The organism is Sphingobacterium humi (genome assembly GCF_009768885.1).
Lineage (GTDB): Bacteria > Bacteroidota > Bacteroidia > Sphingobacteriales > Sphingobacteriaceae > Sphingobacterium > Sphingobacterium humi.
In genome coordinates this window covers 1-173874 of the sequence record NZ_WSQA01000011.1, presented here as the reverse complement: position 1 = coordinate 173874, position 173874 = coordinate 1, and the positions used below count along the sequence as shown (strand labels likewise).

At 41.5% G+C, this 173874-nt stretch carries 149 protein-coding genes, 3 tRNA genes and 1 pseudogene; 88 read left to right on the top strand and 65 right to left on the bottom strand.

All coding sequences use genetic code 11. The features are described 5' to 3' along the window. A partial coding sequence (locus tag GQF63_RS14610; RefSeq protein ID WP_246163551.1) for a transposase occupies positions 1-218 on the top strand: 218 nt, incomplete at its 5' end. A 453-nt stretch (positions 219-671) separates the two neighbouring features. Here GQF63_RS14610 and GQF63_RS14605 read toward each other — a convergent pair. Beyond that, positions 672-1799 carry a clostripain-related cysteine peptidase gene (locus GQF63_RS14605; RefSeq protein WP_160369978.1) on the bottom strand — a complete coding sequence of 376 codons (1128 nt, stop codon included), beginning with the start codon at positions 1797-1799 and terminating at the stop codon, positions 672-674. Between the two features lie 220 nt (positions 1800-2019). Next, positions 2020-4854, bottom strand: a complete 2835-nt coding sequence (locus GQF63_RS14600) for a hypothetical protein (protein ID WP_160369977.1) — start codon at positions 4852-4854, stop codon at positions 2020-2022. A gap of 554 nt (positions 4855-5408) precedes the next feature. Between GQF63_RS14600 and GQF63_RS14595 the strand changes: the two genes are divergently transcribed. From GQF63_RS14595 to GQF63_RS19880, 10 genes are all read left to right on the top strand, one after another. Beyond that, complete coding sequence (locus GQF63_RS14595; protein ID WP_160369976.1) at positions 5409-6023, top strand: S24 family peptidase; 615 nt, start codon at positions 5409-5411, stop codon at positions 6021-6023. A 627-nt stretch (positions 6024-6650) separates the two neighbouring features. Further along, positions 6651-9875, top strand: a complete 3225-nt coding sequence (locus GQF63_RS14590) for a SusC/RagA family TonB-linked outer membrane protein (RefSeq protein WP_212592595.1) — start codon at positions 6651-6653, stop codon at positions 9873-9875. 16 nt (positions 9876-9891) lie between these two features. Further along, complete coding sequence (locus GQF63_RS14585) at positions 9892-11775, top strand: RagB/SusD family nutrient uptake outer membrane protein (protein WP_160369975.1); 1884 nt, start codon at positions 9892-9894, stop codon at positions 11773-11775. An 11-nt stretch (positions 11776-11786) separates the two neighbouring features. Continuing rightward, positions 11787-12977 carry a DUF5000 domain-containing lipoprotein gene (locus GQF63_RS14580; protein ID WP_160369974.1) on the top strand — a complete coding sequence of 397 codons (1191 nt, stop codon included), beginning with the start codon at positions 11787-11789 and terminating at the stop codon, positions 12975-12977. Between the two features lie 30 nt (positions 12978-13007). Beyond that, positions 13008-13706 carry a DUF4998 domain-containing protein gene (locus GQF63_RS14575; protein ID WP_160369973.1) on the top strand — a complete coding sequence of 233 codons (699 nt, stop codon included), beginning with the start codon at positions 13008-13010 and terminating at the stop codon, positions 13704-13706. 46 nt (positions 13707-13752) lie between these two features. Then, positions 13753-16464 carry a hypothetical protein gene (locus tag GQF63_RS14570; protein ID WP_160369972.1) on the top strand — a complete coding sequence of 904 codons (2712 nt, stop codon included), beginning with the start codon at positions 13753-13755 and terminating at the stop codon, positions 16462-16464. Positions 16465-16627: 163 nt separating this feature from the next. Beyond that, the gene (locus tag GQF63_RS14565; RefSeq protein WP_160369971.1) at positions 16628-18895 is read left to right on the top strand and encodes a DUF6259 domain-containing protein; all 2268 of its coding nucleotides are present in this window, start codon (positions 16628-16630) and stop codon (positions 18893-18895) included. A 925-nt stretch (positions 18896-19820) separates the two neighbouring features. After that, positions 19821-20783 carry a helix-turn-helix domain-containing protein gene (locus tag GQF63_RS19680; protein ID WP_212592594.1) on the top strand — a complete coding sequence of 321 codons (963 nt, stop codon included), beginning with the start codon at positions 19821-19823 and terminating at the stop codon, positions 20781-20783. 1765 nt (positions 20784-22548) lie between these two features. Continuing rightward, positions 22549-22749 (top strand): hypothetical protein, encoded by a 201-nt coding sequence (locus GQF63_RS14555; protein WP_160369970.1) that lies wholly within the window; start codon positions 22549-22551, stop codon positions 22747-22749. An 830-nt stretch (positions 22750-23579) separates the two neighbouring features. Then, on the top strand, positions 23580-23702 hold the full coding sequence (locus GQF63_RS19880) for a hypothetical protein (protein ID WP_281346843.1): 123 nt from the start codon (positions 23580-23582) through the stop codon (positions 23700-23702). A gap of 88 nt (positions 23703-23790) precedes the next feature. On the opposite strand, the gene GQF63_RS14545 is transcribed toward GQF63_RS19880, so the two are convergent. After that, positions 23791-24270, bottom strand: coding sequence for an Lrp/AsnC family transcriptional regulator (locus GQF63_RS14545; protein ID WP_160369969.1), 480 nt, complete (start codon positions 24268-24270; stop codon positions 23791-23793). A gap of 52 nt (positions 24271-24322) precedes the next feature. Between GQF63_RS14545 and GQF63_RS14540 the strand changes: the two genes are divergently transcribed. Continuing rightward, positions 24323-25267, top strand: a complete 945-nt coding sequence (locus GQF63_RS14540) for a DMT family transporter (RefSeq protein WP_212592593.1) — start codon at positions 24323-24325, stop codon at positions 25265-25267. 115 nt (positions 25268-25382) lie between these two features. Then, positions 25383-26288: pseudogene (locus GQF63_RS14535) on the top strand (RteC domain-containing protein). Positions 26289-27016: 728 nt separating this feature from the next. Here the strand turns inward: GQF63_RS14535 and GQF63_RS14530 are convergent. From GQF63_RS14530 to GQF63_RS14495, 8 genes are all read right to left on the bottom strand, one after another. Continuing rightward, positions 27017-27089, bottom strand: a tRNA-Lys gene (locus GQF63_RS14530). A 99-nt stretch (positions 27090-27188) separates the two neighbouring features. Next, a complete protein-coding gene (locus GQF63_RS14525; protein ID WP_160369968.1) occupies positions 27189-27389 on the bottom strand; it encodes a DUF4177 domain-containing protein in 201 nt (66 codons plus the stop codon). A 44-nt stretch (positions 27390-27433) separates the two neighbouring features. Continuing rightward, positions 27434-28036, bottom strand: coding sequence for a hypothetical protein (locus tag GQF63_RS14520; protein WP_160369967.1), 603 nt, complete (start codon positions 28034-28036; stop codon positions 27434-27436). Positions 28037-28590: 554 nt separating this feature from the next. Next, positions 28591-29409, bottom strand: coding sequence for an endonuclease/exonuclease/phosphatase family protein (locus GQF63_RS14515; protein ID WP_160369966.1), 819 nt, complete (start codon positions 29407-29409; stop codon positions 28591-28593). A 15-nt stretch (positions 29410-29424) separates the two neighbouring features. After that, a complete protein-coding gene (locus GQF63_RS14510) occupies positions 29425-31200 on the bottom strand; it encodes a RagB/SusD family nutrient uptake outer membrane protein (RefSeq protein ID WP_160369965.1) in 1776 nt (591 codons plus the stop codon). 34 nt (positions 31201-31234) lie between these two features. Continuing rightward, positions 31235-34723: a SusC/RagA family TonB-linked outer membrane protein gene (locus tag GQF63_RS14505; RefSeq protein ID WP_160369964.1), complete on the bottom strand. Its 3489-nt coding sequence runs from the start codon at positions 34721-34723 to the stop codon at positions 31235-31237. A gap of 155 nt (positions 34724-34878) precedes the next feature. Then, on the bottom strand, positions 34879-36069 hold the full coding sequence (locus GQF63_RS14500; protein ID WP_160369963.1) for a FecR family protein: 1191 nt from the start codon (positions 36067-36069) through the stop codon (positions 34879-34881). Positions 36070-36135: 66 nt separating this feature from the next. Beyond that, positions 36136-36729, bottom strand: coding sequence for an RNA polymerase sigma factor (locus GQF63_RS14495; RefSeq protein WP_160369962.1), 594 nt, complete (start codon positions 36727-36729; stop codon positions 36136-36138). A 323-nt stretch (positions 36730-37052) separates the two neighbouring features. On the opposite strand from GQF63_RS14495, the gene GQF63_RS14490 reads away from it, so the two are divergent. From GQF63_RS14490 to GQF63_RS14480, 3 genes are all read left to right on the top strand, one after another. Next, positions 37053-37856: a DUF72 domain-containing protein gene (locus tag GQF63_RS14490; protein WP_246163550.1), complete on the top strand. Its 804-nt coding sequence runs from the start codon at positions 37053-37055 to the stop codon at positions 37854-37856. A 93-nt stretch (positions 37857-37949) separates the two neighbouring features. Next, positions 37950-39074, top strand: a complete 1125-nt coding sequence (locus tag GQF63_RS14485; protein ID WP_160369960.1) for an acyltransferase family protein — start codon at positions 37950-37952, stop codon at positions 39072-39074. 50 nt (positions 39075-39124) lie between these two features. Then, entirely contained in the window at positions 39125-40066 is a 942-nt protein-coding gene (locus tag GQF63_RS14480; protein WP_160369959.1) for a glycoside hydrolase family 43 protein, read from the top strand. A gap of 2 nt (positions 40067-40068) precedes the next feature. On the opposite strand, the gene GQF63_RS14475 is transcribed toward GQF63_RS14480, so the two are convergent. Then, entirely contained in the window at positions 40069-41247 is a 1179-nt protein-coding gene (locus tag GQF63_RS14475) for an MFS transporter (protein ID WP_160369958.1), read from the bottom strand. A 259-nt stretch (positions 41248-41506) separates the two neighbouring features. Here GQF63_RS14475 and GQF63_RS14470 point away from each other — a divergent pair, with 259 nt between their 5' ends. Continuing rightward, the gene (locus tag GQF63_RS14470) at positions 41507-44662 is read left to right on the top strand and encodes a S41 family peptidase (RefSeq protein WP_160369957.1); all 3156 of its coding nucleotides are present in this window, start codon (positions 41507-41509) and stop codon (positions 44660-44662) included. Positions 44663-44969: 307 nt separating this feature from the next. Next, complete coding sequence (locus tag GQF63_RS14465; protein ID WP_160369956.1) at positions 44970-45779, top strand: helix-turn-helix domain-containing protein; 810 nt, start codon at positions 44970-44972, stop codon at positions 45777-45779. Here GQF63_RS14465 and GQF63_RS14460 read toward each other — a convergent pair. Then, the gene (locus GQF63_RS14460) at positions 45776-48220 is read right to left on the bottom strand and encodes a TonB-dependent receptor (RefSeq protein WP_160369955.1); all 2445 of its coding nucleotides are present in this window, start codon (positions 48218-48220) and stop codon (positions 45776-45778) included. The two genes, GQF63_RS14465 and GQF63_RS14460, sit on opposite strands and share 4 nt — an antisense overlap. Positions 48221-48431: 211 nt before the next feature. Between GQF63_RS14460 and darT the strand changes: the two genes are divergently transcribed. The 4 genes from darT (at position 48432) to GQF63_RS14440 (ending at position 54627) form a co-directional block, all read left to right on the top strand. Then, a complete protein-coding gene (gene darT, locus GQF63_RS14455) occupies positions 48432-49070 on the top strand; it encodes a type II toxin-antitoxin system toxin DNA ADP-ribosyl transferase DarT (protein WP_160369954.1) in 639 nt (212 codons plus the stop codon). 2 nt (positions 49071-49072) lie between these two features. Then, positions 49073-50131, top strand: coding sequence for a type II toxin-antitoxin system antitoxin DNA ADP-ribosyl glycohydrolase DarG (gene darG, locus GQF63_RS14450; protein ID WP_160369953.1), 1059 nt, complete (start codon positions 49073-49075; stop codon positions 50129-50131). 432 nt (positions 50132-50563) lie between these two features. Further along, positions 50564-53464, top strand: coding sequence for a TrlF family AAA-like ATPase (locus GQF63_RS14445; RefSeq protein ID WP_160369952.1), 2901 nt, complete (start codon positions 50564-50566; stop codon positions 53462-53464). Positions 53465-53637: 173 nt separating this feature from the next. Next, on the top strand, positions 53638-54627 hold the full coding sequence (locus tag GQF63_RS14440; RefSeq protein WP_160369951.1) for a DUF6602 domain-containing protein: 990 nt from the start codon (positions 53638-53640) through the stop codon (positions 54625-54627). Positions 54628-55049: 422 nt separating this feature from the next. Here GQF63_RS14440 and GQF63_RS14435 read toward each other — a convergent pair. Beyond that, a tRNA-Arg gene (locus GQF63_RS14435) sits at positions 55050-55121 on the bottom strand. Between the two features lie 302 nt (positions 55122-55423). Here GQF63_RS14435 and GQF63_RS14430 point away from each other — a divergent pair. The 6 genes from GQF63_RS14430 to GQF63_RS14405 all read left to right on the top strand — a co-directional run bounded on the left by GQF63_RS14430 (position 55424) and on the right by GQF63_RS14405 (position 61438). Further along, entirely contained in the window at positions 55424-56056 is a 633-nt protein-coding gene (locus tag GQF63_RS14430; RefSeq protein ID WP_160369950.1) for a peroxiredoxin, read from the top strand. A gap of 69 nt (positions 56057-56125) precedes the next feature. Continuing rightward, positions 56126-56440, top strand: coding sequence for a thioredoxin family protein (locus tag GQF63_RS14425; RefSeq protein ID WP_160369949.1), 315 nt, complete (start codon positions 56126-56128; stop codon positions 56438-56440). After that, positions 56421-56678, top strand: a complete 258-nt coding sequence (locus tag GQF63_RS14420; RefSeq protein WP_160369948.1) for a DUF6952 family protein — start codon at positions 56421-56423, stop codon at positions 56676-56678. Before GQF63_RS14425 ends, GQF63_RS14420 begins: the two co-directional genes overlap by 20 nt. A gap of 291 nt (positions 56679-56969) precedes the next feature. Beyond that, the gene (locus tag GQF63_RS14415) at positions 56970-59405 is read left to right on the top strand and encodes a PIG-L family deacetylase (RefSeq protein WP_160369947.1); all 2436 of its coding nucleotides are present in this window, start codon (positions 56970-56972) and stop codon (positions 59403-59405) included. Positions 59406-59416: 11 nt separating this feature from the next. Continuing rightward, on the top strand, positions 59417-59614 hold the full coding sequence (locus tag GQF63_RS14410) for a hypothetical protein (protein ID WP_160369946.1): 198 nt from the start codon (positions 59417-59419) through the stop codon (positions 59612-59614). 105 nt (positions 59615-59719) lie between these two features. Continuing rightward, on the top strand, positions 59720-61438 hold the full coding sequence (locus GQF63_RS14405; protein ID WP_160369945.1) for a sodium:solute symporter family protein: 1719 nt from the start codon (positions 59720-59722) through the stop codon (positions 61436-61438). 12 nt (positions 61439-61450) lie between these two features. Here the strand turns inward: GQF63_RS14405 and GQF63_RS14400 are convergent, their stop codons facing one another. From GQF63_RS14400 to GQF63_RS14335, 14 genes are all read right to left on the bottom strand, one after another. Then, a complete protein-coding gene (locus GQF63_RS14400) occupies positions 61451-62599 on the bottom strand; it encodes a TlpA disulfide reductase family protein (protein ID WP_246163548.1) in 1149 nt (382 codons plus the stop codon). A 2-nt stretch (positions 62600-62601) separates the two neighbouring features. Then, entirely contained in the window at positions 62602-63804 is a 1203-nt protein-coding gene (locus GQF63_RS14395) for a thioredoxin family protein (RefSeq protein WP_160369944.1), read from the bottom strand. A 4-nt stretch (positions 63805-63808) separates the two neighbouring features. Next, on the bottom strand, positions 63809-65257 hold the full coding sequence (locus tag GQF63_RS14390) for a RagB/SusD family nutrient uptake outer membrane protein (RefSeq protein ID WP_160369943.1): 1449 nt from the start codon (positions 65255-65257) through the stop codon (positions 63809-63811). Positions 65258-65270: 13 nt separating this feature from the next. Then, the gene (locus GQF63_RS14385; protein WP_160369942.1) at positions 65271-68906 is read right to left on the bottom strand and encodes a SusC/RagA family TonB-linked outer membrane protein; all 3636 of its coding nucleotides are present in this window, start codon (positions 68904-68906) and stop codon (positions 65271-65273) included. An 86-nt stretch (positions 68907-68992) separates the two neighbouring features. Next, entirely contained in the window at positions 68993-70177 is a 1185-nt protein-coding gene (locus GQF63_RS14380) for a FecR family protein (protein ID WP_160369941.1), read from the bottom strand. A 106-nt stretch (positions 70178-70283) separates the two neighbouring features. Continuing rightward, positions 70284-70871, bottom strand: a complete 588-nt coding sequence (locus GQF63_RS14375; protein ID WP_160369940.1) for a sigma-70 family RNA polymerase sigma factor — start codon at positions 70869-70871, stop codon at positions 70284-70286. A 71-nt stretch (positions 70872-70942) separates the two neighbouring features. Then, positions 70943-71869 (bottom strand): N-acetylmuramoyl-L-alanine amidase, encoded by a 927-nt coding sequence (locus tag GQF63_RS14370; RefSeq protein WP_160369939.1) that lies wholly within the window; start codon positions 71867-71869, stop codon positions 70943-70945. A 5-nt stretch (positions 71870-71874) separates the two neighbouring features. Beyond that, positions 71875-72921 carry a DUF3078 domain-containing protein gene (locus GQF63_RS14365; protein WP_246163546.1) on the bottom strand — a complete coding sequence of 349 codons (1047 nt, stop codon included), beginning with the start codon at positions 72919-72921 and terminating at the stop codon, positions 71875-71877. A gap of 7 nt (positions 72922-72928) precedes the next feature. Beyond that, positions 72929-73684: a hypothetical protein gene (locus GQF63_RS14360; RefSeq protein WP_160369937.1), complete on the bottom strand. Its 756-nt coding sequence runs from the start codon at positions 73682-73684 to the stop codon at positions 72929-72931. Between the two features lie 66 nt (positions 73685-73750). Beyond that, complete coding sequence (locus tag GQF63_RS14355; protein WP_212592592.1) at positions 73751-74584, bottom strand: glucosaminidase domain-containing protein; 834 nt, start codon at positions 74582-74584, stop codon at positions 73751-73753. Between the two features lie 13 nt (positions 74585-74597). Then, positions 74598-75104: a glycoside hydrolase family 73 protein gene (locus GQF63_RS14350; RefSeq protein WP_160369936.1), complete on the bottom strand. Its 507-nt coding sequence runs from the start codon at positions 75102-75104 to the stop codon at positions 74598-74600. 21 nt (positions 75105-75125) lie between these two features. Beyond that, positions 75126-75761 (bottom strand): O-methyltransferase, encoded by a 636-nt coding sequence (locus GQF63_RS14345; RefSeq protein WP_160369935.1) that lies wholly within the window; start codon positions 75759-75761, stop codon positions 75126-75128. A 138-nt stretch (positions 75762-75899) separates the two neighbouring features. Then, a complete protein-coding gene (gene folE / locus GQF63_RS14340; protein ID WP_160369934.1) occupies positions 75900-76532 on the bottom strand; it encodes a GTP cyclohydrolase I FolE in 633 nt (210 codons plus the stop codon). Between the two features lie 20 nt (positions 76533-76552). Further along, positions 76553-76966: a 6-pyruvoyl trahydropterin synthase family protein gene (locus GQF63_RS14335; protein ID WP_160369933.1), complete on the bottom strand. Its 414-nt coding sequence runs from the start codon at positions 76964-76966 to the stop codon at positions 76553-76555. Positions 76967-77017: 51 nt separating this feature from the next. On the opposite strand from GQF63_RS14335, the gene mqnB reads away from it, so the two are divergent. The 3 genes from mqnB to GQF63_RS14320 all read left to right on the top strand — a co-directional run bounded on the left by mqnB (position 77018) and on the right by GQF63_RS14320 (position 79627). Then, positions 77018-77644, top strand: a complete 627-nt coding sequence (mqnB, locus tag GQF63_RS14330) for a futalosine hydrolase (RefSeq protein ID WP_160369932.1) — start codon at positions 77018-77020, stop codon at positions 77642-77644. Between the two features lie 118 nt (positions 77645-77762). Beyond that, a complete protein-coding gene (locus GQF63_RS14325; protein ID WP_160369931.1) occupies positions 77763-78749 on the top strand; it encodes a pyruvate dehydrogenase complex E1 component subunit beta in 987 nt (328 codons plus the stop codon). A 128-nt stretch (positions 78750-78877) separates the two neighbouring features. Beyond that, positions 78878-79627, top strand: coding sequence for a DUF6263 family protein (locus GQF63_RS14320; RefSeq protein ID WP_160369930.1), 750 nt, complete (start codon positions 78878-78880; stop codon positions 79625-79627). Positions 79628-80174: 547 nt separating this feature from the next. Here GQF63_RS14320 and gcvH read toward each other — a convergent pair. After that, entirely contained in the window at positions 80175-80555 is a 381-nt protein-coding gene (gcvH, locus tag GQF63_RS14315; protein WP_160369929.1) for a glycine cleavage system protein GcvH, read from the bottom strand. 75 nt (positions 80556-80630) lie between these two features. On the opposite strand from gcvH, the gene GQF63_RS14310 reads away from it, so the two are divergent. After that, positions 80631-81824, top strand: a complete 1194-nt coding sequence (locus tag GQF63_RS14310; protein WP_160369928.1) for an anhydro-N-acetylmuramic acid kinase — start codon at positions 80631-80633, stop codon at positions 81822-81824. On the opposite strand, the gene GQF63_RS14305 is transcribed toward GQF63_RS14310, so the two are convergent. From GQF63_RS14305 to GQF63_RS14260, 10 genes are all read right to left on the bottom strand, one after another. Further along, entirely contained in the window at positions 81818-82480 is a 663-nt protein-coding gene (locus GQF63_RS14305; protein WP_160369927.1) for a DUF2461 domain-containing protein, read from the bottom strand. The genes GQF63_RS14310 and GQF63_RS14305 overlap by 7 nt on opposite strands. 6 nt (positions 82481-82486) lie before the next feature. Beyond that, positions 82487-83284: a phosphatidate cytidylyltransferase gene (locus GQF63_RS14300; RefSeq protein WP_160369926.1), complete on the bottom strand. Its 798-nt coding sequence runs from the start codon at positions 83282-83284 to the stop codon at positions 82487-82489. Continuing rightward, positions 83274-83498, bottom strand: coding sequence for a putative signal transducing protein (locus GQF63_RS14295; protein ID WP_160369925.1), 225 nt, complete (start codon positions 83496-83498; stop codon positions 83274-83276). Before GQF63_RS14295 ends, GQF63_RS14300 begins: the two co-directional genes overlap by 11 nt. Then, positions 83479-84408, bottom strand: a complete 930-nt coding sequence (locus GQF63_RS14290) for a CPBP family intramembrane glutamic endopeptidase (RefSeq protein WP_160369924.1) — start codon at positions 84406-84408, stop codon at positions 83479-83481. The genes GQF63_RS14295 and GQF63_RS14290 overlap by 20 nt, the downstream gene beginning before the upstream one ends. 11 nt (positions 84409-84419) lie before the next feature. Next, on the bottom strand, positions 84420-85133 hold the full coding sequence (locus GQF63_RS14285; RefSeq protein ID WP_160369923.1) for a DsbA family oxidoreductase: 714 nt from the start codon (positions 85131-85133) through the stop codon (positions 84420-84422). Between the two features lie 63 nt (positions 85134-85196). Next, positions 85197-88502: a S41 family peptidase gene (locus GQF63_RS14280; protein ID WP_160369922.1), complete on the bottom strand. Its 3306-nt coding sequence runs from the start codon at positions 88500-88502 to the stop codon at positions 85197-85199. A gap of 199 nt (positions 88503-88701) precedes the next feature. Next, positions 88702-89439 carry a zinc ribbon domain-containing protein gene (locus GQF63_RS14275; RefSeq protein WP_160369921.1) on the bottom strand — a complete coding sequence of 246 codons (738 nt, stop codon included), beginning with the start codon at positions 89437-89439 and terminating at the stop codon, positions 88702-88704. Further along, positions 89439-90536, bottom strand: a complete 1098-nt coding sequence (locus GQF63_RS14270) for a Nif3-like dinuclear metal center hexameric protein (RefSeq protein WP_160369920.1) — start codon at positions 90534-90536, stop codon at positions 89439-89441. The genes GQF63_RS14275 and GQF63_RS14270 overlap by 1 nt, the downstream gene beginning before the upstream one ends. After that, positions 90526-91011: a hypothetical protein gene (locus GQF63_RS14265; protein ID WP_160369919.1), complete on the bottom strand. Its 486-nt coding sequence runs from the start codon at positions 91009-91011 to the stop codon at positions 90526-90528. Before GQF63_RS14265 ends, GQF63_RS14270 begins: the two co-directional genes overlap by 11 nt. Before the next feature lie 104 nt (positions 91012-91115). Then, complete coding sequence (locus tag GQF63_RS14260) at positions 91116-91829, bottom strand: SAM-dependent methyltransferase (RefSeq protein WP_160369918.1); 714 nt, start codon at positions 91827-91829, stop codon at positions 91116-91118. 231 nt (positions 91830-92060) lie between these two features. Here GQF63_RS14260 and apaG point away from each other — a divergent pair, with 231 nt between their 5' ends. The 4 genes from apaG (at position 92061) to GQF63_RS14240 (ending at position 98074) form a co-directional block, all read left to right on the top strand. Further along, a complete protein-coding gene (gene apaG / locus GQF63_RS14255) occupies positions 92061-92447 on the top strand; it encodes a Co2+/Mg2+ efflux protein ApaG (RefSeq protein WP_160369917.1) in 387 nt (128 codons plus the stop codon). 97 nt (positions 92448-92544) lie between these two features. After that, positions 92545-94389 (top strand): ATP-binding cassette domain-containing protein, encoded by a 1845-nt coding sequence (locus GQF63_RS14250; protein ID WP_160369916.1) that lies wholly within the window; start codon positions 92545-92547, stop codon positions 94387-94389. Between the two features lie 65 nt (positions 94390-94454). After that, positions 94455-96314: a tRNA uridine-5-carboxymethylaminomethyl(34) synthesis enzyme MnmG gene (mnmG, locus tag GQF63_RS14245; RefSeq protein ID WP_160369915.1), complete on the top strand. Its 1860-nt coding sequence runs from the start codon at positions 94455-94457 to the stop codon at positions 96312-96314. A 200-nt stretch (positions 96315-96514) separates the two neighbouring features. Beyond that, a complete protein-coding gene (locus GQF63_RS14240) occupies positions 96515-98074 on the top strand; it encodes an Ig-like domain-containing domain (RefSeq protein WP_246163543.1) in 1560 nt (519 codons plus the stop codon). Here the strand turns inward: GQF63_RS14240 and GQF63_RS14235 are convergent. Both GQF63_RS14235 and nadB read right to left on the bottom strand, forming a co-directional pair. Beyond that, positions 98071-98586 (bottom strand): gamma carbonic anhydrase family protein, encoded by a 516-nt coding sequence (locus tag GQF63_RS14235; RefSeq protein WP_160369913.1) that lies wholly within the window; start codon positions 98584-98586, stop codon positions 98071-98073. The genes GQF63_RS14240 and GQF63_RS14235 overlap by 4 nt on opposite strands. Before the next feature lie 15 nt (positions 98587-98601). After that, entirely contained in the window at positions 98602-100194 is a 1593-nt protein-coding gene (nadB, locus tag GQF63_RS14230) for an L-aspartate oxidase (RefSeq protein ID WP_160369912.1), read from the bottom strand. Positions 100195-100674: 480 nt separating this feature from the next. Between nadB and nadA the strand changes: the two genes are divergently transcribed. From nadA to GQF63_RS14215, 3 genes are all read left to right on the top strand, one after another. Beyond that, complete coding sequence (gene nadA, locus GQF63_RS14225) at positions 100675-101673, top strand: quinolinate synthase NadA (protein WP_160369911.1); 999 nt, start codon at positions 100675-100677, stop codon at positions 101671-101673. Positions 101674-101680: 7 nt separating this feature from the next. Beyond that, entirely contained in the window at positions 101681-102727 is a 1047-nt protein-coding gene (gene thiL / locus GQF63_RS14220) for a thiamine-phosphate kinase (RefSeq protein ID WP_160369910.1), read from the top strand. A gap of 170 nt (positions 102728-102897) precedes the next feature. Beyond that, entirely contained in the window at positions 102898-103635 is a 738-nt protein-coding gene (locus GQF63_RS14215; protein WP_160369909.1) for a LuxR C-terminal-related transcriptional regulator, read from the top strand. Between the two features lie 472 nt (positions 103636-104107). On the opposite strand, the gene GQF63_RS14210 is transcribed toward GQF63_RS14215, so the two are convergent. Next, complete coding sequence (locus GQF63_RS14210; RefSeq protein ID WP_160369908.1) at positions 104108-105715, bottom strand: acyl-CoA carboxylase subunit beta; 1608 nt, start codon at positions 105713-105715, stop codon at positions 104108-104110. Positions 105716-105851: 136 nt separating this feature from the next. On the opposite strand from GQF63_RS14210, the gene GQF63_RS14205 reads away from it, so the two are divergent. Genes GQF63_RS14205 through GQF63_RS14195 form a run of 3 tightly spaced genes read left to right on the top strand, consistent with a single transcriptional unit; the run spans position 105852 to position 108586 of the window. Then, positions 105852-107003 (top strand): acyl-CoA dehydrogenase family protein, encoded by a 1152-nt coding sequence (locus GQF63_RS14205; RefSeq protein ID WP_160369907.1) that lies wholly within the window; start codon positions 105852-105854, stop codon positions 107001-107003. Then, entirely contained in the window at positions 106993-107850 is an 858-nt protein-coding gene (locus GQF63_RS14200) for a beta/alpha barrel domain-containing protein (RefSeq protein ID WP_160369906.1), read from the top strand. Before GQF63_RS14205 ends, GQF63_RS14200 begins: the two co-directional genes overlap by 11 nt. Next, on the top strand, positions 107840-108586 hold the full coding sequence (locus GQF63_RS14195) for an enoyl-CoA hydratase/isomerase family protein (RefSeq protein ID WP_160369905.1): 747 nt from the start codon (positions 107840-107842) through the stop codon (positions 108584-108586). Before GQF63_RS14200 ends, GQF63_RS14195 begins: the two co-directional genes overlap by 11 nt. On the opposite strand, the gene GQF63_RS14190 is transcribed toward GQF63_RS14195, so the two are convergent. After that, on the bottom strand, positions 108583-109332 hold the full coding sequence (locus tag GQF63_RS14190; protein ID WP_160369904.1) for a segregation and condensation protein A: 750 nt from the start codon (positions 109330-109332) through the stop codon (positions 108583-108585). The two genes, GQF63_RS14195 and GQF63_RS14190, sit on opposite strands and share 4 nt — an antisense overlap. Positions 109333-109481: 149 nt before the next feature. On the opposite strand from GQF63_RS14190, the gene dxs reads away from it, so the two are divergent. Both dxs and dnaA read left to right on the top strand, forming a co-directional pair. Next, complete coding sequence (gene dxs, locus GQF63_RS14185) at positions 109482-111410, top strand: 1-deoxy-D-xylulose-5-phosphate synthase (RefSeq protein ID WP_160369903.1); 1929 nt, start codon at positions 109482-109484, stop codon at positions 111408-111410. Between the two features lie 353 nt (positions 111411-111763). Continuing rightward, positions 111764-113191 carry a chromosomal replication initiator protein DnaA gene (gene dnaA, locus GQF63_RS14180; RefSeq protein WP_160369902.1) on the top strand — a complete coding sequence of 476 codons (1428 nt, stop codon included), beginning with the start codon at positions 111764-111766 and terminating at the stop codon, positions 113189-113191. Positions 113192-113383: 192 nt separating this feature from the next. On the opposite strand, the gene GQF63_RS14175 is transcribed toward dnaA, so the two are convergent. From GQF63_RS14175 to GQF63_RS14155, 5 genes are all read right to left on the bottom strand, one after another. Beyond that, positions 113384-113758, bottom strand: a complete 375-nt coding sequence (locus tag GQF63_RS14175) for a hypothetical protein (RefSeq protein WP_160369901.1) — start codon at positions 113756-113758, stop codon at positions 113384-113386. Between the two features lie 257 nt (positions 113759-114015). Continuing rightward, the gene (lpxK, locus tag GQF63_RS14170; protein ID WP_160369900.1) at positions 114016-115038 is read right to left on the bottom strand and encodes a tetraacyldisaccharide 4'-kinase; all 1023 of its coding nucleotides are present in this window, start codon (positions 115036-115038) and stop codon (positions 114016-114018) included. Between the two features lie 3 nt (positions 115039-115041). Beyond that, on the bottom strand, positions 115042-115503 hold the full coding sequence (locus GQF63_RS14165) for a gliding motility lipoprotein GldH (RefSeq protein WP_160369899.1): 462 nt from the start codon (positions 115501-115503) through the stop codon (positions 115042-115044). A 10-nt stretch (positions 115504-115513) separates the two neighbouring features. Next, entirely contained in the window at positions 115514-116806 is a 1293-nt protein-coding gene (locus tag GQF63_RS14160) for a PSP1 domain-containing protein (protein ID WP_246163542.1), read from the bottom strand. Between the two features lie 101 nt (positions 116807-116907). Further along, positions 116908-118050, bottom strand: a complete 1143-nt coding sequence (locus GQF63_RS14155; protein WP_160369897.1) for a DNA polymerase III subunit — start codon at positions 118048-118050, stop codon at positions 116908-116910. Positions 118051-118178: 128 nt separating this feature from the next. Between GQF63_RS14155 and dnaN the strand changes: the two genes are divergently transcribed. The 16 genes from dnaN to GQF63_RS14075 all read left to right on the top strand — a co-directional run bounded on the left by dnaN (position 118179) and on the right by GQF63_RS14075 (position 132608). Next, on the top strand, positions 118179-119300 hold the full coding sequence (dnaN, locus tag GQF63_RS14150) for a DNA polymerase III subunit beta (RefSeq protein ID WP_160369896.1): 1122 nt from the start codon (positions 118179-118181) through the stop codon (positions 119298-119300). Positions 119301-119312: 12 nt separating this feature from the next. Next, complete coding sequence (locus GQF63_RS14145; protein WP_160369895.1) at positions 119313-119969, top strand: DedA family protein; 657 nt, start codon at positions 119313-119315, stop codon at positions 119967-119969. A 99-nt stretch (positions 119970-120068) separates the two neighbouring features. Continuing rightward, positions 120069-120719, top strand: a complete 651-nt coding sequence (locus tag GQF63_RS14140) for a DedA family protein (protein WP_160369979.1) — start codon at positions 120069-120071, stop codon at positions 120717-120719. A 53-nt stretch (positions 120720-120772) separates the two neighbouring features. Beyond that, on the top strand, positions 120773-121345 hold the full coding sequence (locus GQF63_RS14135; RefSeq protein ID WP_160369894.1) for a CAP domain-containing protein: 573 nt from the start codon (positions 120773-120775) through the stop codon (positions 121343-121345). A gap of 39 nt (positions 121346-121384) precedes the next feature. Then, a complete protein-coding gene (locus tag GQF63_RS14130) occupies positions 121385-122257 on the top strand; it encodes a YicC/YloC family endoribonuclease (RefSeq protein WP_160369893.1) in 873 nt (290 codons plus the stop codon). A 4-nt stretch (positions 122258-122261) separates the two neighbouring features. Next, positions 122262-122831 (top strand): guanylate kinase, encoded by a 570-nt coding sequence (gene gmk, locus GQF63_RS14125; RefSeq protein WP_160369892.1) that lies wholly within the window; start codon positions 122262-122264, stop codon positions 122829-122831. Then, entirely contained in the window at positions 122832-123413 is a 582-nt protein-coding gene (nadD, locus tag GQF63_RS14120; protein ID WP_160369891.1) for a nicotinate (nicotinamide) nucleotide adenylyltransferase, read from the top strand. A gap of 649 nt (positions 123414-124062) precedes the next feature. After that, entirely contained in the window at positions 124063-124425 is a 363-nt protein-coding gene (locus tag GQF63_RS14115) for a hypothetical protein (protein WP_160369890.1), read from the top strand. 92 nt (positions 124426-124517) lie between these two features. Further along, entirely contained in the window at positions 124518-125297 is a 780-nt protein-coding gene (gene surE, locus GQF63_RS14110; protein WP_160369889.1) for a 5'/3'-nucleotidase SurE, read from the top strand. Between the two features lie 3 nt (positions 125298-125300). Next, positions 125301-125561, top strand: coding sequence for a hypothetical protein (locus GQF63_RS14105; protein ID WP_160369888.1), 261 nt, complete (start codon positions 125301-125303; stop codon positions 125559-125561). 21 nt (positions 125562-125582) lie between these two features. Continuing rightward, the gene (locus tag GQF63_RS14100; protein WP_160369887.1) at positions 125583-126455 is read left to right on the top strand and encodes a 1,4-dihydroxy-6-naphtoate synthase; all 873 of its coding nucleotides are present in this window, start codon (positions 125583-125585) and stop codon (positions 126453-126455) included. A gap of 129 nt (positions 126456-126584) precedes the next feature. Then, on the top strand, positions 126585-129884 hold the full coding sequence (gene secA, locus GQF63_RS14095; protein ID WP_160369886.1) for a preprotein translocase subunit SecA: 3300 nt from the start codon (positions 126585-126587) through the stop codon (positions 129882-129884). Between the two features lie 6 nt (positions 129885-129890). Next, entirely contained in the window at positions 129891-130346 is a 456-nt protein-coding gene (locus tag GQF63_RS14090; protein WP_160369885.1) for an SPOR domain-containing protein, read from the top strand. A gap of 11 nt (positions 130347-130357) precedes the next feature. Continuing rightward, positions 130358-131548, top strand: a complete 1191-nt coding sequence (locus tag GQF63_RS14085; RefSeq protein ID WP_160369884.1) for a M20 metallopeptidase family protein — start codon at positions 130358-130360, stop codon at positions 131546-131548. A 2-nt stretch (positions 131549-131550) separates the two neighbouring features. Further along, positions 131551-132123 (top strand): hypothetical protein, encoded by a 573-nt coding sequence (locus GQF63_RS14080; RefSeq protein ID WP_160369883.1) that lies wholly within the window; start codon positions 131551-131553, stop codon positions 132121-132123. Continuing rightward, positions 132120-132608, top strand: a complete 489-nt coding sequence (locus GQF63_RS14075; RefSeq protein WP_160369882.1) for a GNAT family N-acetyltransferase — start codon at positions 132120-132122, stop codon at positions 132606-132608. Before GQF63_RS14080 ends, GQF63_RS14075 begins: the two co-directional genes overlap by 4 nt. On the opposite strand, the gene GQF63_RS14070 is transcribed toward GQF63_RS14075, so the two are convergent. Next, the gene (locus tag GQF63_RS14070) at positions 132597-133910 is read right to left on the bottom strand and encodes a M28 family metallopeptidase (RefSeq protein WP_160369881.1); all 1314 of its coding nucleotides are present in this window, start codon (positions 133908-133910) and stop codon (positions 132597-132599) included. The genes GQF63_RS14075 and GQF63_RS14070 overlap by 12 nt on opposite strands. A 92-nt stretch (positions 133911-134002) precedes the next feature. Between GQF63_RS14070 and GQF63_RS14065 the strand changes: the two genes are divergently transcribed. The 4 genes from GQF63_RS14065 to GQF63_RS14050 all read left to right on the top strand — a co-directional run bounded on the left by GQF63_RS14065 (position 134003) and on the right by GQF63_RS14050 (position 136530). Continuing rightward, positions 134003-134317, top strand: coding sequence for a rhodanese-like domain-containing protein (locus GQF63_RS14065; protein WP_160369880.1), 315 nt, complete (start codon positions 134003-134005; stop codon positions 134315-134317). Positions 134318-134526: 209 nt separating this feature from the next. Further along, positions 134527-135951 carry a Glu/Leu/Phe/Val family dehydrogenase gene (locus GQF63_RS14060; protein WP_160369879.1) on the top strand — a complete coding sequence of 475 codons (1425 nt, stop codon included), beginning with the start codon at positions 134527-134529 and terminating at the stop codon, positions 135949-135951. A gap of 37 nt (positions 135952-135988) precedes the next feature. Continuing rightward, positions 135989-136294, top strand: a complete 306-nt coding sequence (locus GQF63_RS14055) for a hypothetical protein (RefSeq protein WP_160369878.1) — start codon at positions 135989-135991, stop codon at positions 136292-136294. Then, complete coding sequence (locus GQF63_RS14050) at positions 136291-136530, top strand: DUF6358 family protein (RefSeq protein ID WP_160369877.1); 240 nt, start codon at positions 136291-136293, stop codon at positions 136528-136530. Before GQF63_RS14055 ends, GQF63_RS14050 begins: the two co-directional genes overlap by 4 nt. A 27-nt stretch (positions 136531-136557) precedes the next feature. On the opposite strand, the gene gcvT is transcribed toward GQF63_RS14050, so the two are convergent. The 5 genes from gcvT to GQF63_RS14025 all read right to left on the bottom strand — a co-directional run bounded on the left by gcvT (position 136558) and on the right by GQF63_RS14025 (position 140024). Then, the gene (gene gcvT / locus GQF63_RS14045) at positions 136558-137637 is read right to left on the bottom strand and encodes a glycine cleavage system aminomethyltransferase GcvT (protein ID WP_160369876.1); all 1080 of its coding nucleotides are present in this window, start codon (positions 137635-137637) and stop codon (positions 136558-136560) included. A 94-nt stretch (positions 137638-137731) separates the two neighbouring features. Beyond that, entirely contained in the window at positions 137732-138430 is a 699-nt protein-coding gene (locus tag GQF63_RS14040) for a pseudouridine synthase (protein WP_160369875.1), read from the bottom strand. A 2-nt stretch (positions 138431-138432) separates the two neighbouring features. Beyond that, positions 138433-138798, bottom strand: a complete 366-nt coding sequence (locus GQF63_RS14035; protein ID WP_160369874.1) for a hypothetical protein — start codon at positions 138796-138798, stop codon at positions 138433-138435. Between the two features lie 24 nt (positions 138799-138822). Beyond that, the gene (locus tag GQF63_RS14030) at positions 138823-139302 is read right to left on the bottom strand and encodes a DUF4112 domain-containing protein (RefSeq protein ID WP_160369873.1); all 480 of its coding nucleotides are present in this window, start codon (positions 139300-139302) and stop codon (positions 138823-138825) included. A 2-nt stretch (positions 139303-139304) separates the two neighbouring features. Then, positions 139305-140024 (bottom strand): SIMPL domain-containing protein, encoded by a 720-nt coding sequence (locus GQF63_RS14025; protein ID WP_246163540.1) that lies wholly within the window; start codon positions 140022-140024, stop codon positions 139305-139307. A 153-nt stretch (positions 140025-140177) separates the two neighbouring features. On the opposite strand from GQF63_RS14025, the gene GQF63_RS14020 reads away from it, so the two are divergent. Continuing rightward, entirely contained in the window at positions 140178-140369 is a 192-nt protein-coding gene (locus tag GQF63_RS14020) for a cold-shock protein (protein WP_149524232.1), read from the top strand. Positions 140370-140444: 75 nt separating this feature from the next. Here the strand turns inward: GQF63_RS14020 and recO are convergent, their stop codons facing one another. Together recO and GQF63_RS14010 are read right to left on the bottom strand one after the other, a co-directional pair. Beyond that, positions 140445-141161: a DNA repair protein RecO gene (recO, locus tag GQF63_RS14015; RefSeq protein ID WP_160369872.1), complete on the bottom strand. Its 717-nt coding sequence runs from the start codon at positions 141159-141161 to the stop codon at positions 140445-140447. A gap of 2 nt (positions 141162-141163) precedes the next feature. Further along, entirely contained in the window at positions 141164-141388 is a 225-nt protein-coding gene (locus GQF63_RS14010; protein WP_160369871.1) for a hypothetical protein, read from the bottom strand. 208 nt (positions 141389-141596) lie between these two features. Here GQF63_RS14010 and rpmB point away from each other — a divergent pair, with 208 nt between their 5' ends. From rpmB to GQF63_RS13975, 7 genes are all read left to right on the top strand, one after another. Continuing rightward, a complete protein-coding gene (rpmB, locus tag GQF63_RS14005) occupies positions 141597-141830 on the top strand; it encodes a 50S ribosomal protein L28 (RefSeq protein WP_093100019.1) in 234 nt (77 codons plus the stop codon). Positions 141831-141905: 75 nt separating this feature from the next. Then, positions 141906-142088: a 50S ribosomal protein L33 gene (gene rpmG / locus GQF63_RS14000; RefSeq protein ID WP_002998409.1), complete on the top strand. Its 183-nt coding sequence runs from the start codon at positions 141906-141908 to the stop codon at positions 142086-142088. A gap of 38 nt (positions 142089-142126) precedes the next feature. After that, positions 142127-142288, top strand: coding sequence for a DUF4295 domain-containing protein (locus GQF63_RS13995; RefSeq protein ID WP_160369870.1), 162 nt, complete (start codon positions 142127-142129; stop codon positions 142286-142288). Between the two features lie 141 nt (positions 142289-142429). Next, positions 142430-143392: a signal recognition particle-docking protein FtsY gene (ftsY, locus tag GQF63_RS13990; protein ID WP_160369869.1), complete on the top strand. Its 963-nt coding sequence runs from the start codon at positions 142430-142432 to the stop codon at positions 143390-143392. A 13-nt stretch (positions 143393-143405) separates the two neighbouring features. Continuing rightward, the gene (rimO, locus tag GQF63_RS13985; RefSeq protein ID WP_160369868.1) at positions 143406-144740 is read left to right on the top strand and encodes a 30S ribosomal protein S12 methylthiotransferase RimO; all 1335 of its coding nucleotides are present in this window, start codon (positions 143406-143408) and stop codon (positions 144738-144740) included. Positions 144741-144833: 93 nt separating this feature from the next. Continuing rightward, positions 144834-146423, top strand: coding sequence for a bacillithiol biosynthesis cysteine-adding enzyme BshC (gene bshC / locus GQF63_RS13980; protein ID WP_160369867.1), 1590 nt, complete (start codon positions 144834-144836; stop codon positions 146421-146423). A gap of 2 nt (positions 146424-146425) precedes the next feature. Beyond that, entirely contained in the window at positions 146426-147028 is a 603-nt protein-coding gene (locus GQF63_RS13975; protein ID WP_160369866.1) for a Crp/Fnr family transcriptional regulator, read from the top strand. Between the two features lie 36 nt (positions 147029-147064). Here the strand turns inward: GQF63_RS13975 and ctlX are convergent, their stop codons facing one another. Together ctlX and GQF63_RS13965 are read right to left on the bottom strand one after the other, a co-directional pair. After that, on the bottom strand, positions 147065-147985 hold the full coding sequence (gene ctlX, locus GQF63_RS13970) for a citrulline utilization hydrolase CtlX (protein WP_160369865.1): 921 nt from the start codon (positions 147983-147985) through the stop codon (positions 147065-147067). A 1-nt stretch (position 147986) separates the two neighbouring features. After that, the gene (locus GQF63_RS13965; RefSeq protein ID WP_160369864.1) at positions 147987-148901 is read right to left on the bottom strand and encodes a dimethylarginine dimethylaminohydrolase family protein; all 915 of its coding nucleotides are present in this window, start codon (positions 148899-148901) and stop codon (positions 147987-147989) included. 512 nt (positions 148902-149413) lie between these two features. On the opposite strand from GQF63_RS13965, the gene gcvP reads away from it, so the two are divergent. The 3 genes from gcvP to GQF63_RS13950 all read left to right on the top strand — a co-directional run bounded on the left by gcvP (position 149414) and on the right by GQF63_RS13950 (position 154382). Beyond that, entirely contained in the window at positions 149414-152287 is a 2874-nt protein-coding gene (gene gcvP, locus GQF63_RS13960; protein WP_160369863.1) for an aminomethyl-transferring glycine dehydrogenase, read from the top strand. Between the two features lie 501 nt (positions 152288-152788). Continuing rightward, positions 152789-153538 carry a 3-keto-disaccharide hydrolase gene (locus tag GQF63_RS13955; RefSeq protein WP_160369862.1) on the top strand — a complete coding sequence of 250 codons (750 nt, stop codon included), beginning with the start codon at positions 152789-152791 and terminating at the stop codon, positions 153536-153538. 22 nt (positions 153539-153560) lie between these two features. Beyond that, a complete protein-coding gene (locus tag GQF63_RS13950; protein WP_160369861.1) occupies positions 153561-154382 on the top strand; it encodes an N-acetylmuramoyl-L-alanine amidase in 822 nt (273 codons plus the stop codon). A 311-nt stretch (positions 154383-154693) separates the two neighbouring features. Here GQF63_RS13950 and GQF63_RS13945 read toward each other — a convergent pair whose 3' ends face one another. The 6 genes from GQF63_RS13945 to GQF63_RS13920 form a co-directional block, all read right to left on the bottom strand. Beyond that, positions 154694-156007, bottom strand: coding sequence for a nicotinamide mononucleotide adenylyltransferase (locus GQF63_RS13945; protein ID WP_160369860.1), 1314 nt, complete (start codon positions 156005-156007; stop codon positions 154694-154696). Positions 156008-156079: 72 nt separating this feature from the next. Beyond that, positions 156080-156622 (bottom strand): NUDIX hydrolase, encoded by a 543-nt coding sequence (locus tag GQF63_RS13940; RefSeq protein ID WP_160369859.1) that lies wholly within the window; start codon positions 156620-156622, stop codon positions 156080-156082. Further along, positions 156622-158361: a phospho-sugar mutase gene (locus GQF63_RS13935; RefSeq protein ID WP_160369858.1), complete on the bottom strand. Its 1740-nt coding sequence runs from the start codon at positions 158359-158361 to the stop codon at positions 156622-156624. Before GQF63_RS13935 ends, GQF63_RS13940 begins: the two co-directional genes overlap by 1 nt. A gap of 27 nt (positions 158362-158388) precedes the next feature. Continuing rightward, complete coding sequence (locus GQF63_RS13930; protein WP_160369857.1) at positions 158389-159036, bottom strand: hypothetical protein; 648 nt, start codon at positions 159034-159036, stop codon at positions 158389-158391. After that, entirely contained in the window at positions 159036-159911 is an 876-nt protein-coding gene (locus tag GQF63_RS13925) for an SDR family oxidoreductase (protein WP_160369856.1), read from the bottom strand. The genes GQF63_RS13930 and GQF63_RS13925 overlap by 1 nt, the downstream gene beginning before the upstream one ends. 3 nt (positions 159912-159914) lie before the next feature. Further along, complete coding sequence (locus GQF63_RS13920; RefSeq protein ID WP_160369855.1) at positions 159915-160679, bottom strand: enoyl-CoA hydratase/isomerase family protein; 765 nt, start codon at positions 160677-160679, stop codon at positions 159915-159917. A gap of 259 nt (positions 160680-160938) precedes the next feature. Between GQF63_RS13920 and purD the strand changes: the two genes are divergently transcribed. Both purD and GQF63_RS13910 read left to right on the top strand, forming a co-directional pair. Beyond that, positions 160939-162213, top strand: a complete 1275-nt coding sequence (gene purD, locus GQF63_RS13915) for a phosphoribosylamine--glycine ligase (protein ID WP_160369854.1) — start codon at positions 160939-160941, stop codon at positions 162211-162213. 98 nt (positions 162214-162311) lie between these two features. After that, positions 162312-162383 (top strand) — tRNA-Glu (locus GQF63_RS13910). A gap of 104 nt (positions 162384-162487) precedes the next feature. Here GQF63_RS13910 and GQF63_RS19875 read toward each other — a convergent pair. Further along, positions 162488-162616, bottom strand: coding sequence for a hypothetical protein (locus GQF63_RS19875; RefSeq protein ID WP_281346842.1), 129 nt, complete (start codon positions 162614-162616; stop codon positions 162488-162490). A gap of 734 nt (positions 162617-163350) precedes the next feature. On the opposite strand from GQF63_RS19875, the gene GQF63_RS13905 reads away from it, so the two are divergent. From GQF63_RS13905 to GQF63_RS13855, 11 genes are all read left to right on the top strand, one after another. Continuing rightward, positions 163351-163638, top strand: coding sequence for an antibiotic biosynthesis monooxygenase family protein (locus GQF63_RS13905; protein ID WP_160369853.1), 288 nt, complete (start codon positions 163351-163353; stop codon positions 163636-163638). Positions 163639-163712: 74 nt separating this feature from the next. After that, on the top strand, positions 163713-164114 hold the full coding sequence (locus tag GQF63_RS13900; RefSeq protein ID WP_160369852.1) for a hypothetical protein: 402 nt from the start codon (positions 163713-163715) through the stop codon (positions 164112-164114). A gap of 177 nt (positions 164115-164291) precedes the next feature. Continuing rightward, entirely contained in the window at positions 164292-164897 is a 606-nt protein-coding gene (locus GQF63_RS13895) for an RNA polymerase sigma factor (RefSeq protein WP_160369851.1), read from the top strand. A 66-nt stretch (positions 164898-164963) separates the two neighbouring features. Continuing rightward, positions 164964-166109 (top strand): FecR family protein, encoded by a 1146-nt coding sequence (locus GQF63_RS13890; RefSeq protein ID WP_160369850.1) that lies wholly within the window; start codon positions 164964-164966, stop codon positions 166107-166109. A gap of 139 nt (positions 166110-166248) precedes the next feature. After that, positions 166249-166827 (top strand): peptidase associated/transthyretin-like domain-containing protein, encoded by a 579-nt coding sequence (locus GQF63_RS13885; protein WP_160369849.1) that lies wholly within the window; start codon positions 166249-166251, stop codon positions 166825-166827. 32 nt (positions 166828-166859) lie between these two features. After that, positions 166860-167486: a TlpA family protein disulfide reductase gene (locus GQF63_RS13880; protein ID WP_160369848.1), complete on the top strand. Its 627-nt coding sequence runs from the start codon at positions 166860-166862 to the stop codon at positions 167484-167486. Further along, a complete protein-coding gene (locus tag GQF63_RS13875) occupies positions 167486-170605 on the top strand; it encodes a SusC/RagA family TonB-linked outer membrane protein (protein ID WP_343031046.1) in 3120 nt (1039 codons plus the stop codon). The genes GQF63_RS13880 and GQF63_RS13875 overlap by 1 nt, the downstream gene beginning before the upstream one ends. A gap of 54 nt (positions 170606-170659) precedes the next feature. Further along, positions 170660-172000 (top strand): RagB/SusD family nutrient uptake outer membrane protein, encoded by a 1341-nt coding sequence (locus GQF63_RS13870; protein ID WP_212592591.1) that lies wholly within the window; start codon positions 170660-170662, stop codon positions 171998-172000. A gap of 200 nt (positions 172001-172200) precedes the next feature. Continuing rightward, positions 172201-172650 carry a hypothetical protein gene (locus GQF63_RS13865; RefSeq protein WP_212592590.1) on the top strand — a complete coding sequence of 150 codons (450 nt, stop codon included), beginning with the start codon at positions 172201-172203 and terminating at the stop codon, positions 172648-172650. Between the two features lie 271 nt (positions 172651-172921). Next, entirely contained in the window at positions 172922-173275 is a 354-nt protein-coding gene (locus GQF63_RS13860) for an ISAon1 family transposase N-terminal region protein (protein ID WP_160369844.1), read from the top strand. Next, positions 173268-173874: ISAon1 family transposase (locus tag GQF63_RS13855; RefSeq protein WP_160369843.1), on the top strand; the 607-nt coding region annotated here is incomplete at its 3' end. The genes GQF63_RS13860 and GQF63_RS13855, both read left to right, overlap by 8 nt.

Genomic DNA, 173874 nt, shown 5'->3' with positions numbered 1-173874 from the left:
CCAAATTGAGCTTATGGCATAACCAGGTGGAACATGCTGGAATACTGTCCTTCGAGAGTGTCGCAAAGTCTATTGCAGCACATCATCCTGAAATCCTGCATTACTTCGACAACAGGAGTACCAATGCATCTGCAGAATCTTTCAATGCAAAACTCAGGCTTTTAGAAGTGTATTTCGAGGAGTTAGAGATACTACCTTTTTCTTATATCGGGCTATAAAATTGTATACTTAAAAATTATTACCCCCAAACTTTCGGTATGATCCGTTATTTTTTCTACGATAATGATAGGGTAAAATCAAACATTTACTCAAACTCTCCCTATGAGAAAATCCAATCAACTTATAAACAAAGGTTGTTTAAGTTAAAAATAACCTTACGAAATGTAGTCATTTGTACAATTTCAATTTGATTAATGTTTTCTCCTTGGTTGTGAAAGATACAATTCCAGATTCATTACAAAAATTAGTATTCTCACGAATATAATTTTGAAATAATTTGATTCTTCCTATTAAATCTTCATCCTTATTTTTTATCTCCAAGGTCTTCATAGTTTCTAAATTTAATTGGTATGGATATTACTATGATTTACCAAAGTTAAGTTACTAAGGGGACCAAAAAAATACCTAATAAGGAGTATTTTCTACATGTTATAACAACATAATTAGAACAGTTAAAACAACTTATCGAAGCCAGATACCTTGTACCAACCTAAGGTACGGTAATAAGGGTGAACGATATTCTCATTTTCTTTTGTAGGTACATAACAAGTTAGGCCAACATTTTTATCGATTTTAAAGCCATTGAAATTGGCGGTATTCGCTTTGTAGATAACAGCTTCTTTCAGCACTGCTTGCAGATTTTTTAAGCGGCTTGCGGCATAATTATATTGCATGAAATCAAGGAAATCAAAAGCGATCAGCGGATTGCCGACACGGTCGAAATCCATGCGTTGTATTTTTGCGCGGTTCAGATCGGCGGCGGCAGGTGCCTGGGCTGCTAACACAGCTTTAGTTTCATCGGCTAAACGTTGCAAGTGTGCTGCATCGATAACAGATATGGTTGCCGATTGATGCAATCCACTCATTGCGTTGTAATGCTGAAAATACTTTTGGGCAATGGTTTTATAGGCATCTACACCCTTTTCAAAAAAGTGGTTCACCGTTTTATTGTAGGGCATACCGTTGGAAATCACCTCTCCGGGAGAAGCGATAAAATACTTGGCTTTGTCTTTAATTTCATAGAGCACTTCCAGGCTGGCCATGGAACAGGCATCAAACATAATGAAATCAAACTTATCGGGTATCGCCTCTGCGAGGTCTTTGACGTCCATACGTCTGCCTTTGTCTTCCCCAAAGGATTTCAATTTAATTCCCTCCACTTCTGGTGGAACCCAACCGGTGGCATGTGACCATAAAATAAGTCCATAGGTAGATGCAGGGTAGGCTTCTTTGACATCCTCGATCACCTGTTTCATGGTTTCCGGATCGGAGGAATTGTGATTGCTGTATTCTTTGATTTTGACACGGCCAGTGGATTCGCCGCTCGCTTTCGCAATGTGATAAATGGCGGGAAGTTGATTGGGCAACTTGGCATAAACAAGGAGGTTGCCATCCACCTCGCCAATAGCTTCTTCCATTTGCTTCATGTTCTTGTAGGCTTCCAGCTCTAGGTTATTATCGGCAGCTAGGTACACCAAAACAGTACGGTAATAGCTTTCTTTTGGAAGTGGACCCTTATTTTTATCGCAACTCAAAAAGAGAAAGGCCAATAAGCTTAGAAATAAATATAACGGTTTCATGGGTTGGTTTATATAAAAATGTAAATATCTGCAATCATTCTAAATCTTGCATCCTTTTCTCGACGATTTTTAAGACACTGAGGGCGGCCACAAGTAATAGGATACAGAATGGTAGGAATATCAGGATTAAGATAACTTCTTGCATCATGGCTTTTTGGGTAAAAAAAGGGCGGCAATTCTTGCCGCCCTTCGAGTGAATAAACTATTTCAACCTTTACAATTATAAGTTAGGATTAACCTTGATCTTAACTTCTCTTGTTACTTCAGATTTAGTATTTGCTACATCACCTAGGTTAAACTTGTTCGTTACCTTGATGGTATAGATTAAGTAGATAGGCTGTTGTAGGTTAGCACCTAAGTTTTCCCATACTAAGTCATCTCCGTTAACAAATGCTCTTGCACCACCTTGTAGAACGAATTCAGTACCGTCAGCTTTTTCAGCGCGTGTAAACGCTACATCATTGATGTGGTAAGTGTTAGTCACACCAGTAATGCCGTAATCGCCTAATAAAGTTGCGTTGTAAACGTTCGTAGCCGCGTTGTTATTGAAATCAAACAAGGTTACGTTATTGAAGTCAGTTAATTTGATTAATCTTCTTGCATCAACCGCTGAAGTATTCGATCCTGAAACTTCTTTATCTTTAAATTCTTTGTACGGAGCTTTCGCTGTAATAGCTTTCACTGGGTTAATGAATTTAACTTTAAAGTCTCTTTGAGCTACATCGTATACTACACCATTTACTTTTCTAGTTACACGTAATGTTACATCACCGTTGTTCACTTTCTGGCGACCAGCTAATAATGCTTCATTTAACACCACTTGATCAGGAACAGCGATTGAAATACCAGTTAATGGATCAACAACCGAGTACTCAAATGTAGTCACTGGTTTAGTAGGGTCAGTGATGGTTGTTGCAGTCCAGTAATCCCATAGATCGGCTTGTAATTTCCAGTCACCGGCAACTAATTTACCATTGATGATACCGTAAGTTAAGCCTGAATCCCAGAATGGAACGTCTTTCACTAAGCTAGCAATCAAATTACCACCTACAGTTACGGTGATCGTTACTTTCACAACTGGATCAACAGAGATTGAAGATCTGTACTCACCTTTTAAGGTATAGGTACCTGGCATCACTGTATTTGCAATGTCGATGTTACGTGGAGTACCTTGAGTAGCGCTGTTCATGCTAGCCATATCGAATGTAAATCCGGCAGGGTTGCCTGCATCAGGTGTAAAGGTATACACTTGGTGGAAGTCAGCCGCTGGACGGCCAGTTTTGTTGTATGCTGCATCTAATGTTGTTGGTGTAGACCAAACCACAGCTTTCGTAGTTGTGGCAGCTGCTACTACTTGATGCGCAATTGTACCATTAACAGCGATATCTTGAGCCACATCTTGGCTGAAGCTTACTTTAATGAATCGTGATGCTACTTCTTGAGGAGCTGCATTTCCTTGACCTGCGAACAACTTAACACGAACAACTACAGAGTTATTTACTGCTGCTGCATTATAAGCATTGCTATTGATTGTTGAGATTTTTACGGAGATTTTTCCAGTTACTGGATCCAATACTAACCAATCTCTTTCTTGAGCGCTAGCACCATAATGATCAATATCGAAACGCAAGTTGTAATCGTCTAATCCATGGTCATCCATGGAAACGATTTTATTAGATACCTGCGTACGTGCGAAGAAACCATTTAAAGCATCATCTAATACAATACCGCCTTCATAGTTCGGATTGCCATCGATGTTTTTCTCTGCATTGTTTTTGAAATGTAAAGTGAAGTGTGCGTTGGTTCTAGCATCAGCTAATGCTTTAGTGAAGGCTAAAGTCGAACTTCCAGCACCAGCATCTGCAAATGCACCACCTGCGAATACTGGGCTAACGCCATTTAACAAGGTTACTTTATCTTCTTGTGCCGTGGCGTTTCTTGCTGATTTTTCGATAGTTACTTCATCTTTTTCAACAATCTCTTCTTTCGCTAAGCTAAACGCTGAAGCCGCAAATTGCTGATTCGACGCTGCTTTATTGTTTTTCACTTGTAAAGCTACATGTAAATCTTCTGCACCTGCTGCATTAGGGAAAAAGCTATTTGGATTAACTGGCTTGTATTTTACCGTGATATCACCAAATGATTTCATTGGAGCACCTGCAGAAACAAAGCTACTGCTAACTGCGCCACCAGATGAACGGAAGCTTACTTTATCCGTTGTTTCTGCCAATAAACCTGTTGCATCGTAGTTTGCCGTAGCAACACCGAATGGGTTCAGGTTATATTTCATTTTCGCATACCCTTGAAGTACAGTTACACGGTTCGCATTCGTCTCAACGATACGTGGGAAGAATACAACTGGCGTGTTGCTATTGGTTAGTTCAGGAACCAAGGTTAATGAACTTACAGCAATTGCTTCGGTCGCCAAGAAGATGTCTCCTTGTTGTGTACCAGTTTCATCTGTAATTTTAACGTTGTAACCGCCATCAGTTTTCACGAAAGCGATATCACCAACAGACGCTGCTACGTTACTGTTCGTGCCGTTTAAGAACCAATAGAATTTACCATCGGAACCTTGTTTGATTTCCACTTTAGCATCTTTACCATTCGCACCTGGAGCACCATCAGTACCTTTGGCTTTCACAGTAGAGTTTACCCAAGTTTTACCACCATCAGATGATGACTGCCACAAGGAAGTTGCAGCATCAATTTGCCACATTGTACCTGGCGCACCATCCTTACCATTTGTTCCGTTGGTTCCGTTGGTTCCGTTTGTACCATTTGTACCATTTACGATATCATAGGTAAATTTAGAGCCATCGGCTTTTTTGAACGTTACTTTAAAACCACCAGGGATTGCTGCAACCGACTCCACCACGTTAGTTGAAGCGAGGTTTTGCAACTGCGATTTTAGCGAACTGATTTCAGAGGTGTTCTGGCCAATGTTTTGTTCAAGTCGTGTGATGTCATCATCATACTTCTTACAGCCTTCTAGCAGCACCGCGCTACTAATCGCTACAGCTAAGGCTAATTTGGAGAGGTTTCTAATTTTCATATTCGATTTTTAAAATTGTTTCGAAAAAAAAGTAATAATTATTTGTATTGTTTTTGTAAAAGTACAATATAATATTGTATCCGCAAATTTTTTTTTATTTTTCCTTTTAAGGATAAGTTTTCAGCTCAACCTTCAGCGTATAAACCTTGTCGTCGATATCTTCTACGGTGATTTCATATGTTGTTTTAGTATTTGTTTTTTGGATGGAAATATGATCTTTTACGTAACTAATATCTTTTAATTGAATATTTCTCAGTGATATAAGGCTGATTATATCAAGTGTGGTGATCTCACTAATTCCATTCGAACTAGGAGGATCCTGGACGTTTTTGTTGCTCTTGCTCATGCTGGAGGTTCGTAGTACACTTCTGAAATTCGGTCAATATAATACCCTTATCGGTTAATAACGGCGCTAAACTACAATATTAAATTGTATTATTCAATATATTCTTGATTTTTTGTATTTTTTTTCTTTTTGTCCTCAATTGGCCTTATTTTTGTTTTTTCACAAGCGACATTAAAAAAATGACGTTTTATATTTAAGAAACTCCGAAATGACGAATTGGGACCGCCTCGAGCAGGTAATACAATATTTAGGTTTGAATGTCAATTCTTTTGCAAAGGAGATTGGCCTCAACCGTGCAGAACGATTGTACCAGATTAAGAAAGGAAACTATGCCATTAGTAAAAACCTCGCGGGCATTATCACCGATCGCTTTCCCGATATCAATGAAACCTGGCTGATTACCGGCGAAGGCCCGATGTCAAAGGATAAGGAGTCTTTTACCAAAATCCCTTTATATAATATAAGTCTGGATGAGTTCGATACCGACTTGGCTAAACTTCCCGTGGCTTACGATCTGGAGATCCCCTTGCTTTCTGGCAGCGATTTCGCCTTCGTGAATCAAGGAGAAGCCATGAAACCGGAGATTGAACATGGAAGCGTGGTGTTTGTGAAAGAGGTGGATAAGAAAGCGGTGGTATTCGGCGATATCTACTTACTGATTTCTGATCATGTGAAGGTAGTGCGCTTTATTCGCGGTGGCAATGATAATCAATGGCGCCTGGTGGCAAAGAATGCCGATGATTTCGATGAGCTGATGATAGATATAGACGCCGTGAAAGCTGTATATAAGGTGAAAGGCGTACTGTCTATGGTTTCGCTGTAAGGGGGAAAGTTTTCGATTGATTAGCTATTACTTTATTCATTCGTAACTTACCAAGACGTTTGCCCAAAAACCGTTCCCACCCCTAACCTTTAGGAAATAGAATATTACATTTCCCTTCCGCAAGAAATTTTTATTTAAAAAATAATTAATTCGACTTCATTTTTATCGCAGGTAGATGATGGAAAAAAATCCTTTCTTCTCTTTGCCAAATATTACGTTTCTCCTATCTCCCTAAATCGTTTTAAGAAAGTATTCCCATCGTTTAAAAATCACTTAAAATTCGAGATGATTTCTTCTTTTTAAAGTGAATAATAAGATGCTGCACGAGGTTTTCTTGGAAAAATTAACAGGCGTTTGATTGTATTTTAAGTTTTGATTTTCTACATTCGTGAGAAACGTATCCAAACATAGAGATTGAATCGGTTACGTAACCGAGGATTAAACCGAAAGACCATTTATTTCATTTCATTGATGTAAAAGTCAATATAAAATGTAAGTCTAGGATGAAGAGGGAATCAAATTATTGTTGTAATGATTTGATTTCTTAGCGAAAGGCTTAATTATGAAGAACAGCAAAAGAAGCGGTTACGTAACCGCATAGTTGTATTATAACCAATTAATTAAATTATGGAGAAGAAATCTCGTAGATCAACTGCATTGATTTTCGACGGAGTTCCAAAGCCTAGAACCTTTATTCCAAAGATAAGGATTCTATTAGGCTTAGCCATGTCGATAACTTGCTTTTCCCCAAATCCGGCCTCTGCAGCCGTTGAAATCAACAATTTATTTGCCCAAGATGTCAAAGGGTCAGTAAAAGACAAAGATGGCAACCCGGTTGAAGGGGCAACGGTTACTATTAAAGGAACCCAAGTTGGCACTCAAACCGACCGCCTTGGTAATTTCATGTTTCCGAATCTGGAAAAAGGTAGCATTTTAGTCATAAGCTTTACCGGTTACTTGTCACAAGAGATCGTCCTTGCCAATCAAACCAGTATTGATGTGGTATTAATCGAGGATCCTGAGGCCTTGGAAGAAGTTGTAGTAGTAGCCTTTGGAACCCAGAAAAAGACGGATATGGTAGGTTCGGTGACACAGATTAAACCAAGCAACCTGCGTGTACCATCGAGTAACTTAACAACAGCATTAGCAGGTCAAGCGGCGGGTATTATCGCTTACCAGCGAAGTGGTGAACCGGGGATGGATAATGCTGACTTTTTTATTCGTGGTGTAACTTCCTTTGGTACTGGGAAAGTAGACCCACTAATCCTAATTGATGGTGTAGAGCTAAGTGTTACTGAATTAGCAAGATTGCGACCGGATGATATTGAGAGCTTTTCGATTATGAAGGATGCGACCTCAACCGCTCTCTATGGCGCTCGGGGAGCGAATGGCGTAATCTTCGTGACCACTAAACAAGGTAAGGAAGGGAAAGCTAATATCTCCTTACGGGCAGAAGCGTCAGTTTCAGCTCCTACGCGCAATGTGGAATTGGCGGATGCTGTCACCTATATGGAATTATACAATAATGCCTTAGTATCCCGGGATGCTTTTGCAGAACCACTCTACACGCAAGAGAAAATAGAATCAACAAGAGAAGGGTTAAGTCCGGTAATTTTCCCCGCCGTCGACTGGCGCTCTACCCTATTTAAAGACCAAACATTAAACCATCGTTACAATCTAAATGTAACAGGCGGCGGAAAAGTGGCACGTTATTATGTTGCCGGGTCGTACGCCCAGGACAACGGTATGTTACGGGTTGATGGCAAGAATAATTTCAACAATAATGTGGATTTAAAAAGCTATACGCTTCGTGCCAACGTAAATATTGACCTGACCAAAAGCACGGAATTAATCGTGCGATTGAATGGGAACTTTGATAATTATACAGGCCCTATAGAAGGTGGAGGAGCGATGTATAACAAAGTTGTACGCGCTAATCCTGTTGATTTTGTGCCTTTCTACCCTGTAGATGACTTACATAGTCATATTGAACATATTATGTTTGGAGGCTTAAAAGAAAGGGCGTTTTTAAATCCTTATGCCGATATGGTTAAAGGGTACAAAGACTACGACCGTTCCTTGATGTTGGCCCAGATGGAGATTAAACAAGACCTAGGATTCCTTACCAAAGGCTTGCGTTTTAGATCTATGTTCAATACCAACAGGATTTCACGATATGATATTGTCCGCGCCTATAAACCATTTTTCTATGAATTAGCCTATTATGATCGTAGAACGTTAGATTATGTGGTTTCTATCACCAACGAGAATGCAGGTGAGGAGTTTTTAAGCTTCGCTTTAGATCAGGAGCTACGGGAACAAAACTCGGTGTTCTATATGGAAAACGCTTTAGATTATTCCACAACCTTTGGCGGTAAACATAATATCAGTGCCTTACTCGTGAATATCCTCCGCTCAAGCACCAATGCCGTAGCAGGGAGTTTGCAACTTTCCCTTCCATCGCGAAACTTCGGGCTATCTGGACGTACAACCTATTCCTATGATAACCGCTACTATGCGGAAGTTAACTTTGGATATAATGGATCTGAACGATTTCATTCCAGCCATCGCTATGGCTTCTTCCCTTCCTTTGGTTTAGCGTGGAGTATTTCTAATGAAAAATTCTGGGAACCCATTAAAGACAAAATCAGCAATTTAAGAATTAGGGGAACATACGGTTTAGTAGGAAATGATGCGATTGGATCGGCAACCGACCGCTTCTTCTACTTATCTAATGTAGAGATGAACGACGCAGGAAAAGGATTTACCTTTGGTAAAGAGTATGGAACCACCCGTCCGGGCATTAACGTGACCCGCTATTCTAATCCTGATATTACTTGGGAAACATCTTACAAATCAAATCTCGCGATTGAATTAGGCTTATTTAATAAAGTGAATATCCAGGCAGATTTTTTCAAAGAGGAGCGTAAGGATATCTTGATGAATCGATCGGCCATTCCAACCACTATGGGCCTATCTGCACCAGTTCGAGCAAATGTTGGTCGTGCTTCCGGTGCAGGAATGGATATATCCATTGATTACTCGCAGAGTTTCTCCAATGGATTCTGGATGCAATTGCGTGGTAATTATACCTATGCCAGAAGTAAGTACCTTGCCTTTGAAGAACCCATTTATCAAAATGAATGGTGGAAGTCTCGGATTGGGTATTCCATCAGCCAACCCTGGGGATATATTGCAGAGCGCTTATTTGTAGATGATAGCGAGGTATCAAACTCCCCTACCCAAGGCTTTGGCTCTAAGAATGTAGCCGGTGACATCAAATACAAAGACGTCAATGGTGATGGAACCATTACAAGCTTAGATCAAGTGCCAATCGGCTATCCAACAACACCAGAGATTATTTACGGTGGAGGTTTCTCCATTGGTTACAAAAACTTTGACGTTTCAGCCTTTATTCAAGGATCGGCACGTTCTTCCTTCTGGACCGGAGGTTCAGTGAATGGTGTGACGGGACCTGTAAATGTGGAACCCTTTGTTGGTGGAAAACAAATTATGAAAGCCTTTGCTGAAAGTCACTTCTCAGCAGAAAACCAAGATCTGTATGCCTTATGGCCTCGCTTAAGTACACAAAACCATGCGAACAACACCCAATTAAGTACTTGGTGGTTGAACAATGGCGCCTTCTTACGTTTAAAACAGGCTGAAATAGGTTATACCATGCCAGATAAACTTGCAAAGAAATTACACACAGACAAAATGCGTGTCTATTTCAGTGGAACTAACCTATTCTTAATCAGTGGATTTAAATTATGGGATATTGAAATGGGTGGAAACGGATTAGGTTATCCCGTACAACGGGTAGTCAACTTCGGTGTTAACTTATCCTTTTAACCAAAACAATTCGAAAATGAAAAAGTATCTTATCATATTACTCTTATTTGTTACCAGTTCATGTAATAAATACTTGGATATCGTTCCAGATAATATAGCAACTATTGAATATGCCTTTCGCCTAAGAGCAACAACCGAACGATATTTGTTCACTTGTTATTCCTATTTACCTCAAATGGGGAACAGAAACACAAGCCCCGTTCTATTTACAGGTGATGAGCTTTGGTGGGTTAGGGAAAGTTATACTTCCAACCCTTGGCATATTGCTCGAGGTAACCAAAATGTAAACAGTCCTTATCTAGATTTCTGGAATGGAACATATCCATTATGGCGAGGCATTCGTGAGTGTAATATCTTCTTAGAAAACATCATGAATGTAAAAGACGTAGAGGATTTTGAAAAAAGACGTTGGGCAGCGGAAGTTAAGTTCCTAAAGGCCTATTATCATTTCTTCTTGTTACGGATGTATGGTCCTATTCCAATTATGAAAGATAATATTCCGATTTCTGCTTCCGAAGAAGAAGTGCGTGTTTCTAGGCAACCTGCCGATGAGGTTTTCAATTATGTTATTCAATTGATTGATGAAGCTGCTGAAGACCTGCCAGAGGTTGTAGATGATGAAAATGCGGAATTAGGTCGCATCACATTACCTATTGCCTTGGGTATTAAAGCGAAGATTTTAGTCTATGCAGCTAGTCCATTATTTAATGGAAACCCTGATTATGCAGCCTATTCGAATAAAGATGGAACCAAACTCTTTAGTCAGCAGTTTGATAAAACAAAATGGGACAAAGCGGTAGTAGCGTGTAAGGAAGCGATAGATGTGTGCCATAATATAGGGATGAAACTATTCTATTTTGAAGAGAATACCTTAGTAAAGAACCTTTCCGATTCTATGAAAACACAGTTGAATACCAGAAACTCTTTTACTGAAAGGTGGAATTCGGAAATAATTTGGGCGCACACCAAAAACACCGCACGTGACTTGCAAGTAAATACTATGCCTAAATCTATTCCGGCTGCTGCACTTGGTAATGGCGCTGTGGAAGGGCATATTGCTGTTCCTATGCGTATAACAGACCTGTTTTATTCCGATAACGGGGTGCCGATTACGGAAGATATTGAATGGCCTTACACCAATCGTTATGATTTAAGAAAAGCGGCTAAAGCAGATCGCTTTAACATTAAAGAAGGCTATACAACCGCGCAATACAACTTCGACCGTGAACCAAGATTCTATTCGACCGTTGGATTTGATGGAGGCATTTGGTTTGGCCAAGGAAATTACGACCAAGAGAATGCCTATTTCTTAGAGTTAAAATTAGGCCAGAGTGGTGGAAAACGAGGAAACTTAAACCATACCGTAACAGGCTATTACCCTAAAAAGTATATTTACTACACGAACGTACTTTCAACAACAGCCAATACCTATACGTCTACGGATTATCCTTGGACAATGTTGAGACTCACGGATCTTTATTTGCTCTATGCTGAAGCTCTAAATGAGGCTCAAGGCCCTGTCGAGGAAGCATTTTCTTACCTGGATATGATTCGTAGTCGCGCCGGACTTAAAGGTGTCAAGGAATCATGGACCAACTTCTCAAGAAATCCTAATAAATTCAGCACCCAAGCTGGGTTAAGGGAAATAATTCAACGCGAACGCAATATTGAATTATGCCTAGAAGGACAAAGGTTTTGGGATTTACGCCGTTGGAAAACAGCCATTGATGTATACAATGATGTAATTAGCGGTTGGGATATGGATCAGGCAAAACCTGAGGATTACTATCGTGAAAAAACCATATTTCGCCAATCCTTTAGTTTAAAAGATTATTTCTGGCCTATCCGAGAATACGATTTAATAGTTAACAAAAATTTAGTACAAAGTCCAGGATGGTAAACCTTAAAGCTATGAAAAGATACTATTTATTATATATGCTCATCGCAGTCCTATTCTGTGGCTGTCAAGAGCTTCAACATGCTCCTTTGGAGGATATATCAGGGAACCCACCTAAACCAACAGTAACCAAGGTTGAGAACTTAAATGGTGGGGCAAAGATTTCGTTTTCTATTCCCAACGATCCAACCATATTATATGTCTCTGCTGTTTTCCAAAGTAAAAAGGGAACAGATCGAGAGATAAAATCTTCCGTGTTCAAAAACTATATTGAATTAGCGGGTTTTGGTGACACTGCACAATATCAGGTAAAATTATATACCGTAAATAAATCAGAAGTGAAGTCTGAGCCTGCAAGTGTGACGATTAAACCATTGACACCCCCTGTAGATCATGTGTTCAAATCCTTAGATATTAAAGAAGATTTTGGCGGTATCAATGCCAAATTCTCCAATGAGGAACAAAAAGGCATAGTGTTCTACACGATGTATAAGGATGAAGAAGGAAAATGGGTACAATACGACCGGTTGTTTAGCTCTGCAAAATGGCGAGATTACTCGGTTCGTGGGCTTCTTCCAAATCCAACAGATTTCGCATTCTATTTCAAGGATGAGTGGGGCAATTATTCAGACACCTTGTTTAAAAATATTACACCGCTTTATGAGGAAATGCTGCAGAAAAAACTATGGAAAGCTTATCCATTGCCAACAGATACTTATACAGTGCAAGGGGGTTGGGGACCAATTAGCAATATTTGGGACGGAAACTATGTAGCACTTGCCAAGCTCTACTATCAAGCAACATCGGGTGCATCCATGCCGAATTGGTTTACGATTGATTTAGGAAAAAAATCAAAATTCAGCCGTTTGGTAGTATTTCAAGCACCGACCGAACGTCCGGCTTATGCTTACAACTACGGAACACCTAGAACATACGAAATATGGGGTTCTAATAATCCGAGCCCGAATGGTTCTTACGATGGCTGGGATTTAATTCTGCAGTGCGAATCGATCAAACCATCAGGAAGTCCTGTTGGTGAACGGACGCCTGAAGACAGTGCTTATGCCTTAGCTGGAGAGAATTACAACTTTGCACCCGAAACTGGAGCCTACCGTTACATCCGTTTCAAGACCATTAGATCCTGGACGGGCGCGCAGAACCTCATGCTTACCCAAATTGACTTATTTGGGCAACCGATGGAATAATTAAGGCTTCAACTTGAAAAGGATAATATCATGAAAACACAAAAATATTGGAATTCCATCACCCCTGCATTGCTGCTCCTGGTTTCGAGCATGTTATATGCTTGTGGAAGTATGGATGAAACCTATGAACAATTTTTAGAAGGTGGCGAAAAAATCTATGTCGCTAAGGCCGATTCTATAAAAATTCTTCCCGGCAGAAATCGCGTTGAGCTGTCCTGGCTATTATTAGGTGATCCTAAAGTGAGCCGGTACAAGGTTTATTGGAATAATAAACAAGACTTTATTGAAAACCAAGTTACCAAGACAGATGGTATTGATACAGTGCGATTAGAAATCAAGGATCTCGTAGAAGGAAGTCACACCTTTCAAATTTTCACTTTTGACAGCAATGGGAATAGCTCTGTAAAAGCAGAGGTGGCAGGACGTGCATATGGCGAACATTATGAGAACTCCCTATTAAATGCAACCATGTCTAAACAGTTGCGTAAGGGTGAGGACTGGAATATCATTTGGAATAAAAATCAACCAGAAGGCCTCGCGGTGATGGAGATAGAATATCAAAACACCGATGACCAATTGGTAAGAACGCGTTTTTCAAACTTTTCGGATACAACGAAACTAAAGAAGTTTCCATTAAAAGGAACCTATCAATTTAGGTCGGGATTTCTGCCTGATAGCTTAGCCTTAGATACGTTTTATGTGAAATACGAACAGATTAAAACAAATTAATTGAGCAGTCAAGGTCATTTAATTTGCTAATCCAACACAAAAAAAGATGAAAATTCATAATTATTTATTTGTAGCCTTTCTTATCCTAACTTCCATGGTAGACGGGTTGGCTCAAGTGCAGTCCTTTCCTGAGGGAAAGATGTTAAGACTTACTGCACAACAGGCCAAGCTGAATACCCAAACCGTGGAGCTAGTTCCTGATGACCGTATTGAGACTAAAGAAGGTGTTAGTTTAAAGCAAGGTATTAAAGACGCCATTCATGGTGAAAGAGAGCAAGCCGACCTTAGCTATATAATAAAAGCGCCCAAGGCTGGCCTTTATGTCTTTAGCACGTATGCTGTTACCGATGCGGAGGGTGCAGCTTTAATGAAGAGAGCGAAATCAAAGTTTGAATCCCTTTTCATGCGCATGCAAATTGGCGATGCTAGGGGCACAAAGCGAGTTGTCTATGTGCCTTGGGATAGACCTCGCCAAGAAACGGGAATCTTTACTTTAACCGGCAATGAGCAGGAAATTAAAATATGGCTACCGCGAGGCGTACGTTTATCCTTTATGGAAATTCGTAATTATGCAGCACCCAAAGTACCTGCCGCTGCAGCGAATTATAGCCCTAAAGTACTTCCTCCTAAAAGTCACCCTAGACTATGGGTAAACCAAGAAAACTTACCTAAAGTAAAGGAGAACTTAACTAAGGAAGAAAACAGAGCAGTATGGGAATCCTTAAAGGCAGCCGCATTAGTGCCATTTAACTTTACCTTCGACCCTGCTGAGGAAATGAGCTATAATGAGGGTTTAGAAAAAGCAACCGAACAAAAAGCCTTCTATTACTTAATGACGGGGGATAAAAAAATTGGACGCGAAGCCATAGACCTTACTAAAAATTATTTAGCGAATGTAGAATTTGGCAATATCCTCGATATCACCCGTGAATTAGGCCGCGCTATATATACTGCTTCCTTAGTTTACGACTGGACCTATGACCTCCTTACACCCGAAGAGAAAAAAGTGATGGTTGGGCATTTTATGCGCTTAGCTAGGGATATGGAAATCGGATGGCCGCCTTTTCGCATGAAAATCCTAAATGGGCATGGGAATGAGGCTATGGTAAATCGGGATTTCTTAGCGATGAGTATTGCAATCTACGATGAAGATCCTACGCCGTATCAATACGTCTCTTATGCTATTTTGGAAGAGCTGGTTCCCATGCGCAAATTCGAATACCAATCACCGCGTCATAACCAAGGTGTAGGCTATGGTGCATATCGATTTGCGTGGGAAATGCATGGCGCATTATTGTATCAGCGCATGACAGGTCAAGAGGTATTTGATAAAAACATCAAAGGATTATCCGACTTTTTCCTATATATGCGTAGTCCCGGAGGGGAAATGCTTCGTGATGGCGATGGTTTTGCCTCCGGAAAACCCGGTGAACCTTTCTATTGGAAATCACCTTTAGTTATGTTTTTAATGTATGCCTATAGCAAAGATCCAATTGTTAAAGGCGAATTTTTAAGACATGGCAATCTAAACAATCCAACACTCTATCTATTATTGAATGATCCTGACCTTAAACCAGAATCAAGTCTAACTTCCCTCCCATTGACGAAAGACTTTGGAACAGTATTGGGTTCCATGATCGCTCGGACAGGTTGGAATATCGGCCCAGATAGCGATGATGTTGTCGCGGAAATTAAGGGTGGAGGCTATCATTTTGGCAATCACCAACATGCAGACGCAGGATCCCTACAACTATATTACCGAGGATTCCAACTGGGAGATTTAGGCTTATATAGGTTCTATGGGACGCCATACGATATGGGATTTAACAAACGCTCAGTCTCCCATAGTATGATGTTGGCATACGATCCTAACGAGAAGTTTGAACGCAGCCAGGTGAATGATGGCGGCGCTCGATTAAATCAACGGGCACCAAGCTCTCCAGAGGAAACCACAACAAACCCTTGGTTTAATAATGGCATAGTAAGTTCAACGATGGTTGGTCCATCCACGGAACAGCCCTTCTTCAGCTACTTCTCGGTAGATTTAAAAGGTCCTTATTCCGATAAGATCGATCAATATCAACGAAGCTTTTGCTTTTTAAATATGGGTCGTAAAGATGTGCCTGCTGTTATTGTGTTAACAGACGCTATAGAGACCAAAAGTGAAGATATTGCCAAGTATTGGCAAATAAACTCCAACAATGCCCCCGAAGTGAAGGCCGATGGTTTTGTTCTTCACAATCAATTAATGGGTCGTGTGGGCAAAACTGATGTAAGTTTATTGACGCCACAAGCAGGAAGCTATCAAATCCAAGTGCTGTCAGACTCCTCAACAAGCAAGGTCTTTGGTACCCAACTTGAAGTCCCTGAGTCCCATCTTGCTGAAGGAAAAGGTCATCGCACCATGGTTTCCTATAAGGATAAGAGCAAATTCAATCGCTTCGTAACTGTATTCCAAGTGTTAGATGGCAACCATAAGCCATTAAGCTTAGCACACAAGAAAAATGAAGCTGGCGAAGTTATTTATATTGGCGATCAAACAGTGGTTATTGCGGCAGAAGGAATTACCAAAAAGCCATTCAGTTTTTCCTTAACAAATAAGGGAAAAACGAAAGTGGTAATGACCGGACTAACCCCAGGAAACTGGTCAATTAAAAAGAAAAAACGAACTGTACAGACTTTTGTCATTAAAGACAAGGAAAATGCAGGATATGTTGAACTAGCAGGTAAAGGTAGTTTTACGGTCAGTCCAAATTAAGATTTCATTGCTTTTAAGCTATAATCCTCCATGAAAATGGGGGATTATTTGTTTAATAGATATTATTAAAATTACAAAAAGATTCAAAGCCAACCGCCGTATTATCTTCAAAATGCATTAAATTAACCCTTTATTATTCACCTAATCAACCTTAACACAGCCCATGAAAAGAAAAATAGCATCAACCATATTTGGTTTAGCAGGATTCTTGTTATTTCTGCTATGCTCGCCGCAATGCAGTTTTGCCCAAGGCCTTCTTAACTTTCAGAACAAGCATCTCCGTATGCAGTTCGACAGCAAAACAGGCACTTTACTAAACCTTCAAGATCTTAAAACAGCCCAAACCATCATTCAGCAAACAGCAACTAAGGAAACCAGTCTGTTTGAAATTGAGCTTGTTGCCGATGGGAAGAAGCAGCTATTCACAGCTGCAGATGCCGGCAGCTTTAGCTTCCAAGAAGGTAAGAGCCTACAACTGGTATGGTCCGGATTTAATGGACTACCAACCGCCTTTAAAGTCGTTGCCCATGTACAACTAGAGCAAGATCGTCCGTTTTCGCAATGGCGCATTGCTGTCGAGGGCACCCAAGGTGTAAGCTTGGCGAAGGTCGTCTTCCCGAGAATCCAACAGGTTCAAGATTTGGGACAGGAAGAGCTCGTTATTCCCGAATGGATGGGAAGCCTTACCCGTGATCCGCGTGGCTATTATGCGGTCAATCCGAAAACAACCTTAAGCTTGAACTATCCCGATCATTTAGCCATGCAATTTATGGCATTGTACAATCCGAATAAGATAGGCTTCTATTTTGCTAGTAATGATACCCAATCCTATGCCAAGCGTTTTGTAGCCACCTTCAACCAGCAAAAGCAGGCTGGTTTTGAGCTGGTACACTTCCCTGAATATGTATCCACAAACAGCAGGTATGCCCCAAACTATGCCAGCATTATCGGTACTTTTGAGGGCGACTGGCAAGATGTAGCCGCTATCTATGGCGAATGGGGCCGCAAGCAGCATTGGGCAAAGGAAAGTCGCTTATCGACAGGGAAAGTCACACCATGGATAAAAAACACAGCCGCTTGGGTGTGGAACCGTGGTCGGGCGACCAACGTCCTAGATCCAGCGATGGAGCTCAAGGATCAGTTAAAACTACCGGTGAGTGTACTATGGCATTGGTGGCATGGCGGATCCTATGATGATTCCTTCCCTGATTATTTCCCTCCGCGTGATGGCGCAGCTTTTACACCGGCCATAGATCGTGCGAAGCAACAGGATGTCCATGCCTTAGTCTACATGAACCAGCTGAAATGGGGAGACTCTCAGCCGAGTTGGCAAAATGAGAAAGCTTACCTCTGGGCCACCAAAAACATCGAGGGCAAGCACAAAAGCCATATGTATAATATCTTTACTAAGAAGTCGCTTACCTACATGTGTCTGGCTACGGATTTCTGGAAAAACAAATATGCAGCCCTGGTCGATAGTGCTATTAACAAGTACCATGTTTCAGGGATATATATGGATCAAACTTGCTTGAGCAGGGTTTGTTACGACCCGACCCACAACCACCCCGTTGGGGGTGGAAAGTATTGGCTGGAACATGTAAAACAACGGGATCAGTTAAACCGTGCACAGCCTAAGGATCCGAAAGCTGCGGCTTTTGCCGGCGAAGGAGCAGGAGAAGCTTGGCTACCCTATATTGATGCCTTCCTTACCCTCGGAGTCAGCAAAGAGCGCTATGCCGGTGTAAAAGGACCAGAAACCATCCCTTTATTCCAGGCGGTATACCATGAATACGGCATCACGTTCGGAAATTATTCTTCCCTATTAACCCCGCCTTATGATGAGAAATGGCCGAAAGAGTTTGCTCCTGATAATGCAGAAACTTTATTAGACGCAGGCTTCAATGGGCAATTCTTAATCGAACAGGCGCGCTCCTTTGTTTGGGGCATGCAACCCATGATTGCCAATTACCAGCCTTATCTTCAAGAAAAAAGAAAGCCTGAAATGGACTTTTTCCGTAAAATCACAGCAGTTCGGCAGCAAGGTTTAAAATTCCTACTGGAGGGGCAGTATGTTAAAAACATAAAATTAGACGTTCCGCGTGCAGACTACAACATGTCCAAGCTATCGATCTATGCGGGTCAGAATGAAAAAGTAACGACCTTCAATAATCAATATCCAACGCTGTATCACGCCTTATGGCGAGCAAAAGATGGAAATATAGGGCTAGCTATCAGCAATATACAAGATCAAGCCTATCCCCTAAAACTCAACTTACTAAGCAAAGACTATCAACTGGCCAAGCAAGGTAAAATATACCGAATTGACCAGCAAGGCCGTCATCAAATCGGCAGCTATCAACAAGGAAAAATTAGTCTCCAACTCGACATATCAGAATATGATGCCTGTATAATAGAAATTGGAATGTATTAACACAGGAGTTAGCTTTGGCTAACTCCTGTGATTCTTTAGTGTCAAAATTTATACTTTTTGTTTTCTATTTTTAATCTAAAGAATAAACCTAATAGGTTAAAAAACAGCTTCTTACAAGAGCCTCCAAAAAAATAAAACATTAAAATTCCCATAACAAACTGAGGAAATACAAAAATTTAGAAAACTTATAATATTTATTTAGTATTTTTTCTTTTTTAAACCTATGTCATGAAGACAATTAGTTTTCTTTAAACTAACAATAAATATACACTATTAAATAGTTTATAGAAACAGACATACTCTACAAAACACCACAACAAGGTATTTAGTCATGGATACCCCAAGAAAATACCAAGATAAATCATATGGAAGCAATACAACTACAAGTGCTTACTGAAGGAAATTGGCTTTATCTCAAAACGAGATTTTGTTAAATTAAGTGAGCAAATATGTCTTTTCTTCAAGATGACAATATGTCAAACTGGACTGAAGTTTAATAACCCAATTTTATATTTAACAAATATATGCTTGCTTAAAATTTTTAAACTCCTTAGCTTTCTTTTTATGATATAACATAAATATTATCATTTAAAATTGCTTTCGTTTTTGCTTGAAATATGTAGTATTTTTGCTACAAAGCTAACTATTATTAACCAATATGCCTTATCAGCTTGTCCACTTCCTAATATTCTATTTCCTGCTTTTATGCCAGTTCAGCTCTGCGCAATCTATTAATCAAGATAATTTGCACAAGGAAATTTCTACCTTAAACGATAATAATCAGAATGATAGGTCTATTCTAATTTTAGATAAAATAATCAATAATGGTAAGTCCACGCCTTATGATAAGTATATCGCATATATTGAGAAATCTTTAACCTATAAACAGTTATACAATTATTCCAGTGCTTTAACCAATCTAAACTTGGCATTGAAAGAAGGACAAAAAACCAAGCATATCAATGAAGTGGAAACACGGATTATGGTCGAAAAAATCATGATCCATTATGATTTAAAAAATGAACGTGAATTTATCGCATTAATTAAACAAGTTAAACCTCAAAACCTACATTACCTCAAAAAAGAGACCCGTGCCTTTTACGAATGTATTTTAGGGCATCTGGAATTGAAAAAAGAAAACTTCCAAGAAGCAGAGGAATATTTTGATACCTGTATCAGATTTTTAGAACAGGAGAATCCGAAGCATTTACCGGTGCTTTATAAGGCGAAGATTGAACTGTACCAACGCTTGGGCCATAAAGACGCAGTTATGCAGGCTTATGCGAAAGGAATTGCTTATGCTAACCAATACGGGATTGATCTGTACAAGATCACAATGTATGAAACGATGATTTACTATTACGTAGACCAGAAAGATTATGAAAATGCCTTTAAATTTCAGAAAACAGTTAGTGAGGCGCGTCGTCAGTATGATGCGGCTAATCGAAGCGGAAATCTAAATATTCTAGAAAATGAGCTGCTCCAACAGCGAAATGAAGTTCAAATGACCGACCGTCAAAAAATAATGATCTTATTAGGAAGCATCATTTTTCTGTTAATCATGTTAAGTTTTGTCCTGTATAAACTATACCGTTCTACCCAAAAAGGCCGGAAACATATGGAAGTTGAGAATAAAATTATGCGGTCAAAATTAGAGGATTTCATTAATAGTAGTCCCCAATTCAATTCAAAAATTACAAACAAGATAAATAAACAAAATCTCAAGATCCGACACCTTGAAATTATAGAGTTAGTAAAGCAGGGAAAAACAAACAAAGAGATTGGCGCTATTCTATTTATTTCTGAAAACACTGTAAAGTATCATCTAAAATCCATTTACGAGCTATTAGAGATTGATAACCGTTCGGCATTGGTCGATGTAAAATAATACGGGTAATTTTGATATAGGAAAATATAACTATCACTTTACAAAAGGGGGAATTAAGAAAATTTAAGTTCTCACTTGTACAAATTGACAATTCTTAGGAAATTTAAGAGAAACACGACTTCAGCGTCCCTTAAATCGAAAAAAGACTATTAAACAATTGACCCTGACCCACAGAATGCATTTTGCAGATTTACATTTCCTTAAAAATTATTTTGCATTCATTTAAATAACATTTTTTATTCCTATGAAGATCTGAGTGCCCAAAAATAAATTCTAATAATTATATGTACATCCCGAACCATAGAAACAACATAAAAGTAATCCTGATAAATACAAAAACAACTAAACCATGATCAGATAGAAGTTTATTTTACCCAATTATCTCAATACTCGCAATATCCTTATGAAATCAACACAAGACCCATTATTGTTAGTTATGTATCAGGAGTTTTTTTTAATTGTTAGAAGACAAGAATCCTACTAAATAATATTTTGCAGTAAAAACTACAGACATTAACAAGAATTCCTAAAGCCGGCATATATTAATTTACGGAGCATTTGTTTTATAGGATTAGCCTTTTTTAATGATTTATCGAATTATTTGTTTAAATTTTCCCATATTTAAATATGTTGTTTTTTATATTTTGAAAATTACAAGAATTTGATGCCTAGAAAGTGCCCTGTAAGAAAATATCGTTAGTTTAAATGCCTTCAAAAACAGAAATTATACTTATAATTCTTTACAGATGGTGGTTTATTAGTCCATAATTTCTAAAATTATAATAAAACAGGTACTATTTCGGTTGATGTTTTTTTGAGTATTAACTCATCACAAATTCCTAATATTCACTCAAAAGTGCTTTAACTTATTCGCAGAATATCCTAAAATTTGTACTAAGTTATGATTATTGTATTTCCAAGTGCCGACTACCCACATTTGTTAATTTCGGACTGAGAGTCGCTCTATTTTTAATATTTGAAATCATTAGCCCATAAAATAAACTCAATCCTTACTGCAAAATTAATGGCTAAATAGAAATCAGAATTTCCGCACCAACTCTTTACCTGATTCTAACATGCAAGGAAACCATCCCCTTAGTTCATTTTTTAGAAATATGAACGTCAAAAACTGGGGTCAGAGCAGAGCCCACTTCATATATCTAATGGTTTACTGAAAACCTTAGAGAATTATATCAGCAAATCCATAAATAAGTTTGAAAACTTTCAGGGGAGACTAAATTGGTTTCATATCAATACATAAAGAAAAGAGATTATGGAACCATTCGACTTGAAACCTATGCTAAGGAAAAATGACACCTTTAAAAACACCTCTGATGTTAACAAACGCCACAAATAGTTTCTCCTTGTTTTTTCCAGACTTAGGGAATCTAAAGAAAGAATGTAAGATTATTTTTGGAAACGTAATTACATCCTTGTTTGTCAATGCATATTACAAGTAAAACAACATTGCAAAAATAAACTATAGTATGACCGTTATAATCATAAAAATCCTTTCCGGATTCCGAAAATCCTGAAGACAGAAGGGCAATAAAAGGTTAACAACCTTAAAAGAGGATTCAAATATGATGTTGAAAAACAGCGTCATAGTCCACACTACCCACCACCTCATTTATCCTACCCTAGTACTACCCAGTATATTAATAAATTCTCAAGTTTTTTTCAGCATTTTTGCAATACCAACCATGAAAGAAGCTTTTTACAAAGGCCTCCTTTCCATATTATTACAAAAATGCATTTAACATATATGATGAAAAAAATGCTGAAGATTGTTATTTATTCTGAAAAAAAAACGGAAGACAAAACGGAAATCATATTAACTACTGAGCATCCTTCCGTAAAAAACTATATCAAGGTACTTGAGTTACTTTTCATACCTGATTTACCTGGTCAAGAAAAACTTCACCATAAAAAACATCAATTAACATCAAATAAGCGAAAAAATTAATAAAGCAGCGGCATCAATGTTTTACAATAAATCTAATCCGTGAATAAAATATTCAAGCTCATGGGCATTGTGCTTGATGGTTGTAACTGAAAAAAGTTAAGATGGCTAGTTCGGTTTATTTAGTGGTTAATCTGGACAAATTTTTATTACTTGCAGCAGCCTTTTTATTGTGTACCTAATCTATTCCGTAGCAGAATTTATTGTAAGAATTAGTAGTTGAAAATGGAATAATAAGTCAACCGTGGACTCTATGATAAATATTTTATCTCTAAGCCATATTAAACGACCTAGGATTTACAGCTTATTATTTTTCATCTCTTTCTAAAAATCGTGATAATCCATTTTAATCTTATTTATGATTCGCTTTTAGAGAAGTATTTATAGACTAATGTCGCAACACTGAAAGCCAATTAAATTGTTCGAATGTCTTTTATTAAATAATATATACCGTTTAGGATGTAGATATTGTCAAGTGTTCCAGAGATAATTTGTCATTTAATACATTCTTGATATGACTACTGAAGAAGATGTGATTAATAAAATAGTGTAATTATCTGAAAAAAGTTGTTTTGTATAAAAAAAATAAAATCAGGTTAGATGTTTCCTAAATTAAAATGATTCTACGAGACACAAAATCGGACCCTAAAGATAATTTTAGTTTTAATTTATAGCTGTCCAAGTGTCAGTGAACTATTGTGTAATAAAAAAGGGACAAATCTGATGTTTTCACACTTGTCCCTTTCAGTGAACCTATTGGTACAGAACTCGAACTCTTTTTTGTTAAAATACCGCAGATATTATCCTTTACCGATAAAGACGGCAACGACAATATGAAGCAGGTAGTCGAAGCCAATTACAAGCAGATTAAAGCGGACGTTATGCAGATTGTAGAAAACGAAATTGAGCGTATCAAAAATGACTCGACTTTGCAGCACTTGATACAGCAGGAATAAGGCATCTTATATGTGAAAGGCTTCGCTAAAGTCTTTCATATATTAGCTTTGGTAAATAAGATGTACAGTCTTTATAATGGTTTTCACTTTATTTTTCGTTGGGGATAAGTAAATTCAAAGGAAGCTCTAAACTGTTTTTGGTTATTCCCATTACAACAATTGTCCGAAAGCGTTTAATATTTTCATCCCCGAAAAAAATTCTACGGGTTAAGTTTTCGTAGTGAGCCATAGATGGAACGACTATTACAAGAAAAAAGTCCGACTCACCAGTAACATAGTAGGATTGTTGAATTTCAGAGATTGTTTCAAACTTTTTTTTAAGGGCATCAATTTTTTCTATTTTTTCACTATCGAGGAAAAGCTCTACTAGTATGGTCACATTATTGCCAATTTTTTCTCTGTCAATAACGGCAATGTCTTTTTCGATAATTCCAAGTTCACGCATCTTCTTTATCCGTCTTTGTACGGCTGCCGCCGACAAACCAACTTTTTCCCCAATATCTCGTTGAGGTGTGAGATTATTTGTCTGTATAATTTTTAGAATTTTTTGGTCAATCGCATCAAACATAATAAAACAAGCATAAAAATGAAACAAAATTGCAAAATGAAGATGCAACTTAGTGAAAAAGCAATCAAGTTTTAATGCAATTTTGCAAAATAAATATTTTGCTTACATGAACAGAAAAATCAGAAATGGAATTTTATTAGGAATAACCGCAGCTACCTTATGGGGAATATCGGGAACGTTAGGACAATTTTTGTTTCAACAAAGAGGGATAAATGTAGAATGGCTTATTACAGTGAGGCTCTTAATTTCGGGGGTTGGTCTTTTAATCCTCGCAAAAACTACTAAGAACGATATTTTTTCAATTTGGAAAAATAGAAAAGATGCTATTGAATTAATGCTTTTTAGTATAATAGGGATGGTGGGTGTGCAATATACCTATTTTGCTGCCATAAAACACTCAAATGCGGCAACTGCAACTGTTTTACAGTTTGCTGGCCCCATTTTCATTGCAATATATCTGGCAATTAAATATAAGCGACTGCCAAAAAAATTAGAACTATTAGCAATAATTTTAGCTGTTTTAGGAACGTTTTTATTAGTGACCCACGGAAAAGTTGGTACACTTTCTATTTCGGGCATAGCTCTGTTCTTTGGTATTGCATCTGCGATAACTTTAGCTATTTATACTTTACAGCCTAAGAGGTTACTTGCGAAATACAATTCTGCGCTTGTTGTTGGTTGGGGAATGTTTGTTGGTGGTATTGCATTTAGTTTTGTAAAAGCTCCTTGGCAAGTAGAGGGGAGCTGGGATTTAAGCACATACTTCTGTGTTGCTTTCATCATTGTTTTGGGTACATTGATTGCGTTCTATTCATACCTTAATGCCGTTAAAATTATTGGTGGACAAAAAACAAGTTTGCTTGCATCAGCCGAACCACTTGTGGCAGTCATTCTTTCTGTTATTTGGCTAAAAATTCCATTTACGATGGTTGATTGGATTGGTAGTCTGTGTATTATTTCGACTGTATTCTTATTGACTAAAAAAGAAAGTCGCTGAAAACTGTCGTCTTGGATAATTAAATACCGAGTATTAAGATTGTGAATTTAATTACTCTAATTGTTAGTAGGCAATTAGAAAGAAATTTAAAAAAAATGTCTTATAATCTAACTGAATGGAAAAACATTACAATGAGGTATTGCTTAAACTGGAGACAACTATCAACGATTTGGAAATTGAAGCTGATTACTCCATTCAACGGATAGAAACCGTTATACATTTAATTTTAGAATGCCTGTCCGAAGTAAAGGAACATATCTTAAAAAAGGGGTTTAAAAATGTTGGCGAGGAAATCCGCTTTTTCAAACATCAAAAATCAATAATCGTTGCCAAACTTATTTATTATAATGCCATTTACAAAATTGAGACAAAGAAACCTTACGGGGCGCAACCCATAAAAAAATACCTCAATATAGAACTGAAAAAACTCAAACGGTATTTTGATAACAACCTCGATTTTTATAAATGCTACCGTACCAATAACACCTCGCTTGATGATAAACTTTTTATACGGGGAAAGCACGATATAAAACTATGTTTGGACACGGGTTACTTTCAATCCGACCTAACATTTTCTACCTCCCATGATTACAAGGTTGCCAAGATAATAGGTAATGATTTGATACAGGTATATATCTAAGACCTGTTGTATAACAAAGACCAAGAAGATAAGTCCAAAGCCCCGAAAAAACTCAACTGGACGGGTAGCAAGGTGGCAATAATCGAATTGATTTATTCCTTGCATTATCAAGATGTTTTTGACAATGGCAATGCCGATATAAGACTAATAGCTAAGTATTTTGAAGATGCTTTTAACGTCAATTTAGGCAATTTTTACCAAACGTATTTAGAATTACGAAACCGAAAGATGAACCAAACAAAATTCCTTGATGCGCTTCGGGAAACGCTTATCATAAAAAATGGACGAATTGGACGAAAAGTAAGGTTCAATTTAATAGGTTCTAAAATAGTTATGCGACCGACTTCGGAGGATGTAAATATCACCTGCAAGGGCAAGTAGTTTTGAGGCACAGAATGAGTTTCGAGTGCCTCAAAACACAACTTGCTATGTTCAGGTGGACATTTTTGAGGTGTGGAATTTATTTTGAGCAGCTCAAAACATAACTTGCTGTGTTTAGGCGAACAGAAAGTTTCTGAGTTCTTAAACGGCTATCAGCCGAGCCTGCTTGCGTTCAAGCCATACGACTGCCTTGATAGATAGCAAGTTTGTAGGCAGGCATAACGGCTTTCAATATATCAGTCTGACAACTTCTTTTGATTTATTAGGTAATGAGAGGAGGTGCTGTTTTGTTTCTCGATCACTACCATTTATTCGTTCAAAGGTCGGAGTATGCTATGTTTCGTTTCATGGGCTAAAAAGGTCAGGGTTTAGCTGATACAAGGTTTTGACTGAAAAATACGATCCGCCAAAAGCGGATGGGATTTCTCAGCGAACTGAAGGCTTGACCTTGTAAAGCGTAAAAACACTGATTCACCTTTGCCCGTGAAAATGAAACGAATAGCATACCTACTTTTACTGAAATAGTATAAAATACTGAAAAACAATGATGTTACTGTAAAGTGAACTAAAGCGGGTTCGATGTTCCCTAAATTTTGGTGATTTTATTGAGACACAACATCGAACCCCGAAGATAATTTTCAAGTCAACGTATATCTATCAGAATACCAGTAAATTATAAGGAAATAAAAAAGGGACAAATCTTTTTGTTTAAGAGTTGTCCCAAGAGGTGACCCCGCTGAGGCTCGAACTCAGGACCCACAGATTAAGAGTCTGTTGCTCTACCAACTGAGCTACGAAGTCATCGATTGAATCAAAGGTACAATCCCTTCAAAAAAAATCAAATAAAAAATCCTTCTTTTTTCAATTTCCTGACATTACAGCAACATCCGCAATATCTCCTTAGCGATCGCGTTCAAAATACAGGTACACATACAATGCTGCGCCAAAGGAAGAGGAGGAAGAGTTTGACAAGCGATAGCCTTGTGTTGCATATTCATCCAACTTCTCTTGGATTTCTTTGGTTGAAGATTTTACAATATGCTCACTATCCAGCGTAAATTTAGTATAAAAAATAAGGCACTCTACTTTCAGGTCTTTCATGATATAGTTAGTATTTAGGAAGGCTAATATAAGCAAAGAAGGTTTTAGTCTAACATTCTATTCTCGGTTAATTCCAGCACTTTAATGGAATTAATGGGAGCTATATGTACTATTTTACTGTCTTTCGGTACATAGAAATAATATTGACTATTGGAGTTCAATAGGGCTACTTCCTGTTCTTCTCCTGAGTTAAATACCAAAGTATGCTCGGTTTTCATCTCACCCTTCTTTATACGTCTACTGTTGGATAACCCCTCGCCAAAGCCCATCCCTAAAAACACGCAGATTACCATAACGGAGGTCATTTGAATAGCCTTTTTAGACATCTGTTTGGTGATTTCCTCCTTAGACATGGAGGCAACATGTTTTAATTCCATTGTCTTTTGCACCCAAGGCTTATGGACTTTATTTTCAACCATCTTCGGGAAATAATAACCCAATAGCATGGTAGTCATCACGACTATAAAAATTAAAGGATGTGAGGTTAGGCTAGCAATCGGGCTCATTAGGATATCGGCTATCGAGGAATATTTTAGAATATTTATCCCTATTTGATAGAATAATACGGATTCCTTAACAATTCCCATGACCACCAAAAAGAGGTAGCCAAAGGGCAAATAGCGTTCAAGACTTTGTCCTGGATTCATAGGTTTTTAGGATGATTTCTGGCATAAATATAATATCATAATCTCCTAAATCCTACAGGATGAAAAAAATAAAACGCAATTACTCAACAAGCGGAAAGATGGTTTCTCATCATTATAAGGGAACGGCTTGATTTCATAAACATAAACCAATTTATTGCATTAATTGAAACCACAAGCACGTAAAGAAGAAATGCAAAAATAGCGCCCGCTAAAAACACAATAATAAGTTGGCTATATTGCTTAGGTCGATTCCACCCTATCTTTCTTAGCCCCAACTTATTAAGGAAAAGAAAAGGCAGAAGAAAATAAAGAAGCATTCCGAGGCCTAAGGCACTGTAATTGCCAATTTTGTTCGCCTGCAAGACAAGCAGAAACCGAGGAACACATAACAGTACAACCAAAAACAACCCTAATTTCCAATTTAGGGAAAGCCAATCGGGCCAAAATCGATTAAAATAACTCTTCAATGCATAGTTGGTTTACAATAGGAAATATAAGCAGAAAAGCCGAGAATTATATCCTCAGCTTTTCCATATTTAAAAGGCAATTTCCTTTTATTTAACTGTTAAATCAACGACTAAAGGAATATGATCTGATGCATACTTCTCATCAACAGTAAAAAACTTACCAACCTCAAAGTTGTCCAAAAGCTTTTGATTGAATAAAATATAATCAATTGTCTTATCGGGTCTTACGGATGGAAATGTAGGCAAAGAGGTATTCGCAATAATAAGATATTTCTCCAACACCTTTAATACCTGATTCCCTGGTTGCATATTTAAATCGCCTGTAAAAATAATTGGGTCATCTTTATATTTCTCCAGAATACCAAGGATTTGATTTACTTGATAACCGCGGGTTTCATCAGAAATATGATCTAAATGGACGCTAATAAAGACCACTTCTTTACCCTCAATGTTAACCACCCCTAATGCTAATGACCTTGTTTCTCCTTTTGAATTTGCAGGAACGGGAAGCTTAAAACTTTCTGTTTTTACGAATGGAAACTTAGATAATATAGCATTCCCTTGAATTCCTTCGGAACGATCAACCGCATCTGCAAAATGGTCATGCATCTTCGTACGTTCACCCAAATCTTTAGATTGATGCGACTGTTTTCCCGACCTTGCGGTATATTTGTCAACCTCTTGTAAGGATACTAAATCTGCTTTTTCTCGGTTAATCACATCAGCAACAGCATCTAAATCGGTAAATGAAAAATCAGGTTTAATACTTGGAGGGCTTGCAATATGGATATTATAAGACATCACGCGGATTGTTTTTTTCTGGCCGGCTTCTTTTTTACTAGCACAACCTAACGGCATTAAACATACGGCTAACAACAATAGCCAAAGAATTTTTATAGCTTTCATCTTCATATAAATTAATTAGTTCATTTCCCAGCCCGGATTTTGGCCAAGGTTCGGGTTTTGTAAACGATCTGGTTCTGGAATTGGGTAAAAATATTTATAGTCTTCCCACTTTCTAACAATATTGCTAGACCACTTAATTTTTCCTGCGTCATCACCTTCCAGTTGGAAAGGATTCACTTGTCCCGTTCCAATAGTTGCAGAAACGTCCATATAAGAAACACCTGTAATTCGATCTACATTTAATTTGCCTTTGTAAAAATAAACATCGGGGGTACCGTCTTCATTTAGATCGATATGTGTGTTCAATTTTGGAACATACATACCATCCCAAGCCATTTCTAATAGTTTTCCTTTTTTCCAGCGAATAAGATCACGGAATCTAAACCCTTCTAATACCAGCTCAATCCCTCGTTCTCGTCTAATTTCCAGGAGTACGGCATTGGAAATCTCTGGAAAATACTTGGCCTGTAAATAAGCATCTGGAACCGTAGGCAATGGCGTATTCGTAATGCCTGCGCGCTTACGCAAAGCCGCAATACTTAAATTCCAATCAGCTAACGTAAATTCTCCTAACTCTGCTTTTGCCTCGGCGTAATTAAGTAAGATTTCAGCATAACGAAAAATAGGCAACACGTTATCATTATAACTATTTGTATCATAATAGCGATCGTCTAACACCCACTTAATCGGCTGATAACCTGTATAGGTATAAGAAAACAACGGTGGAGATAGGCTAAATACATTGGCATTTATGCGGCCGTAATCCTTGGTACGAATGGTTTGGTATAATCTTAAATCTCGGCTTTTAGTTTCCTCTTGAAAGACCATTTTATCATAATTAGGATTGCTGGTAAAAGGAGTTCCGTCAATATTCAAATAGGTATTAATGAAAGTCTTTGTGAAACTCCCCCTAATTCCATAAGTTGCACTCGTCCAATACCAATTGGCATCATGTAGGGTGGATAACTGCGTACTATATACATTTGCTAGCATTACCTCTGATGCAATTGGACTTTTACTAACAAATAGGTTCCTATAGGCTTTATCACCTTGATTTAAGGAAAAGGCTTTCGAATTAATAATGACATTAGAAGCATCTACAGCCTCTCGAAGCCACTTTTCAGCCGTATTTCCTTTTCCATATTGTGTATGATATTTTCTAAATGTGCCTTCGAATAGGCAAACCCTAGATTTTAAAGCCTGGGCAATATTCTTGGTAATTAATGTTCTAGAATTATCTTGAATTAAGGCAATATGCTGCGTAGCATAATTTAAATCTGCCAATACCGAATCCATGACTTCAAAACGGCTGTCTCGACCTTTGTACAAGTCGGGATCATCAACAGCCATTGCTTTACTAATCCAAGGCACATCACCAAAACGGACTACCTTATCAAAGTAAAATAAGGCTCTAAAAAAACGAGCAACACCAGTGTAGTTTTGCTTTACAGCAGTTGGTAAGGAAGAGTTGTTCAGATTTTGTAAAAAGGAATTTATATTCCGAAGATCATTCCATGACCATCCAGAACTTTGCTGTGGACCAAAGGCTCCAGGACGGAGGTAATCTGGCGCATTATTCCTAGCCAACATATCCGACATTTCATCATTGGGAGACCGCATGATTCCGTTGGACGCCGGTAATAAGTTGTAAAAGGAATTGGCGTATAAAGCGACTCCGCTTTCATTTTCGAATACTGCGTTTTTAGACATAACCGCCTTCGGGTCTTGATCCAACTTCGAGCATTGAATAAATGTTAAGGAAATCAATAATAAAGTGAATATCTTTTTCATCTTACGTTCATTTAATTATTTATCAAACCACTTACTAAAAGGATACCCTAAGACCTAAACTATAGCTTTTCATGATGGGATAAGCATGTCCACCTCCACCACCTGAGCCTAATTCCGGATCTGCATTTCTGATGTTTTCTACATCAATTTGACCCTTTGTTAATTTATAGAATGGCGAATATGTCCAGATATTTTCTCCTGATAGATAGATTTGAGCCTCTTTTAAGCTTATCTTAGAAATCAGAGCAAGGGGTAAGCGATAACCTAATTGAATGTTTTTTAGGCGGATATAAGCAGCGTTTTGAAGATAACGGGTTTGTTCTTGCCCCAAAGTCCGATCTGCTCCTAAAGCTAGATAGGCTCTATAGCGTGGAAAATAAGCATCTGGGTTTTCTTCAGTCCAAATGTTCCCTAACTGGAAGTTCGGAATATTGGCATATTGGGCAACATATTGTCCCCAAAACGGAGCCGCATTACGATCTGGGTACCAATCTTGTTTCCCAATCCCTTGGAAAAAGGTACTGATGATAATATTATTCCATTCAGCATTCAGGTTCAATCCAAATCTATACCTTGGCTCACTGTTGCCAATAATAAAACGATCACCAGGAGAGTCAACGGTATTATCACCCATATTAATTACGCCATCGTTATTCCGATCGATGAATTTAATGTCTCCGGGAAGACTAGTACCAGAAACCGATGATTTATAAAGATTTTGTTTAGCCCAACCATTAATTTCTTCCTGTGATTGGAAAAAACCACCTGTTTCAAAACCCCAAATCTGCCCAATGCGTTGTCCTTCATAATAATCATTCAATCGCTTAAAGGGATTGTTATATTTAAGAATCTCGGCCGTATAATCGGATAGTCCTAGATTAATACTATACTTAAAGTTCTTTGCTGCCATCTGGAATTGGTCCACCCAGCCTAAAGAAACTTCCCAACCCTTCGTCTCCAAATCAGCATAGTTTCCTCTCGGCGAAGCTGCTCCAAACACTGCAGGCAAAGTAACACCAATGGTAAACATATCTGTTGTTTTGCGGATATAAGCATCGGCGCTCAAACTAAGGCGACCCGACAAAAAGGATGCATCTAACCCTAGGTTTGCTGTTGTAGATTTCTCCCAGGTAAGGCCATCCGGCAAAACGGCAGCATGATTCGTATATTGCGGTCTTACCCCATTTAATATTCGGCCTAATTGCGCAATATTATAGGTTTCATTAAAGACATAGGGATTAATACTTCCATTTCCGAGAGAGCCATATGAAAAACGGAATTTCAACATTCCTACGGCCTCTTTGGATACATTCCAGAAGGATTCATCGGAAACACTCCATCCTGCAGATACGGAAGGGAAAAAAGCAAATCGTTCATCATCAGGGAATTTCGAAGACCCGTCATAACGACCATTTAACTCCAATAAGTAGCGATTTTTATACGAATAATTAAAGCGATAAAATCCGCCCACGACGTTCCACTGTTGGTACCGACCACCTGTTGTAATAGCCTGTCCAAACGCTAAATTAATATTATCCACACCATCGAAAATTAAACCGTTTCGAAGCACCGTCAGCCCATCGCTGGTGGAAAGTTCATAATTACCACCCAACAACACCTTAAATTGATGATCATCGATAGTATTTTCGTATTCTCCGTAAATATTGCTCGTTATGTATTTAGTTTTATCAGTAGATTCCTGCAGGTCATTTGTGCTTAATCCTATGTATTCTTTTGTACCTGCAATATTGCTATAAGGCGTCGGTACACGGATTCTTTTACTTGTTAGGTCGGTTTGATTATAGGAAAAGTCTCCTTTTATTTTCAATTTATTTTCAAAAAAGCGAGCCTCCATGCTTGTCATATTACCTAAGAAGTTTTTCTTATTCGTCATGCCATTTCTCCCTTGCCATAAACTACCTACAGAGTATGCCCCAGCAAGTGTTAAAGTGCCATCCGGATTAAACATAGGAGCCATCGGTGGGGCATCATATTGTACAGCACGCCAAATATTAGCCTCATTGCTACCTATAGGATTAAAATAGGAAGAGGTAGAAAAACTGGTGTTATTCGTCATACTCAACCATGCATTAAGTTGAATTGTGCCCTTAGCACGTAAATTGTAGGAATCAAACTCATCCGAATTGTATCTAAATATACCCGGGCGACTGATAAAACGTCCTGAAACTTGATAACTCGCTTTCTCCGAACTTCCAGATAGTGATAAGTTTTGATCATGAGAGAAGTTATTGTCCTTATACAACTCCTTATACCAATCGGTGTTGTCGTAATAAGTATATTCCCCAGTTGCTGGATCTACTTCTACTTTTGGCAAGCTCGGATCTAAGGATCTTCTTTCCAATTCCTTTAAGTAGTCCAATGAAAACTTCATGCTTTTATTTACGTTTTGGGGCACTGCATTATAATCGTTCCAAGCAGAAAAAGCCTCATTAAACATACTGGCCCATAAATACCCATCAGAAACATAATCATTGGTGGTCGTCGATCGATTGATTGAATAGTTTGAGGAATAAGCAATTTGAGAAGTGCCCTTTTTCGGTGTCTTTGTAGTAATAAGAACCACCCCAAATGCACCTCTCGCACCATAAATAGCCGCAGAAGAAGCATCCTTCAACACCGAAACCGATTCAATATCGTTCGGATTAAGTAAAGTAGGGTCTCCTTCCACTCCATCAATTAAAATTAAAGCACTTCCCCCTTGTCCTATGGATGTGGTACCGCGAATATTATACGAAGGAGCTCTTGTTGGTTTTCCATCAGAAAAAGTAATATTTAAATTGGGAATAGCACCCTGTAAACCTTGTGATACATTTACAATAGAACGGTTTTCAAATACTTCTCCACTTACCTGACTAATTGCACCAGTAACGGAAGATTTGCGCTGCGTGCCATAGCCAACAACAACCACTTCATCTAGGTCACTGATTAAAGTCTTCATTTTTACTTGAACACTTCGTTGGGAGCCTACGATAATTTGTACCCGCTCGTAACCAACATTTGTTAAAATTAAAACGGCATTACTAGAACTCACGCGTATCTGAAAATTACCTTGTTCATCGGAACGGCTGCTATGTGCACTTCCCTGTAAAGAGATATTAACACCTGCAATTGGGTTCCCCGAGTCATCAGTCACTCGACCTCGAACCTCCCAGTCTTGTTGAACCTCCGGAACAAACGGGATATGCATGATTTTGTTATTGATAACAATGGTACCCTCTTCCTTATACCAGGCGAAGTCGGTGCCATTCAGGATTTTATCCATGGCCGTTGCAAGTTCTTCCTGATAAATATTGACGGTAACTTTGGTGGAAGCAATTTCTTTCCCTCGGAAAAAAAAGGAAATTCCTTGTTGCTTTTGAATTTCTTTCATGACTTGACTAAGGCTCGTATTCTTAGCCGCTAGTGTAATCTTCTGCGCTTTAATACTTGCAAAAGATTGAAAAGTCAATGCGATGCTCATTAAAATCGCCAGCTTCATAATCATTAATATTCGATTAATCATATATTTGTTAAGTTGGGTTAGTTAATAATTGTCTATTCAATGGATGAAAATCACTAATTCAATAGCTTGGCGGATGATGTAGCGAGCATCATCCGTTTTTATTGGGATTAGTGAGAAAAATTAAAACATGCATACCTCCTTTCATTGGCATTTATTTAATCACTAATTACTTTTAATACCTTTCTTCCGTCTATTTGTTGTAAACGAAACTTAACACCGCTTTTTTCGAGGATTCTTATTATTGACCCTAGAGATTTTTTACGATCGATCATCCCAAAAAAAGAAATATTGGATAAATTCCCCGAAAAGGAAACATCTAAATCATACCAGCGCGCCAGTTGTTTCATGGCTGTTTGTGGCGATGCCCCATCAAAATAGAATAAGCCTTCCTTCCACGCAACAAATGGGCTAACATCCACCGCTCTTTTTGCGACGCGTTCTGCTGAAATACTAGCCTGTTCACCCGGACGTAAAAGCACCGCTGTTTTAGCTTGTTGCGGCTCGCTCTTAATTCGAACCAGCCCCTCCAGCAAGGTTGTGTGGTCTTCCTTATCGTTGTTATACGAAGACATATTAAAGGAGGTGCCTAATACTTCCACTTGGTAATCCTTAGAATTTACACGAAAAGGTTGATTTGTATTCTTGACCACTTCAAAGAATGCCTCTCCAGTTATATATACCTTTCGTTCATGTGCAGAAAATTTACTGGGAAAGCGAATCGTGCTTTTTGCATTTAACCATACCTTACTTCCATCGGGCAGTATCAATTGGTAGGTTCCTCCTGCTCCAGTACTTAAGGTAAGCATGGCATTTACATTGGCGTCTAATCCAGCTTGCAAATTTACTGCTGATTCACCATTCGTATAGGTTAAATGACCATTCTTCTGAATAATTCCCGCTTGCTTTCCACTCAATTGAATAACCTGGCCATCCCCAAGAGTTAAGGTCGGAGAATTTCCACCTGAAAAGACAGTGTCTGCCTCTAATTCAATAATATTGTGGATAGCGATCCGTTCAGCCTGTTTCGGCATAAAAAGGTTTTGTTGGGAGATGAAGCCAATAAATAGAATGACAGCAACCGCAGCGCTATATTTCAAAAATCTATATAATTGCCCTCTTTTAGTTTTAACTGGTTGATCATCTTCCTCAATCTTCATTAAGATGTTTTTCAACATATCCCTTTTCTTGCGCGCTAAGTCTATCTGCTTAAAGAGTGGGGCGTTCGAATTATCTTTAGGTAATTGGGTGTTTATCCAATGATTTAGTTGCTCCTGTTCTTCAGAAGTAATAGTTCCGTCTAATAATTTCGCAGCAAGGCGCTCAAGTTCATTCCGGTTAATAGCCATTAATAGCGGTCTTTTATTAATAGTCTATTTTGAACCTAGGTTAGGGTGTATCGAAAAGGAAAAAAATTAATATTTTTCTACAAAATAGGAAATAAGCAGTGGCAAAAGGGTTAAAAGGTCATTTCTCAACCTTTTATTTGCATTTTTAAGGTGCATTTTAACCGTGTTATTAGAGATCTGAAGTTGCTCGGCAATGGCACGAATGCTTAAGCCTTCTTCCGCTTGCATTCGATATACCTGTTGACATTGTGGGGGTAGCATATTTATACTACATGAAAGCTTTTGTAAGATTTCCTTGGAAATCAAGGCCTGATCTGGTGTAAATGATTCCGTGTAATTTATTTCAGCAAAACTTGATTCCAAATTCTCTCGCCTTCTTTTATTCTGGGCCATCACCGTTAAACATTGGTATTTTATGGCCACTGCTAGATAGGTATACAAACTATGTGTTAATTCTAATTTCTCTCTACGCTGCCAAATACTAATGAACACATTTTGAACGCACTCTTCAGCCTCTTCCAGGTTTTCCAATAAGTTATAGGCGGCTAAATATAGTCGGTCCCAATACATATTGTAAATCGAAACAAAGGCTTCCTGATTACCTTCTTTCAAAAAAAATATCAATTCTTCTTCAGATTGTCGGTTATAGGTCGAATGCATGATGCAGGTAAATAGGCGATTAGTTAAATATACGTAATAATAAAGGCAAAGAACGGCTCCTAATATTAAAAAATATTTAATAAGCTGTTATTGTTATATTTTGTAGCGCCAAGTAGTAGTCCAATTTTAGGATGGACCCAACCCCTAAATCCAACATGAATATTATATCTTTGGAGCTAGCGCTATCAACAATCACAAATACTTAGAAGTTCCAACTCCAAAAATCAATTTCCATGAAGTTCGGCCAAGTCCCAGATCCTGCAAGCATAGATTTTAGTTTTCCTCCAACCCCAGCTGCCACGATTGCCCTTTTAAACAAACACATGCAAAAGAAGCCCATGGAGATCTATGTCGGTGGTGCCAAATGGAATCGATTAGACTTAAAAGGCTTCTTCCCTCGCGGCACAAAAGACGAGCTTAGCTATTACGCCACGCAGTTCAATTCCATCGAGTTGAATGCCACCTTCTACAAAACCCCAAGCAAAAGCCAGGTAGAACAATGGAAAGACAAAACCCCGGCAGGATTTAAGTTTTTCCCGAAAATACCGATGTCCATCAGCCATTATTCCCGCCTGCTCAACTCAGCTCAGAAGTTGGAAGAATTTATTGATGCCGTAGCCCTATTCGAGGAGAAGCTGGGCATGTGCTTTCTACAGCTCATCGATAATTACAAACCCAAAGACTTTAATCGCCTTGCCGATTTCTTAAGTCTTGTACCGAAAGGCTTTCCTTTTGCGGTAGAAGTGCGTAATAAAGAATGGTTCGAACCCGAAATTGCGACACGCTATTATCAGCTACTCGAAGAACTGCAGATCAGCAATATTATCGTTGATACGCCGGGTCGTCGCGACATGATGCATATGCGCTTAACTACCCCCACTGCTTTTATCCGATTTGTAGGATCCAATCATCCCGTAGATTATCATCGGCTTGATGAGTGGGTGCAACGGCTAAAACAATGGCAAGAAGAAGGGTTGCAACAGCTTTACTTCTTTGTGCACCAGCAAATGGAAGTCGACACGCCCTTATTGGCCGCTTATTTTATCGAGAAGCTGAATGCCGCATTAGGAAATGACCTATCTATTCCAAGAAAACCTGAGCCCTTAAAAAAAGCTATTAAACAATAAAAAACAAAGTTATATTCATGATTATTAAGCCTTTGTCCTGTTTTAAATATCAGGATATTAATGTAGGTTTGTAGGAACTGTAAACCTAAATTCATGAATCAAACAGCAGCAGCTCCAGCGCAAGGATCAGGTCGTTTCGTATCCCTTGATGTTATGCGCGGCATTATCATGATCCTCTTATGTGGCGAAAGTTGCAGGCTCTACAGTGCCATAAAGCATATAGATCCGGAACAACCGATGGAGGGAATCATCAATCAATTCTTCCATCACTCCTGGAATGGGCTTCATTTTTGGGATTTGGTACAACCTGCCTTTATGTTTATGGCAGGAACAGCACTCTATATTTCCTATTCGCGGAAGCTTGCCAAAGGCGAAACCTGGAGATCGAACCTTCCCCATATCCTTTCCCGTTGTTTAAAGCTATTTATCTGTGGGGTTGCCCTACATTGTGTCTATGCCGACAAACTGGTATGGGAACTCTGGAATGTACTGACCCAATTAGCCTTCACCAGCCTTATGGCCTACCTAATTATCAACTGGTCTAGTAAGTGGCAGATGCTATTTACAATCGCCTTATTGCTGTTAACGGAGGGTTTATATCGGGGTATACATGTCCCGGGATTTGATCAAGCTTTTGTTAAGAGTGCTAATTTCGGAGCTTATATCGACAGCTTAGTGATGGGGAAAATTAACGGTGGCGGTTGGGTATTTATCAATTTTATTCCCACGGCGGCACATACCATCTGGGGCGTTTTAGCTGGCAAGTTATTGCTGGCCGACAAACCTGCTGCGTATAAAATCAAAACCTTGATTACCTATGGTATCATAGCCTTAATCCTAGGCTTTGGATTGGATATCCTTGGCATTACGCCCATTATTAAACGCATCAGCAGTAGTTCTTTTGTGCTGGCCTCCATGGGTTGGGTATTGTTGATTCTTGCGGCCGTATATGCGTTGGTAGATGTGCTCAAATACCAAAGGTATGCCTGGATATTTACCGTTGTTGGCATGAATGCCATTTTTATCTACCTTTTTTTTGAAACGGTAGGCGCGCAATGGCTCAATAAAAAAGTAGGAATATTCACCGGAGATATGCTCCATACCTACCTTAACGTTCCTATAGGCCCGGCAGCACTCGTGACGGCCATAGCCACCTTGCTACTGGAATGGGGGCTTTGCTATTGGCTATACAAGCGCAAAATATTCTTTAAGCTGTAAGTTATCGAAGCACGAATCCTTATATTTACCCAACAACAAAACCTAAACCCATGAAAGCCATTTACTTCCTCCTACTCTTTATTCTTCCTTTCTGCCAATCTTCTTTCGCCCAAAGCCCAGATTCCGTTTTTCTATTTTCTTATTTCAAGGGCAATGGAGAAGACGGATTGCATTTAGCCTATAGCCGAGACGGCCTATCATGGGAAGCACTGAAGAACGATCAATCCTTTCTAAAACCCGAATTAAGCCCTGATAAACTCATGCGCGACCCTTGTATTATCCGCGGGGGTGATGGCCTGTTTCATATGGTTTGGACGGTTAGCTGGACGCAAAAAGGAATAGGCTATGCCCATTCTGCCGATCTTATTCATTGGTCAAAGCAGCAGTATATTCCGGTGATGGAGCAGGAAGAACAAACTAGGAACACCTGGGCACCCGAAGTCACCTACGACCCGCAGCATAATGTTTACATGATCTATTGGGCCAGCACCATTACCGGTGCCTTCCCTGAAACGCAGATTGCGGCCGACAATGCCTACAACCACCGCATGTATTACACCACGACCAAGAATTTTAAAGAATATACCGAAACCCAATTATTGTATGATCCAGGCTTCAATTGCATAGACGCCACGATCCTACCCTATCAGGGACGCTGGATGATGGTCATCAAAGATGAAACCCGCGAGCCTGCTGAAAAGAATTTGAAGTTAGCCTTTGCCGATGAGCTGGAGGGCCCCTATAGCGAAGCGTCCAAACCTATAACCGGCGATTATTGGGCTGAAGGCCCTACAGTAAGCTATGATCAGGGCTTATGGCGCGTCTATTTCGATAAATACACCGATAAAAAGTTTGGCCTCATCGAATCTAGCGACCTAAAAACCTGGACAGATAATTCCCAAAAACTAACCATGCCGAACGGCATTCGGCATGGCACAATAGTAAAAATCTCAAATAATGAGCTGGCAAAGCTCCTGAGGGTAAAGCCTTAATTTTAACTTTTAAATACTTTTAAGCGGCTAGTCATGATAAACATCAGTAAGCCGAAGATGGAGAACAGCGCAAAAGAATAGCGAAGACTAAACAATTCGGCCACATAACCGATAAGCGGAGGCCCCATCAAAAAGCCCAAAAAAGAAATACTGGAAACCATCGCCAAGGCTACACCAGCGGGGATGGTTTTATGTTTTCCCGTCACCGAGTAAACGGTCGGGACATTACATGCTACACCTAAGCCTACGAGCATAAAGGCCAAGGTACAGATGATTAGATTTGGAAAAATAACAGAGGACAGCATACCGAAGAACATCAGCAATCCCGAAATTTGCAAGGTGCGCTGCCTGCCGAACCGACTGATAACGGCATCGCCAATAAAACGTCCGGTAGCCATCATAATCATAAACGACGCATAACCCAAGGTTACCCATTTCTCTGGCGCCTGCACCACGTCGTGGAAATAAACCCCCGACCAGTCGAACATGGCCCCTTCCGTTGCCATACTGAAAAAGCCAATTATTCCCAATTGAATAATCAAAGCATCGGGCTTATATTTTGTCTTTTTCTCGCCGCTTTCCGTTTTATTCTCCTCATGCAGCAAAAAAGGCCGGTTAATAAGAATATTGACAAGCAGCAACAACACTATCAAGCTGAAATGACTGAAGGTATTGATGCCCATATTAATCGTTAATAGTCCAATTAAGGCACCCGTAAAGCCCGCTAAACTCCAAGCACCATGGAAGGAAGACATAATGGGTTTTCCATACATATCTTCTGCCAAAACCCCTTGGGTGTTTACGGAAATATTACACAGGTTCCCGGCAACCCCATATAAAAAGAGGGAAGCCCCCAAATACCAGGCATTCGACGATAAGGCAATCAGCAATAAGATTAAACTATAGGCCATGGCCGCAAAGGGCAAAACCTTGCGACTGCCAAAGCGGTTGACCAAGGTGGCCGATAAAGGCATCGTCAATAATTGCCCGATGGGCAACATCAGTAAAATCGTTCCTAGTTGTGCTTCTGATAGTACCAATGCCGACTTGATGGTTGGAATACGCGATGCCCAAGTGGCAAAGCCCAAGCCCTGCCCAAAGTAATAAAGGGCAACAGCAAGACGGATTCTATTTTTTGCTGTAGGACTGATCAGTTGACTGCTAGGTGATAAGCTTGTCATTTTATTAAAATTTTGCCCAAAGGTAGTATATTTTTTTCTCCTTTCGGTATAGTTAGTGTAAAAAATACACTTAGACTGTTTGCAACCTAAACTACTCACATTCAGGCTTTATAAGGGACGAATATATTTAATAATTTCTAATTTTTGGCGATTTCTAATTTTACCTGCAACAATGCTGTGCTATTGACGCGGGCTATTCGGAATTTCCAGCAATTCCAATTACATTTGTGAAAACGTCACAAACGTTATTATCCAGATTATGAATAGATATTTTTCTACAGCTGCCCTGTTGCTTATAGGCGCACTGCAGCTACACGCACAAGAACAGCCCACGTTCTTGTCGAACCCCACATTGAGTCCAGACGGCAGCCAGCTTGTCTTTAGCTTTGAAGGCGATTTATGGAAAGTACCTAGCAGTGGAGGTACCGCCCTACGCCTGACCGCGATGGATGGCATGGAACAGAATCCGAGAATATCACCCGACGGGAAATGGCTTGCCTTTTCTTCCACACAATCGGGAAATGCGGACGTCTACATCATGCCTTTTGAAGGCGGCGCTATTCGGCAATTGACCTACCACGATGGAGCCGATGAAGTGGACAGTTGGAGTTGGGACAGCAAACAGATTTATTTTACCTCTTCCCGCTACAGCCGCATGGGCAGCTATAAGGTGAGCCGTGAAGGCGGAACGGCACAGGCCATTTTGCCACATTTCTTCAACTACATTCACCATATCGTGGAAACTCCGCAGGGCGAACTCCTGTTTACCGACAGTTGGGAAAGTGCAAATGCCGCCAATAGAAAACGCTATAAAGGTGCCTTTAACCCAGATATTATAGGTTACCAACCGAAAACAAAAGCCTTTAAACAATATACCGACTACGAAGGGAAAGACATGTGGCCTACGGTAGATCAGCAGGGCCAGGTATTTTTTGCGTCCGATGAGGGCAGCAACGAATACAACTTGTTTCACATGCAGAACGGCCAGAAGAAAGCCCTAACCCATTTCAAAGAATCCATCAAACGCCCACAGGTTTCTGCCAACGGAAAGCAGATTGTTTTTGAAAAAGGCTATCAACTCTTCCTATACGATGTAGCCAGCAAGCAAGTGCGCCAGCCGAAAATCAGCCTCGCCCGCAATCAGGTGTTGGGCAAGATGAATGAGTTTGATGTGAAGGGTAAAATCAGCAACTTCGATGTATCGCCAGATGCGAAGAAAATGGCGTTTGTTTCACGTGGTGAACTCTTCGTAAGTGATATCGATGGTAAATTTATTCGCCAGATGCCGAGTCAGGGCGAACGTATTATGGAAGTTTACTGGTTGAAAGACAACAAAACCCTCCTCTATAACCAAACCCATAATGGCTATTTAAATTGGTTCAGTAGATCTGCCGATGGAAAGGGTGAGGTTAAGCAATTAACAAATGATAAACGCAATAACCGCGATTTAGCCATAAACAAAGCGAAAAATAAGGCGGTTTACTTAAGTGGACGGGATGAAGTTCGCTTAATGGACTTGGCTAGCATGAAGAGCAATACCCTGGTGAAGGATGAAATCTGGGCTTTTCAAAATTCCAAACCCTCCTTCTCTCCAGATGATAAATACGTGCTATTTACCGCAATCCGCAATTTTGAACAGGATATCTTTGTGCATAACCTCGCCGAGCAGAAAACATATAACCTAACCAATACCGGTATTTCAGAAACATCACCCGTTTTTTCACCGGATGGACGTTTTATTTTCTTTGCCTCCAACCGCATCAAACCGTCGTACCCAAGGGGTATGTCGGATGCCAGCTTATACCGCATGGCATTAGAAAATATTGAAGAACCTTATCGCATTTCGAAATTCGATGAGCTATTCAAAGAAACGCCTAAGGAAAAACAAGATACCAGCAAGAAAAAAGACGATAAAACCAAAAAAGAAGCCCCAAAACCAAAAGAAGAAAAAGTATTGGTGCATATAGACTTCCAAGGTTTAAGTGACCGTATTAGCCGCGCTAACCCGCTAGGTGGTACGCAGGCCAATCCGAATGCGTTCGACAAAGGCGAAAAAACCTACTTGTTCTTCACCTCTAATCATGAAGGAACCTGGGGAACTTACCGAACCGTATATGAGCCTTTTACGCCCTTAAAAACTGAAAAAGTAGGGCCAGGAAACTTGGGAAGCTTAATAAAAGTAAACGATAGGTTCTTTGGCTTAAGTGGCGGACAGATCCAAAAGTATAATATCGACATGAATAAATTGGACGCTGTCGATATCAATTTCAAATTCAACCGCGACCTGGATAAAGAATTTAAACAAATGTTCTACGAAACCTGGGCCAACGTGGAGGAGAATTTCTACGATGAAAAGTTCCACGGTATCGACTGGGAAGGCATGCAAAAGAAATATGCCGCCTACCTGCCAGGCATCAACAACCGCGCAGACCTGCGTATTCTATTGAATGATATGCTCGGCGAATTAAACGCTTCCCACCTAGGCTTTAGCAGTTCAGGACCTGAAGAACGTAATAAATATACAGCATCAACAAATGAACTAGGATTGGTATACGAAGATCAGAATCCTTATAAAATTGCCCGTATCGTTCAAAATGGTGCCGCTTCCCGTAAAGGTGTTGATTTACAAGTGGGCGATGAACTCTTGGAGATCAACGGACAGCGCATCGATAAAAACAACGATAGGGATTATTATTTCACCTGGCCTTCCTTAGCGTCGGAAGTACAACTGACCGTATTGCGCAACGGCAAGGAAAAGCAAGTGAACATCCGTCCACAAAGCTCCAGCGCATTCAAAGACTTGTTGTACGATGAATGGATTAAGGGAAATCGTAAAAAGGTAGATCAATTGGGCAATAACCGCATCGCCTATTCTCACATGAAAAACATGGGTGAAGGCGAGTTACAGGTGTTTCTACGCGACATGGCCGAACAGGAAAACAACAAGGAAGCCATTATATTAGACTTACGCTATAATACCGGCGGAAATGTGCACGATGAGGTGCTACAGTTCCTTTCCCAGCGTCCTTACCTACAGTGGCAATACCGTGGCGGCAAACGGGCACCACAAAGTAACTTTGCACCTGCTGCCAAACCGATCGTCCTTTTGGTCAATGAACAAAGCTTAAGCGATGCAGAAATGACCGCCGCCGGCTTCAAAGCCTTAAAACTGGGGAAAATTATCGGAACAGAAACCTACCGTTGGATTATTTTCACCTCAGGCAAAGGCTTGGTAGACGATTCGTTTTACCGCCTACCGGGATGGGGCTGTTATACCTTAGATGGTCAAGACCTGGAACAAACTGGAGTAAGCCCAGATATTTATGTGAAAAACAGCATTGCCGATCGCATCGCCGATCGTGATCCACAACTGGAACGAGCAGTGGCCGAAATATTGAAAGACCTCAAAAAATAACGAATAGGGTTTTAGGAGCGGGTTGTTAATGAACAGCCCGCTTTTTTATTTATAAGATGCCAAAATGCTAATAATCTGCCCTTATGCTAGCCATTTTACAACCCTTTGCTTTCCCCTTCTATTTCCCTTGGCAAAGGGGATTGATACGGGTGTGAAAGGGGAGTGAAAGGGGAGTGAAAGGGATAGTGACAGTAGTTAGTAGTTAGTATTTAGTATTATGAGTAATAAGCCTAGTTTCCAAATAATCTACAATCACTAATTTCTTTACATAAATAGTTCTTCTTAATTCCTATACTTGTTCTTGATCATGAAGGAAAAAACAATCGAGGTAAAAGATAAATTGCAGCCGCAACGGCTCATCAAGGTTGCCGCCTTTGATCAGGCCAAGCGGATTACCAAACCGCATAAGCATAATGGCTATTTGGAATTGGTTTTCCTATCGTCTACATCGGGGAAACATGTGATCGACGGGCGGGAATCAATCATTAAAACCCCTTGCCTCTTGGTGATCCGGAAAGACAATGTGCACCACTGGGAATTGATGGATCCGGTGTTGGGTTTTGTGCTATTGGTTAAAAATCAATTTGTGCTTCAGAGTTTAGATTTTGAAATCCAACGATTAGTGGATGAAGTTTGCCGACACGACAGCATTTATTTACACCAATCGGAACCCTTTGCGCAGCTTTTTAGGCTGCTGGCCGAGGAAGACGATCAAACCTGCCAGGAGGGCTTGTTCAAAGTTATCTTGGCGAAAGCACTCCTTCATAGCAAAGAAACAAAACCTGTAAGTAATACATCAGATCATATTTACCATCGTTTTTGTGCCTTACTCAATGAGGAGCACATGATCATAAACCATGTTGCCTATTATGCGACCAGGCTAAATACCAGCCCACAAAACTTAAGTGCGGCCTGCAAGAAACACAGTAATTTAACGGCCTCTGAAATATTGGCCAGTTACATCATTAAGGACGCTAAGCGTTTGCTGTTTTACACCAGTAATAGCATTGCTGAAGTGGCCTTTCAACTCGGTTTTTCCGATAAATCAAACTTCTCGAAATACTTTAAACGCTATACCGGCCTTACCCCTACCGCGTTTAAAAAACAAGGTTCCTAAAATTCCTTTTCGTCAAATTCACTCTTCGGTAATTTCAAGACTTGATTTAGCTTATGCAGATTCAAGTTGAGGTTTAACAAGAGCACATTCTTCTCGTAAATGTAATTCGTTGTGGTATAAAAATCATGAGAATAGGTGCTAATGCGTTGTTCATTCACGCCCCAATCGCCAAGCTCAATAAATTGCCATTGGAATTGCGCAGTCAAGGCACCGCGTAGGAAAGCCTTGCTCAGATTAAAATGTGGGGTAAGGAACCGAGAGTCCTTGCCTTGCACGGTTGGTCGTTCAGACAGGTAATGCACCTGTAGCCCTGTGCTCCAGTTTTTCGGTAAGTCGGCTTGAACACCTGCATTAAGCGAATAGACCCAATCCTGGTTAGTCCGCGACTCCAAGTCGTTCAGCACCTGCCCCCAAATTTTATAATTATATAAGTTCAGTCCGGCATTCAGTTTTAACCAGGGCCATACTTTCCCTTCGCCACCTACTTCCATGCCGTAACGCGATGCATAATCGGCATTGGTAAATACGCGACGCAAGATGGTATCGGCATAGACCGAGTTTACACGCTGTATTGGGTTTTGGGTATGTTGGTAATAGGCATTGACAAACAGGCTGCCGGCATTTAATTTTTTCACCAATCCGGTTTCGGCATTAGTTGTAAACTCGGGCAATAATTCGGGATCACCTTGTTCCAAGGTCTCCGAGTGTTCCCGCTCCGGAATGGGATTGAGCTCGAAGTTATTGTTGCGCTGCACCCGTCTGGCGCCGGCAAGCTTCCATGACCAACCTGAGCCTAAGTCATGCATTAAATTGAAGCTTGGATAGAGCTGATGAATGGAATAAGGATATTCCTGGTTGGTATGCAATAACAACAGGTCGCGTTGATAGTATTCATAACGAAGACCTAGGGAGAGCTGGGTTTTACTGAATTTACGATCGTATTGCGAGAATAGAGCATGCACGGTATTGCTTGCATTTAATTTTCCGGTAAATTCAGGAATCAGCTGCAGGTTTGCGGTTCCATTTTCTGCAGCATAGTATTCGAAATTGCCTTCCTGTTTATCATTGCGCAATTGATAGCCACTGACTAAATCGGCCTCCCCTAGCTTCCAGTTGTGCTGCAGGGAAAGTCTTAAACCGCGTAAAGGATTGGTATAGGTGTTATGGGTCCATTGCACGGTGTCGCTGCCATTTTCAATATTGGCATTTTTTGTAGACCCGTAGATGTTTGCATATTCATATATGGCGCCCAATTGTAAGGAATGCTGGTTGTTGATCTTGAATTGATAGCCAAAGTCTAACAGGTAAAACTCACCTTGTTTGTTTTGCAGGTTTGGATTGAAATAATTCGTTCTAGACAGCTCTTGTCCTGTTGACGGTTGAATCGTTCGGTTAGTATAATGAATGTCGGCCACCCGATCTTGGAATCTACGCGAAGCCAAGACACCTAAATTCAAGGTATGTTTCTCGGAAAGCCCATAAGCACTGTTTAATCGGATTCCGAAGTTGTATTTATCAAAACTTCGCTCTCCCTGAGATGGAAAAAAGGTCTGCCGATCGCCGATGATGGTATTAACATCGCCGTCCCGGAAGCCCGCATTGTCGTTTCGCAAATAGTTGGCGGATCCATTCAACTCAAGCTTATCCTTTCTGTATTGGAAGGCGATATCCCCACCGAAGCGCTTTTGGCTTTCCCGGTTGTCGTAATCGTCAATACTAGGTAATCCTCCTTGTAGGTTTAATACCCAGGCAAAGCCATCGGCCGCTGCTTTCTTCGTTTTAATATTGATCATCCCTCCTTTTCCGTCGGGGTCAAATTGCGCCGTCGGGCTAGTAATATATTCTACTTCGGATACATCGTTTGCAGCGATCTGGCTGAGGATGGTTGCCGGATCGAGGAAAGACGGTTTGCCATTGATTAAAACAATAACGCCTGTACTTCCACGCATACTGATATTACCATTTGCATCCACCGCTGCCGATGGTAAATTCTTAACCACATCGAGCGCCGTACCGCCCACAGCATTTTTATATTGATTCGCCTGGTAGGTTTGCCGATCGATACGATGCTGCTGCGCCGCTTGGCTACCCCTAACGGTTACCTGCTCCAATTGCTGATCGACCGGCGTAATCAGGATGGTTCCTAAATTAAGTGCCTTCTGCTGGCTAATGTCTATCGCCAACTGCTTTTGCTTGTAGCCAATAAACTTGATGCTGAGGGTGTATTTTCCTGGCTTGATATGTAAAAACTGAAAAGCACCGGCGCTATTGGTTACCATGCCGTCTACCACCTTCTGCTGGGCATCTACAAGGCCAATACTAGCGTAGGCAATGGCGGAAGAACTAAGGGAGTCTTTAATGCTACCGGAAAGGGTGGTCTGCTGGGCAAAAGCCGCGTGAACTAAGAAAAACATGCAGAACCCAAGTAGAAATCTATTCATTTGGTTTAGTTTTTCCAAAAGTAGAAAAGGAGCGGAAAGTTGAGGAAGGGATTAGCAAATTATACCATTGTTTTTTCAAATAGACAATTGAGGGGGGGGGAAAAGAAATCAAAGGTCGCTTGTTCCAGTGCCCCAGCACAATATTCATTTCCTTAATATATAATCGAAGATTTCAGTATATTACTTAAAGTTTCTATTTTTACATTTCACAATGAATATAAATGAGAGTAAGCAATATTGTTATAGGATAGTTCATATTAATAATTTACCACTTATTCTTCGTGATGGGTTAGTTTCAAAAAATCAGGTTAACTACAATGAAAATTATGTTAACATTGGTAATCCATCCATAATTGATTTTAGAGCCAGTACTGAGGTAAAGCTTCCCGATTATAAAACTATTGGAGAATATGTATCATTTTATTTTACTCCAAAATCAATAATGTTATTTAATATTCAAACAGGATACCAAAGCCCTTTAGTTCCGAAGAGGCATCCTTCAGAAATAATGGTTTTAAGATGCGAAATAAAAAAGTTAATAACGCTTCCAAAATGGTTCTTTACAAATGGTCAAGCGAACACTTTTATTACCGATCATTTTAATGATATAACATATATAAACCAAGTAGATTGGGCGATAATAATAAATTGTGATTTCTCCAAGAAAGGAGATGACACAGATAAACCTCGTAGATATCAAGCTGAATTTTTAGTTCAAAACCATGTTCCACTAGAATATATTGATTCTATATACGTTTATAATGATGAAGCTAAAAGGACTGTCGATAATATACTTGCACAACATAAAGTCCAGCTTTTAGTTGAAGTACAACAAAACTATTATTTTTAAAAATGATTACTCTTAGCACAGGAAATTTACTTGAAAGTGAAGCAACAGCCTTAGTCAATACGGTTAATACTGTCGGAGTAATGGGGAAAGGTATTGCATTACAGTTTAAAGAAACCTTTTCTTTAAACCATAAAGAGTATAAAAACTTTTGTAAAGATGGGCATTTAAAGCCTGGAACTCTTTTATCAGTGTGGGATAGTAGTTTGCAAACGGGTAAAAAATTAATAATTAATTTTCCAACCAAAACCCACTGGAGGCAGAAGTCCAATTATGGATATATAGAATTAGGGTTAGAGTCTCTAAAGGAATTAATTATCAATAAGGAAATTGACAGTATTGCTATACCTCCACTGGGTTGTGGTAATGGGGGGTTGGACTGGACAATTGTAAAAGAAATGATCTATGAAAAATTAGCAGATCTTGAAGTTGATATTTACCTATATGAGCCAAATAGAGAAATAAAATCAATATTACAAAAACAAGAACAAAAGAAGGAAGTGAAACTAACTCCTGCTAGAGCTTCTCTTTTATATGTTTTATTTGTTTTTGAAAGTTTAGGCGAATATGCTACTATTTTTGCGGCAAATAAATTGGCTTATTTCCTTCAAAGAAAAGGACAAAAATTGAATTTGCAATTTATTCCTTATAAATACGGACCTTATGCTATTGGTGTTGAAAAAGTATTATACTATTTAAATGGAACTTACTTAAAAGGTTTAGAACAAGGGGAATTTAAGGCTTTTGAACCCCTTCAATTAAATTATGAGAAGTGGGATGAAGTTAATTTTTATGTTAATAATAAAATGAAAAGTGAAGAGACAGCCATTGTAAAGAGTATGGCAAAGTTTATTTCTAGCTTTTCTTCGGAACTTTCTCTTGAAATATTAGCTACTGTTGATTTTATTCTATATGAAAATCCTAAAGCAACAATTAATGATATTATGCGCTCGATACAGAACTGGAATGATCGAAAAACACAGTTATTTAAACGGGATATCGTCGAAAAAGTATTAAATTATTTAAATCATTATAAAACTACATTTGAAACTCAATCTTTTTAAAGCCTCATAGTATTCTACACTTAATATTGAGATCCCATATTACGTTAATATCACGGAATTTCAAGATATCATTTTTTAGTTATTTGGGATTCTTTATTTCTGGGTGAATATCCTTTATTTTAATTATTGCTCAGAATAACTGTCTACGAATAAACCTGCCTTTTTATAGCCTCTAATTCCGACAGAGCAGTCTTGCCATAGTTCTAAATACTCAATACTCCCTACTAAATACTAAAAATGCCCAGCGATAGCTGAGCATTTTTCCGTAGGGTGCAGTTGCGGAAAGTCTAACCTCGTTGAAGATTATGAAGCGATCTCGGATGCAAAGAATTTACTTGAATAATTAATATACTGATACAATCATAACGTGACTAGTTTTGAGAATTACTAATGTCATTATTTTACCCTAATTTAGTAGAAATTAAATGCTTTATGAGTAATGATATTTCTTACCCCAAAGGTTCTGAATGGCGAAAGTGGGATCTACACATACATACACCCTATTCCTTAATACAACATTTCAATGGAAGTGATATAGATGATAAGTGGGAAACTTTCATTTCTGACTTAGAATCTTTACCCGAAGAATTTCAAGTGATAGGTATAAACGACTACTTATTTATTGAAGGATACAAAAAGGTCTTGGAGTATAAGGCATCCGGTCGACTCAAAAATATCAAAACGATACTACCTGTTGTTGAATTTAGAGTGAAAAAGTTCGCCGGTCATAAGGATTTTAAAAGAATTAATTTCCATGTAATTTTTTCTGATGAGCTAAAACCTGAAATAATTGAAAGTCAATTCTTGAACGGCCTCAGTTCTAAATATCATCTCTCCCCCGGGCATACAGGTATTAGCTGGAATGGCCTCATCACAAGAGATAGCTTAGTTGACCTTGGTGCGGCTATAAAGAAAAGTGTTACTCCTGAGCAATTACCAAATTACGGTAGCGACCTAGAGGAAGGATTTAATAACCTAAATTTAGATGAAGAAGATATTTTAAAACTTCTAAGCGAGAGTACATATCTAAAAGGTCATAGTTTAACGGCAATCGGGAAGACGGAATGGGAAAGCTTATCTTGGAATGATCAAAGCATAGCTGAAAAAAAAGATGTAATTAATAAGGTAGATTTTGTATTTATTTCATCTGAGACGGTGGAAGCATGTCATAATGCTAAAGCTAAATTGACTGAACAAGCAGTTAACAATTTACTTTTGGACTGTAGTGATGCTCATTATAATTCCACAAATCTTACTCAAAAAGATAGGTTGGGAAAATGTTTTACATGGATAAAGGCCGACCCAACCTTTAATGGTTTGAAACAGGTAATTCATGAACCACTTACCCGTGTCTTAATTAGGGATGAGAAGCCAGATGCTAAAACTGACTACAACGTTATTGACAGCATAAGATTTCTTGGCAATCAAGGTGATTATTTTTCTAATGAGCCAGTTGAACTAAATCCCAATTTAAACGTAATTATTGGAGGTAAATCCTCCGGAAAGTCTTTGTTGTTGTATCACATCGCCAAAACAATCGATCCCATTCAGGTATTAGAGAAACTTGGTGTCGTTGGTGAAAAAGAATATAATCTTCAAAGTAAGATAAATGATTTTGACTTCGAAGTTGTATGGAAGGATGGTCATGCCAACAAACTTAGTGACGATCCCGACTCCCGAACCCGCCAGATAACCTACGTTCCGCAAATGTATATTAACCATCTTGCGGAGCAAAAAGGAGAGAAAAAGCTAGCTGAGCTTTTGGACACCATTTTAACCCAAAATGCTGATTTTAAAGAGTTCAAGGAGGAAGTTGTTCAAGAAATCCAAGAAATTAATCTTGAAATATCAAATAGTATAAACGAAATTTTTATTATAAAAGATAATTACCAGATTGCACAAAAGGAACTCAAAGAAATCGGTGATAAAGCCGCTATCGAAGCGAACATCTTATCAATACAGAAAGAGATTAACGATTTGAAATCCAAATCTGGGTTTACTCCCGAGGAGGACAGAATATTTGCTAAACTCGTAAGGAAAAAAGAAATTGTCACAAAAAATAAAGAAAGGGTTGAAAACTACAAGGAGAAAGTTTCAGATTATATAGGCGTATTGGAGTCACTTAAAGCTGATACAGCTAGCACTCTTGATGAAAATGTTTCTTATTGGACAGATTTAGATGGTGATGGTGATCGTTACGCACAGAACTACCTCAACGAAAACCTAGACGCTGATAAGCAAATATTGAATACGGCCTTCGATAGCTTACTTCAAAAATATAATTTGGCAAAAGAAAATTTCGATAGCTTGATTAGCAAAAAATCGCAAGCATTAATGGACCTTAATAACAAATTTACCCCTTTCAACGCGAAAATCAGCAATCAAGTTTTGTTAAATACGCTAAACGAAAAGTTAGAGCAAGACCAAGGGAAGATAAAGCAGATAGATGAAAAGCAAAAACAATTGCAGAAGATTGCCGATTATGGCAAATTGCTAAAAGGTACAATTTTAGCAGGCACTGGCAAGTTATTAAATGCTTATAATAGAATTCTTACAGAAATTTCTAAGCCCGCCCTTTCGGAAATTGGAAATGGACTTATTTTAAAGACTACCTTAGAATTAGATTTATCTTCTTTTCAAAATGGATTCTGCAGTTTATTAGATGGAAGGTCGAATTTCAATGCAATTTTTGGATCGTGCTTTAATACTGCAAATGATTACGTTTATGATGAGGCTACCCATGTTAAAAATATCGAGGTCATTTATGATAAAGTTTGGTCGTCAGAAAAACATAACATAAAGTTTAAATCAGGGTTTGGGGCTAAAGAAGCAATACTGCAACTTCTCAAAGATAATTTTAAATTTAGGTACAATATTATTTATAATGGTGATGACATCCTCCAAATGTCTCCAGGAAAACGGGGGCTGGTGCTTATGCAAATCATTCTACATTTGAGTAATGCCGAACATCCAATTCTAATTGATCAACCAGAAGATAACTTGGATAACAGAACCATTTTTAATGACCTAAATGAATTTGTAAAGAGCAAAAAGATTCAGCGCCAAATCTTATTGGTCACACACAATGCAAATTTAGTTGTTTCTACGGATGCTGAACAGGTGATTGTTGCTAATCAGAATGGACAAGACAAAGGGAAATCAAATGAAAAATTTCAGTTCGAATATATTTCGGGCGCTTTAGAAAACACTTTCAAAGTACCGTCAAATGTTGGCATTCTGAAACAAATGGGTATCAGAGAACATGTTTGTGATATTTTGGAAGGCGGTGAAGCAGCTTTTCAGTACAGGGAAAAGAAATATGGATTTAAGTAAAGTGATATGACCCTATAAAAACTGTAATAATCGATACAAATGGATATACTTAGCAACGCTGCTGAAGCAAGCCTTGGAGGGTTTGGACTTGAACACTGATGGTACAATGCTGAATTGATCACTCCTGCATTTTGTGTTTTAATTTTGTAAATTAGTGTGTACAGTTAAATTTAATGGCGAAAGGTATTCCTACAATGAAGATACAGGCACCTAATCAGGGCTGGAAACAGTTCCTAATGGCAAGAGATGAAATGTTAGCGGCATACGATAGGGCGCGTGAGAAGAGCCGTAAAAGAGCGGTACAGACCGAACACGGTAATGTTGCTGAGGCTGAGTTTCGCAGTTGGCTGACCAACTTCCTACCAAAGCGATATGCCGTCACCTCTGGCTATATTGTCTCACAGGGTATTCCTAACTCCGAGCACATGGTGCATTATGATGTAATCATCTATGACCAGATGGAATCGCCCATTCTTTGGGTGGAGGACAATCCAGACTCTTCTGACTCGGGTAGATCACGGGCCATCCCTGTCGAATACGTGTATGGGGTAATCGAGGTAAAGTCCGTGTTCAATAAAAAAAGTGTAAAACAGGTTGTCGAGCATTTGAGGAAATTGAGACCGTTGATGGGGATCCCTAAACCTTCAGTCCATGACTATAGATTTTATCTGCCCAAAACTTTCTTTTGTGCAACTGTTTTCTTTGAATTGCACAAAAGCAATGAAAAAGATTTTGCAGCACTCGATGCCTATTTAGATGGTTCAGACCTTAGAGGATTTTATGGCGGCTACATCCTTCGTCCAGAATCGCACGAAAAATATTCCAGTGGAAAGATTTTGTTCGAGTATCTGTATGATGAAGAAGAACCATGGCGCAACTCCCTGCTCTTTTGGGCGCACTCCAAATGCAAAAAAGTCGGCAAATACCATTTAAGAGCAAGAATAACTCACTCGGAAACTTACTTCTCGGAATTTGCCTTCGACATCATAGCACTATTAAAAGGTACTTACAAGCCGTACGCCTTATCTAGCATGTATGCTTTTGGTACAACAGATTGGGAAAATGGAAGCGCTGTAAGTACAACCTACGCTAACCCAGAGGATGTAAAAAGGTATCGGGAGGAGCTAGATAGAGTTCTTAACGGGAATCCTGAGGACAAGTAGCGAAAAATACTATGTATAATTCATTTAAAAATATACTGTGGGATTGAATTTGACAGGAGTTTAATTCATTTTCTAAAAATTATTGCGTGTCACGGGCCGCCCGAAATTTTAGACATAGCAAAGAGCTAAGAATAACCTGCTCTTAGTGTGTAGATTTCTGCCAAAGTAGCCACCACATTTCGTTCCAAACTGGCTAATAAACTCATTACTCAGCTTTGCAACCCCATCCCACATGAGAAATCGAACTTTAAAAAAAAGGTCTTAATGCAATAGTAGAGTGTGTTTTTAAGTTAGTCTTCAACAAAAGTCTACAGATTTCACCCATAATATCGAACTATAAATGACCCAACATTAACAGTTTGGGCCACAGATTTTTATGGGCATAAAAAAAGGAGACAACCTGTATATGGTGTCTCCTTAAGTAGCCCCGAGCAGAATCGAACTGCTATCAAATGTTTAGGAAACATCTATTCTATCCGTTGAACTACAGGGCCGCGAAGCAAAACTAGCATTTTAATAAAAATGTGCAAATATTAATTTCACTTCCTTATTTCCTGTCTATATTTCGCGATTTCCAATTTTCTTTATTATAGCTTAAAACCAGCATACAATTCATAGGCTAAATGAAGAAAAAGCTTAAGCACTCATTACCAATAAACAAGCGATTAGTGATATAGCTCATACTTATAAATGACCCTTGTCTCATATAGACAAAACCAATACTAGATAAAGATTATCAATAAAAAGGAGGCTTAAAAAAGTGTATCTTTGTGGCACAAAAGAAAAGAATAATATTATGAGTTTTACAGGTAAAAATTTCCCGAGCATTACAGTTGATGCAATTGATTATTTAGGCGACAACTTTACATTAAATTTATTTGAGAAAGCGCAACAAGAAAACAAAAAAGTATTGTTGTTCTGGTATCCAAAAGACTTCACTTTCGTATGTCCGACGGAGCTTCACGCTTTCCAAGAAGCAGCTGCTGAATTTGAGAAAAGAAACACCCTATTAGTTGGTGCATCATGTGACTCTGCAGAGGTTCACTTTGCTTGGTTAAACACCGCAAAAGATAACGGTGGTATTGAAGGTGTAGAGTACCCTTTAATTGCTGACACAAACCGCAACCTTTCTAGTGTATTGGGCATCCTAGAAATGAAAGAAGTAGAGCATCCTGAATACGGAACATTAGTAGAAGGATCAGCTGTTTCTTACCGCGCGACTTACTTAATCGACGAAACAGGTAAAGTATTCCACGAATCGGTAAATGATATGCCATTAGGCCGTAACGTGAAAGAATATATCCGTTTAATCGATGCTTATACGCACGTTCAAACCCACGGCGAGGTTTGTCCTGCGAACTGGGAAGAAGGAAAAGACGCAATGAACGCTACTCGTGAGGGCGTTGCTTCTTACCTATCTCAAAACTAATAAACGCTTAAAATAGGAGGAGGCGTTAGACCTCCTCTTTTTTTTCTCACCCTATTAAAAAAGGTTCCTATGTTACAAGAATTATCAGAAGACAACTTACAATCCATCATCGACAACAACGAAACTGTGATGGTACAATATGCTGCTTCTTGGTGTGGTAACTGCCGCATTATGAAGCCTAAGTTCAAGAAATTATCCGGTGAAAACGAGCAAGTTACATTTATCATCGTAGATGCGGAGAAATTCCCTGAATCAAGAAAATTAGCGAATGTAAATAACCTGCCAACTTTTGCTGCTTTTAAAAACGGCAAATTGGTGAACCAGGTTCAAACAAATAAAATTGAAGGATTAACAGATTTATTAAATGAAGTTACCAGTAATTAAGCACCTCACGGAATTTATTGCAGCCAATGATGTTGATTTTGTTTTAGAAACCATTGAAACATTAGAGGCATTAACCGAAGTTTCTTCTTTAAAAGATGAAGAACTGGACGTGATTGGCGAATTGATCTCCAACATGTATGGTGCGGTGGAAGTCAACAAATTAGTTCAGGAGGGCATGCCACAAAAAGAAGCCTTAAACAGCTTTATGAAGCGAGTATTAGGCTCTATCGATAAGTAAACTCAAGTGGATCAAAGATCTACTCCTTAATATCAATTATTCTTTTCCACAGAAACCTTGTGTATAACTTGGTTTTTGTGGAAAAGTTTTTTTAGAAGCCCTGCAAAATTCCATCTTATTTATAGTACTTTTATAATCGTTAAAGGTTAGACCCAAAGCATATCATCCTGCCGAAACGAACCAAAGGATTGAAAACCAGGTTTGAAGTCAAAGATTTTTAATTGTTGGTAAAAGGAATCAAAAATATTTTGATTCCTTTTATTTTTAGGAGAAACTTCGTTATTTTTAGTGATGTTTCAACGATTCCTGATCCTCATTTTTCTACTTTTAAGTGTTAGCCTCTCCGCATTTAGCCAAATAAGCTATCCCGCATCCTTAATCAAGTCAAAGTTAGATAAGCTATCCACCCTAGGGACGGTATTGTATTTTGCGGCTCATCCGGACGATGAAAACACCCGCTTAATTGCCTGGTTGGCGAATGAGAAAAACTACCGAACAGCCTACCTTTCCTTAACACGTGGAGATGGTGGCCAAAACCTGTTGGGTACCGAGCAAGGGATCGAACTGGGGCTAATTCGTACGCAGGAGCTACTAGCCGCGCGCCGTATCGATAAAGGAGAACAGTATTTTACCTCAGCCTACGACTTCGGTTTCTCTAAAACCTTTGAAGAAACCTTTTCCTTTTGGAAAAAAGAAGAGACCCTTCGCGAAGCGGTATACCTGATCAGGAAGTTGCAACCCGATGTTATCATCAATCGCTTTCCACCAGATAGCCGTGGAGGCCATGGTCATCATCAGGCCTCGGCCATCTTGGCGCGTGAGGCTTTTGAAGCTGCTGCTGATCCTAAACGCTTTCCGGAACAACTAAACACCTTAAAGCCTTGGCAAGCAAAGCGCCTGCTTTGGAACACTGCTAACTTTGGCGGGATGAACAATACATCAGAGGATCAGCTAAAGATAGAAATCGGCGATTACAACCCTTTAGTGGGCTATTCCTACGGAGAAATAGCGGCTTTAAGCCGTTCACAGCATAAAAGCCAAGGGTTTGGTGCTGCTGCCGGTCGCGGAAAGTCGATCGAATATTTTGAGCATGTTGCCGGATCGGAGGCTAAAACCAGCCTTTTTGATGGTATTGACACTTCCTGGAAAAGATTACAAGCACCTACCGAAGGCATCAGCCAATCCATAACCTCTATTCAAGATAACTTTAAAATCAACCATCCGGAGCAATCTGTAGCTTCTTTAGTGAAGTTATATGGGCTCATCTCGGCTTTAAACCCATCCGTATACAAAAGCAACAAGTTAGCCGAGGTAGAGGAGCTCATATTGGCCTGTTCGGGAATTTGGGCGGAAGCCTTAGCTCCGAAAACGAACTTTGTGTTGGACGAACAAATCCCTGTATCGACAGAAATCATTGTCCGTAACCCCGGCATTAAGGTCAAGCTAAAGGCTATCGATGGCAAAACGATTGATAAATTACTCCCAATTAACGAGCTTACGAAGTTTGAGAACAGTGTTAAAGCGGATACCTGGACGCAGCCTTATTGGCTAGAAAAGGAACATAGCTTAGGGAAGTTTGAAGTAGAAGCAAAAGATTTTGGAAATCCGGAGAATAGTCAAAAGCCTGGAAACCGCATCCTCTTGGAAATTGATGGGCAGCAATTCAGCATAGACCGCCCTTTACAGTACAAGAGTGTAGATCCGGTTTATGGTGAAATTTATGAACCCATCAGTATCAGCCCTGTTTTCACGGCGAGCCTCAATCAACAAAACCTACTGATTCAGCAAGGCGAAAAGAAAACCATCAAGCTGACCATCAAAAACAACAGCAACAAGAACCAGCAAGGAAAACTGAACTTTAAGCAATCGGATGGATTGCTTATTTGCCCCGCGAATAGCAGCTTGTCTTTTGGTCCTTATGAAGAAATTACACAGGATATTGAAATAAGTAATCCTAAGAACAGCCTATCGAGCAGTATTATACCACAGCTGAATGATAAGGCGTTACATGCTGTTAGACAGCTCGATTACCAACACATCCCAAGCATTACTTGGTTTCCACCGGTTTCTTTATCGGTGAAAGCCTTACAGCTGAATAACCCGATCAAACGCGTTGCCTATATTCCAGGGGCTGGCGATTTAATCCCAGCATCTTTAGAAAATATCGGCATTCAGGTAGATCAACTTGCTGAACAACAAATCAATTCGGCGATGCTGGCGAATTATGACGCTGTAATTGTTGGAGTTAGAGCCTATAATGTCAGTAAAACGGTCGACCGCTGGTTGCCTCAAGTACTAGCCTACGTAGAGCAGGGAGGTACTGCATTAGTCCAATACAATGTCAACTCGCGCATGGGGACTGATAGATTAGGGCCCTATCCTTTTCAAATAAGCCGTAATCGGGTGACCGAGGAGGATGCCAAAGTAACATTTACCGCAGCAAAAGATCCGGTATTAAACTATCCGAATAAAATTACCGCTGCTGATTTTGAGGGATGGGTTCAGGAACGCGGGCTTTACTTTGCTTCGAATATGGCCAAAGAATACCGCACGCCGCTAAGTTTTGCCGATAGCAAGGAGAAGCAGGATCGAGGATCTTTACTGGTTGCAAAATATGGGAAAGGCAAATTTGTCTATACCTCGTTGGCCTTTTTCCGACAATTACCTGCCGGAGTGCCCGGAGCTTATAGATTATTTGTAAATTTGCTGGCTAACGAAGAACAATAATTAAAAATATAATGGAAAATCAAATTGAAAATTCTAAGGGTATCAATGCAAAAGGTATTATTTTATTAGTAGGTGTGATCTTGGCAGCTCTTACTGCATGGGTTGCTACTGGAACTTTCTTAGGTGTAATTCAAGGTATTGTTGGCGGCTTAGTATTCGCTATTATCTTTATCTCCGTATTGTTGCCATTTAAACCGCATGACAGATAATGGACTACCACCATTCGTAAGAAGTTGGAGACAATTCTATTGGATTATTGTCCTCTGGCTCTTCGTTTGTATAGTCCTGATGTACATATTTACTAAATACTTTGGATGAGTAGTATCGATTGGATAGTACTCATCCTTACCTTGCTCGCCATCGTATGTTATGGCCTGTATAAGAGCAAGAACGTCAAGAATATTGACGGCTATATCCTCAGTGACCGGTCTTTGCCCTGGTACACCGTCGGATTATCGGTGATGGCTACTCAAGCGAGCGCAATTACCTTCCTCTCAGCTCCCGGACTTGCCTACAGCTCTGGCATGAGTTTCGTCCAGTTTTATTTCGGATTGCCCTTAGCCATGATTGTACTCTGTGTTACTTTCGTGCCTATCTTTCATAAACTCAAGGTATATACCGCCTACGAGTTTTTGGAAAAACGCTTCGACGTGAAGACCAGAATACTCACGGCAGCACTGTTTCTAATCCAGCGGGGGATATCAACGGGTATCACCATTTTCGCTCCAGCTATTATCCTGAGTACGATTCTACACATCGACCTTACTTTAACAACCCTTGCTATCGGTGCTTTATTGCTGATTTACACTGTATATGGAGGCACCAAGGCCGTTTCTTACACGCAGTTGCTACAGATGTCCATCATCTTCGGCGGCTTGCTTCTAGCCGGTGTATTGGTGGTGTATCTACTTCCGGAGCATGTAGGCTTTAGCGAAGCTTTACATATCGCTGGGAAATCGGGAAAAACAAATGCCATAGACTTCACCTTAGACCTAGACAATCAATATACCGTATGGACAGGATTAATCGGCGGATTTTTTCTGCAACTCTCCTATTTCGGTACAGACCAAAGTCAAGTGGGTCGATACCTAACAGGTTCTTCCGTTCGGGAAAGTAGACTAGGTCTACTAATGAATGGCCTCTTGAAAGTGCCTATGCAGTTTTGCATCCTCTTAATTGGGATATTGGTTTTCGCCTATTATCAGTATCATACTCCGCCTTTGTTTTTCAATGAAAAGGAAGTTGCGAAGATAGAAAACAGCCCGTATAGCAAGGATTATCAGGAAATCATGCGTCGCCATGAGCAAATTAGTACCGAGAAAACCGAGGTAGTTAATTCTCTTACAAGTGCCTTAGGTCAAAAAGAGGAGCATAAAATAGAAGGTATTCGTGAAGAATTAAACGAATACAATAACCAAGAGAAGGCTTTGCGTGAAGAGTTGATAACCTTAATCAAGAAAAACGACAGCACAGCCGACACAAATGACAACAACTATATATTCCTGTCCTTTGTGAAAGATGTGTTCCCAAAAGGCTTAATTGGGTTGTTAATCGCGATAATATTCCTGGCCTCCATGGGAGCCACCGCCAGTGCGATCAATTCCCTATCATCAACTACCATTATCGACATCTATAAGCGTTTCGTTAAAAAAGAAGGCGATGATGCGCATTATTTACGTGCTTCTCGTTTGGCAACCCTCTTCTGGGGGATATTTACAGTAATTATAGCACTGTATGCCAGTAAGCTTGGGAATCTGCTGGAAGCCGTGAATATCTTAGGGTCCTTATTCTACGGCACTATATTAGGTGTTTTTCTTGTAGCCTTTTACCTAAAAAGTATCTCAGGTAAAGCCGTATTTTGGTCGGCTGTTATTACGGAAATTATTGTAATCGTTATTTGGCAAATGAATGTAGTCGCCTTTCTATGGTTAAATCTGATAGGCTGTGCATTGCTAATTGCAATTGCCTATCTGCTGCAGCAGACTTCTGGAAACCCCACAGCAAAGGAACTAACTAAAAAGGAGGCTAATTAGCCCCCCTTCTATTTATAATATTTCTTTTAATTTATTCATCAACGCATCTCCATGTAGGTTCTTCGCAACGATTCTTCCTTGCGGGTCGATCAAAAAGTTTTGCGGAATAGCTTGTATGCCATACAGTCCGGCAACCTCATTCTTCCATCCTGTTAGATCACTAAGGTGATGCCATGGCAAACCATCCTTTTCAATTGCTTTTAACCAATCACTACGTTTGCCTGGGTTATCCAGCGATAAGCCGATAATCGTGAAGTTTTTATCCTTGTAAGCCTGATAAGCTTTCACCAGGTTCGGATTATCTGCACGACATGGGCCACACCAGGATGCCCAGAAGTCCAACAAAACATACTGACCTTTAAAATCTGTTAGTTTTACCGGCTTTCCTTCGAGGTCTGGTTGCGTAAAGTCCGGTGCTACTTGACCTACCGCCAAACGCTTCGCTATCGCTAAGTTCTTCGCTAATTCTTGGCCCTCCGGCTTTTGCTGTAGCTCCTTATCCAGCGATTGAAACAGGGGTTCTATCTTATCTACATCAATGCTATAGCCCGCAACTTCCTTTAAGGACAACAAACTAAAATAGGATTGTGGATGCGCCTGAATAAATGCAACTTTCGCTGCATCTATTTCTTTTTGCAGTGCATCAAATTTAGCTGTCAACTTTAGCATTTCCTCCTTATTGGGTTCTGCCTGCTTGTACATGGCTGATCGTTCTTTCGCTAGTTGTTCATAACTGCGGTTATAGGCTTCCATGTGTTTCTCAAAAGTAGCATACTCATCTTGAAGTGCAGAGCCTTTAATGCTTGCGTCTTTAAACGTATCTCCAAAACTTACTTTTGTTTCGCCGGCATCTACATACATATTTAAGCGCTCCAAGCTATTAGTGCGGCTCTTGCTGAAGAAAGGCTCTCCATTTGCAGCATAATAAAGATTCAATGCAGTAGGGCCTTTTGCTCTTCCTTCATAAACGGTCGAATTCTTCAGTACAATGGAATCTATAACCAATTCCCGATCAATAAAATAACGAACAAATATTTTCCCAGCCTTATTCAGCGGTTTTTGTTCTATGCTAATGCGGAATTTACTTTCCTGCGCCCCTGCCTGTTGAAACCCGAAGGCTAACAACAGTGCCAATAGCCATATATGATTTTTATACTTCATGCTTAAATACTTTTTGCGCGTTCAACGAGTTTATCTGCTAATTTTATAATCTTCGAGGTTTCAAATTCGGCCAATGCTCTGGCAGCCTCGGCGGATTTGATGGCTTCTGCTTTCTTTTTCTGCGTAATGCAGATATCGGCTAAGGTACCTTGGTTTGAGTAGGAATCAGGATTCAAAGTTACCGCCTGCTTGGCAAGTACATAACATTGCTCGATTAGCTTCGCTGATGGTTCGGTACCACGGGCATACTTACCGGCAAAGCGTCTGGCGATAAAGCTCAAGCGATCATCATTCTCCTTCAACAGACCTTTTCTAAGGCTGTTCGTCAGTTTGATAAATTCAGCATCTGTACCATGCACTCCAGCCCATTCCACTTCATACATGGCAGCTTCCTCCTGCTTCTCCACATCTTTGCTGTTTTTGAAATACAGTAATCCCTTGTCAAACTCGGCTTTGTTGTTATTCCGAATGTAGTCATACATGGCATATCGAAGGAGCTTTTGCTCCATCTGCACATATTCCTCCTGAGGTACAGCTTGTGCGAAATAAGGTTTGTTTTTCAAGAAATAAGAACCGTACCAATCGTTTCCATTCTGGGTAAGTTGGGTTATGGCTTTCCAGCCTACAGGAGATTTCATAAAGGTATCAGACTTTGCCATCTCATCGAGAGCAGCTCTAGCGGGTTGAGCTAAAGCACCATCGACTTTGCTCATCACAGCAATATAACGGAGCAAGAACTCCGGGTCACGATTTCCTTGATCGAACGCTGCTTTGATGGTAGGAATTTGGAATTCCTTTTTCGTAGCTTGTTGTCCATCTTTTAAAAACGCATCTGCCTCCATACGGCTTTGGGTTCTGTACATTAATTCCCCATCGGCGTTCAAAAATAAATAGGTTGGAAAGCTGTTGATTTTATAGTGTTTCGCTAAATCTATCCCCTCACCTACTTCACAATCCACCTTGATATTGATGAAATTAGCATTGTAATAGCTGGCTACCTCGGTAGTATTGAAAACATTTCCTTCCATCCATTTACATGGCGCACACCAGGAGGTATAGCCATCCAAAAAGATCAGTTTATTCTCTTGTTTTGCTTTCGCTTTTGCTTCGGCAAAGTTGATGTTTTGAAAAGCAATCGCCTGTTGGGCATAGGTTGAAAGACCGATCAGGACAAATAAAACACCTAAAATCAGTCGTTGTATCATGTTATTAACGTTCATATTGCGGAATACTAGGGTTTAAGGATAAAACTTTAGGAGGAACAGGTAGAATCATGCGATTATCGGAAACCGGCATCGAGAAACTCTGATCGCCAAGCTTATGGGTCACATTGCCTGTTAAATCTTTAGAAATAGCGAGACGCTTCATGTCAATTAAACGTGTACTGGCGGTATAAGGAATCTCCCGACGTCTTTCATCAAGCACCATTTCTACAGCCTTCTCCTTACTTAATCCAGCTACATGCACATTGTTTTTAATGCGTTTATCACGTAGTTTATTCAACCAACTTAAGGCTTGGTCTACGGATCCTTGGCGGGCTTCACATTCCGCAATAATCAAGTAGAGTTCCGGCGTATTAAATCCGGTATTCATTTCCACATAAGGAGCAAATAGCGTTCTTCCCGGAAAACGGACAACATTCGCACCAAAGGATGCAGAGTCAGCGCAAAAGAATAACTTCAAGCGCATATCTGTGGCTCCAGCAGGTAATGATTTCTTATAGGTATCCAATAGGCTTGCAGAGGCATATACTTCCGCATTCATCGCCCCGTAGGTACTTGTTCCCAAACGCCCCCAAATGGTTTCCTTATTTTCGCGAACATCGGGGAAAGGCACGTCTTCATCGCCTACCAAATGTACCCTGCCCCAGGTGGTTTTCAATTTGGTGGTGTATTGGTTATAATCTTCCAAATATTCATTCAGTTTAATGGCTTCCTTAGCATTGGTCAATGCTGCAGCGTAATTTCCCTTATATAGGTTCATACGGCTTAGGAAGGCAAATCCAACGGTTTTTAAGGCTTGGAATTTATGGGCAGAACTACTTGCCAGGTGTGGCAAGGCATCGTTTAAGTCAGCCTCTACCAGCTCGTAAATCTTAGCAACCGATACACGCTCATAGGGTTCATTGATGTTTTCAGAAAGCACCATAGGCACACCTAGGTCAGTGCTAGCTGTTGCAGGATCATAATGCTTAGCATAAATATTAACTAAGGTTAAGTATTCAAAGGCACGGCCAATTTTCGCTTCCGCCCATACGCGTTTTCTTTCGCTTTCTTTGCCATCAATGGCGTTCAGCACATTATTAATCACCACGTTATAGGTAAAAATATGACTATACGCTGCTTCCCAATACGGATCGTATTGACCATCTTCGAAAATAGCACCATGCTCAAACATGTAGAGTCTTTTCTTTACTGTTGGCAAGCTTTCAAAACTCGTGCTCTTGTTCACATCAACAGGATCACCGGCCTGCACATGGTCAGAAAGATAATCTGGGTATGCTGGCGATGCGCGAATCAAGCTTAAATCATTAATCAGTAACTGATAATCATTCAATAATTCAGGAATGGTAAAACCTTTCGGTTTTACATCCAGGTAGGAATTACAACCTACCAGGAATAGTGTTGCCATGAAGGCGAGTATGCAATATTTTTTCATGTTGTAATCTTCTTTAAATACCTATAGATAAACCGAAATTATAAGTCACAGGAGCTAAAACCCCTCTTGTAGAAACCAAGGAATACCCCGACCACACCTCCGGATCAAGATTATGGGAGTTTGCTGTCCAACGCCACGCATTCAAAATTTGCCCTGTCAGGCGCACATGGCGAATCGGCGTTCTGCCTAACCATGCTTTCGGTAAAGTATAGGATAAGGAAACATCGCGCAACTTAATGTAGTCTGCTTTTTCAACAAAATTATCTGCGGCATTATAAAGGTCTGTCACATTGCCAGAAGCACCGGAAAGGAAAGCAGGTGCCAAATCAGGATTCTGCTCATCTCCAGGTTTCTTCCAGTAATTCAACCAAAGGCGATCGAAGTTGCTGTTGTAATTAAGTTCGGCGAACTTGGTTAAAGTTTCCGGATGCACGGTACGCATAATATGCCCACCGTTAAACACAAACATAAAATCTAGATTGAAGCCTTTGTATTGGAAGCCATTTCTAAAGGCCAGACTATAAGGAGGAACGGTAGTACCGTTAAAGATCATATCGTCCATGGTAAGCTGTTGGGTAGATTTCACAACTGTTCCATCCTTTTTCTGCGCCAAAGGCTCACCTTTTTCATTCAATCCTACATAATCAATACTGTACATACTTCCCACAGGCTTTCCTACACGGTTTTGAGGCGCATAATAAAAGTAATAAGGTGTGTTCTGCTGCACATATAAATGCGTAATCTCATTCTTGTTATAGCTAAAGTTCAAGGTAGAGTTCCATCTAAAATGTTCCCTAACAATAGGTTTAGCATTTAAGCCAAGCTCAATCCCTCTGTTTTGCATATTACCATAATTCATATCTACGATATCCCAGCCCAGGGTCGGATCTACGGCGGTTGGACCTAACAAATCCGTTGTTTTCTTATTATACAGATCGATGCTACCGTTAAGTCTGTTTTTAAGAAGCGCGAAGTCGATTCCAAAGTTCAATACATCGGTCCGCTCCCAACGTAAAGATGGGTTTGGCGGCGTTGTGATGCTAGCCTGCATCTCGCTGGTATAGTAGTTCAAGCTAGGGCTCACTCTTGAAATAAGGTATGGGCCATTTTCCTTCGGCACATTCCCGTTCACCCCATAAGTCAAGCGAACAGCCCAACGGCTTAACCAGTCTTGATCAAATGTTGGCATTTGATAGATCGCGCCCACCGACCATAAAGGTTTATATTGGGTTTTGATATCAGTACCAAACAGATTCGACTGATCCATACGAATACTTGCACTTAGGGTCAGGTTTCTTTGGTAGGTATAAGATCCATTGGCGTAAAAGGAAACAAAACGATCCAATATATCGCTAAAGCCAGTTTCCTGCTTCCTTAAGGTATAGCTGTTAAATATCGCCTGTGTATTCGGAATATTAACCCCGAACAATTCTTCATTAATTCCTTTATAAACTAAGCTGCTTTCATCATATCCATATTTATAGATATCCGTAAAGCGGCTATTAATTTGTCTGCGCTCCGCTCCGGCAATCACATTAACATCATGCACGCCTTCAAAAGACTTCTCAAAATTCAACTGACCTCTTAGGGTATACGAGTTAATGTCCAATCTACGCTCTGAGAACTGCCCTCCAAGCGGCACATTCCGTTTAATAACGCCATCCTTATCAATTTGAGTCGCATCATTAATTTGAGCCATCACCGTTTGATTATCTTTGGTGAAGGTCGTTCCGTTATAGCCTTCGGTACGCTCGGTTTGGTAAGAAACATCGAAGGTAAGTCCTGGCATCAGGTTGAAATTAGCACCGAAATTTAAATTGATGTATTTGTTGGAGTAATTAACCTTTCTATTATTAACCTCATTTATTGGAATATAGGTTTCATCCAATAAGCCAAGGTCATTTAGGCGGTCGATTTCAAATTGCGACTTGCTATTGTACCACTGTGCCGCCGATCCATCTTCATTTCTCAACAGGTAATAAGAGGCCTTTCCGCCCATGTAGTTATCATAGAAATTGAACCCTATGGCACCGTTCTGCTTTTGATTCTTACCCAAAACATTTAAGTTTAGGTTCATCCAATTGGTCAGTTTAACAGAGTTTTTGATGTTAAATCCAATGCTCTCAACAACAGGTCTATCTTTATTATAATCGCCCGGCTTATTGTAGTTTACAGAATAATAATACTTAAACCGATCGGAAGCTCCGGACAGGGAAAGGTTATGTTGCTGATCTAAAATATGCGAGTTCAAAAACTCATCCATGTGATCGAAACGATTTCTATTGCGGAATACATCTAACTGGCGCTCCAACTCTACCGCATCAATTTTCCCGCCTTTAAATTCATAAAGCGTTCTATACACATCGCTCATGGCCTTTTTAGGATCCAAACTAGCATAGTCGCCAGAACGATAGTTAAACATTTCCTTTTGGAAGTCCACCAATTCGGCACTGCTCATTTGATTAAGGTATCCACGATCTGGAAGGCCACGCAACACCAAGGTATTCGCATAGTCAATTTTCGCTGGCCCTTCTTTTCCCATTTTTGTGGTAATTACGATTACCCCGTTAGACGAGCGAACCCCGTAAATAGAAGCTGCTGAGGCATCCTTCAACACGGTCATGGTTTCCACATCATTCGGATTAATAGCCGTTAAATCGCCTTCATACGGCATCCCATCCACCACAATAAGGGGTGCAGCTTGCGCATTTAAGGTTGAGGTTCCACGCACCACAATCCCCACATCGTTCTTTTTATTCATCGGGTTTGCGGCGGCTTTATTTAAACTCAGGTTCATCCCCGGTAGCAAGCCCTCTGTCCTATCCAGGAAGTTGGTCTGCAAGCGGCTTTCCATGTCTTCGGCATTAATTTGCGCGAAGGAACCGGCAGCCCTTTCCTTACTGATCTTTTGGTAACCGGTATTCACCACCAGTTCAATGCCTTCAATGCTATTGTTAAGTTCTTCCAGTTTAATATCCCCTAATTGCGCTTTTGCGGAAAGCTCTACCGGCACATAGCCTACACAGGTAAAAACCAATACCTGCTTATCGATATATTGCTTATCGAAGGAAAACTCCCCATTGCTATTGGAAGTGGTAACCACATTGGTTCCTTTAATCCGGACAGTCACCCCACTCACCGGTTCCCCTTCCTCATTTACCACCCGACCGCGAATGCTTTGCTGCACATAAATAGGTGTTTCAGCAAGCTTAATCGGGTTATTGCTCGGCGAGGCTACAGCTTTCTCCTTGATAACGATGGTTTTATTCTCGATCTCATAGGTCAAGTCCAGTCCATTCAAAATCAAAGGCAAGGCTTCAGCCAAGGGCTTCCGAACAATGTTGACATCGATTCTTGCCGAAGGTTGAATATCTTGCGCCGACCATAAATAATGGTAGCCCGTTTGTTTATTAATATCCTTAAAGACTTGCCTTAAAGAGACCTTATCTCCTTTCAGAGACACCACTTGGGCCATCCCTGCCGACCACACCTGCGTCAGGAACATGGTCATTAAGACAGAAAAAACAGATAATCTCATAATACATCTTCTCCAGGCCCCGGCAGCAACTGGCTGACGGTCTCGTCCATAGCTTAATCCTGCAAAATAAGCCCGTTGTTGCGAGCCACTTTGCCCATAATTTTCATACATTTGATTAGGTTTTAAATAATTAATTTCACGATGATTGTTTGACCTATTATGAGCAGGAGCGCCGCAATCGCTTCTGCTTTTTTTGGTTATTTAGTATTCCTTTTCACTAAAATCTTCTGATCCTTCACGATAAACCGCACTTTACCGGTCAGCTCCAGAAGATTTAATATTTCTTTTAACTGCAAGTGTTTCGACACCAAGGCTTCAAAACGAATATCGGCCAAGCGTGCATCCTGCAGCTCAAACTTCACATTATACCAACGCTCCAATTGTGCAATAATTTCGCCCAATTTCTCCTCATTAAACACAAATTCGCCCTGTTTCCAAGCCATCACAGTACTCATATTCACGTTTTGTTTCTTCAGGCGCTGTCCAGTGGAAACCGCTTGTTCTCCCGGATATAACAGCATCTGCTGGGTATTCATGGCTATTTGTACCTGTCCTTCCAAAAGGGTTGTCGCTGTGGTCTTTTCTTCAGCAAAGGATTTCACATTAAATTGTGTCCCCAATACTTCCACGCGCTGATCTTTTGTCTGCACCACGAAGGGTAGTTTATTCGCCTTTCCCCAGGTACCTGGTAGCTGCAAACTGGCCACCTCGAAATAGGCCTCTCCCTGCAGATTGACGATACGTTGGTCTTTTAGGCTTTCGTAAGTTAGTGTTGTATTGGAGTTCAGCCATACCTTGGTGCCATCAGGCAAGGTCATGTTAAACTGTCCACCCATAGGTGTTGCAACCGTAAAAGAGCTTAAGGCCTGCTTTTCAGCCTGACTTAACACCGGATTTCCATCCGCATCTTTCATATTAGAGTCTATCCGAATGCCAGAAGCATCTTCCGAAAGCTCAATGGTCTGACCGTCTGCTAGAAGCAGCGTTGCCTTGTCGCTTCCTGGCTTGATGGAATCCGCAAATTGCTGATCTTCCTTGATTTTATTAGATTGATACAAGAATACGCCAAAGGCCAATAGGCACAGGGCAGCTATAGCCAGGGTCCACTTTACCCAAGCTTGTCCTTGCATCTTACGCACAGGGGTTTGCTGTGCAGGCTCAAAAAGCAGACGGTGCTTTTCCCAAGCCCCATCAGCATCCTGCTGCTTCAACTGCTGTAGATCCTGATACAGCTTTCCCTTATCGTCAAAATAAGTCAGCAAGTCCTGATTAACCGCATCTTCGGCCAACCAGCTTGCCAATTGATCCTTTTGCTGTTCATTCAAAGGCTCGATATGACGGTAGGCTAGAATCTGTATAATATGTGTAGGAATATTTTTCATAATGAAGCAATCCCTATAAAAACAAAATTGGGAAAGGATATCTCTACAAGGAAATCAAGAAAAGTGATAACACACTGTATTACAGCGAAATAATTTTCACAATTTATTAAAAATCGAAGAATAAAAGTAAGAATAGAAACTGCTCGGGAGATAGCTTTTCCTTGAGGAAGGATAGGCCCCTCGCCTTTTGGTTATACACCGTGCCGCGGGCTATGTTCAATTGATCGGCGACTTCCTGTGGTGTAAGGCCTTCAATAAACATCAGCTGCATCACCTGCTGACATTGATCCGGAAGTTGCCCAATGACTTGTTCAATTGTTTTCAGGGTTTCTAGATAGATGATTTGCTGTTGTACCGGAAAACTGGTCCATTGATCTTGCTGCGCCAGGTAATGCTCTTCCCGTTTTTGTAAACGCTTAAGCTTATCAAAATGATTTAGAGCCGCATTTTTACTGGAAATATAAAGGAAGCCTCGGATCCCTTCCAAGGAGTCGAAATCAGCACATTTATCCCATAATTTTAAAAACAGGTCATTCAGCATTTCCTCGGCCGGGAAAGTGTCAACACCCATTTTCTGAAGAAATAAACAAAGTGCGGGGTAATTCCTTTTGAAGATAATCTCAAAGGCTGCCGTTTCACCTCGTTTAAATTGCTCCATCAAGAATTGCTCATCTGTATGAAGGTCCCTTTTCACTATTCAATATTAAATAATTTTTAAGATAAATTGAACAGCTTCTTAACCTAGGAGCGCAGAAAGGCTGGAATTTAATAGTATTTCCGATATAAATCGTATATAATGGCTTTATCCCTATCGGTAAGTTGTCCGGTCAAATCCGTTTTCACGTACTTCTTTTTAAAGGCACGAATCGCGGCTTCTTGGTTTTTCATGTCATAACCAATCAGCTTCAGTGCATCTATAGGGTTAAAGGTTGCCGGGGCCGGCAATAAATAAGACTCATTATACCAGATCCCGAATCCACGCGCAGCTAGCTTATCCCAAGGGAAAAACACACTGGGATCGTCCTTTCTACCGGGTGCAAAATCGCTGTGCCCAATAAAATTAATCTGCGGGATATTGTATCGTGTTTTTAAGGTATCTAATAAAATAAGTAGGGAGTTGATCTGTGCTTCAGGAAAAGGTTCTCGGCCATTATTATCCAGCTCAATTCCTAAGGAAATGGAGTTCATATCGGTGATCTGCCCCCATTTTCCCCGACCAGCATGCCAAGCCCGAATATAGTCGTTCAGCATTTGCACCACACGACCGTCTCTTCCGATCACATAGTGGCTACTTACTTTTGTATGTGGCAATTGAAAGGTACGGATGGTTTGCGCGGTGCTCGACTGCGAAGTATGATGAATCATCACATACTGCGGCTTACGCCAGTCGAAATGCATGGCCTGCGCATAGTCGTATTCTTTATGAATACCGCTGTTGTAAATCAATCTTGCTTGTTCTTCGGGCGTCAGGGGCACACTATCTAAGGCACCCGCGACTCTTGCGGCTTGATTCGCCAATTGGCTCCCTACAGGAACCGAATCTATAATGACCTTGGTTTCTTCCACCACCTTAGCGGGGTTGATGACGGCCGTTTGCGGACTTTGCAATACCGTAGTTTTCTTGGCGGTCGAACAAGACGCCAAGAAAAACAAACCCAACCCTACACACAAACAAGATTTAAGTCTCAACATCTACACTATTTTGGTAAATTCAGCAGGACACCTACTGCTAAAGCCTGGTTCCATTGAATATTACCATCCATGGCTGAATCATATAACAAGGTACCACCTAGCGAAACATTAATTAGGGAAGTCACCTTCGCAGAGAAGGTCGCATCCAAACGGTGCGCCGGATCGTTCATATCCTGGTAATCTGCAAAAAGATTATAACGTGCTTTCAGGTTGATGTTTTTCGCAATATTACGGTCTAAGATCGCCGTTAGCTGGAAGGCCAGTTCGTTTTTAAAGTTCTTTCCTTCTTCTATACCGAATTTATCACCGGTACCTTTAGTTGGGTCTTTCGGAAACGGATAAACCCCATAACGCTGGAAGTAGGCCGCCGCCGAACGCGGTTTGATACGCTCGTCCAGAATAATTGTCTGACGGGCCGTACCTGTACCGAAACGTAAGGAGAAGGTATTATCCGGCTTGTACTCCAAACCCAGGGATTCCGTAAAGTAACCCGGCGACATAAAGGACGATTTTACACCAGTAATAGAATCCTGACCATCTGCATTCTTTGCATAGGTATAACTGTTATCGAACTGCGATTCAAAAGTAAACGAGGTATAGATCGCCCAACTTTTCGAAAGTTTATAGGAAAGTTTATTATCCCAGAAAATACGGTCATTATTCGGCTTTGCCATTTGTCCTTCATTCCGAATCTTTCCATATTTCATATCCAGCTCTGTGGTGAAGTTGAAATTATTCTTATTGTATTCTGATTTATGCCAGATTAAGCCCAAAACGGCCCAGGAGTTAATCCCCCCCAATTGCCAGTTATCACTGAAGGCGGCCTGGTTAAAGTTTACCCCCAACTTGGTCCAATGCTTCCAGTAGTTCACTTCCAAATCGAGTTTCGGGATAGGCACATTAATATTCTTTACATTCAGGGCCTTCCCTGCTTCCTTTTGGTTTAAGGAGCTATCCGGTTTTACGCGTAAATCTTTTAGATCCTGCGCTTGAGCTATTGAAAAACCAAGCATCAAAAGTAAAAATGGTACGAGGTAGAACTTTATCTTCATATTATTTTTATTGATTAACATCTAACTTTATATCGGGTAACTCCCGCAAAGGTCGCAAATTTGGGTGTAGTTTAAAGATTTCGTACTTACTTTTTATGTATTGCACCAGTTGATAGTGGTGCGACTGGGCCACAAATTCGTACGATGGCCTAAACAACTGCATAAACACCTTTAATTCTTCGCCTTCAAGTCCTATCAAATTCCGTACTAAATCTGGCGAAAAGTAAAAATCGACGATATTTTCTTCATGCATGCGCCCAATAAACTTGGTAAAACGGCGTGCGTTCCGTGCTTCCTTACTCACTAAATTATACAGCGCATCGATGCTTACTCCTGCACCCGTTGGGCCAACCGTAAAGTACTCTTGCGGGCCGGACAGTTCAAATGCTTTCTTATAATCCCGCCGAATTTCATTCAGCACATCATCGGGCGAACGACGAGCATACACGTTCACGGTTTCAATTTGCTTTACCGCCGGTTTCAGATTAATAATCAAGGCCTTCTGGCTCGTAAAAGTCAGCGTATCGGCTCTATAGCCCAATTTCTTGAGGGCAATCCGATCTCCGGGTTGCAGGTTTAGCTTAAATTCACCCCGCGCATCATTATACAAGAGTTCGTTATTGTTTAGGTTTTTGATCTGCACTTCTCCCAGGCGCTGCTTACTCTCCAGGTCATATACAATGCCCGACACCCCCTGTTGCCCTTGGCTGGCAAGCGGCAAAAGCAACCATCCCCAAAAGAGTAATACCTTTAGATTCTTCACTAATATAAAACTACATCTTAGATGAATAGGTTGCTAATATTTAACATCTTTTAATAGCCTCTGTAACTATTTTGATACGACAAGCAGCTGTCCAACGGCAAGCGTATCCCCGCTTAGCCCATTGAGCTCTTTTAGCATAGCTACAGTAACTTTATAACGATTGGCAATAGCATATAAGGTATCCGAAGCCTTTACTTCATGGATTAGCATGGCTACGGGCTTTTTAATTTCTTCTGTTTTTACGGCCGGTTCTTCCACGGCTTTCTCTTCAATAATTTCCTCTACCTTCTCGGCTCGCGCAATAACCTCCACAGGACGCTCGGCCACATCATACTGCTGCAGGTTGTAGCGTTCAATTAAATCGATGAGTAATTCCGGATAGCGCGGATTGGTGGCATAACCTGCGGCTTTAAGTCCGCGTGCCCAGCCTTTATAATCGTCTTTTCGAAGCGTGAAAAGACCCTCATAGCGTTTTCGAAGTAAAAATTGAGAGTGATCTTTAAAGGATTGCTCCGGGTTTTCATACACACGGAAACAATCGTTCACATGGTCGTCGGGGCGGTTTACAGACTTTCCGTTCCAGGTGCCACCACATTTAATTCCGAAGTGATTGTTCGCATTCACTGCTAGGTATGAATTGCCATTGCCAGACTCCAGTAGCGCCTGCGCCAATTTGATACTGGCGGGGATGCCATACCTATTCATCTCCTCAATAGCAATGCCCTTATAACGCTCTATATACGACAATCCCGACACGGCAGGCTTATTGCTGACCGTTGGGCGATGGCTTGATCCTGTCTGTCCGGAAGAGGGGTTTTTAAGGACGGTACTGCGTTTCGTTCCACATGAAACAAAAAATATGGCCAATACAATACTGGCCAATAACAATCTCCTTATCATTTCGTCAATGCGATTAATTCAGATTTATCTTCTCGTCGTACTTCTCTAAGTCGTACCTGTCAATTGTAGAAATCACTTTCCGCGACCAATCGCCGGTTTCCGAATAGCCCGAACGAGCGATTCCTTTCACCCAGGCTTTGTAATCATCGGAGCCGTGCTTGTCAAAGAGCGGTTGTGTAGCCTTACGACGTTGTAGAAGCCCTACAAAATCACGATAAGAATCTAACACCGAACCATAGCCCTTATAAGCCGAGCGGATTTTCTTACTGTTGTTCTTTCCTTTTATCCCGAAGTGGTTGTTCAAGTACCGCGCGATACGGCTGTTGCCGTAGGCACTTTCATGAATGGCGACCGCTAAAATAACGGATGCCGGCACTCCTGTTTCGCGCATAAGGCGTTGCGCAGCGTTGCTGTGCTTCTCAATATACGTCTTTGTGGTGTAGTCTTGCGCTTGCAAGCTAAAAGCTGTAATTACGGTAAGTATACATACCATAAAAATCTTTCTACAATGTTTTAGCATAAAACCTGTTTTAGTTTGACACTACTTTTTGCGTAGCACAAAAAGCCCATCACGTATCGGGAGGATTAATTTCTCTACCCGAGGGTCACTCGCCAGTGTTTGATTTAATTCTATGACTTGTTTTGTCTGACTATCGGGCTTCTCATCAAAAACCTTGCCTTTCCATAAGACATTGTCTACTAAGATGAGACCTCCTGGTCGAACACGGTCAATAAGTTCCTGATAATAATAGAGATTCCTTTTCTTGTCAGCATCTATAAAAACCAGGTCAAACTGACCTTCAATGGTTGGAATAACCTCCGCAGCGTCGCCAATATGGTAAACAATCTGCTGGGCAAACTCCGATTCATCAAAATATCCCTGAACGCGTTCTTCTTGCTCTTCATTGATATCGATGGTATGTAAAACCCCGTTTGTTTCCAGGCCTTCTGCCAAGCTTAAGGTAGCATAACCTGTAAAGGTTCCGATTTCAAGCGCCAATTGCGGACGAAGCAGTTTACTTAACATGGAAAGTACCCTTCCCTGATAATGCCCCGACAACATATGTGGCATGGTCTCGCGTAGATACGTCTCCCGATTGACCCTTTTTAACAACGCATTTTCCTCGTCGGTAGTATTCTCCAAATAGGAATTTAAACGCTCTACATCTTCAAACATACTGCGCAAAGATAAACATTCAGAGTTTATATCACAATGATATTTATCACAAACGCTTGTTACACAACACATTAAGAAGTAACAAGCAAATAAAAAACCCGCTTTTTAGGCGGGTTTTCAATCTCTTTACATTCGAAACTAATCCAAAGAAGCGGTAATTAAGCGCAAAAATTCCGAGCGGGTCACATCATTTTGAAAAGCACCGGTAAAAGCTGAAGTAGTAGTTACAGAATTTTGTTTCTGCACCCCACGCATCGCCATACACATATGCTTACACTCGATCACCACCGCAACACCAGCGGGCTTTAAAGTTTCCTGAATACAGTCGCGAATTTCATTGGTCAAGCGTTCTTGCACTTGCAAACGGCGTGCAAAAATATCCACTACACGCGGAATCTTGCTTAAGCCAACAATATGGCCATTGGGGATATAGGCAATATGGGCCTTCCCGAAGAAGGGCAACATGTGGTGTTCACACATCGAATACACTTCAATGTCTTTTACCACCACCATTTGGCTATATTCCTCTTCAAACATGGCGCTACGCAAAACCGCAGCCGCATCAATATCATAACCGTGCGTTAAGAATTGCAAGGCCTTGGCCACACGCTCAGGGGTTTTAATTAGCCCTTCCCGATTCGGGTCCTCGCCAATTGCGTCTAAAATATCTGTATAGTGCGCCGCAATGCGCTCCACTTGTTTACCATTGTATTGGTCTATCTTGATGTAGCCGTCTTGTTCGGCATGGTCAAAATCATGCATATTATTCATTTTATACGAGCCTTGTAGGGTTATTCGCCGAAGTATTCGACATAATTGTTTTCGGTTTCATGCAAGCGAATCGCATGCAAGATGACATTCTCCTGTTCAAAGAACGGTTTTAAGATGTTGAAGATCTCGATTGCAATGACTTCGGTAGAGGCCATTTTGTCTTTCATAAAATCCACATCAAGGTTTACGTTCTTATGATCCAGCTTATCAACAACCTCCGTCAATATAATTTCTTTCATGCGTTTGAGGTCAATCAGAAAGCCGGTTTCGGGATTAACATGTCCTTTCACGGTCACAAACAAATCATAGTTATGGCCATGCCAATTCGGATTCGAACAATTCCCAAAAATGCGTTCATTTTCCTCGAGAGACCAATCTTCACGATACAGCTTGTGGGCAGCATTAAATCGTTCGCGTCGTGTAATATAAATCATAGTACAAAGATAAATGAAATAAATGTAAATTAGCACCTATCCTTATTCCATATGAAAATTCTTATCGTTGCAGCAACAGCCCCAGAAATCGCAGAATCTATCTCATTTTTAGAAGAAAAGGGAATTGATTACCTGATTACAGGGGTAGGCATGGTGGCCACGGCATTTGCCTTGGGCCAACGTCTGGCGCAGCAACCCTACGACCTCTTGCTGAATGTGGGTATTGCCGGAACTTTCGATCAGCAGGAATCCTTAGGCCGTTTGTTTCGGATCGAAGAAGATCAGCTCTTTCAACTGGGTGCCGAAAACGAACAGGCTTTTATCTCCATTGAAGAACTGGGCTTTGGCGAGTCTCGCTTTTTCGCCCATTACAAAGGTCTACCTTTACCGGCAACTTACCTCAATTTGCCCGCTACCTCAGCGATCACAGTAAACAAGGTTCACGGATGCGCCGCACATATCGCCCAAGTTAGCAGCCAATTAGCACCCGGAAGTTTGGAAAGCATGGAGGGCGCGGCCTTCTTTTATGCCGCAAAACAAGCTCAAATGCCCGCAATTCAAGTTCGCGCCATTTCAAACTATATTGAAAGCCGCAATACCGCACATTGGAATATCCCCAAAGCACTGCTTAACCTAAACCAATGGTTGCAAGAGTTTTGCCGCCAACAAGCGTCATAATTTTGTGATTATTTACCCGCTAGGGCCGTGCTCGCTACAAAATAGTGCTTACACCCTACCTAATATTAAGAAATTATAGTATTTTTGCGTATCTAAAAAAGACACTATTCCTATACTGATGAGAGAAATACAATTCAGAGAAGCACTTCGTGAAGCAATGAACGAAGAAATGCGCAAAGATGAGACAATTTTTTTAATGGGCGAGGAAGTCGCTGAATATAACGGTGCATACAAAGTAAGCCAAGGCATGCTTGACGAATTTGGAGCCAAACGCGTTATCGATACACCTATTGCAGAGCTTGGTTTTGCAGGGATTGGTGTAGGTGCAGCGATGAACGGATTAAAGCCTATCGTTGAGTTCATGACCTTCAACTTCTCTTTAGTTGCAATCGATCAAGTTATCAATGCTGCAGCAAAGATTCACCAAATGAGTGGTGGTCAGTTCAGCGTGCCTATTGTTTTCCGCGGTCCTACAGGAAATGCCGGACAATTAGGTGCACAACACTCGCAAAACTTTGAAAATTGGTTCGCCAATACGCCTGGTCTTAAAGTGGTGGTTCCTTCCAACCCTTACGATGCGAAAGGTTTATTGAAGTCTTGTATCATCGATCCAGATCCGGTTATTTTCATGGAATCTGAGGTGATGTATGGCGATAAAGGACCAGTGCCTGAAGAAGAATACTACTTACCTATCGGTAAAGCAAATATTGTAAAAGAAGGATCGGACGTGACGATCGTTTCTTTCGGTAAAATGGTGCCACGTGTGGTTATCCCTGCCGTTGAAGAATTAGCAAAAGAAGGAATCCAAGCAGAATTGATCGACTTACGTTCCGTACGCCCTATTGATTTCCCTGCAATTATCGAATCGGTGAAGAAAACAAACCGCTTGGTTATTGTTGAAGAAGCATGGCCTCTAGCGTCCATCTCTTCAGAAATCACCTTCCATGTACAAAAACATGCCTTCGATTATTTAGATGCACCGGTTATACGTGTTACATCTGCTGATGTGCCTTTGGGTTATGCTCCTACCTTGGTAGAAGCATCTTTACCTAGCATCGCGAAAGTAGTGAAAGCCGTAAAAGAAGTATCTTACGTTAAAAAGTAAGAACAAACGCTATAAAAATTGAAAGCCTTCGAAAATTCGAGGGCTTTTTTTATGGGAAATAATTTGTATTTTCGACAAAATCACGGGCTAAACCATCAATAAAATGGATCCCTTAGAAATCCTTATTTATGAAAAAGATCTTATTAATCTTCGTACTCTCCGCAGCCGCACTTTCCAGTAAAGCACAACAGGTAAATTTCAAAATCAATGTCCCTTTAAATAGCGCGTACCAATCTGTAACGACTATGAAAACCGACCTTGATGGCGCGCAAAGTATGATTATGGATATGGTGGTTAAAAACACCCTAACCAACACCAAACAAGAAGGCGGTAACTTTACGTTCCAGTCGATAACAAACGCTGTAAAGGTGGATATGGACGCGGGTATGATGACCATGAGCTACGACTCAGAGAATCCTTCGGACGATGAAATGTCTAAAATGCTTGCCGGCGAGATGGATAAGTTAATCGGTAAAAAGATCACGATGAACATGAGCGCAAAAGGAGAACTGTTGAATTTTCAACAGGAAAACGAGGAGGATGGCCCTTCCAGCAACCCTTTTGAAAACATGGGAATCACGGCCAGCTACCCTGACAAGGCGGTAAACCCGGGTGAAACCTGGGAATCTCAAGTAGAAAACGCGGGCATGCTCGTGAAGATGCTGAACAAATATGTAGGAAAAACAGCAGATGGCTATGTAATTGAGTCTAAAGGCGAAGTGCTTTCTGAAACCAGTGAAAAATTAGGTGATTATTTAGCAAATTATACCTTAGACGAGAAAACCCACTTTACCAAAACCGCTACGATTAAAATGGATATGTCTATTCAAGGGCAAAAGGTTCTATCAGAGGTAGCCGTGACAAATACCCCAAAATAAGCCATTAAAAATATTTCATAAACGATTAGAATCCGCGTCTATTGATGCGGATTTTTTTGTGGGTATACGTTGGTAGGAGAAAGCTTTTGCTATGGCTTTTTCTTGGAGCTATTTACTTGCTTTTTAGATTCCTTTCACAGCCTATTGCTAAGGGGATTGATACGGGTGAGAAAGGGGTGAGAAAGGGAGGAGAAAAGAGAAAGGTGGGGTAGTGAAAATGGAGAGGAAGGAATGTCATCGTGAGCGGAGTCGAACCATTGGTACGTCAGTGCAATCAATCATATATATCACACTTATTATTAGCTCTTTACAGAAAAGTTTTGTTGGAAAATATTGCACAAAGCGCATTATAACGTACTACCAGTACTGACGTACCAGTCGTTCAACTCCGCTCACGATGACAGCACGATGACAAACTGATCAAAAAGCGATGAAAAAACGTTATCACCCCCTCTCCCAATACAACAAAAGCCCGATAAAATATCGGGCTTTTGTCTGCCATGCTATGGACTTTCTTATCTCAGCGTATTATTGCCGTTTTAACAGCTTACGCGTTTACTTCAGATTGGTATTGCTCTGCAGATAATAAAGCATCTACGTCTGCAGGGTTGTTTAATTTTACACGGATAATCCAACCTTCACCATAAGGGTCAGTGTTTACTAATTCCGGGGATGCATCGATAGCATCGTTTACTTCCAATACGGTCGCTGTCACAGGGAGAAACAAATCAGATACCGTTTTTACAGCTTCAATTGTTCCGAATACTTCGTTTGCAGCCACTTCTTCACCTACTGTATTGATGTCTACAAATACAATATCGCCTAACTCGCGTTGTGCGAAGTCTGTAATACCGATAACTGCTTCATCACCCTCTACACGAATCCATTCGTGATCTTTGGTGTATTTTAATTCAGAAGGAAAATTCATGTTTTTTTCGTTTTTCTATTTCCCCAAAAATAGGATTAAGAAAGGAGATTACAAATTTAAATGTATTTTTATACGATGAACAAGAGTATCGCCAAACTGGCTAAAATTGGCCAAAAGGAAGAAAGATTAATTCTAGGTTTAATGTCGGGCACTTCACTCGACGGTTTGGATGTGGCCTTATGCCGAATTACCGGTGCTGGTACCCAAAGTCAGTTGGAGCTGCTTCAATTTGATACCCTAGACTATCATGATGCTTTTCGGGATGGTATTCGACAAGTTTTTGCCAAAAGAACCATCGATCAGCAAAGCCTTAGTGGCCTGAATGCCTATGTGGGCAGTTACCATGCCGAGCTTATCCTGCAGGCCTTCGCTAAGTGGAACCTGCAAACCGAAGACATCGACCTGATTGCTTCGCATGGCCAAACGGTATTCCATGCGCCACAGTCCCTCACTCATGATAGTTCCTACCCGAACAGTACTTTACAGATTGGCGATGGCGACCATATCGCCGTGAAAACAGGCATTATCTGTGTGAGCGATTTCCGTCAAAAACATATTGCTGCCGGCGGTGAGGGTGCTCCCCTAGCGGCATATGGCGATTACCTGCTCTTTAGTTCAGCGCAAGAAAACCGCTTTCTCCTAAATATTGGTGGAATATCCAATTTCACCTTTCTGCCTCAATTGGGTACTTCCGCGAAAGCCTATGCTACCGATTTAGGCCCCGGCAATACCTTGATGAACCAATTGATGCATCGTGAGTATCAACAAGAAATGGATCGCAATGCCGAAGTAGCACTTGCGGGGCAGATCCATCAAGAATTGTTAGCCACCTTAATGGCGCATCCGTTTTTTGCTTTGGGCTTTCCCAAAACCACCGGCCCCGAGTTGTTTAACCTAGACTATGTGGCACAATGCCAAGCGGCATCCCAAAGCACAAACCTCACTGTGCCCGACTTGATGGCTACCTTAAACCGTTTTTCTGCGGAAACCATTAGAGCAGGAATTCAACGCGCAAGCGTAGGATTAGCCAATAAGAAGATTTATGTGAGTGGCGGCGGCTTGCACAACCCTATGCTATACCGTCAATTGCAGGAGGCATTTCCCGGCGAAGTGGAATCCTTTCAGGTGTTGAACTTGAATCCCGATGCGAAAGAAGCCTGCTTATTTGCCATACTGGCCAATGAAACACTTGCGGGCGATCCGAGCCATGTGACCCAAATTAAAGATTCGCCTGCTGTATGTATGGGGAAAATAAGCCTTCCCTATTGATCTAGGGCCATATGGATAAACTGCTTAAAGGGGATCATGCTTTCATAAGCTGCGATAACCCGATCTAAGGCTTTCGGACTTTCCATTTCCTTGCGGCTTAGGTTTTTCTGTAGAATAAAGCTGCGATGCTTTAAAAGGTCTATATGTTCATGATCGGCCCCATAGCCTGCTGGTGGACGACTCAACTTATCTTCTTGCGATAGATTTTCAGCCTTCCAGCCGCCCTTTTCTAGGGCTTTGAACAACTCGGCCGAGCTGTAGTCGATCTCTTGCCTGATGGCTTCTAAATGCTGTTTCTCTGGTCGCCAATAGCCAACAGCTAAAAAGGTGCCTTCCGGTTCGATATGAATGTAATATTCGGGTCCGGCAAGCTTACGCCCATCAACGGAAATACCCGCAGCAAACCAGGATTTATAGGGGTCTTTATTTTTAGAGAAACGAACATCACGGTAGATGCGAAACAGGCATTTTTTAGCTTGAATCTCTTCGTTGATATGTGGGTCGACCTCCGATAAGCGTTTAATGATGCCTTCAATAAACTGGAGCACATCGTTCAAAGCCGCCTCATAGGCTGGTTTATTGGCTTGAAACCATTCTCTATTGTTATTTTCTTTCAGCTGGGCTAAAAAATCAAAGGTAGCTGGAGCAATGTTCATTTCCGATTAGATTAAAGTAAGTGCTAAGAATACCAAGGGTGCCGCAATCAGGAGTCCGTCGAAGCGATCTAGGAAACCGCCATGGCCGGGAAGAATCTGTCCGGAATCTTTAATGCCTAAGTTGCGTTTTAGCATAGATTCCACCAAATCGCCCAAGGTACCGAATACCCCGATAATCAGGGCTACCGTCGCCCATTGCCATTTCGGCAAAGATCCAAAATACTGTTCCAAATTAAGGGCGATTAATACCGCAAGGGCAATGCCACCGATAAATCCTTCCCAGGTTTTGTTAGGGCTTATTCGTTCGAATAATTTATGTTTCCCGAAGGCACGGCCGGCCAAGTATGCTCCTGTATCGTTAGACCATAAGATGATCAGAAAGCCTAAGGGAATATAAGGATTAAAGGTTCCTTGAATAAAGCCCAGGCCTACAAAGAATAAAAAAGGCACACAGGCATAGAAAATTCCAAGATAGGTATAAGCAATATCGTGAAAGGGCTTTGGGCGTTTTAAATAAAGGGAAGCAATAGCAATGAAGGATAAGAGCGGCAAAACAAGCCACAGGTATTTATTGGCAAGGTATCCCAATTGATTTGCGCCGACCAGGCCGGCTAATACCGCGCTGCTCAGCAAGCCCAAAACCAATAGTGGCTGAACCTCTTCGCTTTTACAGATTAGGAAAAACTCTCTGGCGGCCAATACGCCTAATAAGCCAAAGAAGGCCGCAAAAACCGTTGCGTTCAACAAGGTGGCCAGCACCAGTACAATAACAAAAAATAAACCGGTAATTGCTCTAGTCTTCATGCGTTATTTCTTCATCATTGAAACTATCCATTAAGGCCGTGGCCTCCAACACATGTTCGTTATCGACATATAGTTCGATTACACCAAAATGATAGGATGAATCTTGTTTATTAAGCAATACTGCTGGAATATTGTTTTCAACGAGCATCTGTTTAATAATTTCTCCCTGCAGGGCATTGGTAAAAACCTTTATTTTAGTCCAGTTCGGATTCATAGGAATGATTTACAGCTAATGATTTTTTATAGAAATAATAACCAATAAGCAAGGCTAGAATAAAGCTGCTTAGGTAAATAATAGGCGAATAGGCTTCTGTGCGTTGCAGGTCTTCGAAGGTTTTGCCTTGCGCATGGAAAATAAAGGCCATAATGGTTACGGTGGCATTATTGACGAAGTGGGCAAACACAGGAACCCATATGTTCTTGGTCCACACGAAGGCATAACCAAAGACTAAGCCTAAGATCATGCGGGGGAAGAAGCCAAAGAACTGTACGTGGATGGCCGAAAAGATAATCGCGGTGAGCCAGATAGCGGCATGCTGATTATTGAATAGCCGAAAGCAAATGTTCTGTAGGGCGCCACGAAAGAAAAACTCCTCTACAATGGCTGGAATAACAGCCATTACCAATAGGTTGGTCATGAGATTTCCGAAACCATCGGTCATCACCAGGCTTTTTGTCAAGTTGCCCATGGCATCCTCTTGGGTTCTCATCCAAGTTTCTACCCCTTCCATAGAGCCGGGTAGCTTCATATCCATGTTCCACAGGCTAATCAGCTCCATGAGTGGACTGAAGGCCATTAAAAACAAAAAGCTGAGCCCTAGGAAAGCGGTTAAACCCGCCTTTCGTTGCGGGAAATATTGGTATTGAAAGCGCTCGATACGTTGTAATAGCAGGGCAGGGAACAAAAATGTCCCTAAACTGCTTCCCCCCAATAACAGATAGAGCATTGGTCTATTGTTTTCGGCAAGCAAAATAGGCGATGCCAAGCTTGCCAAATCAAGCTTCCCAGTAATCAGGGTAAAGGCCAAGATCAGAATAAGCTGGGAGGCAATGGCTCCAAAAAATGTAAGCCCCAATAAAGTAATTAGGGATAACCAAGGTGAATGTGGTTTGCTTTCGTGCATAGGGGCTAGGGTTAAATCGAGCAGCCATCAGGGCCACAGCTGGCACCTCCATCCTGTTCGTTCAAATGCTGGATGCTTGGGTTTTTACTTTTCCACTCGCCAAAGCTTTTCTCCAATACCTCTACAAAAGCGGCCGTTGGCTGCGCGCCAGAAACGGCATATTTGCGATCGAACAAGAAAAATGGAACCCCCCGGATACCGATTTGACGGGCTTCCTGCAGGTCTTGCTTCACTTCGTAAGCATAGCGTTCATCGCTAAGGGCTTCACGGGCTTGGCTGGCATCAAAACCTACAGAAACAGCAAGGTCAACCAGGGTATCTACATCCTCTATATTTTTGCCTTCTACAAAATGTGCTTCAAAAAGATGCTCTTTCATGGCCGTACCTTTTCCTTGCGTTGCTGCAAAGTGAATTAAGCAATGCGCTAGGAAGGTGTTGGCCGGAATATTCGTTTGGAAATCGATGGTTAGGCCGACATGTTTGGCCATTTCTACAACATGGGCGGTCATTTCATGCACCTGTGCTTCCGGCATGCCTTTAGACTTTCTCAGCATGGAAAATACAGTCTCCCCGGGAATAAAATGGTATTCTGGGTTTAGCTGATAACTTTTATACTGAACTTCTATCTCGTTAGCAAAGTCTACCGAGCGCAATGCGCTTTCAAAATGATGCTTCCCGATATAACAAAAGGGACACATGATGTCGGACCAAATTTCTATAAGCATCTTCAAAAATAAGGTTTTCGCCCCATTAAAAGAAAAGCCCCAACAATTGTCGGGGCCTTTTTGTTAATTTACACGGACAGGGTCTGCCGGCTTTTTCAATTCTTGGTATGGATAGGTTTTCATTTCCTCCAGTAAAAGCTGTACGGTACGCTCTAACTGTGGATCCTTTCCTTGCAATAAGTTTTTTGGTGTTTGCTCGACAAAGATGTCTGGTGCTACCCCTTCGTTTTCGATGATGTAGTTTCCTTTTAAATCGAAAACCCCAAAGTTTGGCGCGGTAACTCCACCCCCATCGATCAACGGTGGGTAACCGGAAATACCAACCAAAATACCCATGGTGGTGCGGCCAACCAACTTGCCTAGGTTCTTGAAACGGAACATATAAGGCATCATATCGCCTCCGGAGCCTGCATTTTCATTAATAATCATGGCTTTAGGGCCGAAGATTCCGTTTCCTGGTGTGGTAAAGCTTTTGCCATCGCGTATTCCCCAACCCGCAATAAGCTCGCGAGATAATAGATCGATCACATAATCGGCTACCGAACCACCACCATTATTACGTTCGTCTAATAACAGGGCTTTCTTGTCCATTTGCGAGAAGTAATAACGGTTAAAAGAGGTATACCCCTCACGACCGGTATTCGGCATATAGACATAGGCAATTTGCCCGTTACTCAAGGCGTCTACTTTCTTGCGATTCCGCTCTACCCATTCCTGACGACGTAGTCCTATTTCATCGCTGAATGCAATCGGGCGAACAATGACATCACGGGCGCCTGAAAGGCTTGGTTTATCATTTACTTTTAGGTAGATCTGCTTGTCTACGGTATAATCAAACAAGCTGTAGATATCCATATCTGCCGTCAGCTCTTTCCCATTCACAGCCAGGATATACATGCCTTCACGAATATTTAAGCATGGTTCGGCTAATGGCGCTTTGAAGGATGGGTTCCAGTCTAAACGGTTATAGATTTTCTTGATCTTATAGCGGTTGTTTTCGATGGCATAATCTGCCCCCAATACACCGGTAGAAACCGACGGTGCTGAAGGTTCATCACCCGGAGTAATGTAGCTATGACCAACAACCAACTCGCCCATCATTTCATTAAGTAAATAACCTAAGTCAGAACGGTGATTGACATAAGGCAGGAACTTCTCGTATTTCGCACGAACGGCATCCCAATCTGCACCATGCATGTTCTCTACATAGAAAAACTCCTTCTGCATGGCCCATACTTCGTTGAAGATCTGATTCCACTCAGCAGCAGGATCAACCTGTAGCTTGATATTATCGGTTTTCAGCTTACCGGAGTCGCCTGCAGGCTTCTGACCGGCATTTACAATATAAAAGCCTTGGCGATTGCCGTAGAGCATTTGCTTGCCATCTGCAGATATACCGAAGCCGGAAGCATTCTCAACCAGCGTCTTTTCTTCTAATTTATTGAGATCTAAGGCGTAGATATTTCCATCGCGCATGTAGATCAGCATGTTTTCTACATGGCCATTGAAGGCATAAGCTCCGGAACGAATCGGCAAAGCTACGATACGGTTATTCAGGTTTTCGTAGTCAACCTTTACCAGTTTCACGGCTTCTTTCGGTTTTTCGGCAGCTTTATCTTTATCGGAAGAATCCTTTTTGCTATCCTTTTTCTTGGCTGTTGCTTTGTCTTTGTCCTTTGCAGGCTCTTCTTTCGCTGGAGCCTCTGTTTTTACCGTCTCTTCATCACTTTCGTTTTTGAAGATGGAAGGCGTTTCGCTGGACAAAATAAAGGCATAACTGTTAAATTCCGGACGACGATCATAAGCGGTCATATGCAATCCGGAGTTCGTAAGGCCAATATTCGTGCTGGCATTGAATACCAGGTATTTGCCATCGCGCGTAAAGACAGGCTGGCTAACTGCACTCATCCCATCGGTAATCTGTTGCGATTGCTTGGTATCTAGGTTATAGATAAATACCGCATTAACCCCATTCGGAAGTACCTTGTTATAGGCAATCATCTTGGAATCGAAGGACCAGTTTGGCTGGAAAGGATTGTATGATCTTCCCGTATGCGAGCCTTGGTAATCATCGGCCACCTTGGTAATCTGCTTGGAAGCAATATCAATATAGTACAAGTTTAAATGCGCATCGTTAAAGAAGAGCTTCTTGCTATCTGGCGACCATACAGGCTGAAAATAGAAGTTGGAATCGCCTAGTTTAAGATAGGTAGGTTGATCCATCGCTTTCTGATCACGCAAAACCAACTCATAGCGTCCGTTTTTATCAGATAAATAGGATATCCATTTACCATCCGGCGACCAAGCTGGGAATCGCTCATGAGAACCAGGCGCATTGGAAATATTGCGGGCATCCCCTTTCTCCTTCGGCACGGAGAAGATTTCTCCACGCGACTCAAATAAAGCCCGCTGTCCGGTTGGGGAAATATTCCAACCACGCACCGACGACATCATCTCTACATAGCGAGGACGCTTGTAAACAGCATCTGCATTCAAATGAATGGCAATAGCTTGCTGGTTGTTTGTGTTGGTGTTCAATAAATGGATTTTCCCGGCTTGCTCGAAGACTAACTCCTGGCCACGGCCCTGTAAAGTACGGACATCGTAATCTGTGAAGTTGGTTAACTTGCTTACCTTTTTGGTTTTTACATCATAACTGAAGACATTGACAATCTTATCGCGGTCGGATAGGAAGTATACCTTATCGCCTAACCATAATGGCTTCACGTCATTACAACGCTCACCAGGTACAACCTGGATGTCTTGGGTCTTGGTGTCAAAGATCCAAATGGACGGCATACCGCCCCCTCTATAGCGCTTAAAAGCAACGTTTTCACGATCGGTAGGATCGGTGTTTTTAATATAAGCCCAATAGCGTCCATCAGCAGATGGTGAGCCCTGGGTTGCTTCCGGCATCATAAGCGGCTTATCTAAAGCGCCGTTCAATTTAGCGCGGTATAGGCGTGATCCTAAGGAATAATCGAATTCCCGCACGGTCGAAAAATACAATTCATCATTCGATAACCAGCCACGAATCATCTCGGAAGCCGGGTGATTGGTAACTCTTTTGGGCTCGCCACCATGAATGGATACAACATACACATCGGTATTCCCGTCGTAATTACCACTGAATGCAATCAAGGAACCATCCGGTGAAAAAATAGGATTCCGCTCGACAGCAGGATTAACCGTCAGGCGGCGCGGATGCTGTCCGTTTTTGTCGGCAATCCAGATGTCTCCGCCGTAGGCGAAGGTAACATGCTGATCGGAAATGCTGGGGTGTCTGAGGAGGAGGGTTTCTCCTGTGGTTTGAGCAAAACTAACATTTGTCGCTGCTAGGGCGAGAACGGTTAATAAATGTTTTAGCATATAATCAAGAGCTGTTTATAATAATTGTGTATAAATAGTCCTCGAAGATAAATTAATTTTCTGGCTCTATCTATATGTCTAAATAGTTTTACAATTCTCTGCTAATCTTGCTAATATTTGCTAAAAGAGCAGCATTTCTTGCTAAAACCACATAAAAAAAGCCAGACTAGGTCTGGCTCTTCAATATGGTTAAAGAAGCTTATGCTTCCTCATTTGCGATTTCTTCATCCACAAGGATACGTCCGCAGTGCTCACAAATAATGATTTTCTTGCGCTGACGGATTTCCGATTGTAATTGAGGTGGAATCTTGTTGTGACATCCGGAACAGCTATCACGTTCGATAGAAACGACAGCTAAACCGTTGCGGAAAGATCTGCGAAGCTTGTTTGTCACTTTTAACAAACGATCTTCGATGTTCTTTTCTGCCTCTTCTACACCCTTCATTAATTGATCCTCTTCTTTTTGAGTCTCAGAAGTGATGTTTTCAAGCTCTTCTTTCTTACCGTTTAATTCTGCTTTGCTGAAATCAACATTCTTCAAGGTCGCTTCGTACGATTCTGTTTTGTTCTTGATTTCAAACTCAGCTTCACGGATGCGTTTTTCACATACCTGAATCTCTAGGCCTTGAATTTCAATTTCTTTAGAAATAGCGTCGTATTCACGGTTGTTCTTAACCTCGTTTAATTGAGCTTCGTATTTTTTGATGGCGGTTTGCGAATCCTTGATCATGTTCTTACGCTTCACAATAGAATCCTCCAATTCGTCCAATTCATTACGAATCTTCTCAATACGTGTATCAAGACCTGCGATCTCATCCTCAAGGTCTGCTACCTCAATAGGTAACTCGCCACGCACCTGGCGAATTTTATCGATTTGGGTTTGGATCGATTGCCAAGCCCATAATGCTTTTAGTTTTTGTTCTACGGTTTGTTCCATTAACTGTAGTAATTTATAGGATTTGTGTCTATCTCCGTCAATAGGACAGCAAAGTTAGCAAATTTTTTCTGAATTATATCTAATAATAATTCTTGGGTAAATTGTTCACTTTCAAAATGTCCGATATCTGCAATGATGATTTTCCCTTCGGCATCGAAAAACTCATGATACTTGTAATCGGCAGTAATAAAAATATCAGCGCCCGAGCGAATCGCATCGCTTAATAGAAAGCCTCCTGCCCCGCCACATACCGCCACTCTACTGATAGGTTTATCCAAAGATTTGGTGTGACGAATAACTTTTAGCTTGAATTTATCTTTTAATAAGGCGTAAAATGCAGATGCTTCCATTGGTTCTGGAAGATTGCCAATAGCACCCGAACCTACATAGGAATGGGTATTATCTAAGGTAATAATATGATAGGCAACCTCCTCATACGGATGAGAAGCAAACATCGCCACGAGTATCTGCCGCTCCAATTGACTTGGATAAATCAATTCTATCTTCGTTTCTTCAACACGCTCTTGCGCTCCTACAGATCCAATGCTTGGATTTGCACCTTCTAAGGGACGGAAAGTTCCGTATCCTGCAGTGTTATAGCTGCATTGATCGTAATCGCCGATATGCCCTGCTCCAGCGTCAAATAGGGCAGCACGTACTTCATCAACATGCGTGCGTGGCACATAAACCACTAATTTCTTCAGCAAACCTTGTTTAGGACGTAAGATGGCTTGGTTTTCTAAACCCAAGGTATCGGCCATTTTAGAACTCACACCGCCTTCAATATTATCAAGATTGGTATGAATGGCATACAAGGCGATATTGTTCTTAATAGCTTTGATGACTGTTCGCTCTACGTAATTCTTTCCGTTCAGCTTTTTTAAACCTGAAAATACAATGGGGTGATGCGAAATAATTAGATTACAGCCTTTTTGAATGGCATCTTCTACCACTTCTTCGGTACAATCCAAGGATATTAAGGCTTTGCTGACTTCCTGATTCGGATCGCCAACCAATAAGCCTGAATTATCATAACTCTCCTGGTAATTTAAGGGTGCAAGCCCCTCCAAAAACTGGGTAATATCTTTAATTTTCATTGTTTGCATGCTTATTTAACTGTTCTTCCCGCCATTTATTGTGTTCCAATAGTAACACCCGATACTGATTAACCTTATACCAATAGGAAATAAAATAGATAATACTAACGATCATCCCTAGCATTTTCCAAAACAAAGGAAATGGAAAACTATAAATCAGGAAAGACCAGGCGTAAGTCATCCCTGCGCCTAAGGCCGGGTTATTCTCTACGGGAATCTTCCGATCGAAAAACTCATTGTTCAAGGAATAGGAAAGTCGGCGGGCCACTTCAAAGTTCCAGTAGATATTAAATAATGGAACCGCCAGAAACCAAACCTGATTGGGTAATATTGCTTGGTTTTCCTTGGAAATTAATTTGAGGGTATTCCTCACGGTCATGGCAAATAGAATCCATACCGCAAGGACAAGGATTAAAAAAAAGATACTGAGGCGTTGTATTTCCGCCGCAAGTTCAGGTGAGAGGACTTCGGGCATGTAATCTTATTCTGCTTTACAATATAATCATAAATCCTTTTCAGGAAATCTACTTCACTCAAAGGTACAATTCTCAAAGCAAATCGTCAGCTTTAGTTTGCACCCTAGCCTGCATATAGTAAAAAGATACAAGGTTTCTTGTGCAGGTCTACCGTTTCCGATCGCCACTTTTCAATAGTCTGCGTTCGGATGTACTCATCCGGAGCTGTCAGATTACAAGCGATACACAATCTAGTTTGCGGCTTGCAACTCTTCAGTAATTCCGAAAGCAATTGATTGTTACGAAAGGGCGTTTCTATAAATAGCTGGGTTCTTTTTTCACGCTGGCTTTCCTGTTCCAGGTCTTTTATTTTCTTGCTTCTAGCCCCTTTGTCGATGGGTAAATAGCCGATAAAGCTAAAATTCTGACCACTAAATCCGGAAGCCATTAAGGCTAAGAGTATGGAACTCGGGCCTATCAAAGGCACTACTTTAATTCCTCGTTTGTGGGCCTCGAATACAACCTCTGCTCCAGGATCAGCAACGCCAGGACAACCGGCTTCAGACATTAAGCCGATATCCTCCCCACGCAATGCCCCCGCTAATAACTCTTGATAGTTCACTTTATCGCGTACATGCTTTCCATAGTCATGAATCCGAAGCTCTTGTTGTGGCGTTTTCAAGCCCGCAGCCTTTAGGAACTTCCGTGCGGTCTTTTCATTCTCTACGATATATTCCTTAATATGATCAATCAACTCCAATTGAAAAGGCGTATAAGAAACGTGTTCTGCCCCCTCCGCAAGAGGAACCGGAATTAAATAAAGCGTACCTTTCGTCATGTTACAAACCTACTTATTTCTTCCTGTAAAATGCGTGTTTTCTTGAAATAATAGCCTTTTGGAAACTAGGTATTCGGGTTTGCTGGCCACCCTAAAAATAGCCCTTTTTTTATTCATAGAAGCCTTATTTACCAATGCTTTATGTAATATTATTGTCTAAAAAGCTTTCTCCTTTCAAACCTTTAACAGTTTCTATTTGTCTAATTATACAGAATTAATATATTTGGCTTAATGACTACACAAACGACATCAGGCGTAAAAATATCGGTCGAATCGATTTATCAATCCGAATATTCTAATCCGGAGAATCAGCACTTTATGTTTGCTTATCGGATTACGATCGAGAACCAAAGCGAATATACTGTTCAGCTGATGCGTAGACATTGGAATATCATGGATTCTATTGGCAGCAATAAGCAGGTGGATGGCGAAGGTGTGGTTGGTGAGCAGCCTATCTTAGAGCCAGGTGAAGTACATCAGTATGTATCGGGCTGTAACCTAAAAAGCGAGATGGGCTTTATGGAGGGCTATTATGAGATGCTGCGACAGTTTGATAACTCCACATTCCATGTCCATATCCCCCGCTTCAATCTGATTGCCAGTTACCGATTAAATTAAGCTTTAGTCAATCTTCTGTATACTTTTCATTTTAAACTAAGTAGTACTAACAAATATTTAATAATTTTGTGCTTGGATAATTACGTCAAATTAACAGGTGAGTATACTAAGCACAGAACAGGTTAGTCATTCCTTCAATGACAAGTGGCTATTTACCGATCTACATTTTGCGCTTCAAAAAGGAGATCGTGTAGCCTTGGTCGGGATCAACGGAACAGGGAAATCTACCCTCTTAAAAATCCTCGCAGAGATCATCATTCCGAATAAAGGTCGGGTAGTTAAAGAAAAAGGGCTTCGCATTGGATACCTTCATCAAGACCCTGACTTTTCAGATTTAAAAACCATCAACGATTTCATCTTCAGTGCTGAAAACGAACAACAGCAGTTGATTAAAGAATATGAGGAATTAATTGATAATCAAGATGTTACCTCTAAAAAGTTTACCGAAATAACCGATAAACTGACGGCATTGAATGCCTGGGAATATGAAAATAACATCAAGACCATCTTGAGTAGGTTTCAGATTACCAACTTTAATCAGCGTATCGATTCTTTAAGTGGCGGTCAGAAAAAACGCCTTGCTTTAGCGAAGCTTTTGATAGATGAACCGGATATCTATATCCTGGATGAGCCGACCAACCACTTGGATATTGAAACCATTGAATGGTTAGAAAAGCTGCTGACTACCGGTAATAAAACCGTGTTGCTAGTCTCCCACGATCGTTACTTCTTAGACAATATCTGTACAGAAATACGAGAATTAGATCAAGGATCGGTGTACCTCTATAAAGGCAATTACGCTTACTTCTTGGAAAAGAAAGCCGAGCGTGAGGCGAATGAAATCTTAGCGGCAGACAAGGCCAGAAACCTATGGCGCAAGGAACTGGATTGGATGCGTCGGCAGCCACAGGCCCGAGGTACCAAAGCCAAAGCAAGAATAGAATCTTTCTATGACCTGGAAGAAAAATCCAAAGGACCTAGAAAGAAAGATCAGGTTGAGTTAAGTGTCAAGGTATCGCGGCAGGGTAACAAGATTCTGGAACTAGAGAATGTTGGCTATTCCGTTCCTGATAAAACCATCATTAAGGATTTCAGCTACACCTTTAAAAAGGGAGACCGTATTGGTTTAGCCGGAAAAAATGGATCAGGAAAAACGACCTTCCTTAACCTTATTACCGGAGCCATCTCCCCTACCCATGGTGAACTCTCCGTGGGAGAAACGACTAAGTATGGATATTACAAACAGGAAGGGTTAAATGCCAAACCTGAAGAAAGAGTATTGGATGTGGTAAAGAATGTAGCCGACTTCATCGAGATGAAAGGAGGTGAAGTTATTACTGCCTCGCAGCTCTTAACGAAGTTTCTCTTTCCGCCAGAAAAACAATTCGGCTTAGTAAGTAAGTTAAGTGGTGGCGAGCGGAAGCGACTACAGCTTATGCGCGTCTTGATGGCCAACCCCAACTTCCTTATTCTGGATGAACCTTCCAATGATTTGGATATCGACACCTTAAATGTCTTGGAAGATTTCCTAGAACAATATCCTGGAATTCTCGTTTTAGTTTCACACGATAGGTACCTCCTAGATAAGTTAACAGAACAACTATTCATCTTCCCGGGTGAAGGTGAGGTGGTGATCTATAATGGTAATTATGCAGACTATAAATTAGAGCAAGAAGAGCTAAATAAGAAACCAGAGAAAAAAGTAGAGAAGGCAAAGCCTGTAGAAAAAAAGCAAAAGCTAAGTTATAAGGAACAACGCGAATTTGAAAATTTAGAAACTGAGATTGCCTCCTTAGAAAATAGCATAGCCGAGAAAACTGAAGCACTTTCTACGACAAACGATCATATCGAATTGCAGAAGATCGCCGAAGAAATAGAAAATGAAAAGCTAGCGTTAGATCAGAAAACAGAACGTTGGTTAACCCTAGCAGAATTTATATAACGTTTCACGTGAAACAGGAAGGCTCCAGGAGGCCCATAGTTCCACGTGAAACACATTAAAATTATATGTTTAAAAAATACAATGTAATTGTCGTTGGAGCCGGACACGCCGGATGTGAGGCAGCAGCAGCGGCAGCAAACTTAGGCTCATCTGTCCTACTCATCACCATGAACATGGGTGTGATTGCACAGATGAGTTGCAACCCGGCCATCGGTGGTGTAGCCAAAGGACAGATCGTTCGGGAGATAGATGCCATGGGTGGATACACCGGAATCATCGCCGACAAATCGACCATACAATTCCGCATGCTCAACCTTTCCAAAGGCCCAGCCATGTGGAGCCCGAGAACACAAAACGACCGCATGCGCTTCGCCGAAGAATGGAGATGGCAATTGGAATCCATCCCCAATTTAGATATATGGCAAGATACCGTCAAGGAAGTCATCGTAGAAAATGGTCGCGCAAGAGGAGTCATCACTTCTATGGGTATCCGTATTGAAGCAGATGCCGTAGTTTTAACCAATGGTACCTTCTTAAATGGAGTGATCCATGTGGGCGAGAAAAAGTTTGGTGGAGGCCGCACCGGAGAAAAGGCGGCAACCGGATTAACAGAGCAACTCGTATCCCTAGGCTTCGAATCAGGCCGCATGAAAACCGGTACTCCCCCACGCGTAGATGGAAGAAGTTTAAATTACGCCCTAATGGAAGAGCAATGGGGCGATGCTAATCCAGGACGCTTCTCCTATACCAAAGTAGACATGCCGACAGAACAACGCTGCTGTTGGATTACCTATACCAATGCAGCGGTTCACGAAGTTTTAAAAACAGGCTTCGAGAAATCACCCATGTTTACCGGTAGAATTAAAGGCCTAGGTCCTCGCTATTGTCCATCCATTGAAGATAAAATAAACCGCTTTGCAGAACGCGAGCGCCATCAGATATTTGTTGAACCAGAAGGATTCCGTACGGTAGAAATATATGTCAATGGTTTCTCTACTTCTTTACCAGAGGATGTTCAATTAAAAGCATTACAATTAATACCAGGATTTGAAAATGCAAAAATGTATAGACCGGGATATGCTATCGAATACGATTACTTCCCTCCTATGCAATTGGATTTAACCCTCGAAACCCTATCGGTAAAACACCTCTTTTTTGCTGGACAGATTAATGGTACCACCGGATATGAAGAAGCCGCAGCACAAGGATTTGTTGCCGGCATAAATGCGCACCAACGCATTAACGATTTGCACGAGTTAATACTAAAACGTTCCGAGTCTTATATCGGTGTATTGATCGACGACTTAGTAACCAAAGGAACGGAAGAACCTTATCGTATGTTCACCTCCCGTGCGGAACACCGTTTGCTCTTAAGACAAGATAATGCCGACATCCGTCTAACACCAATCGCCCATAAATTAGGATTGGTATCCGATGAACGTTTGCAAATTGTAGAAGACAAAATCAAAAACTCCGATCAGCTGGTCGAGTATATGCGTAATACATCAATCGCAGCGGAAGCCATGAATCCTGTATTGGAAGAAAAAGGCTCCTCCCCTATTTCACAAAAATCGAGACTCTTCAATATTCTTAGCAGACCTCAAATCGAATTAGCCGATTTAAGTAAAGCCGATGCAAACATTGCTACTTACTTTAATCAGTACGATGCTGAAACTTTAGAGCAGGCAGAGATCAAAGTAAAATACGATAGCTACTTTGAGAAGGAAATGGAGATAGTTAACAAAATGAAAAAAATGGAAGACAAAGAAATTAATCCTGACTTTGATTATAATTCCCTAACTTCCCTTTCCATTGAAGCCAGACAAAAGTTACTAAAGGTAAAACCAAGAACATTAGGTCAGGCATCGCGTATTTCAGGAGTATCACCTGCGGATATCAGTGTTTTAATGGTACATATGATTTAAACATCTGATAATCAGTATATTAATACAATAATTCAAAAACTCATTTAGAAGCGATATAACAACATAAATTAAATTTTATGATAACAGACTCCAAAAAAGATAAAAACGCAGTACAACGCTTAATAATAGGCTTAAAAACAAAATGGCCTCTTTTAATGCTTTTAACTGTTATCTGTTTGAGTTTTTCTCAATGTGCCAATATGCAAAGGCCTAATGGCGGTCCCAAAGATTCCATTCCACCAAAACTCTTAAATGAATCGCCGGCCAACCTGAGCAGAAATTTTAAAGAAAAGGAAATAGTATTGACTTTTGATGAGTACATTAAAATTGCAAACCAGCAAAAAGAATTTACCATTTCCCCGGATGCCAATGAGCAACCTCTCTTCAAAATCAGAAAGAAGAACCTGCACATTACCCTTCCGGATTCTTTGGAAGCCAATACCACCTATACCATCAACTTTGGTAAAGGCCTTGTAGATTATAACGAAGGGAATCCCCTACCAAACTATACCTATGTATTCGCAACAGGCGATCAGCTCGATTCCTTAACGATCTCCGGTAAAGTACAGAATGGCTATACCAAAGCTTTTGACTATAACTTAGACAAAGATGTGAATGTCATCTTGATTCCAACAAGTCGTGATAGCATCTTCGGAAAGAAAAAAGCTTCGTACTATACCGCCGTGGATTCCTCTGGAAATTTCCAATTCAAAAACTTACGGGAAGACACCTACCGTATTTACGCCATTAAAGAACAAAACAACGATAAAATCTTTAACGGCCAAGATGAATGGATCGGATTCTTACAAGATAGTATTGTGCTGACGGAGAACCTAGCAGACGTTAAGCTATCCTTCACCAAAGGTAGAGCAGCCATCTTCCGTAATATGGAAAAGAAAATGGATAAGGATGGAAGTATACTCTTAACCTTCAATAGAGGTATAGATGATCCCAGTATCCGTATTCTGTACCCCGCGGATATCGATGCGAATAAACTCGTTAAATTCAACGTGAATAACGATACAGCGAAGGTATATTTTGAGCCTAAGGAAATTGATTCCATCAACTTCGAAGTAGCTGAAGCTGGAAAGGTATTGGATACCATCAAGTTTAAAAAGCCCAGAAACCTGAAAGTTGAGCGAACGATAAGTCCGCAGTATAACTTTACCAATAAGGTCGATCGTATCAAGCATATCGAATTAACCGCAAACTATCCCCTAGCCTCGGTAGATAAAAACAAAATCTTAGTACTAGAGGATTCTGTATCCCGTAGAAACTTCCAATTACAGCAGGATAGCATCAATAAAGAGCTTTATCATATCCGTTATAACTGGCGCCCGAATAAAAACTACGAATTGGTATTACAGGAGGGCGCATTGATTGGTCCATTTGATGAGGTAAATAAGGAACAAAAGGCCCAATTTACCTTTAATGAAACGGAGAATTATGGCGATATTACCCTGACATTCACCGGTTTAGATGCAGGAAAACAATACATCATCGAACTCATTGACGAGAAAAAAGAGAAGGTATTTGATAAGCGCATTTTACCTGAAAACTATAAACTCTCGTACCTGAAATTTGAAGGTGGAAAATACGCCATCCGCGTCATTGAAGATAGCAATAAAAACGGAAAGTGGGATGTTGGTGATGTCTATACCCGAAGACAGGCAGAACCTATATGGTACCTGGAACGAACCTTTACCATTCGGGCGAACTGGGAACAAAATGAAACAATCGAAGTAAAATTTGAAGATTAGTCGGTTTTAAACCAGGAACTATATAACACATAATTATGTGGTAACCTCTTTAGAAGATCAAGCTGCTCCTCACTGAGCGGCTTGATTTTTTTTGCCGGAACACCAGCATATAAATAGCCCGCTTCACAAACCGTATTTTCCAGGACAACGGCACCTGCAGCAATAATAACCTGCGATTGGATATGAGCTCGATCCATCACGATAGCCCCCATCCCGATCAGCACATAATCATCAATCCTACAGCCGTGCACAATCGCATTATGACCAATATTCACATAATTACCAATGTCGGTACCATTCTTTTTATAGGTTCCATGTATACATACATTATCCTGAATATTACTGTAGTTACCGATTTTAATATAATTCACATCCCCTCGGATAACCGCATTAAACCAAACAGAACAATGATCGCCTAGTTCCACTTCGCCAACAAGCGTAGAATTAGGCGCTATAAAGCATTCTTCTCCAATAACAGGGGTAATTCCGCGGACAGGTAAAATAGTCGCCATAAAGAGCTTAAAATATTATAAAACCGTATCTTCTAATTGATTAGCATGTTGCGGATAATCCGTTGTATAGTGCAATCCCCGACTTTCCTTCCGTAAAGTAGCCGATTTAACCACTAAATAAGCCACCTGAATTACGTTTCGCAATTCACAAAGCTTCACAGAAAGTTTGGTATTCTTGTAAAAGGCTTCCGTTTCTTCATGTAACAAACCCAAACGACGCATGGCCCGCTCTAAACGAAAATCAGAACGTACAATCCCCACATAATCGCTCATCAACTTTTGCGTTTCCCGCAAATTATGCGTTACTAAAATATCCTCATTGGATAATTGCGTATTGGAATCATCCCAATCGCGAATACCGTCTTGAAAATCAATGCTTTGAATCCGCTCAGCCGCATGTACGAAAATACGATGTGCATAAACAGCAGCTTCAAGTAAAGAGTTGGAAGCCAACCTGTTAGCACCATGTAAGCCTGTTGAAGAACATTCACCACAGGCATATAGATTTTTAATAGAAGTAGCGCCATACTCATCCACCAGGATGCCGCCACATAAATAATGCGCAGCTGGCGATACCGGAATATAATCCTTGGTCATATCTAAACCCACTGACAGGCACTTTTCATAGATATTCGGAAAATGAGAAAGGATATCCGATTTCGAGCGGTGGGTAATATCTAAATACACATAATCCAAACCCGACTTCTTCATTTCCGCGTCAATAGCCCGCGCCACAATATCTCTTGGTGCCAACGAAGCACGTTCATCATACTCTTCCATAAAAGACTCTCCATTCACTCGCCGTAGTACACCACCAAAGCCACGAACAGCCTCAGAGATTAAAAATGCAGGATATTCCCGTGGATTATACAAAGCCGTAGGATGGAATTGAATAAACTCCATATTACGCACTTTACCTTTTGCACGATACACCATGGCAATGCCATCACCTGTGGCAATGGTAGGATTCGTTGTGGACGAATAAATGTGCCCTGCGCCACCTGTAGCCATTAAAGTTTGCTTTGCTAACAGTTTTTCCACATGCTTAGTTTGCGTATTTAACGCATATATACCATAACAAGTGATGTTTTCTGACCGTTTATCCACATGTTCTCCTAAATGGTGTTGGGTAATGATATCGATCGCAAAATAATGCGTCAGGATCTCAATATTCGGATGGGCATGAATACGCTCCAATAAGGCACGTTCGATCTCATAACCCGTAATATCCTTATAATGAAGGATTCTATGCATAGAATGCCCACCTTCTTTGGCTAAATCATATTCGCCGGAGGCTTCCTTATCGAAAGATGTTCCATAGGAAACAAGCTCTGCAATGCGTGCCGGGCCTTCTTTTACCACGTTTTCCACAACTTGTGGATTACATAAACCATCCCCAGCTATTAAGGTATCTTGTATATGTTTTTCAAAACTATCCGTCTCATCCGTCACTACAGCAACACCGCCCTGCGCATATTTCGTATTCGACTCATCCTCATTGGCTTTCGTTACAATAAGCACCTTTCCAAGCTCCGCCGCTTTTAATGCAAAGCTTAATCCCGCAATTCCGGAACCTACAACTAAAAAATCAACTTTTCTATCCAGCATGTATTTTTAAATGAAATCGGTATTTGATTAAAACAAATTAACAAAATATGTGGATAACCTGTAAAAAAGAAGTGAATAAAAATGGAAAACTATTTATTACTCCACAATCCACAGGTTTTACACACATATCCACAGTCCTTATCCCGAAAATATCAATCGACTTTCAACAAATCTCCACAACAATAAAATTCACAAAAAAATATGGAGAAAATAAAAGCTGAAAAATAGAAGATTTGAAAATCAGCGACTAAAGGGTTGAAAACTGTGGATAAGTTGTGGATAAACATGGAAAACCAACTAAAAAAAATTAAAAATCTAATAATTCTCCCCATTTTCCACAGTCTAATAAACAATAAGATCTCTTTTTAAAAAAAGAATTATTATTTATTGTAAAAAGGGAATGTGGATTTCGTTTGGATTTCTTTCTTTACTTTTGTGTCGTTGTAGAGTCAAATAAATCAGTGATACTAAGAAAAACGAATGAACACTACTTTTGAAAATGATCTTTCCGCAAAAGGTTATATCGATGTGGCTATAGATCCAAGCATTGATCTGGTTGCTGAGATTAACAGATTGAAAAAAGAAAAGAATGCGGTTATCCTAGCGCATTATTACCAAGAGTCTGAAATTCAGGACTTAGCTGATTATATTGGAGATAGCTTAGGCTTATCTCAACAAGCAGCCAAGACAGACGCAGATGTTATTGTATTTGCTGGGGTACATTTTATGGCGGAAACCGCCAAAATATTGTCACCTTCAAAGAAGGTATTGCTTCCTGACTTAAAAGCAGGCTGCTCATTATCAGATAGTTGTCCCCCGCATTTATTTGCGAAGTTTAAAGAGAAATACCCAGACCATTTGGTGATTACTTATGTAAACTGTACAGCGGAGCTGAAAGCTTTATCTGATATTGTGTGTACCTCTAGCAATGCCGTACAAATTGTAGAAAGCTTACCTGCCGATCAGAAGATTATCTTCGGACCTGACCGAAACTTAGGGGCCTATGTACAAAAGAAAACAGGTCGCGACTTGGTACTTTGGAATGGCGCATGTATGGTGCACGAGATTTTCTCGCAAGAAAAATTAGATGCCCTGCGTTTGGAATATCCACATGCTAAATTTATTGCTCACCCCGAATGTGAAGATCACATCCTGGCCCAGGCAGATTATATTGGCTCCACATCAGGGATGTTGAAGTTTACCATTGAGGATCCAACGGATACCTACATTGTAGCAACGGAATCTGGAATTTTGCACCAAATGCAGAAGTCTAGTCCCAATAAAACATTCATTCCGGCACCTCCGAACAACCTTTGTGCTTGTAACGATTGCCCACATATGAAATTAAATACACTGGAAAAACTATACAATTGCTTGTATTTCGAGCAACCGGAGATTGTTTTACCAGCAGATATTATTGCCCGTGCGCAGAAACCAATCGAGCGAATGCTTGATATCTCTGCCAAACTGGGTTTATAGAAAGAATATGTTCGATAATAAAGAAAAGACCAACTTAAATGAGATGGGTGAATTTGGCTTGATCCAACACCTGACGCAAACCATACAATTGACGAATGAATCCTCGGTAAAAGGCATTGGTGACGATGCGGCAGTCCTTGATTTTAAGGATAAGAAAACCTTGATTTCCACCGATCTATTATTGGAAAATGTGCATTTCGACCTCCGCTATGTACCCCTTAAACACTTAGGTTATAAGGCTATACAGGTTAACTTAAGCGATATTTATGCCATGAATGGCATCGCCTCTCAGGTCACCATATCCATTGGTGTTTCTTCTAAATTTCCATTGGAAGCTTTAGAAGAATTGTATGCCGGTGCTTTAATTGCCTGTGAAAAATATAAGGTAGATCTAGTTGGTGGCGATACTTCAACCTCTACTCAAGGGCTTGTGATTTCAGTAACCAGTATTGGTTATGCCGAAGCAGATGAGATTGCTTACCGCTCAGGTGCCAAAGAGGGCGATCTTTTATGTGTGAGTGGTGATTTAGGTGGTGCTTATGTAGGCTTGCAAATATTAGAACGGGAGAAACAGATTTACCTGGAAAATCCTGAAATTCAACCAGATCTGGAAGGAAAAGATTATATTATCGAGCGCCAATTGAAACCGGAAGCACGGAAGGATGTAGTGGAATTATTCCGGCATTTACACGTGAAACCTCATGCCATGATTGATGTTTCCGACGGCTTAGCCTCCGAGATTCTGCATATCTGTAACGCATCGAACTTAGGTTGTAAACTTTATGAAGATAAAATTCCTATCGATCCGATGACTTATGAAACCGCCCGTGAATTCGGATTAGACCCTACGGTCTGTGCCTTGAGTGGTGGCGAAGATTATGAACTGCTATTTACCGTGCCGCAAAGTGATTACGATAAGGTCAAAAACCAATTGGATATCTCGATTATTGGTTATATGACCGAGCCTGCAGCGGGTCAAAAGATGATATCAAAATCAGGATCAGAGCATGATATTGTCGCACAAGGTTGGAATGCCTTTACGAAAAAAGATTAACCAGCATATTAATTAAGATTCGCTCTTAATTTTTAGGTTTAACTATAAATAAAGCGCCTTATGGGCGCTTTTCTTGTATCTTATTTTTTACCTCTTTTTAATAATTACTTTTTTTAGCTTTATAAAAACAGACAGGATATTACTATCTTTGAAAACCAAATTATTAACTATTGAACTGGAAGGAATTTATTACATCTGCTGGATCCTTATTGGAAGAATTGAGTAAGGATGAGCTACGTATGTTTAACGATCATATTTCGTTAAAATTAGATAGCTATTACTTTGTGTTAAATTGTGTTAGTACGGAGATTGAGCAATATTCTGAAGATTTTACCCGTGTTTTAGGCTATAGCCACAAAGAATTTTCCTTTGAAAAATTAATTCAAATCATACATCCTGACGATGCTGCCATCTTTATGGCACATGAGCAGTTAGCCCTTAAGTTTTGCCTAAATACCCCCATAGAAAAGCAAAAACAGTTTAAAGTAGTGCACGATTTCCGTATCCGTAAAAAGTCAGGTGCCTACATTCGGGTGATGCAACAAGCCGTAGCCTATGAGCTGACAGATACCTGCGTTCTGAAAACTATAGTTCACCATTTCGATATCAGTACCATTAAATCTAGTGAGGTTTGCCAATTGCATTTTATCGATCAACTCGGGAAGGAGACGGTTTATAATGTTACAGAAGAAACAGTTTTGCAAACCCCAGCCAGCTTCTCGCTAACCAAGCGCGAAAGAGAAATACTTTACCAATTAGATAAAGGTTATAACAGCGAGCAAATCGCTGAAAACCTGTTTATTAGTGTGCATACGGTACGAACCCACCGAAAAAACCTCCTCAATAAAACCAATAGCGAAAATACAATAGAGCTGCTGCAAAAGGTAAAAGCCATGCGGTTGATATAAGGTATTTAGGGCGGCATGGCACTGTTTTATAATGGTGCTGTCATCAATTTTGTCATCAATTTTGTCATGGTGAGCGGAGTCGAACCACGAACGACTGGTACGTCAGTACCGATTGTACGCTATATGTCGCTTTGCGCAAAGTGTTGTAAATAAACACACACGTATTGCTATTTTTTAATAACACCTTTCTATAAACTATTAATAATAAATATGTTATTAATGATGGATTGTATTGACGTACCAGTCGTTCGACTCCGCTCACGATGACAACATGATCTCACCCTTTCTTCACCCCTTTCACTTCTCTTTCTCACCCGTATCAATCCCCTTTGCAAAGGCTTCATAAAGAGAAGAGAAAGGGCTTAAAATAAGGCCAAATATTACCCTCCCTCAAACGAAATACAAAAAAAGACGTTGCATGCAACGTCTTTTATAGGACCTCATAAAAGCCCAGCTCGAATATGTATCTTTTTTAAGTTTGAATAACGCCTAATTTATAATCTGGAATTACTGGATTACACGCAGCTGCCTCTATACCCATGGAAATGATTTTCCGGGTTTCAGCAGGATCGATTACCCCATCTACCCACAAGCGGGACGCCGCATAATACGGACTTAATTGGGCATTGTATTTTTCCTCGATATCGGCTAAAAGCTTGTTTTTATCGGCTTCCGATAGGTTTACGTCTTTACCCTTTAAACTGGCCTCTTGAATTTGTAAGAGGGTTTTTCCGGCGGAAGCACCACTCATAACGGCTATTTTTGCCGTTGGCCAGGCATAAATCAACCGTGGATCATAAGCCTTGCCACACATCGCATAATTGCCGGCACCGTAGCTATTTCCTACGATAAAGGTAAATTTAGGTACTACCGAGTTGGCCATGGCATTCACCATTTTAGCGCCATCTTTAATAATGCCGCCGTGTTCTGCGCGCGATCCTACCATAAAGCCGGAGATATCCTGGAAAAACACCAAGGGTATTTTTTGTTGGTTGCAGTTCATGATGAAGCGTGCCGCCTTATCGGCAGAGTCGGAATAGATAACACCGCCCATCTGCATTTCAGTGGAATTTCCGGGTTTCTTGGCCTTTACAATCTCGCGTTGGTTGGCGACAATACCTACAGCCCAACCATCAATACGGGCCAGGGCACAGATTAGCGTTTTACCATAGTCTTTTTTATATTCTTCCAGGCTGCCTTCATCCACAATACTGTTCAATACCTCCAGCATATTATAGGGTTTTAAGCGATCCTCAGGAAAGTATTGGTATAGTTGTTCCATGGTTTTGGCGGGTGCCTTCGCTTCTACTCTTGAGAAAAGTGCTTTCGGGCTATCGCCGAATTTATCGACAATATTCTTAATGGCATCTAAACAAGCCTCATCGTTCGGGTATTTATTATCGGTAACCCCTGAAATTTCAGAATGGGTAGATGCGCCACCAAGGGTTTCATTATCAATCACTTCACCGATGGAGGATTTAACCAAGTAAGAGCCGGCCAGAAATACAGATCCGGTTCCTTCAACGATCAAGGCATAGTCAGACATTATCGGCAAATAGGCGCCGCCTGCTACGCAAGAACCCATAATGGCTGCAATTTGAGGAATACCCATGGCTGATATCTTCGCGTTATTCCTAAAAATACGGCCGAAATGTTCCTTATCGGGAAAGATTTCATCTTGCATTGGCAGGTACACTCCTGCAGAATCAACTAAGTAAATAATAGGCAATCTGTTTTCCATTGCGATTTCCTGGGCCCGCAAATTCTTCTTACAGGTAATCGGAAACCAGGCGCCAGCTTTTACGGTTGCATCGTTGGATACCAGGATGCATAAGCGACCCTTTACATAACCCATAACGACCACTACCCCAGCATTTGGACACCCTCCATGTTCTTGGTATTGGCCTTCGCCGGCGAAGATGCCAATTTCACTATAAGGACGATCTTCATCTAATAGGTAAATGATCCGTTCCCATGCTGACATCTTACCTTTTTCGCGTTGTTTTTGGATTTTTTCTAAACCTCCCCCAAGTAATAATTCCTCCCTTTTTCGTTGGAGCTCACCAAGTAAACTAATCATGTTCGGTATTAAAATAATGTAAATTTATAACGGTTATAAAATCTTTTTTTTATAAATATCATAAAATATAATTTGTTTTTTATAATATTTGTAAAAAATATTTTTACCAAAATATAAACTAAAATAAAATAAAATTATGTTTCAAGTTAGTTCGGACGAGCATCTTATGCTGGTCAAAGAAAGCGCTAGGAATTTTGCGATGACCTATATTAAACCGCATGTGATGGCATGGGATGAAGCACAACTTTTCCCTATTGATGTATTTAAGAAATTAGGTGAGCACGGTTTTATGGGCATTATTGTGCCGGAGCAATATGGAGGGTCAGGATTAAGCTATCAGGAATACATTAGCATACTCGATGAAATTTCGAAAGTATGTGGCTCTATAGGCTTATCGGTGGCGGCGCATAACTCCTTATGTACGAATCATATTTTATCCTTTGCCAACGAAGAACAAAAGCAAAAATACCTACCCAAGCTGGCAAGTGGGGAGTGGATTGGTGCGTGGGGATTAACAGAACCGGGTTCCGGATCGGATGCTGGTGGTATGAACACGACTGCAGTTGCTGATGGCGATTATTTCGTATTGAATGGCGATAAAACCTTTATTACCCATGCTATTAGTGGGGATGTGGCTGTGGTAATGGCGCGTACCGGTGAAAAAGGTGATAAAAAAGGAATTTCTGCCTTTATTGTAGAAAAAGGTACGCCTGGTTTCACAGCTGGTGCAAAAATGGATAAATTAGGCATGCGTGCTTCAGAAACAGGCTCTTTATTCTTTGATAACTGTCGTATTCCGAAAAGCCAATTGATTGGTGAAGTGGGAGATGGCTTTGTTCAGGCCTTAAAATTATTGGATGGGGGTCGTATTTCCATTGCTGCTTTATCGTTAGGTATTGCGCGTGGAGCCTATGAATGTGCGTTAAAATATGCCAATGAGCGCGAACAATTTCAGACGAAGATTTTTGATTTTCAAGCCGTTGGTTTTACCTTAGCGGATATGGCTACTAAAATTGAGGCTTCTGAATTATTGATCCGCCGGGCGGGGCAATTGAAAGACGAAGGCAAGAAGGTGACCAAGGAAGGTGCCATGGCAAAGTTATTTGCTTCGGAAACGGCTGTTGAAGTATCAAATGAAGGCGTACAAATCTTAGGGGGCTATGGTTTCACCAAAGATTTCCCTGCCGAGAAGTATTTTAGAGATGCCAAACTATGTACCATTGGGGAGGGAACCAGTTCCATTCAGCGTATGGTAATTGCAAGGGAGATTAAAAAAGATGCAAAATAATTCAAGTGTTCAGTTAGTCGATTGTCCTCGAGATGCCATTCAAGGCATTAAGTTTCCGATTCCTACGGAATTAAAAATCAAGTATATCAATCAATTGATTCAAAGTAAATTATTTGATTGTATAGATTTTGGAAGTTTCGTATCGCCGAAGGCTGTTCCACAGATGCAAGATACCCAGGCGGTATTAGCGGGTATGGAAAAGCTGGATGAGGTGAAGCTATTGGCCATTATTGCGAATGTGCGCGGTGCTGAAATTGGATCGACTTTCCCGGAGATTGATTTTCTGGGTTTTCCATTTTCTATTTCGGAAACCTTTCAACAGAAAAATACCAACGCAAGCATTCAGCAGGCCTATAGTCAGGTGCAGCAAATGCAGGATATACTCGCTAAAAACAGCACACAAGAATTAGTAATTTATATTTCTATGGCCTTTGGTAATCCTTATGGAGATCCTTGGGCCATGGATTTGGTAAGCGAGTGGGTTGGAAAATTACAAGAACTTGGGGTTCAACATTTTTCGATTGCCGATACTACGGCAGAAGCGCGCCCAGAACAAGTGGGCGATTTATTTGTTAAGTTGAAGGAAGAATTTAATGAGCTAGCCTTCAGTGTGCATTTACATTCGTATGTAGAGGATGCTTTATTAAAGGTGAATGCGGCCTATGATGCGGGTTGCAGACGCTTTGAAGGGGCTATTTTAGGTTATGGAGGCTGTCCTTTTGCGCAGGATGAACTGGTAGGGAATATACCTTCCGAATTACTGGTCGATCGTTTTCAAAAGGGATCCTATGCGCAGGTGGCTCCCTTGATGGACGCATTTCAAAAAATGATAAGACATGAAGTATAATTTTATTGAAACCAATGTAGATGGCTATATCTTCAGCCTGACCTTAGCGAGGGAGGCCAAACGTAATGCCTTTACCCCTACGATGGTGAATGAAATTGCGCATGCCTTGGAAACAGCCAATAGCCTGGATGAGGTAAAGGTGGTTGTTCTGCGTGCTAAAGGTCCTGTTTTCTGTGCGGGTATGGACTTAAAGACCTACCAAAATCCGGAATTGGACACGCTAAATCCGGAGATTAATAACGAGCAGGTTTCCTTAGGGGAAGTATTCGATCGCTTGACCAAACCGTCCATTGCGCTGGTTGAGGGCGATGTAATTGCGGGTGGCTTCCTATTTATATTGGGTTGTACCTATGTGCTGGCCAAAGAAAACCTCTATTTTAAATTACCGGAGATTAATTTGGGTATTTTTCCGTTTCAGGTATTGGCGGGCTTAATCCGGGTAATGCCGGAGAAAAAAGCACTGCAACTCTGTTTAGACGGTCAGCCCTTTCCTAGTGCGAAAGCCCTTGAATATGGTATTGTAGATACTATTTTGGAAGAAAATACACTTAGGGATTTACTGGCAACTTTTGAAGGTAAAAATACCTATGCCATACAAGCGGGTATGGAAGCCTTGAAAGCGATTCGTGGCATGGACAGTAAGGAACAATATGCTTACCTCCTGGGTTGTTTAACCAAACTTAAGGATAAGGAAGAGGTGAAAACGCAAATGGAAGCGCGTTTGAAAAAGGATTAAGATACTTTTTTGGCAATAAAGAAGTTATTGTAGCCTAAGCCGATCTCGATATCCAAGAGTTTTTGCTGCAGCATTTCTAATACAGCTAAAAAGTTATAAACGAACTGCACCTTATTTTCAGAATGCTTGGCAATGGCCGAGAAATCTAAACTATTATTGATTTCAATCAGTTGGGCAATGGCCTTCTTCTGCTGTTCGATGGTATAGGGATATTTGACGACGGTATGCTTCACCTCCTGAATGCGGTGGGTATAATTGTACATCATCCGCTCGTAAACCATCATCAGGCGATATAGGGTAAAAGAGGATAGTTCTTCTTCAGTATTGCGGATGGATTTGGAGGCAATCTTTAAGTCTTGGCTAATGTTGCCACGTTCATGCAATTGCATACGAGAATCTTCCAGGGTTTTGAAATTTTCAGATACCTCTTTGAACTGCTTGTAAAGAACAAGTTTTTGGACTAACTCTTTCTTTAAATCTATTTCGTTCTCGTTTTCATCCAAATCAGGTCGCGGCAACAACATCTTGGCTTTAATGCGCATTAATGTGGCGGCCACAAAGATAAACTCGCTGGCTAGTTCGATGTTCAGGGCTTGCATATGTTGAATATAGGCCAGGAAATCGTCTGTAATTTTGGAGATTGGAATATCGTGGATATTCAATTCATCCCTTTCAATAAAGAAGAGCAGTAAATCAAAGGGTCCCTCAAACTGGGCCAGCTTAATTTCGTAGTTTGTTGATTCCATAGAACGCCTCAAAAATAAGGATTTAATCGTTAATCTTCTCTTGTTTTGCGTTTTTGAGGAAAACAATTGGCTTGATAAAATTGTATATATATTCCACAGTTAGCAGAATAAATTGTTACTTTGTATCTTATTTTGAAATTTTTGAAGTTATGCAGGTAGAAGCAGGAGCGCTATTAAAGAAAATCCAGTATCCTTCAGATCTAAGAAAACTAAAAGAATCTGAGCTTGAGCAGGTTTGTAAAGAGCTTAGACAATTTATAATCGACATCGTTTCGGTCAATGGCGGGCACTTTGCGGCCAGCTTAGGTGTGGTCGAACTGACGGTCGCCTTACACTACGCGTTAAATACCCCTTACGATCAGATCTTATTTGATGTAGGACACCAGGCCTATGGCCATAAAATATTAACCGGACGCCGGGAAAGCTTCCATACCAACCGTATTCTCGGGGGACTATCGGGTTTTCCAAAGCGTTCTGAAAGTGAATACGATGCTTTTGGGGTAGGTCACTCTTCTACTTCCATTTCCGCAGCCTTAGGCATGGCGGTGGCATCGGCCTATAAAGGCGAAACCGATAGACAGCATGTGGCGATTATTGGTGACGGTGCCTTAACAGGTGGAATGGCCTTCGAAGCCTTGAACCATGCCGGTATCGAGAAATCTAACCTCTTGGTGATTTTGAATGATAACTGCATGTCCATCGACCCGAACGTGGGGGCCATGAAAGAGTATTTAACCAGTATAACGACTTCTAAGAGCTACAATAGGTTTCGTGATGATTTAGTAGCCGTCTTAGCGAAGATCTCTAAGAACGGCCCTAATGCCTATGGTTGGGCCAAGAAATTGGAGCAAAGTATCAAAGGGACGCTATTGAAGAACGCGAACTTATTTGAATCCTTGAATTTCCGGTATTTTGGACCTGTTGATGGACATGATATCAATAAATTGGTGAAGACCATTGAGGATTTAAAGCATATTAACGGGCCGAAATTGTTACACGTGGTTACCGTGAAAGGAAAAGGCTATGCCTTGGCGGAGAAAGATCAAACGAAATGGCATGCGCCAGGTTTGTTCGATAAAATTACGGGCGAAATCAAGAAAAGTATTCCGGATAAGCCGCAGCCACCGAAATATCAGGATGTGTTTGGACATACCCTGGTTGAATTGGCGGAGGCGAACAGCAAGATTATGGGCATTACCCCGGCGATGCCATCGGGTTCATCGATGAATATCATGATGAAAGCGATGCCTGATCGGGCTTTTGATGTGGGTATTGCGGAACAACATGCTGTTACCTTTAGTGCCGGCCTGGCTGCGCAAGGGCTCGTTCCTTTCTGTAATATTTACTCGTCTTTTATGCAACGTGCCTACGATCAGGTTATTCATGATGTGGCCTTGCAGCACTTAAATGTGGTGTTTTGCTTAGATAGAGCCGGCTTAGTTGGCGCTGATGGGCCGACACACCATGGTGCTTACGATATTTCCTTTATGCGTTGTGTTCCGAACCTGATTGTGTCCTCCCCGATGAACGAGGAAGAACTGCGGAACTTGATGTATACGGCTCAATTGCCGGATAAGGGGCCTTTTGTAATACGCTATCCGCGAGGAAACGGGGTTATGCCTGATTGGAAGCTGCCATTCCGGGAAATTACCATCGGTAAAGGCCGTAAGATTTGTGATGGGGAAGACATTGCCATCCTTACCTTCGGACACATCGGCAATGAAGCCAGTAAGGCTATTCAGAATCTTCGTGAAGATGGTATTCATCCGGCACATTACGATTTGCGCTTTGCCAAGCCTTTAGATACCGAGCTTTTGCATGAGGTATTTAAGAAGTTTACTAAAGTGATTACCGTTGAAGATGGTTGCTTACCGGGAGGTATCGGATCGGCCGTGCTCGAGTTTATGTCCGAAAATAACTACGATGCGCAGGTCACTCGTTTGGGAATTCCGGATACGATTATTGAACATGGTGAACAAGCGGAACTATGGCATATCTGTGGCTATGACGCAAAAGGCATAGAATCGGAGGTTAGAAAATTAACCAAGGGAATAAAGACCGAAAGTTTGGTAGGATAATTGCTATCATTTATAAGGTTTTACAGAATCTTTGAAACAATATTAGAGAGAAGCCAAAAGGCTTCTTTTTTTTATTAAAAGTTTTCCACAGTCTAAATCCTAAACTTAATTTTTCCTTTAAAAAATTGATTTTGAATACGGGTAATTTCAATGTGTTGAAAACTAAATTTGACTTTATTTTTAAAGCTTAAATAACGGTAAAAATCTTAATAAAATACTGTAAAACAGGTAATTAACATTTTTTTACTTTTTTAATTTTTTAGGTGGAAAAAAATTGTCATATTCGTTGTAGGCAAAAGTTATTAACAGGATTTTTGTCAATTATTGGTTATCAAGTTATTAACAAATATAGAATGGAAAAAACGTGTACAAGTGTTTGGGAAAGTTGTCTTGCGGTCATAAAAGATAACATCCCGACGCAAAGTTTTAAAACATGGTTCGAACCCGTTAAAGCTGTACGTCTTGAAGGAAACGTTTTAACTATTCAAGTACCGAGTTTGTTTTTCTATGAGTGGCTAGAAGAACATTACGTAGGTATTCTCAGGAAAACAGTTAAAAAGTTTTTAGGAGAGCAAGGTCGATTGGAGTACAATATTGTTGTAGAGAAATCATCTGCGAACACTCCTTACACAACGAACATTCCTTCAAATGGTAATGGTGCAGAAGGCAAGAGACAGTCTATTCCAGTTCCTGTAGCGCTTAATAAGAACATCAAGAATCCGTTTGTGATTCCTGGCTTGAAAAAGTTGCAAGTAGATCCGCAGTTAAACCAGAATTACACCTTTGATAACTTTATCGAAGGCGAATGTAATCGGTTAGCGCGGTCAGCCGGCTATGCGGTAGCAAACAAACCAGGCGGAACATCCTTTAACCCCTTGATGGTTTATGGCGATGTAGGATTAGGGAAGACCCACCTTGCGCAAGCCATTGGAAACGAGATTAAACGTAATCTGCCAGACAAACTGGTGATCTACGTGTCTTGTGAGAAGTTTTGCCAGCAATTTGTAGACTCCCTGAAGAACAACACGATCAACGACTTCGTGAACTTCTATCAGGCGATGGACGTGATCATTATGGATGATGTGCACAATTTTGCTGGGAAAGAGAAAACACAAGATATCTTCTTCCATATCTTTAACCACTTGCATCAAACGGGAAAACAGATTATCCTTACTTCGGATAAAGCGCCTAAAGACCTATCAGGCTTAGAGGAGCGCTTATTAAGCCGCTTTAAATGGGGCTTATCGGCCGATATTCAGGTTCCTGATCTAGAAACCAGAATGGCCATCCTGAAGAAGAAGATGTATTCTGACGGTATCGAACTACCAGAAAACGTGGTAGAGTATGTAGCAAATCAAATCGATAATTCAGTTCGCGAATTAGAAGGTGCCATGGTATCCTTACTGGCCCAATCCACATTAAACAAACGCGAAATAGATTTGAACCTTGCGAAGTCCATGTTGAAAAACTTTGTGAAGAATACCCACAAAGAAATCTCGATGGAGTATATCCAAAAATTAGTTTGTGAGTATTTCGAGGTGCCTGTAGAAATGGTGAAATCGAAAGTGCGCAAACGTGAAATCGTACAAGCGAGACAGATCTCTATGTATTTAGCTAAGAATCATACGAAATCGTCGCTTAAATCCATTGGAAATTTCTTTGGAGGAAGAGATCACTCGACGGTGATCTATGCTTGCCAAACGGTGGAAGATCTGATTGAAACAGATAAGAAATTCAAAACTTATGTGCAGGATATTCAAAAGAAGCTAAAAGCTTCTTAAACATATAGTAAAGCTAAAGATTTTTTGAAAAGGGCATCTGAACAAGATGCCCTTTCTTATTGGCCTATGGCTTAGCGCATCGTTTTGTAGGGATGACTGCAAGGGCTATTTAGAAATATAATGCAAAAGGAAAGCGGTACTTCCCATTTGGGAAGTACCGCTTCTAATTTATGAAACATGAATATTGCTAGATTACTGTACTTGTGGGGTTACGGCAGGTGCTTGTTTTTTACTTGCACGTTCTTCCACAATCTTAGCGTATAGTGGTTTTTGTTCTTCTGTTAACAGGGCATCTACCTTGCTATCTAACTCTGCGCTTAATGCGGCAATCTGTTCTGCTTTTTTCGCTTCATCGGTTTGTGCTGTATCTGCTTTAATAGCAAGTTTTGCTTTTTTATGGGCTAATACAAGATCATAAAGTTGTGTTTGCTGCTCTTGTGTTAGGTTCATTTGCGATGTCCATTCTGTAATGGTCTGTTTTGCTTTTTCTTCAGGATTTACCTCTTGTGCAAAGGTTAATGTTAATGAAAATAATACTGCGGATACTGCTAAAAATAACTTTTTCATGATGTAATGATTTTAGTTTAACATTTATTATTTACTCCGTTTCTGTACATTAATAACAGCGATTTGCATGGCTTTAGTATTTTTTTGTATCAGGTTTGTTACTTTTTAACATTTCTTAACAGGTATATATCTTGCTATAAAAGATAATTATTACCCTAAAACAGCCTTAATGATAGAGTGGGATAGGTTAAGGAAGTATATTACGAGCAAAATACTTGATTTTGCAGGATTAATACCTAAGCGGAGTCTATGCTGAATTAATAGGGTAAAAAGCGTTGGATATTTTCCAAGAAGGCAGCTTCATTTTCAATCTTTGAAGCAATAGGAATATAGGCTATCGGGATTCCGGAAAGTTGGCTTAGGTCCAAGCGTTGGGCATCCTTTTCCGTACAAAGGATGAGTTTGTTGGCGGCGGGAATGGCAGCATAGGCTGCTGCTATCTTTTGGTAATCTTGCTGCGAGAAGTTATGATGATCTGGAAAGGTCAGTTTCTGATAGTTTAGTTTCTCACTGCTTAAGAAGGCATATAAAGGCTTTGGATTGGCAATACCGGTAAGCAATAGAATATGAAAGTTACGTAGCTGAGGTGCTTCCTGAAGACCTTGTATGGCTATTGGACCTAAATATTGGATGGAGGAAAAATAGATACCTGCGGAAGGCTGTTGTTTTCTTAGCTTTTTAATAATGGTTTCCCGATCAGCAGCTGGGATATGATCCGGACATTTTGTAATCAGGATAATATCTGCCCGCTTGGTTTGATCGAAGGTGTCTCTAAAGTTTCCCGTAGGAAGCAATAGAATAGGGCTCAAAAGCGAAGGATAATCAAACAAGAGAATCGCACAGGTTGGGGTAATCTTTCGATGTTGGAAAGCATCGTCTAATAGAATAAGCTGATGCTCTTTCTGCAACATCTGAATGCCTTCTGCCCTATTTTCATCCACGGCCACCGTGATGTCTGGATAATTCTTTTTGAATTGCAGGGGCTCATCTCCTACCTCTGTGGCGGTATCTGATAGGTTTACTAATCGGAAACCTTTGGTTTTACGGCCGTATCCTCGGCTAAGCGTCGCGAGCTTATACTGTCCTTTAAAATGCTGGATCAGGTATTGCACCAATGGCGATTTGCCAGCTCCCCCAATAGCGAGGTTGCCAATCACGATGGAATTTACCTTAAATTGTTGGGAGGAGAAGATGCCAAGGTCATAAAGCTTGTTCCTAAGCCAGATAATCAGGCTGTAGAGGATGGTAAAAGGGAGTAATAACCATCGAACAATAGCCATACCTTATTTTTTTATCAGCTTCAAGCCTACATCATTAATACCGGGTAAGGGGGTTTCGCGCATATTCTGCTCCACACTGAATACATATTTGCCGGTATCCGGAAAGCTGAAGTTTTCTTTCACTAATACAGATTGCTCATAAAGATTACCGGCCGACTCACCTGTCCAGCGGCCATCTAATTCCGCCAAGTGAAACTCATGGCGATAGGCAGTATCTTTTAGTCCTTTCCCCTTTTCATGGAGTAGGAAGAATAAGTTGCTATAAGGATAATAAGCGGTATGCCGAAGATTGACATAGACATCATACTTGGCTCCTTTATCGGTAATCGTAACATCAAAAGCCGGTTGGGAATCGTAATCCCAAAGCTGGCCTTTAATTTCTTTATTCACCTCATAAAAGTGTCCTTGCTGGCAAGCACTCAGCAGCAGGACAACCAAGATAAAAGGAGTGATTATCTTCATCATAGCAGTATGCTTAGCTTTCCGATCCTCCGTCTTGAGGTCTTTTCGGACGTCTGTTCTTATTGTTCGGACGGCGTTTCGGACGCGCTGCAGCATTCGGATCTGTTCCTTCCGCCGCTTTAGGCTGTTGGCCTTCTTTCGGCTGGTTTGCAGGTCTTGCTTGTCTTCTTCCTTCCGGTTTTGCAGCGGTATTCGCTTCCTGACTAGGCTTCTGATTCTCGGATCTATTCCCTGTTGAAGAGCTATTCGGGCTCTTTTTGCGCTTTTTCTTTTTCTTTCTATTGCGGTCGTCCAAACGGGTTAAGCTATCCTGTCCTACTACGTTTTCATAGTCAGGCAGGGTAGTTTTATCGTCCTCTTCCTCCAGATGTACACCTAGATCAGCAGGTTTTTTACCCTCGCTGTTCATGGCCGCAAACTCTTTTACCTTATCTACCGTTAAAGGAATCCAACTTTCCGCATGCGGATAAGTGAACCACATGGTTTTCTTAAAGATATCCGTCTTCTGTAAATAGGCCATTCCAGCTTCGGTTTCAATGCGATCAATGTTGGAAGGAATATCTTTCAGGGCATCCATATAGCTATCCAGCTCATAATTTAAACAGCACTTCAGCTTCCCGCATTGTCCGGCCAGCTTTAATGTATTTAAAGAAAGGTTCTGATAGCGTGCCGCTGATGTAGAGACGGTTTTAAAGTCTGTAAGCCATGTCGAGCAGCAAAGCTCACGACCACAACTACCGATTCCGCCTAATCGACTGGCTTCCTGACGCATTCCAATTTGACGCATTTCAATGCGGATTCGGAAGGCTTCGGCCATTCTTTTGATCAGTTCCCGGAAATCGACCCGGCCTTCGGCCGTGTAGTAGAAGGTCGCTTTGGTTTTATCGCCTTGATAGTCTACGTCGGAAATCTTCATGGAAAGCCCCAGCTCCAGCGCTAGATTCCGCGCTCTATGCATGGTTTCCCATTCCAGATCTTTCGCCATCTGATATTTAGCAATATCATTTTCGTTGACTTTCCGATAGATTTTCTTGAGTACATCCTCCGGTTTGACATTGTTTTTCTTGAGTTGCAGGCGCACTAATTCGCCTGTTAATGAAACGTGACCAATATCGTATCCCCCTGTATTCGGTTCTACGGCCACCATTTCGCCCATTTCTAAGTAAATATTGTCGGTATTGATGAAAAAGTCTTTTCGTGATCCTTTAAATCTTACTTCTACAATATCAAACGGTTTATAATTTGATGGTAAGTCCATGTCGACCAACCAATCGTATATATCTAATTTATTACATCCGCTGGTCATGCACGTGCCGTTGTTATTACAACCGGCAGGTACAGTACCGAGTGTTTTGCTTCCGCAACCACCCCCGGATGAGCAACTGCCACATCCCATATTTTCTTCCTTTATATATATTGAGTTCCCTGAGGAAACGTATTGTATTTAAATAGTAAAACTAACTGCAAAGATAAATCTAAAAATAATATTTTAGGATTTGCGTTTCTTTCGACAGAATAATGTGTTTTTTCCAGCAGATCTATTGCAACTGTCAGCTGCTCAGGCTGTGTAATCTCGCTGAATTTCTGTACAAACTCCAATTCTTGGCCCTTTAAAAAGAGCATAGCCGATAGTCCATTTTGAGCCAGAACAATCTGTCTAAGCATATTTATGCTGTAGATTAAGAAGATTTTCTGATTCTCGCGACCAAGTTTACTGAGCTCTTCCTCGCATAGCTGAATGATGTTTAATCCGGAATCCGTAACAATAAAGCGGAACCAACGGATCAGCATATCGAAATTCGCGTTGGAGTCTTCGGCCAATTGATCGATAGCCTCCTGAATATTGCCATCGGCAATAAAAGCGATTTCATGCGCACGCGTTGGGTCGATGTTTTTTTCCTGAATTAAATAAGAACTGAGCTCCTCGTGGTTCAGTTTATTCACTTTCACGAGTTGGGTTCTGGAGATTATCGTATTCAAGATTTTATCCTGATTTTCGGCCACGAGTAAGAACAGGGTTTTTGCGGGTGGCTCTTCAATCAGCTTGAGGAGGGCATTTCCTTGGGTATCGAGGTATTCCGGAAGCCACATGATCAAAACCTTATATTCTGCTTCAAAAGCTTTCAGACTTAGTTTTTTAATGATATCATGTGCTTCGGCAATATTGATATTGGCCTGCTTATTTTCAGCTTCCAACTGGCTACGCCAATGGGTAAGGCTCAAATAGGGGTTTTCCAGAAAAGCCTTCCGCCATTCTTCCATATAGGTACTTGCTGTTTCTTCCGCTTTTTTAGCAAAAAAAGGATAAGAAAAGTGCAAATCCGGATGAATCAGCTTTTCATATTTTAAACAAGACGGGCATGTTCCACAACTGTCCTGCTCCTGTTTGTTTTCGCAATTGATATATTGTGCATAGGCCACGGCCAGGGCTAAGCTGCCCGATCCTTCGGGCCCTAAAAAAAGCTGTGCATGACTTACCCGATTTTCCTTAACCGTAGAAATCAATTGTTGCTTTAGTGCCTGATGGCCTATTATCCTATTAAACTGCATATTTCGATGACAAAGTTACAAATTTTCAGTCAGTGCTTTGCTTATATTACGCAGGAAGTATCATTTGCTTTTTAAATATTTAGATTCTTTTCTGTATTATTGCATATAAAAACTATTACTCCTGGGAAATGAGATTTATTGTATCCACCTCCATTTTATTAAAACAATTACAATCAATAAGTGGCGCGTCAAGTTCCAGTACGGTGCTCCCCATCTTAGAGAATTTTTTGTTTGAAATCAAAGATAATTTGTTGACCATTTCAGCTACGGACTTGCAAACCAGTATGGTTACCAGTTTGCAGATCGAGGCGAAAGAAGAAGGTCGCGTGGCCATGCCATCCAAAATATTAATTGAAACCTTAAAGACCCTTCCGGATCAGCCGGTTGCTTTTTCGGTGGATATGAATACCTTGGCCGTTGAAATTAGTGCTGGAGACGGGAAGTATAAATTAAGCGGCGAGAATGCGGATGATTTTCCCAAAATTCCTGTTGTCGATAATATCTCGACAGTAAGTCTTGCAGCGCCCGTGCTATTAGAAGCCATCAATAAAACCATCTTTGCGGTAAGTAATGACGAGTTACGCCCGGCCATGTCAGGTGTTTTGGTACAGCTTGCCGAGCAATCGATTACTTTTGTGGCTACCGATGCCCATAAATTAGTACGCTATCGCCGTACCGATGTAGGGGCAGATAAACCAACATCGATCATTTTACCGAAGAAAGCTTTAACCCTTTTAAAGTCTTCTCTTCCATCCGACGATGTACAGGTATCCATCGAATACAACAACACCAATGCTTTCTTCCAGTTTGGCAATATCAGCTTAATCTGTCGTCTTATCGACGAACGTTATCCAGACTACGAGGCGGTAATCCCACGTTTAAACCCGAATAAACTAACTGTAGACCGTTCTTTATTCTTGAACACCCTACGTCGTGTCGTAATCTTCGCGAATAAAACCACCCATCAGGTACGCTTAAAGATCTCTGGATCCGAGCTTCACATCTCTGCGGAGGACTTAGACTTCTCGAACGAGGCGCATGAGCGTTTAAGCTGTCAGTTTGAAGGGGAAGACATGGAAATCGGTTTCAACGCAAAATTCTTGGTAGAAATGTTGAATAACCTATACTGCGAGGAAGTTGTATTAGAGATGAGTACCCCGAATCGTGCCGGATTATTATTGCCTGCTATCAAGGAAGACCATGTTGATGTCTTGATGTTGGTGATGCCAGTGATGTTGAACAATATTTAATCGCGATAGCCCTTGGATTTTTTCTATACGATCATTGACTTCATTCTCCATATCGATGACCATCTGGTGGAGATTGTCAATAACTATCAAACCTGGACTTACCTGATTCTCTTTCTGATTATTTTTGCAGAAACAGGACTCGTTGTTACCCCTTTTCTACCGGGCGACTCCCTATTATTTGCTACTGGTGCTATTATTGCGAAGCCAGAAACCGATTTAAACATCTTTGTGATGTGGATTCTATTGATGGTGGCTGGTATTATTGGCGACATGGTAAACTACCATATCGGTAAATATTTAGGGCCGAAGGCCTTCAGTGGAAAGTATAAATTCCTGAAAAAGGAATACTTGGAAAAAACAGAGAAATTTTATGAGAAGTATGGCGGCAAGACGATCATTTATGCGCGTTTTGTACCGATCATTCGGACTTTTGCTCCTTTCGTAGCGGGTGTAGGTTCCATGAGTTACGGTAAATTTGCATCCTATAACGTCATCGGTGCCATCCTATGGGTTACCTCCTTCTTATTTATAGGCTATTTCTTTGGTGGTTTGCCTATTATCAAAGACAATTTCACCATTGTAATCTTTGCCATCATCTTATTATCGATGTTGCCTCCCATTATCGAGGTCATCAGAGAAAAATACGGAAAGAAAAAGGAAGCCCAATAAGCTTCCTTTTTTCTTTTTAAATACCTTTGTCTAGCAAAAACAGCAAGTTCGGCATAGTTTTCATAGCCTATGCTGTACGACACAAAATCTGACAGCAACATGGAACTCCTTACCTCCTTGATTGATTTTATCCTGCATATTGACAAGCACCTGATTGATATTACCCAAACCTATCAAGGTTGGACATACCTCATTCTTTTTCTGATCATCTTCGCCGAGACCGGACTGGTCGTTACGCCTTTCTTACCGGGCGATTCCGTTCTCTTTGCTGCCGGTGCCCTTATTGCTAAACCAGAGACTAACCTAAGTCTCCTGGCCATGATGGGCCTCTTGATTGCCGCAGCCATCTTAGGCGATTTCGTGAATTATGAAATCGGCAAACACTTCGGTGCCCGGGTGTTCAAACCCAATTCTAAAATCTTTAAACCCGCCTATCTGGAGAAAACTCAAGGCTTTTACGCCAAGTATGGCATGAAAACCATTATCTATGCGCGCTTTGTGCCCATCGTGCGCACCTTTGCTCCCTTTGTGGCCGGCATCGTGAAGATGCCTTATGCCAAGTTCGGTGCCTATAATATCGCAGGTGGCATCTTATGGGTCGCCTTGTTTCTATCGGTAGGCTATTTCTTTGGGCAAATACCCTTTGTGAAGAACAATTTCTCCCTAGTGGTGCTGGCCATTATCTGCATTTCCCTGCTGCCCCCAATAATAGAAGTGCTAAAAAATCGTTTTTCTACCGAGAAGAAATAAAACCTGCTGGGTTAAACGCTTCGCGGCCTTTCGAGTCTGTTTAAAGAAAAACTATGCGCTATCTATTATTTGCTATCCTCTTGTGGGCACAGCCCTTATTTGCACAAAAAAACATCCGTATCGACCGAGGCGAAGCCAAAGAAGCCTACGCTTATTTAAATGAAATCCGTCAAAACCCAAATAAATACCGTCGGTCCCTGCAAATCGCTAATGTGCAGCAGGTAAGTCGCCATCAATTGGTTTGGAATAAGACCTTGGCCAAGGTGGCCGAGCAACGGGCATACGATATGGCCAAGCGCAATTACTTCGATCATGTGACCCCGGAAGGCATAGGTCCCAATTATTTTATCAATCAGGGCGGCTATTGGTTAAATCCGGATTGGCTTAAAAAGAAATCCCTCAACAATTTTGAATCCATAGGTGCCAACCATCCTACGGCCACGGAAGCCATTGAAGCCTTTATTATCGGGCATGGTTCCCCGGGGAAAATGCACCGCAAGCACCTCTTGGGCATGGATACCTGGAACGGCTCGCTACAAGATATCGGGATAGGTTTTGTGCGGGTACCTCAAGGCTCAGCCTATAAAACCTATATTTGTGTACTAATCGCGAAACATGATTGGTAATTAGCCTGATTCTTTTCTGTAAGTTTTATACCTTTGCATATGATAAAATCAATGACAGGATATGGTATAGGTTCATCTGAAAATGGATCTGTTAAATATACCGTAGAAATCAAGTCGCTAAATTCCAAATTTTTGGAACTCAATTTACGCCTTCCCAAAACGGTTTCCGATAAGGAGTTGGCCCTTCGCGGGGAATGTTCCAAGCTGATTGAGCGAGGCAAGGTCAATATCAATATTTCTACCGAATATGTTGATCAAACCGCCAAAGCAGCAAGCATCAATGCCGATTTACTAAAACAATATTACCAGCAATTGCAGGATATTGCCAGCCAATTAGGCGATAGCAAAGCCAATATGTTTGAATTGGCCTTGAATATGCCCGACGTCATCAGCAATGATGATGAGGTGGATGAGGAAGAAGGCAATGTTTTGCTGGCAGCATTCTATGCGGCAGTAGAGAAGTTCAACACCTTCCGTAAAGATGAGGGCAATGTCTTGAAACAAGACCTGCAACAACGCGTACAATTGATTTTATCGCATTTAACCGAGGTAGAATCGGTTGAAGGCAGTCGTATTCCCCTTATTCGCGAGCGCATCAGCCAGTATATGGACGATGCTGTAGGGAAAGAAAACGTAGATATGAACCGTTTCGAACAAGAATTGGTTTTCTATATCGAGAAATTAGACATCACCGAGGAAAAAGTCCGTCTTCGCTCGCACTGCAATTATTTTATTGAAGCCTTAAACTCCAACGATTCCAACGGAAAGAAATTAGGTTTTATTTCCCAAGAAATGGGACGTGAGATCAATACCCTAGGATCCAAGGCTAACAATGCCCAGATTCAACAGATTGTGGTGAAGATGAAAGACGAATTAGAAAAAATAAAAGAGCAATTGCTTAACGTATTATAAGCGCATGAACGGAAAACTGCTGATCTTCTCTGCTCCCTCCGGAGCTGGGAAAACAACCATTGTAAAAAGACTATTAGAAAAACACGGCGATAAAATAGCGTTCTCCATCTCGGCGAGTACCCGCGAGCCTCGTGGCACCGAGCAAGATGGCATAGATTATTATTTTATTTCCAAGGAAGATTTCCTTCATAAAGTTGCCAAACAAGAGTTTATCGAGTTTGAAGAAGTATATAGCGGTACCTTTTATGGCACCCTACGTTCTGAAGTAGAGCGTATTTGGCAAGAAGGCAAGCATGTTATCTTTGATATTGATGTCGTTGGTGGCTTGCGCTTAAAGTCTAAATTCCCCGATCAGGCCTTGGCTATTTTCGTTAATCCACCATCGCTGGAGGTCTTGAAAGAACGTTTAACAGGCCGTGGTACCGATTCTGCCGAAAAATTACAAGAGCGCTTTGCGAAGGCTGAGCATGAGCTTTCTTTTGCCGATAAGTTTGATGTGGTGCTTCAAAACAACGATTTAGAAACCGCCTGTGCGGAAGCTGAACAACTAGTGCTTGATTTTATCAATTCCTAAATGTCAAAAACGAAGGTTGGTTTATTCTTTGGATCCTTTAATCCGGTGCACATCGGGCACCTGATTATTGCTAATTACATGGTGAATTATACCGACCTGGCCGAAGTATGGTTTGTGGTATCGCCTCAGAACCCCTTTAAGGAGAAGAAAAGCCTAGGCAATATGTACGATAGGTTGGAAATGGTGGAGCTTGCCATTGCCGGCGTCGACCACTTAAAAGCCAGCGATATCGAGTTTAATTTACCCCAACCCTCCTATACTATCGATACGCTAATCCACCTAGCCGAAAAGTACCCAACGAAGGAATTTGTGTTGATTATGGGGGAAGATAACCTGCAAGGCTTACGGAAATGGAAAAATGCAGATATCTTATTGCGCGATTATCAAATTGTGGTGTATCCACGCCCCGGTTATGATGGCGGCGACTTGAAGGAACACCCCTCCGTAAAACTGACCGATACTCCTCTGATGGAACTCTCTTCCACCTTCTTGCGCCAATCGGTGCAAGCCGGAAAATCTATTAAATTTTATACCCCTGATGCTGTTATCGATTTCATCGATAAAAAGGGGTTGTATGCTTAAAGGTTCAGCATGCTTTGGTAGTAAACGAGGGCAAGTGTTGTCATCGTGCTGTCATTGTGAGCGGAGTCGAACGACTGGTACGTCAATGCAATCAACCATTCGTAACACACTTATTAACAAATGTTTACATTATTATAAAATGGCGGCACGTGCTTTTTTATTAGCAAAGCATTGCAAAAAGTACCTTTCGGCGTACTACCAGTACTGACGTACCAGTCGTTCGTGGTTCGTGGTTCGACTCCGCTCACCATGACAAGTTGATGACAAATTAATGACAAGAGCACTAAACGCTAAGTCTCCCCCCTTCCTCACCCCTTTCTCTCCCCTTTCTCACCCGTATCAAACCCCTTTCAAGTAGGCTTTCATACGCCTTATTAAAGGCTTTAAAAAGGCTGATATTAGCAAGCCCTCTAGATCCTTTCTCCGTTTCTTCGGGGTTTTTAAGGTGATTTAGGCAACGGGTATTGATAATTTAATCCTAGCCATTTTCAGCTATTTATTTCCGCATTTCCGCTAAAAAAGCGGGTTTTAAGTGTTTTCAAGCATAGCATACAGGAAACTGTTTTTGTAAATTTACCGGGTAAAAAGTATTGCAATTCGGGGTATTCCTTCAGCATATACCCCTCCTGACCAACATAATGGATAGTACATGAAATTAAAGAGATGGGTGGTTCTTTCTACTTTTTTAGTGGCGGGCCTATTGATGGCCGGTTCTAAGAAAAAGTATAAGGGGAAGAACTGTCAAGCAGTAAAGAAGAACAGAATTAAGCTTGTTGTTAAAAGTAATACGCCCAGCATTCCGGTGCGGGTATCGAGTTATGTGGTAGAACCCATTTTAATTAAGGATTTCTGGGAAATCAGTTTTTGCACGAAGGATACCTGCATTGAGCTGGATGCCACCTGTACCGATAAGACCGTATTGCTGACCTTGGAAGTTTTTGTGAATGGCCGCTTGCGGGAAACCAATTATGGCAATGGTTATGTGCGCGTTGCCTTAAAACTGGATGAATAGGTTCCTTGCTTCGTATTAGCTTACTCGTAAGTTTTCCGCAAAAAAGTAGGCGGTATTCGCCTTTGTCTAACATCAATTCTTAACTTAGCAGTATGGCAAAAAAGAAACCAACAATCTTAGTCGTTAATGATGACGGAATTACAGCACCAGGGATCAAGGTCTTATTGGAGGTGATGCAAGAAATTGGGGATGTGGTGGTTGTAGCCCCCGATAGCCCCCAATCAGGGATGGGCCATGCCATTACCATCGGCAAACCTTTACGCTTAGATAAGATAGACCTGTATGAAGGGGTGGAAATGTACAAATGTTCAGGCACACCAGTAGATTGCGTTAAGCTGTCGGTGAATAAGATCTTCAAAGGCAAGAAGCCCGATTTATGTGTATCTGGCATTAACCACGGATTGAACTACTCCATCAACGTATTGTATTCAGGCACGATGTCGGCCGCCGTAGAGGGCGCTATTGAAGATATTCCATCTATTGGCTATTCCTTGGATGACTTTGCGCATCATGCTGATTTTTCGCATACCCGTTCTTATGTAAAAACCATTGCAGAGCAGGTATTGCTTAACGGATTGCCGAAGAACACCTTGTTGAATGTCAATTTTCCGAATATCAATAAGGATATCAAGGGCATTAAGATTTGCCGTCAGGCGAATGCCAAGTGGTTTGAGGAGTTTGACGAACGCTTAGATCCTTACGAAAGAGAATATTTCTGGATGACCGGGAAGTTCCAATTAAACGATCGTGGTGAAGATACGGATGCCTTTGCTTTGGCAAATGGCTTTGTTTCTATTGTACCGACGCAATTTGATATGACGGCACACCATGCTATTCCGGAGTTGAACTCCTGGAGTTTTGATGATAAATAAGGCATGAAGAATAGTTTAGTTACGGGCCTCTTGGTAGGCGCCATATTTCCGATATTGGCTTATGTATTACAGACCTATACCCAACTGCAGCAAGAGCTGATGCCCACAAAACCAACGGGTTTTTATGTGTTGGCGGCTACTGTAAATTTAGTTACGGCCTGGATTACCTATAAAAAGGGATGGGATAAGTTTGCCACAGGCCTTATTTTGGCTACTTTTTTAGGTATGCTGGCTTTAGTTTTTACCAAGAATATTGCAATCTAACTGCAGCAAGCAGTATTGACTATGGAAGAGTTGACTCTGGGCTTTTCGCCCTGCCCCAATGATACGTTTATTTTTGACGCGCTGATTCATGATAAAATCGACACGGAAGGTTTACGGTTTCACGTGGAATATCATGACGTAGAGACCCTGAATGAGAAGGCTTTTCGCGGCGATTTAGACATTACAAAGCTGAGTTATCATGCCTTTGCTTATGCCGTAGAAGACTATGAGCTGCTGGATGCGGGCTCGGCCTTAGGCTTTGGTGTGGGGCCGCTGCTTATTTGCAAAGATGCTGATTTGGCCGCAGCCTTGGCAGGCTATGCCGGCAAGGAGCTGCCGAAGGAGTTCCAAAACCTACGTATAGGCATTCCGGGAAAATATACCACCGCCAACTTCTTGTTGGGTCTGGCTTTTCCCCAATTAACCAACAAGCAGGAGCTGCTGTTTTCTGATATTGAGCAGGCTTTAAAGGACGAGCAGATCGATATCGGGTTAATAATTCATGAAAACAGGTTTACCTATATGGATCGGGGTTTTCATAAAATTGCGGATTTAGGCGATTACTGGGAACAGACAACCGAGGCACCGATTCCCTTGGGGGGCATTGTAATCAAGCGTTCTTTGCCACAGGAAACCAAAGAAAAGGTGAACCGCTTGCTGAAAGCATCGGTGGCTTATGCTTTCGCCCATCCGAAATCAGGCTTAGCCTATATTCGTTCGCATGCACAGGAAATGGCCGAAGAAGTGATGTATAAACACATTGAATTATACGTGAATGCCTATTCTGAAGACCTGGGTGCCGTGGGTAAAAATGCGGTAAATACCCTGTTTGAAAAGGCCAGGAGCTTAAATCTAACTCCTGCAACGGAGAAAAATATATTTTTAGTAAAATAATTGATAAAAAAGGATAGGGAAAGTGTTAGTTATCATCTGTATTAACTAAATTTGCCCGGTTAATGTCAAAATGTCTGCTAATAGGGTTTGGAGTCATATTTGTACATGCCAATACAGAAATAGAGAATTATGTTAAAATTTTTAAGCAAATTATTCGGCAGTAAGTCTGAAAGAGATATTAAAGGGGTTATGCCTCTTGTAAATAAGATTAAGGAAGAATACGAAAAACTGTCGGGCTTAAGCCATGATGAGATACGTGGGAAAACCCTAGATTTTAAAAACCGCATTGCCACCTATCTCGCCGATATAGATAAGGAAATGGCCGATTTAAAACTTCATGCCGAGACAACCGAGGACATGGAGGAAAAAACGGCAACCTACGAGAAAATCGATAAATTAACCAAAGACCGCGACAAGAAATTAGAAGAAGTATTATTGGAAATCCTTCCAGAAGCCTTCGCCGTCGTAAAAGAAACAGCAAGACGTTTTACCGAGAATAAACAAATCGAAGTTACTGCAACTGAGTTCGATAGAGACTTAGCGGTACGTAAGCCGAACGTGGAAATCCAAGGCGATAAAGCCCTTTGGAAGAACTCCTGGTTGGCTGCCGGTACCGAAGTAACCTGGAACATGGTGCATTACGATGTGCAGTTGATCGGTGGTATTGTCCTTCACCAAGGTAAGATTGCAGAGATGTCTACGGGTGAGGGTAAAACCTTGGTAGGAACATTGCCTACTTACTTAAACGCGTTGTCGGGTCAAGGTATCCATATTGTAACGGTGAACGACTATTTAGCACGTCGTGACTCGGAGTGGAATGGTCCTATCTTCGAATTCCACGGATTAAGTGTAGACTGTATTGATAAGCATCAACCTAACTCGGCACAACGCCGTAAGGCTTACCAATCGGATATCGTTTATGGTACGAACAACGAATTTGGTTTCGATTATTTGCGTGATAACATGACAAATAATCCGGAATCTATGGTTCAACGGAAATTGCACTTCGCGATGATCGATGAGGTGGATTCGGTATTGATTGATGATGCGCGTACGCCATTGATCATCTCCGGTCCGATTCCTATGGGCGATCAGCACGAGTTCTACCAGTTGAAACCAAGAATCGAGCGTTTGGTAAATGCACAGAAAGCCTATATCAACACGGTATTGAACCAAGCGAAGAAAGCCATTGCCGAAGGCGATACAGACGTAGAAAAAGGCGGATTGGCTTTATTCCGTGCTTACCGTGGTTTGCCGAAAAACAAGGCTTTAATTAAGTTCTTAAGTGAAAGCAATCACCGTCAGGTTTTACAGAAAGTAGAAAACTACTATATGCAAGAGCAGAACCGTCATATGCCGAAGGCAGATGCGGAGTTGTTCTTCGTGATCGATGAGAAAAACAATCAGGTAGAACTTACCGAAAAAGGGATTGAGTTGATTACAGCAACCGGAGAGGATCCGAGCTTCTTCATCTTACCGGACGTAGGTACCGAGATTGCAGAAATCGAGAAATTAGATATTGCTGTTGAAGAGAAAGCACAGCGTAAAGAAGAGTTGATGCGCGATTATTCTGTAAAAGCAGAACGTATTCACTCCATCAACCAGTTATTAAAAGCATATACCCTATTCGAGCGCGATGATCAGTACATCGTCGATGAGGATAAGGTGAAAATCGTTGATGAGCAAACCGGTCGTATTATGGATGGCCGTCGTTACTCGGATGGTTTACACCAGGCGATTGAAGCGAAAGAAAATGTAAAAGTAGAGGATGCGACACAAACTTACGCAACCATTACCTTACAGAACTACTTCCGTATGTACCATAAACTATCGGGGATGACCGGTACGGCTTCTACAGAGGCTGGTGAGTTATGGGAAATCTACAAATTGGATGTGGTTGAAATTCCAACAAACCGTGTGATTCAACGTGACGACCGTCAAGATTACATCTACCGTACGGCACGTGAGAAATACAATGCTGTAGCACAAGAGATTCAGAAATTGACCGAAGAAGGCCGTCCGGTATTGGTGGGTACTACTTCCGTAGAGATTTCAGAATTATTAAGCCGTATGTTGAAATTACGTGGCATCAAACACAACGTGTTGAACGCGAAATTGCACCAGAAAGAGGCTGATATTGTTGCCGAGGCAGGTCGTCCGAGCCAAGTGACTATCGCTACGAACATGGCGGGTCGTGGTACGGATATTAAATTAGCCGAGGAAGTTATCAATGCGGGTGGTTTAGCGATCATCGGTACAGAGCGTCACGAATCTCGTCGTGTTGACCGTCAGTTACGTGGTCGTGCGGGACGTCAGGGTGACCCGGGTTCTTCGCAGTTCTTTGTGTCTTTGGAAGATCCGTTGATGCGTTTATTTGCTTCCGAGCGTATTTCTAACCTGATGGTGAAGATGGGTGTGGAAGAAGGCGAAGTGATGCAACATAGCATGTTGACCAAATCTATCGAGCGTGCGCAACGTAAAGTAGAGGAAAACAACTTCGGTATCCGTAAGCGTTTATTGGAGTATGACGACGTGATGAACTCGCAGCGTAATGTAATTTACAGCAAACGTAAGAATGCCTTATTCGGCGAGCGTTTAGATGTGGATTTGAACAACACCATTTATGACGTGGTAGAGGACATCGTGTTGCAAGCGAAAGAAGATAACAACTTTGATGAGTTCCAAATTGAAGTAATCCGCGTATTTGCTGTAAACCCTGAAATTTCGCAAGAGGATTTCAGCAGCACCGGGGGTAACGAATTGGCGGAACGCTTATTTACGCAAGTTATCGATCATTACCACCAAAAGGCAGAGCATGTGGCTTCGCAGACCTTACCTGTGTTGACCAATGTGATGGCCGAGCGTGGTGGCATGATAGAAAATATTATTATTCCGTTTAGCGATGGTATTCGTGGCATTCAAGTTGCTACAAACTTGAAGAAAGCAGTAGATAGCAACGGTAAGGATGTGTTCCGTTCCTTCGAGAAAGGCATTGTATTGGCCTTGATTGATGAAGCATGGAAAGAGCACCTTCGTGAAATGGATGATTTGAAACAATCGGTGCAAAATGCTGTTTATGAACAGAAGGACCCGATCATTATTTATAAAATGGAGGCTTACAACTTGTTTAAGACGATGTTGGCATCCATGAATAAAGAGATTGTTAGTTTCTTGTTTAAAGGGGAAATCCCGGGACAACAACAGCAGCCACAGAACATTCAGGCTGCCCGTCCGGAGGCACCAAAAGTTAAAACAACAGAAACTAAAGAGGAATTGAGTTCGCCAACAGGAGTGAGTGAAGAAGATTTGAATACCCAAGAGCCTCAGGTTACCCAGCCTATCCGCAAGGAGCAAGAAGTGGGCAGAAATGATGAGTGCCCTTGTGGGTCAGGTCTTAAATACAAGAACTGTCACGGAAAACAAGGTTAATAAAAGATGATAAAAAAAGGATTTATTGTAGGTTGCTTCTTATTGATGCTGGGGCAATTTGCCCAGGCGCAAGAAGGCAAGGTGGTTGTCGTTAAAGACTCATTAATTGGACTTTTACAGGAATACCGAGCATACTATGCAATAAATCCTTCTTCTGTTAAAACCCCGATTACCTTAGAACCGAAGAAAATTGACAAGCGCTATGCCAAGCGTGTCAAAGTTCGGGGCTTTCGGGTACAGATATATTCAGGCACCAGCCGTACCGAGGCAACCAATGTGCAAAATAATTTCTTACGCCAGAATAGTGATATGGGCGCCTATTTGGATTACGTAGAACCCAATTATCGTGTGAAAGTGGGCGACTTTACGAGTCGTTCGGAAGCTACGGCCTACATGCGCGAACTGCGCGGCAATTACAGAAATGTGTTTGTATTCGTGGAAGACGTCTGGGTGTGGCAATAGCGTAAGAAAGCATGTCCACAATTAAAGAGAAGATCCAAGATCTGGCGGCGGTATACTTTCAGGATACCGTAAATAATAGAAGACACCTCCATCAAAACCCGGAGCTGTCTTTTGCCGAATATAATACCTCGGCTTTTGTTCAACAACAACTTACTGATTTAGGTATCCCCTTTCAACAGATGGCCGATACAGGCCTTGTGGCAGAAATAAAGGGCGATTTGCCGTCGGCAAAAACCTTGGCCTTACGTGCCGATATGGATGCTTTGCCCATTACGGAGGTGGAAGGCCGATCATACGGCTCGAAAAACCCGGGGGTGATGCACGCCTGTGGGCATGATGTGCATACCGCGTCTTTAATTGGGGTGGCTAAGATTTTGAACGCCCTCAAATCGGAACTGGCAGGTACCGTGCGGTTGATTTTTCAACCCGGAGAAGAACGTCTGCCGGGTGGCGCATCGCTGATGATAAAAGAAGGGGCTTTAAAGAACCCCGAGCCGGTGGGTATTATCGGTCAGCATGTGATGCCTTTTCTAGAAACTGGAACCGTAGGTTTCCGTTCAGGCAAGTATATGGCCTCTTGTGATGAATTGTTTATGACGATTCGCGGGAAAGGTGGCCATGGCGCACATCCCCATCAAAATATTGATCCTATTGCCATTGCGGCACAAATAATAACGGCCCTGCAACAGATTGTGTCGCGTTCCGCCGACCCTCGTATTCCTACGGTACTCTCCTGGGGGAAAATTATAGGGAATGGCGCTACGAACATTATTCCGGAAGAGGTGTACATGGAGGGGACCTTCCGCACCTTTGATGAGCAGTGGCGCGCAGAAGCCCATAGCAAGATGCTGAAGCTGGCCGAAGGCATTGCCGAAAGTATGGGGGCGAGCTGCGATTTTGAAGTGCGCAAAGGCTATCCATACCTCATTAATGAGCCAGAACTTACGGCTGCCGCGCGTGGTTATGCCGAGGAGTATTTGGGCAAGGAGAATGTACTTGACCTGGATTTATGGCCTGCAGCTGAAGATTTCTCGTATTATTCGCAAGAGATTGCGGCTTGTTTTTACCGCTTAGGTACGGGCAATAAGGCAAAGGGTATTCAATCGGCCGTACATACGCCAACCTTTGATATTGATGAAGCGGCTTTACAGCTCAGTATTGGTTTAATGGCCTATTCTGCGATTCGGTATTTAGGCGCTTAGTTATGTCTTCCCATCATATTATTCGCGAGAATCAAGAACCGGCACTCTTTGTAGCCGATCCGCATGTATTAGCTGATTTTTACATGGGGCAACTGCTGGAATGGAGCCCTACCCTATTGACGCTATCCAGCCATTATGAAACCTTGTTATCCAGAGGGATTAAGGTGGATGTGGTTTTATTGGATCAGCAGCTTGCTGTGGAACCCGAAGAACATTTGGTTTTATTGCCGATGGATGCAGGGATATACCCGAGCTTATTCGGCTATTTACAAGAAAAGGGCAATACGGCAGTGAATATCCTGTGCGAGACTCCTCGTTTGGCTGATTTTCGACCCTGGATCCCCGACTTTACCATTTCCTGCATTAGCCGGGACTTTAAATATATTTTCCTGAAAAGCTATGAGAAATGGTTGCCCGCGGGCCTCATATTGCATGTTCCGGAGGCAGATGAAATGCTGTTAAGCCTGTTTAGTAATGTGAAGTTGCTGCAGGAGGGCTATGTGGAGGTGCTACAGGATGGTTTTGTACGCTTGGAAGAGCAAGCGGACTATTTGATAATTGGAGAAGCCTTATGATAACGATTCGCCCAGCCTTGGCGGCAGATGCTGCTTTGATTCAACAATTGGCACATGCCACCTGGTATCCCACCTATGCATCGGTGTTGAGCCAAGAGCAGATTGACTTTATGTTGGCCCAAAGCTATACGGTTGAAGCCTTGCAACAAGCCATGAAGGACGGAGTGTGCTTTTACCTGATTGTCGAGGAGGCCACTGCGCTTGGTTTTATGGCCTTAAGTAAGCATCCGACAAGGCTTCGTATAGACAAACTTTATGTGTTGCCAGAGACGCAGGGAAAGGGCTTAGGAAGAAAGTTGATTGATTTTGCGGCCAGCGAGGCTTTGAGGCAGGGCTTGACGCTTTTGGAGTTGAACGTAAACCGATATAACCAGGCTTATCATTTCTACCTAAAGCAAGGGTTTAAGGTAGTAGAGTCTGTAGACATCCCCTACTACCAATTTGTGCTGAATGATTACATTATGCAGAAAACCTTAATCGCGTAGTTTTTCTACTCGTGTTGGGGTTTGTGTTCCATTAATAAGGCCGATTGCCCCTCTGGCAATGGCTTCTATACTCGATTTAATATTCTGAATATCCAAGGTGCTCACCTCGTCTTTTACGGTGTGGTAATAGCTGTCTTTATCGATTTGTGAAGTCGAGAAGGTATGCGCCGGTACGCCCAGCGCTGCTAATACGGCATTATCACTGCGGTAAAAGAGGTTTTGCGTTTTATAGGGATCTGCGTGGAAGGTAAATGCCGAGCCGGCCAGGTTCTCTTGCATCAGTTTGCCCAGGTTGGAGGCATCATAACCCGTAATGTATAGGGAATTGGGGCCGAATTTAGAATCTTTACCGATCATTTCGATATTGATCATGGCGGCTACCTTCTCCGGGTCAATATTGTTGGAGAAGTATTTTGAACCGAACATACCGATTTCTTCAGCGGTGAATGTAACGAAAATCAAGGTGCGTTCATTGCTCTGCAGGCCTTGGTAATAGCGGGCCAACTCGATCATTGCGGTGGTTCCGGAGGCATCATCGTCAGCGCCATTGGCGATGGAATCTTGGCCTACGGCCGGAAGAATGCCAATATGATCGTAATGCGAAGAGAAGATAACGTATTCATCGGCTTTCGATTTGCCCGGGATAATGCCCGCTACGTTGAACATCGGCAAACTGCTGGTTTCCTTTTGCAGGCGGATGCTATAGCTTGGCGCGAAGCTGTCGGCCACGACAAATACTTTGCTAGGGCCGCTAGGCAGGCCTTGTTCACTGGTTGTAATCTGATCGCGGCTGTATATTTTTTTGAAGCGAGCCAGGAAGGCAGCATGTTTTTTATCGACTAATACGATGGCATCATCGGGGTTTTGCTGCATGAATTCACGGAACTTTTGCGAAAAATCGTCGCCTGCGGCGATCTGCAGCTTGCTGATTTTGCTGTGTTGATCCCATTGCAGGTTCTGCACGTTGCCCATGATAAGGAATTGATCGTCGGCTAATTTCTTTTTGTTCCACGTGATTTCCTGTAAGCGGGTTTTGGATTGATTGACTTGGAATGTTTGGCGGAAGTTGTCCTCGGCATAAGGTTTTAAGCCGATGTTCTTAAATTCCTGAGCGATAAAGTCGGCGGCCCGTCCAATATCTTCCAAGTTTAAAGCCGAGCGTCCGCGCATTTCATCGGAAGCCAGGGTATTGATAATACGGTTAATATTGTCGGTGCTGCTAATACCTTTATCCGCCTGTTGGGCATATCCAAAGCTTAAGGAACAACCTAACAAGAGGGATAAAACGAGAGACTTTTTCATAGTTTAAATTTTTTTTGAATTTAATAAAATTAATAAACTAATGACAGTTGGAATCGTTTTATTAGCTATATTTGATAAAATAGCAGTACACTATGAAAGAAATTAGCGTTCAAGAATTGAAAGACATGATGGATCACAACATTGAATTCCAACTGATTGATGTGCGTGAGCCTTTTGAATATGAAGTATCCAATTTAAACGGATTAAATATCCCGTTGTCCGGTGTAGTGATCGAGTCGGAGAAAATTTCTAAAGATATTCCTGTCATTGTTCAATGCCGTTCCGGTAAGCGTTCCGCTCAAGCCGTGATGTTATTAGAGCAACAAGGATTTACCAATTTGGCCAACTTACAAGGTGGAATCTTGGCTTGGAAAGAATCTTTTGACCCTGAAATGGTAGTTTATTAATTCAAGATAAAAAAACATTAGCAATAAAAAAGCTCAAGCCTTGCTTGGGCTTTTTTATTTAGGCCTATTTTCTTACTTATCTTTTAAAAAAGAAAACAATATTTTATCATTTGATTAAAAATAGTGTTTTTGTGCCTGCTGCTCTTGGAAATCTCCTAAAAGCCCTACCTTTATATAAATTGTACCATTGTAAACAAATTTTAACATTTATGTCCAGTTCAGACAACAGTACTCACAGTTTCTTTCAGGGCGTTGCTCGTAATTTTGACAAGGCGGCAAAATTTACCAAATTTGCTCCCGGCATTCTTGACCAAATCAAGGCCTGTAACTCCATTCTTCGTGTAAAATTCCCGGTAAAGATTGGGGATGAGGTGGAAGTTATCGAGGCTTATCGCGTGCAACACTCGCACCATAAGCTGCCTTGTAAAGGCGGGATCCGTTTCAGTATGGAAGTAGACCAAGATGAGGTTATGGCCTTGGCTTCTTTGATGACTTATAAATGTGCCATCGTGAATGTGCCTTTTGGGGGCGCCAAGGGTGGAATTAAGATCGATGCGAAGAAGTACAGCGAATATGAATTAGAAAAGATTACACGTCGTTATACGACGGAATTGGTTAAAAAGAACTTTATAGGACCAGGTACGGATGTGCCGGCACCAGATTATGGAACCGGAGCACGGGAGATGAGTTGGATTGTGGATACCTATACAACCTTAAATCCGAATGAGATTAATGCGCAGGCCTGTGTGACAGGAAAGCCGATTTCTCAAGGTGGCGTACGTGGTCGTGCGGAGGCTACCGGTCTTGGGGTATTCTTTGGGGTACGGGAAGCGTGTAAAAACGAAGACGATATGGCTGCATTGGGCCTGTCGGTAGGTATTGCTGGTAAAAAGGTGATTGTACAGGGGCTAGGCAATGTGGGCTACCATGCCGCCCGGTACTTTGAAGAAGAAGGCGCCCTATTGGTGGGGCTTATTGAATATGAAGGCGCTATTTATAATGAGAATGGCTTGGATTTAAATGCCGTTGTGGCGCATCGTAAATCTACAGGATCCATCTTGAACTTTCCGGGTGCTACCAATATTGAAGAGTCGGCAAAAGGCTTGGAATATCCTTGTGATATCTTGATTCCGGCCGCATTAGAGTCGGTCATCAATGCATCGAATGCCGATCGTATTCAAGCGCAGATTGTAGGTGAAGCGGCCAACGGACCATTGACACCGGATGCTGATGAGATTTTAAACCGCAAAGGAAAACTGGTGATTCCGGATATTTACCTGAATGCCGGTGGTGTTACGGTTTCTTATTTTGAATGGTTGAAAAACCTGAGCCACGTGCGCTACGGCCGTTTGGAAAAACGCTTCAGCGAGAATATGTATGCTGAAATTCTACATATCATCGAGTCGATGACCAACCAAAAGGTGTCTAAATTGGAGCGTAAGATTATCTTGCGTGGTCCGGATGAAGTCGACTTGGTGTACTCTGGCTTGGAAGATACCATGATCGGTTCTTACCAGGAGATCCATGATATCTGGAAAACCACCGACGGTGTAGAAGACCTACGGACAGCCGCCTTTATTTGTGCCATCAATAAGGTTGGCGAATCCTATAAAGAACTCGGAATCTTCCCATAGTCGTAAAAAGAAATCGGATAATCCTTACCTTTGTGACATGAACAAGGTAATGCAGCAGACTAAACAGGCCTTTCTGTTTAGTCTGGCTTTTTATATCGTAGCGATACTGAGCTTCCTCTTTAAAATGGGCTTTGCCCCTATTCTGCTGAGTATTGCCCTGTTTCTATCCTTGCTATGGTTGGTCTTGGTGCTGTTGGAGATAATGCGCTCTACCCGCATTAGCAATGGCGAACGGATGATGCTGTCGCTGTTCATTATCGTGTTAAACATTATTGGGGGGATAGTTTATTTTTCCTTCCTACGCAAATCTGTAATTGGAGTCTCTGAAACAACGAAAAAATGACGAAGAAATTTATATTGAATGTGGTGCTGAACCTGGGGATTGTGTTTTTGATCTTAAGTGCCGTTGCGGGCTATAACAGTGGTAATATGCTGTTTTTAGGCGTATCAATAGCCTTATTGGTGGTGCTGATTTATTTAAAAGTAGTGCTTTTAAAGCAGGTGAGCCGCGATGTGCAGGCTAAGAAGGCCGCCGAAGCACAGCAAGCATTAAAACAAAAGAAAAGGGCTAAAAAATAGCCCTTTTCCTTTTATATGTTGCTTTCGTTATTTCACGAACGGTGATTTCTTCACGACCGCTTTAATCGGTTGATTACGGATGGAAATAAAGATCTCAGAACCATCTTTCGCATAGGCTGTATCCACATAGCCTAATCCGATAGATTTCTTTAAGGTTGGCGATTGTGTACCAGAAGTAACACGACCTATTTTCTCGCCTTCCGCATTGATGATCTCATAATCATGACGTGGAATACCACGGTCAATCATTTCGAAGCCTACAAGCTTTTGGCTCAATCCTTTTTCTTTCTCTGCTTTCAGGTTCTCGGAGTTTACAAAATCCTTCGTGAATTTAGTAACCCAGCCTAATCCTGCCGCTAGTGGAGAGGTATTATCGTCAATATCATTACCGTATAAACAGAATCCCATTTCTAAACGTAGGGTATCACGAGCGCCAAGGCCAATCGGTTTAATACCATAGGCTTTACCGGCTTCCATAATAGCGTTCCATACTTGTTCTGCATGCTCGTTATCGACATAAATCTCGAAACCTCCAGCACCGGTATATCCTGTTGCTGAAACTAATACGTTTTCTACACCTGCGAATACACCTTTTTGGAAAGAATAATACTCCATAGGGGCCAATTCAATATCAGTTAATCCTTGTAGAGCATCTGCCGCTTTCGGGCCTTGTACCGCAAATAAGGAGGTTTTATCGGAAATATCTTTCATCTCCACACCGAAGGTATTGAACTTGCTGATCCAGTTCCAGTCTTTCTCGATGTTCGATGCATTAACAACCAATAGGTAGGTTGTATCATCGATTTTATAGGTTAGGAAGTCATCAACAATACCGCCTTCTTCATTCGGAAGGTAAGCATATTGTACTTTACCGTCGTACAGCTTAGATGCATCGTTGGAAGAAACTTTCTGAATAAGATCTAAAGCTTTTTCACCTTTTAAAATAAATTCACCCATGTGACTCACGTCGAACATACCTACGCCAGTGCGTACTGTTTCGTGTTCATCGTTGATTCCTGTGTATTGTACGGGCATGTTGAAACCAGCAAAGGGAACCATCTTAGCGCCTAAAGCAACATGTAGATGGGTTAACGCAGTATTTTTCATGTAAAATATGATATGTGTTTTAGTACTACAAAAATAGTCATTTAAACGACAAAAGAGACCTGATTTACTAAATGTTAAGAAATTGAACAAACGATTACACTGCCGTCAGGGGATTGTGCAGCTGTAGGATACCCAAAGCGCGCAGGAACTCCGGTTGCAGGCCCGCCTGAATGTTAACTTGCTTTTGCGTACGTGGATGCGTGAATTGCAGGTTGGAAGCATGCAGCAACAGGGTATCCATAGTGAAGGTTTCTTTCCAGAGCTTATTTTGCTTATTGCAGCCATGGGGTCTGTCGCCGAGGATGGGATGCAGGATATGGGCAAAGTGGCGGCGCAGCTGATGCATGCGTCCGGTTTGCGGATTGGCCTTCACTAAGGAATAACGCGAAGTCGGGAACTTGCCGAAGGGCAGGTCGATTTCGGTATGCTGTAGGGTTTGATAGTGAGTTAAAGCATCTTGTAGGGTGCCATTCTCTTTTTTGAGGGCATAATCTATGCTGCCTTCTTGCGGGGCATAGCCACGTAATACCGCCAGGTAGCTCTTGGCCATCTGGTTGTTGGCGAAAGCTTGCTGAATGGCGGAGTCCATTTCCTTCGTCAAGGAGAATAAAAGAATACCAGCGGTTTTGCGGTCTAAGCGATGCGCCGGATAGACGGTTTTGCCAATCTGATCGCGAAGGAGCTGTAAGGCAAATTCGGAAGTATCAGCAGCAATGGAAGAGCGATGTACCAATAAGCCATGCGGTTTATTGATGGCAATTAGATCATCATCTTCGTAAAGAATTTCCAGCATGCTTATTTCTTCAAAGATTTGATCAACAAATCGGCTTTCTCATCGAGCTTCGAACTGATCCATACCTTCGTAAAGGCCCCTCCTCCTACTGTCACCTTCTCTCCGTTCCAGTTGATTTCACAGAGGGAAAACAAGTAGTAGTTTTTGGTATGCACATAGGTATTGATAAACTCATCGACCACCTGATTGCCAAAGAGCATCATGCCAAATTCTACAGCATCTTTATGCTCGTAATTGAGTTGTTTTTGTAAGATAACCTTGGCCCTTTCGCGCAACTCGTCGTTAATCTTTTCCTTGGAAGGATTGGTGAAAACAGCTGTCAATAAGATCGCAAGGGCTACTAAGGCGAATATGCGGGTTTTGCTCATAGCTACAAAAGTAAGAGAATTCGGTTAGAACATAAGATTAAATAGCCAAATGCTTAAGGCATATAGGCCATAGAGGAGGCCGGTTATCACGATGGCTAGGACGGCAATCATTAAAATGATGATGTTTTTCCCAGAGCCCTGGTGCTTATTTTCATAATAATGTTCTTGGAGGAGTTTGATGTTCTTCTCGTTGGCTTTATTAAAAAAGTCGAAGATATTACCTAGAAAAGGAATCGCTCCAAGGATGGCATCCCAGCTCACATTCCATAGCATTTTTAAAGCTAATTGACCGCTAGCGCCGTTTCTGTACATCACAGTAACCAGAATTAGGGAGATGATGAAGGTGGCAATCTGTCCGGCAAAAGGGATTAGGTTCAAGATGGGGTCTAATCCAAAGCGGAAGTTGCCAATACGAAAACGACTATCCATTAAAACAGATAGTCGTTTTACCCAAATAAAATCTTTATCGATTTCTCCTAATTTAGAGCTGTATCGGTTTTCCATGTTTATTTTAATTCAAACACTGCATCAATGTTGCAGGTCAGTTTAATTGGGCGGATATCGATATCCAGGCCATTGCCAGCAGCCATGTTATCGGATTCTAAGGTCGCTGTTTTCATGGCATAGGCGCGAGGCTGCGGCATAATGTCGTTCCAGTTTAAGCTGCTGTTATCATTAATCATGATGGCTTTGCCCACATTTCCGCCATCTGCGGCTGCTAAGATTTCTGCATTGATGCGTGCATCTTTAACGGCTGCAGTTTTCAATTCCTTCTCAATGGCCTTTTTCTGGGTATGATCGTATCCAGAGATATTGGTGCTTTGTAAGCCTTGAGCATCAACCTCGTCCATCATGGCGTTCAGATTCTTCAAATCGGTAACTTTTAGCCGGTATTGACGAGACTGTAGCAGCTCATTGTTCTTTTTCTTGCGCTCGGTATTGTAGCTGTAGATGTTCTGTATGGTAAAATCTTCCTTCTTCACGCCGTATTTCATAGCGGCATCAAAAAGTTGTTTTTCCAAGGCATCAATGGCTACCTTTTTCTTGCTGTTTCCATCTTGGTAATATTCCTTTAGGGAGATGGAAAGATAGATGATATCTGGAGTTACCTCCCTTTCGGCAAAGCCACGAGTTGCTACTCTTCTTGTGTTGTCCATAGTTGCGTTTTGCGCCTGTGCTGATAGCACCAAGGCAATAAGTGCGATAAGTGATACTAATTTTTTCATAATAACCATTTAATACTTTTGTCCTGACAAATTTCCGTCCAAACTTATATTGCATAGACAAGTTTTTAATGAAATTGTTTAATGATATTATGCTAATATTTAGTTTTTATTTAGAAAATATTTGATACCTTTAAGAAATAATAAATTAATAACATGCAACAAGGAGTAGTAAAATTCTTTAATGAAGCTAAAGGTTTCGGCTTCATAATTCCAAATTCAGGCGAGAGCGAAATTTTCGTTCACGTATCAGGATTAATTGACAAAATTCGTGAGAAAGACGAAGTTTCTTACGAAGTTGAGCAAGGTCGCAAAGGCCTTAACGCGGTAAATGTAAAGCTTATCTAAGAGAATAGATTCAATATATATTTATTGTGTAAAAGCCCATTGTTAACTTACAATGGGCTTTTTGTTTGCTTTATATTAACTAAATATTTCTTCCAGGATATAGAGAGAATTTAACTCTCCAAAGTTCTCGGTATGCAAGCGGTAATAATCCACTAGCTTTTGGAGCAGGTAGCTCCTATCCTCTCGCTTGAGTCTTACGTTGTTACAATCTGAAAAGGATGAATTTGCCAGATCTCGCAGGTAGCTGCTGTAAGGTTCTTGCAGCGTATAAACGTGGGCCGGCAGCTGCTTACTGAAGCGCCCTTCCACTAAGTCGAAGTAGGGATCTTTGCTGATCGCGGGTTTGAATCCTAGGTAATGGCTAAGCTTTAATAAGAAGATCAGGTGGTAATTGGCGAGGCCGTCTTCAGCCTCATCCAACCAGATAATTGCATGCTCTAAAAACTGAAATAAATGCCGGTCCTGAGATTGATGCCGCAGCACCTTATATAAGACCTCATTGAGGAACAACGCGATGGAGCTTTTCACGATATCCAAAGGGATTGTTTTCAATACCGGCGTATGCTGTGCCTCCTTAATACGTTGCAGCGCGTTGTTTTCTTTTTGATAAACAACAAGGTCTAGCAAATGGAAGGGCTGCAGCATATTTACGGAAATCTTGGCCTTCGGCTTTCGCGCCCCATTAATGAGGTAAGATTGCAAACCCAGCTGTTCGGTATAGATCTGCACCACCACACTACTTTCTGAGTAATTGGTTACCTTAAGGGTAATGCCCTTGGTTTGTTGTAACATCGTTAAGGATCCTGCCGCTTATTTCTGTCGTCTAACAAGCTGTTTCTATCGATTTTACGAAATAATCGATACATAATGGAAACCACGCCTATCCCTATGAGCAACACGCCGGCAATCATGAGCAGCTTATAGAGGTTGTTTTGGTTTTCCATTAACGTATAGCCAAAGAAAATACAGATCACACCTGCAATTAATAAGATGATTCCTTGTAATAGATACCTGTTCATTGTGAATTGTTGAAAACTATTCTGTCGCACGGGCAACAAATTCTCCTGCAAAATACAGTATTTTTGCTGACTTCTTCCCTACTCCACGATTATTTTAAAAATAATTCATGTTATAGTATTGTATTTCCGAAAAGAAATATAGATATTTGCACACTCGTTTCTAAAGGAACGTTTTTTTAAATTAAGACAACAATAAAAATCGAATATCATGTCAAGAATTTGTGATTTAACAGGCAAGACGGCATTAAAGGGAAATAACGTATCGCACTCGAACGTTAAAACTAAACGTAAATTCTATCCTAATTTACAGACCAAACGTTTTTACATTCCTGAAGAAGATCGTTGGATTACGTTGAAAGTTTCTACTTCAGCAATCAAAACCATCAACAAAAACGGTATTACAGCAGCAATTGATAAGTTTATCAAAAAAGGTCATATTTAATAGATAGGCGCCTGTTGTATCAACAATAATAAGAATCATGAAATTCACCCGTGAGGGTATAAATAAAGTAAAACAATGGCAAAAAAGGGAAATAGAGTACAAGTAATCTTAGAGTGTACTGAACACAAAGAAAGTGGTCTTCCGGGAATGTCTCGCTATATCACCACTAAGAACAAGAAAAACACAACAGAGCGTTTAGAGTTGAAGAAATTCAACCCTGTGTTGAGAAAAGTAACCGTTCATAAAGAAATTAAGTAATTAACTCGGGTTCTGCGGAGCCTATAAAATAGCATACCATGGCAAAGAAAGCAGTAGCATCACTACAAAAAGGTGGTGGTAAAGAATTTACCAAAGTGATTATCACAACAAAATCTGCAAAAACTGGAGCCTATACTTTTAAAGAAAGTATGGTACACAACGACAAAGTAAAAGACGTTGTTGCTGCAGCTACTAAATAAGCAGTAAGATATTCCTTTTTTTTAAAGTTTTTCTTTAAAAATCTTTTAAACAGCCGTTTTGGTATTCCAAAAGGGCTTTTTTAGTATTTCCGATTTCAGTATATTTGAGCGAAATCTACGCATTTATCAAGCCATATCATCATGGGATTATTCGATTTTTTTAAAAAGAAACAAGAAACACCGGAGTCGCAGGAAGCCTTAAACAAGGGTTTGGAGAAGACTAAAGAAGGTTTTTTTGCTAAAATTACCAAAGCGGTGGTTGGAAAATCAACCATTGATGACGATGTATTAGACAACCTGGAGGAGGTTTTAGTGACCTCCGATGTAGGCGTAACAACGACTTTAAAGATTGTTGACCGCATACAGAAACGGGTTGCCGAGGATAAATACGTCACTACCGACGATTTAAATCGCTTGTTGAAGGATGAGATCCAAGGCCTTTTGGCGGAAAACAACAGCAATGATTTTGAGAACTTTGAATACGGCAATCGCAAACCCTATGTAATCATGGTGGTTGGCGTGAATGGCGTAGGGAAGACGACGACGATAGGGAAACTGGCCCATCAGTTAAAAGAGGCAGGGAATAAGGTGGTATTAGGCGCTGCGGATACCTTCCGTGCGGCAGCTGTAGACCAGATTCAATTGTGGGGAGACCGTGTAGGTGTGCGCGTTGTGGCACAGCCGATGGGCTCCGATCCAGCTTCTGTGGCTTTTGACACGGTGAAATCAGCCGTTGCCAATGGCGATGATGTGGCTATTATCGATACGGCTGGTCGTTTACACAATAAAGTAGGCTTGATGAACGAGCTTACCAAGATCAAGAATGTGATGCAGAAGGTAATTCCTGATGCGCCGCATGAGATCTTATTGGTATTGGATGCCTCTACGGGGCAGAATGCCATTGAACAGGCCACCCAATTTACCCAGGCAACCGATGTGAATGCTTTAGCATTGACAAAACTAGATGGTACAGCCAAAGGTGGGGTGGTAATCGGGATTTCCGATCAATTCAAAATTCCTGTAAAATACATTGGAGTGGGAGAGAAGATTGGTGATTTACAGTTATTTAACAAAAAAGACTTCGTAGACTCGCTCTTCCAGTAGTCTACCCATTTATATGAAGACAAAATACGCAAAAACAACGCCTGTATTGACCAAACCCCGTGTCAATGTGGTGACCCTAGGGTGTTCAAAAAACATCCACGATAGTGAGGTTTTAATGGGTCAGCTGAAGGGCAACCAAATGGAGGTTGTACACGAAGCGAGCAACATACAGGCCAATGATATTGTGGTCATTAATACCTGCGGATTTATTGATAATGCCAAGCAAGAATCTATAGATACGATTCTACAGTTTTCCGAGCTGAAGGATCAGGGTAAGGTAAATAAGGTTATTGTGACCGGCTGTTTATCCGAGCGCTATAAACCCGAATTGGAAGCTGAAATCCCGAATGTGGATGCTTTTTTCGGGACGAACGACCTTCCCGATCTATTAGCGAATATCGGTGCTGATTACCGTCACGAGCTCCTTGGCGAGCGTTTATTGACGACTCCATCTCATTTTTCGTATTTTAAAATTGCCGAGGGTTGTAACCGTCCTTGTTCTTTCTGTGCCATCCCTTTGATGCGCGGTAAGCACGTGTCCAAATCCATTGACGATTTGGTCAAAGAGGCGAAATTCCTAGCCTCCAATGGCACCAAAGAATTGATTTTAATTGCCCAAGATCTTACTTATTACGGTCTTGACATCTACGGCAAGCGAAACCTATCCGATCTTTTGCGTCATTTATCAGACGTAGATGGTATCGAATGGATCCGTTTGCAATATGCTTATCCTTCCGGATTCCCCATGGATATCCTGGATGCGATGAACGAGCGCTCCAACATCTGTAATTACCTCGATATGCCTTTACAACATATCTCTGATTCGATGTTAACCTCTATGCGTCGCGGTACCAGCAAACAAAAGCAAATCGACTTAGTGAATAAGATTCGCGATAAAGTGCCTGATATCGCTTTGAGAACCACCCTAATTTGTGGTTATCCCGGAGAAACGGAACAAGACTTCCAAGAGATGCTGGAATGGGTAGAAGAAACCCGTTTTGATCGCTTAGGCTGCTTTACCTATTCGCATGAAGAGAAAACGCATGCCCATAGCCTGGAGGACAATGTGCCGGAAGAGGTAAAACAAGACCGTGTGGATCAGATTATGGAGGTGCAGCAGGGGATATCTTACGATATCAACCAAACGAAGGTTGGTGAAACCTTTAAAGTATTGGTAGACCGTGTAGATGGTGATTATTTTATCGGTCGTACCGAATACGATTCCCCAGAGGTTGACAACGAGGTGGTCTTGAATGCGAAAACAGACTATGCCCGTATCGGCGACTTCGTGCAGGTCAAAGTAGACCGTGCCGAGGACTTTGATTTGTATGGATCTATTGTCAAATAAACATTTCTATCCGGCAAATAAACCCTGTTCTGTTAATTTTTTGTAATTTGTATACTTCTTTACTATACATTTGAAGCATTAGACAGGAGGTCAATGAAAGCCACATATATAGACTACAGTGATACCGGTAGTTTTTCCAAAACATTAATAGCCTATCTGGCGCAACAGCCAGATTTGGCTTCATTCTACGGCAATTTCCCCAACATGGCCGGCTTTCGAAAACAAATCGAAGCCAAGAAGAAATTTTCCCATCGTGAAGTATTAGTAGAGCAGCTGCGGGCGCAGTATGGCGATCTTTTAAAAGAGTCACCTGAAGTTGCCCAAAACCTGGAACGACTGTTAGGCGCCAATTGCTATACCGTTACCACCGGACATCAACTCAATATCTTTACCGGCCCGCTGTATTTTATTTTTAAAATTGTGACCGCTATTAAGCTGGCGCGCGACCTCAAGGAAGCTTTTCCCGAAGAGGAATTCGTGCCGGTATACTGGATGGCCACCGAGGACCATGACTTTGCAGAAATAAACCATACCCGTGTTTTCGGCAAGAAAATCTCGTGGGATACCGATGGTATTTCAGGAACGGGTAGGATGGATACCAGCAGTATGGAGGCCGTGGTGAAGCAATATTGCAATACCTTTGGCCTGTCAGACAATGCCAGCAAGCTTACCGAACTGGTGCATGAGGCCTACTCGAAGAACTGGAACCTCGCAGATGCTACGCGTGTATTTGTCAACTCCTTGTTTAGGGCCTATGGTTTAGTGATTGTCGATGCCGATTCTCCGGTGCTTAAAAAGCTATTTGCACCGATAATGGAGCAGGATATCCTGACCGAAAACAGCTTTAAGGCCATAGAAGCAACCTCCAAATCCTTAGAAGAGTTGGGCTATGCAGCACAGGTTCATGCCAGAGAGATCAATTTCTTCTACCTGACGGATTCCTTCCGCGAGCGTATTGTACGCACGGAAGATGGACGCTTTGAAGTGTTGCATCAGGACTTGTTTTTTACCGAGGAGGAGCTGCGCAAAGAAATGAAACAACACCCGGAGCGCTTTAGCCCGAATGTGGTGATGCGCCCCTTATATCAGGAAGTTATCCTGCCGAACCTGGCCTATATTGGTGGCGGTGCAGAAATCGTCTACTGGCTGCAATTGAAAGCTAATTTCGAACAGTATAAAACGCCGTTTCCAATCTTAGTACCCCGGAACTCAGCCTTGATTACCGAAGATAATATCGCCAGCAAAATCTTCCGATTAGACCTTACCTTCAAAAGCATCTTTAAGCCTATCCAAACCTTGAAGAATGAGTACGTGCGCCGGCAAACCAAGCATCGCTTGAACCTGCAGGATGAATGGATGGAGCTGAATGCCATCTTCGGCAAAATAAAGCTCCGTGCGCATAAAATAGACCCGAGCTTAGGGCCAAGTACCGATGCGGTAAAAGCGAGGCTTAAAAAGGCTATTCACAATTTGGAGAAAAAGCTATTGAAGGCTGAAAAGCGAAACCATGAAGATGCCTTAATCCAAATTGAGCGCTTAAAGGACAAGTTATTCCCGAATGGAGGCTTGCAGGAGCGAACGGAGAACTTCGCCGTGCTCTATCTTAAATACGGCGATGAATTGATTGAGGAGCTGTTGAAAAACTTCCAACCTTTGGCCTTTAAATTTAGTATCTTGTACTGATCATGACAACGGAACTATTGCTTCAAACAAACTTTTATCAGTATTATTCGGGAAAAACAGGCTTGACCATCGCGGATTTTGAAAAACTCGCGTCCTACTTTGATTTCCGAGAGATAGACCATAACCAGCTTATTATGCGGGCCGGAGAGGTGTGCAAGCACATTCTCTTTGTGGAAAAGGGCCTGTTGCAATTGTTTTCCCTGGATGAAAAAGGAGGGGAGCATATCATGCAGTTTGCCCCCGAAAATTGGCTGCTGATGGATCGTTCCAGCATGTACTTTAACGAGCCGTCCACCTATTATATCAAGGCGTTGGAGCCTTCTACCGTAGTGTTTATCCAACCGGCCTTTTTAGAAGAAGCCGGCAAAATCAATTATGATTTTACCTGCTTTACCGAAACCGCCCTACAGCGCAATATCCATTTCCTACAAAGGCGCATCAATTCCCTCTTAGCCATGTCGGCCAAGGAGAGGTACCTGGAATTCGTGGCCATGTATCCCCAATTATTATTGCGGGTACCCCAATGGATGATCGCCTCTTACCTGGGCATCACCCCGGAAAGCTTAAGCCGCGTGCGCAGAGAAATTGCCAAAGATAGTTTTTAAACGAAAGAGGCCTTGTAAAAACAGGGCCTCTTTCGTTTAAGCTGAAAGAAAGACCTCAGCCATCATGCAGCGGGCACTTCCGCCGCCGTATTTCTCAATGCTATATAGCGAAGAATGAAGAATAAGCCCATATTTTTCCAGGGTTTTCTTCTGTATTTCGGTTAAGCTATCAAAAGCCTGCGTACTCATACAAATAAAGGGTAGGCCCGATTTGTTCTTTACCTCTAGGATATTGCCGGCAAACTGATTCATCTGCTCTATGGAAATGGGAATCACTTCCTTTTGCGTACGGGCAAATTGCTGTTCTAGTTTTTTACGCTCCAGCAAGTCCGGGATGCAATCCCAACAGATTAAACAAAAGTTCGTGCCCACCGACATCATCACATTGGTATGGTAAATGGGTAAAGCTATTCCTTGCACCTGTTGTACCGCATGAAAGGGAACTGCCGTATAGCTCTGCTCGTCGCAGAACTGCTGCAGCAAATCTTCATGGGCGCGGTCGGAAATCGAACAATACGCAATTTTGTTTACCCGGTCCAGAATCAATACCCCGGTTCCCTCCAAGAATTTCGATTGGTCTTCTTGCGCCGTATAATCGATGATGTGTTTGTAATGAATGTCTAGCTTTTCCAAGGCTGCTAAGTGATTCAGTTGCCTTTCACGGCGTCTGTTTTCAGCAAACATAGGATATAGAATGGCGGTATCGCCGTGGAAGGAAATAACATTATTCGGGAAAATGCTATCCGGCGTGTCATAAGTGCCCTCATCTTGCAACACCACAGTTTGTACACCGGCATAATTCAAGAGCGCCACGAAGTTGTCAAACTCCTCGATGGCGGTATATTTTAGTGCGCTGTTTTGGTCTTCCTTGCCTTGGAAATAATTGTTAACGGCGGTTTGTTCATTTCTTCTGAACTGTTTTGGTCGCACCAATAAAATGGTATCTGTCGTTTGCATATTAATTGCGTAATAGGGGTAATGTAGAGCATCGGAGCAAGCCTTCTTGCTTCCCGATCTCGTGGTATGCGATTTCTTCCACCGTAAATCCGGTAGCACGAAGCCAATCGTTCAGGCGTGTAAATTGCCGCTCGCTGACGATGACCTGTTCACTGATTGAAAATACATTCGAGAACATTTGGTACATCTCTTCCGCGGTTATTTCGAAGAGGTTCTCCGAACCGAACAAGTCTCTTAAATAAGCTACATCATCCGGGTTTCTAAAGCCTCCCGGATAGATAATGGCTTTATTCTGTCCAATAGGCTGAAAACAACAGTCTAAATGCAGGGCATTTGCACGGGCGTCAGTCATGGATTTAATCAGGTCGAAGGCGACCACCTTCTTGTGCGGGAAATGTTCTTGAATAAAAGCAATGCCCAAGCGGTTGGTGCGGGCAGTATTAAACGAGCTGTAGTCAGCACCTAGGTAGGTGCCAACAAATATATAATCGTTCCATAAAATCACATCGCCGCCTTCCATATGCACTTCATCGGGCGCCATAATAACCTTTTCCGGATCGATGTCCTTGATGAGGTATTGAATGGCCGACCATTCTTGTGCGCGGTCGGGTAAGATATTCGATTTCACAAAATAATCATCAATCACAAAACCAATGTCGCGGGTAAAAATCTGGTTTACCTCCGGAATAATAGTCGGTCGGTATACCTTTACGCCGTAGCGTTCCAATACGGTTTTAAACTGAGCCATTTCCTGGCGCATATCAGCTTCCGTGGGGTAGCTGCCGTCCAGAATATGGGCTAGCGATTTGGGGTCGTAGGCCTCTTCGGCAGTAGGGGTAGGGCCATTGCTTTCGGCGGTCCCTAAGATAACGGCTAATAATTTACCTGTTTCGTTTTTAACATTTAGCGTGAGCATTCAATTTAAGTCTTTTTGATTTGGTTCTAAAATACCAAAGAAATCCCTTTTAATTCAGAGGGAAAAAATTATTGTGAATAATTAATTGTAGCTCTGCGAATACTATCAACTAGATAGATTATGCCCCTTTTTGCTACTGAAAATGAAATAAAAATTATGATTGCTTGATTTTTTAACAATCCTACAAGGTCAAATTATCCTAATAAGGGAAATATCCGATGGGTACTTTAAATTTTTTACAAGATTATGTTTTAACATTTCAATTTTAGGATTAGTATTTATTCCGAGGACTCCCTGTTTTATTTGAAAAATTTTGACAATTCCCTTGATTTTTTTATAAAAAATTGAGCAATCGATTGTTGTGTTAATAATTGTTGTTGGCCTAGAGGGTACCCTAAAAATTAGCTGTAAAAAGCGTATCTTTGCACATCCAAAATTCTCAATGCGTGTTCGCAGAAAGAAGATGGCATACAGCGCATTAAACAATATAAATTTTGCAATCCATCCGTAAAATGAGTAACATAAATTACCAAGAGAAATTCCAGGATCGCCACAATGGTCCTAATGCTTCGCAAGTAGAGGACATGTTAACCGTCCTGGGCGTAAGCTCTGTAGATGAACTGATCGAACAAACTGTACCGGCTCAAATCCGCAAAAAAGAAGCCTTAAAGCTTCCTGCAGCGTTAAGCGAGGTTGCTTATCTCGAAAAAGTCGCTCAGATTGCCGAAAAGAACAAGGTATTTAAATCCTATATCGGTCAAGGCTATTTCGATGTTATCCTTCCAGGAGTTATTCAACGTAATGTGTTTGAAAATCCAGGATGGTATACGCAATATACGCCTTACCAAGCCGAAATTGCACAAGGCCGTTTGCAAGCCTTGTTAAACTTCCAAACCATGGTTTCCGACCTAACCGGATTGGAAGTGGCCAATGCTTCTTTATTAGATGAAGCTACTGCCGCAGCAGAAGCCATGTTTATGTTATACAGTACGCGCAAAAACAAAGAGGCGCAGGTGTTTTTAGTAACGCCGAATGTATACCCGCAAACCTTAGATGTATTACAAACCAGAGCCGTTCCTTTTGGTGTTGAAATCCGTGTAGCCGATTTAACCGTTGATCAATTGACGGATGATGTGTTTGCGGCCTTCATTCAATACCCAGCTGCAGATGGTTCCTTGGCAGATTATAAAAACTTCACAGCTTACGCGCACGACAAAAATATCACCATCTGTGTGGCTTCCGATTTAATGGCTTTAGCCTTATTGACGCCTCCGGGTGAGTGGGGAGCCGATGTTGTGGTAGGTAACTCCCAACGTTTTGGCGTACCGATGGGCTTTGGTGGTCCTCACGCAGCTTTCTTTGCTACGAAAGACAGTTACAAACGTAACATCCCAGGCCGTATCATCGGGGTTACTTCCGATGCCAATGGCGAGTATGCTTTACGTATGGCTTTACAAACTCGTGAGCAGCACATCCGTCGCGATAAAGCTTCTTCTAATATCTGTACTGCACAAGCCTTATTGGCTATTATGGCGTCTTTCTACGCCGTATACCACGGCCCTAAAGGCATTAAAAATATCGCTTCCCGCATCCACGACTTAACCAAACTAGCCGATAAAGCCATTCAGACGTTAGGCTATAAGCAAGTGAATGCGAATTACTTCGATACCTTACGTTTTGAAGTAGCGGAAGAATTGGGTGCTTTAAAATCTGAAGCCCTAAATCATGAAGTAAACTTCTACTATAGCGAGGGTAGCGTAGGTATTTCTATTGATGAAACAACTACGGTAGCCGATATCCAAACCATCGTTAAAGTATTTGCTAAAATCAAAGGCAAAACCTTAAACGATGTAGATTTCAGCACGGTTGAAAAGAACTTAGGTACAGCCATTCCGGAAGAATTAGAACGTAGTTCCGATTACTTAACCCACCCGGTGTTCAATAGCTACCATTCAGAAAGCGAAATGCTGCGTTACATCAAATCATTAGAGGCTAAAGATTTATCCTTATGCCACTCCATGATTCCGTTAGGATCATGTACCATGAAGCTGAACGCAACAACAGAAATGGTGCCTGTAACTTGGGCTCGTTTCGGTGGCTTGCATCCTTTTGCTCCGGCCGATCAAACCACAGGCTATATGCTATTGATCAATGAATTAAACGATTGGTTGAGCGAAATTACCGGATTTGCAAAAATGTCGTTCCAGCCAAACTCTGGTGCGCAAGGTGAATATGCCGGTTTAATGGTTATCCGTGCTTACCACCATAGCCGTGGCGACTATAATCGTGATATCTGTTTAATCCCTGCCTCTGCGCATGGTACCAACCCTGCTTCTGCCTCCATGGCCGGCTTAAAAGTAGTGGTGGTTAAATGTGACGAGCGCGGAAATATTGACGTGGAAGATTTAAGAGCGAAAGCAACCGAGCATGCGGCAAACTTAAACTCTTTAATGGTTACTTATCCTTCTACCCACGGGGTGTTTGAGGAGCCTATAATTGAAATCTGTTCGATTATCCATGAAAATGGTGGTCAGGTGTATATGGACGGTGCAAACATGAACGCACAGGTTGGCTTAACCAGCCCGGGCTTTATCGGTGCCGACGTATGTCACTTAAACTTACATAAAACCTTCTGTATCCCTCACGGTGGTGGTGGCCCAGGTATGGGTCCAATCGGGGTGGCGAAACATTTGGTGCCTTTCTTGCCAAACCACGAAGTAATTGAGGTATCAGGTGAAGAAGGTATTTCTGCGGTTTCTGCCGCGCCTTTCGGCTCGGCATCGATCTTGGTAATCTCGCATGCCTACATCGCTATGATGGGCGGAGATGGATTGACCGAAGCAACCAAAATGGCCATCTTAAACGCAAACTACATTAAAGCACGCTTAGAGTCGCACTACCCGGTATTGTATGCTGGTGCTAACGGACGTTGTGCGCACGAGATGATTTTAGATTGTCGTGCCTTCAAAAACGTAGGTATCGAAGTGGCGGATATTGCAAAACGCTTAATGGACTACGGTTTCCACGCACCAACCGTTTCTTTCCCAGTGGCCGGAACCTTAATGGTAGAGCCTACCGAGTCGGAGTCTAAACCAGAATTAGATCGTTTCTGCGAAGCCTTAATCGCAATCCGTAAGGAAATTGCAGCGGTAGAGAATGGCGAAGTAGATCAGAAAGAAAACGTGCTGAAACACGCGCCACACACGGCACGCGTAGTAACCGGCGATGATTGGGATAGACCGTACTCTCGTCAGATTGCTGCTTATCCAGTAGAATATTTGAAAATTAATAAGTTCTGGCCTTCTGTAGGTCGTGTAAACGACTCACAAGGCGATAGAACCTTAATCTGCTCATGCCCTCCAATTGAAGCTTACGCAGAGGCGTAATTAGATTTGAGAGCTGAGATATGAGATAATAGACCTTTGCTGGTCAGGAAAGCCCTCCAATCGGAGGGCTTTTTTTGGCTTTAAGCTTTTTTAAGCATGGTTAAGTTTTGGCTTTGGTTTTTCTTTTTTCCTAACTTTTCCTAGCCCATTATTCTGCCCTTGCATTCCCCTTTGCAATGGGGATTGATACGGGTGAGAAAGGGGAGAGAAAGGGGGGGGCATAGTATTTAGTAGTTAGTATTTAGACCGTATGGTCATCGAGAGCTGTCATCGTTTTGCTATCGATTTGTCATCAATTTGTCATGGTGAGCGGAGTCGAACCACGAACCACGAACGACTGGTACGTCAGTGCAATGCGCTACATTTAAACACCCCACGAACAGCATTTTGCAAAAACATATCATTAGTACCAGAGTTTAACAACCCACCATTACTACATCTTGTCCTTAAACCCTTTACTTTCCCCTGAAATCCTTATCTTACATTTATAATTCCTAGACCATGAAAAAGACAATACAATTTATTTGGGCTTTAATGTTGTACGGCATCTCTTTGGCCGGGCTTCAGGCGCAAGAAAAGCTCTTTACCTTCGGGGTAGAGAAGAGCTTCGACGAGGCTATATTGACGGGGAAAACCAAAGGCAAACCCATTCAATGGATCGATGTGAACACCTCCAGGGCAACCTGGGAGCCCAAGGGGAAGGTCTTGTTGAATCATGGCAAGCCCATTGGTGTGATCCGCTCGGAGAAGATGTATGAAAACTTTATCATCCATGTGGAATGGCGCCATTTGGAAAAGGGGGGCAACTCTGGCGTTTTTGTCTGGTCGGATGCGGTGCCTGGAAATGCGGATTTACCCATGGGCATGGAGGTGCAGATGTTGGAGTTAGATTGGGTGAATCAGAATAAGAAGAATGGCGAATTGCCTCCGATAGCCTATGTGCATGGTGAATTATTTGGCGCCGGCGGGATGACGGCATCCCCTGATAACCCGCGTGGTACGCGCAGTAAATCGGTTGAAAACCGCTGCTTAGGGGTTGGCCAATGGAATAAGTATACCGTTGTTTGCATCGATGGTACGGTTAAATTGGCGATAAATGGTAAATTTGTAAACAGCATTCGCTTAGCCTCCAAAAGAAAAGGATACATCTGCCTGGAAGCGGAAGGCGCGAAAATGGAATTCCGCAATTTTCAGCTGATCGAGCTGGAACCCGGGGTAGAGCGTCCTGAATTTGTGGTGGATAAGCTTTAAGGCTGTGGCTTAAGAAAGAACTATGGTAAGAAATGTGTGGAGCTATGTCCTGTTAGCGGCATTAATAAGCTCTTGTGCTGGTGGAAAATACGCAGCAACTGAGAAAGTATACAAGAAGAAGGCTAAGGAGTTTTCCGAAATCTATAAGGAAGCCCCTGTGGAAGGGCAGCTTGCAGCCATTGCATCCCAACAGAAGGAATGGATTGCCTCAACGAATTTTGGCATACGCAAGCCTAATTATGTGATGATTCACCATACCGCGCAGACCTCGCTAGAGCAAACCGTGCGTACCTTCCATAACCAAAAGGTGGGGGTAAGCTCGCATTATGTGATTTCTCGTGATGGCAAGATTGTACAGATGGTAAACGATTATTTCCGGGCGCACCATGCCGGAGCCGGCAAATGGGGAAATGACACCGACCTGAATTCTTCGTCCATCGGTATCGAATTGGATAATAACGGCACCACAGACCCTTGGCCAGAAGTGCAGGTACAGGCGCTCGTGCAGCTGTTAAGCTATTTAAAAAAGACCTATAACATTCCGCAGGCTAATTTTATCGGCCATATGGATTACGCGCCAACGCGTAAAAATGACCCCTCACGCTTTCCCTGGAAAACCTTAGCCGATCAAGGCTTCGGCTATTGGTATGATGAACCGCTAGAGGAAGTGCCGCTAGGCTTCGATGTGAAACTGGCCCTGCGCATTATTGGCTTCGATGTGAAAAACCTCGATGCCGCTATTAAAGGGTTTAAGTATCATTATATTCAGGAAAACCCGAATGTAGCGACATTGAACGAGCAAGAGCTGCGGGTATTGTACGCGATATTTAAGAAGTATTTGTAAGGGGGGAGGAAGGAAGAAGGAAGTTTTGCGGGAGGTGTTGTCATCGCCCTGTCATGGTGAGCGGAGTCGAACCACGAACCACGAACGACTGGTACGTCAGTACAATTAACAAACGCTATCTTATTGATTGTCAGGTGTTATGACAGGTATTTTGCCCCTTCGCTATGAAAGCTTACGATGACGCCTCACATTGATGTGTGGGGAAAACGCTGTTAATAAGTGTTATAGGTATGATTGATTGTACTGACGTACCAGTCGTTCGACTCCGCTCACGATGACAGCACTTCAACAGCACTTCAATAGCACCTCCCTTAAATACTCTTCACGAATTTCTCGTCGTAGTTTTCTATATCAATGATGTAATCATTTTGGATTAAGAAGTCGAATAGTGGTTTTGCTTCCTCGGATACCGGCATGTTTTTCGTCGTTACGATGCGTTCGTTTTTCTTGTCGAGGTATGGGTAAGCGTATAGTTTTACGTTCTTGCTGAACATGCCAGAGATGTAAGATAACAGCTCGTTGGTATAGTTCGCCTTGTTGTAGTTGTGGGTATTGAAGATATTCTTCAAGTTGGAAACGTTGGTTGCAATGCCGACGTTCTTTGGTTTGAAGGTTTGCACAAACTCTGCCAGGTGGTTATTGCGGCGGAAGTTGGATACCAGGATGTTGTTGCCAGTGGAGCAGAGGTATTCGGCTCTTTCGGCGAAGTAGATTAAGTCTTCATCGGTAATGCTGGAGCTTTCGTCCAATACATTCCCCATCAATACCTCAATCAGTACCACGGTATCTTCGGCCTTGGCACCTGTATTTTTCCGGAACTCCTCGACGGCCAAGTTAAAGAGGTCGAAGTTGGGGTTCGACTTCTGGCGGTATTTGGTGCGGAGGATAATGATGTTCTTTTTGTAGAGGTAATCTTTAATCTGGGCAGCTTTGGCGTCAGGCTTAAAGATGGCGGCCTTGGCAAATCCCTTAGCAATGAGGTAGAGGTTTAGCAAGCGTTCGTTTGCCTGCTCGAAAAGGGGACCAGATACTTTGACCAGGTCGATTTCTACCGACCCTACGGAAAGGTTGTCTACTAAAGACTCGATCATGGTCTGCGGGTTTTCCGCATAGTAATAGGCTGCGAATACCAGGTTAACCCCAAGGATTCCCAATACTTTAGTTTGCAAACGGTTGTCGCTATCTAAGAGGCGAACGTGAATCACGATGTCATTGGTAGGGCCATCCACTTCATGTTGAAAGCGGATACCGATCCAACCGTGTGGCTCGTTCGATTTGGTGAAGTTTAGGGTGGTTACCGTATCGGCGAAGGCGAAGAACTTCTTGCTGGCATATTTTTCACCTTGCAAGCGTTCGGTAAGAAGATCGAACTCATGATCTAGCATTTTATTTAAGCGCGTGCGACTAACGTAGCGTCCGGAGTCTTCCACGCCATAGATGGCGTCAGAAAAGGCCATATCATAAGCCGATATGGTTTTGGCAATGGTTCCGGAGGCTGCCCCGGCTTCGAAGAAGTTGCGCGCCACTTCCTGTCCAGCACCAATCTCAGCAAATGTTCCGTAAATGTCGGGGTTTAGGTTAATTTTAAGCGCCTTTCGCTTAGTTTCATAAATTTCTCTAGCCATACGGCAAAGGTAAGAAAATAGCGTAATAAATTGCGAAAAGGGAGGTTGATATAGAATAAAGTTAGGCTTACCTTATAGCAAACCTAACTTATTAAAACTGTAGAATAGTGCGGCGCTGTGTAAAGCCTGCCCGATTTTGTTGGCTAATAAAAAGGCCTTGGCTTCTTCCAAAGTCATTTCTACCACTTCAATATCTTCCGAAGCGTCTAGCTCTTGTTCTTGCACCTTCTCGCCACCGGTCAGGATATAGGTGTAGGTCGGGTTGCCGGAGGTTGCCGGATTGGCAAACAGCGTGCATACATATTGAATATCTTGAAAGGCATATCCTGTTTCTTCCAGCAGTTCGCGGCGGGCGGCCAGTTCCGGTTCTTCGCCCTCTTCCACCACCCCTGCGGGCAGTTCCACCAGCACCTCGCCGGCTCCATGGCGGTATTGACGCACGAATAAGATGGTATTCTCCTTCGTAATGCCGACCATATTTACCCATTTGGGGTATTCTAGGACGTAATATTCTTCTTTAATATGGCCATTGGACATTTCGAGTTTGTCTACCCGAAGGGTTGCCCAAGGGCGTTGAATGATGTATTTAGAGTCTAGGACTTTCCACTTCTGCATTAATCTTTAATTATATCGGCCATCATGGTATTTACCTTATCGTCGAGGCGGTTAGAAATCTGACCATACTCCGAGCTAAAGGAAAGCTTTTCTTTTACCGAACAGTAGAACTTAATTTTAGGCTCGGTGCCCGATGGGCGTGCTGAAATCACATCGCCATCGGTGGTAATAAACTGCAATACATCCGATTTTGGGAGGTCAATTTTTGTTTTTTCGCCGGTTTTCATGTTGGTCGCTTGGCTGAGTTCATAATCGCGAACTTCTACCACATCGATAGCGCCTAATGTTTTTGGCAAATCTGCACGCAGGTCGGCCATCATTTGCTTAATCTCATCGGCGCCGGCTTTTCCTTTTTTGGTTAGGGAAATCAGCTTTTCTTTATAGAAGCCATACTCCAGGTAGAGTTGGATCAATACGTCGTAGAGCGATTTTCCCTGACTTTTAAAGTAGGCTGCCATCTCGGCAATAAAGGCACAGGCATTCACCGCGTCTTTATCGCGCACTAAATCGCCAACCAAGTAGCCGTAGCTTTCCTCTCCGCCTACTAAATAGGTCTCTTGGCCCAATAGCTGGGTCATCACTTCCCCGATATACTTAAAGCCGGTTAGGGTTTCGTAGTATTTTACCTGATGAGCATCGGCAATGGCCGCAAAGAGGTTGGAGGTAACGATGGTTTTAACAATATAATCGTTGGGTTTAAGCTGGCCTAATGCCTTTTTAGAGGAAAGGACATAATAGGTCAATAAGCTTCCGATTTGGTTGCCGTTGATGAGTTGGAATTCGCCCGCCGGGTTTTTAATGGCTACCCCTACGCGGTCGGCGTCCGGGTCTGTTGCCATCACCACGTCAGCATCCAGTTGTTCTCCTTTTTGTTTCGCCATGGCCATGGCATCATCTTCTTCCGGGTTGGGGTAAATCACCGTCGGGAAGTTGCCATTAGGTTCAGCTTGTTCATCCACCACGTGCACCTGCTCGAAGCCCCAGGCTTTCAGCATTTTTGGCACAATGGTAATACCGGTTCCATGGATAGGGGAATAGACGATTTTAAGATCCTTCTGTGCCAGTACGGCTTCCGGATGGATGGACAAGCGGCGGTTGGCATCGATATAGATTTGATCGAAGTCTTCGCCGATCAATTGGATATTGGCTTCGTTGCGGTCAAATTTAATGTCCTTTACCGATTGGATGGCATTTACCTCGGTTATCACATTTTTATCGTGTGGTGCTACTAACTGCCCGCCATCGTTCCAATAGGCTTTATAGCCATTGTATTCCTTCGGGTTGTGGGATGCGGTAAGCATGACCCCGCCTTGGCAGCCGAAATGACGAACCGCAAAAGACAGCATGGGGGTTGGGCGCAATTCTTTGAATAAGTAAACCTGAAAGCCGTTTGCTGAAAATACATCGGCTACAAGGTTTCCAAAGGATTGGGAGTTGTTGCGGCTATCGTAGGATACCGCGACCTTAATGTCCTGCCCCGGGAATTGCTTGATGAGGTAATTGGCCAGGCCTTGTGTGGCTTTGCCAATGGTATATTTGTTCATGCGGTTGGAGCCTACGCCCATAATGCCACGTAAACCACCGGTTCCGAATTCTAATTCTTTGTAAAAGGAATCCAGGAGTTCTGTTTCTTCTTGATTATCTACAAGTTGTTGGACTTGTGCCACCGTTTCCGGATCATATTCTGGCGCTAACCATTGTTGAATACGCGCTTGCGTTTCTGTATCTAAAGTGCCCATAGGTGCTAATAATTTGTGTATGATAATTTAAGCGTCGCAGCCACCGTATGCTCGGTCGAGCAGGGTGACATACCATGCGTTCCCAAATTGTTTGACATGGAAGATTAAGCTTTCTTCCGGTTGAGCTAAGATAACGCGGTAACTGCCATTTTCCAAGTCTGCGGTTCGTTTTTTCTGCGATTCGTCGTATTTTGACGACTCAAACTCCTCTTCATGCTTAACAATCGTTTGGAGCAATTGTGTTTGGCTGTTTGCCGTTGTATCGCAAAAGAAGCCGGTTTTATCCCATTTATCGGTGCCGCAGTCAAAACTAGGGAGCTTTTCAAAGGCCAGGACCTGGTCGTTCTGCAAACTAGGGTAGGCGTAATAGTCGGGAACAGGCTTTTTAAAGTCAAAGCTGTCGATCAGGGCAAAGGTATCAGCTACGCCCGGGCGGTAGATAATGGCCATGCCGTATTCCGGGTGGATTAGGGCATTCAGCTTTTCATTATCCTGGCTGATGTAGGCCCGCACAAAGCGGGTTATGATTTCTGAAATTTGTTGAACCTCCTCGGGCTGATCTATAGCTTCCCGTTTGCTGCTATCGGCTTGGCTCGTTGCTTTCTTATCGCTGTTATGACAGGCCGTAAACAACAAGGCGCAAACGGCTAGGGTTGCGAGCGTTTTTTTCATCATTATTTTTCGTTGTTTTTGCGAATCGTTTGTTCTATGGCGTCCCACATTTCAGAAGGGATAGCCTCCAGGCCATTTAATTGCCCTGCACCTTGCAGCCATTCGCCACCATCGATGCTGATGACTTCACCATTGATGTAGGTGGCATAGTCGGATACCAGGAAGGCGGCCAGGTTGGCGAGTTCCTGATGGTCGCCGACACGCTTTAAGGGCACGCGGTTTTTGAAATCGAATTTGGCGGCCAGTTCGCCCGGCAATAGCCTGTCCCAAGCGCCCTTGGTAGGGAAAGGTCCTGGTGCGATGGCGTTATGGCGGATGCCGTATTTGCCCCATTCTACGGCCAAGGAGCGCGTCAAAGTTAGGACACCACCTTTGGCAATGGCGGAAGGAACAACATAACCAGAGCCCGTAAAGGCATAGGTGGTGATGATATTGAGCACGCAGGCCGACTGTTTCTTCTCGATCCAGTTTTTACCAAATTCTAGGGTGCAGTTTACTGTTCCTTTTAATACGATATCGATAATGGTGGAAAAGGCATTGGCAGAGAGGCGTTCGGTAGGGGATATAAAATTTCCTGCCGCATTATTGAGCAGGATATCTACCTTTCCAAATTCTTTTTCTGCGGCCAGGCGCAGCTGATGGATTTCATCGGTATTGCGGATGTCGCAGGCTACGGGTAAAACGGGGTTTCCTGTTTTATCGTGAATTTCTTTGGCGGTAGCTTCCAAGACGGGAAGCTTGCGGCTTGTGATGACCAGGTTGGCTCCCAGTGCTGAAAAATAGCTGGCCATGGCTTTTCCTAAGCCGGTTCCTCCACCTGTTACCACAATGGTTTTGCCTTGGAGGGCGTTTGGTTGTAATGCGCCTTGTACAGTCATAGCTTATTTTTTAGTCAAGTTATCAATGATGGTTTGTAGAATAGAACGGGTAGAAGGTGCCCACCATTGTGCTAATACTTGCTGAATGGCGGCTTCTTTGGTTTCTTCAACGTTCTTCAGCAGATCCTTGCGGATGTTCAGTTTGGTGGCCTGCCAAGCTTTTTTCTCGAACTGCATATAATGCTTGGCCTTGCGTCCTGCTGCGGTTTGAATGCGGTTGAACGGCACAATATCGTCGATTAGGCCTACTTGCAGGGCTTCCTCTGGAGGCATCAACTTCCCTTCTAATAGGAAGCGATGGGCACTGGCTTTCCCGATCCAGAAGCTATAGAGTTCGAAGATGCTGCTGGGCACGATAATGCCCACAGGCACTTCGTTTAAGCCGATAATATAGTCGCCCTCGGCCATCACGCGATAGTCGCAGCAGATGGCCAACACGCAGCCTCCGGCCGGGCTATGGCCTGTAATGGCGGCGATGCTGGGTTTTGGAAATGCAGCAAGCTGATACAGCAGGTCGATAAATTTCTCCCAGAAGAGTTGAATCTGCGCCTCGTTATATTGGAAAAGGGTAATTAAATCAAGTCCGGATGTAAAAAATCCCTCTTTGCCTTGCAGTACAATGGCTTCAATGCTGGGGTCTTCTTTTTGCTGATGCAATATACGGGCGAGCTCTTCGATCATTTCCAAATGCATGGGATTGGATTTCCCACGGTCCAATTGGATATAACAGATATGGTCTGTTACCTGTGTTTTAAAGAATGATTCCATACGGTTTCGTTAATGCTATAATTATCGAAATTTACGGAAAATAATCGCTTTTACCTCAACATCGGACAGCTTTATATGGGGTTTTTACGCGATGTGGATGCCACTCAGGCTTCTATAGCTGATGGAACGGCGGCGAATTCCCTCTACGCTGTAGCTGATTCGCTGAAAAAAGGGGAGTAAGGAGGAGAAAAAGAGCGAAGAAAAGAGAAAAGATGCTTTCGAGGGGTAATTTTTGCATTTGCTTCAATATCTTTGCGATATGAATATTCTTATTATCGGATCTGGAGGTAGAGAGTCTGCCTTTGCCTATAAACTTGCTCAAAGTCCTAAACTTGATAAATTGTTCATCGCACCGGGGAATGCCGGAACAGGACAATATGGTGAAAACGTGCCACTGAAGGTTACTGATTTCAAAGGGATTGGCGAGTTTGTATTGGCAAACGATATTCAAATGGTAGTTGTTGGCCCTGAGGAACCTTTAGTAAAAGGTATTCATGATTATTTCCTGGCAGATGAGCAGTTGAAAGGAATTGCTGTTATCGGCCCACAACAAGAAGGTGCGCAGCTGGAAGGATCGAAAGACTTCTCCAAGGAGTTTATGATTCGCCATCAAGTGCCTACGGCGGCTTTCCGTTCTTTTGATAAAACGAATCTGGAAGAGGGATTGGCGTATTTGGATACGCAAAAGCTCCCGATTGTATTGAAAGCTGACGGCTTAGCCCAAGGAAAAGGGGTGTTGATCCTGGATTCCTATGAGGAAGCGAAAGCGGAATTGAAAGCCATGATTTCGGACGCAAAGTTCGGTGAAGCCAGCAATGTGGTGGTGGTTGAAGAGTTTTTGAAAGGTATTGAACTGTCGGTTTTCGTATTGACCGATGGAAAAGACCATAAAGTGTTGCCTTCGGCAAAAGATTATAAACGCATTGGAGAAGGTGATACCGGATTGAATACAGGAGGTATGGGTTCTGTGTCCCCAGTGCCATTTGCCGACCAGACCTTCTTAGATAAGGTAGAAGAGCGTATTATTAAACCAACCGTAGATGGGTTGAAAAAAGATAATATCCCCTACAAGGGCTTTATTTTTATCGGATTGATGAATGTGGAAGGCGAGCCTTATGTCATTGAATACAACGTGCGCATGGGCGATCCGGAAACGGAGTCGGTATTGCTGCGTATTGAGTCGGATTTGGTTGACTTGTTGGAAGGCGTAGCGCAAGGTAATTTAGCGGATCGCTCGTATACCGTTTCGCCAAAGACTGCCGCCACCGTGATGTTGGTGTCGGGCGGCTATCCGGGAAGCTATGAACAAGGGAAGGTGATCAGTAATATCGAAAACGTGAAAGAGTCGATCGTGTTTCATGCCGGTACGAAGCTGGTTAATGGCGAAGTGCAAACCGCCGGCGGCCGCGTGATTGCGGTTACCGCATTGGAAGAAGATCTGTTTTCTGCCCTGCAACAGGCCACTGCCGATGCCGGTAGAATCTTTTTCCAAGGAAAATACTTCAGAACTGATATCGGTTTTGATTTGATTTAAAAAATAATATTTTCAATTCCAAGGAGTTATAAAAATGCTTTGCAAAATATTTTGGAGGTATAGATAAAGCTTCTATATTTGCATCACCAAAGCAGAAAGGCCCGTTCGTCTAGGGGTTAGGACGCAAGATTTTCATTCTTGAAACAGGGGTTCGATTCCCCTACGGGCTACCGAGAGGCTTCAAAGAGAGCCAAGAGAATTCAAAAACTGCCTTTTAATGTATTTAAAGGCAGTTTTTCGTTTTATAGGTTTCGACGAAATTCACCCAAATTCGCTAAAAAGAACGGATCATGTACAAAAGTTCACGGTCTGCTATAATGTTGTTTTCACATGCCCACTCGAAGAACTCTACCGGGCTCAGCTGTAGGAAGTCATAGTTCCTGCCGTTTACCGACCTCTGCATGAACTGCATCTTCGTAAAGTCAGGGTCGAAGATGTTCACTGTGGTCCGTGCATTTCGGTCCGGAAGGTTGATATAGATCAGGACGGGTTTTACTTTCCTGCCTGTCCTGGAAAGGACGTCCATGCTTCCGGAGAGCTGGCGGTATGCCCGGCTCAGGAGCTTTGTTGATGAAGATACTTTCAGCTCGCCGATATAGGTACAGTCCCCGTCATCGATTAGGAAATCCAGTTCCCGGTACCTTGTGACATATCTCCCGCTCCTGTCGAGGCGTTCATAAGAAAGTATCCGTTTCTCCTATCCTCCCACAGGCTCCACCCATTCCCGAATGGCCGGCTCAGATAGCTCTGATATAATATCGGAGTATTCCCGTTTTCCTCTGGATTCCCTGATTCGCATATTGGCCAGCCGGGACTCCTCAACAAACTTCCCATACCCCCGGTCCGATGGATCCAGAAATGCAATGTTGCGTATCTTGGTGCGTGGATCCATAACTGGTCTGCAAATTGGTTCAAAATTATTAAGGGTGCCTTCCTAAAGTTAATGAAATTAACGGACTTAAAAAACAGTGTTTCGTAAACATTGACTAAAGAATACTTTATTGAAAATCTAGATTCTTTGAAAATAATATTGCCCACCAAACATGTGAACTTATTTATCAAAACCAAAAAAAATGGATATTTTTCACATTGTAAGCAGCCGGGATGTCCCGAATAAACTGAAAATACTTGAACTCAATGATATTAGAAGTCGCCATATTGAAAGTAAAACCCGGCCAATCGAAGGCCTTTGAAGTAGATTTTGTAAAAGCTGGACAACACATATCTTCCATTGAGGGCTATATAAAACATTCCTTGAAGCAATGTATTGAAGTAGAAAACCAATACATCCTGTTAGTCGAATGGGTTTCTGTTGAAGCGCACGAAGTCGGATTCCGTCAATCGCCACAATATCTGGAATGGAAATCATTGCTTCATCACTACTATGATCCCATTCCACAAGTGTTACACTATAAAAATATGTAGTGAAATATGGTTATTGTAGCAGATCATAAAATTAATCCGTTCTTTTGATATCGAAATTAAATAACCCATAAGTTATGAAACAAATTTACAGATTTTTATTCATAGCTATCATTGCTCTAATTCTGACCTCTTGCAAAAAAGATGAAAAAATAGCCATTGACAATCTTATCGGTAAATGGACAGTAGCAAATGATGATCCCAGAATGGCAGTCGATGGCTCCATAACCTACAGGTTCAACTCCGATATGACCTGTGTCAAGAACATCTACGATGCGCTTTCAAATAAAGAGACGTCTATTCATAGAACCTATGTGCTGAGCCATGATAAGACCTTGGTTACACTTTATGACGAGAACAAAATCTATACAGAACAGTATCGGATAATAAAATTGAATACTAAGGAAATGAAATGGGAGAACGCTTCTCCAAATGACGGTAACGAGGATAAAAGGTTGGTTCGCTCTAGCGACCAATAAATTCTAGTATGCCTGGCCCATTTTGAAACACTCGGTTTACCAATTTAAGCGAGCTAAGAAAACAACAAAAAAAATCTTGTGTTAGAGATTACAAGTTAATTAGTAGGATTGGTTAATATCAAGTAAATATGTATGTTTGATAATTAATTCATCCTTAAAGGACTAATCCAATTCTTAATGAAAGTTGTTGTAGGAAAAGCTTTAAATGACGAAGAACAGCTATTATTGCAACTGCGAAATGGTGATTACTCAGCATATCATCGATTTTATGCAATGTATGCACCAATGATAATGTCTAGACTTCGAAGGCTAGTCTTGAATAGTGATATCGCTGAAGAACTGCATCAGGAGATATTCTTTCAAATATGGAACGAAAAAGAAAAACTACCAAACCATGTTTCTTTAAAAGCTATACTTCTACACAGGGCAAAACTGCAAGCCTATAAATATTACCATCGGACCTCAAAGGATCGACAAATGCGTGCACAGTTAATAGCAGCAGCTACAGAACTTTATGATCAACTGGAAGAGCAAATCAATTTTAAAGAAACAAATGCCTTACTTATGGAAGCAATAGCCAAACTACCCAAACAGCGAAGAAAGGTATTTATAAGAATTAAGTTAGAGGGAAAATCTTACGAAGATACTGCTAAAGAGTTTGGTGTAACACCTTCGACCATAAAAGATCATATGACTCGAGCCTTTAAATTTCTGCGTGCTGAACTTGCCGATGAAAACCCAAATCTTTTTTTCCTCCTGTTGGTCTCTACGCTATTTAAATAAAAAATCATTGATGAGCCGTACTTTTTTCTTTTTATATACACTGTATAAATAAAGAGTAGTAGGATCATGTCAAACATTCAAGAGATATACCAACGATTTATAACCAGACAATGTTCGATTGATGAAGCAGAAGTCCTTATGGAGCACTTTCGTATACAAGAGAATGAAGCTGAAATCCTAAATCTGATTCAAAAAGAAATGAATAGATTGGAAGACGAGGCTATTGATTCGCAGGATAGGGTTTCAGTAGAGAGGAATTGGATACGTTTAGACAGCCGTATCAGTCGATCAAGTAGACTTCGAAGACATCAGACTTATTGGCTGGCTGGTGTTGCCTGTCTGTTGTTATTTGCAGCAGGAACTATGTTATATTTTTATAGAACTGATGCTTTTTCCTTTATGGACAATATCGGGCAGCAATATGCATTGATCAGTCCTGGAAGTAATAAAGCCACGTTGACACTTTCGGATGGTACTATCATAGCGCTTAGCGAAGAACATGATGGAATGGTGGTCGATGAGCAACTGATGTATGATGACGGATCTGCCATTTCATCGAAAAAAGTAACCTACGGAACGTTAACTACTCCTAGAGGAGGTCAGTATAGGATTACACTAGCGGATGGGACAAAAGTATGGCTAAATGCTGAATCTTCCTTAAAGTATCCTACAAAGTTTAATGCGGATGAACGTGTTGTAACTTTGGAAGGCGAAGCCTATTTTGAAGTAAAAAGCAATGCACAAAAACCTTTTATAGTATATAGTTACGGACAGCGTACAATGGTAAAAGGCACCAAATTCAATATGAGTGCATATCAGGAAGATAAAAAGATTACCACCACTTTGCTTGAAGGAGAAGTGGGAATACAGCTATTGGAAGGGATTAAATCTGGTGAAATCCTATTAAAACCTGATGAACAGGCTGTCGTATTTAATGGTCACATAACAAAGAAAAAGGTGGATGCCTATGAGGTAATTGCTTGGTCTAAGGGAAAGTTTATGTTTACTGATACTCCTCTACCAGCCATTATGAGCCAAATAGAAAGATGGTATGACGTTGAGGTGATGTATGCACAGCCTGTCAATGATATTACGTTTACTGGATCAATCTCACGGTTTGAAGATATCCAGGATGTTCTTCGTAAGCTTACACTTACAGAAGATATAGAATTTGAAATACAAGAAAGGAGGATAATGGTGAAGCGAGAATAGTATTATAGTCCTATGTCTAATCTCTCTTTTATAAGAAACCAGATTCTGTTTGCACCAGAATCCGGTTTATAAGACAGGTTTGACCAATAAATGTTACGTAACAACTAAATATTAATCATTTTTAAACCTTATCAAAGATATGAATATTAATCATCATGTCGAGGATATTTTATTGTTGATACCCCGACAGGCATTTAAGATAATTTTTATGCGGGTACAACTCATATTCCTTTTCTTACTTTTAGTATTAACGCAACTTCGGGCTACAGACCTGAAAGCACAACATTTGACGATTCACGTAAACGGGGAGACTCTTCAGCATGTACTTAAAGAAATTCGGAAACAAACTGGATATGATTTTGTGTACAATCCTGAGGTACTAAAAGTATACTCCAAAACTGTGCATATTGAAGCTGATAATATGTCAATTAAAGATCTATTAAAAAAGTTATTTGATGCCCAACCTATGTTACAGTATACGGTAGATCAGAATACGGTAATTGTAAGACCTAAAAAGAAACTCAAACCGACCACGAAGATTGAAATGAAGCAGTATCGAAATCTAGAGACTCTGGAATGGATTATCGAAGGCGTGGTGCTGGACGAGGATTCGATGGAACCAATAGAGGGCGTTACCATTTTATTAGAAGTGGTAAATTCGCAAATACACGCCCAGTCAGATAAATACGGAAAGTTTCGACTGATCATTTCGAAATAAACTGATAATCTTTTTCTTCTCAATTACCTCATATGAAATATTATATATATTTATTTACAGAAAGAAAAGTGATTTTTTTGAATTCAAAAAAATCACTTTTCTTAACTCAAATTATTTTTGCATTCTTTTTCTCTGTTTCTACACAGGCACAACTTAAGAATAAACTACCTGAGGGCCATATTGGAGCCTGTCTTTCTCTGAAAGTGGGAGATAAAGTTCCAGAAGAATTTTGGACAAAAAAGCATTTGTTTTTTTTTAGTGGTGATACTATTCGAATGGATCTTTCAAATTATAAGGGAAAGCTCTTAGTTCTGGATTTCTGGTCGACAACGTGTGCTAGCTGTATATTTCATCATAAAGAAATTGGACGTTTTCAGGAAGCCTATGAGAACGATATATCGGTAATAATGGTAAATCCACGAAACACAAAAGATAATATTGAGCGAGTCACAACTTTCTATCAAAGAAATTATACATTAAAAGACGAAAAGAAAAGGGACTTTTCAAGTATTATCTTAGATGACTATTTACAGGGAATTTTTCAATTTTCTGGCTATCCACATTACGTTTGGATAAATAAACATGGATATATTCAGACGCAGACATTCCGGAACTTCCTTGATCGAAATTACGTTGCACCTTTTATCGATATTGAATAATGAAACATTTATTTTTTACATTAATTATGTCATTATTCGCAAACCTCAGTTTTGCTAATAATGCTGCAAAACAAGCAACAAATGATAACTTCTTCGAAAAACTGATACAAGTAGATACATTGGATTCCATAACCTTGAAGTTTTCACATCTTGGATACATTCCAAAAAGAATAAAAATTAAGAATACGACAAAAATAGTCTCAGTATATTTAAAGGCTAAAAAACAAAAGCTAGAAGAAGTGGAAGTAATCTATACCGGATATCAGTCCCTTCCAAAAGAACGAAGCACGGGAAGCTACGTGACCCTAAAGCGTGAGGATCTGGAAACAAGGGTTTCTACCAATATTATGCAACGTTTAGAAGGGCTTGCTCCCGGGTTATTTCAGGATAAACGAGGGGGAGACCAACTTTACCGCTTCAACATTAGGGGTATCAATAGCCTGACCGCAGGCATGATGGGGCCGCTGATCATTCTTGACAATTTCCCATTTGAAGGATCATTGGACATGATTAATCCTGAGGAAATCGAAAATGTAACGGTCCTTCGGGATGCTGCCGCTTCGTCGATATGGGGAGCAAGGGCAGGAAACGGGGTCATCGTCCTAACGACAAAAAAAGCAGGCCGCAATGGCCTAAAAATTGAAGCTAGCGCCAATACGGTAATAACGGCTAAACCCGACCTCTTTTACAGACAGACCATGAGTTCCGAAGAATTTATCGCGGTTGAAAAATTCCTATTTGAAAAAGGGCATTATAATTCTGCGCTGAAAAATGTCAATAACAGAACCATCGTTTTTTCGCCTGTGGTACAGATGCTCGACAATATAAGGAAAGGACAGATAAGTGAGACGGACGGAGAAAGTTTTATCCGGAATCTTTCCGGTAATGATTACAGAAAGCAGCTCAGTGAAAGACTGTATAGAAATTCCATTCAGCAACAGCTTAATTTCTCCATATCCTCCGGAAGCCAAGCCTTCAGCAACCGGCTGTCAGTCGGGGCCAATCTAAGTAAGGGTGAGAAATTGGGGACATCAAACAATAGGCTGAATGTGAGCAACCAATCCTCTTTTCAGGTTTCCCAAAAATTGGGAATACAGACCAATATATCCTACGTCTACCTCAATGACAACACACGTCCGGGCATCCCATCATATCCCATGAATCCGGGAGGTGGGAAGACATCTTTATATCCATATGCCCTCCTTGAGGATCGCAATGGAAATCCACTTGCCATTCCAAATGGATATAATATGAACTATGTCGACACTATTGGCAACGGCCGGCTACTTGACTGGATGTACTTGCTGGTGGAAGACTGGAAACATTCTGAAGGAAATTCCCCAACAAACCATCTTTCTGGAAATGTGTCCGCAGGTTACGAGCCCATAAAAGGGCTCCGATTTACCCTGGATTATAGTATCGAAAGACAGATAGGCAATAGCAATATATACTATGACGAGAAGAGCTATTTTGCCAGGGACCTGGTCAACCGCTTTACCATCCTGACAGATGAGGGGATCATCCGGAACCTACCCAAAGGAGGGATCCAGAACCGGACACACGCCCAATTGACAGCACAAAGGGGACGAATTGGTGCTGCGTTCAATCATGTATATGATGGTGGTCATGCGGTCAATATATTATTGGGCAGCGAGATAAGCGATTCCAAAAGTAGCTCAAATAGTTATGGGTATTATGGCTACAATAAGAATACCGGACAGGTCGGAACCGTGGACTATACGAAATCTTATCCCATTTTATTGGGAGGAACAAACTATATCCCCAACAATTACGGAATCTTCGGAGGGAGGAGACGGTTTGTTTCCTTTTTTGGAAATGGCTCCTACGAATATCGGGGCAAATACACCCTTTCCCTATCTGCGAGAAGGGATGCGTCAAATCAGTTCGGGGTCAGGACAAATGACCTCTGGAAGCCGCTATGGTCGGCAGGCCTGATGTGGAACTTAAAGAACGAGGACTTTATGAAAAACAGCCCGCTTATTTCGTCGGCAAAATTTAGGATAACATATGGTAGTTCGGGTAATTCGGGAGGTAATGTTAGCGGACAGCCTGTCCTTAGCTACTCGGCCGTAAAAGATTACTGGACCGGCCAGAGCTACGCTACGGTATCGGCCCTTCCAAACGGACTGCTCAAATGGGAAACGGTCAAAACCTTGAACTTAGGTTTACAGATGGGGTTCTTAAATCATTTTGATTTCAATTTTGAATGGTTCAGAAAACATTCAAGGGACCTGATCGCTCCTGATGAAATTGACCCGACAACAGGTTTCTACAATATCAGCAGAAATGTGGGCAGTATCAAAGGCGATGGATTCGATCTGGAAATTGGTGTCCGTAATATAGGTAATCGGTTTAAATGGTCTTCCACGGTATCCCTGTCACGATCAAGGAGTATTGTAGACGAATTTCAGGGGACACTGTCAGGAACTTATTCCTATGCATCATCGGGAGGAAGGTCTTTACAGCCGATAATGGACCGGGAACTCTATCCCGTTTTTGCGTATAGGTTCGCCGGGCTCGATGCCACAAATGGGGACCCGCAGGGCATCCTGAATGGAGAAATTTCAAAAGTGTACGGCAAATTGATCACGGATTCATTACAGAATCTGCATTATTTTGGAAGTGCGCTGCCAAGGCTATTCGGAAACTTCAGGAATAACTTTACATATAAAAACTGGAACCTGTCCTTCAATATTACCTATAGGTTCGGGCATCACTTTTTTGCCGAAACGATAAAGTACGCTGCACTTTTTAACAATTGGACTACCCATAGCGATTATGGAAAGAGATGGCAGGTGCCCGGTGACGAAAAAATAACCACCGTACCGTCTATGACTTATCCGGCAAATACACAGCGGGATAACTTCTATGCGGCATCGGAAGTAAACGTCCATCCGGCCGACGTAATCCGCCTTCAGGACGTGCAGGCAAGTTACCGATTTAAAGGGCCAGTTGGTGGGATAAAGCATGTACAGTTGTATACCACCCTCTCCAATGTGGTGATACTATGGAGAGCGAACAGGATAGCCCGGGACCCGGACGTTACGGATTATCCCTTACCATTTTCGGCCTCAATTGGTTTAAGGTTGCAATTTTAAACATAAGAGTTTTTTATTATGAGATACTATTTGATACATCTTTTTTTTGCCATCATGGCATTGACCGGCTGCAAGAAATTTCTTGACGAGAAGCCCGATCTGAACAGGGTTCAGCCCAGTAGGGCCGAAGATCTGTATGCGCTACTGGATAACGCCATGGAGATAAATGGTAAATTTACTGGCTTTATAGAAATGGGATGCGATGATTATACATTAAACGCAAGTGCTTATAGTGAGCTCTCCACTTTTTATCAGGATGTATACATTTGGAAACCTGACCTGATCTATACAGTTGCAGATATAACCTTGCAGTGGCTAAATGCATACACACCAATAATGACCGCAAATGTGGTCGAAGAATCTCTTGACAGATTGGATCATATTTCTGAAACTGATAGAAAATTATTGAAAGGGAGGGCCCTTTTTGTAAAGGGGCTGGCCTATAGTGTCCTGGCACAGACATTCGCGGAACCCTTTAATGCAAAGAGCGAAAATTTAGGGAAAGGAATAGTCTGGCGTAATTCGTCCGATCCCAATGAGAAATCGATCCGGCTAAATGTGGGCCAGAGCTATGAAAGAATCATTGCATTGCTTGAAGAAGCGGCCCAGCTTTTGCCGGAATCGGCATCGGACAGTACCAAGCCATCAAAAGAAGCATGCTACGCATTACTGTCGAGGATTTATCTTTGGATGCAGGACTATGAGCGGTCACTTTATTATTCAGAATTGGCACTGGCACTAAACAATCATCTGATAGATTATTCAAAGGTGGATGGTTCGCCTCTTTTTCCCTTTACCGCCATGAACGAGGAAACCCTATATTTTGCCTACTGTAATGGCTCAATGACGACCCTCCAGAATACCGCTGACGTTTCAGAAGAGTTATATGATTCTTATGAGGAAGATGACCTAAGAAAAACACTCTATTTCTATGAGAAATCGCCCGGTCAAATAGGATTCAGGGGACATTACATGGGGATGGATTTCGGTAGCTTTGTTGGACCAACGGTCGCAGAGCTCTATCTTATTAAAGCCGAATGTCAGGTCCGTCTGGGCAATACCGACCAGGGAATGGTGACAATGGGAATCCTGCTTGAAAATAGGTGGCGAAAAAAAGCAGACGGGGCCTCTTCTTTGGATTTGCCCAGCTTTTCTATCGGGGAAGATGCATTGCGCTATATACTTAAGGAAAGGCGGAAGGAATTGGTATTCCGAGGAGCCAGGTGGGCTGATCTGCGCAGGTTGAACCTGGATGAAAGATTTGCCATCACGATTGAAAGGTCTATTGATATGGACGGTAAGGCTGTAAAATACACGCTCCCTCCAAATGATAGACGGTATACGTATCCGATACCGAAGGAGGTGGAGGAAAAGTTGGGAAGTAATGAGAAATAACAGGGAGTAAATTTAAATGATGTCTCGTATGTTTGTATCAAACATAGGAGACATTTTTTGTTTTTAGATTTGATGTATCATTTCAAGAACAATTTGAAACATTTCAAAATCTTGGATTTACTCTCAATTACGGTGTAGACATCTCTGATATCAATCGTTGGCAAAATGGACACAAAGATTTTGAAGACCGGCCGTATAGTTTGATGTACCAAACATTGGGACAGACAATAGAAAGAGAGCCTTGGACATCGATAACGGATAAATGCTGGAACTTTGATCTCGAGACAATTGAGAAGAATGGTGACTATATCGACATAATGCGACATATTTCCAGAATTTCAAACGGAGAGTTAATATTTGATAACCTTAAAGATTATGTCGATATAGAAGGGGGAAAAGCTTGGACCTCTTTTAATTGTCATGGCGATAGCTATAAATGGTCACTGAAAGTGGACGGAGAATGGGTTGATGTAGAATTATTTGACAAAGTTCAACTTTTGGCACAGAAGTACCAAACCAAAGGTCGGCTTACCACTTTTGACACCGGTGGGCAAGATTTCGTTCTTGGATTTTATAGTAAAGAAGAGCTTGAATCCATAAAGCAAAAAACCGGCCTTGAAATAGTTTTGGTTGGATCCAAAGGTCAATAGATCGGTGTATTGTGCAGAAAGTTCACTTAAGAACCTCAAAAAGAACCCCGAATAAAAAAAATATATGTTATTGTCACAAATAAGCAATATTTTAAATCCCCCTACGGGCTACTTAAGGAGACACGATGTACAGGTTGTCTCCTTTTTTTATGCCAATAAAATCTGTGCCCAAACTGTTAAGATCGGATCATGTACAAAAGTTGGATCAAGCAGAATTCTTGGGGGGAATAGTAAAAATTTCCTGGTTTAGCATCATTAAAACCGAAATCCCTTGCAAGACGCCGAACGTAAATTACTATCCTTATTGATGCCCGAAGGGCTTTTAGAATACTTTGAGATTTTAGTAGTAAATCAGGTTGACAATCAACTGCATATTTATTTAGATGAACTCAATATCTCTCCATCTGGTTATGAAAATAGAAAGGTTGAATCCATTGGGTTTATGCCTTCCACCGAAATTTCAGACTTTCCGATTCGAGGACAGAAAGCTACGCTTCACATAAGGCGTCGTCGTTGGACGGTTTTAGATACCGGACAGATTGTTACAAAAGATTGGAACCTAGTACGTGAGGGTGCTCGACTGACTACAGAATTCGGGCTTTTTTTAAAGAAGATATTTGGATAATCATCCTGTAAGTGCTCATCTGGAGGGTTTATTCTTTCAGATGGATGGCAAACAACTGCAGGATCAATACAAGAATCACCTAAGTGATTTTCATGATTGGGATCAAAAACCCCATGCCGAAAATTGGATATTATATCCAGATAATATAACTGAGCACTTAAGTATTGATGAAACAAGCTTTAGCAATGGCGAGCTTTATACCATTGTCAGTAGTAAATCAGCCAAAGGTAGAAAAGGAACCATTCTAGCCGTTATCAAAGGAACAAAATACGAAGACATCATTCGTGTTCTAGAACGAATTCCAATCCGAGCTAGAAACAAAGTAAAGGAGGTGACAATGGATATGGCCCCCAATATGGCTAAAGCCATCACAAGATGTTTTAGAAACGCCAGGAGAGTAATTGCTCGGTTTCATGTTCAAAAGTTAGCATTCGATGCTGTCCAGGAACTTCGAATCCAATATCGTTGGGAAGGGCTTGATAATGAAAGTCAAAACATAAAGGATGCTAGAGAACAAGGTGAACACTACGAACCTGAGGTGTTATCCAACGGAGATACCGTGAAGCAGTTATTAGCAAGATCTAGACATCTATTGTTTA

Excerpts from the sequence above, each read along its gene's own strand:
- GQF63_RS14605 (WP_160369978.1), bottom strand. The coding sequence starts at position 1,799 with ATGAAACCGTTATATTTATTTCTAAGCTTATTGGCCTTTCTCTTTTTG.
- GQF63_RS14600 (WP_160369977.1), bottom strand. The coding sequence starts at position 4,854 with ATGAAAATTAGAAACCTCTCCAAATTAGCCTTAGCTGTAGCGATTAGT.
- GQF63_RS14595 (WP_160369976.1), top strand. The coding sequence starts at position 5,409 with ATGACGAATTGGGACCGCCTCGAGCAGGTAATACAATATTTAGGTTTG.
- GQF63_RS14590 (WP_212592595.1), top strand. The coding sequence starts at position 6,651 with ATGGAGAAGAAATCTCGTAGATCAACTGCATTGATTTTCGACGGAGTT.
- GQF63_RS14585 (WP_160369975.1), top strand. The coding sequence starts at position 9,892 with ATGAAAAAGTATCTTATCATATTACTCTTATTTGTTACCAGTTCATGT.
- GQF63_RS14580 (WP_160369974.1), top strand. The coding sequence starts at position 11,787 with ATGAAAAGATACTATTTATTATATATGCTCATCGCAGTCCTATTCTGT.
- GQF63_RS14575 (WP_160369973.1), top strand. The coding sequence starts at position 13,008 with ATGAAAACACAAAAATATTGGAATTCCATCACCCCTGCATTGCTGCTC.
- GQF63_RS14570 (WP_160369972.1), top strand. The coding sequence starts at position 13,753 with ATGAAAATTCATAATTATTTATTTGTAGCCTTTCTTATCCTAACTTCC.
- GQF63_RS14565 (WP_160369971.1), top strand. The coding sequence starts at position 16,628 with ATGAAAAGAAAAATAGCATCAACCATATTTGGTTTAGCAGGATTCTTG.
- GQF63_RS14555 (WP_160369970.1), top strand. The coding sequence starts at position 22,549 with ATGATGAAAAAAATGCTGAAGATTGTTATTTATTCTGAAAAAAAAACG.
- GQF63_RS19880 (WP_281346843.1), top strand. The coding sequence starts at position 23,580 with ATGAAGCAGGTAGTCGAAGCCAATTACAAGCAGATTAAAGCGGACGTT.
- GQF63_RS14545 (WP_160369969.1), bottom strand. The coding sequence starts at position 24,270 with ATGTTTGATGCGATTGACCAAAAAATTCTAAAAATTATACAGACAAAT.
- GQF63_RS14525 (WP_160369968.1), bottom strand. The coding sequence starts at position 27,389 with ATGAAAGACCTGAAAGTAGAGTGCCTTATTTTTTATACTAAATTTACG.
- GQF63_RS14520 (WP_160369967.1), bottom strand. The coding sequence starts at position 28,036 with ATGAATCCAGGACAAAGTCTTGAACGCTATTTGCCCTTTGGCTACCTC.
- GQF63_RS14515 (WP_160369966.1), bottom strand. The coding sequence starts at position 29,409 with ATGAAAGCTATAAAAATTCTTTGGCTATTGTTGTTAGCCGTATGTTTA.
- GQF63_RS14510 (WP_160369965.1), bottom strand. The coding sequence starts at position 31,200 with ATGAAAAAGATATTCACTTTATTATTGATTTCCTTAACATTTATTCAA.
- GQF63_RS14505 (WP_160369964.1), bottom strand. The coding sequence starts at position 34,723 with ATGATTAATCGAATATTAATGATTATGAAGCTGGCGATTTTAATGAGC.
- GQF63_RS14500 (WP_160369963.1), bottom strand. The coding sequence starts at position 36,069 with ATGGCTATTAACCGGAATGAACTTGAGCGCCTTGCTGCGAAATTATTA.
- GQF63_RS14495 (WP_160369962.1), bottom strand. The coding sequence starts at position 36,729 with ATGCATTCGACCTATAACCGACAATCTGAAGAAGAATTGATATTTTTT.
- GQF63_RS14490 (WP_246163550.1), top strand. The coding sequence starts at position 37,053 with ATGCAAAAGAAGCCCATGGAGATCTATGTCGGTGGTGCCAAATGGAAT.
- GQF63_RS14485 (WP_160369960.1), top strand. The coding sequence starts at position 37,950 with ATGAATCAAACAGCAGCAGCTCCAGCGCAAGGATCAGGTCGTTTCGTA.
- GQF63_RS14480 (WP_160369959.1), top strand. The coding sequence starts at position 39,125 with ATGAAAGCCATTTACTTCCTCCTACTCTTTATTCTTCCTTTCTGCCAA.
- GQF63_RS14475 (WP_160369958.1), bottom strand. The coding sequence starts at position 41,247 with ATGACAAGCTTATCACCTAGCAGTCAACTGATCAGTCCTACAGCAAAA.
- GQF63_RS14470 (WP_160369957.1), top strand. The coding sequence starts at position 41,507 with ATGAATAGATATTTTTCTACAGCTGCCCTGTTGCTTATAGGCGCACTG.
- GQF63_RS14465 (WP_160369956.1), top strand. The coding sequence starts at position 44,970 with ATGAAGGAAAAAACAATCGAGGTAAAAGATAAATTGCAGCCGCAACGG.
- GQF63_RS14460 (WP_160369955.1), bottom strand. The coding sequence starts at position 48,220 with ATGAATAGATTTCTACTTGGGTTCTGCATGTTTTTCTTAGTTCACGCG.
- darT (WP_160369954.1), top strand. The coding sequence starts at position 48,432 with ATGAATATAAATGAGAGTAAGCAATATTGTTATAGGATAGTTCATATT.
- darG (WP_160369953.1), top strand. The coding sequence starts at position 49,073 with ATGATTACTCTTAGCACAGGAAATTTACTTGAAAGTGAAGCAACAGCC.
- GQF63_RS14445 (WP_160369952.1), top strand. The coding sequence starts at position 50,564 with ATGAGTAATGATATTTCTTACCCCAAAGGTTCTGAATGGCGAAAGTGG.
- GQF63_RS14440 (WP_160369951.1), top strand. The coding sequence starts at position 53,638 with ATGGCGAAAGGTATTCCTACAATGAAGATACAGGCACCTAATCAGGGC.
- GQF63_RS14430 (WP_160369950.1), top strand. The coding sequence starts at position 55,424 with ATGAGTTTTACAGGTAAAAATTTCCCGAGCATTACAGTTGATGCAATT.
- GQF63_RS14425 (WP_160369949.1), top strand. The coding sequence starts at position 56,126 with ATGTTACAAGAATTATCAGAAGACAACTTACAATCCATCATCGACAAC.
- GQF63_RS14420 (WP_160369948.1), top strand. The coding sequence starts at position 56,421 with ATGAAGTTACCAGTAATTAAGCACCTCACGGAATTTATTGCAGCCAAT.
- GQF63_RS14415 (WP_160369947.1), top strand. The coding sequence starts at position 56,970 with ATGTTTCAACGATTCCTGATCCTCATTTTTCTACTTTTAAGTGTTAGC.
- GQF63_RS14410 (WP_160369946.1), top strand. The coding sequence starts at position 59,417 with ATGGAAAATCAAATTGAAAATTCTAAGGGTATCAATGCAAAAGGTATT.
- GQF63_RS14405 (WP_160369945.1), top strand. The coding sequence starts at position 59,720 with ATGAGTAGTATCGATTGGATAGTACTCATCCTTACCTTGCTCGCCATC.
- GQF63_RS14400 (WP_246163548.1), bottom strand. The coding sequence starts at position 62,599 with ATGAAGTATAAAAATCATATATGGCTATTGGCACTGTTGTTAGCCTTC.
- GQF63_RS14395 (WP_160369944.1), bottom strand. The coding sequence starts at position 63,804 with ATGATACAACGACTGATTTTAGGTGTTTTATTTGTCCTGATCGGTCTT.
- GQF63_RS14390 (WP_160369943.1), bottom strand. The coding sequence starts at position 65,257 with ATGAAAAAATATTGCATACTCGCCTTCATGGCAACACTATTCCTGGTA.
- GQF63_RS14385 (WP_160369942.1), bottom strand. The coding sequence starts at position 68,906 with ATGTATGAAAATTATGGGCAAAGTGGCTCGCAACAACGGGCTTATTTT.
- GQF63_RS14380 (WP_160369941.1), bottom strand. The coding sequence starts at position 70,177 with ATGAAAAATATTCCTACACATATTATACAGATTCTAGCCTACCGTCAT.
- GQF63_RS14370 (WP_160369939.1), bottom strand. The coding sequence starts at position 71,869 with ATGTTGAGACTTAAATCTTGTTTGTGTGTAGGGTTGGGTTTGTTTTTC.
- GQF63_RS14365 (WP_246163546.1), bottom strand. The coding sequence starts at position 72,921 with ATGAAGATAAAGTTCTACCTCGTACCATTTTTACTTTTGATGCTTGGT.
- GQF63_RS14355 (WP_212592592.1), bottom strand. The coding sequence starts at position 74,584 with ATGATAAGGAGATTGTTATTGGCCAGTATTGTATTGGCCATATTTTTT.
- GQF63_RS14350 (WP_160369936.1), bottom strand. The coding sequence starts at position 75,104 with ATGCTAAAACATTGTAGAAAGATTTTTATGGTATGTATACTTACCGTA.
- GQF63_RS14345 (WP_160369935.1), bottom strand. The coding sequence starts at position 75,761 with ATGTTTGAAGATGTAGAGCGTTTAAATTCCTATTTGGAGAATACTACC.
- folE (WP_160369934.1), bottom strand. The coding sequence starts at position 76,532 with ATGAATAATATGCATGATTTTGACCATGCCGAACAAGACGGCTACATC.
- GQF63_RS14335 (WP_160369933.1), bottom strand. The coding sequence starts at position 76,966 with ATGATTTATATTACACGACGCGAACGATTTAATGCTGCCCACAAGCTG.
- mqnB (WP_160369932.1), top strand. The coding sequence starts at position 77,018 with ATGAAAATTCTTATCGTTGCAGCAACAGCCCCAGAAATCGCAGAATCT.
- GQF63_RS14325 (WP_160369931.1), top strand. The coding sequence starts at position 77,763 with ATGAGAGAAATACAATTCAGAGAAGCACTTCGTGAAGCAATGAACGAA.
- GQF63_RS14320 (WP_160369930.1), top strand. The coding sequence starts at position 78,878 with ATGAAAAAGATCTTATTAATCTTCGTACTCTCCGCAGCCGCACTTTCC.
- gcvH (WP_160369929.1), bottom strand. The coding sequence starts at position 80,555 with ATGAATTTTCCTTCTGAATTAAAATACACCAAAGATCACGAATGGATT.
- GQF63_RS14310 (WP_160369928.1), top strand. The coding sequence starts at position 80,631 with ATGAACAAGAGTATCGCCAAACTGGCTAAAATTGGCCAAAAGGAAGAA.
- GQF63_RS14305 (WP_160369927.1), bottom strand. The coding sequence starts at position 82,480 with ATGAACATTGCTCCAGCTACCTTTGATTTTTTAGCCCAGCTGAAAGAA.
- GQF63_RS14300 (WP_160369926.1), bottom strand. The coding sequence starts at position 83,284 with ATGAAGACTAGAGCAATTACCGGTTTATTTTTTGTTATTGTACTGGTG.
- GQF63_RS14295 (WP_160369925.1), bottom strand. The coding sequence starts at position 83,498 with ATGAATCCGAACTGGACTAAAATAAAGGTTTTTACCAATGCCCTGCAG.
- GQF63_RS14290 (WP_160369924.1), bottom strand. The coding sequence starts at position 84,408 with ATGCACGAAAGCAAACCACATTCACCTTGGTTATCCCTAATTACTTTA.
- GQF63_RS14285 (WP_160369923.1), bottom strand. The coding sequence starts at position 85,133 with ATGCTTATAGAAATTTGGTCCGACATCATGTGTCCCTTTTGTTATATC.
- GQF63_RS14280 (WP_160369922.1), bottom strand. The coding sequence starts at position 88,502 with ATGCTAAAACATTTATTAACCGTTCTCGCCCTAGCAGCGACAAATGTT.
- GQF63_RS14275 (WP_160369921.1), bottom strand. The coding sequence starts at position 89,439 with ATGGAACAAACCGTAGAACAAAAACTAAAAGCATTATGGGCTTGGCAA.
- GQF63_RS14270 (WP_160369920.1), bottom strand. The coding sequence starts at position 90,536 with ATGAAAATTAAAGATATTACCCAGTTTTTGGAGGGGCTTGCACCCTTA.
- GQF63_RS14265 (WP_160369919.1), bottom strand. The coding sequence starts at position 91,011 with ATGCCCGAAGTCCTCTCACCTGAACTTGCGGCGGAAATACAACGCCTC.
- GQF63_RS14260 (WP_160369918.1), bottom strand. The coding sequence starts at position 91,829 with ATGACGAAAGGTACGCTTTATTTAATTCCGGTTCCTCTTGCGGAGGGG.
- apaG (WP_160369917.1), top strand. The coding sequence starts at position 92,061 with ATGACTACACAAACGACATCAGGCGTAAAAATATCGGTCGAATCGATT.
- mnmG (WP_160369915.1), top strand. The coding sequence starts at position 94,455 with ATGTTTAAAAAATACAATGTAATTGTCGTTGGAGCCGGACACGCCGGA.
- GQF63_RS14240 (WP_246163543.1), top strand. The coding sequence starts at position 96,515 with ATGCAAAGGCCTAATGGCGGTCCCAAAGATTCCATTCCACCAAAACTC.
- GQF63_RS14235 (WP_160369913.1), bottom strand. The coding sequence starts at position 98,586 with ATGGCGACTATTTTACCTGTCCGCGGAATTACCCCTGTTATTGGAGAA.
- nadB (WP_160369912.1), bottom strand. The coding sequence starts at position 100,194 with ATGCTGGATAGAAAAGTTGATTTTTTAGTTGTAGGTTCCGGAATTGCG.
- nadA (WP_160369911.1), top strand. The coding sequence starts at position 100,675 with ATGAACACTACTTTTGAAAATGATCTTTCCGCAAAAGGTTATATCGAT.
- thiL (WP_160369910.1), top strand. The coding sequence starts at position 101,681 with ATGTTCGATAATAAAGAAAAGACCAACTTAAATGAGATGGGTGAATTT.
- GQF63_RS14210 (WP_160369908.1), bottom strand. The coding sequence starts at position 105,715 with ATGATTAGTTTACTTGGTGAGCTCCAACGAAAAAGGGAGGAATTATTA.
- GQF63_RS14205 (WP_160369907.1), top strand. The coding sequence starts at position 105,852 with ATGTTTCAAGTTAGTTCGGACGAGCATCTTATGCTGGTCAAAGAAAGC.
- GQF63_RS14200 (WP_160369906.1), top strand. The coding sequence starts at position 106,993 with ATGCAAAATAATTCAAGTGTTCAGTTAGTCGATTGTCCTCGAGATGCC.
- GQF63_RS14195 (WP_160369905.1), top strand. The coding sequence starts at position 107,840 with ATGAAGTATAATTTTATTGAAACCAATGTAGATGGCTATATCTTCAGC.
- GQF63_RS14190 (WP_160369904.1), bottom strand. The coding sequence starts at position 109,332 with ATGGAATCAACAAACTACGAAATTAAGCTGGCCCAGTTTGAGGGACCC.
- dxs (WP_160369903.1), top strand. The coding sequence starts at position 109,482 with ATGCAGGTAGAAGCAGGAGCGCTATTAAAGAAAATCCAGTATCCTTCA.
- dnaA (WP_160369902.1), top strand. The coding sequence starts at position 111,764 with ATGGAAAAAACGTGTACAAGTGTTTGGGAAAGTTGTCTTGCGGTCATA.
- GQF63_RS14175 (WP_160369901.1), bottom strand. The coding sequence starts at position 113,758 with ATGAAAAAGTTATTTTTAGCAGTATCCGCAGTATTATTTTCATTAACA.
- lpxK (WP_160369900.1), bottom strand. The coding sequence starts at position 115,038 with ATGGCTATTGTTCGATGGTTATTACTCCCTTTTACCATCCTCTACAGC.
- GQF63_RS14165 (WP_160369899.1), bottom strand. The coding sequence starts at position 115,503 with ATGATGAAGATAATCACTCCTTTTATCTTGGTTGTCCTGCTGCTGAGT.
- GQF63_RS14160 (WP_246163542.1), bottom strand. The coding sequence starts at position 116,806 with ATGACCAGCGGATGTAATAAATTAGATATATACGATTGGTTGGTCGAC.
- GQF63_RS14155 (WP_160369897.1), bottom strand. The coding sequence starts at position 118,050 with ATGCAGTTTAATAGGATAATAGGCCATCAGGCACTAAAGCAACAATTG.
- dnaN (WP_160369896.1), top strand. The coding sequence starts at position 118,179 with ATGAGATTTATTGTATCCACCTCCATTTTATTAAAACAATTACAATCA.
- GQF63_RS14140 (WP_160369979.1), top strand. The coding sequence starts at position 120,069 with ATGGAACTCCTTACCTCCTTGATTGATTTTATCCTGCATATTGACAAG.
- GQF63_RS14135 (WP_160369894.1), top strand. The coding sequence starts at position 120,773 with ATGCGCTATCTATTATTTGCTATCCTCTTGTGGGCACAGCCCTTATTT.
- GQF63_RS14130 (WP_160369893.1), top strand. The coding sequence starts at position 121,385 with ATGATAAAATCAATGACAGGATATGGTATAGGTTCATCTGAAAATGGA.
- gmk (WP_160369892.1), top strand. The coding sequence starts at position 122,262 with ATGAACGGAAAACTGCTGATCTTCTCTGCTCCCTCCGGAGCTGGGAAA.
- nadD (WP_160369891.1), top strand. The coding sequence starts at position 122,832 with ATGTCAAAAACGAAGGTTGGTTTATTCTTTGGATCCTTTAATCCGGTG.
- GQF63_RS14115 (WP_160369890.1), top strand. The coding sequence starts at position 124,063 with ATGAAATTAAAGAGATGGGTGGTTCTTTCTACTTTTTTAGTGGCGGGC.
- surE (WP_160369889.1), top strand. The coding sequence starts at position 124,518 with ATGGCAAAAAAGAAACCAACAATCTTAGTCGTTAATGATGACGGAATT.
- GQF63_RS14105 (WP_160369888.1), top strand. The coding sequence starts at position 125,301 with ATGAAGAATAGTTTAGTTACGGGCCTCTTGGTAGGCGCCATATTTCCG.
- GQF63_RS14100 (WP_160369887.1), top strand. The coding sequence starts at position 125,583 with ATGGAAGAGTTGACTCTGGGCTTTTCGCCCTGCCCCAATGATACGTTT.
- secA (WP_160369886.1), top strand. The coding sequence starts at position 126,585 with ATGTTAAAATTTTTAAGCAAATTATTCGGCAGTAAGTCTGAAAGAGAT.
- GQF63_RS14090 (WP_160369885.1), top strand. The coding sequence starts at position 129,891 with ATGATAAAAAAAGGATTTATTGTAGGTTGCTTCTTATTGATGCTGGGG.
- GQF63_RS14085 (WP_160369884.1), top strand. The coding sequence starts at position 130,358 with ATGTCCACAATTAAAGAGAAGATCCAAGATCTGGCGGCGGTATACTTT.
- GQF63_RS14080 (WP_160369883.1), top strand. The coding sequence starts at position 131,551 with ATGTCTTCCCATCATATTATTCGCGAGAATCAAGAACCGGCACTCTTT.
- GQF63_RS14075 (WP_160369882.1), top strand. The coding sequence starts at position 132,120 with ATGATAACGATTCGCCCAGCCTTGGCGGCAGATGCTGCTTTGATTCAA.
- GQF63_RS14070 (WP_160369881.1), bottom strand. The coding sequence starts at position 133,910 with ATGAAAAAGTCTCTCGTTTTATCCCTCTTGTTAGGTTGTTCCTTAAGC.
- GQF63_RS14065 (WP_160369880.1), top strand. The coding sequence starts at position 134,003 with ATGAAAGAAATTAGCGTTCAAGAATTGAAAGACATGATGGATCACAAC.
- GQF63_RS14060 (WP_160369879.1), top strand. The coding sequence starts at position 134,527 with ATGTCCAGTTCAGACAACAGTACTCACAGTTTCTTTCAGGGCGTTGCT.
- GQF63_RS14055 (WP_160369878.1), top strand. The coding sequence starts at position 135,989 with ATGAACAAGGTAATGCAGCAGACTAAACAGGCCTTTCTGTTTAGTCTG.
- GQF63_RS14050 (WP_160369877.1), top strand. The coding sequence starts at position 136,291 with ATGACGAAGAAATTTATATTGAATGTGGTGCTGAACCTGGGGATTGTG.
- gcvT (WP_160369876.1), bottom strand. The coding sequence starts at position 137,637 with ATGAAAAATACTGCGTTAACCCATCTACATGTTGCTTTAGGCGCTAAG.
- GQF63_RS14040 (WP_160369875.1), bottom strand. The coding sequence starts at position 138,430 with ATGCTGGAAATTCTTTACGAAGATGATGATCTAATTGCCATCAATAAA.
- GQF63_RS14035 (WP_160369874.1), bottom strand. The coding sequence starts at position 138,798 with ATGAGCAAAACCCGCATATTCGCCTTAGTAGCCCTTGCGATCTTATTG.
- GQF63_RS14030 (WP_160369873.1), bottom strand. The coding sequence starts at position 139,302 with ATGGAAAACCGATACAGCTCTAAATTAGGAGAAATCGATAAAGATTTT.
- GQF63_RS14025 (WP_246163540.1), bottom strand. The coding sequence starts at position 140,024 with ATGAAAAAATTAGTATCACTTATCGCACTTATTGCCTTGGTGCTATCA.
- GQF63_RS14020 (WP_149524232.1), top strand. The coding sequence starts at position 140,178 with ATGCAACAAGGAGTAGTAAAATTCTTTAATGAAGCTAAAGGTTTCGGC.
- recO (WP_160369872.1), bottom strand. The coding sequence starts at position 141,161 with ATGTTACAACAAACCAAGGGCATTACCCTTAAGGTAACCAATTACTCA.
- GQF63_RS14010 (WP_160369871.1), bottom strand. The coding sequence starts at position 141,388 with ATGAACAGGTATCTATTACAAGGAATCATCTTATTAATTGCAGGTGTG.
- rpmB (WP_093100019.1), top strand. The coding sequence starts at position 141,597 with ATGTCAAGAATTTGTGATTTAACAGGCAAGACGGCATTAAAGGGAAAT.
- rpmG (WP_002998409.1), top strand. The coding sequence starts at position 141,906 with ATGGCAAAAAAGGGAAATAGAGTACAAGTAATCTTAGAGTGTACTGAA.
- GQF63_RS13995 (WP_160369870.1), top strand. The coding sequence starts at position 142,127 with ATGGCAAAGAAAGCAGTAGCATCACTACAAAAAGGTGGTGGTAAAGAA.
- ftsY (WP_160369869.1), top strand. The coding sequence starts at position 142,430 with ATGGGATTATTCGATTTTTTTAAAAAGAAACAAGAAACACCGGAGTCG.
- rimO (WP_160369868.1), top strand. The coding sequence starts at position 143,406 with ATGAAGACAAAATACGCAAAAACAACGCCTGTATTGACCAAACCCCGT.
- bshC (WP_160369867.1), top strand. The coding sequence starts at position 144,834 with ATGAAAGCCACATATATAGACTACAGTGATACCGGTAGTTTTTCCAAA.
- GQF63_RS13975 (WP_160369866.1), top strand. The coding sequence starts at position 146,426 with ATGACAACGGAACTATTGCTTCAAACAAACTTTTATCAGTATTATTCG.
- ctlX (WP_160369865.1), bottom strand. The coding sequence starts at position 147,985 with ATGCAAACGACAGATACCATTTTATTGGTGCGACCAAAACAGTTCAGA.
- GQF63_RS13965 (WP_160369864.1), bottom strand. The coding sequence starts at position 148,901 with ATGCTCACGCTAAATGTTAAAAACGAAACAGGTAAATTATTAGCCGTT.
- gcvP (WP_160369863.1), top strand. The coding sequence starts at position 149,414 with ATGAGTAACATAAATTACCAAGAGAAATTCCAGGATCGCCACAATGGT.
- GQF63_RS13955 (WP_160369862.1), top strand. The coding sequence starts at position 152,789 with ATGAAAAAGACAATACAATTTATTTGGGCTTTAATGTTGTACGGCATC.
- GQF63_RS13950 (WP_160369861.1), top strand. The coding sequence starts at position 153,561 with ATGGTAAGAAATGTGTGGAGCTATGTCCTGTTAGCGGCATTAATAAGC.
- GQF63_RS13945 (WP_160369860.1), bottom strand. The coding sequence starts at position 156,007 with ATGGCTAGAGAAATTTATGAAACTAAGCGAAAGGCGCTTAAAATTAAC.
- GQF63_RS13940 (WP_160369859.1), bottom strand. The coding sequence starts at position 156,622 with ATGCAGAAGTGGAAAGTCCTAGACTCTAAATACATCATTCAACGCCCT.
- GQF63_RS13935 (WP_160369858.1), bottom strand. The coding sequence starts at position 158,361 with ATGGGCACTTTAGATACAGAAACGCAAGCGCGTATTCAACAATGGTTA.
- GQF63_RS13930 (WP_160369857.1), bottom strand. The coding sequence starts at position 159,036 with ATGATGAAAAAAACGCTCGCAACCCTAGCCGTTTGCGCCTTGTTGTTT.
- GQF63_RS13925 (WP_160369856.1), bottom strand. The coding sequence starts at position 159,911 with ATGACTGTACAAGGCGCATTACAACCAAACGCCCTCCAAGGCAAAACC.
- GQF63_RS13920 (WP_160369855.1), bottom strand. The coding sequence starts at position 160,679 with ATGGAATCATTCTTTAAAACACAGGTAACAGACCATATCTGTTATATC.
- purD (WP_160369854.1), top strand. The coding sequence starts at position 160,939 with ATGAATATTCTTATTATCGGATCTGGAGGTAGAGAGTCTGCCTTTGCC.
- GQF63_RS19875 (WP_281346842.1), bottom strand. The coding sequence starts at position 162,616 with ATGCAGAGGTCGGTAAACGGCAGGAACTATGACTTCCTACAGCTGAGC.
- GQF63_RS13905 (WP_160369853.1), top strand. The coding sequence starts at position 163,351 with ATGATATTAGAAGTCGCCATATTGAAAGTAAAACCCGGCCAATCGAAG.
- GQF63_RS13900 (WP_160369852.1), top strand. The coding sequence starts at position 163,713 with ATGAAACAAATTTACAGATTTTTATTCATAGCTATCATTGCTCTAATT.
- GQF63_RS13895 (WP_160369851.1), top strand. The coding sequence starts at position 164,292 with ATGAAAGTTGTTGTAGGAAAAGCTTTAAATGACGAAGAACAGCTATTA.
- GQF63_RS13890 (WP_160369850.1), top strand. The coding sequence starts at position 164,964 with ATGTCAAACATTCAAGAGATATACCAACGATTTATAACCAGACAATGT.
- GQF63_RS13885 (WP_160369849.1), top strand. The coding sequence starts at position 166,249 with ATGAATATTAATCATCATGTCGAGGATATTTTATTGTTGATACCCCGA.
- GQF63_RS13880 (WP_160369848.1), top strand. The coding sequence starts at position 166,860 with ATGAAATATTATATATATTTATTTACAGAAAGAAAAGTGATTTTTTTG.
- GQF63_RS13875 (WP_343031046.1), top strand. The coding sequence starts at position 167,486 with ATGAAACATTTATTTTTTACATTAATTATGTCATTATTCGCAAACCTC.
- GQF63_RS13870 (WP_212592591.1), top strand. The coding sequence starts at position 170,660 with ATGGCATTGACCGGCTGCAAGAAATTTCTTGACGAGAAGCCCGATCTG.